Genomic DNA, 230,686 nt, shown 5'->3' on the forward strand with positions numbered 1-230,686 from the left:
TTAATATTTTTTTTACAGGGCTGCGTAGATTTTTGTCGATTCGCGTAGATGCCCTTTTACAATAAAGAAAACGTTTACTATCTTTAAAGGAGGCATAGGATCATGAAGAAAATAGGGTTGGCAGCACAAATTTTTATAGGTCTGGCCTTAGGGATCATTGTAGGTGCTTTGTTTTACGGGAATCCTACTATAGCAACCTATTTTCAGCCGGTAGGCGACATTTTCATCCGTTTGATCAAAATGATCGTCGTACCGATTATCATATCTACTTTGATCGTCGGCGTAGCCGGTGTCGGGGATATGAAGAAGCTGGGTAAAATTGGCGGCAAATCGATTCTTTATTTTGAGATTGTAACTACCATCGCTATTGTGGTCGGTTTGCTTGCAGCAAATATATTCAAGCCGGGCGCCGGGGTGGACATGACCCATCTGGCCAAATCGGATATTCACAAATATGTAGAAACCACCGATAAAGTAGGGCATAATTTCATTGATACTATCGTTAATATTGTTCCTACCAACATTATTCAATCACTTGCTGCTGGGGACATGCTGGCTATTATCTTCTTCTCGGTAATGTTCGGATTAGGAATTGCGGCTATCGGCGAGAAGGGGAAGCCCGTCATTCATTTCTTCGAAGGCGTCGCAGACGCTATGTTCTGGGTAACCAACAAAATTATGAATTTTGCACCGTTCGGCGTCTTTGCCTTAATCGGAGTAACCGTTTCCAAATTCGGGGTTGCATCTCTTATTCCGCTCGGTAAGCTGGTATTGTCCGTCTACGGGGCTATGTTCTTCTTTATCTTTGTCGTATTCGGCATTATTGCCAAGCTGTGCGGCACCAGCATCTTCACGATGATTCGTATTCTAAAAAGCGAACTGCTTCTGGCTTATTCTACCGCCAGCTCGGAGAGCGTTCTTCCTAAAATTATGGAGAAAATGGAGAAGTTCGGCTGTCCAAAGGCGATTACATCGTTCGTTATTCCGACTGGATATTCGTTCAATCTTGACGGTTCCACGTTGTATCAGGCTCTTGCTGCGATATTCATAGCGCAAATGTATGGCATCGATATGCCGATCAGCACGCAGATTACTTTGCTGTTAGTGCTTATGATTTCCTCTAAAGGGATTGCGGGTGTACCTGGTGTCAGCTTCGTTGTCCTGCTTGCGACTCTGGGATCTGTCAATATTCCTATTGAGGGACTTGCGTTCATCGCGGGGATTGACCGGATTCTTGATATGGCACGCACCGTCGTGAACGTACTGGGGAATTCCTTGGCAGCGGTGGTTATGTCCAAATGGGAAGGACAGTATGACTCGGACAAAGGCAAGCAGTATGTAACCTCGATCCGTCAGGAGCAGGTTCAACAAGAAGTGGCTTAACAGACTTCTGGTAGCAAACCTTGGAGTTACATCTCGAGTTCCATCATCAATGCACTCTTGAATTCAATCGTGGAGAAGCCGGCCGGCGTCACCGATGAATGCCAGGAGTGCATTTTTTATTGGACACATACATACCTGTCTTCGAAAATCGCGCCGCGTATCTCATGCCTCCTTTCCATAAACGCTTGATGGGCCGCACCAATACCTGTTACGTTGGTTAGGGGAGATGTTACGGGAATCCCGATATGGCATGATAAAAGTACAACAACTGGGCTCCCGCCCATGCCTTTCTTCTTAGGCTTTCATACAGTATACAGACAAAAAATGAAGGGAAGAAAAGCATGGATATTCCTATAACGGGCTTTGTCGTTCATTCGAATGATGAGGGAAATGAGCATTCACATAAATTATTTATCACCTCGTGGGATAATCGTCCAGTACATGTGCATCCATTTTCTGGTGTCACCTCGTTTGACGTAGGCCATAACCATCATTATGCGGGGATGACGGAAGCCGCCCCAAGCGGTGTCCCGCATGTCCACAATTATTACGCGGAAACCTCCTTTGATGCGGGTCACACTCACATTATCAGGGGAACAACCGGACCTGCCATACCTATACCTGGCGGCGGCGGGCATTATCATGAATTCAGAGGCTATACGACCGTTAGCGGAAGCACGCCGCATTCTCATAGGTATAGCGGCAACACGGGAAGAGAGGTATGACCTCCTTGCAGGAGCCTTAGATAGCCCCCCACATTTGTGGGGATATTTTTGTTTCACTGGAACAAATAGAAATAGCTTGAAAAAATAGAACACATATCTTACACTATATATGAATAAGTGATCATATAAACAAATACGGATGTGAACAGCATGAATCCAAAACAGTTTGACGTCATTGTTATTGGGGCAGGACAAGCCGGATTGGCCATGGGTTACTACTTGTCCCAAAAGCGGTTATCTTACTTACTGATTGATTCCAAGGATAGAATCGGTGAAGTATGGAGATCGCGGTATGATTCTCTTGTCTTATTTACCCCAAGGTCCCATAGCTCCTTGCCCGGTTATCGGATGGAAGGGGATCCCGATGGATTTCCAACAAAGGATGAGGTCGCGGATTATTTGGAGCGTTATGCCCATAAATTTTCAATACCCCTTCAATTACAGACAAAGGTAACTCATTTGAGAAAAAAGGGAGATGCTTTCGAATTAATCACCACGAAGGGTGCTTATCTTGCTAACAAGGTTATTATAGCGACGGGGCCGTTTCAAAAACCGTTTCTTCCTGAAGGAGCAGAGAATATAAGCAGCAGCGTGGTGCAATTACACTCTTCGGAATACAGAAATCAGAATCAACTGAAAGAAGGGGCTGTCCTTATTGTTGGAGGCGGAAATTCGGGAGCGCAGATAGCCTATGAGTGCAGTCTTTCCAGGGAGGTTACGCTATCGGTCTCGAAACCATTGAAGTTTTTGCCTGTTCGTCTATGGAATAAAAGCATATTTTGGTGGTTCGATAAGCTTGGGTTAAGCAAGGCCACAACGGATTCACTCTTGGGAAGAATACTTAGACAAAATGAACCGGTGATTGGGAAGGAATTAAGATCCCGAATCGCTGTCGGTAAAGTAACCTTGAAGCCTCGGGCAGCTTCCTTTTCTCAGGATGAAGTTTTGTTCGAAGATGACTCGAAATTATCAGTGAATAATATTATATGGGCCACCGGCTTCAGGCCTGATTATAGCTGGATAGAGATTCGGGGGGTTGTAAGCACTGGCGGATTCCCTGTACATAAACGCGGGGTAAGCGAGGTTCCCGGTTTATTTTTTCTCGGGTTACCGTGGCAGTACCGAAGAGGATCGGCTCTGATTGGAGGCGTAGCCCAGGATGCACAATATGTATCCGAGCAGTTGTGAAAAGAGGCAAGGGACCGCGTTAGCCGGCAATGGACATAAATCGGGTTTCCCAACACATAAAGGAGATTCCTCTCATATATTTGGAAGTAGGGTCTATATAACCGAATAGGGATGTCTATAAAGACGGGGAAAATCGGTTCATTGAGGAGGAAACTAACGTGCCGTTTATACTTCGCTACAGTGACAATGATACTGGAGCGATTACATTCACTGGGAATACGCTCGGGCTCAGCCGCTCCAATGAAACCGGCGTGCCGGGTACACGGGATTTTATCGGGGCATTTGTTGCCATCGATACATCCATGCAATTCGGAAGTTATCCTCCGGGAACGACTTCGGATTTCAATCTTAACAGCGCCAGCGCTATATTGGAGCTTCCCGCCGGCAGCAGGGTCAAATATGCGGAGCTGGTATGGGCAGGAACCTATGCGGTTACCGGCGGGACTAATAATTATTTTGCATTCATAGATAAGGACGTTTCCTTAACGACTCCACAAGGCAGAACATTCAGCATCTCTCCCGACCCGGTCACCGCTCAGACCTCGCATCGCAATGCGACGGATAATTATTTCAGATCGGCGAATGTCACAGCTATCATTCAGGCAGGAGGGGCCGGAGTCTATACAGTCAGTGGTGTTGTTGGAAATATTGATCTCGGCAATAGTACGGCAAATAACTGCGGATGGACACTATGTGTCGTTTACGAGAACCCGGGCCTTCCTTTTCGCAACCTCAGTCTGAATGTAGGGATTGTCGAGATCGCCGCGGGCATTCCCGAATTGACTACGACCCTTACAGGGTTCGCAACACCTACGTCAGGAGCCATATCCGGAAGAATGGCGCTATGTGCCCAAGATGGCGATGCCAACAAGACAGGGGATCAGGTTTTATTCGGACCGACGGAGGCTGCGCTAACTGTGCTGGAAGGGCCAAATAATTTTCCCAACAATTTCTTTGCTTCACAGATCAATGACGACAGCGGTAACCTGGATACGACAGGTACCTTCGGCGATCGAAACCAGATCAACGGGCAGCCGGGAACGCAAATTGTGGGGGGCAGACAGTCTTGGGATATCACCAATGTAGATATTTCCGCAACGTTGACCAACAATCAGACTTCAGCCGTATTTCAGTTAAGGACAGGAGGAGACGGATACAGCGTCATAGCGGTAGGAATCTATATTGATATCAATTCGCCAAGGATTACGGTGGAAAAAAGTGTAGACGCGGCAAGCGCCAGTCTGGGGGAAATCCTGACATATAAGGTTGTTGTTGAAAATTCCGGCACCGTACCGGCAGATACCACTTTGATGTTTGACAGCCTTCCTAACGATACGGAATTCGTTCCCGGAAGTGTGACTATTAATTCGACCCCCATTACGGACGCAGACCCAAGGGGCGGAATCCCGCTTGGCTCAGTCCCTCCCGGTGCGGCTGTTGTAGTGACCTACCAGGTTAGGGTCGTATCACTGCCGCCGGAAGGGGATATCGTGAATGAAGCACTGGTGATTTTCGAATATCAGAGTGTCACCGGCGGGCCGATACTTACAGGAGATATCACTTCGAATGAAGTGGTAACGCCTGTTCTGACACCAGATATTGCTTTGCAGAAAAGCGTCACGCCGACGGAAGCTCTCCCTGGGGAGACGGTTGAATACCGGCTCGAGGTTGTTAATACCGGGGAAGTGGAGTTGACCAATATTCGTCTAACAGATACCATGCTGGGACTTGACCAGATTATTCCTAGCCTGCCGATTGATACGAGTATTATTATTACGCAATCCTTCACCATACCGCCAGGTACGCCAGCAGGCTCGGTACTGCTCAATACTTCTACGGCACAAGCGGATCAGGCCGGCCCGGTCAGTGATGAGGCTGTCGTGAATGTACTTCCGGAACCTCCAGTTCCAGTACCGGCGTTCACTTTACAAAAAAGCGTTACACCAACAGAAGCTAGGCCGGGGCAAACCGTCGAGTACCGTATTGAGGTTACGAATACCGGAGAAGTGGATCTGACAAATATTCGAATTACGGATGCTATGCTTAATTTGAATGAAGTCCTTGCCAGTCTGCCTGTAGGGTCCAGTACGGTCATTACCCGAAGATTTACCATCCCTGAAGGAACTCCGGGCGGCACAATCATTACGAATGTTTCTACAGCCCAAACGGATCAAACGGGGCCAGTTACCGATGATGCTCGAGTTACTGTACTTCCCGAGCCGCCGCGCCCCAATCATCAGCTTGAAATTGTCAAAACGGCAGATAGATCCATCGTCATGGGGGGGCAAACGATTGATTACCGGATTACGGTAACCAATACCGGCGATTCCGTTCTTACATCGGTTCGAGTCATTGATGATCGGTTAGGGATCCATCGCATGATTGGCACATTGCTTCCCAATCAATCTGTAACTGTGAGAGCCAAGTTCGCCGTTCCGGCTGATACAGAGGTGGGAACCGTCATAACGAATACCGCTATAGCCGTCTCTGCGGAAACCGACCCGGTAAGCGATATGGCTTCTGTTAAAGTCATCGGCCAACCGCCTCTGAGTGTGACCAAATCCGTATTACCTATCGAAAGTCATCCGGGAAGCAGACTGACATTCTCCTTTGTCGTAACTAATAGAACCGGGACACTCACGGTTGCTAACTTGGGCCCCACTGTATTGAACCATGTAACTTTATTCGATAACCTGCCTAACGGCACCCAATTTACGGGTGGCAGCGTGATAATTAATAATAATCCCATTACCGGCGCTCATCCGGAGGAAGGAATTCACTTGGGGTCCTTGGCTCCCGGAGAATCGGTAAGGATTACCTTTCAAGCCCTGCAAGTGCTTGTTCCAAGCAATGAGTCTGTGGAGAATCAAGCGCATGTAACGTTTGAGCGGGAAGACACCGGGGAAACGGAACGGGTGGATTCCAATATTGTAATTTATACGGTAACTGAGGAAGAGGAATAAATAGGCATTCCGTCATGTTCAGTGACGGTAAGAGCAACAGGCTGCCGCATAAACGACAGCTTTGCCGCTATAAAATAACCAAACAAACCCCTCTCGGCGTCCGCTTTTAGCTGCGTGTCCGTCGAAAGGGGCTTTTATTTGCCTTACAACCTTTTATTGTTTATTCCTCACTCTCCGGGTGGAGCACAACATTCAAAATCGTGGTGTCCAACTTCCGAATGGCCGGTCTCCTTAACTCTGGAACGTATCCTTCTAGGCTAAACCTTGCCAAATACACACCCGGATTCAGTCCGATGACGGCATATTGTCCAAGCCTGTTCGTTATGACATTGCGGACCAGCACCTCCTGAAGATTAAATATTTGTACCAGCACTGAAGCAAGAGGCCGGAATGACGGATCGGTCACCATTCCCCGAAGATTTCCGGGCTCAGGGTCAAAGGAAAGCGGGGTTACCGGCACCGCCCTTCCGGCACTGACTTGAACCAGAGCTGCGTCTGAACCAAAGCCCGGAGCGGAAGCGGCAATGGTATAAACTCCCGTGCTCAAGCCGCTTATACGATAACTTCCGAAGGCGTTGGTGGCGACTTGTGTCACGGGTACTTTATTCTCGGTCAAAATCTGGACGATAGCGCCGGTAATAATTCCTCCCGTTGATGCATTGAGTACTTGCCCGATGACATCCCCTGGATGGGGAGCTAAGTCGAAATGAACAGGCAGGGCAGGGGCACCCGAAGCGAAAATCAGTGTCTCCTGTAATTGGACGTCCGGTTTGTAGGCGACGACAACTAAATCCCCGCCGGGAACGCCGCTTGCGACAGCAGACCCTGTCGTTCCTGTTTGCACTGTATCTACTACCGTTGAGTTCTCATCGGATATGACAATGACTACACCAGCAGCAGGCTTATCTGTAGATGATTCACTAACTGTTCCGACGATGGTTGCAGCAACTGGCTGCAAGTTGAAATCAATAGTTGTATTTTGATTCGATACCACATCGAACGAGGTTATCTGAGAGGTGAAACCATCTTTGGATACGGTAATCGTGTAGTTGCCGGGCACCAGATTCCCATTGGAATAAGTGCCTGAAGGTGTAGTCGATACCGTTTGAAGCACCGGGCCGAACGTATTGCTTAATCGGATGTCTACAGCTGCTCCTTCAACAGGAGTGCCATTGGATGAGTTCGAAACGATACCGCTGACAGAGCCGGGAAGCGGGTTCAAGGCGAAGCTGATTACCGATTGCTGGCCGGACGCAACATCCACACCTCCGAATTGGCTTGAGAATCCATCGGCGTTGGCTATTGCCGTATAGCTGCCAGGTGTCAAATTATTGACCTGGTATTGCCCCGTATTGGATACGGGTACGGAGGCAATGATGGTATCGGCTGAATCTTTGACGACGACAACTGCCCCGGGGATCGCGAACATACTGGCCATGCTAATGACAAACCCGCCGATACTTCCCGGCGAGGGAGGGAGAGAATAATCTGCCGTAGTCGATTGCCCTTCGTCCAAATGAATTCCGCTGGTTACTGTTCCACTATCTGGTGCTGTTACGGTAACGGTATGCTGTCCGGAAGGCACGTTATCCAAATGATAACTGCCATTGTTATCGGAGACGGTCTGACTGACAATATCGCCTGCACTGTCTCTCACGGTGACAGCAGCCCCCTCCACAGGTTCATTGGAAGCTTCATTAATGATAGTACCCGTCACGCTTGCCGGCGTTGAAGTCAGTTGGATGATCACGTTTGTCGTTATACCGTTAACCGCATTGACTGTTACAGTATTATTGGCGAAGCCAGGGGATCCGGCTTGAATGCTGTAAGAGCCTGCTTGCAGATTAGACAAGACGAATGTTCCATCCGGATTAGCAAAGATGGTATCCAGCAGCAGCCCATTGGCATCGTATAGACGAATAAGCGTCTCAGTCCCTGTCACAGGCAATCCGGTTAGCCCTTGGACAGCTCCTTGTATCGTGCCGGGCAGCGGCGAAAGAGAAATGCTTGCATTTGCTGACGAGTTGCTGATGATGACTACACCAACAAAATCGGATGCGTACTGATCGGCCGTTACGAGAACGGTATAGGGTCCTGGAGCAAGATCGGGAATCACGAAGTTTCCGAATTGGCCTGTAGTAACCGATTTTACAATCACCCCTTGTTGATCCAAGGCTCTTATCGCTGCGGTAGCCCCGGGAATTGGAGTTCCCGACACCGAGTCTGTTACTTGACCACTGACAGAACCGGAATCCGGAGTCAGTATAAAATTCAACCCGGTTATCGTTTGACCTGGAGCGAACGTGGTGGTATCGATTGCCTGGCTGTAATCGGGAGCTTTTACTTGAACGGTATGAGTGCCTGGAGGAATGCTGTCAGCCATATAGGCTCCATTCGCGTCAGCCAGGCCCGTCGCGAGGATCGTATCGTTCTGATCCATAACAGTGACCACAGCTTTACTCAACGGATTTCCGGATGGATCCGTTATGATTCCGGTAAGTGTTGCCGGATCAGGGAGCATGGGAATCAAAATATCCGTGTTTTCGTTCGAGCTGACATGTGCCCCCGTCCGGCTGGCAGCATAATCGGCTGCGGCAGCTACGGCTGTGTACAATCCGGGGGCAAGCGAATCGAACAGAAACCGTCCGTTCTGATCCGTTATTCTTGTAGCGATGAATACGTTGTTGGTGTCGTACAGCTGCACCGATGCTCCTGACAATCCAGGCTGAAGTGTACCGCTGATCGATCCGGGATTGGGAGCCAGGCTGAGAAATGCGGAAGCCGTCTGATTCGAAAAAACGATGGCCCCGATGGTATTGGTCTGATAATCAGTGTTCGTTGCAATGACCGTATAGTTACCTGGCGCTAAGCCGTCGACATTATAATTGCCTGTATGGTCTGTAAATGCAGTTGCTGTAACAAGCGCATCGGAATCGGCAACCTTCACTGTTGCGCCGCCAATAGCGGCTCCTGTATCACTATCTGTGATTTGGCCTTGGATACCGCCCGGATCCGGAAGCAGTTCAAGATTCAGTGTCGCTATTTGGTTAGGACCGATAACAACAGTGGCGCTGTCTGATTGGTAATTTAAGGCACTGGCAATCGCTCTGTATGTCCCCGGAGCCAGGCTGGATATCAAATAATTGCCTGATGGATCGGTAAACGCAGTAGCAATGACAGCGCCATTGGAATTCATAATTCGAATCTCAATCGTGGCGGAAGGGATGGGAATACCTGTGGTTTCATCAAAGACGGTTCCTTGAATCGTTGATGGTTCGGGTGAAAGGCTGAAGTTTAGTGTCTGCGTCGAACCTGGAGTAACAATAATTCCTTGAACGCTTAGCTGAAAGCCGTCAGCAGCCGCCGTAACGAAATAATCGTCAGGGGTAAGATCAAGTACCGTATATTGACCGTTAATATCCGAAATCGATTTGGCTACGTTCGGTCCGGCAGCCGTATCGATGCGGACTGTAAGTACCGTACCGGCTAGCGGATTTCCGCTTGCATCCGTGACAGTGCCTATAATGGTACTAGGATTCGGGTCCAACTGAAAATTAACCGTAGTCGTCTGAAAGGGTTCGATCAACGCACCCAGCACGCTGCGCTGATAATTAGGTGCTTCCGCACGGACCGTATAGTTTCCGGGGGCTAGGTTACTTACTGCGTAATTTCCGTTATTATCCGCGTTGACAGTGGCGATAATAAGCTGATTCATGAGTATTCTAACGACTGAACTCGGGATAGGGGAACCGGAAGAATCCGTTACATCTCCGCTTAGCTGGCCGGCTAACGTTTGCAGGCTTGCGTTCAATATGGCGGTTTGATCTGAGGTGATAATCGTTCCTAGCGTGCTGCTCGCATAGCCGTTATGGGCGAAGGTCACCGTATAGCTCCCGGGGGCAATACCAGGAATTGAGTACGAGCCATCGCTATTAGCCGTTACTGCTGCCACCGTGATTCCTCCGCTGTTCACGAGCCTAATTTCGGTACCGGACAGCGCCTGTGAGGTTCCGGCATCCGTAATCACACCGGATAGCGAACCGGGATTAGGAGCCAAGTCCACGTTGATCGTGATACTTCCTCCGGCACCAACGGTAAACCCGATAAGCTGTGCAGCAAAACCGGGATCACTAACACGCAATCTATAGGTTCCCGGAGTTAAAGAACCGATAGAATATGTTCCTGCAAGGCCCGAATTAGTGAAAGCAATGACCTGGCCCTTATCGTTTACGACTTCGACCAATGCACCGGCAATCGGGATGCCGTTTCCCGTTACAGTTCCGGCTACGGTTGCCGGATTCGCTTTTAAAGCAAAATTCTGATTCGACGTTTGATTTGGGGATAAAACAACGCCTGCGGTTTGGGCTTGATATCGATCAGCGCCGGCAATGATGGTGTAAGTTGCCGGAATCAGCTGAGTGAAAGCATATAAACCGTTCGCATCACTTGATTGGGTTGCCAATACAGCTCCGAAGGGGGACTTAAGGAGGATCATTGCTCCAGGAATAGGAACACCGCCTGTATCCGATATCTTTCCTTGGACAGCTGCAGGGAGCGGAGGCAGCAGCAAATTCAAAGTAGTTACCGAATTGGAATTAACCGTGGTCTGAACCGTCACGATGGTATAGTTAGGCAGAGTTGCGGTTAAGGTATAGCCTCCCGGAGCAATACCGGTAAATCCATAGGCTCCTCCCGAGTCGCTGGACGATTGCGCAATCGTTTGATTCGTATTGTTGCGAAGCTGAATGACAGCACCAGGCAGAGGAAGTCCTGTCGAGTTATCCAGAACGATCCCTGCTATTCCGCCCGTATTCTGTACCGATATCGTAATCGAGGACGAAGCTGCGGGAATCGTTCCTCCGGTTTGGGAATCCAAGCCTGTGCTTCTCGCCGTGTTGAGAGTACGAGTACCGGTTCCAGGGGATTGAAACTGCCCGTTGATGGTGAAGCTAAGGGTTTGCCTGCCCCCTGCAGGGATATTCCCGACATTCCAGCTCAATATTTTGTTCAAGGCATCAAAGTTTGTGAAGCCTTGCGTTACGGTCTGAGTTAGTGATGACAATACATCAAGTGTAATCGAGTCGTTAACGATAACACTATTAGCTGCGCTTTTACCGGTATTGGTGACCTGGATAGTTCCTGTCCACGACGATACTTGACCTGCCAGTACGCTGGAGGGCCCTGATACCAATTGTTTATTGACACTAAGCATGGCTCTCATATCACCTTGCTTTGTTGTGGTTGGATCAGTAAAGGCGCTGGCGAAGCTGAACCCTTGGGCAAGCAAAGTATCCTTGTTAAAATTGTTATTATTGGCTGAAGAGAAAAACATCATTCGGATGACGGATGATTCATTAATAGCGAGGAATCGGAATAATACCGAGGCTGCTATTCCAAAATCAAGAAAATAGTCCGTATCTCCTCCAAAATTGGAGCCGTCATTTGTCGCACGAGCTCTCACAATATCATAATTGACAATGGGTTGAGCATAATTGGGAGTGCCTTTCCCATCGGTGCCTTCGGCAGGGTCATTCCAGGTATTGACTTGCTGGGTCGTGTTTTGAATGAGCTCCAGCTGACTTTTTAGCCCGTTAACGGCTAACACCCATTGGTAAGTCCCGGCTATTCCATTAGTGTTAAAAAGAATGCCCCAGGCGAAATTATCGAAAGCATTTTTAGACCTGGGATCACCGTTAAGACGAAGCCTAAAGAACACACTGGTCCCGTCATACGCGAAATATGCCGCAGGGTACTGCGCGCTTCCCACAATGTCCGTACTGGACGGGTTCACGTCCCCAGCTGGATCGGTTAATGGTGCGCCTCCGATCAAGATAGGGGTAAACTGGCTGTCGATTGGAAATAACAATGAGCTGATCCTCCTTTTTTCATATCTTATATCCCGCAATCGATATAGGGTATGCAATGAGGACTAACATCGCGTAGACAGGTATACCATGTCCATTATAAAAGCACCACGCGGTTAGCGGAGAGCTAATAGGAGCAGATTACGGGAAAGACTTGCCTTCCAGATTAATTGGAGTTATTATAGATCTATATTGTCTTTAATGGAGGTACTTATGAAATTTTCCCAGGCGACCGATTATGCTCTTCACGCGATGCTCTTTCTGGTGACAGAGGATCCGGAGAAGCCAGTTGGCGTCCAAATGCTGGCTCAAAAGCTGGGTGTTTCACAGACGTATCTGTCCAAAATGATGACGAAGCTTGTCAAAGCCGGCTTGATTCAGTCCGTTTCCGGAGCTAGCGGCGGATATCGTCTAAGACGCAAGAAGGAAGAGATCTCCTTCCTTGATATTATCCATGCGATTGAGGGGACGGCTTCCCTGTTCGAATGCGGCTTAAATCACGGAAGTGAATGTCTGATTCAGCAGGTGGTATTAGATGCCGAACGCCAGATGGAGCAGTATCTGGAGAGCAAAAAAATAGTGGATGTGGCCAGGTTATTCAAGACGGAGTAAATCCGTCGATTTTTTAATCGATATTATAGATATAATTAGTCTATTATATCTCTAATATAATTAAGGATATCAGAAGGGAGAAGTTGTATGATTCACGATTGCGTTATTATTGGCGGTGGCCCGGCGGGAATGAGTGCTGCCTTAGTGCTCGGGAGAGCAAGAAAGCATGTGGTAGTTATTGACGAAGAACGTCCGCGGAATAGGGTTACACACGAGTCCCACGGATTTCTTACGAGAGATTCGATAAAGCCAAGCGAGTTTAGACGGGTTGCCAGGGAACAGATCGCCCGTTATCCGTCCGTTACCTTTACCAATGAAACAGCCGTAACCGTCTCTGGTTCCGATGGCTGCTTTGAAATAACGACGAACCAGGGGCAGACCTACCAAAGCAAAAAGCTGCTCTTTGCAGTAGGAATGAAGGATCTTCCGCTAAGTATTACCGGGTTGACGGAGGTGTACGGCAAAAGCGCTTTTATCTGCCCTTATTGCGACGGCTGGGAATTAAGGGACCAGAAGCTTGTCCTGATTGTCAAAGGCGGGGAAGCATTACATTTGGCTAAAGTCATCTCCGGCTGGACAAGTGACTTTACCATTTGCACGAATGGACCGGATGAACTTACGGATTTGCAGCGTGAGGAGCTGATGAAGCATCAGGTTCCCGTATTTGATTCGCCGATCCAATCGATTGAGTCTGTTGAAGGTATGGTGCAGCAAATTGTTTTGGAGGACGGTACCCGACTGCAATGCTCCGGCATCTTTTTTAAACCGAAGCTGGCTCCAGGGTCAGATCTGCCCCAAGCTTTGGGGTGCAAGATGACGGAATCCGGAGCGGTCATAGCCGATTCATTTGGCAGAACGAACATCCCAGGCGTCTTTAGCGCAGGTGATGCAGCCTCGCAGTTACATCAATTAATTCTTGCCGCTTCAATGGGTTCGTTGGCCGCTGTGGGCATAAATCAAGAATTGAACGAGGAGGCTTGGAACAGAGTCTTATAACCTTTCCTGCGTGTAACAATGCTTACTCCAAGGTTTGGCGGATCCCACGGGACAGCAGCAATGCTGTCCTTTTTTTATTGACTTAAAACGATAGCTTTGGATGAAATGTAAAAACAATTTGACATTTTATTGAGATTGCTATATGATTTCAAATGTAAAAAGTTTTTTACATTATAGGATTAGGTGGTCATATTGAAAAATAACATTAGGGATATTAGAAAAAAAATGAAGATATCCCAAGAAGATCTTGCAAACAAGTGCGGCGTTACAAGGCAAACGATCAATGCTATTGAAAATGACAAATATGACCCCACGTTATCATTGGCGTTCAAATTATCGATTCATCTAGAAACTACAGTTGATCAGTTATTTATTTTTGAGGAGGACTCTGAATGAAATTGCGAAAAGCGGATGAAATGGAACAATATCAAAATGATAAATCGGCCAAAAATGCTTATCTATTTTTTACTGCAGCTTTGTTAATCTGGTCGCTAATCGATTTTTTTTCAAACGGAAAAACGGGCTGGGAGTTTACCATTTTGCTGATAGGGAATGCAATATTCCTTTGGACAAGAGTTTTCTACAAGAGAAAAATGCAATGATGTAATACAGAGTGTGTACAACAGCTATATGAATAACGGGTAAGAAACTATGTCCGTAGGCTGGAATGTTTGACTCTATTACCTTTAAAAAAGGATCAACCAGAAAGATCTGGTTGATCCAATTCTATGACGATGAGCTTTCATTCCTCTCTTGAAGCAGCTGCTTCAGCTGATTGGCATAATAAATAAGCTCCTTCTCAGAGGCAAGATCACGAAGGAGTGCATGCACGAGAAATCTTCGGGGCTGAGCTTGCGCCGACTCCTCCTGCAGCATCACGGCTGCTTCAAGCAGCTCCTTTTTTCTTATATTAGGAATGGATATGTCGGGAATAATAGATAACATAGTTTCAAACAGTGCAGACCTTTGCATCTCGAGGGTTTCCTGATTCGTTCTAAAATCGACATGAGTATAATCATCCATCATTTCATCCGTAAGTAAAGGGTACGGCGAACGATTTTCAAAGCCGTCTACGATATCATCCATCCGGCTGGCAATAAAAAGGGCCAGCTCTTTCTGATTCACCGGCTTATACCCAAATAGCAAATGAAAGGTATATTCCCTGATCATCCCGTTAAAGACGGCCGTGATGTCCCATTTCCAACGAAGCATGGTCGAGCCGTAATACCGCAATAAGATATCTTCGTAGTAACGAAACATATTAATGCGGATCTGATTAATGACGGCCCCCAGCTTGTCGTTGTTTACCGGAGGGAACTCATTGTGATCTCTGGAAATATAATAACCGTGCTCTAAGAAAAATTCGAACTGAAAAGCAATTTCTTCAATAAACAGTTCCCTTTTGGATAGGCCGCTTTGCCTTAGTTTCTCCACGGCATGTATCATATCTTGCTGGCGCTTCTCAAGTATACTGATATACAATTCTTCCTTGGAGGCAAACACCTTATATAAAGAGCCTTTGGCTATGCTGCAATCGTCGGCAATATCTTGTATGGACGTTGCCTGATATCCTTTTTCGGCGAACAGCCGAATGGCCGACTGCAAGATTTTTCCCTTAAGCATACTCATTCTAGTACCTCCTCGTTCAACAAGCTACCCTTAAGATTGTACAATCGAAACGGGGATATGACCAACTATTTCTATGATTGCCCCGAAAAAAGAAGCTAAACCCATCCATTAATGATTGTGATCTGACTGTCTTGGCTTTCTAAGAAACAGACATAACACCAGTCCAATAAAAGCGATCCATGCAGCCAGGAAAAATGTATCCCCGTAAGAGGCTAAGCCTGCTTCCAGCGAGCTTGCTCCATCCGAATGGACAGCTTCGTTAGCGCTTAAGCGATAGGCTAGGTATCCGGTTAATCCCGCAATGGCGAAGGAGCAGACAACCTGCTGCGCAGCGCTGGTGAGCGGGGTAACTCTGCTGACAAGCTCCCGAGGCGTGGCATTGAGGACATGAGTATTTAAAGACATCATAGATAAACCCATCCCGGAGCCTAGTAAAAATAAGGTAATCATCACGGTAGCTATAGTCGTATGGATCGTAATGAAGGCCATTGTAAACAAAGCAACAGTGATCAAGGTCATGCCGGCAAGAAGGGGAGGACGGGCGCCTGCTTTGTCAAAGATTTTCCCCGCGATGGGCATGAAGATCATAGATCCAACAGCTTGCGGGAGTAAAATAAGCCCGGTCTCCAGCGGCGAGTAGCCTTTCAACTGCTGAAGCAGCAGCGGAAACAGGAGGACCGTCCCGAATAATGCGGTTTGCATTATCCAAGAAATGATAATGCCGCGAGTGAAATCCGAAGACTTGAACACACGCAGCTCCAGTAAAGGCTGTTTCTGCCGCAAGCACGAGATCACGAATAGTACCAAGGCTGTTCCGCCGACAATTAGACCTGTTAATGTCCTTGCGGATGTCCAGTCGGCACCGCCCTCACTTACACCGAAGGTAATCATGGCGAACGCAAGAGGACCAAGGAACATCCCAATAATATCGAGGGATGGAGCCTGCTTGCTCTCAAATGAAGGAAGCCATTTGCGCCCGATCATAATTCCTGCCACGCCGACAGGCAAGTTGATGAGAAAGATCCACTGCCAGCTTACGTATTCAACCAGCAATCCGGACAAAACCGGTCCTAGAGCCGGAGCAAGCAGCATCGGAATTCCGAACATGCCTATGACAGAGCCGCGTTTGTCAGGTGGCGCAAGCCGATAAACCATAGCCATGCCGATAGGCGAAACCATGCCGCCTCCGAGTCCCTGGAGCACACGGAAAAAAATGAGCTGCTCTGTCGATTGAGCCAAAGCGCAAAGCATGGAACCGATCGTAAATAATCCGATGGAGATAAGGAACACTCGCTTGGCCTGAAATTTATCCGTCAGCCAGCCGGCAAGCGGGATAACCGCTGACAATGCCAGTGTATACGCGGTAACTGCCCATTGGATGGTTTGGAGCGAGCTATCGAAATAAGTGACTAGAGTAGGGATAGCTACATTTACCGCAGTGCTATCGAGAATAACCATGAAAGTACCAATGACAACGGCTAGAAGCGGGGCAAGCAGCTGTTTCACTGAGAACTCCCTATCGGATCCCGTTGTATTCATTACAGAAGGGCTGGACATAAAAAATACCTCTTTCTCTATCATTTTGACTTTTATGACCATATGGTTTTTAATAAAACCAAATAGTCATGAAATTCATATTAACGATAGGAGAGGGATTGTGTCAAACCTTTTTTTCAAAGCAGCTCATTTTAGGAAACCCGTTAGGTATAGAGAATAGCATGCTTTTTCGTATGGAAAGGGTGCACCTTGGCATAATAAAACAACGAGTAAAGCAGCCGTTTGACCTTCCCCTAAGGGGAAGCTTTATAATGAAAGTGACTTAAACGAGCAAGGAAAGGCAGGCGACCACTTATGCATTATTTATTTCATCGCAGAGTGTTAGGAATGATAACCGTACTATCCCTTCTCATAGCACTAATCGTAAGCGGGTTTTGCCCTAATGAAATTCCCATACATTTTATGGGACAGGGAGCAGACCAACTGATTAATAAATGGCTCGGACTATTTCTATTTCCGGTCATGATGGCTATTCTTCTTTTGCTGCAGCGTTCTTATGCTTCATCCGCTAGATTCATTTATTTTTTTGCGGCTCTCCACATTGTTCTGCTATACAATGCCATAACCTATTAGGAGGAAAAGAACATGAATATTAAAGAAGTCTCCGAAAAGTCCGGTTTGACGAAGAAGGCAATCCGATTTTATGAACAAGCCGGCATCATCGAGGTCAGTAAAGATCCAAACAACCAGTATCGGGTATATAATGAGAATCAAATTGAAACGCTGAAGCTCGTGGCTTTATTAAGAAGCTTGGATTTTACAATCGAACAAATTAAGCGTATCGTTCGACAGGAGGAAGAGCTGGGACAAGAGCTCTTGAAGCAAGAGAGCGAGATGGAGCGCCATGCTACAGATCTGAAGCTTAAGCAGCAGACGATCCGGGCATTGAGGGAAGAACTGGCCAAAGGAACGCCCGTATCTATATTAGCGGAGCAATTTAGTCAACCGGATGATATGATGGTCACTTTGAGCAGAAAGATTAGAACGGCATTCCCGGGAATATTCGGACAATTTGTTGAAGTATCGTTGTATCCTTTTTTAGACGATATTCTTATAGATACGACGGAATCAAAGAACCGGGTTCAGCAGTTAGTGGACCTATTGGATGACATCCCACCCGTCCCCGAGGACCATTATCTATGTCAATGGATCGCTTCCGACGATCAGATTAGTATAGGGAAGTTCAAGGAAAGCAATGCAAGCCTATACACAGGCATATTACGGAACGATCCTGCAGTACTAGCCGGTGTGAAGGCGAATATTATGGGACAAATCGAAAAAATTCGTCAGGATCCCAGCTTCAGAAAGCAGATTTCCGAATTGATGAGTAAGTCTAAAGACTTGCCCAATCTTACGCTTGGTTCTCCGTTCAGTGATATGCTGGAAACCTTAAGTCCCCGTTATGCGGCCGTAGCGAAGGCTTTGAGAGCAATCGACGAAGAAGTCAGCCATGAGCTGGGCTTCGACTATAAGCAATATTTGCAAAGTCTGATGGAAGAGTAGAACAATTGAAGCCGTAAGGAAAGTCCTCGTATATCAAGTGACCGTATAGTTTTTTACTAAACGTATAATTCATGTTATGATGTACTACAGGATATCTTGGCGGTGTTCCTTATGCCGCTATATTTGTGAGAGCGAGGTATTGCATTGAAATGAAATTTGAGACCTTTCCTGTATTGGAAACGGAACGTTTTCTATTACGTCAAATGACGCTGGAGGATAGTCCGGCGGTATTCGAGATTTTTTCCGACCCTGATGTGACTAAAGATATGGGAGAAGCTCCTTTTGAACATGTTGCACAGGCGGAAGATGTAATTCGGTTTATGAACTCATTATATGAACAGAACCAGGCTATCCGTTGGGGGATTATTAAGAAAGAGGATAGTACTCTGGTAGGAACATGCGGATATAACGGCTGGGAAACGAACCGGGGTTCGCGGGGAGAAATCGCTTATGATTTAGCCAAAAAGCATTGGCGGCAAGGGTATATGTCGGAAATTTTGAAAAAGGTCATAACCTACGGCTTCGAAACCATGGGATTGAACCGTATAGAAGCTTTTACTTATTTAGATGCCGCACCGTCTATTCGCCTATTACAAAAAATGGGATTTCAAGAAGAAGGTATACTGCGAGGCTATGCTTACTCCCAAGGGAAGTATCTTGACAATCGATGCTTTTCGCTTTTGAAACAGGAGTGGGAAGAATATATGAAATAAATGGGATGTAATAACTTCCTTAAGAAAAACATTGTCCATCAAAAAGAGAAGAACAGCGGTTCCAGACATGGAGGAACGCCGCTGTTCTTTTTCTGTTAACTCTCCCAAGTATATCCCTTTCCCACTGGAAAACGGCCTACCTACGTAAACAGTTAATAGATATTTAATAAATGGTTCACGGGCGGTTTATTTTTAGCGTGTACTATGGGTATTGCAAGTCGATAACCTACAATCCATAGGAGGCTGGAGTATGAAAAAGAAATGGGTAGTGTTTGGGAGTGCAGTCGGCATTAGCAGCGTCGTCATGATAACGACAGGGTTTTCCGCTATGGCAAGCACCTCCGGGTATGACGCTTACAAATCGGCATTTAAGAACACGAAGGCGATTCAAAATGTGAGCATTCAGGCGCAATCGGTATTGCAGGATAATGGTAATACGCTGACTAGCACGAACGGAACGTTTAAGGTTAGCTCGCAAAATCAACATGCAAGCGGATCGGTAACGGTGAAAGCAGGCAATGGCGCGGAGCAGTCGATTCTTTTTTACAAACAAGCGGAAGGTATCGTTGTAAAATCGAGCGCAAGCGATGTGTATTATGTGAAGCAGGAGGGCAAGGAGAAGCGGGATTGGGCCCAAAAGCATGAAAGCGAAGGTATGTCCCAGCAGGTTGAAACGGTGATTGATGCCCTGGTAGGTAACTTAAAGGATTACGTGACGGTGAATGATAAAGCGGACGGCTCCAAAGAGGTTGCAATAGAGCTCAACAACTCACAGATTCCCGCAGTAGTCAATGCTATTGCGCCGATTGCCATCAAGCATGCAACAAGCGAACATAAACAGAACAAAACGGATAGCGAGTCCTCAACCAAGCCGATTCCGTTTGACGGGCATAGCTTGAACGCGAATGTTCCACAGCTGACGCAGGATATCAAGATTGACAAAGTGGCGGTTAAAGCAGACATTAACACCAACAATTATATTGAGCATCAACAAGCGGATGTAACGGTTTCCGGTAAGGATGCGGAAGGAACGGCACATGTGCTTACACTTCATCTGAACGCGGATCTGTCCGGTTATAACCAAACAACGCCGGATACAGTCGATTTGACCGGGAAACAAGTCCAAACGATGAAACAAGATTTTCGTCAGAACAAAGAACATAAATAAATAATTGTGCGCTGCAGCGGATAAGGGGAAGTAGGCTGCTCCTCCGCTGCAGCACTTATCGACAGGAAGGAGGGGACAGGATGAATGGGATCGTATCTGTTCACAGCTTAACCAAATCATATGGCAAACAAAGAGGGATTTCGGATATCGAGCTCGAGCTGTATCCTGGTGATATTTATGGCCTTCTGGGGCCGAACGGGGCAGGGAAAACCACCCTTTTGAAGCTGATTACAGGCTTAGTTCGACCTGATCAGGGGTCTGTCCGCTTGTTCGGTCACGATATTTCCGATCAATTTGAACAAGCGATGAGCAAGGTAGGCTGCATGATCGAATCCGCCGATTTTCACGATTTCTTGACGGCAGACCAATATTTGCGGATAGTTGCCCGATTTTATCCGGACCTTAAGGAGAATCGTATAGGAGAAGTGCTCGAAACCGTAGGACTCCAGCATGCCCGCTCGCAAAAGATCAAGCAGTTCTCTACCGGCATGAAGCAGAAATTAGCCTTGGCGGCGGCGATAATGGCAGGCCCTGAGCTTGTGATCCTCGATGAACCTACGAACGGATTGGATATTGAGGGAACGGTCATGTTCCGTCAGCTGGTGATGCAATGCTCGGCTGAGCTCGGGACCACGTTTCTCATTTCGAGTCACATGATTCATGAACTGGAGCAGCTGTGCAATCGGGTCGGAATTTTATTCGGCGGCAAGCTGAGGACGGAAGGCAGCGTGTCAGAATTACTAGAGCATAATCAATCCTTGGAGCAGTTTTATATTCAGCAGCTGGCGGGAATGAAGGAGGCAATAAGGAATGCATAGCTTGAAAACGGGCCTGGTTAATGAGCTTTATATGCTGCTGTACCGCAAAAAAACGATCGTGATGCTTATAGTTTCCGCCATCCTTCCGGTAGGGCTTGCCTTATCTCTGCACAAGCTGCAGCCGTTAATGGGTCTCGTCGCAGTCAGTCGAACTTTTCCTATCGATATGCTGGGATTTTATACAGCTCTCTGGATACCACTCTTTATATTTCTGATGGCCGCGGATCTATTCCCTAATGAGGTATCCTCAAGAACCTTAAAGCTGTCGCTGCTTCGGCCGATTACGCGGTTTCGGGTATTTGCTTCCAAAACTCTGGCAGTTCTGATCGCGAATGCGGCTATTTTACTGCTGCTGGGACTTGTGACCGTACTATGCAGTTTATTTCTTGGATCGTCCGGCACTTTCCATGGCTCTGAGGTCATAAAGGCCTATAGTGCGGCCTGGCTCTCTATGGCAGCTTTATCCGCGTTGTTCATCTTCCTAGCGCAATGGTTCAACAGTGCTAGCGGCTCTTTTGCATTTTCGATCGTTGTGTATGTAGTAGCCAAAGCGGCGCCGTTTTTCTCCAGCAAGGTAGCGTCCTTTTCCCCGATTTCGTATACGGATTGGCATTTGATGTGGCTGAATAGTTCGGTCATGCCATCCAAGCTTTTCACGGCTGCGATATTTTTGATTTCGAGCTGCATCTTGTTTTTATCTTTAGGATACTTTATTTTTAATCGTAAAGAAGCTTGACCGTTGGAGAGGATGACTAGTGTCCATACGTTTTAAATTATTGCTGTCTTATGCGGCAATGCTGATCATTCCGCTGATTCTCATCCTTATGACCACACTTTTGCTTGTCATTGTATACCGGGGCGATCTACAAAATCTTCATGATGTGTATGGGTCCGAGTCGATTCCTTTCACCGGTCACCAGACGGAGCGATTGATGAAGGAGCTGCGAAGGAATACCGAGAGCAATCCGGTCGTTTTCAAAGATAGGAGTTATTTGAATGAAATGGCACAGGAGCTTGCCGCGAACGGTTCCGGTTTGGCGGTGAGGAAGGATGAGCAGTTGACTTATGTATCCGAGGAGTTTGAACATTCCGAGCTGTTGAATCAGCTGCCGTCCTTTGAAAGAGCTGGCCACAGGGAAATAGTGCCGACCAAGCGGGTAGGCAATGAATTGTATTCGATTGTACAAATGGATTTTTGGTATGCCGATTCGCATCCGGGAACGGTTTTCATCCTGAGCAAGGTAAGTCCTTTCGTTAATTTTGCACGCAAATTTTTTCCTACACTGTTCGTTTCCATGCTCGTTATATTAGTCGTTACGAATGTTTCGTTGACCTATTTCGTTTCCAAGAGCATTATTGTCCCGCTCCGGCAGCTGGAAAGAGCGGCTAAGCGAATTAAGGAAGGAGATCTGGACTTTCAGGTGCGGCTGAACGGGCGTGATGAGATAGCACAATTGGGGCTCGCATTCGAAGAAATGCGGCATCAGCTTCAGCAGTCCATTCAAACCCAGCTGCAATATGAAGAGAACCGGAAGGAACTGATCTCGAACATTTCTCATGATTTGAAAACACCATTAACGGCCATTCAAGGCTACGTCGCCGGAATTCAGGACGGGGTAGCGGATACGCCGGACAAGATGAATAAATATATTCAGACCATATCCTCCAAAGCAGGGGAAATGGGGCGTCTGATCGATGAGCTATTCCTGTATTCCAAGCTGGATTTGAAACGGCTTCCGTTTCAATTTGAATCCGTTCGTGCAGCGGCTTTTTTGCAGGATTGGGCGGAGGAGCTGCAGTTTGAGCTGGATAAAAAAGGAATACTATTCGAGACAGATCTTCAAGTATCGCCAATAACACAGGCTTCCATTGATCGGGATAAGCTCAAACGAGTGATCTCGAATATAATGGATAACTGTGTGAAATATATGGATAAACCGGAAAAAAGGATTGGATTGCGGGCTTACGAAGCAAATGCCTCCATTGTTATTGAAATATCGGATAATGGAGCGGGCGTAGCTCCGGAAGCTTTGCCACATATTTTCGACAGGTTCTATCGGGCGGAACAGTCGAGGAATCAGCTTACCGGGGGAAGCGGATTGGGGCTTGCCATAGCCAAACAAATCATAGACGGACATGGCGGACATATAGAAGCTCAAAGCGTGCTGGGGCAAGGGACTCGGATCACGATGACCCTGCCCGCCAAGATCAAATAAAGATGGTGCTGAGATGAAACGTATCTTGATTATTGAAGACGAACAGTCGATAGCGGAGCTGGAGAGAGATTATTTGGAAATTAACGGCTTTAGAGCCGATATTGCCATGGATGGGGAAGAGGGCTTGAGGCTCGGGCTGCATGGAGATTATGATTTGATCATTCTTGATCTTATGCTGCCCAAAGTGAACGGCTTTGACCTATGCAAGCAGATTCGGGCGAAGCGCGACCTGCCGATGCTGATGGTCACGGCCAAGACGGACGATGTGGACATGATCCGGGGGCTGGGGCTCGGTGCGGATGATTATATTACGAAACCGTTCAAACCGCTCGAGCTGGTCGCAAGAGTCAAAGCTCATCTTGCCCGGTATGAGCGTCTTATCGGCAGTAAGAAATCTACAGACCTCATCGTGATCCGCGGATTGGAGATCGATAATGAAGCGCGCCGGGTATTTCTGAATGAACAGGAAATCTCGCTGACGAATAAAGAATTTGACCTGCTTTATTTTCTTGCCAAGCATCCGAACCGGGTTTTCAGCAAGGACCATCTGTTCGAAAGGATCTGGGGTGTAGATTCCCTCGGAGATACTCAGACGGTGACCGTCCATATCCGCAAGCTGCGGGAGAAGATAGAAATGGACACCAATAACCCTCAATACATTGAAACGGTATGGGGAGCGGGATACCGGTTTCGGGTTTGACATTCGAAGAGCTTGGGAGTACCATACCTTTAAACGAAGTTATCCTATTATCTGATGATGCATAAACAGGCAAGAGGTGAGGACATGGTCAAAAAAAGACAACCTGCTGCGGCTAAGCCGGAAGCAAGCGATAAACCGGCAACATTGAAGGATTTGCTGAATCCGGAGATAGTGAATAAACTGAAGTCGCAGGCTGACGATATGAGAGCCAAAGAAGCTGAACAGCGGGAGAAAAGCCGCAAAGAGGCGGAGGAATCGCGTAAAGCGGAGCAGAAGCGGCTTGAGAGCGACTTTGGTTACCTGCTGGAGAATAGCGGAATGGATTGGCGCAAATATAAATCCTAACCTGTATTCGTTAATAGTTTGACGGATAACCTAAGATTAGGTACAATGGGATGCTGAAGAAGGGCGTAGGCCAACGCTCTTCTTTTTTTTGTGTTTGGAAAGGAGAAGGGGTTATATGCAGCATGAATCTACATACAAGGGGAAAATCATTCAGTTTTTTTCGATTCTGGGTCCGATTCTGATGACGCAAATCAGCCTGAATCTGATGACTTTATTCGATACGATGATGTCAGGCAGAGCAGGCACTCATGATCTTGCAGGCGTGGCTATAGGAGCAAGCCTGTGGATGCCCGTATCCGTGGGCTTGAACGGCATTCTGCTTGCGGTGTCACCCATGGTCGCCCAGCTATATGGCAAGGGGGAGCTGCGGCAAATCTCGAAGACCGTAACCCAAGCGCTATACTTATCGCTGTTGTTGGCTGTAGTGATTGTCATTGCGGGCGGATTTGTTCTGAATCCGATCTTGACCGGCATGAATTTGGAGCCGGCCGTTCATCACATTGCCAAGCACTATTTGATAGGGCTGTCGATCGGGATTATTCCGTTATTCCTTTCGAGCGTGCTCCGATACTTTTTTGATGCGCATGGCTTAACGAGAATTTCGATGTCCATCATGCTGATCGCTGTGCCGGTGAATGTGCTTATCAATTACTTGCTGATCTTCGGAAACTGGGGCTTTCCCAAGCTGGGAGGAATCGGGGCGGGTTATGCGACAGCCATTACATATTGGCTCATTTTCTTCATCAGCATCTGGATGACGTTCAAAGTAGAGGCGATGAGAAGGTACCGGTTATTTGCAGAATGGTTCGCACCCTCCTGGAAAGCATGGAAGGAGCAGCTCAAGATCGGCGTTCCGATGGGGCTTTCCGTATTTTTTGAAGCGAGCATCTTTTCCGTCGTTACGCTGCTGATGGGCATGATGTTTAATACAGTTACCATCGCAGCTCACCAGGCTGCTATTAGCTTTACGACCCTCTTGTTCATGATTCCGTTAAGCATCTCCATGTCTTTGACGATTATTATTGCTTATGAGGTGGGGAGCGGAAGATACAAGGATGCAAAGCAGTACAGCCGTTTCGGGGTGCTGATGGCTATCGGCATTTTGGCGGTCAGCTCCATCTTTTTGTACGTGTTCCGCGAACAAATCGCATACTTTTATACCGATAATCCGGAGGTAGTGCAGCTGACCAAGCAGTTCCTTCTTTTCGCTATCGTCTACCAGCTGTCCGATGCGGCTCAAGCTTCGCTGCAGGGGGTGCTCCGCGGCTATAAGGATGTAACCTTCCCCTTTATTATCGCATTGGTTGCGTATTGGGTCATTGGTATGCCGACCGGCTATGTACTGGCTGCATACACGGATTGGGGACCGTATGGCTTTTGGCTGGGGATTACCATAGGACTTACCTTCGCCGCGTCGGGCTTTTATCTGCGCCTGCTTCGGGTTCAGAGAAAGTATGGCGGGCGTGCAGCGGGGAAATAGACTTTCGGAGAATCAGAAGAGTCGGCAAGTCTAGTATAAAAGACTTAAATAGAAAATATTGGTTACAAATACATCCTCTGCTGATATAATAATAGGAAATCTATCCTATTAGAGGAGTGTGTGAATTGAAAAATAGATTAAAAGTCCTGGCATTTGGCGCCATTCTGCTCATTTCGTCACAAAGCGCGGTTTATGCCCAGCAATCACAACAGATCGATGTTGGCTTTAATCAAATCACCGTCAAGGTCAACGGGGAAACCGTGAACAGCAATAATATTCTTTATCAGGGGACTACATATATTCCTATTCGAGATGTAGCTGCTATGCTGGGCATTGCCGCAAACTATTATGATAAAACGAAAACAGCCTATATTGGACAAATAGGTGCAGGCGAATTTTCTCCCGGGAATTCAGATACAGCTTCATGGGATGTCGTGAAGCCCGCGACTCCAAGCCATGATCCGATCATGCCCAAGAAAAATGATAAGATAGCGGTAGATTTAAATACCGTTAAGGTAAAGGTTCATGGCAAAGAAATTGCACAAAACAACATTTTATATAATGGTACTACCTATGTTGCTATGAGAGCTGTGGCTGAGTCACTCGATATGCCGGTGGCATTCGATGAAGTAACTTCAACTGCATACATAGGGCAAAGAAAGGAAGGGGACTCCTCAGAGCTTCCTGCAGAAACTAATGTTACCGAGCCGGAGCCTCCTGCAGAAACTAATGCTCCTGAACCCCAGCCTGTCGACACTGCAACGGGAAGCGGACTTTATGCAGTTCCAGCAGAAGGTGATATGGCGGGCTGGGAAATTTTAAAAGGACATGAGTATGAAGATATAGCCAGAATTTATTTTAAAAACAATAGTAGAGGTACTATCATTTCTATCCAGGTTCAGATTGAAGATGCACGAGATTTTGATCCTGATCAAATCATCCAGTGGACCGACTCTAACGGAAAGAAATTGCAGGGAAAGCTTTCGAATGTACATAAACTATTTGCTGAATTCAATAACTCTCTTACATCGGACTATTTTGAAAAAACCTTCGGTGATGTTTACATTAGCTGGATGGAGGTCAGAGGAGTCCCTGCGGATATGCTGGTTGAGAAATACTTGAAAGAAAGCGGTAAAATTGAGAAGCCAAAGAGCAATATCACGTTGACGCCGGATTTGAAAGTACAGACTAAATAGCCTGCCGCGGTGGATGAAATCAAATAACTCATTAAGCGAGACTACGCTGGCTTCGGTATATTACCGTCGTCAGCGTAACTTTTTTTATATGGAATCAACCTTCATTCCTATTTGTAATATGTAGTGATATCAAAGGGAATCAGAAGGTTACTCAAATTTCCGATACGAGGGGGATGGGGATGAGCAGCGATCTTCACAACGGAAAGAGATGCCCTTTATGCGGCGGTGTGAATGAATGCAGCGTCGGCAGCGGCGAATGCTGGTGCTTTCATACCAAGGTTCCTCAAGCCTTGCGGGACCAAATCCCGGCAGCGTTGAGGGGCCAAGCGTGCATTTGCCGCAAATGCGTGGAGGCGTACCCAATAAATAAAACCACCTAATTATAGGCGGTTTTGAAGGTTATCAGTTGCCGTCGATACTGGCTCTACAGGTTTCAGGCGTAGTCCTCTCCGATTCCTCGATAAGCTGGTTGTAGGCTTCAAGCTCTTCCGGGGTATTCAACACATCGGTTGCATCAGAGATGGCCCGCACTTGTTTTCTTGCTTGCTCTTTATCCAACGAAAGAGTCCTCCTTGTTATTGCTCAAAATTGGATGCCGGATTACCGAACGCATCCATCTTCTCATCTCCAATGATGTCGACGTAGGGCTTCACGCCTTCCGGAACTGATCCCGTGTCGGTGGCTTCGATTTCTTTTTCAATCAGGTCGTCTTGTCGATTGTTGTCCATAGCTTCCTCCGTTTTCATTATTGCTCCTGCTTTCTTAGAATCTGCATCGGTGCTCTTGATTATTCCGGGGCATCGAGCGATAGGCTCTGAGGGATGAGTTCAGCTAGGAGGACAAAGGACGCGGCAATCTTTATTAGGGTATTGCTTTTATTTATATAGTTGCTATATAATTCGTTTAAGGAAGTTCGTATCGACCCAATTTGTAATACAAAGCCTCTTTTGCCTGAACCGTGTTGATTAATAAAGCACCATAAGACATATGAGGAATGGAAAAAATAGAATATTGGTCGATCTTCGGGGTAGGGTGAAATTCCCAACCGGCGGTGAAAGGCAAGATTATTGCCTGCAGCCCGCGACTCGTTAATCTGCTTAAATTGGCAATTAACGACTGATTTGGTGAAATTCCAAAGCCGACGGTACAGTCCGGATGGGAGAAGGTCAGAACAAGCGTGTATTTCTGGTACGTTTATTTTCGTATGAAAATTTTTCCAGATCCATGCCTGTTTAAGTACGCCCCGTTGTCACATTGCTGATAACGGGGCTGTCTTTCTTTCGAAGCTTCCTTTTATAATAACAGGAGGTTATGGGGATGGAACACACATTGACAGCATCACCGGAAAGTCCGGAACGATCTAAGCCTGGCAGCCGGAGCGGGGTATGGCTCGTAGCGCTAGGAGCCGCTTTATGGGGAGTAGACCCCTTGTTCCGAATATTGCTTCTGAAATTTTTCACATCATCGCAAATCGTATTAATGGAGCATCTCATCCTGCTTTTATATTCCGTACCGGTGTTATGGATATATCGAAGCAAAATCCATGGCTTGACACTCAAGCACATTGTCGCGCTTATATTTATCTCTTGGGGCGGTTCCGCCATTGCAACGATCATGTTTACCTCCGCTTTTGCTCATGGCAACCTGAACGGTGTCCTGCTGCTGCAGAAGCTTCAGCCGTTATTCGCAATTCTGATGGCTAGATGGATCTTGAAGGAGAAATTGCCCGCGAAGTTCTCCATCTTTATTGTGATGGCTCTTGTGGGAACCTATCTGCTAACCTTCGGTGTATCGTTTCCGTTCAATGGACTGTCGGAATTCGGGGTCGTAGGAGGCCTGCTATCTATAGGAGCGGCTGCATTATGGGGCGGTTCGACCGTCATGGGACGGCTTCTGCTGGATAAGCTGCCATTCGAATCAGTAACTGCACTTCGGTTCATTCTTGCGCTGCCGCTGCTGTTCTTCACCACCTGGTTAGGCGGAGAAGCATGGCACTTCCCGACTCAGGCCGGCGATTGGGCGGGCGTATCGATTAACCTGGTGCTGCAAGCCTTCTTGCCCGGTTTGTTCAGCTTACTGCTGTATTATCGGGGGTTATCCAATACGAAGGCATCTTTTGCGACATTGGCAGAGCTGTTTTTCCCGGCTATCGGCGTTTTTGTCAACTGGCTCGTCTTTCATCAAGCCATTACAATGGCACAAATCGCAGGCTTCGTGCTCATCTGGTTCATGCTGTTTCAGCTGTCCCGACAGCAGGATGGACTGGAATCCAACGTGCCGGTGCAGCCGAAGCTGGCGAGAGAACGATCTTAACAGGAATACTTCAACCGTATCTTACAAGGTACGGTTTTTTATTTTTTACGCAAGTCTAATGCTCACCTTTTTTTTATGAAAATGGATCTGGAATCCTTCTGGAAATCTCTTCATGAAATATTCATAGTGTCTTCATCAGATCTTCATGAAACTTACTCAGCAGAGTGTTAAGATACATTTACCAAATCAATTTTAGACATAGTTTAAATATAAACAAAGAACAGCTTAAGGAGGCGCTCTTTATGTACAAAACAGTGATAATTGGAACAGGCCCAGGGGGATTAACTTCTGCAATCTATTTGGCAAGAGCCAATCTGAACCCGTTGGTGATCGAAGGACCGGAGCCAGGCGGTCAATTAACGACGACGACAGAGGTCGAGAACTTCCCGGGATTTCCTGAAGGAATCATGGGACCGGAATTGATGGCGAATATGCGTAAGCAGGCGGAACGATTTGGCGCTCAATTCAAAACCGGCTGGGTAAACAAAGTCGATTTCTCCAAACGTCCGTTCACCCTTTGGGTGGAAGGCATGGGGGAAATTCAAGCCGAGTCGGTTATCGTATCAACCGGGGCTTCCGCCAAATATTTGGGCATTCCGGGCGAGAGAGATAATGTCGGCCGCGGTGTCAGCACCTGCGCAACCTGTGACGGCTTTTTCTTCCGCAATAAAAAAATCATCGTGGTCGGCGGCGGAGATTCCGCGATGGAAGAGGCGAACTTCCTGACCCGATTCGCATCGGAAGTGATCGTGGTTAATCGCCGAAACGAGCTGCGCGCATCGAAAATTATGCAGGACCGCGCCAAACAAAACCCTAAAATCAGCTGGAGCCTAAACCGGACCCCATTGGAAGTCGTTAGTGGAGAGCAAGGGGTAACGGGTCTGAAGGTCAGAAATAACGAGACAGGCTTAGAGGAAATTATCGAGACGAACGGGATCTTCATTGCCATCGGCCACACACCGAATACCAAGTTCCTCGATGGTCAGCTGACTACGGATGATCACGGTTATTTGCTGGTGAAGCCAGGCACAACCGAGACGAACATTCCAGGCGTATTTGCCTGCGGAGACGTACAAGACAGCCGCTACCGCCAAGCTATAAGCGCAGCAGGGACAGGATGTATGGCAGCCCTGGATTGCGAACGTTTTTTGGAGAACGCAGAGTCCGGACTTCAAGCCGTACAACATTAATCATTTAGGAGGGATATCATCATGAGTACGAACCTGAACGAGATCTTAAACCGTCAAATTGCTAACTGGACTGTGCTGCATATCAAGCTGCATAACTTTCATTGGTATGTAAAAGGCCATCAATTCTTTACGCTCCATACCAAGTTTGAGGAGCTGTATACGGAAGCTGCTCTGCATATCGATGTATTGGCTGAACGGCTGCTGTCACTCGGAGGCAGCCCGGTGGCGACGCTCCAAGGCGCATTGAAATTAGCCTCTGTCCAGGATGCCGAAGGGGGAGAGGATGCGGAACAAATGGTAGAGAAGCTTGTTCAGGACTTCCGTGTCCTGATTGAGGAACTGAAGGCCGGTATGAAGGCCGCGTCAGAGCAGCAGGATGAAACAACAGGAGATCTGCTGTTGGGCATTCATGCCGGACTGGAAAAGCACGTATGGATGCTGAACTCCTTCCTTGGCAAGTAACTCAGCCGAAGCTTGCTTTCCAAGCAGTCAAAAGCTGCCCCGATGATAGTTATTATCGGGCAGCTTTTTTATTTTCACTAGACTTGGCAGCGTACCGAGATCATCGGATGTGAAACGGCCGCTCGGATCGCTTGAAAAATACATAGAAGATCGTTATTTTCATAGGCAAGATGTCGAATCATGGTGTAAAATAAATATATAGCGCCTTTGGCGAAAGTCAGTATCTATGCTCCTGAGGCATTAGTCCAAGAGCTGCGCTGGTCGTAATGTTTTCAATGGGAAGCGCATCCGGGTTTTCAATCTCTGTACGCGTGACAGGGGCGTGCTTGATTTCTTCAGCCTCGCCTTCCGTCAGCTTTCGGTCGAATTCATGCTCGAGCTTCTGAAGCTGCTCATTATCCACTTGTCATCCTCCTTCCTGTACCTAGAGTAGGCAAATCAGCAGCTTTTATACTTGGAGATAAGCCTTGCTGGCGAAATACAAGTGATGACCAAAATGAGATAGAATGCATAATAAGGAGTAGAGTCATGATGTTTGCCATCGTCTTATTTGTTCTTGCCGGGTTGGCCGAAATCGGAGGGGGTTACCTGGTATGGCTCTGGCTTCGCGAATCCAGGCCGCTTAGTTACGGAATCGCCGGAAGCCTGATTCTGGTTGTGTACGGAATCCTGCCGACCCTTCAAAGCTTTCCCAGCTTTGGACGTGTATATGCCGCTTACGGTGGCGTCTTTGTCGTTATGGCGGTGTTATGGGGATGGATGGTCGATAAAAAAATCCCCGATCTATACGACTGGATCGGCGCAGCCGTCTGCATCGTCGGGGTATCTATTATGCTGTGGGCTCCAAGGGGTTAATCCTCCTGCGGCTGATTGTCCGAGAAAATGTCGATGAAACGCTGGGCGGTTTTAGACAAATAGCGGTCCTTCAGCCATAATAAGCCGACATCCGATTGAAACGCCGCATCCCGGATGGTCAGAACCTTGACATTGGGAAGCGGGAAGGACGCCATGACCGATTTCGGGAATACCGTAGCTCCGATGCCTGCTTCGACAAGCGCCATAATGATGGCTACGCTGGAGCATTCGCATATGACGGTGGGCTCGAAGCCGTGACGGCGGCACTCATTCATTACTTTCTCGTGCAAGCCGGTCGTTTTATCCGTTTTGAGCGTCAGGAAGGGATAATTGGCCAGCTCAAGCATGTCCATCGAATCTTTGCCGGGGTCCGTACACCAGCTGCTTGGCAGAACCGTTACGAACGGGTCTGAAGGAAGCGGCAGGACGGAATAAGGCTGAGATTCGGAAGCGGATTCGAACGGCAAGCGGGCCACAACCAGCTCGATCTGTCTTTTTTCCAGATGGTAGCCCAGCAAATAATGATCCCCCTCCAGTATTTTGAAAGTGACCCGGGGATTTAACTGGCGAAACCTCTCGATTCGAGGGGGAATAAGCGAGATGCAGGACACGACGGAGCCTATAGCCAGCATGCCGCTCATGCCTTCTTCGAGCTCTTTGACCTCTTGAATGGTTTCGTTGAATTGCTGCAGCAGGCTTTCGGCTTTGCGCTGAAGCAGCTCACCGGCATGCGTCAGACTCAGCTTATTGCCATTTCGGTCGAACAAGGTGACATTGAGCTCCTGCTCCATAAGCTTTAACTGCCGGCTTAAAGGCGGCTGCTCCATGTTCAGAGCCTTGGCGGCGCGGGTAATTTGGCCTTCGCGGGCGATAGCGAGAAAATAGCGTAATTGTCGGATATCCAATGAGCTCTTCCTTTCTTTCTCAATACCTAATAGGTATGGGAACCCCATAAAACAGATATTTTTAATATACCTAATCAAGTGATACGATTCAACTAATAAGTAAGATAATTATGGTAAGGGGATGTTATCTATGTCGAATGTTTCTATCAGAATCGAACGTACAACAACACCAAAGCAAAAGCCGGATGAGGCGAAGCTTCCTTTCGGTAAATATTTTACGGACCATATGTTCATTATGGATTATGAAGAAGGCCGCGGCTGGTACGACCCTCGCATCATTCCATATCAGCCTATTATGATGGACCCTGCTGCAAAAGTGTTTCATTACGGCCAGACCGTATTTGAAGGGCTTAAGGCATATAAAGGCTCCGACGGTAAAATTCTTTTGTTCCGTCCGGATCAAAACTTCAAAAGACTGAACCGTTCCAACGAACGCATGAGCATCCCGGCCATCGACGGCGAGGTTTGCCTCGAAGCGCTGAAGCAGCTTATCCAGGTGGACCAAGACTGGATTCCTTCTCTGGAAGGCAATTCGTTATATATTCGTCCGTTCATCATTGCCGACCAAGCTACCTTGGGGGTATCCCCGTCGTTGAACTATAAATTTATGATCATCATGTCTCCGGTTGGCGCTTACTATGCGGAAGGCATCCATCCGGTAAAAATCTATGTCGAATCCGACTATGTTCGTGCCGTAAAAGGCGGTACAGGTAATGCGAAGACTGCAGGTAACTATGCAAGCGGCTTGAGAGCGCAGGAAGAAGCTACAGCCAAAGGGTACTCCCAAGTACTATGGCTTGACGGCGTTCACAAGAAGTATATCGAAGAAGTGGGCAGTATGAACGTGTTCTTCAAAATTAACGGCACGGTCGTTACTCCGGAGCTTAGCGGCAGTATTTTGGACGGGATTACCCGGAATTCGATGATCCAGCTGCTTAAGCATTGGAATGTTCCTATCGAAGAGCGTCAAATCAGCATCGATGAAATCGTCGAAGCTCATAAGAACGGAACCTTGGAGGAAGCGTTCGGTACAGGAACGGCTGCGGTAATCTCGCCTGTCGGCGACCTGTATTACAACGGACACCAAATGATCATTAATAACGGTCAAACGGGAGAGCTGTCCCAGAAGCTGTATGATACATTGACTTCCATTCAACAAGGGAAAGTACAAGATCCGTTCGGCTGGATGCTTGAAGTGAAGCAGCAAGCACTTCAATCCTAAAGCGGAGGATCATTCCATGATTCGCGTTCTGTTCGTATGTTTAGGAAATATATGCCGTTCACCGATGGCGGAGGCTGTTTTTCGCGCTAAAGTCAAATCGGCCGGTTTGGGCCATAAGATCGAGGTGGACTCGGCCGGAACGGGAGACTGGCATGTCGGTCATCCGCCGCATCAAGGCACCCGCGGGATACTGGACCGGCATCGCATCGACTATAGCGGAATTCAGGCACGGCAAACAGGACCGGCCGATTTCGGCCGATTCGATTACATCATTGCCATGGATTCCAGCAATATGAGCAACCTCAAGGCGATGATGCCGTCCGGCTCCAAGACGGTACTTAAGAAGCTGCTGGAGTTTGTCCCCGACGGTTCAGTCGAAGATGTACCCGATCCTTACTATACGGGGAACTTTGATGAAGTATATGATATGGTTAGCGAGGGTTGCGACCGTTTGCTAAGCTATATCCAAGAGCACGAGGCGCTATAAGATGTGCCGATAGTCCATAATAAAAAAGCTTACATCACATCCATGGGGATGAGGTGTAAGCTTTTTTCAATCTTTGGGACCGCGTCGGCTACTCCCGGATTTCGTACAAGCCCGACTTGGATTTGAACCACAGGAACAGGTGGGAAACAAACACCTTCAGTACGGCATAGCCGGGAACTGCTAGGATGATGCCTATGATGCCGAACAGATTGCCGGCGGTCAAGATAACGAAAATGATCGTTACCGGGTGAATGTGCAAAGTTTTGCCCATAATTTGCGGGGAAATGAATTTTCCTTCAATTAGCTGTACGATCGTCCATATGACAATCATTTTTAAAAGCATCACCGGCGAGGTTACACTGGCAACGACCAGAGCAGGCGTGATGGCGATTGCGGGGCCCAAATAAGGGACAATGCTGGTGCAGGCAGCTATAGCGGCCAGAACCAGTGAAAAATCAAGGCCAATCACCTGGTACCCGATGAAAAGCAAAAATCCGATGCAAAAGCTGACGATGATTTGTCCCCGGATATAGGAGCTGATCTGGTGACTCATTTCTCCCATAACTTTATAAGCAGAGTCACGTATGGCAACAGGAGCGAAAGATAGAATGTAAGACGGGAGGCGTTTTCCGTCGAGTAGCAGGTAGAACAGAATAAAGGGTACGGTAACGATAGCAAGCACCGTTTCTGTCACTGCACCGAGGAAGCCGCTTAAACTCGACAAGGTATGATTGAGCACGTCCGTTGCTTTCTGAGAGATGGTAGTCATCAGCTTCTCGGAGTTAAAGTCAATGGTACTGGCGAGCTGGTTCATTAACTGGCTGCCCATGAGATGCTCGAACTGCTGATTGATGATTCTGGAATAGGCAGGGATGTTCTGAATGAGACCCAGGATTTGCTCCCGTATCAATGGGATCACGATAGTGAGCAGCAGTGCTATGATCCCGATAATGATCAGATACAGAAGAAGAATGGTGTAGACCCTTTTGATTTTTTTAGTTTCCAAATAATGTACGATAGGATTCAGCAAATAGTAAAATACGCCGCTCAGCACTATGGGCAGCAGGACGGTTTTAAGCAGCACAATAAAGGGCTTGAAAATAAAATTAATCTTGGTAAGAACCAAAATGTTCAATCCTATAAGCAGCAGAAACAATAAGAAAAAGGTAAATTTATTATGGAGCACGAGCAGCCTGAAGCGCTCGGACCAGGTTCCTGTTGATCGCATAGGGGTTCCTTTCCGTTACATCGTATATCTTTAAAGTATTGACAATATTTGAGATATATAACGGTTGGGAAGTTAAAAAAAGACGAACATGTATCCGAATCTCGGAACGCGTTCGTCTCTAGGGTACACCCATTTGAATGTTAGTTTCACTTATGGTAGAATATCAGATACAAATAAATAAGATTTATATTATAACACATTTTAATTGAAATGTCAATGGCCTTACGCTTCATAAATGACCCATTGACATGCCACTTTAAGGAGGTAATCGATGAAGAGTCTTCCATGTCAAGGCTGCAGAGGACTTTGCTGCGGTCCGGTTCCGGTTACTGGGCGTGAGCTGCGGCAAATAAGAAAAAAGCTTCAATCCATGCCAGCTAAAAAACGGGAGGAGCTGGAGCAACAGCAGCGTTTTTTCGGGACTTGTATATTTTATGATCTGGACCATGACCGCTGCGGCATTCATTCCGTCAGGCCGGCAGTATGTGCTGCCTTCGGCCATTATGATAATTTGATTTGCTTTCGTGAGCCTGATGCGGCTGCTTCGACGAATTGGCAGGCAAAAGAAGAGGCGGTAGGCGTCCTGTCGATTGATTTTACATGGAAAGACTTTTAGATTCCTGTTATCTTCCATGAATGTTAAATCATGATTGACTTCTAATGATGAATTGGCTATAGTAAACATATTCCCTTCAAAGGAGAGATTTTGATGTCGGTGAGCGTTCTTAACTAATCAATTCCATATGGAGGTTCTTGAAGAAGAGACCTATTATCTTTTGAAAATGCGATTTAACGCATTTCTATTTGTTATGGGATTTTTCAAGCCTCGGAATTAGTTAAGAACAACGGATATCATACAATGCCTAAGGGTAACTCTAAACTGCGTATCCTTATCCGTGCTGTTTTTTCGGCGCGGATTTTTTTGTTTATACAAGGATGCCGGTTTAGAGCTGCGATTTGAGAGCGGAGAATGACGAAGTTCATTCTGCGCTCTTTTTGCATTTCATTGACAATAAAGGAGAGAAAGATCATGCAAGAACAAGCTTTGCAACGTCTGGAATTTCATCGCATTAAAGAAATACTTCTTCAATACGCGGTTTCCTATAGAGGGAAACAGCATGTTGAGCAATTGCTGCCGATGACGGGGATCAAAGTGATTCGGCAAAAGCTGGACGAAACGGCGGAAGCCAAAGCTATGCTTCGATTCGGCGCAAGCGTGCCGATCCCTTCCTTGGAGGGGATTGAACCCGTTATGCAACTGCTAGGCACCGGCTATGTGTTAAATGAGAAAGACTTTATGCATATGCATCAATTCCTAACAAGCTGCGCTCAGCTCGCCAAATACATGGCGTCCAAGCAGGATGCCGCACCCAAAGTTAGCTCTTATGCAGCTTCGCTTCACGAGCTGAACTCGTTGAAGGGGGCTATCGACAGAAGCATCCGCGGAGGAAGAGTGGTTGATTCCGCGAGCAAGGAGCTATTGAAGGTCCGCAAAAGATTGGCTGTGTATGAAGATCGGCTGAAAGGAAAGCTGGATTCCCTGATGAGCAAGCATAGGAGCATTTTGCAGGAGCAGCTTCTTAGTACGCGAAACGGACGGTATGTGCTGCCTATCAAGAAGGAGCATCGGAAGCTTGTCAAGGGCAGTGTCCTAGATGAGTCGGCCAGCGGCCAGACCGTCTACATTGAGCCGGCGGAAATTATGAGCCTGCAGGTTGAGCTTTCGGCTTTGAGGGCGGAGGAGGCGCGTGAAGAGCTGAAGGTGCTTAGTGATTTAACCGCGGAAGCCGAGGGGTACGCACATGAATTGGAAATCAATGTAGAAACCGTAGGAACCTACGATTTTATCTTTGCCAAAGCGAAGTACGCCTTAGCGGTAGGGGGCGCTAATGTGGAGCTTAACGATCAGGGCATCATGGATTTTAGTGAGGCGCGTCATCCGCTGATGGGGGAACGAATGGTTCCGCTGGATTTTGTTATCGGACGCTCGTTCCAGTCCCTCATTATTACAGGCCCGAATACCGGAGGCAAGACATTGGCTTTAAAAACCGTCGGTTTATTAACAGCAATGGTACAATCGGGACTCCTGATTCCTGTGAAGGAAGGAAGCATGATGTCGATATTCTCGAATATCGCCGTGGATATCGGTGACGGCCAAAGCATCGAGCACGCGCTAAGCACGTTCTCGGCTCATATCCGTAACATCATCGATATTCTGCGGATTGCCAACCGGTCGACCTTGGTGCTCATTGACGAGATGGCTTCCGGTACTGATCCGGGAGAGGGAGTCGGTCTATCTGTAGCCATCCTGGAGGAGCTGCATAGAAGAGGAACCACGGTGGTGGCTACAACTCATTTTAGTGAAATCAAAAATTTCGCGGAAGCAGCACCAGGCTTCGAAAATGCCCGTATGGAATTCGATGCCGAAACGCTTCAGCCTTTGTACCGTTTGAGAATAGGTGAAGCCGGACAAAGCTATGCGTTCTTGATTGCTCTGAAGCTTGGCATACCCGAACAGATCGTTCATCGTTCCAGAGCTATTGCCGATAGCGGCTTCACATTCGACCATTTGAAGCCAGAGGAGCAAGAAGCAGAGCGGCCTCTTGTTCCTGCTGTCTCGGTAGAAATGGAACAGCCTCCCACATCTACTAGCAAAGCTTCCCATTCCAGATCATTTCAAATAGGCGACAGCGTGTATATCCCTTACATGGGCCGAACCGGTATTGTGTGTGAACTGGAGGATGCCAAAGGAATAGTGGGCGTATTGATTCAGAAGCAGCGTTTTAAGATTAATAAAAAGCGTCTTTCTCTTCATATCGAAGGCAAGGATTTGTACCCGGAGAATTACGATCTGGATATCGTTTTCGAGAGCAAGGAGGACCGGAAAAAGCGCAAGCTTATGAATCGAAAATATGTAAAGGGTCTGACCATAGAAAAGAAAGCCGAGGACTGAGCACTCAAGTCCCCTCATTTGGAACCGAACGGGGAATAGGGTACAATAAGGGCAGTCAAGACAGACCGTACATTACAGCATGTTAGGAGAGAGGCAGCTATGAACGCTCTGGAAACCATTATTACGATTGTGGTTATGAACGTTGTCTATGTATCCCTGTTTACGATTCGAATCATTCTCGTTATGAAGGCCAGAAGGCTGCTTGCTTCTTTCATCAGTATGTTCGAGGTGTTTGTCTATTTAATGGCATTAAATATTGTGCTGCAAAATATTAATCAGCCTCTGAATCTGGCCGCTTATTGTATCGGATGGGGGGCCGGCGTGTGGCTGGGCATTAAGATAGAAGAATGGATTGCCTTAGGCTATTCTACGCTGCAAATCGTCGTGAATTACGAATCCACTCAATTGCCAATTACGCTTAGGGAAAAGGGCTACGGCGTCACCAGCTGGATGGCAGAAGGAAGAGACGGCCCGCGGCTTGTCATGCAGGTGCTGACGAAACGCAATCAAGAGAAGCGTCTCATGCAGCTCATTCAGGACTTGGCGCCCAAAGCCTTTGTGATTTCCTACGAGCCCCGTACCTTCCGCGGCGGCTTTTGGACCAAACGATTGAAAGACCTCAGAGAATGAGGTCTTTTTTTTTGCAACGGCCATTCCTCTCTTTCATGTTTCAATTAAGGCTGATTAGGGTAAACCTATACAGTATGAAGGAGTGATGGCAGCGGATGATTCGTTTTGAACATGTAATGAAACGATATGAAGACGGATATGTCGCCCTCAAAGACATCAATCTCGAATTTAAAGAGGGAGAATTGACAGTTCTGATCGGCCCAAGCGGCTGCGGGAAAACCACACTGATGAAGCTGATTAATCGTCTGAACAATCCTAGTAAGGGGAAAGTTCTTATACGGGGTAAGGATATCTCGACCATCGATCCTGTGGAGCTGCGGCGCAGTATCGGGTATGTCATTCAAAATATCGGTCTATTTCCTCACATGACCATAGCGGCTAATGTTGCTGTAGTCCCTAAGCTGCTGCATTGGGATAAGGCTCGTATCGACAGCAGGGTCGACGAACTGCTGCAGCTGGTGAATCTGGAACCGGAGACTTACCGTAACCGCTATCCCGCGGAGCTCAGCGGAGGACAGCAGCAGCGTATCGGCATTATTCGCGCTCTTGCGGCCAATCCGGATATTATCTTGCTGGATGAACCGTTCAGCGCATTGGATCCAATCAGCCGGGAGCAGCTGCAGGAGGATCTGGTACGCCTTCAGCAAGAGCTGAAGCAGACCATTGTGTTCGTTACCCACGATATGGATGAGGCTTTGAAGATTGCGGATACGATTGTCCTTATGAAGGACGGGGAAGTCGTTCAGAAGGGACGCCCGGAGCATATTTTACGTCACCCGGCTAATGAGTTCGTCAAAAGCTTTATTGGAGAAAAGAGGCTTCAGACCGAAGCACCGGGCGAATCCATTTCCGTTGACGAAGTATTGACGGAAAATGCGGTCATAGCCTATCCGACCCGAGGGATGGCGGAAGCTATCAAATTGATGGAGAAGCGCCGAGTGGATTCCCTGATTATTGTGGATCGGAATCGCGTTTTACTCGGGTATGCAACGATATTCCAGGTACTGGACCGGTATCGGGAGGAAAATGCTACCTTGGCGGATGTGATGAAGCCTTTCGAGCACGTAGTCGAGTCCGGTACGCCTCTAATGACGGCGATCACGATCATGAATGAGCGGGGCTTGCCCTACATACCCGTTGTTCGGGAAGGCAAATTTGCGGGATTGATGACCAAAGGCAGTATCGTGCGGCATCTTGCCGAAGTCTACACGCCGGCGGAGGAAGTTAATGAGCAGGTGCAAGATGAAAATCCTTCTGCGGATATGGGAACTACGGATGTGAGGGAGGAGGAAAAGGGATGATGAGCTCCTACTTCGATTTTTTGGCCAGCCGGCAGGCGGATATTTTTCAAGCGCTCAAGGAGCATCTGATGATTTCCTTCGTTTCTGTGCTGCTCGGTGCGATTATTGCGATTCCTATCGGTATTTTATTGGCGGGGAACCGGATAGGCTGGTTGAACCAACTCGTCTTTGTGATTGCTAACATTTTGCAGACGATACCGAGCCTAGCGCTTCTTGCGATTTTAATTCCGCTGTTAGGGGTAGGCAGAACTCCTGCTATCTTTGCATTATTTCTGTATTCCTTGATGCCGATATTACGCAATACCTTCGCCGGCTTTCAGTCGGTCGACCCGAATCTGCTGGAGGCGGCTAGAGGAATGGGGTATAACAAAACCCAGTCCCTGCTTCGTATTCAGCTTCCTTTGGCCTTTCCTTACATCATGTCGGGGATCCGGGTGACGACGGTGTATATCATAAGCTGGGCAACCTTGGCGACATTAATTGGTGCAGGAGGGCTTGGGCAATTGATCTTTTCAGGGATGGGCACCAATAAAAAGGAACTCATTGTTACCGGAGCCATCCTGGCCGTGATACTGGCTTTAGTAACAGATTTTATTCTCAGTCTGGCGGAAAAGTGGGTCACCTCCAGCGCCAACCCGGCAGCCCGCCGCACCAAAGCCTCCCGGGGGGGAAGCCGATGAACAGATTCAGGCATATTCTCGTTCTGCTCATGCTGGGAGCGGCTTTCGCGGCATTACTGTCCGGCTGCGGAAAGAAAGATACGATTATTATCGGTACCCAGACCTTTTCGGAGCCCAAAATTCTCGCTCAGATGCATAAGCTTCTTATTGAGAGCCGTACGGATCTTAAGGTCGACGTCCTGCCGGATTTGGCTTCCAGTACTGTAGTATTTCAAGCTATGAAGAACAAGGATATTCAAATGGCGGTCCTGTATACCGGCATGATCTTCGATAACTATTTTCCGGTGCAGCCGACCAAGGACCGGGCAAGTGTGCTTCGGCAGGCAAGGGAAGGCTTTGACAAATATTTTGGCATCCATTGGTTCGACCCGTATGGGTTTGAGAATACGTATGCCTTTACGGTCAGGGATGAGCTTGCCAGGCAGAATCATTTTGAGAAAATATCCGATGTCGGTCCCAAGGCTGCCGATATGACATTAGGAGTTGATACGACGTGGCTTGAGAGGCAGAGTGACGGCTACCCGGCCTTCCGCAAACATTACGGGATAACCTTCGGAAAGACACTGCCGATGGAAGTGGCTCTAGTGTACAAAGCAGTTGCCAGCAACAACGTCGATATCGTACTGGCTTACTCTACCGACTCACGAATCAAGGAGTATAACCTGAAGTCGCTTCAGGACGATAAGCAGTTTTTTCCGCCTTATGATGCCGCGCCGGTTGTCCGGAATGATATATTGTCCAAGCATCCCGAGTTGAATGAGATCATCAATATGCTCGCGGGCAAAATCGATGTGAAAACCATGATCGAGCTCAATTATGAGGTCGATGTGAATAAGCGTAATGAAAGAAAAGTAGCTGAAGAATATTTGCGGAAGGTCGGATTGCTTCAATAAAAGAAGGAGAGGTGCGTATGGATTTGTTTTTCCGGTATGTGGGGGAGAATGGCTCCTATTTGTTAGAGCTTGCATACCAGCATATCTTAATGGTGCTGTTCGGCTTGCTGCTGGCTCTCGCGGTCGGTGTCCCTCTTGGGATCGTGGCCGCGCGTGTTCCGAGGCTGGCTAACCCGATCCTGGTTCTGGCTAATGTGATTCAAGTATTCCCAAGCATGGCTCTGCTTGTTTTATTGATGATCGTATTCGGGCTTGGCTTCACCTCTGTTGTGATAGGGCTGTTCCTGTATTCCTTGCTGCCTGTTATTCGCAATACTTACGTAGGCTTGACGCAAGTCAATCCGGCGTTATTAGAAGCGGGACGGGGGGTTGGAATGAGCGGAATGCAGCTGCTGTTTCGGGTCCAGCTCCCGCTCGCACTGCCCTTTATATTTACAGGGATCCAGATTGCTGCCGTAATCGCCATTGGGGTTGCTACGATAGCTCCTTTAATCGGGGGTGAAGGGTTAGGCAGGGAGATTTATGCGGGGATCAATATGGACAATCCTGCAAGATTATATGCGGGTGCCATTCCGGCCGCTCTGCTGGCTTTGCTGGCCGACTTTCTTCTTGGACGGTTGCAGCGTCGTGTGAAATGGGGAGGAGCTTCGTAGTTTGCGGCTCACACAGGCCAACAATCAAGTCACTTCACCGCCTGGGTTAAGGCAGGAGGAAGTGACTTGTTTCTTTTAGATCGCTTCACGGGCGTAGAGAGGGAGCAGCGGCTGATGCGGCTGTCCAGACTTCGGTACAGGCTGGCAAATTCCGGCCGGGTACAGCGTATTGTTCCAATACCGGAAGCCGCTTGTAAACAAGACCTCCTCTTTAGACAGAGCGGGAGGGTGAAGTTTATTACAACATAGGCAATAATACATATTCCTTCTCCTTTCGACATCTGTTACTAATTATAGACAATTTTTAACCTATTCATGTGATTCTAATCACTTTTTTATAATTCCATTTTCATCTGAATCGTCACTATTGTCTCACTGCACCAAGAGCCCATGACTGCATACAATGTGAGGAAAACACTCCATAGGCCGCGATGGAATCAGAACGGGGGTGGCCTAAAAGATGGGGGAGGAACAAGATGCTGTACCCTCTGATAGATAGTATGCTTCTGTATGCGAGGCTGGCCTGGGACCAGCCGGATTACGAATCCCAGCAGGCCCTGGAACGTGCGGCACTGGATGCTTATATTTACGGATTTCCGTTGGTACTGATGGATGTTACGAAAAGAACCGGAGCGGCGGGTCTGACCCAGAAAAACCGCTTTTACCACCAAAAGGTTCTCTCAACTCCCAAATTTACGCAAGTGATCAGACCGAATGTCGATACGCTTTATTCATCCGCTTGGCTTGATCTGTCAGCAGGCCCGCTGCTTCTGCATGTCCCCGATACGAACGGCCGTTATTATTTGCTGCCGATGCTGGATGCATGGTCGAACGTATTCGCTTCGATAGGTGCACGAACGACAGGAACCAAGGAACAAATATTTGTGCTTGCCGGGCCGGGGTGGCAAGGGAATCTGCCGCCTAACCTTCCTGTCATCCACACTCCCACCAATAAGGTTTGGATAACCGGCCGGATTCAAACGAACGGCCCTCAAGACTACCCGGCTGTTCATGCTATTCAACGGGAGCTTCATCTGTCCCGGCTCAATCCGCAGGCTCCCGAATTGTTGCAAGATCACCTCATTATAAGCCAGCATTCACCGAAGGACCTGGTGGCTTCTATGGATGCGGCGCAATTCTTCAACCTTATGATGTCGTTGATGTACCGGAATCCGCCTTATCCGGCTATACAGAGTCCGGAAATGTCGATGAAGCTTCAAGCTCTGGGTTTAATCCCGAGCCCGAGCTTTCAATTCAGCAGCTTGAATTCCCGCGCTCAAGAGGCTTTAACTAAAGCGGTAGCAGAGGGGCCTAAAGCAATAGAAGCTGCTGAGCAAAAAATATTCACTGAGAACGAAACGAACGGATGGAGCATGCTGCTGCGTGATATCGGTCATTATGGAACGAACTATATCCAGCGTGCTGTAGTGGCCAAATCGCTGTTTGGAGCCAACATTCCCGAGGATGCTGTATACGCCTATAATTTTAAGGATAATCAGGGGAATCCTCTGGATGGGAACAACCAATATACGATTCGGTTTCCTCCCGGCCAGACACCTCCGGCACAAGCCTTCTGGTCCATAACGCTGTATAATACTGAAGGCTTTCTAGTGAAAAATTCCCTTAACCGATATGCTGTCAGCCCGCATCTTGGAAATCTTCAATATAACCGGGACGGCTCCCTTGATATTTATGTTCAGCACGCCAGTCCGGGGACAGAAATTGAATCGAATTGCCTCCCCGCTCCGGAAGGTCCGTTCAATCTGATGCTGCGAATCTATTGGCCTCAATCTAACGTACTGCATGACCAATGGCATCCGCCTGCGGTCGCAAGAAGCTTTTGATCGTAATCAGCTCTTCATTATCCCGGCTATGAATCTATAGTCCGGGATTTCACTGTATACGGTCATATCTGGCTTTTCCTTGCATACTAATAGGCATGAAATTGTTGTTGAATCTTGCAGGGGGAGGCTTAAGATGAACGATGAGGTGAATTGGGAAACGCATGTGAAGGCTTTTTTGCCGCCCGGAGCCGAGCTGGTTGTCATTCCTGCTGCGAACCAAACCGCCGCTATTGCCGCCGCCGATCTGGACGGAGATCAGGTACAAGAAATCGCTGCGGTATATCGGATGGAGCAGGAGCAGCATCTGATGATTTTGAAATATTGGGATCAAGATTGGATTGTCGCCGATGTCAGGGCGGTTCCGGCTCTGCCGGTTGGTATTATGCTGGCCGTGCCTGTCATTGACAACAGCAGGAGCAGTCTGATTATCGGCTGGCAGGAGGAAAAGGCTTATCGGCTGTCTGTATATGATTGGACTCCTGCCGGTCTAAGAGATGTCGTGCCGGGGACGGTATCATTTTCTTTCATGGAAGCAGCGGATATTCCCGGACGTTCAGGCTGGGATGGCATTACAGAGCTTGTTTTATGGACTCATGATGAGGCGGATGCGTATCGCGTATCGGTGCTGAGATGGGACGATGGAGAGTTCATTGATGTTACCGATGAGCATCCGCTGTATTACCACAAGGTCGTCCGATATTACGAGGGCTTAACGCGGCAGCGTCCTGATGTGCCGCTGTACTGGTACTATTTGGCCGATGCACAGCTGAAGGCTGATATGCCGGATTGGGCGCATACCACCATGCAGCATTTGTACCGGTCGGGATTATCGCTTCCGCTGGAGCAGCGGCTTCTAGCCTTACAGCAGGAAATCACGGACAAACGCCAGCCGGACCCCCGATTCCTATGGCGGATCAAGCTATTCCCCGCGTCGGTCAAAACAACGAGCGGGACCAAGTGGGGATATATCGACAGTAAAGGGAATATGAAGCTGCAGCCTCAATATGATTATGCCTATGATTTTGAAAGCAATGGGCTGGCAAGGGTCCATACGCATGGCCGCACCGGGGTCATCAATGCCTCGGGTAATTATGTTGTAAGGCCGATATACGATTCGATCGAGGAATTTAAAGAGGGAAGAGCGGTTGTTATTGACAAACAAGGCTTCAAGCTGATGGATGAGTCGGGACGCATCGTGACCAAAAGAGGATACTCCTACATGGCTTCATTAAGCAACGGCCGAGCTATGTTTGCTATCACGGAGTCATCAGGTTCGAATAAGTATGGGTATCTGGATGCGAACGGTAATGAAATCATTCCTGCCCAATACGAATCTGCCGGCATGTTCAGTCATTCCAAAGCAGTTGTGAAGATAAAGAAGAATGAGTTTGCGTTGATCGGGCTAAACGGCGAGATCCTTGCCAGATATCCTTATGCCTTTGTCGGGGAACTGGGAGACGGTCTGCTTCCTTTCCAGCAGGAAGAGAACGGTAAATTCGGCTATATAGATGAGAATGGGAAGGTCGTGTTAGAGCCGGCCTATACCGGGGCGCAGTCTTTTTCCGAAGGCCGAGCCGTCGTGAACACGGGTGAAAATTTTACGGCGCAATATGGGCTTATTGACCGCAGCGGCCATACTATCGTTCAACCGGAATATAATGATATTCAGCAGCTCGGTGAACAGAGGGTGGCGCTTGGCAAAGCCATTGATCCTAATCAGCCGTTCATCGGTTCGATCTATGCTATTGCCGATCATAACGGGAAAATACGGACGGAATTCAAGTATTATGAAGTCAATCCGTACCATAAAGGACTGGCATCCGTCTATGACGCGGACCAAACCTATTTCATTGACCGCAGCGGAAATGCCGCTTCCGGTTATCCCAAGGTAAACGGCAGCGGAACCGTAAAGCTGGAGGACTCCCTGATCCAAGCGAACGTAGACCGCCGATTATCTTATTTGGACCGCTCCGGGAGAGTCGTATGGCATCAGAATACGGTCATACCGCTGCGCTTAACGTATAAAGTGAAGGAAGAGAAATATAAGCCCAACCGAAATTATCTGGTCTATTATCCGCAGCTTGAAGGAATGAGGGAACGAGCAGCCCAGCAGCGCGTCAATGACAGGCTGAAGAGCTTGTCCCAAGTCAAGCCGGTGCCCGCCGGGGAACAATTGAGCTACAGCTATGACGGGGACTTCGAGATAACCTTTTTCAAGAAAAATCTGCTTGTTGTGGAATTGGACGGCTACAATTATCCTTTCGGGGCTGCTCACGGCATGCCTACCAGAGTTTATGCGCATGTGAATGTAGAGGACGGTCAATTCTACGAGCTAAAAGACTTGTTCAAGCCCGGAAGTCCTTACGTTAAGGTGCTTAGTGATATCATCGCCCGGCAGATCCGGGAGGATCCCCAATATTCCTATGTGTTTCCTAATACTTATCAGGGCATTAAGCCGGATCAGCCGTTCTATGTTACGGAGCATGCGCTGCATATTTATTTTCAGCCTTATGAAATTGCTCCGTACGCGGCCGGCTTTCCGACGTTCACCATTCCGTTTGTGCAGATCATGAGCTTGATTGATGTCAACGGCAGCTTCTGGAACTCATTTCATCCCTGATGCGAAGGGGAGACAAAAACAGCGCAGATAGAGCGGGATCTGCGTTGTTTTGCGTTCTATTCTTCGAGTCCGGTAAAAAAGGAGGAGTTGTTATGCTGTACGATTGTGCCATCATCGGCGGAGGACCGGCAGGCTTGAACGCGGCCCTGGTATTGGGGAGAGCAAGAAGACAGGTTATCGTCTACGACAGCAATCAGCCGCGCAATGCCGTGACCCGCGAATCGCACGGTTTTTTAACAAGAGACGGGATCGAACCGGCGGAGTTCCGCCGTCTTGCTCATGCGGATATCGCCAAGTACCCTACGGTTCGCATACAGCATGCCGAGGTGACGATGGTCAATAGAAGCTATGCGGGGTTCGAAGTGATTACCTCATATGGAGAGCGGATAGAAGCCCGGAAGCTGATCCTGGCTACGGGTATAAAGGAGATATTTCCGGACATTGCCGGACTTAGCCGATTCTATGGTCAAAGCTTGTTTAATTGCCCGTATTGCGACGGCTGGGAGCTAAGGGACAAAAGGCTGGTCGTTGTGGCGGAAGGGCCGCACTTGTTTCACGGCAGTAAAATCATCAGCAATTGGAGCCGTGATTTGCTAATCTGCACGAACGGGCATCGCAGCCTGACACCCGAACAAATAAGGCTTCTTGAGTATAAAGGCATGCGAGTGATGCAGCAGCCGATAGCGGCCTTTGAAGGCACCGGGGGACAGCTGGAGCAGGTTGTGTTTGCCGATGGAACGCGGGTCCCGAGAGACGGCGGCTTTGTAACGCCGAAATGGGTCCACGCCGCGCCGTTCGGCGAGTGGCTTGGCTGCTATAAGAATGAGCTGGGCGCTATTGTGACGGATGGCTTCGGCCGCACGAATGTCAAAGGGGTCTACGCGGCAGGCGACGCCTCTGTCATCGCACCGTCGCAGCTTATTATTGCCGCAGCGGAAGGAAGCCGGGCGGCCATCGGATTGAATGGGGATTTGACAGAAGAGCTGTTTATGCAGTGGTAGCCAACTGCCGCCGCGGATAATGACGAAGGCCATACCGCATATAGAGGAATGGCCTTTTGTGGGCATAGTCTAGAACCGTCCCGATTTAAAAATCGAGAAAAGAAGAAAGACGAACATGAGCGTGGCTACGCAAAAGCCGATCTCTATAACCGGAAAGTCCCAGAGCAGGGTGGATTGGCGGCCCAGGGACGAGCCGATAATGAGTCCGACCATAATAATGCTGAACGAGAGCAGGACGATGCTGAACGACAGGCGGTTGCTGATCCGGTCCATCTTTTTCATCAACGTATCGAGCTCCGAAATGGAGATATCCAGATGCAGCTTGCCCTTCTTCATCATGCCGAACAGCTCGCGAAGCTTGGACGGCATCTCCAGCAGCAACTCGGTATATTCGCTGAACTGGCTCCAGGCATTCCCGGCGAGATTGCGCGGACTGAAGCGTTCAGCGAACAGCTTGCGTCCGAACGGTTCAGCAACGCTGACTATGCTGAATGACGGATCCAGAGAGGTTACAACCCCTTCCAGCGTAAGCAGGGTTTTACCCAGCAAGGTCAGATCGGCAGGGATTCGGATGCGGTGCTCGTATGCAACGCCCAGCAAATCGGTAACCGTTTCTCCCAGCTTAAGCTGGCTGAGAGGAACATCGTAATATTTTTCGCGAAGCTCGTTGATATCGTTTCGCAGGGTATCCATATCCACTTCATCCGGTATGGCTCCGATTCCTTGAATCGCCTTGATTACGCCCTCCGTGCTGTTGCGCCGCAAGGCGATGACGAGGGAGCCGAAATGATATTTCATCATAGGCGTCAAACGGCCTACCATGCCAAAGTCGATAAGGCCGATCACCTGATCCGGCAATACCATGATATTGCCCGGATGCGGATCCGCATGAAAGAAGCCCTCACCGAAGATTTGCTGGAACACCAGCCGGGTGATTCGCTCGGCGATGACTTTCCTATCGTAGCCCAATTCGTCCAGCGCTTTATCATCGGTTATTTTGACCCCTGCCAGATAGTCCATCGTTAGTACGTTGGTGCTCGTATAATTCCAATAGATGGACGGCAGCCTGATCTGTGGATTACGGTGAACAGGCTTCGCCATCCGTTCGGCGTTTCTTCCCTCATTCATATAATCAAGCTCGGCACGCAGAGATTGAGACAATTCAAAGACCATGTCGCTTACTTGGTATTTCTTGGCCCAAGAGATGCGATGCTCCGCGAGTCTTGACAAGTTTTCCAAAATCTCCAGATCGGTCTCTACGACCGTCCTGATATTAGGCCGTTGTACTTTAACGGCGACCTGTTCTCCTGAATGGAGCCGGGCAAGATGAACCTGACCTATAGATGCGGCGGCCATTGGGGTCTCATGAAATTCGGCAAAGAGAGAATCAAAGGGCTCGCCCAGCTCGTTCTCTAGCACTTGCAGCACCTGTTCCATAGGGATGGGAGGGACTTGATCCTGCAGCTTGACCAGTTCCTCTATGATATCCGCCGGCAGCAAGTCCGGGCGAGTGCTTGCGATTTGGCCTATTTTGACAAAGGTAGGACCCAGCTCCTCGAGGAAAAGCCGGATCCGTTCTCCGATAGATCGGGAGCGTGCATCCTGCCGCTCCTTCAAGCTGATGCGCGAGCCGGTGAGAAGCTCCGGCAGACCGAGCTCTTTGATAAGGAAGCCGAAGCCGTTGCGGGTGAACGCCTTGGCAATATCCCGGTACCGCTGCAAGTGCCGCAGCTTTCGGCCGAAGCTCATGGATGGGATGGCGGAGGGAGCTCAGCAGTTCCGCCGGTTTGCCCCTCAAGCTCCGTGACTCGGCGCTCAAGCTCCCCGATCCGTTGGGTGAGCCGCACATAGTCATCCTTGGTTGTTAAGTTCGCTTCATGAAGCACTTGGCGTACAGTGCTGCGAATTTTTTCCTCCAGAGAGCTTTGTGCTTCCTTCCCTTTACGAATCAGATCATCCACATACTTTTGAGATTCCGCTTTATTGACTTCACCTTTTTTGACCATTTCCTCTACGAATTTCTCTGCCTGTTCCTTACTGGCAACGGCCAGGCCCAAGCCCAGCGCTACGGCCTTCTCGAATAGTTCTCTCATTTCGATTTCCCTCCATACGAATAATGAAGCGGTAAGATGCGCCATTTCATATAGTATACTTAAGTGAGAGAGGAATTATGTAGGAGCTTGAGCAAGTAGGGTTATTGGGCAGGGAGGGAAATGGATGCTTCTCTCCAGATGGTTGGAGGCGGAATGGCGACGATCGAGGCTTTCCCGCATCAGGAATCTGATTCCCTGGTAAAGCTGGAAGCTTGCTATGTTTAATCTTTTTTCGGCTTCCGAAAATATAGCACTAACAGCGTCAAAATTATCAACAGACTAATGGCAGGAGGGAGGAAGGCCTTGTATAAACGGAAGTATCGAATAATGAGATACCATTTCGCTCCCAGCCCGTTACCGGTCATAATGAATACGGTAGTCCAGATAAGGGCTCCTGTATAGGAAAAAAATGCGAACTTCTTATAGTTCATATGAGACAAGCCTGCGGTGATTGCAATAAAATGACGCACTCCGGGAATAAAGTAACCGATGATAAGTAAAATGCTGCCGTACTTCACGAACATGCTCCGCGATTTCTCAATATGCTCTAGATTGACGTGGAGCTTCGCGGCAAAGCGTTGAATGACGGGGTAGCCCAATTTGGCTCCGATCAAATAGCTTATTGATATTCCGGCGATGGAGCCCGACAATGCGCTGATCATTGCCAATGACAGCTTCATAGTTCCCTGTGCTACGTTATAGCCTACGTAGGTTAATAATAATTCATCCGGTATCGGTAATCCGATCACGCCGAACGCTAATGCGAGAAAAATGCCGACGTAGCCGAAGCGCGAAAGAAACCAAGTCAAATGTCCGTGCATCATATCCTCCTTCAGCTATGCAGCTTAGCTAATAATTCCCAATATAGCTATGCACTCTAACGATAAGGATTATGTATTAACCAATGGATAATAAAAAGAAAACCTCTATCAAAGACTTTTAAAGATGAGCGACCTTAAACATACCACGTTAGCAAAACTCGCTTCTTTAAAAATATGGATGATTTCGCAAAACAAAAAAAAGGCGGCCTCACGCCGCCTCCTTCTTATAAGAGCAAGTATAAAAGAATAATGATTGCCAAAGCGAGTGTAGATAGCAGGGATAGCCATAGAATAAAAAGTCTGAAATACCGGTCGGAATCCTGTTCTCTATCACGGTTATGCGGGTCAGAAACCATTTGAACTAATCTCCTGAGCTGTTTGTTCTGTAAACAACGAGGATGGTGCTTCTTTGAACTGCGCTTTTGTCCGGTTTGCTCTTGATCATCGTTCCATAGCTTATGCTAATGAACTGTTCTTCTTTAAGCGTTGCCAAAAATTCGTTTGCTTTTCTCTCGGCGTAGCTGCTGTCGGAATCAATAAATTCTTTTACTTGAATCATCGCTTTTCACCCTTTATCATCTAATAATGAAGCAGAGGTCATTTATACATTTAATGTAAAATTCCTCTGGAAGTAGCAAAGCATTCCGCTCTCTTTCTAAGAGGGAATGCCTTATTAGTCGAAGATACCATACTTGGAATCTTGAGTCAAACATGAAAAAAGTACCAGATAATAGAAAAAGCGAATCCATGTATCCGCATGACTGCTGTTATAAAGGCAGATTAAAGCTTTGGAGCTTGCATTGCTTATTAACCCCCGCTTGTTTACAATAGAGAAAAAAATAGAGTCTTACAATGAATGAGGTGGGTGCAATGCGGTCGGAAGACCAGATCAAACGTATGGTAATTCAATTGGAACAGATGCTTCAAAGGCTGGATACGGATAAGAATCGGGATGAAATCAAAGAGGTTCATGCCCAGCTGCAAATGCTGCAATGGGTTCTTGACGCTCCTGCCGGCAAATATCATGCTTGATTGTCATAGATAGAAGAGGAAGTTAGAATTAGTAGTCAGCATAACGAAGAAAAGGTGGACTGCAGCAATGACTCCATGCCCTAACTGCAAAAGAAATACGGAGCTTCAAAAGCAAAAATGTCCTCACTGCGGCAAGACCTTTCAGTATACCGTCGCCCAGAAATTTGACCTCATGGCTGAATCTGTGGAGGCTGCCCTTCGATTAGAACTGGAAAGAAGGAAAAAAGCGCAGAATCATAACCCGGTTATGTAGCCTGAAGGGCCCTTGAAGGTCCTTTTGCGAGGAGGGAAATAGATGAGAGTGAATCGGCTGGATCATCTGGTAGTCACGGTTCGCGATATCGAAACGGCATGCGAGTTCTATTCTCGGGTTATGGGAATGGAGATAGTCACCTTTGGTAATGGCAGGAAGGCGCTTCAGTTCGGCCGTCAAAAAATAAATCTGCATCAGTATGGACAGGAATTCGAGCCTAAGGCTGCTTCACCGCTGCCTGGGTCCGCAGATCTATGCTTTATAGCCGATACGCCGTTGGATGAGGTGATTCGGCATTTGGAGCAATGCGATGTGAAGCTGGAAGAAGGACCTGTTCAGCGGACAGGCGCTCTCGGAGCCATAATGTCGGTCTATTTTCGCGATCCCGACGGCAATTTGATAGAAGTGTCCAATGAGATGGAGTAATTCTCTTCTCTCACCAAGTTGGACAAGATGAAATCAGGTTAAACAATAAACCCCCCTTCCAACGGAAGGGGGTTCTAATGCTATCTTATTTCCAGTTAGATCCAAGCGCGGCTAACAATAACCAAAAGGATGAACAATACCAAGATAACAGCTGTGCTTGTAAATAGTCCGCCGCCGATGCCGCCTCCGTATCCAAGTCCGCCAACTAATCCACCCATTGTTGGATTCTCCTCTCACTAACATAGTTTAGGGGGTATTGCGTAATCCCAAATCTAAGATATGTAAATCCAGCAGGTGATGCTTGGACATATGTCATCGAAGTACAAATGGGGCTGCAGTATAGAAATCATCCAACCGGCTTTGGAAGCGGGACCTTTTTTTCGGTAACCGTAACCGTGTAGGTATGTCGGATCGTATTGTTTGCTTTCCACATCTCATACCGAATCGTCGGGATACCTAGTTGAAGAATAATACGATCGCAATCCAAGGGTTGCTTCATCTTCTGTACCTCCTGTCCTTGGTTTATAGTTGTCTAAAAAAAGAAATGCCACCTTTCCGCAGAAAGGTGGCCGGGTTGCACTACTCGCTCCATCGAATCTAAGTGCCCATATACAGATTCGATCTCATTGCTTGCCTGAAACCATAATACCAAAAAATCGGAACACATTCTGTTTGAAAATACACAGAAACTAACATTTACGAAGTAAAAATAGGGAATCAGGCAAGAGATACAATATTGCGGAATTAAATGTTATATGGTAATATTTATGTTATTATTTCCATTCGAATCGGTGAAGGAGGTGTCAATATGTTGCAAGTTACTGAGCGTAGCAAATGGTCCCTATTCTGGGTGCATCTGACTACGATCGTATTCCGTTCTGCTGTAAACGGGAGAGGTCTGTCTTCTTACGGTAACTGCAACATTTTGACCCATCCAATCTAATCGGCCGCCGGCTCCATGCCGGTATGATTAGTATGATCAGGCGCGTGAAGCCATGGGTAAAAGGTTGCCTTTTGCCTGTGGCTTTTTTGTGCTGTCCAACACTAAATCGAATGTGAGCGTGAGGAATATGTTACTATGTGCAATGGATAAATTGAGTAAATCCTGGGGCGGTACGCCTGTGATTCAACAGCTGTCATTGGAAATCCAGGAGGGTGACCGGATTGGAATGGTTGGCCCTAACGGATGCGGTAAAACCACACTGATGAAGCTTATGGCAGGGATAGAGACTCCTGATGGCGGGATAATTCATTATAAAAAGGGGAGCCGTACGGCTCTTCTTGAACAAATACCGGATTACGACCCGAGGACTACGGTGAAGGGCGTTCTTCAGGAAGCGTTCGCCAATCTGTATAAGATGCAGGAGCGAATGTCGGAATTGGAGGTAAGGATGGCGAACCCTCTCGAAGCAGATAAAGCCTTGATTGAATATGGGAAGCTGCAGGAGGCCTTCGCCTCCGCCGGCGGATATGAGATTGAAGCGAATCTTTCCAGGGTAGCTAACGGACTAGGGATTTCGCATCTCCTGCACCATGCATTCGGACATTTGAGCGGGGGAGAGCGAACCAAGGTCTGTCTGGCTCACATCCTGCTGCTCAATCCGGATTTGCTTCTTCTGGATGAGCCTACGAATCATTTGGATTTGAATGCTGTGGAATGGCTGGAGGGTTACTTGCAGCAATACACCGGGAGTGTCGTGGTTGTGTCCCATGACCGATATTTTCTGGATCGGGTTGTGAATAAGATCTTTGATATAGAGGGCGGAGCCATTGATGTGTATCATGGCAACTATTCTTATTTTGTGGAGGAAAAGGAGCGCCGATTGCTGCTCGAATTTGCATCCTATCAGGAACAGCAGAAGAAGATCAAGAAGATGGAGGAGGCGATCAAGCGAATGCGGATTTGGGCTGCGCAAGCGGATAATCCTAACATGTTCAAGCGTGCTGCAGCCATGCAAAAAGCACTAGACCGCATGGAGAAGCTGACCAAGCCGGTTCTTGAACGCAAGAAGATCGGATTGATGCTCGAATCGGGGGACCGAAGCGGCAATGACGTGCTGAAGCTGGAGCAGGTAGGTAAAGTCATTGACAGAAACGGCAAGAAGCAGCTTCTGTTCGATCAGCTTGATATGCTGATCCGGCATCAGGATTATGCAGCCATTGTCGGTGAAAACGGAAGCGGCAAGTCCACCATCCTGAAAATGATTGCGTCCGAACTTCAGCCGGATCACGGGAAGGTCACCTTAGGCAGCGGAGTCAGAATAGGCTACCTGGCTCAGCAGGATGCGTTCGGAGATGAAGACATGACGATGCTCGATGCGTATCGGCAGGTGGTTATGGTAGATGAAGGAGAGGCGCGTCAGCGGCTTGCCGGGTTTTTATTCTATGGCGCCGCCGTGTTCCGCAAGCTGAAAAGCTTGAGCGGCGGTGAACGCATGCGGCTCCGATTAGCGCAGCTCATGGCACAAGACGTGAATGTACTGCTGCTCGACGAGCCTACGAACCATTTGGACATTGATTCCCGCGAGGCGCTCGAAGACACCTTACAGAGATTTACAGGCACCGTCCTTTGCGTTTCGCATGACAGGTACTTTTTGAATAAACTGTTCGATGTTACTTATTGGCTTGAGCATGGGAGACTGACGAAATTTGTCGGCCGATATGATGATGCAAGGGCAAAACGCGAGGAGTTGAGCCAGTCTCTGAGGCCTTCCCATAGCGAACCGATGGTAAAAGAGAATGATTCAAAGAAGGCTCGGGAATCCAAAGAGCGGACACATAGTTCCAGGGAGCTGCAGGAAAGGGATAAAAAGCATGCTAAGCTGGAAACCGACATTGAATCGCTGGAGCGAAAGATTACGTTGTTGGATGAGGCGATGCTGCTTGAAACGGATTCCGGCAAGCTATTCGCTATGCATAGCGAGAAAATGATCCTGGAAGCAGAGAGGGAGCTTCTGTACCAGCAGTGGGAGCTCCTCTCCGGGGAATAAAAGGATATTCTGTTCTTAATCCCAGATTATGAAACATAATCTGGGAAAGTACGTAATGAACTGTACGACATACTCACCACTGGAGGTTGATGGTATGAATGCAGAAGTGACCAAAATTCCCAAGAGGCCTAACGTTGGCTTCGTCGTGACGTCCGTTTTTATAGCGCTGCTGATCGTCATCATCGGATTGAACAGCTTTGCATCCGTACAATACGGGCATGTGGGACTGTACAAAACGTTCGGCAAGTTAAATGACGAGATACTTGGCCCTGGAATACACTTGAAGCTTCCTTTCGTTCAAAGCGTTATTCAGGTCAACACCCAGGTTACCAAAGCAGAGACGGATACGTCCGCTTCGTCCAAGGACCTTCAGCCGGTTTCTACGCATGTTGCCGTTAACTACTCTGTCAACAAAGAGGCTGCCTTTAATTTGATGAAGAATATTGGAGGCAATTTTGACTCGGTTATTATCTCGCCGGCAATCCAAGAGATCGTCAAGGAGGTAACGGCCAAATATCCTGCGGAGGATTTGATTGCCAAGCGGGATGTCGTTGCGGGAGAAATCAGCGATCATTTGACGAAACGTCTGGCCAAATACGATCTGATCGTGAACGATATTAACATCGTGAACTTTAAATTCTCAGATGCCTTCAACCAGTCGATCGAAGCCAAGCAGGTGGCGCAGCAGCAAGCATTGAAAGCGGAGAACGATTTGAAGCGTATTGAGATTGAAGCCAAGCAGAAAATTACGCAGGCCCAAGCCGAGGCGGAATCGTTGAAGCTGAAGAAGCAGGAGATCACGCCGGATTTGGTTCAGCTTAAGCAGATTGAAGTGCAGGAGAAAGCACTGGAGAAATGGGATGGCCGTCTTCCGAGTGTGACCGGAGGCGCAACACCGTTTATCGACCTGAACTCGTTAGGCAGCAAATAAAACCGCGAGCACGCGCTCTCGACACACATGGACAAAAATGGTAAATTGGAGGAGGGGTTATCAGCCTTTCCTCCCTAAACAGTTGAGGCATTAATGGTAATTACTGGATTGCCATATTCCATGAATGCAATATGCTTCCTCTATGATTTGGTTCTAAACCGCATATAAGGGACTGATGACCCTATAAGGCGGTTTTTTTATTACTGCCTAAGGAGACGAACGAAGAATATGCGACCGGACTTTTCATTAGAGATGACCATCGAGCAATTCGAACATCATTATTGGTATAAAAAGGAGCTGGAGGAGCTATGCCGCAATCACGGGATATCCTCTGCCGGAACCAAGGCGGAGCTGGAGCAGCGAATCAAGAATGTCTTGAGCGGAAAAACTCCGGTTGACAGCAGGAAAATGAATTCAGCGATCCGAAAGAGGCGTCAGGCAGAACAGCCGTTATCGCTTCATACCAAGCTCATTCCCGAAGGATTTAAGTTCAATGCGAAGGCCAGAGAATTTTTCGCTCATTACTACAAGGTACCCAAGTTTTCCTTTACCAAGGAGATGGCAGCAGCTCTGAGGGAAGCCGAACGACAGGGCGATATGGATATGACGGTGTCGGATCTGATTGCTATTTATGAGGGCCCTAAGCTGATCCAAGGACCAGAGGAGCGGACCTATCAGTGGAATTATTTCGTTAAGGAGTTCAATAAAGACCCGCTGGCACAAGGCCTGAAACAGGATCGGATGAAAATCGCCGCCGAATTATGGAAGCTCGTAAGGGATAATCCGGATGATAAGCAATACTCCACAACCCTATTGGCGAATTACCTCAAGAAACAGGAAGGATGAGGAAGATATGGAATCGGTTCTAACAAATTCGAATTCCTAAAATACATATTGCAATCGATTTCATAACCCGATATACTCAACTCATCAACCAGAAAACAAGAGAGATGCAATGGTTTAGCAAAAAAAACAAAGGTTTTTCATGACGATAAAGGAGGGGGAAGACATTTCAAGTTAGGGATTTTTTAAGAGAAAATATGAAATCGATTACATTTCGTTTTGTGTTAAGGCTTTTGGAAGTTAGGGCATGGTGTCACTAAAAAGCTGAGAAGGTACATGAATTGTAAGCATGTGGGGAAAAGAATTGCTTTATCGCAATATTATGAAATCGATTACATAAATAAGTAAAAGAGCGAGGAAGGTAGCATATGTTTAAAGCAAAAGCATGGGTAACGACATATGATTTATCCAGAAAATTGGAGTTAGACCGCGTGTATTCCATACCAAGTTCTGACGCACCCGCAGGCGCTGCTTACCGCATTCATGTGAATGCGGGCAGGACCTATCAAGAGATGGACGGTTTTGGCGCTTCATCTACAGATGCTTCGGCGTACCTCCTTCATGCCAGATTGGATGCGTCTTCGCGGGAGCAGGTGATGAAGAAGCTGTTCGATCGTACCGAAGGTATTGGAATGACTTTCATCCGTCAGCCTATGGGTGCCTGTGATTTTAATCATGAAATCTACAGCTATAATGACTTGCAGCCGAATGAGACCGATTTTGCATTGGAAAAGTTTTCGATTGACCATGACCGAAGGCATATCCTTCCGCTGCTGCAAGAGGCTTTGCGGATTTCGAGCCATCTTAAAATCATGGCATCGCCATGGAGTCCGCCAGGCTGGATGAAATCCTCCGGCGAGATGATAGGAGGAAGATTGAAGCCGGAATGCTATGATGTTTATGCCGATTACTTTGTCCGCTTTATTCAAGCGTATGAACGGGAAGGGATAACGATCTATGCGGTTACTGTGCAGAACGAGCCCGGTTACGAGCCGTCGCAATATCCCGGGATGCTCATGTCGCCGGAGGAGCAGATAGCATTCATTAAGCGGTTAGGGCCGGCTTTTCGTCAAAATCATATTTTCGCGCTGATTCTTTGCTATGACCATAACTGGGATATCCTGGATTATGCCGAGAAGGTACTCGGAGATCCAGAAGTTAGCAAATATGTAGCTGGCTCCGCGTGGCATTGTTATGGAGGCAGGCATGAGGCGATGTCGGTGATTCAACAGCAATTTCCGGATAAGGGGATTTGGTTTACCGAAGCTTCAGGAGGAGAGTGGATTCCTCCCATGAAGGCGGCATTTCAGGACCAGATGAAACACGTGATCCGGTGCTGCAGGAACGGCTCCAAGTCGATCGTATGGTGGAATATCGCGTTGGATGAGAACAATGGACCGACCGTATTGAAGAGAAGTACATGCAGAGGTTTATTGAGAATTACTCAAGATACAGGTGAGATTGATTACAACCTGGATTATTATACTTTGGGACATATCAGCAAGTTTGTTGTGCCAGGCGCAGTGCGCATCGAATCGAATACATACGAGGATGAACTGGAGACGGTATCCTTCAGCAATCCGGACGGGTCAATCGTCGTTATTGTCTCCAATCGGACGCCGTTGACACAATCAACAGAGATTCAAATCAGTTCTGAACGGTTTACATATGTAATTCCCGGGGATAGCGCGGCAACGCTTCAATTCATACTACATGAAGAGTAAAGCCTAAGGGGCATGCTCCCATTAGAGATCGGTGAGAACCGGGGAATTCACGTCTTTGAGAGGCTAATCACATACCCGCGGCTCGTATGAAGGTGGATTTTTATTTTTCTACTAGGAGGAAAAAGCATGTTTAGAAAATGGACTTTGGCAGCGTTTTCTTTACTATGGTTCATCCTGAGCGGATGCGGCGGCGGAGCTCCCATGGAAGAAGAAGCAGCGAGCGGCAGCAAGCCTCATGAGCCGATTACCTTGCAAGCCTATGCCTATGCCGGAGCTTTAAATCAGGATGATTTCGAAAAGTACGTGGCTGCCCCGCTGAAAGCGAAGTTCCCTTACATCACCCTGGAATATGTCCCGAACGGCAAAGGCACAAGCCCGAAGGAGCTGGTGACCGCAGGCGCCATGCCGGATATCGTCATGACAGGCCTGCGACAGCTTATAACCTTTCAGGAGCTGGATGTGCCCGTGGATTTAAGGAAGCTGGCCAAGAAGCATCAACTGGACCTGTCCCGATACCGGCAGGATGCTATAGAAGCGATAACGAGCTATGGAACCAAGGGAGAGCTGTATGCCGTTCCGTTCTATGTTAACTTTTATGCAATGCTGTACAATAAAGACTTATTCGACCGGTTTTCGGTACCATATCCGACGGACCAGATGACGTGGGATGAGGTCAAGGTGCTTGCTGCGAAGCTGAGCAGAGTACAGGACGGCGTTACCTACAATGGGATGCAGCCTGCGGATACGATTGATACGTTCGGGCTAGGATTATCGGTTCCTTTTATAGATGAGCAGACAGGCAGAGCCAAGGTAGCGACTGACGAATGGAGGAAAGTGTTTGAAATCGCCAAAGAGTTCAATACGATTCCCGGCAACGAACCGAAGGATCCCAAAAATATGTACAAAGCGGTCGATCAATTTTTTAAGGATAAGAACATCGCCATGATGCCGTATTTTGGCACGAGGCTTCAGGTGGCTGCGAAATCGGACGCGGAGCTAGGCTTCCAATGGGATGTGGTTGCGTTCCCAAGCTTCAAGGAAACTCCCGGCAAGACAGCCGAGGTGGATGCTCAGGTGTTCGCCTTGTCCAAGACGAGCCAATATCCGGATGAGGCATTCAAGGTCATTCAATATTTAACGGCTTCCGAGGAAATTCAGGCGAGCTTCGTGAAGCTCGGAAGAGCGCTTCCTTCCTTAAAGGATGATAAATTGCTTGCACACTTTGGAGAAGAGTATCCGGTACTGAAAAGCAAAAATGTACAGAGTATTTTCAAAAGCACCACCAAGACTCCGCACAAAACACATAAGTACGATGATCTTGTCCGCGGGAAAATAAAAAATGCCTTTGTGGAGCATTTAAACGGCCTGGACATAAACTCGGCGCTGAGAAAGACTGAGGAGGAGGCTAATAAGGAAATCGAAGCATTGGAGAAAAAATTATCATCAAAGCTTTCTTTATGCTGAATTAGGCAGGTTTGCGATGACATGTGATGGTATGTAGATATAGGACTTTCATAAACAGACATAACGATAGTCAACAGGTTACAATCCGTCCCTTTTTGGTAAAAATGAGGATATGAGGTGATTCCTGTTGCAGGTTTTTACACCGTTTCAGCCAATGAACGTCAGTATTCAACATGAGCCGTTTGACGATCCTCAATACTTATTTGAGCCCAAATGGGACGGCTGGCGTATTGTGATCCATAAGCAAGGAAGCCGGATTGAGGCTTACACACGTCATGGGAATAAGGTGACGAAGAAGTTTCCCGAGCTCAAACAGGCTGTATCGGCTATTCAGGCTCATACTGCGATTTTGGATTGTGAAGGGATCGTTATGCGAGACGGGAGACCCGTGTTTGACGATTTCAGCTACCGTGGACGACTCAGCAGCTCCATGAGGATAGCGCAAGCGGTTGCGACACATCCGGTAACTTTTGTAGCTTTTGACTTGCTGTTCACGGAGCGCGAGCATAGCAATGAGCCGCTAATGGAACGAAAGGCACGACTGCATGAGCTCCTCGTTCCTAACTCCGTCATTATGCCGACCCTGTATGTAATGGAGAGAGGGAAGGCTTTGTTCGAGCTGACTCGGGAACGGGACATGGAAGGCATCGTGGCCAAACGAACGGATTCTATCTATAAGCCGGGCACGTTGAGCCGGGATTGGGTTAAAATCAAGCATTTTAAAACCATTGACGCTGTTATCCTTGGTTTCCGGACGAAGCCCTTCGCGCTGGTGATCGGGCTGCAGTTCCGTACCGTCAAGAACAAGCCTGTCGGAGTGGTGGAATTCGGACTTACTTATGAAGATAAAGAGCGTTTTATGGAGCTGTCCAAGGACCTTTATCTCGAGCATGACAAGCAAACCCAATGGATTCAGCCCAAGCTGTGCTGCCGCATCCAATATTTGGAGCGATCGGACACTCATCAGCTTAGGACAACGATATTTAAGCAATTTTTGCCGGATAAAAAACCGGAGGACTGCATTTGGCATTCCTGAACGTCTCGAAGAATTGAGAACCTTATCCAGTCTATGATACTATGAATAAGAAAACGAATAAGAATTTCACTAGGGGTGCTGATGCAGCTGAGAAAGGCGGGAGCCTTAACCCTTATACCTGATCTAGGTAATGCTAGCGAAGGGAAGTGGACGCCACGGTAGTGCTGTGCTGCGCGCGTAAACCACTTTGTCCTGCGAAGTGGTTTTTTTGCTGCCATCGTATTCTGCTGAACAATGGAATAGTGAGGGTATCCGTATGAACAGGAGGAGAAGGATTGAGTCAGGTATTGGAAGCTTTAATCAGGCAGGTCGAGGAGAGGCAGAAAGAGCTGGTGCAGCTAGCCTCACAGCTGATACGATATAAGACCCCGGCGCCTCCGGCCAGAAATACAGAGGAGGCCCAGCAGTTTATCGCACAATTCCTGGAGCTTCACGGGTTTACGGTTGATCAATGGGAAGTGTATCCGGGAGACCCGAACGTCGTCGGTATCAAACAAGGACAAGCCTCCGATCAATTCAAGAGCTTGATCCTTAACGGCCACGTGGATGTGGCAGAAGTAAGTGCGGACGAGTCATGGGAAACCTCTCCGTTCGAGCCGATTGTCAAAGACGGCGTCCTCATTGGCCGTGGGGCCTCGGACATGAAAGGCGGGCTGGCGGGGGCGCTCTTTGCCATCCAGCTGCTGGACGAAACGGGCATTAAACTGCCCGGAGACTTGATGTTCCAATCGGTAATAGGTGAAGAAGTCGGAGAAGCAGGTACCCTCCAATGCTGCAAGCGCGGATATCAAGCCGATTTTGCAGTTGTTGTCGATACGAGCGATCTTCATATTCAAGGGCAAGGCGGAGTTATTACCGGTTGGATCACCGTGAAAAGCAAGAAGACGTTTCATGATGCGACCCGGAAAAATATGATTCATGCCGGAGGCGGAATCCTAGGGGCCAGCGCGATCGAGAAGATGATGAAGCTCTTGCAAGGGCTTCAGGAGCTTGAGAGACATTGGGCGGTTATGAAGAGCTATCCGGGGTTTGCGCCAGGGACTAATACGATCAATCCGGCCGTTATCGAAGGAGGCAGGCATGCGGCGTTTATTGCCGACGAATGCAGACTGTGGATCACCGTTCATTTTTATCCGAATGAAACCTATGAGAGTGTATGCCGGGACATTGAAGAGCATCTGAACCGGGTAGCGCAAGCGGATCCGTGGCTTAGGGAGAATCCGCCGCAATACGAATGGGGAGGCTCTTCCATGATAGAGGATCGGGGAGAAATCTTCCCTTCTTTGGAAGTGGATCCGAATCATCCTGCAGTCCAGCTGCTTGGTTCAGCCCATGAAACCATATTAGGCCAGTCGGCTGTGGTGGATGTCTCTCCTTCGGTAACGGATGGGGGATGGTTTGGGGATGCAGGGATTCCGGCCGCAATTTATGGCCCGGGAGATTTAAAAAACGCTCATGCGGTCAATGAACAAGTATCTATAGAGCAGCTGGTTCAATTTACGAAGGTTATGCTGAAGTTCATATACGAATGGGGACACACGGCGAAATAAAGTGACGCTGGAACCCGTTGGAGGAGGAATAGAGATGAAGTTTTCCGAGTATTTGTTAGAAAAACTGCAGCCGGTCTGGCGCAGCAATCATGACCACCCGTTTGTTCAAAAGATGGGCAAGGGAACGCTGGAGCTGGAAAAATTCCGGTTTTATATGATTCAGGATTACATTTATTTGATCGATTATGCGAAGCTGTTTGCGCTAGGTGCTGTAAAAGCGACGGATTTGACGACGATGGGCACGTTCGCCGCACTATTGCATTCTACCATGAATGAGGAGATGGCGCTGCACCGGGCTTATGCCGCCAAATTCGGAATTTCCGAGGAGGAACTGGAGCAAGCGCAGCCGTCACCTATCACACTGGCTTATACTCACTATATGCTGCATGCCGCTCAGAACGGATCCTTGGCAGAGCTGGTCTCCGCTCTCCTGCCTTGTATGTGGAGCTACTGGGAGATCGGCAAGGAGCTTGCCCGAATCCCAGGTTCCACCGAACACGAATGGTATGGAGAATGGATTCGAATGTACAGCTCGGAGGAATTCGGCACTCTGGCTATGTGGTGTATCGACCTGCTCGACCAGCTGGCTGAAGGCAAGCCTCAGAGAGAGCTGAATCGGCTGGAGGAGATCTTTGCGACGACTACACGATTTGAATATTTATTCTGGGATATGGCTTACCGTAAGGAAATGTGGCCGTCCTGAGTTGAGCCGGGCAGAATGACCCGGCTTTCTTTATATTCGCTTTTATCTTCTGCCGGCTCCATTACGGTAGGCTCTGGGAGAGATTCCCGTATGCTTCTTGAAGGATTTGGAGAAGTGGTACACATCACTGAAGCCGGTTACAGCAGCAATATTCGCCAGTGAATCGTCGGTGTTGATCAATAAATCCTTGGCCTTATCGAGTCTTCGTTTGTAAATATACTGCATGGGGGTAATGCCCAAATGCGTCTTCATAAATTGGTACAAATAATTCGTATTAAAATGCATTATGTCCGCCAGCTGCTCAATCTTAATGTCCTTATCCATATGCTGGTCGATATACTCTGTTACTTTTTGCAGCTTCAGAACGGAAGCGGGAGCTACGGACTTGATACCGGTACTGACGCAATGATCGATAAAGCAGCTAATGATATCGTAAATAGCGGATTTGACTCGCAGCGACATAGAGGAAGCCTGCCAGGACAGCGTCTGCTCCATTCTATGAAAAGCCTGTACAATACCTGTACATTCCTCTGTATTCATAACGTAAGGAAGCCCATAATATTGAAACAGCGGGGAGAACATAACATTGGATGTAAAATGACACCAGTACTTGGTATAGGTGTTGGAGCTGACGGTTGAGAAGGAATGCAGTGTTCCGGCCGGTATGAATACGAATTGACCCGGCGCAGGATAAACATCCTGATCGTGAATGCGGATCCAGCCTTCTCCGTCGCATATGAAGTACATTTTATTGTACTCGGGCTTTAGATTCTGATAGCCCCAATCAGGCCGGCAGCGGGTAAACCCTCCGTTTAATAAATGGATTTGCAAGTCAGCTACATAGTTGTAGATCAGGTCTTTTCTGTTCTCCATCCAGGCATTCACCCTCTCTTGTCAAAAGCAGGAACCGATTCTATTTTAATATAAAACCGGCGGGAATTGAATGCTACCGAAATGAGAAATGACACCCATTGATGGAGACATGGCCAAAGTGATGCTGGAGCATCCGGCCTAATAGTAAAGCGATTTAAAGATGTACCCATGTCAAAAGGGTTACTTGGCCATAAAGTGAAACAGGAGGCTTGGGCAGCCTCCTGCTTACTTACGCATATGCTTTTTCCATGTACTCCAGCTTTAAAGCCGTTAAATGGGTAAGCTCCGGTGTGGAGAAAAACTCTGCCAGTCTGCGCAGCCTCATATAAATCGTGCGGAGCACGACGGAATCCATATCCGTAATCATGCTTTGGTTAGCGATATAATCCTGAAGGCTGACTTTGATAAGAAAGTCGCTTTCCCGCAAATTAACAGATAATTGCTTACTCGGGTTATAACCGTTATAAAGGATATATTTGGTCTGCTGCAGCGCATTTTGATACAGCTCAACACATCTTTTGGTAACAGGGACTTGTCTCTTCAATCCATATGAATCCTTAACGACCAGAAGTCGGTTAGCCGCATCCAAAGAATCCTTTTTTAAGTACACGATCTCGTGGGTGCCTATCCCTTCCATAAGCAAACGAATGATAATCGCATCTTGCGGATTGATGCATTGAGACTCAATAAAATTAATTTTTTCAAAAATAATAATAGCAAATCATCCCTTCAGTTTGTGTTAATGGGGTTTACTTGGAATATTTTACAATAACCGTTCCATTATTCATACGATGTAAAACAGGAAGTTTTGTCGTATGTTGACTTTCTTCTAAAATACTTTATGACAAGAGTTTTGGTAATATTACTGAAATTTTGGGTTTTTACAATAAGTGCTTAACGATGGTTGCCCGAAATGAGGGAACTAGCCTTCCAAAAGGCGGGATATTGAGGTGGAATGTAGAAAAATTTTAAGGGACGAGACTCGTTATTTTGACAATTAGCATGCTGGTGATGAGCCGGCGAAGGAAGGGGGGGAGCTCAGATCGTTCTTACCATATGTGGATAAGACATCGGGCTATAGGAGAGCAAAGTAACTCTTAAATAACCTGTGGTTAAATAAAGTGACGTTTCGACTGATTTTTAGTACAGCTAATAGACAATTTACGGTCACACAAATATTTAAACAATGATTTCGACAACCAGGGCACTGTATTTCATCATTTGTCGATTTGGATTTAACAAGAATGCTGCATTGTCGTTGACCATACAGTGATCCTTAACTCATAGTCAGTTTAGGTGTGAAATTAGGGAAGGTTTATAGTAAAATAATGGTATATGCTAGTCAAAGCAATCATAGGCTTCAAACGGTGCCTGAAGGCAAGATATTACCCAACCAAGTGATAAGAAAGAAGGGACATGGATGAAATTTCAAGATTACCTGTATGAGCGTCCGAATATGGAGCAGTTTGCCCGTGATTTTGCCGTATTACTAGAGAAGTTCTCAGCTGCCGGGACTTTTGAAGAGCAAGACGCGGCTATGAGCGCCATCAATGCTGCGAGAAGAGATGTTTCATCCATGCTTACGATCGCCCGCATCCGGCATTCGATCAATACGACAGATCCGTTCTATAAAGGGGAGCAGGATTACATAGACGAACAGTCCCCTGTATATCAAGGCTTAATTACAGATTATTACAAAGCGTTGGCTGAATCCAAATTCCGTCCGCAGCTCGAAGCCAAGTGGGGGCGGCAGCTGTTCGCGACAGCCGAGCTGTCACAGAAGACATTCCATCCGACCATCGTAGAGGATTTGAAGGAAGAAAATAAAAAATCAAGCGAATACGTGAAGCTGGTGGCATCTGCCAAGATTGAATTTGACGGACAGGAGCGGACGCTTTCCCAGCTGTCGCCTTTCATGCAATCGACCGATAGGGATATTCGCAAAAGAGCGACCGATGCAAGGTACTCTTTCTTTGAAGCCAATGAAGCAGCAGTGGACGAAATCTATGATCATCTGGTGCGTCTCCGTACGCAAATTGCACGAAAACTCGGCTACCGCAATTTTATCGAGCTTGGCTATGCCCGCATGAATCGGACCGATTATGGACCGGAGCAGGTCACCAAGTTCCGCGAGCAGGTGCTGGAGCATATCGTGCCTGCGGCATCGGAGTTGAGCGAACGTAAACGTATCCGGCTCGGTCTGGATAAGCTGCGTTATTACGACGGTTTGTCGTTCCTGACCGGAAATCCTAAGCCTAAGGGAGATCCGAATTGGATCGTGGAGCAGGCTAGGGTGATGTACTCCGAGATGTCCCCGGAGACGGATGAATTTTTCCGTTTCATGCTGGACAACGGTCTCATGGATTTGGAGAGCAAGCCGGGCAAGCGGGTAGGCGGTTATTGCACATATATCGGATCGCATAAAGCTCCGTTTATTTTTTCCAACTTTAACGGGACCTCGCACGATGTCGACGTGCTGACGCATGAAGCGGGGCATGCATTCCAATCGTATATGAGCCGCGATCTGGCTGTGCCGGAATATCTGCACCCGACACTGGATGCATGTGAGATCCATTCGATGAGCATGGAATTCCTTGCGTGGCCCTGGATGGAATCTTTCTTTAAGGAAGATACCGATAAATACAAGTTCTCCCACCTGGGAAGTGCGATAACGTTCATTCCTTACGGAGTTGCTGTCGATGAATTCCAGCACATCATATATGAAAATCCGGATATGACACCGGCGGAGCGGAAAAAAGCTTGGAGGGACGTAGAGCGTAAATATGTGCCAAGCCGCGTGTACGATGATATGCCGTTTTTGGAGCGTGGAGGCTTCTGGCACCAGCAGCAGCATATTTTCAAAAGTCCGTTCTACTATATTGATTATACGCTGGCACAGATTTGCTCCTTGCAATATTGGAAGCTTGCCAACGATGACCGTGAAGCGGCCTGGGCTAGTTACTTGAAGCTATGCCGTGCCGGCGGCAGCGGATCGTTCACCGAATTAGTGAAGCTTGCCGGACTTCGTTCCCCGTTCGAAGAGAGCTGCATTGCTCCTATTATTGGCGATATTCGGGCATGGCTTAATGCCGTCGATGATACGAAGCTTTGATATGGTTAGGTAGTATGGCTTTGATGTATTTAGGAAAAGCAGCACAAGCTGCTTTTTCTTATGTACATAGATAATCAACAAGAAGCAGAGGAGAACGGGTGCGTGGGAATTACGGTGAGAGAAGCAATGCAATGGGGAGGTCTGGCCCGGTGCAAAGTTGTTGCAGGGGAAGCCGGCCTGGACCGGATTATTGATTCGGTTACCATTATGGAGGTGCCCGACGTCATTCGCTGGCTGAACGGGAATGTGCTGCTGCTGACCAGCTTATATCCAATTAAGGAAGATGAAAAAGCCATACGCAGTTTAGTTCCGCAGCTGGTAGAAGCGGGAAATTCGGCGTTGGCTGTAAAAACTCAAGCATATGTGGACCAGATTCCCGAATGGATTATTCAGTCCGGGAATCGCTGGAGCTTTCCCATCATCGAGATTCCGAATGATATTGCTTATTTGGATATTATGACCCCATTGATGCCGCACCTTTTACACAAACCAGACCTTGCACAATCAAGAATGGAAGATTTTTTTCAATGGCTGAAGGAGCTTGCACTGGGTGGTAAGGGGATCTCGGATTTGACGAATGCGATGGAACAAATGACAGGAAATCCGGTAACGGTAGGTTCAGAGCTAGATTCCATAGTATGTAACAAGGGGATGGATATCGCCTCGCTTACACGCCGCGAACGCCATGAATTAATGGCTGCCAAGCGTCCTATCCGCATGCAGCGGCTATTGAACAATAAGCCTACCCCCTGCATCGTCGCTCCATTGCTATGGAATGAGGAAGTATGGGGGGATATTACGTGCTGGCAGACGACAAGAGAGTTTATAGAGCAGGATTATCAAATACTGGATCGGGCAATGACGCTAATAGCCTTGGAATTTCATAAGCTAATAACGAAGAGTGACCTGGAACAATCGTTAAAAAACCATTTTCTAACCGATTTATTGTTAAGCAGGCGGCTGGATAAGGCAGAAGCGTTGGATAAAGGGAGCAGATTCGGCTGGGATTTGTCACGAAGTTTTCAAGTCGTCTGTATTCGCACAGAATCATCTCAGCACACACCGAATAAGTATGCGCTGGAGCGCTCCGAGAGCCGGAGAAGGCTCATGTACAAGCTGAATTCCTTTTTCCGGCTGACCGGGCCAACCGTTATTGTGACTGAAGTGAAGGAGTTCATCGTGATCCTGCTTCCCAGGGAGATGGAGGAGGATGGGCTTACGCTTCCTTATCCGAAGGACCCTTTAAAGGATAGCTTGATTCGTCAAATGGAAGCTATAAGAGAACAACTGGCTCCCGTAGTGGAGGAAACGGACAGGATTCATGCAGGCATCGGCCGCTTTTATGGCGGGCTAGACGGAATCCATAAGGGATATGAGGAGGCAGTGAAAGCAATAAGTCTCGGAACAACCCTTTCCAATAGAAAGGCAGTCCATTTTGAAGATCTGGGGATCTATCGTTTGCTGCATTCCGTGAGCAATCAAGAAGAGCTGAAGAGCCTTCATTCGGAAACGGTCGGGAGGCTCGATGCCTATGATTCGGTTCATGAATCGGAGCTGACGGCAACCTTGAAGCAATATTTTGAATGCAACGGCTCCATATCGGTGACAGCTAAAAAGCTGTATGTTCATGTAAACACGATAAAATACCGTCTCCAAAAAATTGAACAACTCACTGGATGCAGCGTACATGACTCCGGTCAGCAATTGCTTCTTCATATGGGGTTGAAAATGGATGACATTCTAAAGCGCGAATCGAACGATTAGCCAAACCGACGAAAGTCGGTTTTTTATTTTGTCCATTCCGACATAGGCTTTCTCCTCACGGATGGGTATGATACGAGAGGGTTACTACTAAACGTGATTATTGGAGGTTCTATGAACAAACAGAAACTGGAGAAAGCTATCTATGCTGCAGCTCATCTAACAGGCAGCTTCAAGCTTCGGTCAGGACAAGTGTCGAATCAATATTTTGATAAGTTTCAATTTGAATCGAATCCCAAGTTATTGTCTGCCATCGCCAAGGAGCTCACGGCATTACTGCCGCAGGACACCGAAATCATTGCCGGCATTGAGCTGGGGGGAATCCCTATTGCAACGGCTTTGTCGCTGGCAACAGGCCTGCCTGTGGTGTTCGTCCGGAAAGAAGCTAAAACCTATGGGACTTGCAAGCTGGCGGAAGGAGTAGACATCAGGGGGAAACGAGTATGCATCATTGAGGATGTTGTGACGACAGGCGGACAAATTCGGCTTAGTGCCAAAGCGCTTGCAGGGTATGGGGCAAAATTAGATGCAGTTCTCTGCGTTATCGAACGAGGGCAGAGCGGCAGAACGAATCTGGAACAAGACGGGTTGACATTAGTATCGTTGTTTCAAATGGGCCAAGCTGAGGTTAGGACTCTACAATAAAAGTCATATAGTGACAACGGGATTCGAGCGTATTTTTACTAGATTGCTGATACGATGGGAGAAATAGATTCATAGGAGGGCTAATAGATGCAGGAGATCTATGGAGTATATGCCGTGGCCGCAGTTCTAATCGGCATTATGCTGATGCTATGTTTCGATGTCGTGATCAAAAATAGGGAGATTCTTAATACGTTCAAGAGCCATGAAACGAAGGTTGTACCCGATACCAAGCATCAAGCCAGTATGCCGGTTTATCCGCTCTATATCGATTGTTCCTCCGACCTCATCCATAATCGGGAAGGGTACGAAACCGCTGATCACCCTATAGAGATTAAACAAGGTGCATAAGGAAGCGCAATAATGGTACTTATAAACAAAAGCCCGCGGCTTATGGCCCCGGGCTTTGTCTTCATGCTGCTCGTTAATTTTGCTTCACAACGGTTACGTCTGCATAGGCGCGCTTATCGTTAAACAGAACGGATACCAGAGTAAACCTGGTTACGTTGCCTGTAATTTGTACATTACCGGCTTTGTCGAAAGTGACGGTACCGACAGGTCCGTTCTGCGGATCCCCAGTAATATCTTCAGCTGTGAAATAGGTGTTCAAAGCGAAGTTGTAGTAGGCAATTTCGTCTTGTTCATATTCGGTGCCGAAATTATCGGTCACTTTCAAATCCATCTTCTCATATCCGTTGAATTGGCTGGAATAAACTCCGTTAGTCACTGTGGCATAAGCCGTAATCGAAGTGGTTCTAGCTTCCACGGTTTGAGCAGAGATTGCGGTATTGGTTACAGTAACCGGAATAGAGACTTGGTTCCTCTCTCCGCTGATAGTTGCATAAGTAACATGTATGGTTGCTGTACCTGCTTTGTCTCCAAGAATGTAGCCTTTATGATCGGCAGATACTGCTGCCTTCACTACACTCGGATTCGAAGAGGTAATAGTTTGAACAAGTCCAGGGGTCGTTACTTCTTCTCCTGACTCGTTCGTAACGGTTATTTCAACTTCTTTGGCCAATTTGCTGAGAGTCGGATCTTCCGCTTCTGCTTTGGGTACAGAGCCGTTGCTGCCTGTAGCGGCGGAGGTTAAGTTGGAATCGATGACGCTGCTCAGTTCATAGGAAGATGCCGTTGAATATTTGTACTTTCCTGTAGACGTAATAGTCCCTACCGTAAAGGAACCCGTAGCCGTCTTAATGGAAGCTGTGTCGAGACCCCCAAGAGTGACCGAGTAGCTGCCATTGCTCAGCTTCGTATCGCCAGTTAATGTTAGTGTGGCCGAATCATTGCTGAATGCCCAAGCAGTACTAGTTGCCACAACGGATCCGTCCTTGCTGAGTGTCAAAGTAGCCTTTGTCGCGTCCACGGCTTTGTCCAGCTTGACCTGGACCGCTTGATCGCCGGATGCCTGGACGGAAGTCACAGACACTTGTTTATTTTCTGCTGAAGGGGAAGAAGGGAGGGAACCATACGCTCCTACCACCAGGTCTTCCCGGGTGGCAACAGCATCCCCGGCTTTATCACCAGGGTGGATATTGGCTTCCTTGGCTTGCTTAACCGCGTCAGCATACCATGGCGTACCCGTGGTATTCACCGTTTTGCCCAGTCCCTTGAGGAATACAGTATCGAGCTGCCCAACCGTTACATTTTCTCCTGGAGCAAAGGTAGTGTCGGTCATTCCGTCAATAAGTCCCGCTTTTTTGGCCGCTTCGATATAAGGAATGGCCCACCCGTTGGCGGTGTCATCCGAACGGACATCCGTGAAGCTGGAGGCTTGAACGGCAGCATCAACTTTTAAACCGAACACTAAAGCTGCGACCTTAGCGAATTGGGCTCTGGTCATATTCTGGGAGATGCCGAAGCTATCCTCCGATACGCCTTCAAAGATTCCCTGCGCGAGCAAGGTATCCAGCTTGGTTTTCAGGGCGGTATCTACATTAACAAGATCTTTATAATCAGCGGTAGTTTTCGTTGTATTCGCCAATGCCGTCGAGGAGAGCATAGAAAGGGCAACAGCGGCGGTGGTTAGCAGGGTTAAGCCTTTTTTCATATAAGGTTGTTCCTCCATTAAAAATAGTTCTATTAATATATAATCATACTATTTTGTCAGATCAAATGCCAACTCTTTTAGTGTATGGTAATATGTAGCAATGATGTAAGTAAGTTGATGAAGGGAGCGAAGAGAATTTGAATATTGGTCATATCGATAAGGACTTTGAGTTTGTATCCTATATGAGGAAGCTAGGGAGTCATAACTTACAAGAAGGCAGTAATGGTTAGAATGGAGGGGATGTTAAGTGGCTGGAGTTAGAGTATTCGTGCTGGATGAAGAGGATCGTCTATTATTAGTTCAAAGCGATTATAAGAAACAGGGGCCTGAGCATATGATTTGGGTGATACCAGGCGGGGGCATTGAGCCGGGGGAATATAGCAGAGATGCAGCGATTCGTGAAGTCAAGGAAGAAACAGGACTTGACATAAGGGTGGAACGACTTCTTTGGGTTGTTGAAGAGAAAGAACCGGACGGTGAGGTCGACTATTGCCATTATTTTTTGGCGGAAGTGACTGGAGGGCAGCTGAGCAAGGGATACGATCCTGAATGGGATATGGAGAACCAGGTTATTATGGATGTTCAGTTTTTCAGCAGGGAGGACATGTCCAAGTTGTCTAACGTGTACCCCGAGGCAGCTTTGGATGAGTTCTGGGACTTGGCAGGTTCGGCTCCAACCCACGATCCATGGAGAAGCAGACCGTCGAGAGGATTTGGTTGTAGAAAGTAATAACAATGATTAGGATGCAAGGGCTGACCGCTGTCGTTCGGTCTTTTTTTATTCTCTCATTTCAAAAACAGGAAATAAAGCTGCCATGACATTCTCTTTATCTTGTAACACTTTCCATTTAATGTTATATCGTAAAGGAGAGTGAACGATGAACCGTCACGAATCAACCTATCATTTTAAAAATACCGGTGCAGGCACTGAAGCCGAATTGGCCAGGCTGCACTCCCAAGTTCATATGAGCTGGGAGAAGGAATTCCGATTGCTGCGCTGGTTTGGATTAAAGGACGGAATGCATATTCTCGAAGCGGGCTGCGGACCCGGATTCTACACGGAGCAGTTGCTCGATCATTGGCCCGGGAGTAAGGTGACAGCTCTGGATGTTGACGGTTTTTTGCTGGATCAGGCCAGAAACCGGACGAAGGATATCCCTGCTCATCAGCTGCAATTTGTACAAGCCTCTATTATGGAAACGGGTGTGAAGGATCAGACATTTGATTTTATTATTGTCAGGCTGTTGTTTCTCCATTTGTATGAACCGCTGAAAGCTGCTGTGGAACTTTACAGGGTTCTGAAGCCCGGCGGGAAGCTGGTCATTATCGATATTGACGATGGAGTATTTGGTACGCTATCTCCCGAGATGGAGAGTCTGCCCGTCATTATGAGTAAATTGGCTGCATCGCAAAAAAAGAACGGCGGGAATCGGCATATGGGGAGGGCACTGCCGCGACTTTTAAAGGAAGCGGGATTTATCCATGTAGATCTGGAGGCGGTTGTACAGCATACCGAGATTGCCGGAAAAGACGGGTTCAGCCGGCAGCTAGACCCCAAACGGTTTGAATGCTTTCTTCAACGTGGCGTCATCACCCAAGAGGAATTTAAGCAAATGAAGAGCTGGTATAAAGCGTTTCAAGAGCGTTCCGACGCATCTGCAATGATGATTTTTCTGATGGCTTGCGGGACAAAGCCGTGCAGTAAGGAATGATTTTGTACGAAGGAGTGAGGAGGTGTTTAAGCCGATGTTGGGAAATAAGCGTATCCCTTCGCCCACTATGAAAATGGTAAGCTTGGGCTTATTGTACATAGCGTTGTTTGCGGCAAGCGGCTGTGCCGGATTAGGAGATTACGATATTTCATTACCTGGCGGTTATTCGGTTGTCAGGACATCCGCCCATGAAGTAGCGATACGTAAACAGGAAGGTGAAGGAGCCTGGGGAGGGGAGATCGTTCCCGCTAAGGTTGTCCAGGTCGGTTGGGATGACCGGTATATTTTGGCAAAGCAAGTAGGACTAAGGAATGACCCCAAGAGAACCGACGGCTCTTATCAAATACCGGATGAGACCATCGTGGCTTTTTGGATCGTTGATCCGCAGACGAAAGAGGTTTACGGTCCAATGACAGAGGAAAACTTTGCGGCGAGAAAAAAGGCTTTGGGGATTGAGGAGAGTGTCACTTTAAAAGCAGTAGACTCATTGAATTAATCGGCAAGGAAAGTGAGCATAAAAAGAACAGCCAAGGCTGTTGAGTCTGTCGAGAAAACTAGTTTTGCGAGAACTTTGCTAAATATGGAGGTGGGGTATTCCTCGGAAGAGTTTACGTCCGCCTTTGAAACCCGTGAAAATACCACTAAATCTGATCCCTTTCACGGGTTTCAACAGCGGCTGGAGGGGCATACCCCACCGTAGTATATTAGCAATAGTTCAAGCCTTATAGGTTTCTCGACAATCTGAACAGCCAAGGCTGTTCTTTTATGTATGCTGCAGGCCGCTTAGGTGCCGGTAAGCTTCAAACCGATCACACCGACAATGACCAAGCCGATAAAAAAGAGGCGCTTCGGAGATTTGGATTCCTTATACAGCCAAATACCGACGATCGCCGCTCCGGCTGCCCCTATCCCTGTCCAGATGCTGTACGCGGTACCGATAGGAATATGCACCAGTGCCTTCGATAAGAAGTAAAAGCTCAACCCCATCGAAGGGATACAAGCCAAAGTCCAATATAATCTTCGAAAGCCCTCGGATTTTTTTATTAGAATCACACCAATAATTTCCATGAAGCCGGCTAGAAGCAAGAAAACCCACGACACGCCCATCAGCTCCTTTCTTTTTCTTTCTGAGGCTGTTCTGTCTCCGATACGCTCAGCTTGAGACCCAGGAGACCTGCCAGGAGCACAACGATAAAAAAGATCCTCAGCCCGTCCCGCGGCTCACCTAAAAATAACATCCCCACAATAACCGTCCCAGCGGCTCCGATTCCGGTAAACACCGCATAGGCGGTACCGATAGGAAGCTGAGTCATAGATTTGGTGAACAAGTAGAAGCTGATTACGATACAGAGGATGGTTAACACAGATGGCACCAGCACGGTAAAGCTATGTGTATATTTAAGCCCCGTAGCCCAACCTACGTCCATAAGTCCCCCTAATACTACGTAAAGCCACGCCATTCTTATGAACTCCTTTCTTTACCCATTGCATGCAAAAAGCACCTTCTGGAACATTTTATATCATTATTACAATACTGTCTGGAAGCAGCTTTTTCAAATTTATTTCCGCTCGGGTTCGACAAAATGAGAAAATGTACTCTATGATTGGGCAAAACTTCCTGTTATATTAGTACATAAAGCGACAAAGCCATTATATGAATGAGGTATTCTAATGAAGCTACAGCCATTGAAGAAAGCCATCGTTACTATTCTTGCATTTGGACTCCTTGCTTCCCCTGCGATAAATGTGGAAGCTGCAGCGAATTCCAATGCGATTGTGACGGCAACTTCACTCTATGTCCGCAGCAAACCGGATATCCAATCTTCCATCGTGGGGTCCTTAAAGCAAAATACGGTCGTCGTCACATCCCAGGAATCGTACGGATGGATCAAGATCAAAGCAGGGAGCCTGAACGGTTGGGTAGCAGGACAATATTTAAAAATGCAAAATGGTATACCGTCGGACAAGCTTACGAGCACCAGTACAAAAAGCTCGGACACGGCTAAGAAAGGAACGGTTACCGTTCTTGCTGATTCGCTGCATATGCGCAAAGGGCCCGGAACTCAACATGCTGTCGTAAGCGTTCTATCCTCGGGTCATTCCTTGTCCGTGCTTGACTCATCACAAGACTGGGTCCAGGTCCGAACGGCCGAAGGAGCTACCGGTTGGGTGATGGGGAAGTACGTAGGCAAAGCATCGGCCAACAACGTATCGGTATCCTCGAACAGTCCGGGCCTGAAGGGGAAGAGGATTGTAGTGGACCCTGGGCATGGCGGCGGCGATACAGGGACTCAGGGGAAGAAATACGGAACGAATGAAAAATCATTGAATTTGTCTACGGCCCGTTATTTGGCAGATCAATTGCGAAAAGCCGGCGCCCAGGTGACCATGACCCGCACACGTGATGAGGAGAATCCGAATTTATCCGCGAGAGTCTCCGTCAGCGAGAAGAACCGCGCGGACGCTTTTGTCAGCATCCATTACAACTCCTCGCCGAAAGCGAATTCCGGCACATTAACCTTTTTCTACTCAAGCTCCAAGGATATGCCTTTAGCCAGAAAAATAGAAGCTCGGCTGGATCGTGCGCTGGATTTGAAAAGCAACGGGATATCCTATGGCAATTACCATGTGCTTCGGGAAAATGCTCAGCCGTCCGTTCTCGTGGAGCTTGGATTTTTGTCCAATGCCAAGGATGAGCAGCTTGTCCGTACCGCTGCCTATCAAAAGAAAGCGGCCGATGCGATTGTTAACGGCTTGCAGGATTACTTCAACGGATAAATGAAAGGTTGCTGCTTATGCAGCAGCTTTTTTCGTTTCATCCATCTGACATATACTCCTTCCAAACTGTCTTCTTTATCAGTATCCATGAAATTTCGACTCCTTGATCTCCATGGACTACCGACGCCACTTGAAGATCCCTACCTCCCATGACACCGTTGCTCCAGGCAAGAAAGGTCAGCATGAATCTATTTCTACTAGATTAATTAATGAGTCTAGCAATTTCACCCAATCTTTGAAACTATCACTTGCATACAATGTGCTATCACTATCAAGGAGGTTATGTAATGAAAAAACAAGTGAAATCAAAAGTAAGCAGAAAAGCGGTTGGGAGAAAAATAGTCCTTCGTCCAAGCAACGCCCGTGCTACTCAAAACCTTGGAAATGGCTTCCGGCGTACCGTGTTCAGCTCACGACGGATCCCTGCCCACAGCTTCCTTTCGATTACTTTCACTGCAGGTACCGGCAGGGTAGTCATTAATGCAGGTTGGACGATTACCGGTTTCGCATCCGCCTGGCCGACAGATAGCTTCCCGGCCACAGATACTGTCTGGATCTTGATTATCGAAAATCCTACAGACAACGATCGATTTGTGACTCCGTACCTGATTACCAAAACACGTTAATGGAATCTGCCTGAAAGTAAACAACCCGGCACCTGAAGAGTGCCGGGTTCTATTCTATTTTTTAGCAGCAGCTGTTCTGCTTCTAGCCGAGATGATTCGTATGGAAGCCAGCTCTCTAGCCGTTAAACGGCGGGCAAAGGCCGGATTACCGTTGGTTTTCACGTTTTTGACGATTCCGGCACCATTGGGACGGGCAACCCGCAAACGAAATCGTCTCATGAACCAGTCTACCGGAAAGGCGATAGAGGTTAGGCCGTCCTCGGTACCTGCGAAATTGACCGCAGCTGCGAAATTGTCAGCTCTCCTGAGCCATACGGAACCCGAATCACCGGGAAGAGAGACGGGGCTGGCACCTACAATGACCGATTGATTCCGAAAGGTGATTACGCCCAGATTCCCCCCATAATCGACTAGAACATCCGTATTAACGGAATCAACCCTTCCGAATCGCAGTCCTGTTGTACGGCCAACCTTTTTGAAGCGATCCCCGACTCTATACGAGGTTACATAGCCTGGGACAACGCCGACTGTAGCATAGCGGGGAGTGACTATAGCGTTGCGGACCGGCAGGGAGATAGCCGCATCTATAAAGTTAGTGGCGTTCCTTCTCAGCAGTGCGTATCGGGAGAGAAATCCGACTCTATCTATCACCGGTCTTCCATTATCCGCCCCTCCGGGCTGCAATGTTTCGGCACGTACATTGGAATTTAAGGGGTTAGTAAGTACGTGAGTGTTACTGAAAATGTAACGCTGGTTCGCTCCGGGGAAATTGGTGACAATCAGTCCTGCGGTTCCGGACCCGGCTGCCGTCCCAATACTGTACCCTGCCTGGACAGGGCGTATACGACCCTGGAAATTGGCATGGGAGCGTATTTTTCCTGTTCGGACAACCCGGATCGGAACCTGTACGTTTTTACCCTTTACACTTATGGTAACGGTTGAAGCGATTCCTAAAGCAACTGCAGACAAAGCGTCGGCATAAATAATGACCGCCGCGCCTTTTTTCGGCCGTTCGGGATCATGGTAGCCTACGCCGACCCCCTGTACTTTGGAATGTTTTAGCAAGGTTGGCGCCATTCGCTCCTTCATGGCATAAGCTGCAGCAAAAGTGGCCAAGCTCATCACCTAACTCTCTCTTAGAATACGATAGTGTATTAAACATGAAGAGAAAGTGATTGGGTTGTTGAACCGAGGAACATGTTTATCCTAACGCAGGCATTGGCAAATCGCCGAAAAGGGCGCATTTTCGACAAAGTTATACAATTTTCTTCGTTTCTTGCTATAATAGGCATGGAGCGGGGTGGGTACAGATAGATGAATTTTACTAGAACGATTCCTCTGAAAACATCTCTTGTTTTTATCATCATGATTATTGCGTTAAACACATCGTATTATTTGCACTATAAGACGCTGCTTGAAGATAATCAGAAAGAGAAGATGGCAATCCTGTATAGCAGCATCAAAACGAACATGGAACAGACAGCGGCAGGAGAGAAATTCGTAGAAGACTTGATAGGCGAGAACCTCCGGACGGCGGCCATTGCCGCCAAAATAGCTTTGGACCCGGATATACATAATATAGAGAATCAGGATTTGGTCGAACTAAAGAAGCTGATCGGGGTAGACGAAATCACTCTTTTTGCTAGAGCAGGGGATGACATCGTAGGTCAAAAATCTTCCGATCCCAAGGATCTTAATGTAAGCTCCAAGGGTTGGGACCATTATTTTTCCGCATTTCAGCAATTATTCGCTCGTGAACCTGTGAATGTCGGCATTGGTCAAGCTCTTGACAACTATTGGAGTGGTCCGAGGGACACAGCAACGACCAGTCAGTCCGAGATTAATAAATGGGGCTATTATTACGACGGAACGACCAATTATATTATCAATCCCTTTGTTCATGATACGAATTTCCGGAAGTATCAGCAGATAACCGGTGTGGAGGATACGATTCAGCGAGTGATGAACGACAATCCGCATATCGCGCTTGAAGTGGCTATTTTGAATGCAGACAAATTCATGGATCATACTCTTCCTGAGAGTATTCCGACGCCGAGCAATTGGTTCTCTGCAAGAGAAGTATACTTTGGTTCTTATGATTATAGGGACCCGGAAGAAAAGCAATATGCCCAATTGGCATTGACCAAGGATACGACGGTGTTCTATGTGACGGAATCCAAAGGGAAGTCCGTGATGAAAAGCTTTACCCCGATCCATAATTCCTATTTGAAATACAACGCGATGAGCTCTCCGCCCCTGATTGCGATCACATCGGACTACTCGGAAGTTAACAACATTCTTCATAAGCATTTAATCCAGATTATATGGTTTATGAGCGTCTGTACCTTGCTGGCTGTTGTTATCGTGTTCGCTATCTTTTGGATTTTTAAAAGAACAAAAGACCGAGATCTTCAAGACGTACAAGAAGCCTATGTTGGGAATATTGAGACCTTGTTTCAATCCGTCAGGGAGCAGCGGCATGATTTTATCAATCATATTCAAACGATCCATGGGTTCCTGGCCCTTCAAAATTACGATGAGCTCAGGAAGTATACGAATACGCTGGTTGGAGAAATTAGAGTCGTGAATGAGCTGGTCAATTTGAAGGATCCGGCTCTCATTGCTTTGATTCAGGCTAAGTATGCCCAAGCCGAATCTTTGAACATCCATTTCGAGTACGATTTTCAGCATATGGAATTGTTAAAGAAAAGTCCGATCAAGGCGACGGATGTCGTCAAAATGTTGAGCAATCTGATCGATAATGCGTTTGATGCGACTTCCGCTTTGGAACCGTGCGAGCGTAATGTCACCGTTAAAGGGTCGATAGTCAACAACCGGCTGGAGTTCATAGTCCGCAATACAGGCCCTATGATTCCGCTTGAAGCCCGGGGACAGCTATTCGAATCGGGCTATTCATCGAAGCCATCCGGCAAAAATTCCGGCTTGGGCCTGCATATCGTCAAGCAGCTTGTGAGCAGGTATAAGGGCTCGGTACGGTATCATAGCGATTCTAGCGGAACTGAATTCGTCATCGCCATCCCCATCACGCCATCACTATAATTTTAAGGAGGAACTATATGTTACCCATCAAATGGGGTGTACTAGGTTACGCCCGTATTGCTAAAAATTCCGTCATCCCTGCCATTCTTAAATCGGAGAACAGCGCACTTCAAGCTGTAGCTACACGCAGTGAGGAGAAGCAGAACGAATGCCGTGAATTATTCCAATGTTCCCGTTTTTACAACGACTATGACGCTCTTCTAGATGATCCGGAGATCGACGCGGTCTATATTCCTCTGCCGAATTCCATGCATAAGGAATGGGCGATAAAAGCGATGCAAAAAGGCAAGCATGTTCTCTGTGAGAAGCCTATGGCCTTGAATGCGGCTGAATGTGCGGAAATGATCCGTACTGCGGAACAAAATCAAGTTCTTCTAATGGAAGCCTTCATGTATCGTTACACGGATCGAACGAAGAAGGTCCAAGAGATAGTGGAGAGCGGAGAAATAGGTGAGGTTCGGTATATCCAATCTACTTTCCGTTTCTTGCTGGACCGTCCGAATACGATCAAGGTTCAGCCGGAGCTGGGAGGCGGATCGTTGTATGATGTCGGCTCCTATCCTGTGAATTTCGTTGGAATGATCATGAACCAGCTGCCGGAGTCCTGTGTGACGGAATGTGTCAAGGAGAATGGGGTCGATGTCCTGTTCTCGGCACTTTTAAAATACCCTAATGGCGTGATCGCCAGCATTAGCAGCGGTTTTAATGCCTTCAATCAAATGAATTCCGAAATTATCGGTACGAAGGGCAGAATAGAAGTCCCTGATACCTTTCAGGGAAGCGATGGCACGATTCGTGTTGTCACTACGGAGGGAGTTCGCCAGGTACCGGTCGAGGAATCGGATCGTTACACCTTGCAGGTAACGGATTTTGCAGACGCTATTGCAAATCATCGCAAGCCGCTGGTGTCTCTGGAGGAATCCTACCGCAACATGCAGGTCATTGATTTATTATTGAACCAAATGAGGGGCTAAATCCCCAAAGACCCATTATAAAGTAAACAGCGCCGCTTAGGGCTCATCGTTGCAGATGGCTCCTGACGGCGCTTTTTTATCGTCTATTTGTAGCCTGTGCTAAAGAACAGAGCCTGCCTTTGGAGCTCTGCTAACCTTAAAGGCGGCAGCTACGAACAGTTGATTGATGGCAGCATGGATGACGGCATTTTTTTGTCCCTGATAGACAAGCTGGAAAAAAGAAGCATAAATCAGAGCGTTATGACTAAAAATAATAGGGTAATAAGAGACAGGAAGAAATTGCCGATTGTACAAGCCAGGAGGTTGGTATTGATGCCGCAACAGAACGAGCGGGCAACATCCCGAAAAATAACGGCCAATATTTTTAAAGGATCGGTCGGAAATTTAATTGAATGGTATGACTGGTATGTCTATGCAGCTTTTGCCGTCTATTTTTCCTCCGAGTTTTTCCCCAAGGGAGATGCGACAAGCCAGCTGTTGAATACAGCCGCCATATTTGCGGTAGGCTTCCTGATGAGGCCGATTGGCAGCCTGCTGCTGGGACAGTACGCCGACCGATTTGGACGCCGGGCTGCGTTGACGCTCTCTATCACCATCATGGCAGGAGGCTCCCTAATTATTGCTTTTACTCCGAGCTACAGCACTATTGGAATCTTTGCACCGATCATCCTTGTCATCGCACGGCTGCTTCAAGGTCTCTCTTTGGGAGGAGAATACGGCACTTCAGCCACCTATTTATCGGAAATGGCAAGCAGCGGCAGACGCGGTTTCTATTCCAGCTTTCAATATGTCACGTTAATTGCGGGACAATTGATAGCGCTTGGCGTTCAAATCATTCTTCAGCAGGTATTAAACGAGTCGGAGATGAAAGCGTGGGGCTGGCGTATCCCCTTCGTCATTGGGGCGTTCGGGGCATTAGCGGTTCTGTGGCTCCGCCGGACCATGGACGAATCGGACCAGTTCAAGAAGATGGACGCCAAGAGCCGGCAGAAGGCCGGAACCATCCGCGCCTTAATGAAGCATCCTAAAGCGGTGATGACGGTAGTCGGCCTCACACTGGGCGGAACCGTCGCCTTCTATACCTACACGACCTATTTGCAAAAATTTATGGTCAACACGGTTGGGTTGAATAAAGAAGTGGTCAGCTGGATCAACTTCATTGCTCTGCTGGTGTTTGTCGTACTCCAGCCGCTTGCCGGCGCGCTATCCGATCGGATCGGACGCCGCCCGCTGCTGCTTGGGTTCGGACTTTTTGGCACGCTTCTGACGGTGCCGTTGTTTCTGTTGATGGAGAGGGTGACCCAGCCTGTCGGCGCTTTTATCCTGATGCTTATCGGTCTCATTATCGTGACAGGCTATACGTCCATTAATGCCATTGTGAAGGCTGAATTGTTTCCAACCGAAATTCGAGCGCTTGGCGTAGGATTCCCTTATGGGCTTACCGTTGCGATTTTTGGCGGAACCGCGGAATTCATTGCTTTGTGGTTCAAATCGATAGGAAGCGAATCGCTCTATTATTATTATGTTGCTTTGTGCATATTTCTCAGCTTCATCGTGTATTGGAGGATGGGCGAATCCTCCAGGAAGTCTTACATAGAGAGCGAAAAATGAGTTCGACAGAAAAAGGTCCCGCGGGAAGCAGGGCCTTTTTTCTTTGTGTGTGGGCTTTTGAAATTCATGAACATCTGATAATTTGCTTCGGTACCTTGCTTACCGGATTCCACATTATTCCATAAGTTAGGTTACTCAAAAAGCCTGGTCCGCTATGTGGAGTTATATTTCGTTTTGAACAATGAGGCTTATTTCGGCTCCGCCCACGTTCGGCCTCCGTCTTGGGTAATGATCGTTTGGCCCTTCCGCAGCATCCAACCGTACCCGTCCGATCGTAAGAAAAATTGCTCTGTTCCTTCCAGATTTGTGTCCGTTTCGATCGGCTTCCAATCTTCCTTATTATAAACATCCATCGTATAGATCGTTTTCCCGTCAGTGGAGATCGCCCGGCCGTTAATCAGCAAATCAAAATGAAGCACCGGCGGAGCCTGCACATCCTTCAGACGGTAAGGGAGAGGCTGCCAGCTGTCTCCGCTGTCACGGCTTTCGTAAAGCACGTAGGCCCGATTCTCTCCTTTGACGAATTCCGCGATAAAGAGACCGTGATTATTGTTCTCTATATCAAAGACGGGTGGAAGCGTATTGGCGTAACCGTCTTTGAATTCATCAGGGATCTCAACATGCTGTAGACTCCAGGTTTTTCCTCCGTCTTTGGTGCGGAATAACGGAAAGGTATCCGGACCGTGATAGGTTGCAGTGATCCAGCCCTCCTGCGGAACGCGATAGGATAGGCCTGTCGGATACCCGTTGATTTTGTCCGTAATATCTCCGACCTGACTCCACGATTTGCCTCTGTCTGAGGTTTTGTACAGCATTTTGTACATCTGGCCCAAAGCAGGGGAGGAGGTTACGAGGACGTAGCTGGCATCAAAATAATTTGCATTGCTCTGAACAGTTACATCCGGAGATCCCTCCCAAGCCTCGGTGATAGGCAGGGGTGTCGTTTCCCAACCCGTACGTGTACCGGAGCCATCCTCGGTAGGATGAGTAACGAGAATTTGTCCTGAAGCCGTTCTGTAGAAGGCGAACCCCGTCATAGGATTTTGAAATTCAGCCTTAAGAAGCTGATCTTCTTCACTTACACCATCAGGTTCCTCCAACTCCCACGATTTCCCGGAGTCCCATGTATGCATGAGTTTCCCTTCCGAAACCCCGTAGCCTTCATTACCGCCCATGCCTGTTATATAGGCAATAGGTCCAGTCTGGGATTGCTGCGGCGGCATAGAAAGGATTTGCTCCACCGGGGATGAAGCTGGTGCTGGCGTTACTGCCGTACCGGGCGTTGAGGAGGGGACGACCGTAATTAACGGCAACGCTTCCGTAGTGATCGACTTCGGGATAGCAGGTTCGGGGGTCGCCGCAGCAGAAGGTTGAGGTGTTTGCGCCGGTACCGGTGTAATTGTACTTGTATTCGTGGATTGCTGCGCTGTCTCCGGAGACTTAGGCAGAGCGGTTGGCTGTACCGCAAAATCTTCCGGGTTAGCTTGACAGCCGCCTAGTAGTAAGCTTCCGGCAATGGTGAAGGTGAAAATAGATCGTTTGGGGGTCATAGCTTCCGTCACTCCTTTTTTCATACCAATTAGACGCAGCCTCCGCAGAAATGGTTTCAGTTCTAGCGGATCGTATGACAAATAAAAAGAACAAGAAAATGTTCTATTGAAATTCTTGATTTTGTTACTATACGCTTGGCGATTTCCTTGATAAAGTATAATTCAGCCCGGTCGTTTCACCCACAATGACAATGAGGAGCATCTCCTATGCGTTTCCCTACTACACGCTTTCTCCCATCAACAATTAAAAATAAGCTGTTTTTGGCATTTATTTTGCTGATTCTGCTGCCGTTTTCCATTCTCAACGTGTATAACTTCAAGAAGATGGAGGGGGTTCTCCGTCTCAAGGTAAGTGAGCAGAGCCAGGAGGAGCTGGAGAGGATGAAGCGATCGTTCGAAGAAATGATGAAGACGACCTTCCGTACCTTCACTCTGCTTGAACAGGATCCGAACATTTCCTCCATGCTGATCGATCCGCAAAAATACGATGCCTACGATACACAGGCAAATTTGGAAAATAAATTTAAAGCGATTACAAGCAGTATTTTCCTGGGAAGTCCTTCGGTCTATTACACGGTCCTGGATGCGAAGGGACATTACTATACATCATATAAGCCTCTTGAAATGCTGGACTATAAGCACTTTACCGGTCAGAGCTGGTATCGCGGGCTGATGGAAAATCCGCAAAAATTTCAATGGTCCCTGGAGAAAAATTATGTTCATAAGGATGAATCCACCAGCCCGCAGTTTCTTAGTGTCTCTACGACATTCAAACGAAGCGACGGGAGCGTATTCGCCTATGTCAAGGTAAGCATCGATTATTTGGACTGGTTCCGCTCGGTCACCGCGACAACCACCTCCTCTCAGGAGTATTTGCTGCTTGATGAGAAGCGGCAGGTTGTCGCCCAGAACGCTTCTACTCCTTTTGATGCAGGTGAATGGAGCGCACTGGCTCGTCATTCCTTCGAGAGCGGCTACGATATGAATGAGAATTATATATTGAATTATTGTTATATCCCCATGCTGGATTGGTATTTGATCAAGCAAGTTCCGAAGGATATTGTCTATGCGGAAATCGATAAGCTGAAGCGCTCTTTCTTTATTTCGTTCTTTGCATTTACGATGGCATTTATCGCGATAACGTTCTTGATAGCGGCCAAGATTACCCAACCGCTGAAGCAAATTCAGCAGAAAATGCAGGAAATGGTCCGCAAAAATTTGAAGGTCCGTCTGCCGGAGGATCGCTATCGCGGGGAATTCAAGCAATTGACTCAAACCTTCAACCAGATGGTAGGTGATATGAATGATTTGATAGCCCGGCTGAAGTCGGAGGAGCGGCAGAAGGAAGCGGTGCATTTTCAAATGCTGCTGTCGCAGACGAACCCGCATTTCTTGCTGAACACTTTAAACACAATCAAATGGATTGCACTCGGCAAACAGGATGAAGAGATTGCGGAAATCTGTATTAGCCTCGGCAAGCTGCTTGAAGCAAGTCTTAACTCGGAGGTCGATCTGATTCATTTGAAGGAGGAGCGGGAGCTGGTCGAATCGTACATTTATATCCAAAGCTACAGGTATAAGCAAAGCTATACGGTACATTTTGAGATCGAAGATTCGCTGCAGTTTGCTCTTGTACCTAAGCTGAGCCTTCAGCCCCTGGTCGAGAACAGCATCCAGCACGGTTTTGCAGGCATGAGAGAGCATGGGGAAATATGGATCAGGGCGTATGAGGACGGCGGCAGCCTTGTAGTACAGGTGGAGGATAATGGGGTTGGAAGGAGACGGGCGGAACAGGATAAGAAGCCGTCCCAGCGGCGCGGCGGCATCGGGCTCAGCAACCTGAAGCAAAGATTGTATTTGCTCTTCAAGGATAAGGCTGGTCTTCAGGTGGATGACTTGTCTTCAGGCACTCGGGTTCAATTTTCCCTGCCGATGCTGCTGTCTATGCCCTATCGGAAGGAGTGACGGTTCCTATGAGGACTGTGTTGTTAGTGGAGGATGAGGTGTTCGTGCGCGAATCCGTTCGTCGTATTATCGACTGGGAGAAGCTGGGATTTACCGTCATAGGCGAAGCAGGCGACGGTGAAGAAGCGTTGAGCCTGATTCGGGAGCATAAGCCGGACGTTGTCATCTCCGATATTATAATGCCCCGGTTGAATGGGGTCGAGCTGCTCAAGCAGGTGCGGGAGGAAGGGAACGATGCCCGCTTCATCATGCTCTCGTGTATGAGTGACTTCGATTATGTCAGGCAGGCCATGGAGTACGGCGCTTCGAATTATATTTTAAAGCTGTCCATGAAGGTTCAATCGTTGTATGAAGCTTTGGAGAAGGTAGAGCATGAGTTGAATATAAGAAGCCGGCGGGAAGCCTCCCGGACTTCCAATGCGTCTGAGAAGACATGCGTTCTAACCGATCACCCGGAGATGAACAAAATATTGACGTATCTTCACGAACGTTACCATGAGGACGTTTCGTTAGGGACATTGGCACAATATGTTGCTATGGACTTGAAGTATGTAAGCCAGCTGTTCAAAAAGAAAACCGGCGATACCTTCGTCCATTACTTGCACCGGCTGCGGATCGAGCAGGCCCAAAAGCTGCTTGAGACGACCCGGATGCCGATAAGTGAAGTAGGGGAGAAGGTAGGATTTCTGAACGATAATTATTTTATCAAAATTTTTCGCAGGTTTTGTCATATGACCCCTCAAAATTACCGGAAGCTGAAGCAGCAGAGCGCGGGAGTAGAATAGAACAAGATTTTGTTCTGAATCTGTTGAGAAACCTATAGAGCATGTACTTTGCCAATATACTCCGGTGGGGTATCCCTCTCCGGCCGCTGTTGAAACCCGTGAAAGGTGATTCTATTTAGCGGTATTTTCACGGGTTTCAAAGGCGGACGTAAACTCCTCCGAGGCAAACCCCACCTCCCTATGTAGCATAGTTCATGCAAAAAGGGTTTCTCAACAACCTGAGAACAAGATTTTGTTCTATTTTTTTTGAAATAAATGCAAGAAATCGGTCTATAAAGCAATGGATTTTGTTCATTATCGCAGCTTTCCGGCTTTGCTATAGTTAGCTATGTAATCGAGAACGACTTGAATTTCCAGGGAGGTCACGCAAAATGAACAAAAGAAACCTATCGCTTTCCATGCTTTCGTTGACTCTAGCGGCCGGTATGCTTGCAGGATGCAGCACTGGGGTGAAGACAGAGCCGCCCAAAGAGACGGCACAGGGGGGTTCAGCAACGGCACCGCCTGACAAGCCGATCACTCTTAGCTTCTGGGGCGGCGTACCGGCGGAGAATGGCCCGCAGGCCGTCATTGACGCATGGAACAAAGAAAATCCAAACATTCAAGTGAAGTATGAGCGCTATGTCAATGATGATGCGGGCAACCTGAAGCTGGATACCGCCTTGATTGCGGAGCAGGGAGTGGATATCTTCGTCAATTACACGACACCCGCTTTGAAAAAAAGAATCGATAACGGCGTTGCGCTTGATCTATCGTCGTTTACCGACTACAGCATTGATCAGAAAATGGGCCCACAGGCAGCTGAATGGAAAATTAATGGAAAATACTACGGGGTTCCTACCAAACGGAATATCTTTTTTATGTGGCTCAACAAGGACGCGCTGGACAAAGCGGGATTAAAAGTACCGACGGATTGGACATGGCAGGATCTTCAGGATTATGCAGCCAAGCTGAAAACGGATAAACGCTATGGATTGGTCCAAAGTACCGAGGTTTACCCGGATGCAATGGATGGGTCGCTCGCAGCCTCCAAATATGTCAAAGCAGATGGTACCTCCGATTTCAATAACCCGATTGTCGGTACATGGCTGGAAACGCTGAACCAAATGATGAAGGATGGCAAATCAACGCCGCCTCTCGGAGAGCAGCTGACGACCAAGATGCCGGTAGAAACTGTCTTCCTCAAAGGGGATGCAGCGATGCTCAATGCAGGAGAGTGGATATTCCGCAGCTCTAACGATAGGAAAGCGAATCCTCGAGAGTTTAAAATTGCCTTCGCACCGGTGCCTAAAGTGTCCAAGGATCAAACGAATTTCAAAATCCGCGGAGGCCTAGGAGATGTCATCTCTATCGCGGCCAAAAGTAAAAATAAGGAAGCGGCCTGGAAATTCCTTAAATGGTATGCGGACGGCGGGATGCTGCCGATGGCATCCGGAGGACGGCTCCCCGCATCCAAAGACGCCAACGTAGCCGAAGCGACGAAGCTTCTGCTTGGAAATGCTGCGGACACCTACGATCAGGAATCGCTCAATAAAGTCGTGTTCGGACAATTCGATACGTATAACCGTGATTTGCCGCAGCAGGTTCTTGATCTGCGCAGAGAAGAGTATGAAAAGTTCTTCCTGGGCAAGCAGGACATTAAGGGGACCCTGGATACGATGGCCAAACGTCATAATGATTTTTTGAATCAAAATAAAAAGTAGAAAGCCGCAAAAGGAGGCTCAATGCAGGAGCTTCCTTTTGTACTAAATGAAGGATAGATTCAGAAATGCCGGGAGGTCATCACATGAACAACAGCTGGATGAAACGTCAGAGAAATATCGGGATGCTGTTTATTGCGCCGAACATGCTGGGCGTTCTCGCCTTTTATATACTGCCTGCTCTATTCTCGCTAGGGCTTGTGTTTACGGATTGGAAATTCGGGAACCCCGTCTTTCATTTCATTGGTCTGGACAATGTCAAACGGCTGCTTCATGACGAGTTGTTTTATATAGCATTGAAGAATACGGCGATCTTTTTGCTCTCCGTACCGGTGTCCATGATGCTTGGCTTTATCGTCGCCATTATTTTGAACAACATGGTGTACATGAAAGGACTGCTGCGGGCCATGTACTTCATGCCGTATATTACAAGCGGTGTGGCCATAGGGTTCGTCTGGATGCTTCTGTTTCATCCGACGCAGGGGCCGATCAACCAGTTTTTGACGAAAATCGGAATACAGCATCCGCCGCAATGGTTCGGGTCAATGGAAACGTCCATGTACGCGATGGATGTGATCTGGATCTGGTTTCTGCTCGGATATAACATGATTATTTATTTGGCGGCTCTGCAGGAGATATCGGGTGACTTATTGGAGGCGGCCAGGATAGACGGGGCGCATAGCTGGACGATCATCAGAAGGATTGTGTTCCCGCTTGTAAGTCCTACTACCTTCCTGCTGCTGATTACGGGCTTGATTATGACGATCAAAACCTTCGGCATTATTGAAGCGACAACGCAAGGAGGGCCTGGGAACAGCACGACGATTTTATCATTGTTCGTTTACAAAACCGCCTTTTCATACTACGAAATGGGATATGCCTCGGCGATCTCCTGGGCATTGTTTCTTATTATTCTCTTTATCACGCTGATCCAGTGGTATGGACAGAAAAAATGGGTTCATTATTAACGGAAAGAGGGTAAGCAATAAAATGACGGGCGGACAACAAAGGCTGCAATTGAAATCCATTCCTATAGGGAAGCTGCTCTTAACTCTAATCATGCTGGTTCTGGCGGTGTCAACCGTACTGCCTTTTTTGTGGATGATCAGCACTTCCTTCAAAACGCCGGCAGAAGTCTTTGATTACCCGATATCTTGGATTCCGAAGCATTGGGTAATGGAGCATCATGAAAAAATATGGCTCGGGGAAAACAGCTTCATCAGGTACTATTTGAATTCGCTCAAGATAGCGATTGTATCTACGGCGGGAGCAACCTTCCTATCGGCGTTCGCCGCCTACGGGTTCTCCCGGGTGGAATTCAAGGGCAGGGATGCATTGTTTGTACTTTATTTATCCATGATGATGGTGCCTCCCCAGGTGCTTTTTGTACCCAAATTTATCATGTTTAACTGGTTCGGCATTTATAATACGCATTGGGCATTGATATTGCCCGGTATGTTCACGATTCTCGGTGTGTTTCTGATGCGGCAATTTATGATCTCGATTCCGAAGGAAATATCGGAGTCGGCCTTTATCGACGGGGCAGGGCATTTTCGAATCTTTTGGCAGCTGATGCTACCATTGGCGAAGCCGGCTCTTGCTACTCTGGCCATTATTGATTTCTCATGGCATTGGAACGATTATGAGAACGCGATCGTCTTTTTGATCGACCGGAAGCTGTTTACCGTACCGTTAGGACTGCAAAATTTCATTCTGGAGTTCAATATTGACTATAATGGCATGATGGCTGCAACTTCGGCAGGAATCATCCCGATTCTGATTGTCTTCCTGCTGGGGCAAAAGTATATTATTCAAGGCGTATCCAATACGGCGGTAAAAGGATAAAGCGTAAAGATCCACTCCGGTGCAATAGCAGAAGGAGTGGATTTTTTGCGTTATGCGCGGAATGCATACAGTAACATGAGGGGCAACATAAAAGGAAGCGCCCTTTATGGTTTTTCATAAGGGCGCCTAATCTATTAACTGATTAGTTTACTCGTAGCAGCGAACCTCGACGATTTCCGCCCGATCGCTGCCGTTTGTTGAACTTATCACGATCCGAAGCTTGCCGGTGGTTACGGCGGCAGGGAGTCTATGGATTTTTTTGCGGATATGGTTGCTCTGCTCTTCCACTAGCGTAATCCATTCCTCCTGAACCCATGCTTGTATTTTATAATCTTTGACAAGCTCTGGAATGACTTCGAACGGGGTACGGTGATGGTGAAGATTGATTAAGTCCTCATTCACGTCGTCATTGAAGGTGATGTGTATGCAGCTGATCCTGGCGGGCTCCTTCCAATGCAGCTCCAGCCATTCCGGCTTGCCTTGCGTCATAGGCTGTGACGACCACATATGCGGCCCCCCGTAAGGACGGAGATAGCCGTCTGTCGCTTTGGATGCGGCAAGTGCATCGGAAGGGGAACGAAGCTTGAAGCAAAACGGACTTCTAACGAAGGATTTGCCGCTCCACTCGATAACAGGTTGATGCTGGTGCATCTCCCCGAAATCATGAGAGCTTTGTGCATCCATCGCATGTTGGAAGGAAAGTACGCCGCTTAGCGGGCGATCCGACAAATGCAGCGATAGATCCGGATTATGCTTAATGATGATAAAAGCATTCTGTGCTTGCTCCGGATGCCAGCATAGATCCGCCGCAATCCACTGCTTAGCACCTGCAGTAACGCTAACCTTGACGGAGGTTACGTGCGTATGGGGGACATAGTTTTGAGGCATCCCTGTGCTCCACAGCTCAAGCTGAAGCTCAGTCTCACATGCAGCGTCGACAAGCAGCTCGATACCTTCCATGCAGGGATCGACAGGTACGATCAAGCCGTAGTCCTTAGCCATTGCAACTGCTCCTTTGGATTGTACCAACTCAAGCTGCGTAAGCGAGCTAGAAGCATTCACCTCTGCGCGAAGCGCCAAATCTGACGCATCGGTGTTGTTCAGGCCGAGAACGGATGCATCCTGGCGCAGCAGCGTCTGCTGAAGCTCGTGCAAGTGCTCGGCGTGTAGAAGACGGGGAGTAATATTTTTCATAGAGCACAACGCGGCCCCGGTTCCCGCTGCTTCTCCCATGACCGCACAGGTTGCCATAACCCGGGTCGTGCCGAATGCCACATGGGAAGCACTGATATTGCGGCCTGCCATCAGCATATTGCTTACGTTGGCAGAGTAGAGGGACCGGAAAGGAATATGGTAGCTTCCATCCATATGCATATGCTTGGACCCCTTGGAGGTCGAGTACATTCCTTGCGGAGGATGAAGGTCGATGGACCATCCGCCGAAGGCTACGCGGTCCTCAAACTCTGCCTGAGCAATCACATCATTTTGATTCAGCACGTAATCGCCGATAAAGCGTCTATATTCTCTTTTGCCTGGTAAGGAGCCAATCCATTCCAATGTCAGGTTGTCGGCATTGAAACGGCCTGAATTTTTGATGTAATCCCAAATGCCATAAATAACCGAAGACAGCTCGTCACGAATTCGCTCATTATCATGAACGGTGTCCAATTCTCCGCCCCATTCGATCCACCAGTAGGCGCAGCCATTATCGCCGCTTCGAATGACACGGTTTAAGGGAATCGGAGTTCGGGTAATATCCTTGGCAAAGCTCGGCGCTATATATTTCACCGGATGCCCGGCATCCTTCGTATAGAACAAGAGGGTGCTGCCCAGCGTAACCTCGTCACTTACTAACGGTGCCCATTCTTCCTCGTACTCTTCCTGAGCCTCCCTGCCGATGCGGTACTTGGCCCCCGCAAGAAAACCGACGAGCCCATCTCCGGTGCAATCGAGGTACATTTTGCTTTCAAAGCGAATGTTCCGTTCTGAGCCCATCATCCAGCCGGTAACCGATGTGATCGTGCGATTGTGTTCATCACCGGCCGCTTCCACTTCATGTACATCCGTATTAAGGAAGAGGGTTATATTGCTTTCCGCCTTCACCTTCTCCAAAATGACCAAATCCCATAGATACGGGTTTCCATCGATATTGCGGTACTGATTTTCCACAAACAGCTCCCCCATAATACCGGTTTCACGAGCATACCGATGAACGCCATGGGAGGTTGCGCCGCAAACCCAGACCCGCACCTCGCTGCTGGAATTCCCGCCCAGGACGGGACGGTTTTGCACGAGAGAGACGGTTTGACCTAGTCGCGCCGCAGCGATAGCGGCACAAACACCGGCCAACCCTCCGCCGATCACTGTAATATCCGAGACAATGGTTTCATATCGCATAGTTCCGAGAACACCTCACTGTTGAATTATTATATATCCTTGATTTCATTGTAAGATACATCATTTTCTTTTTACATACATGGAGTTACAATAGACATATACTTTATTTCACAATTAAGCAGGTGGTTTTTTGTCATTCCGCGATATGGAGTTAAAGCTGATTTCGCATGTGTATTGGTACCAAAAGCCCGAATTCATGCTCCCATCCGATACTTATCCTTGCTGGACTTTGTTTGCGGTAGAGGACGGCCGATTTCATTACTCTATAGGGGAGGAGAGTGGAGAGGCCGGGTTTGGCGATATGGTTCTTTGCCCGCCTAACATGCCTTTTATCAGAAGAACGCTGGAGCCTTTAACCTTTCATTTTCTTCAATTTGTATGGCTGATGGAGCCTTCTTATTTGGAAGAAGGACGATGGAATGGCAAGCTTACCGTAAGAGATACGGAGCGTTTGAGTTCTAACTACAAATATTTGAGGACAATAACCGGGTGGGATGAAGTGAGTATGCTGCATAAGCAGCACATGCTGAGCGATATGCTGAGACTGGTTATCCTGGAGCAAGGTGCCCGGGATGTTGGGAGTACTCAACGCGACACACTTATGGATGAGGCTAGAAAAAGGTTGACCGAAAGAGCCTACAACAACTTCTCCATGAAGGAATTGTCGGATCAGCTTAAGCTTACACCGGTACAATTCACTCGCAGATTCCGCAAAGCCTTTGGTGAAACTCCATCAGAGCTGCTGAACGAAATCAGGCTTACCCGAGCCAGGCATTTGCTGGAAGGGACGACGCTGAAGCTAGACGAAATCGCCGAGCAGTGCGGATATGAGAACGGATTTTATTTGAGCCGGGTTTTCTCGAAGAAAACCGGAATGCCTCCATCTGTATATCGGAGCTTGTACAGGGTGTAGGGAAGAATGGCGGCGACAATATTGGAAAGATAATCCCCTTTGGTATATACTGGGATTTACGAGCTTGAGAATAGGTTCTCGCATTAGGAATCTTACCAAAAGGACTGAGCGATATGAGGCTTCCATACAAAATAGGGTATATCGGCTGTCTTGTATGGCTGTTATGTTTATTTTGCGCCTTCGTCATCTGTGATGACTATGACGATTTGATGATGACCTGGATTGTTGTTGCGACGGCCGTAGGCCTGATCCTATTTCCTGCCTATTTCATTGCCGTTCTTGTCTTTTATAGCTTGAGCTGTTTCGTTGTAAGAATCCGACGGGGGGATTAAGGGGGAAGGCGCCACTCGAACTTGGAGGAAAATGGAGAGTTACATAAAAATAACGATTTTTGGAACGAAATAGCCGATTCATAGTCTGCCAAAACAAAAAGGACCGCACATAGCGGTTTTTTACTTTTATAAAGTGATTATCCGGAATCCAATAACGAACGGTTTGCCAAAAACAAGCAATGATAAGGTGTCGTGTTTTTACAATACAGGTTTTCTCGATTTTGATAGGATAATACAGATCAAGACTTATTTCGCAAGGTGGGGTAGTGCACACTTGAAGTGGATTAAATTGATGAGGTTTGTGTCCGCTTGAATGATTAGGAGGCGATCCATGTGGTAAAAAAATCAAGTGACTTGCCGGTCATTTCCTTCGCCGATCCGCTGTCTTTTGAGAGCTGGCTCGAAGTGAATTGCGAAATCTCACCCGGCATCCGATTACAGATTGCGAAAAAGAACTCCGGCGTCGTTACCATTTCCTATAACGAAGCGCTCGAAGTTGCCTTATGTTATGGATGGATAGACAGTCAGAAAGAAGCTTTCGATGAGAAAACATGGCTGCAGCGGTTCACTCCGCGCGGGGCCAAAAGCATCTGGTCGAAAGTCAATAAAGACAAGGCGGAACTGCTGATCCTAAACGGGAGAATGAAGACTCCAGGATATAAGGCAATTGAAGAAGCCAAAAAGAACGGGAACTGGGATAAGGCCTACGAATCACAAAGCATCGCCTCACTGCCTGAGGACTTCGCAATCGAGTTGGAGCGCAGCGCCAAGGCTAAGGCGTTCTACGATACGCTTGACAGACAAAATAAATACGCGATCTTGTTTCGAATTCACAATGCCAAAAAGAAAGAAACTCGAGAAAAGCGGATCCGGCAGTTCATTCAAATGTTGGAGGAAGGCAAAAAAATCTATCCTTCATCCTCTTAAGACAGATGAACAAGAATCAGAAATCGTTCCAAACTTTACACAAATTATGACAAAGAGATTACAATGAAGACGGACTAAAAACCGGATGCCGCACTTATTATGCAGTACCCGGATGTCATGAAGGGGCCCGAGATAGATGGTCAAGAGACTTAGGCGAATCAGAGAGCCCCGTATACAGTAAGTTGAATAAAAAGGGAGACGGCCCATGTTCCAGTTACTAAGAGCATGGGCTAAAAAATTAGATAAAACAGCCACAAAGGACAATGACTAACAGAATATAAAGAACCAAAATAGTTCCAGTGCTTGTAAAGATTCCACCTACACCACCCATTTTGAATCCTCCTTCCAATTTGTCTTGAGGTTGTTACCCCAAAATCAGGTTATGCGGGATACATATCTAATGTTTGGACGTTTGTCATGGGGTCACATTTATCATTGAGAAAATGCTCGAAACAATACCAAGCGATGTCTTTCATCCTGGCACCTATCCCAACAAGATGAAATTTAGACAGTAAGTACGAACAAAAACCATTGACAAATGCATTGAAATGGGATAAATTGTATTTTAATCAATATCTAATTAGATGAATATTTAAATTAAAAGGTGTGATACTAGGATGCAGTTAGATAAGCTCGTCACTTACCACAAGGCACTTGCAGATCCTACGCGTATCAAGATGCTGCTCCTGCTTGCGGATGGGGAGTTGAACGGCCAAGTACTGGCCGAGAAATGCTTCTTATCGGCGGCTACGATTACTCATCATGCAGCCAAGCTGAGAGAAGCGGGATTGATCAATGAGCGAAGAGATAAGAATACGATTTACTTCTCCCTCAATCATTACTTTATCAAAAGCAATGCAATGGCAACGGTCGACTTCATTTATAAGAAACAGACGGGAACAGGAGGGACGGAACCTATGGATGAGAAAAACAAGCGTTTGGCGGCTTCGGTGATCAAAAATTTTATGACCTCCGATGGAAGATTGAAGCATATCCCGGCACAGCTAAAGAAAAAGCTGATCGTACTTGAGCATTTGGTGCTTCAGTTAGAGCAGGGGCGCCGGTATTCGGAGAAAGAAGTGAATGAATTTATTAAAACGTATCACGATGATTTTGCTACGATCCGCAGAGAGTTTATTATGCATCAATTTTTATATAGAGAAAATGAGGTCTACGAAGTGAATCCGCGTGAGCTGTGGGCTCGGTGGGAGACGCTCGCATAAGGACAGAGGAGCTGTAAAGAAACCGGATGCCCTGCAAAGTGCACCCGGTTCTATTCTGTCAGGCCATGGTTTCCAGCATTGGCAGCGTAACTTGATATTGAAGCGCTTCCTGATGCAAGTAACGTCGAAACTCTTCTACAATATATTGCGCCATGCGTGTGACTTCAGACGGGTTGCTGCCCGCGATATGAGGGGTTAATATCACATTATCCAGCTGCAACAGTTCACTGTCCGGCCGAACAGGCTCGGGATAAGTGACATCCAGCACCGCGGTTCTGGTCGGCACATCCCGTAGGGCCCGGGCTAAATCTTCCTCAACGACCTGCAGGCCCCGTGCAGTGTTGATGAAGGTTGCGTTGGGGAGCATGAGGTCAAAATGCTCTTTATTTAGCATACCGACCGTTGCCGGGAGGTTAGCCAAGTGATTCGAGATGGTGTGGCATTCAGAGAATATTGCAGTGAGCTCTTTCTTTTGAACCCCTAGCTTATGTGCCGCAGCTTCGGGCAAAAAAGGATCAAACACATCGATGTTCACCTGATAGGGCTTTAACAGCTCAATGACCTTCTTGCCGATCATGCCGGCACCAAGAATTCCGACGCGGGCATTCCAATTCCCGGGGAACGTCTTGGCATACATCGAGGCTTCGCGTCTATTCGATTTGCACATCCGGGCGCTTTGATAAAAGCCCTTATTGGCCAGCACAATCTGTGCCGCCGTATATTCGGCAACCGGAACGGCGTTAGCGGCCCATGCACTCACTACAGTAACATTTTGATGGAGAAAAGGTCTTGCAAAAAACTGTACACTGCCCGCTGCATAAAATAGCGCTTTCAAATTAGGCAGGTAATGCTGAATTTCTTCGCGGGTCAGCAAGGACATCCCCCAAGTAGAAAAAGCGACTTCGATCGTTCTCAAAGCCGCAGCATGCTCCTCCAAATTGTCCTTGTGAATGATGGCCGGATAGAAATCCGCCAATGTGCGAAGTTCCTCCTGAATGTGACTGTTATATACCCCGTGGATTCTTGCTTCGTTTCCTATAAATATAGCTCGCTTCTTCACTTCATCCCACCGCCCTAGAAATACGTATGGTCACAAGAGGCTGGTCGTAGCTGCTATCTAACCCTGATTATACATCAGAATGTTGGAATAGTATCGGTCATGTGAGCTATTTATTTTGGAAAATAGGTACGTATCGCAAACTTCCCCCAATACATCGTTCTCTTTTGTTATAATGGAAGAAACTAGAGCAGAATGTAATTTTGACTTACAGGTAAGGATGTGTAGCGATGATGAAGATTTATACCGTGGAGGAAAGGGATTCGCTTCTGACCAGACTGAATGACCGGCAAAGGCGGTATTTGCATGAGGATATGCTGAGAGGACGGCGAACGGTTTTTGCGAACGTAATGTCCCGTCAAAAAGGATATTTTATTCCTGAAGGCGCTTCGTTCGAGGATATTGAACAGTTATTAACTTCATGGGTCTATGTGAATTATATCGATGCGGGTCATGTAACTTCCGAGTTGAAATGTGAATGCGGAAGAGCCTTGAGGTACCAGCATATTGTGCAAAATAAAGAAGATGGAACCATCAAGAAGTTCGGTATCGATCATTTGCAGCTGCACACCGGAATTGACGCCAAAATTGTGGCAGAAATCTTAAAAGGCTTTGACGCGATAGACTTCGAGCTGGACGAGCTTCTAGCCAAAGTGGAGAACGGGTGGACCATTGAACAGGAACGCCTTCCCGACTTGCAGGAGCTTGAGCTTCCGAAGGATATACAAACACATCTGGAGCTTGAGCTGCCCTTGCTGGCACGCCAAGTAGCCCGCCTTCGCAGGCTGGCTAATGAGCAAATCGTGTCCAGAAGCATGCAAACAGCAAAGAAAGACATTTCCCACGTGCCGCCTCAGGCAGAGGATGACATTATTCAACTTGATCTATTTGCCATGGAGGAGGCATCACCTGAAGCAGCTGTCAAGAGCAGTGCGGTTGGCTCGGGTTCCATAGACCAGCTGACAGACAAGCAGAAGCTGGCGATATTGAAGATGCTGCAGGAAGGGGTATCCAGCGCACGTACCTTATGCGAGCTGCTGATCAAGCAGCATGGCGCCTCGGGACAACGATTCGAGTATTCAATGACCCAAAAGCCGCAAATCTACCCGATTGTCTGCATGTTCGTAGATTCTTGCAGCAATGCGGTACTGGTCCGCGGCAATCAGGAAGACCGGTTTTATGAATGGGTTTGACCGGTTGCCCTTACGTAATTTATTGTTAGGCTTGAACCAGCAGCTGTTCGTCCTTGCATGAACCTCCCGGAGCTTTGAACCCTAGCGTACAAACAGTTCTCATCGTTGTACATGATTCCAGTCATGTACATTTTTTGTTTAGAACGGATACTAAGTCCGTTCTCAGAGTTCCAATCGGGCTACCACTGATTTCCGTCGACGGCAACCACCCATGTCAATGGGATATAGGTCACGTCTTGGAGCTTTCCTGGAAAATAGTTAACAAATGTTGGATAACTCGTTATACTTAGAAAGGTCAGTTCGTTACGAAACTTCCTGATAATGGACAATTCATGTACATAACGGACAATAGGTGGGAGGCGGCCAGATCAGCGTTCTGAGGCTTCAATCAACATAGGCGTGATGAATGACCTAAACAATCGTGACTCTGGTCCCTGTGGTTATGGAGCTGACATCGTTATAATGACAACGAACTTGTAAAAAAAGGAGGATAATGGATTTGAAAGGAAGGCGCAAGAGGCTTGTATCCTTTACTTTTGGCAGGTGAAACGATGGTGCCTTAGTGGAATCCCGGCGAATGCTTGAGTTCTACGCCTTCCTTCGGGGGCATAACATGATAGTCGGGGCCGAACATTCTTATAGGGGACAAGGAAAGCCGAATGGCACTGAACGATAGATCGGCAACCGGAATCTTACATGCCTGAGATTTGCTAGGGGATAACCACCCCTGACTAATGATATTATGAAAAGGGAGGAGACTGCAGGGATGTGGACTCGCAAACAACTGAAAGACAGAGCAAAGAACGTACTTAGAACTTCGTATTGGAAGGCGTTTCTAGCCAGCCTCCTGCTGGGCGTTGTAACCGGCGGACTTCCAAGCTGTTCATTCAATGGCGGAGGAAGCGGGAAAAATCAGGACTTTCCTTTCTTTTCCGGAAATCTTGGCGATGAATTTGACGGCTTCATGTATGCTATTCTGGTTGGCATTATTGTGGTTGCTATTATCGTAGTTCTTATTTCGATAGCTCTTCGAATTTTCGTTTGTAATCCTTTAGAGGTGGGCATACGGAAATATTTCACGCAGTCGGCCCGAGAGGATGTCAACATGAACTACATGGGCTACGGCTTTTCGAAAGGGAACTACGTTGTCATCATGAAAGCGATGCTTTGGCGCATGTTCCTTAACTTCCTCTGGTACCTGCTGCTCATTATTCCGGGTATCGTGAAATACTACGCTTATAGTATGACACCGTACCTGTTGGCAGATCAGCCTCATCTCGGAACCAAGCGTGCTGTAGAGCTGAGCAACAGGATGACGAGAGGCCACAAATGGAGAATGTTCGTATTGGACCTTTCCTTCCTCGGCTGGTACCTCTTGGGGACGATCGCCTTGTTCATCGGGGTATTATTCGTTCTGCCTTATGTGAATGCCACGCAGGCGGAACTGTATTTGGAGCTTCGCCAGCGGGCCATGGATGATGGAATCATCGATAGATCGGAACTGGAGTAAGGAAAGAAGCTGTCGAGCGATCGGCAGCTTTTTTTGCACTCTAAAATATCTAAATTTTTGGGGTCTGATGGACCAGCCCTGATCGTCAATTAAGAAACTTGGATGACTCAATGAATTGAACAAATTTTAGCAGCGCGCTGGTGTATACCGATTCCCGCTTATACACAAACCAAACCTGCAATTCCCGATACCCTTCGGGAAGGCGGTGGGAAGCGATCAAGCCTGCCTCTTCCGCTTTGGAAATCGATGATTTTGGCAACAAAGACACACCGAGGCCAGAAGATACCCCGTTTAGAATGACCTCCAGCGTTCCAAACTCCATAATGTTTATGGAGGTCAATCCGCTTTCCCTTAGAAAATGCTCAGCCTTTGCTCGATGAGAGCAGCCGACGTCAAAGAACAGCATTGGTTTGGTAAGCAAAACATGGACGTCATGGTTCCCCGGTTCCGAAATAAGCACCAATTCATCTGTATAAACGGCAACATGCTCTATTTCTGCCAAGTCGACGGGTCCGTACACAAACGCACCATCAAGATCAAATTTAAGCACTTTCTGCAGAAGGCTGTGAGTTTCCCCTGTAATAAGCGAAAGATGAACATCGGGGAAATAGGAGTGATACTCGGTCAATAATGGGGCCAGGTGAGAGGCCGCTGCCGTTTCAATGGAACCTAACCGCAAGGGGCCGGTGGGATGCTCCGAGTATTGTGTTGATTTTATTGCTTCGTCCATTAAAGACAAAATTTGATCTGCATATTTCAATAAATTTTCGCCGGCAGGTGTCAGCGTCATTCCCCGATTGGACCGGTGAAAAAGGGGGACTTTCAACTGATTCTCAAGATCCTGTATCCGGGTGGTTACATTTGATTGAACGTAGTTCAAGATTTTAGCGGCCTTTGTAATACTGCCTTCACGAGCGACAGTTTGAAATATTTTCAAATCACTGATTTCCATTTCCATATCACCTGCTTGGTATGACCATTTTTGATAGTCACATTCGCTTTTGATCATTTTACAGGATTTTATCCTCCCATTACAATTTTTTTGTGGGTCTTCAGAATAAGATTCAGATGTGAGGGAGGAATAGAGATGAAAGCAATCGTACATTCCGGCCAAAGAGGCTTGAACGGATTAGCTTATAAAGACGTTATTGAAAGACAGCCTGGATATGGGGAAGTAAAAGTAATGCTGAAATCAGCCGGCTTGAACCATCGGGATTTGTTCGTTATGGAAGGCCGAGGAGAGCAGGATGCTCCCCTGATTATCGGTTCGGATGGAGCCGGCAGGATTGTAGAGATAGGCGAAGGTGTAACTGGTCTTACAGTGGGTTCTGAAGTGATTATAAATCCGTGTATCGGGTGGGAATCCCCAAATGAAGTTCCTTCGGTTCCATCTATTGTTGGTGGCCCGTCGGATGGCACGTTCACAGAGTACATCATCCTTCCTTCCCGCAATGTGTTCATTAAGCCGGCGTACTTGTCATGGGAAGAAGCGGGCGCCCTGCCTTTGTCGGCCTTGACAGCCTATAGGGCATTATTTACGAAAGGACAGCTGCGGCAGGAAGAGCATGTTCTTATTCCCGGCATTGGAGGCGGGGTAGCAACCTTTGCGATGCTCATGGCATTAGCGGCAGGGGCAAGAGTCAGTGTCACATCACGACATGAAGAGAAAAGACAAGCCGCCCTCGCACAAGGGGCTCATTTTGCGTTCGATACCCATTGCAACTGGAAGGAAAGGATGAACGGACGCACCGTGGATCTCATTCTTGATAGCATCGGACCTGCAACGTTTCCCAAATACTTTGATGTCATAAAACCAAACGGCCGGATCGTGACATTTGGAGCAAGCTCGGGGGATCGGATAGAACTTCCAATCCGTGACATTTTCTTCCCCCAAATCAGTATCATCGGCACCTCCATGGGAAGCAGGGAAGAGTTTGCGGATATGCTGAAATTCATGGAACAGCATTCGCTTCACCCGATTATTGATCGAGTCTATCCTTTACAAGACACGCTTCAGGCCTTCCACCGAATGCAGCAAGGGGAACAGCTGGGCAATATTTCGATAAAAATAGAGTAAGTAGTTTTGAAAAACACGAGTCTGTCAGTGCATGCCAAAAATGGCTTTCGTGCATCGATATTCCAGGCATTACGGAGTGACTGATCACTCAACAAGAAAATTTGATTATAATCAATTTATCGACTTGGTTCTCATTGACAGGAATTAGCGAGGCATGCTAACGTTCTTGGTGTGCCCTGAAAATTCCAATTGAAGAAAGGAGAGGCTTCCATGTTCCCAAATGCATATCGGATCAAAAGGTATCACGGAACGATTGCATATGACAGATATGGCCTCCCCAGCGACTGAGCGACAACGAAGAGCGAGCGGATTCATGGTATGCTCTATTCATAGCTCGCGCCGGCCATTCTACCTTCTAGCGTAGTGTGCGCTTGGCGTCGAAACGATAAGCACATTGCCCGCGGGTAGTGTGCTTATTTATTTGGTTGCGGGCATACAATTGGGATGTTGCGGGGTAGGGAGAGGAGAGAAAAGGACCATGTTTTCAATCATGACCAAACTGGGCTGGTTTTTCCGGCAGGAGTGGAAACGGTATTCCATAGCCATCGTTTTGCTTGTAATTGCAGGAATTCTGGAAATCATTCCGCCGATGCTGGTTGGACGTTCGATTGATGCGATTGGCCTCGGACATATGACCTGGGGTTATATTGTGAATACGTTATTTTGGCTGGTTGTCATCACGATAGCGGCTTATATCATTTCTTATATATGGGGATATAAGCTGTTCGGAGGAGCGTTTGTCGTAGAGAAAATCATGAGAGGACGCTTGATGCGTCATTTTCTGAAAATGACACCGACCTTCTACGAAAACAATCGTACGGGAGACTTGATGGCCCGAGCAACGAACGATCTCCAGGCATTAGCACAAACAGCGGGGTTCGGAATTTTGACCTTGCTGGATTCTACGCTTTGGATGGGGACGCTGCTTGTTACGATGACGTTCTTCGTCTCCTGGAAGCTGACACTGGCTGCAGTGATTCCGCTGCCCATCATGGCTGTGCTGGTCAGTTACTATGGCGGCTGGATACATAAAAGGTATATGGCTGCCCAGGATGCTTTCGGAGATATGAACGAAGGAGTGCTTGAGACCATTTCGGGAATTCGGGTCATCAGGGCTTATACGCAGGAGCGAGCGGCCGAGCAGCGATTTGCTGCCGTCACGCAGGACGTTCTGGATAAAAACCTGGCCGTCGTTCGTATAGATTCCCTGTTCGACCCAACGATCAAGATTCTTGTCGGCATCAGCTATATGACGGGGTTAGGTTATGGCGCCTACCTTGTGTTCCACAATGAGCTGACTATCGGCTCTCTTGTAGCCTTCAACGTGTACCTGGGAATGATGATTTGGCCGATGTTCGCGATCGGTGAATTAATCAATATTATGCAGCGGGGAAATGCCTCGTTAGATCGGGTTAATGAAACCCTGAGTTATGAACAGGACGTTAAGGAACCCGCTGACCCTGCGTGGCCGGAACATCCGGGAAGCATTGAGTTTCATCATGTGACCTTCCGGTATCCGTCGTCTTCCTTCAATAATCTGGAGGATGTCTCGTTCAGCCTGCCTTCCGGCCAAACGTTAGGAATCGTGGGACGTACCGGCAGCGGCAAATCAACATTGATCAAACAGCTGCTTCGAGAATATCCGACGGGAGAAGGGGACCTATTGGTCGCCGGAGTACCTATAGAACGAATTGGCATGGATCGGTTAAAGTCATGGATTGGATATGTTCCTCAGGAATCGTTCCTGTTCTCCCAGACCATTAGAGCCAATATGTATTTTGGCAACGAGCATGCTTCCGAGGAGGAACTGCAGGCTGCAATGACCGTCTCGGCATTCAGCAAGGATTTGAAGTTTCTTCCGGACGGCATGGACACTTTGGTAGGAGAGAAAGGGGTAGCGCTATCCGGCGGGCAAAAACAGCGTGTTTCGATGGCCCGCGCCTTGATTGCGAAGCCGCAAATTTTAATCCTCGATGATGCGATGTCAGCCGTAGACGCCCGTACTGAGGCGGAGATCATTGCCAATATTCATAAGGAGAGATCCGGTAAAACAACGATCATTGCCACTCATCGTTTGTCGGCCATACAGCACGCTAACCTTATTCTTGTGATGGATAACGGGCGAATTGTCGAACGTGGGACTCATGAGGAGCTGCTTAACAAAGACGGCTGGTACAAGGAACAATACGACCGCCAGCAGATAGAAGCGATTACGGAAGGAGAGGAGACAACCCAATGAGCGACGGAAGCGAAACCATAGATTATGATATTGACACCGAGGCCGGCTCTGTATCCAAGACCAACATCGTCAGAAGATTGGTAGCCTATGCGGTTCAATTCAAATTGCAGCTGATTCTCGCGCTGCTGATGCTGACGGTTGCCGTCGTGACCGATTTGGCCGGACCGCTTATCGCTAAGAGAATCATCGACCTGCATATTTCCGGTATCGAAAAGCCGTGGTATGAAACGGCAGATAGCGGAGAATACGCGGTATTATATGACGGGAAGCGGTATAAGCGATCCGACCATTTTGTAGAAGGGGAGCAGCGGGGCAACGAAGCGAGAGTGCTTCAAATTGACCGCGAGTATTACTTCATAGGCGGTCCTATAGCCTTTGACGGCGAACGGCAAGCCGTTAACGGGACGGTTCTTATTTTGAAAGGGACTGAGAGCAGCAGTTACTCGGGAAAGCAGTTGAACCGGCAGGAGCTGTATAGCTTCTTTCGTCCAGAGATGGCGGGAATGCTGAAGCTGTGCTGGCTGTATATGGGCTTAACGGTTATTTCAGCGATTTTTACGTATGGTCAGCGTTATTTTCTTCAAAGCTCAGCCAATCGTATCATTCGCCGCATGAGGACCGACGTATTCGCCCAGCTTAACCGGCTGCCTATTCGTTATTTCGATAACTTGCCGGCGGGGAAAGTCGTTTCACGAGTGACGAACGATACGGAATCGATTCGGGATTTATATGTGAACGTTCTTGCCAACTTTACGACCGGCTTTATTCATATGCTTGGCATTTATGTGGCCTTATTTATACTGGACGTCCGTTTGGCTGCGATTTGCCTGTTTGTTATCCCGGCACTGATTATCTGGATTATCGTGTATGGCAAAATGGCGAAAACCTTCAACCGCATCATTCGTTCGACGGTGAGCGAAATTAATGGAATTATCAATGAATCCATACAAGGCATGACTATTATCAAGGCTTTTCGCAAGGAAAAGCGGGTGGAAGACCAATTTGAGCAGTACAATAACAAGCTGTTCCACGTTCAAAATAAGCTGCTGAGCTTAAACTCATGGACCGGATATAATTTGGTTGCCGTCATCCGGAACATAGCTTTAGTTGCCCTGATTTGGTATTTTGGCGGGGCTTCCCTGAATGGAGCGGCGGGAGCCGTATCCTTGGGAGTGCTTTATGCCTTCGTCGATTATCTAAACCGGTTGTTTCAACCCATGGTCAACATCGTAAACCAATTGCCGAACCTCGAGCGTGCACTTGTGTCAGCGGAGCGGGTATTCAAGCTGGTAGATGAGGAGGGGGAAGACGTCTCGGATCAGCAGGTGCTGCGTTATCAGGGGCATGTCCGATTCGACCAGGTATGGTTCTCCTACAAGAGCGGCGAGCCCGTGCTGAAAGGGATTACCTTTGAAGCCAAGCCGGGTCAGACTGTCGCGCTCGTCGGACACACAGGCTCGGGAAAAAGCTCGATTTTAAACCTCCTGTTCCGCTTTTATGACCCGGATAAGGGGAAGATCACGATTGACGGACAAGACACGAGGCAAATGCCGCGTCAAACGATGCGCAAGCATATGGGCATTGTCCTTCAGGATCCTTTTCTATTCTCGGGTACGATTGCTACGAACGTATCGCTTCATGACCCTGGCATTACCCGGGAAAGAATTCGTAAAGTGTTACTGGATGTCGGTGCCGAATCACTGTTGGAGCAATTGCCGCAAGGAATAGATGAACCGGTCATTGAAAAAGGCAGCACCTTGTCTGCCGGTCAGAGACAGCTGATCTCCTTTGCCCGGGCGCTGGCCTTTGACCCGGCCATCCTGATTCTGGATGAGGCAACCTCCAACATCGATACAGAGACAGAGACGGTCATCCAACAGGCGCTTGACGTAGTGAAGCAAGGGAGGACGACCTTCGTCATTGCCCACCGGCTATCCACGGTGAAGAATGCCGATCTGATCCTGGTACTGGATCGGGGCGAAATCGTAGAACGGGGAGACCATAATGAGCTGATGTCTCTTGGCGGCAGATATCGTCAAATGTATGAAATTCAGCAAGGCAAGCTTGTCGGAAGCAAAGCATAGCTTGTTTTGAGCTGAAAAACCTGTTTTGTGAGAACTATGCCACATATGGAGTTATTGGCAGTTGTTCAAGCTCTATTGGTTTTTCAATAGTCTCAGGATACGGGATTATTCCTGTATCCTTTTTTCTTTTTTGAAACGGTGAATTCATGAGGAAAAACGAGAAAATGGGAACATATGTTTTCAGAAAACACCGGTGGCCAGCTTAGCAAAGCGAACATATTTCTATACAGCTTCTTGAAAATCGGCTAATTTGGAGTTTGATTGGCGGCGGGATTATCCATATCATGGGAATTGCCTGTTTGGATTGCTGATTGATCCAACTTGAGTTAATCAAGGAAAGTGGGGGTTCCATGACTGTCCTAACTGGAAAGCAAGCAACGGTTCCTATCGATTCTACTACACTCCAGAGCGTGTTAAACAAGAAGTTTCCTATGGATTCCAACCATATTATATCCTGGAACATCCGACCGATTGGCAAGGTAAAGCCGGAGAGTGAAGTGCATCGTATTCATTGCTCCTTTATGTCTGGCAGCGCCAGCTCACGGTGTACGGTAATTTTAAAAATTCTGAGACCAGATTCCAACAGGGCAGTTGAAGAGCATTATTATTATTGGAAGCGTGAAGCACTAGTGTACCAATCCGGCATCTTGGGGCATTTGCCTCTTTCAGTTCGTGCACCTTTGTGTTACCTGATTGAAGAACGTCACGACGGCAGTATATGGATTTGGCTGGAGGATATGGATGAGAAGCGATTGGATCAAGAATGGGCGGAGGAAGACCAGCTGCGCATAGCCTATGAGATTGGAAAATTCAACGGGGCATATGTAACATGCAATTCCCTCCCGACTGGTTCTTTTCTGTGTCGGAGCTGGATGGACTCTTGGGTACAAACCATTGAGGACTATTCGTTGGGCAGAGGAGAACAGGAAGCCATTTGGTATAAGCATCGATTGGAAGAAGTCAACCCTCATGTGAGTTGGGAACGGTTCGTAACCGCCAGTTCAAGAATAAGGCCATTACTGGAGTCACTGAGCGGTCTTCCTAGGGTATTTGCTCATCAGGATATCCATAGCGGTAACGTCTACATCGAGCATTCCAACGGGCAGAACAGGATAGTTATGATTGATTGGCAATTCGCGAGCCTATCGGGTGTCGGAGAAGAGCTGGGACGCATGTTTGGCCTTATGTTAAGGAAGCCTGCAGACCCGGCCAGGTATGATATTAAAAATATGAAAAATGCTTTAGTAGAGCATTACATGGCTGGCTTAAAAGAAGCCGGCTGGGACGGAGATGCTGCCTGTATTAAATACGGTTTTGCCGTATCCGCATCATTACGATTCGTCATGCTGATGGATAAGCTGCTCCGAGCCGTTGAAAAGCCGGATTACAGCGTAACCAAACGCGATCATCTGCTGACGGTGCTCCAGCTTATGCTAGACATGGCAGAAGAGGCATGGGCCCTCAGGAGAAGCTTGATTCAAATTATCTAGCCTTTAAGCGATATGCCTGTGATGCTGGAAGAGGATTCAAAGGATAGACGTTAGGAGAGCATTCCTATATTTGGTATAATGGTTGGTACCGATAGAGAATGCAAAAGTAGGTGACAGAGATGCGTGAACTGGAAGCGGCAGGCTTTCATCCGTTAATCACTCAATGGTTCAAGACGCAATATGGCCGTCCGACGGATGTTCAAATCCGTTCATGGAAGGCGATCCAATCGGGGATCAATACTTTGATAGCAGCACCGACAGGCTCCGGCAAAACTTTGGCCGCGCTGCTTCCGTGTCTAAGCCGTATTCTTCAAGACAAGGAGGAGGAACCGGCCGCCTCTGAGTCCCGCTATGTGAAGCTGCTCTATATTACGCCGCTCAAGGCACTGAATAACGATATTCATCATCATGTAATCGGATATATCGCACAGCTTAAAAGTCTGGCGGAAGAACTGGGTGAGAGTTGGAAAGGGTTGTCCGTGGCAGTGCGTACAGGAGATACGACACAGAGCTCACGGGCAGCGATGCTCCGCAACCCGCCGGATGTACTGGTAACGACTCCGGAATCGCTCTACCTGCTGCTAACTTCTTCCAAGGCAAGGAACATGCTGAAGCATGTCCGATGGTGCATTGTCGATGAGATTCATGATTTGGCCGGCGACAGGAGAGGACTGCATCTATCGGTTACGCTGGAAAGATTGACCGAGTGGGTAGGCTCGTCCCCCCAGAGGATCGGCGTTTCGGCAACACAGAAGCCGATTGAGCTTGTGGCCAGATTTCTAGGAGGCTGGGAAGCGGAACAGACTGGGGCCAAGCAGCGTGAAGGAACAAGGAATACACGAACGATAGAAGCTGGAAGTTCTGGTGAAAAGGATGAAGTGTCCTTTAGTCCCCGGCCGGTGGAGATCATCGAAAGCCGGATGGACAAAGTGTTTCAGCTGAGAGTTACGCTTCCTCATAGGGCAACTATTATACATGATAAGCAGGAAACAATCTGGAAGCCATTGATTGAACACATCGTCAAGCTTATCGAAGGCAGCCGATCCACTCTAATCTTTGTTAATAATCGAAGATTGTGTGAACGGCTTACCTTGCGATTAAACGATCATATGGGCTATGAAATGGCCCGTTCCCATCACGGCAGTATCTCGAGAGAGCAAAGGCTTGAAGTCGAGAGGGCGCTTAAGGAGGGGGAGCTCCAATGCCTGGTGGCTACCTCTTCCTTGGAATTGGGAATCGACGTAGGGCATATTGATCTGGTGCTGCAGATCGATTCTCCCAAAAGCGCCGCAGCAGGAATTCAACGCGTTGGCCGCGCGGGACATTCCGTCGGCGACCGAAGCTGCGGAATTATTATAGCGAGGAGCAGAGGGCAGCTGCCCGAGTGCGCCGTCCTTGCCCAAAACATTGTAAATCGGAACATAGAAAATATTCAGATTCCCCGTTACTCTCTTGACGTCTTATGCCAGCAAATGGCGGCCATGGTTGCGGCGGATGACTGGAATGTTGGCAGACTACATTTGCTTTTTAATCGCAGCTATGGCTATCACGGGTTCCCGATGAAACGCCTGAGGGAGATTCTCGAGGTCTTATCCGGGTACTATCCGTTTGTCCGAGCACTAATTGACTGGGACCGGTCAACGGATCTATTGACAAGACGCAGCTCTACCGCTGTGTCTGCAATTATGGGCGCGGGGACGATTCCCCAAGGAAGCGATTATCCTGTCTATCACGCCCAAAGTCATATTCATCTGGGAGAGTTGGATGAACAATATATTTTTGAAAGCCGCGTCGGTGACGTATTTCAATTAGGAACAGACTCCTGGAGAATCCAGTCTATTCGGAACGATAGGGTGTATGTTGTGGAAGAGTCAGGCAATAAGCATAGCGAAATTCCGTTTTGGCGCGGCGAAGGGAAAGGAAGATCGGCTTCATTTTCAGCGGAAATCGGGCAATTCCTTGAGCAGCTTGACAAGCGATTGGATGAACACAACAAGCATGTAACCTTGGAATGGCTAATGAAGGATTACTATTTGGACGATACGGCTGCGGACGAGCTGCTGCAGCTGCTTCATTCCCAGAATGCCGTCTCGGCGCTTCCCACACATCGCCGCATCGTTATCGAGCAGTTCCAGGATGAATACAAGCAGCATCGGCTTATTATCCACAGCTGGTTTGGCAGGAAATTTAACCGGACCTGGCAATTGGCTATCCAGGCTCATGCGGAACAGCATATTCCATATCGCATTTATGCGAATGCCAAGGATAACGTGATTGAATTTGTCATATCGGATGGAGGAAGCGGAGAGGCGCTTCGATTGCTGCCATTGCTTCGCGAAGTCACTTCAGATCGGCTCGAAGCTCTGCTGCAGCAGGCTATTCCGTCGTCGCCGCAGTTCGGAATCGCCTTCCGCAGATTAGCCGAGACCTCCTTGCTCTTATCCCGCAGCTTTAACCGGATGCCGTCATGGCAGAAGAGATTGCGGAGCGAAGAGCTTCTTAGGGAATCGCTGCCCTACGCGGAGACATTTCCATTTATCGTGAAGCACTGCGGATCTGCTTGCATGAAGATCTGGATGTTAACCATGTTCGTGAAGTGTTGGAGCAGATGGAATCCGGTCAAATGGAAGTGATCGAGAGGCAAGCGGCATTTCCGTCCCCGTTTGCCGCATTGTTCCTGGCAGACGTCATCCAAACTCAGATGTATGAATCCGATACGCTAAGCAGGGATATCCAATCCAGATTGATCGGCTTGGATCGTTCGCTTGCAGGGCAGTGGTTTCCCAATGCATCCAATTCTAATGAAGGATTCGGGATAGAGCCGGTGGCCGAGAGTGTTCAGGAGGAGCAAGATCCTGTTGATGCAACGAGGCTCCTCGAACCGGACGAGCTGCTAAGGGATTTTAAACGCACCGGAGATATGTCGGCAGAAGAGCTCAGCAACCGGTTAGGTCCTCCATGGGAGGAACTGGTTAAGCAGCTGGAGTTGAGTAACAAAATAGTGCCGGTACGGCTGGGCCAACCTTCCGTAACCCGTTGGATTTGTACCGATGAGGCAGATACCTACTCCAAGCTGGGGATAGATCCGCTTGCCGACCGATTTGTTGTCGCTCGCTACATTAATCGGCGCCAAACTATCACTGAGCAGGAAATACGGCAGCGATACGATCTGGATGACAAACGGCTGGAAGAAATCATTCGAGCCTTGGTAGATGAGAAGCGCGTTGAGCCTCTGTACGAATCCTATGAAGCTACAGGGAAGGTCTGGTTGAACCTTCAGGCAGATGCGCGCCATCATCGGAATCAGGCATTGGCTTTGCAAAAGAGAGCCGGCTCCATAGATCCGATAAGCTATTGTTTGAAGATGATGTCCTTCCAGCATCTTTTGCCGCATACCCGCTTGCAGGGCGAGAACGGCCTTCTCCAAGTGATTGGGAAGCTTCAGGGCTTTTATTTTCCCTTATCGCAGTGGGAAGCCTCGATTTTTCCTTTGCGGATACACGATTATAAGAAAGACATGCTGGACCGATTGTGTGCGGCAGGAGAAGTTGTGTGGCTGGCCCGAAAGCAGGAAGGGGACAAGGAGGGCCGAGTAGCCTTCTTCCTGGCCGAGTCCAAGGAGCTTTACTGCTCACTAATCGCGCATAATGAGCAGCAGTTAGGCAAACAGAATGAATTGGGAGCAGCTTCTCAAGCCTCTGAGGAATCTCGCAATAGTGACGAGCTGCTTCAGCTTCTTGAACGTAAGGGGGCCAGCTTCTTAAGCGCTTTAAGCCGTGAAACCGGCCGTATCCCTTCGGAGCTGACCGCTGATCTGTTAGCTTTATCCTGGAGAGGTTTGCTCTCTAATGATCAGTTTGCTCCATTGAGATTGAATGGCGGAACTTCCAGCAAGGCAGTGAGGGGGAAGGGTTTCCAATCAGGGCTCGGACGCTGGTACCCTGTTAGCTCTTTAAAGGACGATAGCGGCTGCGACAAGCAGAAGGGGCTTCTGGCATGGATTCAGCATCTGCTGCAAAGCTACGGGCTGCTTACCAAGCCTATTGCGGATTTGCATCTGCCTTGGGAATGGGGAGAGATTTACTCTGCCTTGAAGCAGCTCGAAACCTGGGGGATGCTGACACGGGGATTGTGGGTGAAAGAGATCCCGACATTACAATTTGCCTCCAAGGACCAGGTGGAGAATCTGCAAAGAAAAGAATGGAGCGGGGATTCAAGCCCCATCGTGCTTCCATCTATCGACCCTGCCAACCCCTTCGGAATCATCGTTGATTGGCCTGATAAGGAAGGCATAAGCTTCTCACGCAAAAAAGGGAACGACCTCGTCATCCATCAAGGTCGCTGGCTGCTCTGGTCAGAGAATCATGGAAAGCGAATATGTGCTATGGAAGATATTCCGGACAACGAACTTCCAGGTATAATCCGTTCCACTCTCGAAGGTTATTTGAAATCCTCGGAAGTACGCAAGCTTTCCATAGAAAAGTGGAACGGGCACCCCGTGCTTCAAACGGAACTGGCCGATGTGCTGTACAAGCTTGGCGCGGAAAGGGACCGGGAGTCTCTTGTCATTTGGCCCAGCTCATTAAGGTAACTCCAAGAGCATCTGCTCCGTGCAGGTGCTCCAATTCTAAGACAAACAGAGAAGTTAACGAATTTTGTTGACAAAATACTCAACATGGGTAATACTGGTAATAAAAAAGGGGTCAGGACATCATGAGCGAATTTGGCGAACGTTTGAGGCAACTGAGAAAGCAAAACAGAATAACGCAGAGAGAGCTGGCCGAGCGGGTCGGGATCGATTTTACTTACATAAGCAAGATTGAGAGCGGCACGATGGACCCTCCGGCTGAAGACAAGATTATTAAGATGGCGCATATTCTCCATGTTGAGGCGGACGAGCTTATTTTAGCCGCCAACAAGGTACCCAGCAGCTTTCAGAAGGTAATAACGCAAAATAAGGATGTTCCCGTATTTTTAAGAAAAGCATCTGAGCTTTCGCCCGCACAATGGAAGCAAATTAAAGATATCATCGGCGAAAACGAAAGGGGGTAGGAGCGTTGCAGGCAGCCCGATATATTTCTCTAGAGCAGATGGAAGAATTAACGGAGCGGATCTTAATGGATTATGGATTTGATCCTTATGATAAAATGATTCGGCCTGTACCGATTGAGGAAATTATCGAGTTTCATTTTGATTTAAACATCGGCTGGGAGCCGATTGATCACCTTGATCAGCAGGGAATGGTCATGGCGGCGATATTTCCAACAGAAAAGCAGATTGTGCTAAATGAGACGCATCGCGATTTATTCGAGGAGAAAATAGGAACCTATCATTTTACACTTGCTCATGAACTAGGCCATTGGGTGCTTCATGCTCAGGGAACTCCTTATTGGACGCGTTTGTCCAAGGCTAGGGTGGAGTTGTCCGTTGCCCATACCGCAGCCCCATTTTATTGCCGTAGTTTTGCCCAGAAGCCCATGGTGGAAGTGCAAGCCGATTTGTTTGCAGGATGTTTACTGATGCCTCGGCCTATTTTGGAGCGCGCGATTACGCAATTAAGAAGGATTGGACTCATTCAGTTGTCGCATCTGTATCGTTTGGCAGAAGGGCTCCGCGTATCCATATCCGCTCTGACGGTTCGTTTAACGCAAGTACAACTATTGAACATTGATTCCAATGGACGCATATACTTCTGGGGTGCGCAAGACAGAACGGAGCATGTACAGCTTTCGATGGAGTTCTAATTTCGTTACGTCTAAATATTGAGTTGAATATCAACTCAAATTATATATTTTGCATAAAGGACGATCAAACGGAGGGAATAGCTGTGAACAATTCCACAAATCAGGGAAACAATAAAGCCATGGCGGCTTCGAGGTATGGACAAGCCAATCGAGTCGAATTCCGTTTATATGGTGCGGATCATTGTGAAGAGCGCGGGATGCATTTCGATAGCTGCATTAAGCAAGCTACTGATCAGGGAACAAAGCGTATAGGCATTGTCGGTCGAGGTGAGGTACACTCCTTCATTGCAGCGGAGAAAATAGCCCGGCAAGAACAGCTTCATCTATTGTATGGGCTTGAATTGACGATAGGGAATGAGGCCCAAGAAACATCCTGCATCTTCTATATGTCAAATAAGACGGGGAAAAGGCATTTGTTTGAGCTTATATCGTCTCTTGACGGTCAACTCTCTTCACCAATTAGTAAAGATTGTTTAACCAGGAGTCGTGAAGGACTGCTTATCGCCAATACAGGGCTGGATAATGAACTTATGAAGGCGGCTTTGACCAAAGCGAAGGAGGAAGTCGAGGATGTTGCCAGATTTTACGACATTATCCAGCTTCACCCCATAGCTGATGATAACCATTTCATAATTGACGGTGCTACTTATTCGTTGGATCAGATTAAACAGGCACAAAGGAGTTTACTTGAAGCCGGGGAGCGGCTTAACAAGTGGGTCATTGCAGTAGGAAACGGAGAGCAATACGACTCTACTGAAGACATGTTGGACAAGTTTCAGCATCTTGGTCCAGAGAAAGCATTTGAGCTTGTCGTCACCAACACCTGCCAATTGGCTGCTCAATTCGAAGCGGTTGAGATAATCCCCAGACACCGGCTTTATCCAACATTGGAGGGAGAAGAAGCCCAGCTTCGTTCCTTATGTTATTCCTCTGCTGCAAGGATGTACGGGAGCAGCTTGCCGGAACCGGTCTTAAGCCGCTTAGAGCTTGAATTGGGCGGGATTATCGACAATGGTTATGCATCCGCTTATTTGATTACCGGCGACATAGCAAGGCATGCGAAGTCATGGGGTGACACCGTCACAGCGCGGGGCTCCGCGGGATCCTCCCTAGTTGCCTATTGTCTCGGATTAACGGAAATAAATCCCTTATTGCCGCATTATCGTTGCAATGCATGCAGGCATAATGAGTGGGTACACGATGCTTCGGGCAATGGCGCGGATTTGCCGGATAAGGTTTGCCCCCGTTGCGGGGAAACTGTGGTTGGGGACGGCCATGCTATCCCTTGTGAGATGTTTATGGGATTGTCTTATGATCGTCCTCCCAATATGGATTTGTACATCCCTCGAACTAGTCAGGCCCGAATTCTTCGGTTATTGGAAGAACAGTTTGGGAACGAACGAATTCTTTATGCAGGTACTCTTAACTATCAAGGCATCTTTATTCTCCCTGCCAATAGGAAAGCTGAGGATTTAACTCCTGTTATTATAGATAAGTGTCAGGGTCAGATGAGGAAGACGAGTTATTTTGATTACAGGGAGTTGGAACCGGTGCTGTTTAAGCTGGATCTTCTGGAGCATCGTGATGCAGGATTCTTCACATTAATGAGCAAGCTAACCGGCGTAGATCCGGCGATGATTCCAATGAATGATGAGAACGTCCTCAGTTTATTTCGTTCTTCCGAGGCCTTGGGCATCTGTTCACAGCAAAGACAAGCTGGAGCCGCAGTTTATGGCATCCCGGAGATGCAAGTGGATTTTGTTAGGGACATGCTGGGGGAGCTTCAGCCGACTACCTACAATGACCTATTACAAATTTGCGGCCTTTCGCATGGAAATGGGGTTTGGGAGGGGAATGCTCAAGAATTGCTAAGATCAAGCGACCTGAAGCTTCAGTCGGTCCTTGCGTTCAGAGAAGACGTTATGTCCAAGCTGATCGAATGGGGGATTACCAAAGATCTGGCATATCGAATTACTGAGCATGTTCGCAGAGGGCAAGGAATTCCGGAGGATAAGCTTGAAGGATTAGCACAATATCCTATTCCCGTATGGTTCTTTGATGCATGCAAGAAAATCAAGTATTTGTTCCCAAAGGCTCAAGCTGCTATTTATGTGAGGGCTGCTATACGCTATGCCTATTACAAACTGAATCATCCTTTGGAATTTTATGCTGTTTATTTTACTATGAATGAACATTACTTCGATTTCGAGCTCTGTATGGGAGGATTGGAAGCAATAGAGATGAAGCTTCAGCAGTTGGAAAAGCAGCGTTTGTCTGATCCGGAGGCTATTAAAGATTCTATATTGCTGGTTGCAGCAGAAATGCATGCCAGAGGAATGTGGTTTGGGAAAGACCCTGATACAGGCGATTACACAGTCGAGAACAATCAACACCGGATTTCTATTCCAGTATCAGACCAGCTGAATATGTTTTGACCGTGTAGGAGAGGTTAATCTCGCTTTGCGAATAAGCTGCTTTTTCCAGTAAATTTCCTTCTAAATGAACTTGTGCAGTATGTTAGGACATGAACAGCCTTTTTTACAGTATGAGGAATATTGTGTTATGCTTTAATGAAACCAATGAACCTCTCGCTAGAAAGGAGCTGTATGGGAATGTCCACTTCCACGTATCGCCATATCATCATTTTACTGCTTTGTATGACAGCCGGGATTGTTGATGTCGTGGGTTATTTGGGCTTAGGCCATGTTTTTACAGCCAATATGACGGGCAATATAGTTTTGATGGGGTTATCCATTGGCCGTGTGGAAGGTCTTGCCGTTCTTCGGTCCGTTATTGCATTAGTAGGCTTTATTGCAGGCACGGCTTTAGCCGCACTTATTGTAAACAAAGATAAGACCCCCTCGCTGTGGCCAAGGGCTGTCACAACCGCACTTAGCATCGAATGGATGATCCTTGTGACATTTGCCATAACTTCCGGTTGGATTAGAGAAACGGATTCTGGCGTTTATTTCCTGATCATTCTTCTAAGTGTGGCTATGGGAATGCAAACCACAGCTGCAAGACGACTAGGGATTGCCGGGATATCGACAACGGTACTTACAAATAATTTGGCGAATGTAATCGAAGACGGGATTCAACAGCTGCGCTTATTGTTCGGCAGGGACACGAAGATGACGTTCAGTCAGGAATCCTTGCTGCGGCTGCTAGCTATTGTAATTTATTGTCTTGGCGCTATTATCGGGACTATTGCCGAAACTTCACATCCTCTTGCTATCATATGGGTACCCGTAGCCGTTCTTGCCGCTATTATTGTAACGGTAAGAATTCAGTTTCGGAATGAACCCGTAGTCTACAAGTAGCAGTGCATCGGGGAACGTACATACTGGGTGAAAAATACCAAAAACCGTCGGTGGAACTACGGCTCTTCCGTATGTTTATCAAGCAAATGTCGAAAAAAAGGACGATATCACTCGGGTAACCGAACGATGCCGTCCTTTCCTGTCTTATACAGCTTTATACCGGTGCTCTACTTTCATGACCTTCCATACGGTTACGGATATCAGCCATGCCAGTATGAATAAACCTACCAGCAGATAACCCAGATCTCCAAAATCCAACTCACCAATCCATGCAAAAAACGGGCCTTGCAGGTTGAATTTATCGGTTAATACTTGTATTAATTCGACCATTCCAATAATTAGCGCGGCAATGACAGAGACGGTCGTTACCGTTACGTTGTAATACAGCTTTCGAACAGGTGTTGTAAAAGCCCAGCGATAGGCCTTGGTCATGAACATTCCATCGGCCGTATCCATTAAGCTCATGCCGGCTGCAAATAACAGGGGAAGAGCAATGATCCCGAATACGGGTACTGATGTTTTGGCCGCACCGGCCGAGATAGCCAATAAACCGATTTCTGTTGCAGTGTCAAAGCCAAGACCAAACAGAAAGCCTAAAGGATACACATGCCAGCTCCGGCTAATGAACCGGAACATCGGTTTTAATAATCGGGAGAAAAAGCCTCTGGAGTCAAGAAGAGCCTCGAGCTGTTCTTCCAAAAATCGTCCTTGCCTTAGGGTTCGGAACACTCGAAGCAAATTCAACAAGATCATGAGATTGATCAATCCGATGATAACAAGAAACGCTCCCGATACGGTAGTTCCTATAAGCCCGCCGATCTCCTGCATTTGAGGCATCGCGTCCTGAGCCCACTTCATGGATAAAGCAATGATTAACACCATGAGAAATACAACAGAGGAGTGACCCAATGAAAAGTAAAAGCCGACCCCAAGAGGATTACGCTTTTGCTGAATCAGCTTACGAACTGTATTATCGATAGCCGCAATATGGTCTACATCAAACGCGTGCCTCAACCCAAAAGCATAAGCCAATAGCCCAAGACTCCAAAACGCAGCATCGCTGCGGGCGGCTGTCATAAGACCTGCAATACCTATAACATGCAGCGCCAAAATGACAAGATAATACCCTCCCCATGAGGCCTTGCTCTCCCAAATCTTCCGTAACATCCACGTTTCTCCTCCTGCACATACCTTGTTTACCTCTTATTCAACCAACCCGTGCTACTCAATGTACAAATAGTAACACAAAATACGTTGATGTGAAGAGTTTTTATTCTAAAATATTTAATAGGAAGCCTTTGCATCCTGGGCTTGGGCCGTGTAAGATAAGATGGATAACATGATAAGGAAGGAGAGGCTATGTGGTTTTCGGAGCACGCGTGTGGAAGACAGGAATTGCAGTGACCTTGGCATTATATCTTAGTGCTTTGTTAAACTTTACTCCTCCCGTTATTGCGGCAGTCGCAGCTATTTTTGCAATGCAGCCTTCGATCTACCGATCGTGGCGATATTTTTTGGAGCAGCTTCAAACCAATGTGCTTGGAGCCGCACTGGCGTTGCTTGCAGGAACGTTTTTTTCCAATAATGTGATCTCGATCGGGATTGTCTGTATTCTTGTCATCGTGATCTGTTTGAGGATGGGGTTGGAAGAAACAATCGGTCTTACATTAGTAACGGTAGTGGCCGTGATGGAAGCTTCAGGGGAATGGGAATTTGCCGTGAACCGCTTCTTATTAAGCCTCATCGGCATAGGGAGCGCCTTCTTGATCAATGTATTATTCTTCCCGCCCAAGCCGAAGGACCAGTTCGAAGCGCAAATTCATACTGTATTTAGCAAAATGTCACTTCTTCTTCGTACGGTCATTTCTGACGAAATCAAAGAAACGGTGTTCCGGGAAGAGAAGGGGGAGCTGTCTAACTCCCTGCAGCTTTTGGCCGGCAAATATAAGCTTATGGAAGAGGAAGTCAAGAAGCTTAAGCGCGGCAAATTCAGCATGATTCGCCATCTGGTCATCTACAAGCAAATGCTTCGAACATTGTCCAAGGGTCTTGAGGTACTGGACACGGTAGACGAACATTTTTTTCAGGCGAATCGGGGCCCGCAGACCGATGCCTTCTTCGACGGACACTTGGAGAAATTGATCAAGTACCACGAGCATGTGCTGCTCAAGTTTGATAACAAGCTTAAAGCGGACAGCTCGGAAGGTCTGGATATCGAGGCGGATAACGAACAGTTTATGTCTACGCTTATTGAACGTTATCAAGACCAGCCTTCGGGAATACTGCGGCTTTCGGTCGTGGCTGCAGCCATGTACGATTATGGTCATCAAGTCGCTCGTCTGGATAAGCTGCTGGAGCATTACCATCGCGGTGATTCCGATATGAAAGAGCCGATGGACCTTTTGCTAAAAAGCTTCAAAAGAAAATGAACCTAATGACAGAAGCTAACAGTGGAAGCTGTTGGCTTTTTTTACCATGTGGGGCGTTTACCCAAGATAGAGTGAGCAGGCCGCAAGTGGCGCGAACGCTCGCTTTGTTAATCGACTATCGAATGTAGTAAACTATTGAGAATATGCATGTGATGACTTAGATAACTTGAATCAACGAAAGGGGACTATATGCAGTGCATACGAAAGCCAGTTTAATGTACGATCTTGAAAAGATGGGCATTGATCCTAAAGGAACAACCCTGATGCATTCATCGATGAAAAGTATTGGAGCAGTTGAACAGGGGGCCGATACGGTACTCGATGCTTTGTCGGAATACATGAAGGATGGCCTGCTTGTGCTGCCGACGCATACATGGTCGTATATCAATGCAAGCAATCCGAAGTTTTACCTGGAATCATCACCGTCTTGCGTCGGGATCCTGCCTGAGTTGTTCCGCAAGCGCCCGGTTGTGCTCCGTTCTTACCATCCTACCCATTCCGTAGCCGCACTCGGCAGGGATGCAGAGGAATTTGTGAAGGGTGATGAGCGCTTTGATACTCCGTGTCATCGGGAATCGGCATGGGGAAAGCTGCTCGATCGTGAAGCAACCATTATCCTTGTAGGGGTAGATTTACGCAGAAATACATTCATTCATGGGATTGAGGAATGGATGGACATTCCTGGACGCTTAACCGACGGGCATGAAGAGCTATTTACTGTGCTGGGTGACGGCACTGAAATCCGCGTACCATCCAGAAGGCACTGCGGCTTATCCTGGTCGATGCATTTCTGGAAAGTAGAAGACGTGCTGCTGGAGCATGGTGCTGTAAGAATGGGCAAGCTTGGTGATGCGGATGTTCGTATCTGTGACACGGTCAAACTGAATGAGATCCTGTCTCATATGCTGAGGATTAACCAGGAGTTGTTCTCGGATAACGAACCGCTGAGTGGAACTTATTTCTAAATCTAATTGACTATCTGTAGGCATGAATGCTTTCGTCGAACAGGATGAGATCGTTGTATTTCCTCTATTAAAATAGTAGGTGTTGTTGAAAAGGAGCCGAAAGATTCGCGCTCCTTTTTTTCTCATCCAACAGATTGACAGAAGCAGCGTTCAGCCTTACAATGTATAAATATTCATATAAACGTATTAAAATACATAAATACGTGAATACGAGGTGAAGCTGTTGAAGCATTTGCTGACATTAAAAGAGCTAAGCAAGGATGAACTTATACATCTGATTCGGCAAGGAATCGAAATCAAACAGAACCCTGGCCATTTCTACGAGTCTTGTTTTAGAAAAGGTCTGCTTATGCTTTTTCAAAAATCCTCCACCAGGACAAACTTGTCCTTTCAATCAGGCATTAGCCAAATGGGTGGTTATGCTGTCGTGATGGATTGGGAAACGAGTAATTTTCGATTATCACCGATTCAATATGAAGCCCGATATGCATCAAGCAATTGCGATCTAATCATGGCGCGGCTGAAAAAGCATGAAGATATTGTACAATTATCGCATTATTCAAAGGTATCTGTAATTAATGGCTGCTGCAATAAGTATCATCCATGCCAGGCACTGGCGGATCTAATGACAATCTATGAGATTTCAGGGACATTCTCTGGGATAACCGTTACTTATGTTGGGATTCATAATAATGTTGCCAACTCCCTGATCATCGGCTGTATGACGTTGGGGGTCAAGCTTCGGCTTGTTATACCAATGATCAATGAAGCATCCTGGGACAAGGAGCTAATGGAGGAGGCACTATCAAACGGGTATGTCGAAAAAGTGGAAAGTCTTTCTGAAGCCATCGTTGGAACAGACTATTTATACACGGATACGTGAATTGATATGGAATTTTTCCAAGATCCCGAATATGCAGATGAGAAGAAAAATAGAATAGATCGGATGCTTCCTTATCAGATAAACAAAATCAATTTAAATGGAAATTCACCATACCTCATGCACGATATGCCCATTCATCCAGGATATGAAATTGAGGAAGATCTAATCGAATCGGATCATTCGGTTATTTATCAGCAAGCAGAGAACAGGATGCATATTCAAAAAGCGCTGATGCTGTTTCTGCTCCAGGATTGAATGAAACAAGCGATACCGTTCCCAAATCCATACCGAGTAATCATTCAAGATAGATCAGTCTAGTTAGACTGCACATCTATCTTTTTTATTTGCATAAAAATTATATTTACATAGCGAACGTATGTGCTGTATAATAGGGAAAATGTGGATATATATGGAATAATGTTTAAATATTAGAGATTGCAGGAGGCAATTATGGAGCGGACCAGGCAAGGGGAATCCATGACGGCAATATTTCGGGATGCGCTGCAAACCTTCGTGGATAAAATCAAGCAGGATGACCAAGTCATAGCCGCAATATTGATGGGAAGCTTATCTTACGACCAGGTATGGGAGAAGTCTGACATCGACTTGAAGCTTATCGTTCACGAGCAAAAGCTGAGTAAAAGCTATATGTGCTTTGTTGAGAACGATGTTCAGATCAATACAAGTATTCAGACACGGAACGATTTCAAGCGTTGGATAGAACGTTCCTTGCAAAGCTCGATTAGCCATTCGATGCTGGTTCGAAGTACCCTTTTATTTACCAAGGACAGCTCCATTACACCGTATTTCGAACAAATCCGCGTCGTCGGCGAACGTGACCGCCAAATGCAGCTGATGCGAGTAGGATGTCATACGCTTGGGATGCTGGCGAAGGCCGAGAAATGGCTTTATGTCAAGAAGGATTCGGCCTACAGCGCTCTCTGGATTATGAAGCTGGTGGATATGCTTGCCCAAATCGAAGTCATTCTGAACGGTGAAGTGCCCATGAGAGAAGCAGTTCAGCAGGCGTTGGCTTATAACCCCGAATTTTTCCATATTGTTTACATCCAGCTGGTGACCCGTGAAGTAACGGAGCAGGAGGTCCACGATGCCCTTCAGGCTATTCATCATTATTTGGAAGAACGTGCCGAAAAGCTATTCCAGCCTATCTTAGCCTACTTAAAAGAAGAAGGTGACGTTCGTACATCGACTGATATTGTAGAGAAGCTGGGTGTTATTGTTCAAATGGATAACGGTTCTATCACTACCGCATGCGACTGGCTGGCGGAGCTTGGACTTCTTGCGAAAATGGAAGGCGAGGCAAAAGCAACACCCAAGAGCCGCGTTGAGCTGTATGAACCTGCTTATTGCTATGAAAATCTAGATGATTTGGGATGGGAGATGTAGGTGCCATTGAGACAGTACATTGAAGTTCGCGGTGCAAGACAGAACAATTTGAAAAATATCGACGTGAACATTCCCCGCGATAAGATGACGGTTATTACTGGGGTCAGCGGGTCTGGCAAGTCCTCCCTTGCCTTCGAGGTCATCTATGGGGAAGGGCAGCGGCGGTTTCTGGAATCGCTATCTACCTTTGCCAAGAGCAGGATGAATCAGCTGAAAAAGCCGGATGTGGACTTTGTCTTCGGCCTGTCTCCCGTCATTGCGATTGAGCAGAAGAAGGGGATTGTGAATCCGCGATCGACCGTAGGGACCATGACGGATATTTATGATTTTCTCAGATTGCTGTTTGCTTCCGTCGGCGAAGCGAACTGTCCTTTCTGCGACCACCCCGTGCCCATTCGTACGGTGAATCAAATGATAGAGCATATTCAGTCTCTGCCTGAGGGGACTGAGGTTGAAGTTCTTGCACCCATCTATAAAATTTTTGGCGAAGACTACGAAACCTTGTTCGACGAGATACGGACGAAGGGCTTTCGTTCGGTGAAAATAGACGGTGCTCTATGCAGTCTGGGGGATCCCCTTGAGCTTGACGATGAGCTGGATTATCAGATGGAGGTTGTAATTGACAAATTTATTGTTGCCAAGGATATGTTCAAGGTTTTGAACAAGACCATTGAAAATAGCTTGAAGCTCGTAGGTGAGGGCTTTATTCGATTTGATATCCTTCGGCTACCGGAGGGAACCCAATTTGAACGGGATGCTTTTTATCGCGGGTTTGCCTGCCCGGTGCACCATCTTACGTTAGGTGAGCTGCATCCATCGTATTTTTCCTTTAATGATCCGGAAAGCGCTTGCCGGACATGCGGCGGCATCGGTACCTTCATGCGAACGGAGGCTCGATTCCTGATTAAAAACGAGGATAAGAGCATTGCCAAGGGGGCTCTGGATACGAAGCTGCTAGGCACGACCGCCAATAGCTGGCGCTGGTCCATATTGCACAGCATGGCTAAGCACTTTGGGTTCAGCTTGGAAACTCCGCTGAAAGAATTACCAGAGTCTGTCATGAATCTATTATTTTACGGAACCAAAGGACAGAAATTTCCTTTCGTCGCACCTCCTGATGCGCCTAAGACCCAATCTCGTCATGATGGGAAAATGATGGGCTACGGCGGCTTCGTCAATATGGTCAATCGCTGGTATAAGCTGTATTTGAAGCGCAAAGCCTCCACCACATCAGAGGATGAATTTTACAAAAGGGTTATGGTGGAGCATACCTGTCCGGATTGCGACGGGAGGAAGCTCAAGCCGCAGCGCTTCTGCATTAAGATTGGCAATCAAGATATACACGAGCTATGCAGCCTTTCTATGAGAGAGCTTCATCAATTCCTATCCGGTATCTCGTTTTCTGTCGAGAAGCAGCATGTCGGCCAACAAATTACTGCAGAAATTCAATCAAGACTTGTATTGCTTCTTGACATTGGTCTGGATTATTTAAGCCTGGGGCGGCGCTCCGACACCATATCCGGGGGCGAAGCCCAGAGAATCCGGCTTTCTACCCAAATCAGCTCCGGCCTTATGGGCATGTTGTATGTTCTGGATGAACCGAGCATCGGACTGCATGCCTGGGATAGTATTCGGATTGTAGATACGTTAAGAAAGCTTAGAGACACAGGAAATACCATAATTGTGGTTGAGCACGATATCGATACGATTTGCAGCGCAGATCATATTATTGAAGTCGGACCGGGTCCGGGAACCCATGGCGGTCAAATCATTGCCCAAGGTACGGCCGAGCAGCTTCGGGCAAATGGCGACTCGATCACGGGATCGTTCCTGTCCGGGGCGAGAAAGATCGAAGTGCCGTCCAAACGCCGTCAGGCATCAGGTCTCCATTTGTCTCTTAAGGGCGCAAGAGCCAATAACTTGCGAAATGTCCATGTGGATATCCCGTTAGGACTTCTGGTATGCATCACTGGGGTCTCCGGTTCAGGGAAGAGCACGCTGGTGAATGAGATCATCTATAAACAGCTTTATTCCGTGTTTCACGACGCACGCATTGTACCCGGTGAACATGATTCGCTTGAAGGCCATCAGCACTTAACGGGAATCATAAATATCGATCAATCTCCCATTGGCCGAAGCTCACGTTCCAATGCAGCGACCTATGTAGGTTTCTTTGACCGTATCCGTGAGTTATATGCGGAGGCAGCCTCCATAGCCGGTAAGGAGCTTGGTAAGAACGATTTCAGCTTTAACCAAAAAAATGGCGGCCGATGCGAGCACTGCCAAGGGGAAGGAATTGTAACGACTCCGCTGCAATTTATGCCGGATGTCGAATCGGTCTGCCCTGTATGCAAAGGCGCCCGCTTTAATGATGAAGTGCTGGATGTTCGAATCAAGAACAAAAACATTGCTGATGTGCTGGAAATGAGTATTGAAGAAGCGGTAGACTTTTTCTCCGACCAGCCTTATATCCTGCATAAGCTAAATGTGCTGAATCAGCTTGGGCTCGGTTATTTAAGAGTGGGGCAATCCGCCACGACTTTGTCCGGCGGGGAGGCGCAAAGAATCAAGCTTGCTACCGAGCTAAGTAAGCTGAAGCGGGGAGCTCATAATTTATATATTCTGGATGAGCCCACCACGGGCTTGCATCTTCAGGATATTCAAAAGCTGATTGATTGCGTTCAACAGCTGGTCGATGCGGGACATAGCGTTATCGTCATCGAGCATCATCTTGATATGATCAAGGTGGCCGATCACATTATCGATATGGGACCCGAAGGCGGGAAGAACGGTGGAACCGTGGTTGCGAGCGGCACTCCTGAGGAAGTGGCAAAAGTTAAAGCTTCTTTAACCGGGCAGTTTCTGAACGAAGTGCTGGTTGCGGAGAATTGCTATTGGTAAACCAATTGGAATATGGAGGGGGATGGCCAATGAGCACGGTTAATCCACTGCTCCTCGATATCCCCGAAAGCCTGGAAACAGAGCGCCTTATGATTCGCGCTCCCCAGGCGGGGGATGGATCGATGGTGTATGAAGCTATTCATGAAAGTATTGAACAGCTCCGTCCTTGGCTGCCCTGGGCCCAGGAAGCTCCATCGCTGGAGCAATCCGAGACCGGTGTACGCCAGGCAAGGCTTCGTTATTTGGAGCGGTCCGATCTCAGGCTGTACCTGTTGCATAAGAATACGGGAAAGCTGGTCGGATGCAGTGGTCTTCATAGGGTGGATTGGGAAACAAGAAAATTTGAAATCGGTTATTGGATAAGAACATCCTGCCTCGGACAAGGCTATATTACGGAAGCCGTAAACGGGATTACAGAATTTGCTATAGCCCAGCTGCAAGCGAATCGTATAGAGATCCGATGCGATTCAATTAATGCACGAAGCATTCAAGTTGCGGTCAGGACAGGCTTCACGCTGGAAGGCACGCTTCGTTGCGATGACAGAAGAACAGATGGTTCATTGATGAATACGATGGTTTTTGCAAAGGTTCGCGGATTTGAATTTGGGAGTTCATAATGATCACAATGGAATCAATTCAGATTACATAAAATAATTTATGGGTAATAGGATAAAGATGCGGATTGTAATCTAGAGAAGGGGGGCTCTTTTTAACCAATAGTCAAATTAGGCTTTACATTATTCATCAATAAAAGGTATAATATATGGTATAATTTCTATATTTAAATCGCTGAGTTTTCTTTTTAGAAAAACGGGGGAACCAAGTAATTTGGGGTGAATCGATATGCAGCGGCAAGCTGCCTATTGTAGGGCGTATTCTCACCGCCCGAATCCGACAGCTAACCTCGTAAGCGACTGTGGGAAGGATAGATTTGCTTATTGAAGCACAAGGTCTAGCCTTGTGCTTTTCGTGCTCCCAAAAGCAAAAAAGTCTTTCCGTCTCAGCAGTGTACAATTGAGAGGAGGATTATTATGGACAGCAAAGAAAAACTGTTTCACTTGTTAGATGGGTTGAACGAACGAGATCAGAGGGCCGCCATCGAATACATCCAATACCTTGCTCATCGCAGTGGGAAGAAAATAAATAATGAAGAGGTTATTAATATATACGGAAAACATTATTATGTAGTGCCGGATTGATGGTAACGAATGAATGTGAGTTTATTAATTAAAACCCGATAGCGATCGTATTTACGGATCATCCGAATACGGTCGTTTTTTTGTCAAAGCTGAGTTGACGCAAGGCTGAAAAAAAAGTATAGTATGAATATACCCATACCGGGTATTTGCAATACAATGTGGTTGAGAATGACCGCATCTTTTTTTGATTTATCACATACCCTATGGGGTATTGTTTTCATCCTAATGCAGAGTACAACCTTTTATAGAGAAGTCTATACATTATAGTGATTTGACGGGGGAGGATGCCAATGATTTTTATGCTTGCTCTTTTTGTATTCTTTATCTTGATGTATCAACGCATTAAACCAGTGAGGGGATTACAATATTTGGATGCTAGAGACTTAGGCAATTTTACGAAAAGCTCCGATAAGCCGGTCATTCTACTCGATGTACGGGACTCGGTAGATTATTATGAAGGACATTTGGATGGAGCCGTTCATATTTCATTAGGCCGATTGCCCTTTGTTAAGAAGAAGGAGTTACGTAAAGAGGCTAGTATCATCGTCATCTCCGATTCCAAATACCACAGCAAGAAAGCAGCAAGAATTTTGAAAAAATCGGGGTATTCCCATTTGGCTGCGTTACATGTAGGCAATCCCTGCGTCTGCACATAACGAATTCAATCCTATGCTTAAAAAAAGGGATTCAATTGGGAAGCAAAAGAGAAAACAACGATTGTTTGTTCATCTAAACACGGAGTGTGTGGGGAAGAGCAAGGAAATGAAAAGAACAATCAAAAAAAACATTAGCCCCATCAGCTAATGTTTTTTTGACATATAAGGAAATATATTGGAGGCTCCACGCAAAGTTATGCATCCGTTTCGAAGTCACTTCTCACTTTTTGAGTCACCCAGTGCAGGTAATTCATGCTTAATTAACGTAATATGCGCCTTTTGGAAGAGCTGTTCCTTTGTCTACGACGACCAAGCCTACTCCGCCAGGAATAAAAGCAACGAGAGAATCTTTATTGGTGACATAAATGCCGGGTACATAAGTACCATTGACCTTCGTTTGCACGGTTTGTGAGATAACGATGGTTCCTGGATCGGTCGTGGAGGGCTTCTGTGTATCTGTTGGAGCTGCAGCGCCAACGGCGGCGGGAAGCATAAGCGATGCACCAATGGTAATGATGGATAATTTCGTTTTGAGCTTTTTCATCCTAATCACTCCTTATACTGGTTCTAAGTACTGTAAGAGTAGAGCAAGTGTTCCATCTGGGATTTATTACCCTTTTTACCGAATTTGAAGCATTCACAAAACATTCAAAGATCATACTTCTAAGAAAAAGTATGAGTATGGATGAGAATTATACCTTTGCGAAATGCAAATATTTTTGACCCCCGCATGGGAGTGATGGTTTCGCAAACCGCAGGGGTGTGTTAGACTTCAGTTGGACAAGGCTTACTAAGAGAAGCCATAAAAGACACGAATATGGGGAGGAACAAGGTATGAGCAAGCATCATCCAAATATTTTAGTATATCATCATGAGGCTGATACCTACGCCAATTACCTGCGTGAGCATGGGTATACATCGATACAGACTGCTTCCTCCATAGAAGAGGCTTTAAGCCATTTACAGGGTACGGAGGTCATATTAGGCTGGAAATTTCCAACCGCTTTATTAACTAGGCCCAAGGCTTCCAGCGTCCGGTGGATTCAGTCCACAGGTGCAGGAATTAATGACTTGGTGTCAGACCCGGGCGTACCGGAATCGATAACGATTACCCGAATTACAGATCAATTCGGCGGATTGATCTCTGAATACGTATTTGCCTTTTTGCTGTACATCACCAAAGGTCTTCCGAATATGCTTGAGGCTCAGAAGCGCTCGCATTGGAATCCCTTCGAAGTGGATACATTAAACAATAAAATCATCGGCGTAGCAGGGTTGGGCTCGATCGGTTCAGAAGTGGTGAGAAAAGCTCGGGCGTTTGATATGAAAGTACATGGTTTGAGCTTCAGCGGAGCGAATGCGGAGCTCGTGGACGAACATTATACGGCAGAGGAATGGCCGTTGTTTGTCAAAGATCTGGATTATTTGGTGCTCACCTTACCATTAACTCCTGCAACGCAATATGCGGTTAACAAAGATATCCTGTCTTTGATGAAGCCTGAAGCAGCGCTGGTGAATGTTGGCCGCGGACAGCTGATAGCAGAAGCCGATTTGGCAGAAGTGATGAGGGAAGGAAGGCTTCAAGCGGCTATTCTGGATGTGTTTGAACAAGAACCGCTTGATCCAGAGCATCCATTCTGGTCGCTGCCTAACGTATATGTCACTCCTCATTTGTCGGGACAAAGTCATGCGGCCGATGTAGGGAGATTTTTCTTGAACAACCTCAGGTTGTATGAACAAGGCGAGTGGCTGCAAGGCATCGTTAATCGGGAAAGAGGCTACTAAATAAACAAAAAGATAATATCCCCGTGCTCACTTGAACAGTGGACAGGGGGATTTTTCGTATGCTGCAGAGTGCGAATGAACTGTACACCTGTTGAATACATATAGATCATATAAGTAGACAACTCTCACGAGAACATCCTGAGCGATCGCTTTAATGGGTACTACTTCAAAACTATTAATGAGGTGATATAAGGATGAGCCAGGGCAAGAACAAGCTTACAACGAGCTGGGGAGCTCCGGTAGGCGACAACCAGAATTCAATTACGGCCGGATCGCGGGGACCAACCCTTATACAGGACGTTCATCTCCTGGAAAAGCTGGCGCATTTTAACCGTGAGCGGGTTCCGGAGAGGGTCGTTCATGCCAAAGGAGCTGGGGCGCACGGCTATTTTGAAGTTACGAACGATTTGACGAGATATACGAAAGCGGATTTTTTATCGGAAGTAGGGAAGAAAACACCGCTATTCGTACGTTTCTCGACCGTTGCAGGGGAGAGCGGCTCGGCAGATACGGTACGGGACCCAAGGGGATTTGCCGTCAAGTTTTATACGGATGAAGGCAATTATGACCTGGTAGGCAATAATACCCCTGTCTTTTTTATCCGCGATGCCATCAAATTTCCGGATTTCATCCATACGCAAAAGCGTCACCCGCAAACTCATCTGAAGAATCCGAATGCGATATGGGATTTCTGGTCGTTATCTCCGGAGTCACTGCACCAGGTGACCATTCTGATGTCGGACCGCGGAATCCCGGCTACCTACAGGCATATGCATGGGTTCGGCAGCCATACGTTCAAATGGGTCAATTCTCAGGGTGAGGGAGTATGGGTAAAATATCATTTTAAAACAGAACAAGGCATACAGAACTTATCGGCGGAGCTTGCGGCTCAGCTTGCAGCTGAAAACCCGGACTACCATACGGAGGATCTGTTCAATGCGATTGAAAAGGGAGATTTTCCTTCCTGGAAGCTCTGTGTTCAGATCATGCCGCTTGAGGATGCAAAGACGTACCGGTTCGATCCGTTTGATGTCACCAAAGTATGGTCGCAGAAGGATTATCCATTAATCGAGGTTGGGCGGATGGTTCTGAACCGGAACCCGGAAAATTACTTCGCAGAGGTCGAGCAGGCTACGTTTTCTCCAGGAACATTGGTGCCCGGGATCGAGGTATCGCCGGATAAAATGCTGCAAGGGCGCTTATTCGCCTACCATGACGCTCACAGATACCGCGTAGGGGCCAATCACCAGTCCTTGCCGATCAATCGTCCGCGTAACGAAGTGAATAATTATCAGCGCGACGGTCAAATGCGGTTTGATGGCAACGGCGGCGGCTCCGTCTATTATGAGCCGAACAGCTTCGGAGGACCCTCGGAGTCCAAGTCGGATAAACCGGCCGCTTTTGAGATTCATGGTGAAGCGGATAGCGTGCCTTATGATCACGATGACCACTATACCCAGGCTGGAGACTTGTATCGGCTGCTGAACGGAGAGGAGCGTTCACGGCTTGTGCAAACCATTGTCGCGGCTATGAAGCCGGTGGAAAGCGACGAGATTAAGCTAAGACAAATCGGACATTTCTTCAAAGCGGATCCGGAGTACGGACAACGTATAGCGGAAGGACTCGGCTTAAGAGTACCGGAAGCCAATTAATGAAGGCGGCAGCAGCCCTTTCCCTTGTGGAGGAACGCTGCCTTTCTTTTTATCAATGGATAGCTTACATCGCAAGTTAGTGTAAGCGTTATTACAAAGGCGGAGAATCATAATCAAAGAGGTGATATGATGAGAGCTCGCATCCTATCGGAGCAAATGATAAAAATGCGGTTTCCGCATCTTCGATATGTCCGCATTCACTCGGAGGGGAGGCATAAAGTGACGGTTTATGCGTGGAATGAAGATCTGCAGCTCCCGGATCACGATATACGTAACCTGAAGCAATACGCCTCCGAATATTTGAATCCTTACGTCTGCTTCAAGATTAAACCGTACCATTTGGTGCAGGATGACGAGGTGCCGCAGCTTCCGGAGCTGCCGGATGAGCTGCAGAAGAAGGTGCTCAGCCGGGGACTGGATCAAGCCGAAATCATGGACACAATGAACGAAATGATCCCTTTTGGACAATTGGATTACGTCGATTATGACGCAGAAACTGGAACGCTGCATTTTGAATTTCACACGGAACGACCTATCGATTCCCGGGAACAGGAGCTTGTCGGAAGCTACTTAAGCGAAATGATTCCAATCGGTACCTTGTGCGCAATCGAATATCAAATTCGTGGAGACGAGAGTAAGCCGGGTGATTGAATCCGTATGTTCGGTTATGCTTCATTCCCAAGTGCAGTTTTAAGGTTTGAAAAGAGCGGGGGAGTCATGTAAACTAATCTTGAAACTGCATGAAGGGATCTGGATGAATGAAGATGATCGTGTTCTTTGCGCTGCTCTTATTGTACCCGTTATTTCTGCATTGGGTTAAAATTAGTGACTACAGGGTCGTTCCGCTAGTCGTTCCTTATGCGCTTGGAGCATTGTCCATCACGATTATGCTGACCGGTATTGCCGATTTCATCGTCAAGAAGCTGAAGCAATAGTCTATTCCAGCTTCGTTTATATGACTTGCAACGTCCCAATATGGTTCCAATTAACTAAGACAATAGGGGTGCTTCTGCGACTTTAGCGGAAGCACTTTTTTGATATTTCTGGATTCATACATTTCGTGTCTTCCTACGAAATACCTGAATCTGCTTTGAAGCCATAGCCCCAGTTGTGTGGCTTAATTAATTTTTATAGGAAAAAATGCTCATTCCGGGAAGGGAAGAGGAAAAATTTGTCGAAAAGAAAAGAGGCATGTCGGCGCAATGTGCCGTAAAGAGTCATTTACCAAAGGGGCTAGATAAAATGAGGGGTTCGAATTGGCTTCAAAATCGCCTGGCATTGAGGATTGCCGCCGTAGTTATGGCCGCGATGATCCTGTTATCCGCCGGGTATGTTTATTTGCAGATCAGCAACGTTAAGACAGCAGCGCAAGGGGTTATTACAAGCTACGGAATCCGAATGGCGGACAGCTACGCCAAGAAGCTGGATGTCTCCCGGATTGAACCGTTCTTGAAAAATCCGCAGGAAAACGACAGCTATTGGTCTATTCGACTGGAGCTAAATGAATTTCGGGAACAAATTGGCGCATTGTACGTATACATTGTTAGGGTTGACGAAAGCCAGAGACCGCTTATCATGATTGACGGTCAACCTAGAGGCTCGGAATCGGCATCCCCTATCAATGAGGTGACGGATATTCCGGAAGAGGCGGTAAAAGCACTATTAGCAGGGGAAACAGCCAGCTCGTCTATTATAGACAACCCGCAATATGGAAAGTATATCTCTTCCTATGCTCCTATTAAAAGAGCGGACGGCACGATGATCGGGGTCCTTGGCATTGATACGGAAGCTTCGGTTACGGATTCTATAAGCCGCGATTTGATTCGTCAAAGTATTCCCTTCTACAGCCTGATGGCGGGGATACTGATCCTGATTCTTTTATTGATTACATGGGTGCTTGTGCGTTCATTAAGGCCGCTTCAGTGGATTGTAGCGGCGTCCAGGCATATCGCATCCGGAGAGCTAGCCGATGCCAACCGCTTGTTAACGGATCATCCGGTCAGGTCTTCGGATGAGGTTGGTGCGGTCTATCAAGCCATGGTTCAAATGTCCGTCAGCTTGAACACAATCATTGGCCGGATGGTATCCCGCGTTGTCCAGACATCCGAACAGCTGGTATTATCCTCTGACCGATTCACTTCCGACGCGAAGCAGGTTCTCGAGATCCATACGAGGGCTAACCGTGCGGTCAGCCAAGTAGCGGAAGGGGCACAAGCCCAGAGTTTGAGTACGGATGAAAGCAGCCGCTCTATGGAAGAAATAACGACGGCGATTCAGCGAATCTCCGAGGCGTCACTAACCGCAGCAGACGCTTCCCACAAGGTGCTCAACCATGCAGAATCCGGCAAAAAGGCGATACATCAAATGAATCTTCAAATTTATACGATTTCCGCCGCCGCAGGAGAAGCCGCACAAAGAGTGGAGGCGCTTCAAGGCTATTCCCAAGAGATTGAGAGCGCGCTAAGCGGGATTGCCGACATTGCGAATCAGACGAAACTTCTGGCACTTAACGCATCCATCGAGGCTGCAAGGGCCGGTGAGCATGGTGCCGGATTCGCCGTAGTTGCGGGTGAGATCAGGAAGCTTGCGGAGCATGCGGCAGGCTCTGCATTGAACATCGGCGTCCTGCTCCATAATGTGCAGAATGAGTCAGAGCGCATCCATGAAGCGATGAGCACAGGGGCGCAGGAAGTGCAAACGGGAACCGTTCTTTCGGAGCATGCCGAAGAGTATCTGACCGCGATCGTGGACCAATTCCGCTTTGTAGCGGATCAGATTCAGGATATCTCCGCCGCTGCGGAACAAATATCCGCGGGGTCTGAGGAAGTAGCCGCCTCGGTAATGGGCATAGCGGATATTGCCAAGGTATCGTCCGACCAGACGCGTCATATTCGCGAGCTGACGGACAGTCAGCTGAATGTGGTCCGGCAAATGGCGGATTCCGCCGTTGCTTTGAATGAAATGACCCAGGATATGAGAGAAGCTATAAAACAAATCAAAGTGTAGAAACCCATCATCAAGGCTCCATAAGACGACAACGTAATCGGCCGACAAAATGTCAATTTTCTTCTAACACGAGACTATTTTGTAGATTTATAGTAAAATAATAGTAATTTTCTTTTTTTGAAAGTGAAAAAATCGTTACAATGGTTACGAAAAAGGTGTTCGACGGTATCGTCAGACGTCAAAATGAGGTGAATTGCATTGTTACAAAAACAACAAACCAACGACAACAAAGCGAAGGGTGCACCACTTACCAAGTCCGCATTGGTAGTATCTTTATTTATGGCGACAGCTCTGGCCGGCTGCGGTCAAGAGCCTCCACAGGCACCGGTGGCATCGAACGGGCAGGTAGCCGCTACCCAGTCTCCGGCCCCGAGCCAGCAAACGGCAGATCCTGACGCTCCTCCTTACGGCGGAACGGCCCAGGACTATTGTCAGGATGATAATAACGACAATAAATGTGATGATTCAGGCGATACGTATAACAAGGATTACGCGTACACTCATGACGGAAGAACATATTATGGGCGGGAGTCCTCGATTTCTTCCGGACTACTTGCAGGCGCGATAGCGGGAGCAGTCATCGGTGCGGCTGCGGGCAGCTTGAGCAAATCGGGACAACAGCCTGTCACGAATACCCGGCCGAATACCGCAACGGATGTCAGAAACGTCCCGCCTGCCGTTACCAGCACTCCAACGGCTACTCCGGCACCGACACCTTCGACTTCCAATCGTACGGGTTCATTTACTACGTCAGGGTCGTCTGCCGCAACGAATAACACAAATAAAAGCTCTACAGCCGCTCCAAAGAGTACCGGAAGTACGTCAAGCTCAGGATCTACAAGCTCCTCGGGATCGTCAAGCTCAACGACATCCAAAAGCTCCTCCGTTTCTTCGGGCAGTACAGGAACTTCGAGCAGCAAGTCATCGAGCAGCGGCATATCGAGCGGATCATCGGCTTCCAAAGGCGGTATTGGCAGCAGCTCCAGCAGCTCTAGCAGTTAATTCAATAGCGGAATCTATAGCGTCAGCGTACTCACGATCCTATTCAGCATTCTATGCTGGTGATAGGATCGTTTTTCTTATGCGGAAGGTTAAGTCATTGCTGCTAGAATCTACTATTTTTTTCTTGCACTCTGGCAATAGAGTAGGTAAGATTTAGGGGATATGCAAACTGTTGATAGGAGAAACAGCATGAAGAAATTGAAAACATTGAGCAAGGGAGTTATGAAAGGCTCCATGGCTGTCATGGTTGCAGCTGCCGTTATGACAACACCGGTATACGCGGATTCACTGCCTAACGGGACCTCTATCCCCACCCTGGTAGAGAAAACCACATCCTCCGTTGTGGCTATCATCGGCAGACCGAGCGATGACAAAAAAATATCCCAATCGGATAGATACCAGCTTGCTCATGGGACAGGTGTCATCGTTCGAAACGACGGGTATATCTTAACCAATGCTCACGTCGTAAAGAACATGCGCAACCTGACCATTGTGACCTCAGACGGCAAATCCTACTCTGGAAAAACGACTCACTACGATGAAGAAAGTGATCTGGCGCTTGTAAAAATTGAAGCAACGGGACTTACCCCGGCTACATTTGCTTCTGCCTCGGATATCCATGTCGGCGAGTCGGTTATGGCGATCGGTACCCCGTTATCCTTTGCATTAAGGAATTCAGTCACATCAGGCATCATAAGCGGAATGGAACGTTCGGTACAATCCAAGTACCGATTGATTCAAACGGATGCGGCCATTAACCCGGGGAATAGCGGCGGCGCTCTCGTCAATATGAAGGGCGAGGTTATCGGGATCAATACCATGAAATATGTCGAGTATGGAGTGGATAGTCTTGGCTTTGCGATCCCGGTTGACACCGTGCAATATGTTTTGGATCAATTTTTTAAGTATGGCCAAGTGAAGCGTCCAACGTTACATTTGGAGCTGGCAGAAAGCTGGGAAGCGGTAGTGGGGCTCCCAACCAGCAGCGGGCTCGAGGTAACCTACGTGGAACCGGATTCGACAGCGGCGAAGGCAGGGATCAAGCAAGGGGACACACTGCTCGCCATCAATTCCGTTCAAATACATAATATGGTTGAGTATAACGAAGCACTGAAGAAATATTTGCCGGAGGATAAAGTACAGCTGAAGCTGAAATCGGGCTCCGACACGAAGACAATTGATTTTGTTCTTGGAGAAGACAAGTCCGGGAGCTCCAATTCTGTGCTTGATTCGGACGGCTCCTATATTGATGCGGATCAAGGCAAGACGATGATAGGGGACAGCCATTTCGGCTGGTCGATGAAATACCCGTCAGGTCTGGTTCAGACGAGCCAGTCGTCCACAGGGGACAAGGTGATGTTCGCGGATGCAAAAGGGCAGTATGCTGTGATGATTCGTGTTCAGGAGAAACAAAGCAAAGACCTGTCTCCTCTGGCATTACTTAAAAAGCTGGACGGACAGGCCGAAATCGATACCATATTGGAGAAACGATATGTGAATGACGGCTCCGGTACCCAGCCCTATGCTAAACTGGTCGGTGAAAATGCCAATGTCATGTATTACCAGTCGCGCGCGTTTTTAAAGGACGATAAAATTTATATGGTGACGTTAATAGTAAATACGAGTGATAACAAAAGCAGCGCGGCGCAGCGTAACAGTATTATCGATGTGCTCGATTCCTTCTCGCTCGATTACGATGCGAAGAACGGATCGTTAAAGGATATTTCGGTATATCAAGACAAACATACCGTGACGACTGAATACGGGCTGAGCTTTGATTTGCCGCAGGAATGGAATAAATCCGACTATGGCTCAGAAATGGACTACAGCAGCAAGGACGGAGAGCAGAGGATCTATGTGCGAATCAGCTCTGCTGCCTCAGGGGATACGCTGGCGGACTGGGCGGCACGGCAGGAAAAGGAGTTCAAGAACATCTACGTCGAGGAATACCGGGAGACGCAGGGGCCGAAAGAGACGACTGTTGGCGGCGTTCCTGCCTTTCAGAATACATACAGCTGGACCATGGGCGATAAATGGAAGCAAACTTACGTATATTATATTATCAAGGACAAGTATAAATACGAGCTCACCATGTCTTACCCGAAGGCATCCAACAATGAGACGCTGGAGAAGCAGATCTCCGATTGGACCGGCTCGATTCAATTCTCCAAAGAAGGCTTAAACCGGTCGTTAGGAATCATTCAGGATGAGGACGACTTGATCGATCCGGACAGGACGGTTACCTACACGAACAATAAGTATGGCTACTCCTTACAGCTGCCTGAGCTCTGGTTTGAAGGCGAGCTGGACGGAAGCTCCGATAATCCGAGCAAGTTCTTCCCGTTCACGGGCGGCAGCATGACCCTATCCGCCGACGATCGTTCGGGTCTGGATGAAGTGTTGAACCGGGTTGAGCAGGAGTATAAGAAAAATTCGGAAAATGACGCGAATTATAAATATACGGAAACCGATGAATCCTTGTTCGGCACGGATGTAAAGAAGTTTGCCGTTCAATATAAAAGCAAAAACATCCCGTATACGCTGAACGAGTACGTCTTTGAGAAAAACGGTATCGTTTACACCATTCGCCTGAGAATTAATGATGCGGTGAAGACGGACAAGCAATGGCAGCGGTTAAATGAAGTCTTGAATTCCATCCAATTTTCAGTGAAATAACGGCATTTTCATGCCGAATTTCAAGCGATTCATTGACAAATACCTCATAAAAGTACTACATTAGGTACAATTCAATCTACTATCCCGGTCATACAATATACATTTGAGGTGGTTCGTCTTGAGTTATTCATTTGATCAATTTATTAACCGTCGCAACACCCGTTCCTATAAATGGGATCAAAGCGAGAAGCTGTTCGGGGAACCCGATGTGCTTCCGTTATGGGTAGCCGACATGGATTTTCCAAGCCCTCCTGCCGTTAAGGAAGCTCTGAAGAAGCGGGCGGAGCTGGGCTTGTACGGCTATGCTGTTCGCACGGACAGCTATTTTGACAGTATTGTTCAGTGGTTTCGTGAACGTCACCAATGGGAGATTCAACCAGGCTGGATCACCGATTCGCCTAGTATCGTAACCTCTTTGAGCTTGGCCGTAGAGCTGTTCAGTGAGCCCGGGGCCCCTGTTGTTATTCAAACGCCGGTCTATTATCCATTCTACGATGTTATTGAAAGTAACGGGCGCAAAGTAGCCAAAAATCCGCTTCTTCTGCGGAATGGACATTTCGAAATGGATTACGACCATCTGGAGTCGTTGTTCAAAGACGGTGCCAAGCTGCTGCTGTTCTGTAGTCCTCACAACCCAGGCGGGCGCGTATGGGATCGGGAAGAGCTGCTTAAGCTGGGTGAGCTGTGCTTACGATACGGAGTTACCGTCATCTCGGATGAGATCCATTGCGACTTGACCTTTCCCGGCTATACGTATATTCCATTCGCTTCCTTATCGCCGGAGCTGGCCAATATTACCGTGAGCTGCCTCGCGGCAACCAAAACATTCAACCTGCCGGGTCTGCATACTTCCTACATCGTTGCTTCGAATGCGAATCTGCGCCGGAAAATCGAGCATAGACTTAAAACGCTCAGCCTGCATATGGCTCAGCATTTTGCCCAGGATGCGGTTGAAGCTGCATATCGGGAGGGAGCCGAATGGCTTGAAGAAATGATGGCGTACGTCAAAGGGAATCTCGATTATGCGATAGCTTATTTGGCCGAGCATCTTCCTCAAGTGAAGCCGCTGCGTCCGGAAGGCACTTATTTGCTATGGATGGATTGCAGGGAGCTGGGATTGGATATTAAAGGATTAAAGGACCTCATGTATCATAAGGCGAAGGTCGCATTCAACGAAGGCTCGGTATTCGGTACCGAGGGTGAAGGCTGGCTTAGAATGAATCTGGCATGCCCTAGGTCCATTCTGGAGAAAGCGCTGAAACAATTTTGTGATGCGGCTAACGCCAATTAGTGCCGGTATCGACTTCTTAGAATGAGACAAGCAGGGCTTCGTTTCATAGGGTTGCTTGAGACGGTTCATATTGAACCGTCTTTTCAACGTGCGGATCGGGCTGATCAGGGCTTAGGGGGGATTCAGGAAGCATAACCTGCGCATAATAAGGAAAACCTTACAAGCATTCTTAGACCATCATACATGAAAGACAAGAACAGGAGATTACATCATGAGCGATCATTCATCACAGAAATCTCAAATGAAAGGAACCAAAGATCGGTTTAGCACTTCAGGTTTTATTGTTGCAGCTATAGGAAGCTCTGTCGGACTTGGTAATATGTGGAAGTTTCCGTACATTACCGGTAAGCACGGCGGTGCGGCATTTTTTCTCCTGTTTATTATTTGCTTGCTGATTGTCGGTCTTCCGATTCTGCTTGCAGAAATGACCATTGGACGCGGCGGAAGAAGCAATGCATCGAGCTCTCTTTTCAATTTGAGCGGTAAAAAATATTGGGGTGCGCTTGGCTTGCTCCCTATAGTGTGCGCCTTCCTGACGATGTCGTACTATGCCGTAGTCGCAGGCTGGACCATTCATTATGCCGTTGAATCCTTTACCGGGATGCTGTATATGCCCGGAATCGATTATAAGGATAAATTTGTCAGCTTTGCAGGCGGCTCCATGCCGATTGTATGGCAGGGAATTGTTATGCTGCTGACAGGCTGGATTGTGGCCCGAGGCATTTCCGGCGGAATCGAAAAGTTCAATAAAGTTTTGATTCCCGGCTTTTTAATCATCTTGATCGTCCTGATGTTCCGTTCGGTAACGCTTCCCGGTGCCGATGCAGGGCTGAGCTTCTTCCTGAAGCCGGATTTCTCCAAGCTGGACTCGGAAGCTGCGCTGGTTGCGCTCGGACATGCTTTCTTTTCTTTGTCCATTGGTTTTGGCTGCATGCTGACTTATGGGTCTTACGTAGATAAGAAGCAATCCTTGGGTGCAGCTACACTGGCTATCGGACTCGGAGATTTGATTTATGCCTTTATCGGCGGACTGATCATCTTTCCTACGGTATTCTCCTATGGCCTTCAGCCGGGAGAAGGGGTAGGGCTGGCATTCATGGCACTGCCGGTTGCATTTTCCCAGATGCCGTTCGGCCTATTCTTCGGAGGATTATTCTTTTTACTGCTGGCTATAGCCGCGTTAACCTCGGCCGTATCGATTTTGGAAGTTCCCGTTGCTTATGTTATGCATAAATGGAAGCTTGACCGAAAGAAAGCTACCTTGTATACGTCGATTCTTTGCTTTTTGGTGGGGGTTCCTTGTGCGCTGTCGGTATCAGGCGTGTTGAACCCGTTTAAGTTCGGAGAGAAGACGATATTTGACATGGTCGACTTCACGACATCCTATATCTTGATGCCGCTTGGAGGCCTTATCATTACACTGTTTACCGGCTACGCCTGGAAACGGGCAGGGGAGGAAGCAGGGCTGACAGGGTTCTGGTACAAAGTGTGGATGTTCCTTATGCGCATTGTGAATCCGATCCTGATCCTGCTGATTTTCTTGTATTCCATCGGTATCATTTCCTTTTAATTCATGCAGTGAAACACCAAATGGTGGGCATACTTTTTACTGAATGGAAACCAATGGAGGTATAGGATGAGAATTCATCTGACTAGCGTATTTGTTGACGATCAGGAAAAGGCTCTGCAGTTTTACACCGACAAGCTTGGCTTTGTTAAGAAAGTGGATGTCCCTGCCGGGGAGTTCCGCTGGCTTACCGTGGTTTCTCCCGAAGCGCCAGATGGGGTGCAGCTGTTATTGGAGCCGAACAATAATCCGGCGGCTGAGACCTACCAGAAGGCTATATTCGCACAGGGAATTCCGGCAACATCCTTTGCCGTCGAGGATATCCACAAAGAATATGACCGGTTGAAGGGACTCGGAGTCGAATTCACGATGGAGCCGACTGCCATGGGGCCTGTCACTATCGCCTTATTAAAGGATACCTGCGGCAATCTTATTCAATTGGGACAGTTTTAAGGCAATAAAGAGTCAATTATTCTTCGCGAAATGGAAGGAGCTTGCATGCAGGCTCCTTTTTCCTATGCTTTTTTTAGATTTGTGAAATAAAATTTCAAAAAAAGGTTTACATTATGACATAAAATTTAATATAATTTTGTTAAGATTTTGTAAATATAACTAAGGGAGCATGATACAATGAAAAGAAAACCACTGGTCTTTAGTTCCATGTTGATTCTTTTAAGCACTATATTAAGTGCATGCGGCGGTGGAAGCGCTACCAAGACGACGGATACCAACCCTGCCGCGAATGGGGAAGTAACGAAGCCAAAGGGAGATCCGGTAAAGCTCGTCATGTACAGCTGGAGACCGGAGGATAAGGATGGCTACGCCAAATTTATCGCGGAGTTCGAGAAGGATAATCCGGATATCAAGGTGGAGTTCAAGCCATTCAAAGCGACGGAGTACAATACGATCCTTGCCAACTCGCTGCAGTCCGGTACAGGAGTCGATATTTTGCAGCTTCGTCCGTATGACGGTGCCAAAGCTCTAGCGGATGCCAATTATTTATCCCCGCTCGATAAGGTGAAGGGGATTGAAAATTTTGCTGACAGCTATCTGGATGCAGCCAGAGGCTCGGATAAGAAGGTCTACGGCATTCCATTAATGCTGAACAATGCAGTTATTTTTTATAACAAGAAGCTATTTGATGATAACGGCCTCCAGCCTCCGGAAACATGGGATGAATTCGTGAAAACCTGTGAAGCACTGAAAGCGAAAAATATTATCCCTATTGCCCAGGCAGGCAAAGCGGCTTATCTCTTGTCCACCACCCATACGGTAATTGGTCCAAGCGCCTATGGAGGAACCGAATTTATGCAAGCGCTTTTAAAAGGAACGACCAACTTCAAAGATCCTAAATTCCTGGATTCTATCAAGAGAATGAAGCAGCTGGAAGCTTATTTCCCCAAAGATTTTGTTGCCATAGAAGATAAGGATGCGCAAGGCTTGTTCTACACCGGCAAGGCGGCCATGTACATTAACGGCAGCCAAAGGCTGGAAACATTTGAGGCGAATAAGCTGTCGTTCCCTGTGGAATTCATACCGGGACTTGCCGCTAAAAAAGGAGAGCAGGCGCAAATCGCCACCTGGGTTGACGGCTCCTACGGGATTGCCAAGAGCTCGAAATACCAGGAGCAGGCTACCCGATTCATTGAATTTTTGGCCTCCAAGAAATTCGGCCAAATGTTCAGCGATGAGCTTACCCGCGTAAGCCCTGTGAAGGGAGTGGAGCCTAAGCATCCGCAGCTCAAAAAAATGGCCGCCTTCAGCGAGAAGAACAGCACGCCGTACCTGCTGTTGACCAGCTTCAGCCAAGGCACACCTACAACCAAGACTACATTTGAGGACTCACTGCAGGGCATGTACATCGGCAAGCTGACGCCGGAGAAGGTAGCAGAGGATACACAGGCATCCGCCGACAAATGGTTTAAGCCGCAAAAATAACGACATGCCGATGCTCAACCTGTCCCTCTGAGGGATTAACGCTGCATCGATTGCGCGTCATTTGACAAAGGAGCTAACTATGACAGGTACAAGTGTTCAACACGAGGAAAGGACCGTTCTGCAGTCGCAAGCCAAGAAGAGGAGGAGCTTCAAGAAGCATTTGGTTCATCTGTTCTTGCTACCGGCGTTGATCTTTTACGTTGGCTTTATGATCTATCCCATATTTCAAGCGCTACTGAACAGCTTTTTCTCATGGAAAGGGCTAGTGCGGGGGGAATTTATCGGTCTGGAAAATTTTGTCCGTCTGTTTACCGAATCTCCTTTCAAGGAGACCTTTATCCGCGCGCTTGGGCATAATGTGGTGTTTTTTATCGGGACGATGCTCTCTAAGCTTGTCGTTGCCTTCCTATTAGCTCTGCTAATTAACAGCAAAATACGGGGAAAAGAGTTATTCAAGACGCTGTTCTTCGTACCTAAGCTGCTCTCCGTTATTGTGGTCGGCTTTTTGTTCAGCCTGATATTGAATCCGACCTATGGGGCTCTTAATACGTTTTTGAACGCTATTGGGCTGGGGGAGCTGGCCAAACCGTGGCTTGGAGATCCCAATACAGCGCTCTATACGATTATATTAGTGAACAGCTGGTACGGATTCGGCTTTGCGATTCTCATTTTTCTTGTCGGACTTCAAGCGATCTCTCCGGAAATCTATGAGGCGGCGAGAATCGACGGAGCTTCGGGCCTTGAAATGATCTGGAAAATTACGATTCCACTCGCTATGCCCTCCATCATGATCATGACGATCCTGACCTTTATCGGTGCTTTTGAAACCTTTGAGCTGATCTTCGCTATGCAGGGATCTTCCGGGGGACCTTATTTTTCAACGGATGTGCTGGGTCTGTACTTTTATCGTTTAGCATTCGGCTCTGTGAGCGGAGGGGAATCGATAGGCTTAGGCTCCGCGCTGGCTGTGATCTTACTGCTCCTGATCTCAGGGGCAACCGCCGTCTCGATGTTCTTCTTCAAGCGCAAGGAAGTCGAGCATTAGTTCTGGTGTCGACTGTTACTCACTAACATATGCTCTCTTAAGAACGTGGTAAAACTACATCGGAGGTAACTCATGGCACTTCGACTGCAGCAAAGCGTAAAATATGGGATATTGATCTTATTCTCGTTCATTGCCATCTATCCCGTTTTTCTTATGATGACTTCGTCTTTTAAAACGAAGCAGGAAATAACAACCCATCCTTTGGGGCTGCCGACCAGCTTTTCATTCGAAAACTATGTGACGGTATGGGAAAAGGTGCATTTTTCCGAGTATTTCCTGAACAGCTTGTATATAACTGCCTTGTCGGTTGTGTTAGTGCTGCTCGTTTCCTCCATGGCGGCATTCTACATGGCCAGATACCAATTCCGGTGGAACGGATTCGTGCTGTTCTTCTTTATGCTAGGGCTTATGCTGCCCATGAAGCTGGCGATCTCTCCGTTATACATGATGATGCTGAAGCTGAAGCTGCTGGATACGCATACCTCGCTGATCATTGTTTATGTAGCGGGACATATTTCCTTTGCCGTGTTCGTCTTCTATGGTTTTTTCCGGACACTGCCCAAAGATTTGGATCAAAGCGCTCGGATCGACGGTTGCAACGATTTTCAGGTTTATTATAAGATTGTACTGCCGCTGATGAGACCGGCGCTGGCTACCGTCAGTATTGTGGACTCAATCGGCATATGGAACGACTTTTTCTACCCTCTGATCTTTATTAAAAGCACGGAGCTTGGGACGATCCCGCTCGGAATGCTTACCTTGTTCGGTGAATACGATACGGATTGGAACTTGCTGTTCTGCGGCTTGACTCTGTCCTCACTGCCGTTAATCGTGGCATTCTTGTTTGCTTCCAGACAATTCATTGAGGGAATGACGCAAGGAGCGGTGAAATAATGAAAAAATGGATTACATTCGACCTGGACGGGACGCTGATGCAGAATCCGTTCGGCAAATGGGTTTTCCCTGTGATCGAAGAGCTGATCTCCAATGCCTTAGACAAACCTTTCAAGTCAACGGAAGCGCTAGTACGCGAGCATGAGCTGCGCATGCAGCAGAACCGCACGGTGGAAGCCTATGATTGGGACGATATGGTAAGGCAGCTGCTGAATGGGCTGGGGCTCAACCTGGAGATTAACGTAGAGCAGCTGGTTCATGAGCATTCGGTAGAGCCCAAAATCTATTTGCTCGAGCAAGATTCCATCGCAGTATTAAGGCAGCTGAAAGAGAAGGGATATTCGCTGGCAACGGTCACGAACGGCTTCTACAAATATCAATATCCGGTCATGCGGCAGCTAGGACTAAGCGATTGGTTCGATGCGATAATTACGCCGGAGAAAGCCGGATGCGGTAAACTGGATGTGAATATCATGCGCGAGCTTCAGCAAGACGGACAGATTGCGGCCCATGTCGGCGACCGGTTGGATCACGATGTTTATTTATCTAATAAGTCCGGGATTCCATCCGTGCTGATCTACCATAAGCTGCCGGATGAGCTGAAGGCATACCGTCCCGGCGAAAGGGCAGGCCAGGCGGCTTTTCTGGAAATCTGTAAGAAGAAGCTGAACGCGGAGCATCCGGAAGCGGTTACGAACCCGTATCCGGCCGAATATATTCCTTCCTATGTTCTGTACCGGCTGGAAGAACTATTGGAATGTGTTGGATAGCATCAAGGAAAGACTCCTAATAAGATGTAGAGCAAGGCTGCCATCGGTGATGGCGGTCTTTTTCTGCATCCGAAACTTTCGGCGTATAGATAGCGTCTAAAATGAGGTAAGGAGAGGGAAAACCTACGTTTTTTTACAAGAAAGGATGAATGACACCATGTGGAGGAAGCTCTTATTATCAGCGGCTGTCAGTGTGCCTGTAGCATGGGCTGGAGCAAGTTTAGCCGCCGCGGCGCCAACTATTCTTACAGAGAAGCCGGAGACTCATCATGTACCAGCGACTCTGACCTTGCTCGAACAGACGCCCTTTTATACGGAACCGGATACGATTGTCCATCCACCTGATGGTGTGCTTACCCCTCAGACAGTGGAGGTCATTGAAGGAGAGCCTGGCTGGGTTACGAATGCCAATTGGTTCAAAATCAACACCTGGCTGGGCGAACGATGGATTTATACATATCCGGGCCTCATTGACGTCAAGCCTCCGGAAACCGTAACGCTGCTGCAGGATACACCTATATACGCCGAGCCCGATGAAAGCGGCCCCCCAACTGCCGTTCTGTCTCCACAGGAAGTCAAAGTCACGGGTGCAGAAAAGCAATGGTTTCTGAGGAAGTCGTACCCGGAGCCATCCAAGCAATGGTTAAAAATCCAAACGAGCTGGGCCGGCGAGCAATGGATTCATTTGCCGCTCGAACAAGTCGGTTCGATTCAGACGATAGACCGGTATACGTATCATATGGCTTCTCCTTTATACAGTTCCCCCATCATCAATCCGGCCGTCTATCCCGATATGGCAGGGAACGGCATCGTCCATGAAACCGGAGAGTTCGTTACACCTGCGGGCACTTCATACCGCATAGAAACAGAATCGGGCCCAAAATGGACATTAAACAAGGGAAGAACGGTCCTTACAAAGACGGAGCCCGTGCAGCTTAAGGTACCGACACCGTTGTTCGACATCCCTTGGCCCTATCAGGAGAAAGAGCCTAAGCTGCTGCAGCCGCAAACCATAACCTCTCTTGGCAAAATTGAACCCGAAGCGGGATTCGGCAATCCGCGGGAAGGTACATGGTATCATGTCCGCATTGGGAACGAGGAAGGATGGATCAACAAAACCTATGCCGACCCCGAGGATGCCAAGGCAACGGAGGATTCTGTAAAGCTCGGTTCGGACATGACGCGGCTGTACCGTTATCCGGGGAGCTACGTTTCCTTGAATTCAACCGTCATTGCTCCGCAGGTCGTTCCGGCGCTAGCCTATTGGGATGATCCGGAGTCCCATCAGAGGTGGTATCAGATCGATTCCTTTATGGGAAAAGGATGGTTCCCGATAGATCCCCGCATGGATCGAATTCTTGTGAAAGGACATGAGCATGACTTGCAGGTTGCCAGACAGCAGGGCTACTATGCCCAGGTCGGTATCAAGGACCAGCAGCTCTATGAAGGGGATCAGAAGGTCGGGTATGCGGAGAATAATCAATACTACTTCAGCTTGAAATACTTGGCATCTAGGCTTAGCTATCGGATCGAGGGACCGACTCAAGACGGGACTGTGACTATGAGAGATTGGCATGGCTATTCCTTCGAGGTCCGTTCCGGAGAAATGACTGCGGTAACGTCTTGGAATGACGGAAGCCGGAGAACCATAAATTTACTGTCTCCCGTACAAAAGATGAATGGAGAACTGTATCTAAGCGAGCGGGACATGAGTATGATGCTGGGGGCTACTGCTGTTCATGAGCAGCAAGGACGTTATATCCAGCTAAGCAAAATGGATTATGATGTGATAGAGCCGGTGCTTCCAGAAACCATCGATGGGGATATGCTCCAAATGTCTGCATACCTGTACGATACCAACCTGTCCGGCCCTAACGTAACGGTGCCTTACAGCGGATACTACATCTATGATACGGGTCAGGAAGAAAATTTTGATGGGGCTGGTGCTTCATCGAATGGAAAGGACCCGGTTCCAATATCATATGATTCCGCCGTGTTTGAATATGGAAATGCAAGAAAGGTTAAGCCTGGGCCTAATCGGCTAACTGCAGTTTTCAAAATAGGTCAACGGATTGTTTGGCAGCGTGAATGGGAGCCTGCGGCGAATTATGAAAAAGCAAAGCTTAACGTATCGCATCCCCCTAATGACCCCATGTTTCAATACAGCGATATTGAATTGGAGCAGCCCCAGCAAGGATTCATAGAAACCGGGAATAAGGCGATCCACACGCAAGGGATAGTGAAACGGGCATTAGGAGACGGATTGACGATCAAGGCGGAATATTGGGACGGAAAGGCTTTCGTGAGCGATGGGGAAACGGAAGCGCCTTTTGAACAAGGACGGTTCAGTCAGGACCTGACCTTGCAGCATGGCGAGGGATTGTATCGCATCTCCCTGTTATCTGCATTTCATGTTGTGCATAGTAGCACGAAGGGCCCGATTGCCAGTTGGTATGTCCGATATAAGCCGTAACCGAACCGAATGAATAACTTGAAAAAACGAAAAGCTTCGAAAGGGCTTTTCGTTTTTTTAACATAATAGAAGTTTCAGATTCCCGTCATGTGAGTGAATCATCTTCAAAGCCAAGGCTCGTATTTTTGCCCGTTATTGGGACCTCCTGGTTAATGGAAGAGGCTGCTCCAAGGCGTAGATTTCATCTTCCATGGCGGTCATTTGCTGTAAAACGACCTTACGCGCATCAGACAGAGCCTGATTGTAAATATAAGGAGTAAGCTCCTTCATGATAAATTCGAGGAAGCCTTCGCCCGCCAATTGTCCCATTTCTATAGAAAATTCCTGATCGACATAGTCCTGCAGACTAGCTATAATCTGTTGCTTGTGTTCTTTAGGCAGCTTGATAGGGTGCATAATGGAATCCTCCAATAAGGTTGTTGTTCAAGAATAAGTTCATTCTTCCACTATAACGTAAAACATTACATAATGAAAAATAAATCAATCCCTAGAAGGAAAATCGAATATTGGGTAGGGTGATCATGAAAGGAAAAAAAATAATAACGATTCTCGCACTGGGCTTGGGAGTTGTCGCATGTTATCATAGTATGGATGCATTAATCCTCATAGACGATACAGAGAATTCTTATGGAATCTATGATTTTTTTAAACTAAGTACGGATGCAGAGCTGAAGGTCCAAGGAACGGGCAGGCAATTTGTGGATGGAGAATTGGTGTCTACAAAAGTCAAGGTGTTAGAAATCATGAACAAAGAAGAGGATCTGAATATTAGCGTTGGAGACGAAATGGTTGTCCATGAATATTTTAAAATTATTAAGAACTCAGAGATTTACGGCATCCCGCTGCCGGGCCGAAGGGTGACCAATATGGGAACCGGCTATAGAAGATTGCAGCAGGATGAGGAGGGAATAATTAGACTTCATTATGACCGGAAACAGCAGCGATTATGGGTTATTAACTCGAGAAGCTACTGGATAAATCAATAAGTGCGTACATACTTTTCTCAGACTGAATATGAGGAGCAGCCTAATGAAACAGGAGCGCAGCAGCAATAGGGACACTGTATTTACGATAGATTGTAAAGATATCCTTTTACGGGAATACCAGCTGGATGACCTGGAGCCGCTTCACGAGCTGACGCATCAGCCGGAGATCGTTCAATATTTGCCAGGATGGAACGTAACGAAAGAACAGCGGCTGCATTGGATGGCGAGCTATGAACTGAAGGAGAATCGACGGTTCCTGCAAGCTGTTGCGGAAGACGGGATTATAGGCGACCTGCGGCTGAGGTTGGGAGTGATCCTTAAGGGAACAGGAGAGTTCATTGGATGGTGCTGTACAGGAACGAAAGAAGAACTTCCTTCCCCCAATCGCGAGATTGTGTATGCCCTGTCCGGAGCGCACCGCAATAAAGGCTATGCGACCCAAGCGGTACAGGGGCTGATTCGTTATTTGTTTGAGAATACGGATGTTGAGCTGCTTAACGCGATCGCCTTACTTGACAATCTTCCTTCCCAAGCTGTCATCCAAAAGTGCGGATTCGATTTGATAAATCAGGTGGAGATTCAAAAGGAACGGTATAACCATTACATTCTCAGGAAGCAGAGCTGCATACCGTCGTCATCGTGAACAAATGGATATTTCTTCCCAGTATAAAAAACATTGGAAGTGAAGCCTTTGAACATTATTCTCGCCGTGTTGCTGTTCTTCATGACCGGATGGGGCATTATGCCAAAAAGCAGCCCGGTGCAGAAGCAAGAATTGCAGCTGGACGGACACACCGCTTACGATCGAAAGCAGTTCCCGGCTTACCCCAAGCAGCCCCCTTATAATAGGCAGGACCTAATTAGGAAGCTGTCCAAGCTGGATGAGGTGTACGACCGATTAGCTTTGGAACCGCTGACTGTCTACTCCAAAGATGACGGAGTGTTTATGAGAGTTAGAAAGCTGTACCAGCCTCGCGAGGAACTGAATCTGGAAGATGAAGAGCAGCTTCGGCAGTCCGTCTACGAAGCTTTGGGACAATCCTTCCCGCTGTATCTGGAAACCTTCGTGTTGCCGGAGCAACCGAATATCGCAGGAGTCATTGCAAAGATAGATCAGCAAACGAAGCGGATCTTGGTAGTAGAATACCTTCCTTTTGACGTGCTAGACCCTATGATGCAGGAAGCGAACTGGCTATCCTTTTCCAAGGATGCGATTGTAAAGTTCGAGAATGAAGAAAGGGCCGTTTCATTTGACGACTTCAGGGAAGGTCAGCGGGTAGAAGTATGGGCCTCAGCGTCTAAAGCGATAAGCTATCCGGCTCTAACAAGAGCCTATGAACTCAATATATTGGACGGTTAGCTAACCGATTGTAAATGCAATGAAAAAAAGGGCCGCAGTTCATCCTTTGGGATGGCCGCGGCTCTATGCTTTGGTTACTTTCTATAAAAACGTGTACTTAGACAGAGGGAGTGTAAGACTCGCTTAGTCTTGTTTTTCTGTCAGCCTGACTGCTGATGATAGCCCCAAGCAGCGCCAGTGCGGCTAGAAGAGCCGCCAGCCATGGCACGTAAGGCAAACCCGCAAGGGTAATGGTAAGTCCCCCCAAATAAGCTCCACCTGCATTCCCCAGATTAAGAGCCGAGTGGCTGGAAGTAGCTGCAAGCAAAGGCGCTTCGCGAGTCAGATTCATAATACGGATTTGAATACCGGGCATGATACCGAAGGCTGCCACACCCCAACAGAATACCGTGATAACCGCTGTATAAGGATTATGCAAGGTAACGGTTAGAAGTGCCAGGATAACGACCAGTATGGCAAAGTTCGTCATAAGTGATGGCATAAGCTTCCAATCAGCCAGCTTGCCTCCAACTATATTTCCGATCGTCACCCCGAATCCGAATAATACCAGGATCCAGGTTACGCTGTGCTCCGCAAACCCCGTTATGGATTCCAGCATCGGTGTAATGTAAGTGAATACTGCAAAGAGACTTGCACAGCCCAGAGCTCCGGTCAGAAGAACTAGAAGCACCTGCGGATTGACCAAGCTGCGAAATTGCTGTTTCAGGTCGGACACTTGCTCCTGCTGGAGCGCTGGAATGAAGCGAATGATGCCGGCTAATGAAATAATGCCTAACAGCGTGATGGCCCCGAAGGATGCACGCCAACCTAACTGCTGACCGATGAATGTCCCGAAGGGAACCCCGATAATATTGGCTATCGTAAGCCCTGCCAGCACGAGGGATACGGCACCTGCGCGTCTGTCGGGAGACACCAGTCGGGTGGCGATAAGCGAGCCCACACCCAGGAAAGTCCCATGCGCGAACGCGGTTAAGACCCGAGCACCTATCAGCAAGGAATAGACGGGCGCAATCATGGAAAGCGCGTTCCCTATAATGAAGATGCACATCAACAGTGTGAGCAGCTTCTTCTGCGGAATGCGATGAGTAAACACGGTTAATACAGGAGCACCGACGGCGACGCCAAGCGCGTAGCTGGTAATGAGCTGTCCCGCCTGAGGGATCGTGACATGAAGGTCCTCCGCCACATTGGGCAGCAGCCCCATGATAATAAATTCAGTCATCCCGATAGCAAAGGCTCCCAAAGTAAGACAGAGAAGCGAGAGCGGGAACCGTCCCTTTTTACGAGAGGTTCGTTCTGGGTTGTTGGATGGGTTCATAGCAATGATGTTTCTCCTTATCCGTTAATCTTGACCTTCCGTGACGGTTTTCTTATCTATTTTTTGTCTTTCGAAAGGACAGCAGGCTTCCGTGTAAGTATATCAGGTTTGTCGCAAAGTAGGGGATGATTTTCATAAAAAAATGATTTCGTTCGCTATAGCACACAGTCATATTAGGGGACGGACGGCCGTATTCTGGAAAGAAGGCACATCAACAGGAGCTCAAACCGGTTTCCTATGGAGTTTGGGTGAGAAAGGAGGGAAGGCTCCCGCAACATCTGCATGGTTAAGGTGTAGGAGGTGCTGCCCCATTCGTCTGAATAAGCTGCGGAACGCCGCAGTGGTATTGCTTTGCGTCAGTGGAGTCGCATATATGCTGTATCCGTTAATGAACCGCTATGTACAGGATAGACAGAAAGTATCCATGCTGGAGCAATGGAGCTCGGTTCGCGATCAAACCTTGGTGCCTTTAGCTGCTGCGGTGCCGCTTCAGCCGACCCTCATGTTCAATCAAGGAGCGTCGGAAGAAGCGGGGGAAGAAATACCGGAGCAGGCGGATGAAACCGTCAATATCGACGGATATGCCGTTAGAGGGATCATGATGATCGACAAGCTGGAGCTTAAGGAGCCGATAGTTGAAGGGGCCGATCCGGAAGCTTTGAAAACAGGTATCGGGATTGTTGAACCGGATCGATATCCGGGAGGGACAGGTAATTTTGTGGTTGCAGGGCATCGCAGCTGGACCTACGGCAAACAGTTCAGCAGGCTGAATGAGCTGGAGTCCGGAGACCGTATTGTGGTCGAAACGACTAAGCATGTCTATTCGTATACCGTTACCTCCAAATTCCTTGTTCAACCGGATGACCTGTCGGTATTGGAGCAAAAAAAGGACAAGGCCGAGATGACTCTAATCACGTGTGAGCCCAAATACAACCCGACGCACCGGCTTATTGTCAAGGCGGTATTAGAAGGGGATCCACGGAGTATTGAGTGAGGAGAAATGTAGTAATGAAAAGATTTATAAGAGGGCAAGCCTTGGTATGGGCACTTCTTATGATAGTCAACCTCATTCTGGTGCCTATGACGGCAATGGCTGCCGACGATGATCCCGGGAACGGCATACAAATCGCAATGAGAAGCACGGAGTCGGAAGCTCCTTCAGGAAAAAAATTCACCTTGGAACTGGACTACAGCTTATCCAGCACCACAGAGCAGTATACGAATGCTCAGATCGCCGTTCCTCTTCCAAAGGCGCTTACCTTTGACTCTGCAGTCAATGCTGCGGATACGACCTACTCTTATGATGCAGCGAGCCACACAGTGACCTTTAAATTTAACAGCGCCGTGAAAGCAGGTACGACGGGTACGCTGCAAATGAACGTGTATTTTCCAAATTATGTGACCCCCAACGGAACTATCGCCAATGTGCAAGCGCAGTTCGACAGCAATCTAGGCAGCAAGAAATCCAACATCGTTCAAGTCACAGCCAAAGCGTCCGCTGATTGGGAATTCAAGAAAGAACGAACAAGACCGATCCCCAGTTTAAGCCCTAAAGCCGGAAGCGAAGTGGAGTACAAAATAACGTTCTACGATAAGAATCCCTCTACGTATGGCAGACTCGAGCTCCGCAATGTTGTGATTCAAGACACGCTGCCTGCAGGGGCACAATATGTATCATCCCAGCCTGCTGCCGTCGTTGCCGGAAATACCGTAACCTGGAACCAGGGAACCTTCGGAGAAGGCATTACTTACAAGGAATATATAGTAAAAGTGAAATATCCAGATACGATAAGCGGAGACATCACGAATATAGCGGAGGTATCGTTTAACCCGTTAAATCAGGATAAGGTGACTTTGAAGGCGGAGCGAAAAGACACTTTTACGAACGAATCGGGCTACGGGAGCTCCGGCTTTTTCAAAATGATTAACGACCGTCAAAAGGAAGCATCTCCCGGACAAAGCGTCAGCTTTAACATTGTGAATATGTACAATACGGCTAATGTGAGCTTGAAAGATTATGTGTTCACCGACATGACGCCGGAAGGATTAATCTTGCAGCAAATCACGACCCCAAGGTTCAATGGAATTTCTACGTATTCAGTGGAGTATACGCTTGCCGATAATGCCAATGGTCCCTGGAGCACGTGGGGAACCGTTCGCGCAGACCAGAGCGTCACATTGACCACTAGCGATCCGCCTATTGCCGGTGCGGTTGTGAAGGGCGTGCGGTTTAATTTCGGGGAAGTCCCGGTGGATTTTTACCAGACTGGCAGCTTTGAAATTCGCTATCAGGTTAACCCTGGCTATCTGGCTCCAACGGAACCAAGCGATAGCAAGAGGATAACCAACATCGCCAGCTTGAAATACAGCTTTGAAGGGAGCTTGAAGGAAGAGCAGCGCAGCGCTTTTCTCTATGTCGTACAGGGCCGTCCGCTCATAGAAGTGACGAAGAAGGTCATGAACGGTGCAAGCTTCTCGCCCGGCGATACGGTAAAATACCGGGTTTCCGTTAGAAATACCGAATTCAGCAGCAGCGATCTCAATCATCCGATCATTGAGGATTTGCTTCCCTCTCAGTTGGAATATGTGCCAGGCAGTACCGTACTGATAAATGACAGCGGGCTGGGGATTGCTTCACCGCAATTGGAACAATCCGTCGATTCTGCTACCGGACGAACGCTGCTTAAATGGTCTTGGAAAGAAGACACACCGGCCGTTCTGGGGTATGACAAGAAGATTGAGCTTGAATTTGATGTCAGGATCAAAGCAGGAACAAATGCCGGCTATATTGACAATGAGGTGGATGTCAGCTCCGATCATCATGCCTACTTGAACCATATCGACTTTGCCAAAAAGAAAAAAGTGAATGGCAAATGGTATGTTTACAATAACGGAGCCTTTTATGTCAATTCTGTTGTGAAGCTTGAATCGATTAAATGGGTTCAGGGTGATCTGGATGGTAATAACTGGACCAAATATCCGGACAAAGGACTCACGACGCCGGGCGGCAAAGTCGAGTATAAGCTCCAGATAACCAATGTAGGCAATATCCCCGTACGAAGCTTGCTCATCATCGACTCCTTACCGAGGGTTGGGGACACGGGCGTTGTAGACACCTCGCCTCGAGACAGCAAATGGAGCCCTGTACTGACGAGCGAAGTGAGCGGTAACAGCTATACTAAAGTTTCTTATACGACGGATACGTCTATCTCGATGGCCGGCGGACACTGGTCAACGGAGCCTCCTGCTGATTTGACGAAGGTGACGGGGATCAAGTTCGAACTCTCGGACGATCATGTCATTACCCCCGGGGCGCAAGAGGAACTGAAATGGACCATGCGCGCGCCAGTCCATGCGCCGACGAACGATCAGGCTGCCTGGAGCTCCTTCGGATTCACGGCCAAACGCGGCGATAACGGGAAGACGCTTCTGGCCTCCGAGCCTCTCAAGGTGGGTGTGGTCGTCAAGGAGGATGCCAAGGGAGAAATCGGGGATTATGTATGGCTCGATTCGAACGAAGACGGCATTCAGAATGAGCCCAAGGAGCAGGGTGTTAACGGGGTACAAGTCGAGCTGTATGATGCATTCGGAAAGCTGGTTCAGCAGACGATTACGAGCAATGACCATAACGGAAGCCCCGGATATTACCTGTTTACCAATCTGGATTCTGGTAATTATACCGTCAAATTCAACCTTCCGAATGGGTATAGCGGATGGGTTAAACCGAATGCCGGAAATAACGAAGCGACGGATTCCGATCCCAACAGTGACGGATGGACGCGCGTGATTCGGCTAGCCGCTGGGGAGAAGAACCACTCGATCGATGCCGGGCTGCTGCCGCCCAAAGGCAGGATAGGTGACAAGGTTTGGATTGACGCTAACGGCGACGGCCTGCAGGATAACGGTGAAGCCGGAATCGATGGGGTACCCGTCCATTTGTATGACAAAAATGGGTATCTTCTTGATACCACCGTAACTGCCAGAAATGGACTGTACGAGTTTAACCATCTGACCTCCGGGGACTACAGGGTTGAATTTGTCCTGCCAAAGGGCCTTGCGTTTACAAAGAAAGGGGACGGTACGAAAAGGGATATCGATTCAGATGCGGATGCATCTGGAAGATCGGATCTTATTTCGTTAGGGCCGGATGAAGTTAATCTTACCGTGGATGCCGGTCTGCTTGAACCTAATTCCAGCATAGGCAACAGGGTCTGGCTGGATGTTAACAAGAATGGGCTGCAGGATGCCGGCGAGCCGGGGATCAATGGAGCGGCCGTTCAGCTTCTGAACGAGAGCGGTCAGCTGCTCGCTAAGGCAACAACAGTTAAGGATGCCGTGTATGGAGATGGCTACTACCAGTTTGAACAGCTATGGGCAGGCAATTACATCGTCCAGTTTGCTCTTCCGGATAGCTCATACGAGTTTACGGTACAAGGCACTGACCCGAAATCCGATACGGATTCCAATGCGAATCCGGGCAACGACGGTAAAACCTCTTTGATTCCTTTAGGCTACGGTGAATCGAATCCTACGATTGATGCCGGACTCGTCAAAGTGGCTCAACCGCCAGCCAGAGGTAGTATTGGGGATACGGTTTGGTTAGATGCCAACGGTGACGGTATTCAGAATGACGGGAATACGGGAGTCAACGGCGTCGTCGTCAAGCTGTTCGACAATACGGGGATCCTTCAGGCCTCTACAGTGACTGCATCCGTATATGATTCCGTCTATCGTTCCGTTTATGCCGCTTCCGGCTATTATCGCTTCGATAATCTGCTTTCCGGTACCTATGCGGTCAAGTTCGAGCTTCCGGAAGGATATGCGTTCACGACTAAAGGAGCCGGGAACGATAAGGCTGTCGATTCGGATGCAAGTCCAGATGGAATGACAGATTGGATTGCGTTAGCGCCGGGACAGATCAATTTGACGGTGGATGCCGGATTAAGGAGAGATACGAATCCTCCGGCTGCAGGCTCTATCGGCGATTATGTATGGATCGACGAAAATGAGGATGGCATCCAGAACGACAAAGAGGTTGGGCTTAGCGGAGTTACGGTGAAGCTCTATAACAACAGGGATGAGCTGCTGGGAACCACAGTGACAGGCGCCGTGTACGGAAAAACAGGGTATTATCTCTTTGATGATCTGCCATCGGGAAGCTATAAGGTCAAATTTGATCCTCCTGCCGGCTACGATTTTACCCATAAAGGAGCAGGAGACAACCAGGCTGCCGATTCCGATGCCGGACCAGATGGTTACACCGACTTGTTCCATTTGGCGCAGGGCGAGCACATTAGAACGATTGACGCTGGATTGAAGAAGCAAGCCGTCACTCCTCCTCAGTCAGGTAAAATAGGCGATTGGGTATGGATCGATACGAATGGTAACGGAATTCAGGATGAAGGAGAAGCAGGTATTAACGGTCTATTTGTGCACCTGTACGATGAATCTGGGCGTCTTCAATCTACCACCGTTACCGGATCCGTATATGGCCACAACGGGACTTATCTCTTCGACCATCTCCAGGCAGGAAGATATTACGTGAAGTTTGATCTACCATCGGGCTACGAGTTTGCGCCAAAAGCCAAAGGGTCCGATAAAGCTCACGATTCCGATGCGAAGGAAGACGGAACGACGGATGTATTTGCTCTGGCAGATGCCGAAACCAATCTGACGATCGATGCGGGCTTGATTCCAGTCGATGATGGGGGAGGACCGGGTCCAGGTACAGGGGATCCAGTTTCAGCTATCGGCGACTATGTCTGGATCGATGCGAATGGGGATGGAATTCAGAACAATGAAGAGCCGGGAATGAATGGCGTTATCGTAAGGCTCTTCTCGGAAAGCGGAGTCCAGCTTACTTCTACTGTGACAGGAAATGTCTACGACAAACCAGGGCAGTATGTCTTCGAGCATCTCCAGCCGGGAAGGTATTACGTGAAGTTCGATCAGCCCGCAGGCTTTGAATTCACGCTGAAAGGGAAAGGGACGGACAGCGCGAAAGACTCCGACGCTAAGACGGATGGTTCAACGGAGATCATCGTTCTGGCAGCAGGGGAAAGAAATCTGACGATCGATGCAGGATTGCGTCCGAGGTCAAGCGGTCCGGGACCATCCGGTCCGGGGGATTCTGATGGAGGTTCAGACGGAGGTTCAGATGGTGGCTCACCCGGCGGACCTCAACCAGGCGGCGGAGGCAGCCAGCCAGGCGGCAGTGGAGGTACTGGCGGTCAGCCAAACGGCGGTCAACCGAACACGAATCCTTCCGGAGGGACTACTCCCGGTAATCAACCTGGCAGCACACCGGGAGGCAGTCAGCCGGGGAATCCGAAGCCGGAAGGAAACGAGCCGGGGAACAATGGACCTGGCACACCATCACCGGGCGGGCAGCCTTCGGAGGCCGATCATCAGCCGGGGGATCAAGAACCGGGCGTTACTCCATCCGGTAAGCCGAATCCCGATAAGTCAGGCGGCCGTACCCTTCCGTTGACCGGAGAGTCGCTTCCTTGGACTCCGTTCATTGGCCTCATCTTATGTATTGCAGCCGCTATACTTTACTTCAGAGGGAAAAGAGCAAGCCGATAAGAGAAACATCAGAAAGCCGCGCTCAGCGCGGCTTTTTCAATTCCATCAAAAAAAGCCTGCCTACCCTCAAAAGGATAGACAGGCCATAGGGATGACTAGAATACTTTCGTCGTCCAGGACTCGCAATTCCAAATATCCGTTACGACATCGCGGTAAAATTCAGGCTCGTGGGAGATGAGCAGGATGCTTCCCTTATAAGCTTTCAACGCGCGCTTCAGCTCGTCCTTCGCATCGACATCCAGATGGTTGGTCGGCTCGTCGAGCACGAGCAGGTTGGTCTCGCGGTTAATAAGCTTGCAAAGACGGACCTTGGCTTTCTCTCCGCCGCTCAGTACTGTAATTTTACTTTCAATATGCTTGGTAGTTAAGCCGCACTTAGCCAACGCGGCACGTACTTCGAATTGAGTGAAGGAAGGGAATTCATTCCATATTTCTTCAATACAAGTATTGTAGTTCGCTTCCTTGGATTCCTGCTCGAAATAACCGATGTGCAGGAGATCGCCCAGATTGACGGAACCGGATACGGGCTTGATCTCGCCAAGAATACTCCGCATCAGAGTCGTCTTACCGATCCCGTTAGCGCCTACGAGAGCGATCTTCTGGCCGCGTTCCATGCGAAGCGTAAGCGGCCGGGATAGTGGAGAGTCATAACCGATGACCAGATCCTCGGTCTCGAAGATCACCTTGCCGGACGTTCTCGATTCCTTGAAGTTGAACTGCGGCTTCGGCTTTTCTTTGGCCAGCTCGATAACCTCCATCTTATCCAGCTTCTTTTGTCTGGACATGGCCATGTTTCTCGTTGCAACGCTTGCTTTGTTACGCGCAACAAAGTCCTTCAAATCGGCAATTTCCTGCTGCTGACGCTTATAGGCGGACTCCAGCTGCTGCTTTTTCATTTCATGCACTTGTAAGAAATGATCGTAATCGCCGACATAGCGGTTGAGCTCCTGATTCTCCATATGATAGATCAGGTTAATAACGCTGTTCAGGAACGGAATGTCATGGGAGATAAGAATGAAGGCATTCTCGTACTCCTGGAGATAACGCTTCAACCAATCGATATGCTGCTCATCGAGATAGTTGGTAGGCTCGTCCAGCAGGAGAATGTCCGGCTTCTCCAGCAGCAGCTTGGCAAGCAGTACTTTGGTGCGCTGTCCGCCGCTGAGATCATTGACATCCTTATCGAGACCGATATCGGTAAGTCCGAGTCCTCTGGCCGTTTCCTCCACCTTGGCATCGATCATGTAAAAATCCTGATTCGTCAGCATATCTTGAATCGTTCCTACATCCTCAAGAAGGCGCTCCAGCTCTTCCGGAGAGACCTCGCCCATTTTGGCGTACATATCGTTCATTTCCTGTTCCATATCGAACAAGTATTGGAAGGCACCCTTGAGGACATCGCGAATCGTCATCCCTTTATTCAGAACGGCATGCTGATCGAGATACCCGACACGCATCCGTTTGGACCATTCGATTTTGCCGTCGTCCGGTTGGAGCTTTCCGGTAATAATGTTCATGAAAGTAGATTTACCTTCGCCGTTGGCACCGATCAGTCCGATGTGCTCCCCCTTGAGCAGACGGAAGGAAACGTCGTTGAAAATAGCGCGATCCCCGAAGCCATGACTTAATCTTTCAACATTTAATATACTCATGTATGACACCTTTTCTATATAAACTTGATTTCTCGTCTATTATATACGGTATGCAGCTTAGAACTCAATGCGGAAGCATAAAAACATGCCTAACAATCAAATCCAATCGTTTGAAATAGCGGCTTCCTGTATGGTTCAACTTAACCTGCGGCTGTGATTTTCATCACTTACTTTCCTGTAATTCCTCCTTATAATCATAACTGTCGAAACAATATACAGAGTGGGGGATGGACGTATGGAAACGGCTAAAACGAGCTCGCAGAAACAATTTGACGGACTAGGATTTGTCATTGTGATCTTTAGTCTAGTCATTCTTTGCCCGCTGGCGTACTTTATCATCAATTATTTGATGGGGAATGAGCATCCTTTTTACGGATAAATCAAGAGCTGAATAGAGAAGACATAGGACTGCTGATCCCCGCCGGGTGCGGTCCTTTTGTTTTGTGAGTCCGGTCGTTAGTTTTTGTCGAATAAGCTTCACATCCATAACCTGCCGGGTTTGTCTGCACCTGCCGTCTTTATGTTATACTTTGATCAACCAAATATTTAAAGTTGTTTAGTGAGGGGTAATGACTTTGAAAACAGCCATGGTTATAGGTGGAGGGATTACCGGTTTATCCGCCGCGTACTATTTGAACAAAAAAGTGAAGGCCAACAACCTCGATTTGCGAATCGTTGTGCTGGAAGCGAATGAGAAATTAGGCGGTAAAATTAATACTCATTATGAAAGTGAGTTTATTATGGAAACCGGCGCGGATTCCATTGTGACACGAAAGGACAACGTTGCTCCTTTTATAGAAGAGCTGAATTTGCAGGAGGAAGTCGTATATAACGCTACGGGCATTTCGTTCTTATATATTGACGGAGAATTGAAACGAATTCCGGAGGATACCGTATTCGGCATTCCATTGAGTATAGAGTCTTTGGCCAAAAGCAATTTAATATCGGCAGAAGGCAAAGTTGAAGCGTTAAAGGATTTTTATACGAAGAACGAGACGTTTACCAAGAATGACTCAGTCGGTCTGTTCCTTGAGAGCTTTTTGGGTAAAGAGATTGTTGAGCGGCAAATTTCTCCCGTCCTGTCCGGCGTTTATTCCGGAAGGCTGCAGGATTTGACGATTGCTTCCACACTTCCGTATTTGCTGGATTATAAGAATGAATACGGGAGCATTATCCGAGGGCTTTCGGAGAACAAGCAGAAATTCAAGGGAACGGGTAACAGAAAGTTTTTATCGTTTAAAAATGGAGTTTCCACGCTGGTAGACGCTTTGGAGAACCGGCTCTCCGATGTAGAAGTGCTGAAGGGCACCAAAGCGCAAAAAATTGAAAAGAATCAGGGAAGGTACCGGATTCTTTGCGAGCAGCATGAGGCTATCGAGGCTGATTTTGTTGTTTTGAGCACTCTTCACACCGCATCACAGAAGCTGCTGAACTCCGAGGAGCTCGATCAGGATTTCAATCAATTGAAGAACAACTCCTTGATCAGCGTATACCTAGGCTTCGACATTCCCGATGAGCAGCTTCCGCAGGACGGGACCGGCTTCATTGTAGCGGAGGAAAGCAAGCTTGTCTGTGATGCATGCACTTGGACCAGCAGGAAATGGGAGCACACCTCCAAAAACCGGCATTTGCTAGTAAGACTGTTCTACAAGAGCTTGAAGCCTGTATACTCCAAGCTTCAGCAGCTATCGGAGGAAGAGCTCCTGGAAGTCGCCTTGAAGGACATCAAGAACAGCCTTGGTATTACATCCAAGCCGGTCACGCATGAAGTAACCAAATGGCATGAAACGATGCCGAATTACCATATCAAGCATAACGAGATCGTCAAGTCGCTGGAGAAGCGGATGGAGGCCCATTATCCGAATGTTATTCTGGCAGGCTGCTCGTATTACGGCGTAGGAATTCCCGACTGCATTGCAAACGGGCAAGCTGCGGCGGAGCGGATAGCGGCACAATTATCTTAATGATGGGCGATAGGGCTGGCAGATAGCGAATGGAAGCCAGGCAAAGAGGAGAGGACACCATGCTGGAGTCCTCTTTTTTGTTTTGAAATGATAGAACGAATAATGTGTCGGCTTCCCGCAAGAAACTTAAATATTATAGTGTTTGGCCGCTATCGACGGTAATGAGCTGTCCTGTCATGGCCTCTTGCTCCAGAGTGGAGCAAATGAGCTGGGCAATGTCCTCGGGAACGGCAATTCGCTGCAAAAGGAGGCTCGGTGCCAATCGCTTCATTTGTTCTTCTCTTCCGGACCACCATCTCGTAGTCACCGCGCCCGGAATAATACAATTTACTCTGATGTAAGGCGATAATGCGCGGGCCAGTGATTTCGTAAGGCCATGTACAGCTGCTTTGGACACAGCATAAGGAAGCGAGGAGCCCAATCCGGTGTGCCCCGCGATACTACCCAGGTTGACGATGGCTCCTTGTTTTTTACTTTTCATAAAGGGAGCGGCCGCGCGCGCACAGTAGAACATTCCTTTTACATTCACGGCAAACAGCTCGTCCCACACTTCCTCCGAAGCCGATTCCAGGTCATCCATGGGAATGTGTCTCGTTATGCTGGCATTGTTCACCAGCAGATCTATCTCTCCTAATTGCTGCACTGCTGTGTTTATCATCTCTTTGACTTCAGATTCGCGGGACACATCCGTACAGATAGCGATTGCGTTCCCGCCTTGACTGCGGATTTGCCGAACCGTTTCCTCTGCCTCCGCTTGGGACCGAGAATAGTTCACTACAACGGAGGCTCCTCTCTCTGCGAGGGCTATACTCACTGCCTTGCCAATGCCGGTGCCCCCGCCGGTCACTATTGCCACCTTATGCTTCAGATCCATTCTCCAAAACTCCTTTCCTGTATATTCATTATTGTATAGCTCACTAATATATTTGTATAATTGAATGAATTGAATAGTAAATTCAAAAATATTGAATCGATAGCCGGGAGCAATACGATTATGGATATGAAAGCATTGAAGACGTTTCAAATGATTGTGAAGCTTGGCAGCTTTAACCGTGCGGCGGAGGAATTGAATTATGTTCAGTCTACGGTCACGATGCAAATACAGAAGCTGGAATCTGACCTGGGTGTTCAGCTTATGGAGCGCGGCAAAAAAATCCGCTTGACAGAGGCAGGCAGGCTGCTTTACGAGCAGAGCTTGTCCATCGTTCAGCAGGTTGACAGCTTACAAACGAATATTTCGGATTTGCAGCGGGGGGAAGCGGGTCATGTCCGGTTGGGAGTCACGGAGCCGACAGGGAGCCGCCGGCTGCCGGAGCTGCTCGGGAAGTTCCTGACGCAATACCCCCAGGTTCGCTTATCTGTGGATTTCGCAAATACCCCGGTACTGAGCGATCGACTCCAGCAGGGAGAGCTCGACATCGCGCTGTGCTCCTCCCCGGATATCGGGTCAGGGCTGTATTTTGAACCCTTGTTTAAAGAAGGATTTGTGATGCTGCTGCCTGAGAAGCATCCGCTTGCTTCAAAACAGGTTATCGAACCGGGAGATATCCAAGGTCATCGACTGCTTATTACTTCGGCCACTTGTCCCTATCGCAAAAAACTGCAGATGGTGCTCCAGGAATCGGCGAGTGTTCCGATCGATACGATGGAGATAGGCAGCATGACCGCCTTACCGCATTATGTTAAAAGCGGCGTGGGCATTGCCTTGGTGCCCGGCATTGCTTTGGACCCACTTCCCGCGGGAACTATTGCTAAAGAGGTTGGAGGCAGCCTCATCGACATGACCTTCGGGATCATGACCCGTTCGCCGTATGAAGTCATGACGTCAGCCGGCTTCAGGCTGTACCGATTTTTGAAAGAAGAGCTGAGTGTATAGTCAAGTATTTCCATTCTGCATGAAATATGGTATGATTTACAGGAACAATTGTTCTCTTGTGTAAGAATGGAGGGTTAAAGCAGTGAGTACGGAGCGTTATTCGGAAATCGACGGGGTAGTTTCATATATTCATCAACATTTATATGATCCTCTCCCTTTAAACCATTTAGCGTCATATGCCGGATACAGTCCTTATCATTTCACGCGCATTTTCAAGGAACGGATAGGGCTCTCGCCTTTATATTACGTATCTTCTTTGAGGCTGCAAAAGGCTAAGGACTTGCTGCTGCTTACCAATATGTGCATACGAGATATCGGGTTGGAGATCGGTCAACAAAGTCTAGGGACATTTACTACACGATTTACCGAGAGAGTAGGGGTGTCTCCCTCCGAATTCCGTAATTCCGCTTTGCAAGCCGATGATCATTTAGGCACGTTACATAGGCTTGAGCATTGGACCAGGCAGAGTCAGGCATTGAGTGCTATTTCTACAATAACAGGATCATTTGAAGCGGAGGTTCCCTTTGACGGGGTTGTATTGGTAGGCTTGTTCGCCAAGCCGATTCCCGAAGGAATGCCATTGTACGGTACGTTAGTTAAATTTATGGATTCGTTCTGCTTTCGTAATGTGAAGCCGGGCGTTTATTACCTGATGGCCACTTCGGTGTCTTGGGGGACTCGTGCCATCGATTTTCTGCTTCCGCATTCCACCTTGCGTACCCGGTCGAAGAAGCCCATCATCGTCAGACCTCATACGGTTATCCCGCATCAGCATGTATCGCTTCATCCTGCGCGGCAGGATGATCCTCCGATCTTGATTTCACTGCCGCTGTTAATGAGTAATTTTCTTAGCAAAATTCAACCCCAATAAGGAAGCATATAGATTCATCGCTCAGATTCGATATTGTTGGAATGAATGGCTTGGTGGATCTTGAGGAAAAGGAAGGATTCGGATGAGCAGTCAAATAAAGATTCAAGTCTTATCAACCGTTGAGGGACATGTGGATGAACTATCTAAGCTGCTGGTGGATGTCGTGGATGGGGGCGCATCGATTGGTTTTTTGCCTCCGATGGCATATGAGGAAGCTCAGAAGTATTGGCGGAATGTCACGGAGCCTAACGTGATCTTATTTGTTGCACTATGGGACCGACAGCTTGCCGGAACGGTGCAGCTGCAGCTGTGCCCCAAGCAGAACGGCCTTCATCGAGCCGAAATGGCCAAATTAATGACACATCCCGACTACCGGAACAAGGGGATTGGGAGATTATTAATGCAAACGGCTGAACGCCGTGCTCTCGAGGAGGGAAGAACCTTATTGGTTCTGGATACGAGAGAAGGGGATCCTTCCAATCATCTTTATGCTTCTTTAGGCTATATACAAGCGGGGAGAATTCCGGATTACGCCAAATCGGCCGACGGGAAGCTGGATGCCACCGTGATCTATTATAAGCAGATATCTTGATTTATTTGCAAGCAGCTAGCTTCGCCTAGCCAGTCATAGAGGGCGGTCATGCTGTATGCGCTGTCGAATTGATCAGGGCGCAGCTTCGCAGTACATAATGAGGGCAGCTGTCAGCTGTCAGCAGGTAGCTATGGTCTGCTTTATTGGGGCCCCGCCAACATTCACAAAAAGCAGGCCAAAACTGGATCTAATCTAGACATGGCCTGCTTATTTCTATTATTCATCTATCATACCCGACAAACGCCAAAGAAAAAGAAGGTATTAGCTCATCTAATCTCTCTTGTATTCTTTGCTGATCAACGTCCCCAAGTTCAGTTAATAATTGATTCTCCTCTATAGATCCATCCCCCGTCAATAACATGCTCAGCATACGTGGATTGATGATTTCACGTGGTGAAAGGACTAAAGTGTTCATCATAAAATACTGTAAGAACAGAGAAGGATTATTCTCCTCGTTCGCCAGTTTCACAGCCCGTTTGACGTACAAATCGAAATATTTCTGCGCAAATGACACACCTTTTAATGGCTCAGCCCCGACATGCGTGACACCTTTCCAACGTAAATCCGAAACCGAACTCAGCCACCATGCCGGTTCAATCGCTTCTTGCATGCGCTGCAGAACCTTGCGTTCAAAGTTTGGTTGAGGGCTATGACGCTGTTCACTCAAGCAAATGTCTAACATTTCAGCTTCTATCGCAGCTACGGTCATCCCCTGTCCATGGATCGGGTCAAAGTTACAAAACGCATCACCTGCAACTAGTAATCCAGATGGCCAATCTTCCATTTGTTCAAAGTGTTGACGAACCGATTCGGGTGTACGATAGCCTCGCGGAACGCCGATCGGCTCCAGCTCTTTGACCACTTCCGCTAGCATAGGGCTAGCTAATGCAAGCATATCTTGGTCATACTCTTCCGGGTCTGTTGAAGGATAGTGTGCGCCACCCGCACTAAACAGTAACGTTTGGGCCATGTTATCTTCAATATACCCCAGCATACCCGTACCAATACTTTTAACAGGCTGCGCTTCCGAAATCACACTTCCCCATTTCTCTTTAATGTGCTGAGGTACTCGGTAATAGCGCGTACTATAGCCAAGATGCACTATTAAACGTTCTGGCTCGGGTACAACAAGACCCATGGCTTCAAGCCACTTAATGAGTTTGGAGGAACGTCCGCTTGTATCGACTACCAGATCAGCCGCCACGGTTCGTTCTTGTTTCTGCTCACTTCGTTCTTTGATATGAACACCAGTTACTTGCTTGTGATCGGCTGATGTTTGCAGACTTGTCACTTCTTGTCCAGAAAGAAAATGGATATTCGAAATCTTTTGTACCCGTTGGCGGAATGTCCACTCTAATAATGCTCGACTACTTGATGCATTTTTTTCAGGGGTAGAAGTCTTCACTAACCCATGCAAAGTGAATAAACTCATTTTCTCATTTTGTGTGGGATGAGCCCCTTGAGCTAACAGATCATCGACATAGCCAGGGAAGAAATACTCCATAATCATGCTCCCGCGTGTTAATACACGATGAGGGTGAAAGGCTTGAGGCGTACCTGAACGAGCAGACGGCCCTTGAGGTAATTCATCCCTCTCTACAATCATTACTTCCTGATAATAGTCAGAAAGAACACGGGCTGTCAGTAAGCCAGCGATGCCTCCACCGATAATGATGGCTTTGCCTTCTTTTGTTTGATGAGATTGTAGCTGTTTGTCCATCCTTATGCTCTCCTTTTTCTGAAAATCTATAAATATTTTTTAGACGGCTGTATATTTTATTTACTGTTGATGCCTATATATTAATGTGTATAATTAAGTTTATCAATGAACAATATAGCGGAACTGTCGATTAACAATACAGAGACGAGGTAATGTATATGGAACAAGAAAAAAAAGAAGACTTACGAGTAAAAAGAACTCGTACGCTTCTTTCTCAAGCTTTACTTTCTTTAATGAATCGCCATTCGTTCAATTCCATTTCTGTGAAAGAAATTTGTGAAGAAGCGATGGTACATCGTGCTACATTTTATACCCATTTTAATGACAAATATGATTTAATGGCTTATTCATTAAAACGAATTGCTGAGGAGTTTCATTTTTTGGAGGGTGACATTGAAGAGTTTCATTCAAAATTATATGCTGTCGCTTTTAAATATAACCGATTATTCTCTCAGCTATTGGTAGAAGAAAGGGACTCATTAAGGTATGTCATAAGAAAAGAAATGACTACGGGAATGAAACAACATATTCTCATTGAACCTCAAAAAAATTCTACCTCTTCTGAAATTGTTCTTGAAGCTTTTGCCGGAGCAACTCTAGGAGTATTAAATTGGTGGATCGAGAATGGTATGACCCATAATGCTGAGGAGGTTTTTAACGAAATAAAGCAGCTATTCAATTGGGAGCATATCGAAAAGCTCCTTGATGTGTTGGGTAAGGAATAACAAAGGGAACCCAAACAGAGGGTGCCTTTAGCTATGTAGAACCGGCAGTATGGGTTCGTCATTTGGATTCGTACGCAAAACCTTCCCCTCCCAATAAATGGTTTCAGCTAGCGTAGTATTGCAATATTTTGGAGCAAGAAGATAATTGCTGGACTTGTGCTAATGCCAGCAACAAGTAGTGCTCATTGAAACTATGAGTGCTTTTTTTGCCCAATACCGCAATCCATAAGAAACCTCGATCGCACTTTAATGGTAAAGTAATATCTATCAGGAACATGGTTCCTAAGTTTCTTTCAAGTTTACCTATAGTAAAAATTTTAATAAGGTGGGATTAAGATGGCTTTAACATCTGATAATCTGTTTGTCAACTTACCGGTGAAGGATTTGAATCGGGCGATCGATTTTTTCTCGGCAATCGGGTTTGAATTTAACTCTCAATTTACGGATCATAATGCGGCTTGCATGGTGATCAACGACCGCACCTTCGTGATGCTTCTGGTAGAAGAATTTTTCCAGACGTTCATGAGTAAGGAAATTGCAAATACGGCGAAGAGCAGTGAAGTGATCATGGCTCTATCTGCCAGCAGCAGGGAAAATGTCGATAGCATTGTGGACAAAGCGCTGGCGTTGGGGGGAAGCGTATCCCAGGAGCCTGTCGATCATGGCTTTATGTATACCCGTAGCTTTCAGGATCCGGATGGTCACCTGTGGGAAGTTATTTATATGGATGCAAAAGCGATTCAATAATAGTACAATGGCATCATAAGCAAGATAAAAGGAGAGCCTTATGTGCCGAAATATCAAAACGTTATTTAATTTTGACCCGCCTGCCACCGAGAATGAGATTGAAGCGGCCTCGCTTCAGTTCGTCAGAAAGCTATCCGGATTTACAGCGCCGTCCAAAGCCAACGAGGAAGCCTTCCAGCTTGCCGTGGAGGAAGTGGCTGCTGCAGCCAAAAAGCTGCTGGATTCGCTGGTAACTAATGCTGATCCGCGGAACCGCGAAGTGGAAATCGAACGCGCTCGTGAACGGAATGCCAAACGATTTGGCCCCAAATGATAACTGAATTGTATCAGAGCAGAGATAGATCTATTGTGTCTATCTCTATTTTTACATATTTAGAATGTATACATAGGGGAGACTGAAATCATTGAAGAGGGGAGCTTGTTCATGATGGACCTTATCTGGTTCGCCTTAATAATTGTATTGATCCTTGCTGTTGGAGTAAGGTTCTGTTTACTGCGAAGCTCTTCGGCTAACTCGGTCAGAATGAAGTGGATGGGGTTAAGTCTCATCTCGATGGCACTTCTTCTTATGGCAATTGCAATTATGCAGTATTTAAGTGAAGACGCTCATAGCTATGGACATTAAAACATCATACATATCGAACGAAAGAGGTTTAATCATTGCAGCTGCTGCTAAAGGAAACAAGTGATTATAGTGAAGTCAGTGTTTACGAAACTACTCAATTGTACGGTGAGAAAGGAAAATTCCGCTGCCGCCAGTTCTCCGATCATGCCGTACAGGGAGCAATGGATTTGAAGGATCCGAAGCGCATCGTACTGGAATATCCAAGAGCGATCATCCATTTGATGGAGGCTAATAATTCGGAGTTTCACCGGGTATTTGTGATTGGTCACGGAATCGGTACCATTGCAGGGCATTATCCCGATAAGAGCTTTACCGTTGCGGAGGTCGATCGTCTTGTCGTGGAGCTGAGCAGACAATATTTCAGGTACTCTTACGATAATGTTCTTATTGGAGACGGAAGACAGCTGCTCAGCACTCAAGAATCCCATGCATGGGATTACGTGATTCTTGATGCGTTTAATCCAAAGGGAACCCCCGTCCACCTGTTGAGCTTGGAATTTTTCTCTATGGTTATGGAGAAGCTGACGAGCCGGGGTCTGTTTATTCTGAATCTGATGGGGAAAGCCAGTCAAGATAAACTGATCAACGCAGTGCATACGACCCTTCAAGAAACGGCTACTTATGTGAAAGCATTTGTGCTTCCCGGCAACAAGAAGACGGATCTCCACAACATCCTGCTTGTTGGCGGCAATAGGGCTATCGACTACAAGCTGAGTGGGATGGCAGGCTTCAAGGAACTGGATGTAGGACAAGGTCACACGATTAGGAATTAAACGGGCAAGTCCATCTAAATAAAACGGCGGTGTTTGAGACATGTTAATAAAATAGCTGGCCAGGAGGAAGGAGGGGCTAAGGATGAAGTATTGCAAGTTCTGGCTGCCATTGATGATGATCCTCATGGTCATCCCGCTGCATACGGTGCAAGCAAGCGAAGAGCCGCAAGCTTCCGCTGTGAGTAAACGCATCGCTATTGTCATTGATGACCTGGGCAACGGGATGCAGGGGACCGAAGAGATGATGACCATGCCGTTTCCTTTGACGGTCGCCGTCATGCCGTTTCTTCCCACGACCCGACAGGATGCGGAACGGGCTCATCAGGCTGGTCATGACATACTGATTCATCTGCCCATGGAGCCGCTTAAAGCAAATCATGACGCTCTAGGGCCAGGCGTTATTACTACCAAGCAATCCGAGGATGAAATCCGCCAAAGAGTGCTTGAAGCCATAACCGATGTACCCTATGCAGTAGGGATTAACAATCATATGGGCTCTAAGGCTACCGCGGATAAACGGGTAATGAAGGTTGTACTGCAAATTTGTAAGGAGAAGGGACTGTTTTTCCTCGACAGCAAGACGAATTACTGGAGTGTTGCAGCTGAAGTAGGGAAGCAGGTTGGCGTCCCGGTACTGGAGAATCAGCTTTTCCTGGACGATCGAACGAGTAAGTCCAGCATCAAGAAACAGATGAGAGGAATACTCGATTTATTGAAGCATCAGGATCAGTGCATTGCCATAGGCCATGTAGGCCGTCCAGGCAAGAACACGTCCTCCGTTCTGAAGGAATCTTACCCGGACATGACGAAGGAAGCGGAATTTGTGACCGTATCGAAGCTGCTTAAGCCGGATGCTCCTTTACCGATAGGCCCATGATGGAGCTAGAACAGATTCCAAAAAATAGACCACCAGCTGAATGAATCAGTTGATGGTCTATTTTTTGACTGTTCCCGTTGACTGCAAGGAGGAGGTCCTCGCTATATTCTATGCACCAATAAATTCCATCATGACACTTTGATCGATTCTCTTGGGCAATATGCAGCAGACAGAGGATCGAGACTGCATCATTGGAATACATATCCCGGCCCTTTGTTGAAAATGATAAACATATCAATGTTAGGCTTACCAAATGGGGGTAATGGTTCCATGCTGTATAAACGTTTGATCCTGGCACTTCTTCCTTTAATGTTGATTTCCTTGCTATGTGGGCATCCCTCCATGGCTTTTTTCAAAGAAAAACAAGCCGATCCCGTTATCAGCCTTATCGTGCGAACGGCACCAGACGCTGAAATAGAGAGCAGACTTGATATCCGCAATGAAGGGATAGCCCAAGCGTTTAAAAAGGGGCGCTATGAAGAAGGTCCCTCACCTGCGGGACTCACGGATATGTATGTGGTAGTCCGTACCCAGCCAGAACGCCATTTCCGGTTGGAAGCTTCCGGAGCCCTCTGGGACGAGGAGCGTTCGAAACACCTGGTCCTCCCGAATAAAGCGTCAGAGACCTTGAAGCAATATGCGATGCAGCTTAGAGGACAGCACTATGGCAAGCTTGTTTCCTGGAAGGATGCCCAGCGGATATTTCCCAGAAAGAGCATATTTTCCATTACGGACGTGGAAACCGGGTTGACATTTCGAGTACAACGCAGGGCCGGGAGCGCTCACGCGGATGTTCAGCCGATAAGCAAGAAGGATACCAGCATAATGAAACAAATATATCATTCCGGCTGGAGCTGGAAGCGCAAAGCGATATGGGTCCATTCCGGCAAGGAATGGATTGCCGCTTCCATGAATGGAATGCCTCACGGCGGGGATGGGATTCCCGATAATGATTTCTCAGGACATTTCTGCGTTCACTTTCTGGACAGTACAACCCATAAATCGCACCACCCGGATCTGGCTCATCAATTGATGGTCTATAAGTCTGCAGGCGAGCTGAATACCTTTTTGGCTGCCGCTTCTCCCCGAATCCTTGCAGAAAGCTTTATCGAAGGGTTAGATCATCAGGATACGGGAATTATCCAAAGGGTCTCGGAAGGAGTACCGAAAGAGAGCATGGATAAAGTTCTTCCTGAATTGCAAGATTTGTTGTCCATTCAAGTCCATAAAGAACAGACAAAGAAAAAAAGAAATACGGCAAAGCCGGAAATCGAACCTGATCCTTCCGCCCTGAAAGCGGATCTTCAATTATCGGTCACTATGGAAAGGAAAGGACTACAGAAGCAAGGAAGAACATTCAGCTTTTCTTTCAGCCGGGATATAGCGCAGTCTCCATGGCGTATGACCAGTATCAGCCTCGTTGACAAGAAGAAGCCTGAAATTCAAAAGAAAGATAATACGAAACTCAAAAAACGTTCCCGCCGTTAAACTACGGTATACGCTCGAGGAACCCCTTCAGCTTACAACTCATACCCTCTTGACTCTGAAAAAGTTGGTTAAGAGCCAAGGACCTTCCGGAAAGCCTAAGGTGAGCTGCCATGCACCCACCCCTTGAAGCGTATACTCACGGATTAACAGCATTTTCATGCTGACGCTTCTCGCGTCTTCAAACCATACGACATGCTGCTGACCGTTCTCGTCGACATATTCGAAATAAGGGGCCTGGTATGTAGTAGAATATTGTATGGGAACTTGGAAGCGCATGGCCAATTCGACTGCTGACTGGTTAGATAGTGCCTGGGCTATAGAGCCGGGCTGATAGGGGACTTCCCAGTTGTATCCATAGAAGGGGATGCCGATTAGCAGCTTATCTCTTCTTACATATTGCAGCGAATACTTTATAGTTCTTCGTATCTCATCGATTGGGGCTACAGGCCCGGGTTCGCTGGCTGCATGATGCCAGTCATACGTCATAATAAACATTAAATCGACTACCGAACCGATGGCACCATAATCGTAGCCCAGCAGCCAAGGGATATCGTCGCTTGTTTTGGCAGGAACCGCTATTGTCATCCAATACCCTTCTGGTTGCAGCCGCTCCTTAAGAAGCCGAAGAAATCCGGAGAACAAATCTCTATCCTCCGCGGCAACTCTTTCAAAATCAATATTGACCCCTGCGTAGCCTCTCGTTGTTACAATCGAATAAATATTGTTAATCAGATTGCTTCTGGCTGTCGGATTATTTAATACCTGATGTGTGAGTTCGGTACTGAACCCCGTTTCGGTCAAATTCGTGATGGTAGCCAGCGGGTTAACCCTTCGGCTCCAAGCTGTTTGAATAGCCGTTGAATCATCTAAAAAGTTTAAAGAGCCATCCGATGAAAAGTGATATTCAAATAGGGAGATGAACGTAGCATACGGAGCAAAATCGTTGATTAATGCCTGGTCCAAGGCTGGGGAACGAAGGGCATAATAACCTAATGCAGTAATATAGTAATTGGATATGTCGGGAATGGTTATTTTCATACCTGGCATCAATTCGTTGGGATTGACAGAAGGGTTAGCATTGATCAAGGATTGGAAAGGGACGTAAGCCATTCTGGCGATAGAATACATGCTATCTCCCGGCTGCACCGTATATACGTTGAGAGGGATCAGGAGTGCCTGGCCCGGAACGATATTGGTTTGGGAGAGTCCGTTCGCCAGTCGAATCCGATCCAAGTCAATTTCGTACTTTATGCTGATCCTATACAATGAATCACCCGGCTGTACGGTATAGATGAACAAGGCTGGTGCCTCCTTCGCTTAGTGAAGTAATGCTTTAGTCTATTCCCGTGCTGTATTAATTATTTATACCAAGCTTCCAAAAAAAGTGAATACTTGGCATACTCCATTCGTATCATTTGCCATGGCTTGACCGTTTCCAGATAGTCGTAAACGCGGATGCAGCAAAATCAGCCCAATGCTCTAAACAGAGACACTGGGCTGATGCTGAAGGATTTAATATTTGGCATACTGCATGATTCGCCGGTACATCGTTTTATCCTTCAAGGCTCGGAATATCTTTGTATCCGGTCTTGTATTCACCTCGAGAATCCAGGGTTTCATGTCACTGTCAATGGCTATATCGACTCCGAACGCTTTATTGCTGCGGTAGCTATGTCCAAGCACAATGCTTGCTTCCTTGCCGATTTGCTCCATGCTTTGAATAAAGGAGGCTTGCTCGTCTCCCGTTAGGTGGGAGGAGAGCAGGGTCTCGACAGGCAGGGGTGTCCCGCCGCTATGAAAGTTAGTAACAATTTTCCCTTGTTTGGCCAAGCGGCCAATAATCCCGGTCACCTCGAATTGCTTATCCTTGTTCTTTTGTACCATAATTCTAAGATCGAAGGCCCTCTTGTTATGTTGTAGGAGCCGGATTCCTTGCTGTGCGACATATCTGTAACGGGTGAACCATTGGTGATGGGGACGGTATGCCGCATCGAGAGAATGGTAATACCTTGTCGTTGTACCGCTCCGCAAAATGTATTGATCTCCTTTTTTGGTCAGCTTATAGATTCCATAGCCGGAGGCGCCTTCATCGGGCTTTAAATAAACCGTACCGTATTTTTCCAGCATAGAGCCGATATTCGCTTTCGTTGCAAGCCTTGTATCAGGCAAGTAGGGACGGATAGAGCTGTATTTTTTCATAAAACGATATTTTCCCAGCTTCCCCCATTTGAATTTTACTTTATTCCTGTATCCCATTCTGAGGCCTCCTACATCATCGCTGATGTACTATATGCTTTCGGGTGAATACAGGGAAGAGGCCGACGATTTTTCCGCAAATGCCCGGGAAAACGGTTCCAAACTGGATGAATAATAGAATAAACTTCAACATGGCAGGAAATTCCACAGCTAGGGGAGAAGTAAGTATTCAATCCGGAACGAAAAATGACAAAAAAAGACCAAATTATCAGATTAACCTGGTCTTTCCCAAATACCGGTTTCGAAATTGCATGCGTACTTCCAGAACGCCATTCTTGTAGGTCGCTTTGACATCATCGGAAGAAACCGGAGCCGGCAAGCCCGATCGAGCGATGAAAACGGCCGACATAACGCTCCTGTCTATGCATATTTTGCTCTTTCGATTCGGATACCCTGTTTGCAGGAGGTAACATGAGAACGAATTTGTATATGGTAAGGCATGCGGAATCCCCATTTGAATTCGGTAAAGAAAAGAGTCGCGGCCTTTCGGAGGAAGGCATGACAGCGGCTCGACGAGTTGCAAGTATTTTCTCAACTATTGAGGTCCATTATATTGCGTCCAGCTCGTATACCAGGGCTATACAAACCGTTCAGCCGTTGGCAGAGCAAGCAAACATCCCGGTCATCGAATATGACGGGCTGATCGAGCGGCCCATCAAAGGGTTGGATACAAAGGCGCCATGGGACGTATTGCTGGAGGCTATCCGCCGATCCTTCGAAGACAAGGATTACGCACTCGAAGGCGGGGAGTCAACCCGTCAGGCACAGGAAAGAGCGATTCCGGTCATTGAGAAGCTGCTGGAGGAGCAGAAGGGGAACAACATAGTCCTGGGGACCCACGGAAACATCATGACGATCATAATGAATTACTATAACGAAGCCTACGGGTTCGAATTTTGGGAACAGATGTCGATGCCGGATATTTATAAGTTAACCTTTGATGGAAATAAATTGGAGAACGTAGAAAGGCTTTGGGCATGAGACCACCACATAGAGAAAGGGGGAATTGGTGGTGCAAAAGCATAACAGTCGAACCGCTGCTCACAAAGCAAGGAAAATAAAGTATAGGCTGCTTCTGCTGAGCTTGTTTGCCGTATCGGCGGCCGGTGCAGCGGTGTATTCCTTATGGGACGGGGAGCGTTGGGTACTCCCGCTTCGTCCGCAAGAGCAGACGGCTCCACAGCCTCCGAAGGTGAAGCTGCCGATTGAATTTGCCATGACGGATCTGTTTCACGGGTGGATAAGGTATGAAGATCACGTAATGGAAACGACCAATGGCGGCGAATCCTGGACCTTGTCAGAGATGACGGCTGTACCGGCCTCCGTTTCGCCCGAAGGTTCGGAGAATGGGGAGTTCCGCTTTCTGAAGGAGCCTAAGGTTTTGTCATCTATTGTGGTTCAGACAAAAGAATATCCTGTAAAGCAGCTCCAGTTCATGACGGATCGGGTAGGATGGGCGCTTGTCAATGATACCGGGGAGGCGGGGAGCAAGCTGCTGCTCACAACGGATGGCGGTGCCAGCTGGCATTCGGAAGTTACGGGAGCTGTTAAGGAAGCTCTGACCCAAGAAAAGCTTCTGCTTGAGCAGCGTAACAAGGAATCCCGGCTGTATGCCTCCCTGGATCAAGCCAAGCTCGCTTTTCAGTCGGAATGGCTGCTGCTGCCTGAAACCGTCAATCAGGGAGACGCTGTGCTTGTTCGCCACAATAAACCGGATAAGCTGGAATGGCAGGGCAAGAGTTATTCATTGGAGCCATTTGGCGCAGGTTATTTCACCTATTTACCGATTCCAGCCAATATGAAGCCTGGAGATTATCCTGTTGGAGATCAAATCTTGAAGGTCACTAGCCAAAATTTCCCTAAGCAGTATCTTCAGGTCTCAGAACAGCTGGAAAGCATGAGGCAGGATACCAAACGAATCGAAGCAGACCAAGTCAAAATTGATGCGGCAAGAAGCCGTTCGCAGCCTGAATTTTTATTCGATTCCGCTTTCCTGAAACCGGTCGAGGGGGTGCTTACGACACCTTACGGCCACACCCGCTATGTAAACGGGAAGCTCAGCGGCTCGCATTTGGCGCTCGATCTGGCCGCCAAGCAGGGGACTCCCATTAAAGCGACCAATGATGGCGTTGTGGCTTTGGCGGACAATCTCTATTTGACGGGGAACTCTATCTATATTGACCATGGAATGGGCTTGTTTTCCCAATATGCTCATATGTCGGAATTGCGGGTCAAGACGGGAGACAAGGTGAAGAAGGGCGATATTATAGGGCTTGTCGGATCGACAGGCTTCTCTACGGGACCGCATCTGCATTTCACATTCTGGGCACATAATGTTCCGGTCAACCCGAATTTGTTCTTTGATACAATGCCATTTCAATGGACAGCCAAAAACAAAAAATAATTAATTACATTAATAATCGTGGCGAAGGCGGGCTGCTGGAAGGCAGCCTGTTTTTCGTTTGAGGACCCCCTCAGCAGCTCGTAGATTCATAGATTATTCTTTCACATCAGCGATATATAGTTAATGATATTAACAATTAATGATATAAATAAAAAATGAAAGCGCTATACTTCCCTTCTTTTCTCCATATGAAGATGGGGTTTCTCCATAGTGGCGTTTTTTCATGCTGTGTAGAATAAGTACTAAGAAGTTCCTATTTATTTATCAATACAGGGAGGTCTAAACCGATGAGAGGATATGGATGGAAACGATCTGGTATGATGTTGGCTGCCGCTGCGCTTATTGCATCCGGATGTACTGGCGGAGGAACCAAAGTGACTGAGGACAGCACCGCACCGCCGAAAATTAGTTCAGATCCTGTTACCGTTAAGCTGGCGGGAAGCAGGGGATTGTTCACGGATGAGGAGTTAAAGCTTTATATTATGGATCCTTTAGCCAAGAAGTACCCAAACATTACGGTTCAGTATATCAACACATCGGAAAAAGGCTTCGGGTTGAACGAACTGATTACAGCGGGTGATATCCCCGATATTGTGATGGGTTATGGAAGCACACTCCCTCAGCTTAAAGATCTGAACCTCCTGTACAATATGGACCCTCTCATCAAGAAGTACAACCTCGACTTGAACCGGATTATCCCTGAATTTCTGGATTATATCAAAGTGAATGGAAGGAGCGATTTTCTAGGCGGACTGCCTGCTTACAATAATGCGTTCGCGTTGTTTTATAATAAAACGCTGTTTGACAAATTCGGCGTACCTTACCCCAAAGACGGAATGACCTGGGAAGAGGTCGGCGATTTGGGCAAAAAAATAACCAGGAATTTTGACGGCATCCAATACCGCGGCTTCTTCCCCGATGGAGTGGCTCGTATGGCCGCTCAAATCAATCTGTATCAAATGGACAAGGATAATAAATCGATCATGGCGACGGAGCCTTGGAAGAAGGCCTTCGAGCTGTGGAATTATATTTACAATTATCCGGGTAACTCGGACGAACCGTTCAATACGATCAATTTCGGAAATAACCAGGCTGCCTTTCTTAAGGGTGAGCTTGCTATGATTGCAGGCTACAGCAGTACGTTAAATGCGCTTCGCAAAGCGCCTGATGTGAACTGGGATGTGGTAACGTATCCGCAGCATAAAGACAAGATGGGTTACAGTACCGGGGTGGATACGCCGAATTTCTCTATCACGTCAAGCAGTAAAAACAAGGATGCCGCCTTCCTTGTCATAGAAACCATCTTATCGGACGAAGTGCAGCTCAATATGGCCCGGAACGGGAAGATGTCCGTGCTGGCCAATGAGCAGGTCAAACAGGAGTTCGGCAAAGGCATTCCGGAATTTGCGGGCAAAACCTACAACCTCAGCAGTATCCCTAGATTGAAGCCGTCCGTTAATAAACCACCGGTGTATACCGGCAGTGATACGAATAAAATCGTTATTGACGCTTATGAAAGCGTTTTAAAGAAAGAGGCGGATATCAACACGGCTCTGCGAGTAGCGGATGAACAGATGAACAATCTGGTTCAATCGAAGATAAAGATGGAAAAATGATTGGAAAATTCGGTAGTTAGATAGGATTCGGAGCTCCGTAAATCGGGGCTCTTTTTCATCCAGAGAGAATAAAAAAGGTGCTGTCAACCTACACAATTAATGGTATTCTATACAAGCTCCCTGACTTACATTTTCTAGTTGGTAAAATATCACACGAGATAGATAACATAATAAATATTATGTAAACAATTATTTTACCAAATAAAACCGTTCCTCAGTGTTAGTCATAAGTTTTTTTTAAAAGGAGAGTGTGTGATGGCCGAAGAATTGAAAAAGACCTTTAACGAGGTAGCGGAGCTTTATGATCGTGCACGAAATGATTATCCGGAAGAGCTGTTTGAAGAGCTGTTTCGGCTATCCGGATGCCACTCCGGGTCTGATGTGCTCGAAATCGCCGCCGGTACGGGCAAGGCTACCCTTCATTTGGCTCAACGGGGCTGCAGGGTGACTGCAGTCGAGCTGGGAGAAGAGCTGGCGTTGGTAGCGCGGCATAAGCTGGCCAAGTTCAGAAATGTGGATATCCAGGTTGGAGCTTTTGAAGAATGGGAAGCACCTTCTAAAGCTACTTATGATCTTGTAGTCGTAGCGACAGCCTTTCACTGGTTAGATCCGGAGGTTCGGTTTAAAAAGATTGCCTCTCTGCTGCGCCCGGGCGGTCATCTGGCCATTATTCGGTATCATCATGTGGCGGGAGGGGATCAGGCTTTTTTTGAACAAGTACAGCTGTGTTATGAGCAGTTCAAGACAAACAAGGCAAACAAGGCAAACAAGGCAAACAAGGCAAACAAGTTCACCCTTCCCCGGATCGAAGAACTCCAGCCTGAAACCTACGGGGCAGAATCGAACGAATGGTTCGATCCACCTGTCAGGCGAACTTATGTCAGGGAGGAAGTATATAACCGGCAGCAGTACCTAGATCTGCTATCCACTTATTCGGATCATCGAATGATGGGGGAGAAAGAGCGGCAAGGATTATTCCATTGTATCGGTCGGCTCATGGATGAAGGATTTGACGGTCAAATCCGGAAATGCTACCTGCATGAGCTGTTATTAATGCACAGGAGATAATCCTAGGATGGGGTTAACCACTTAGGCCAGGATCATAGAAAAACCGATGACTTGCAGGAGCCTTGCAGCGGCTTCCTTATGGCAAGTTCATCGGTTTTAATTTTAACCGGGGTATACTAAGAAATAAAATTTCGGTCAGTAGAGAGAACCTGAGCTTATTGTCCTATCATACCGCCGTCAACTGTGTACAGTGAACCGGTCACGAAGGAAGCTTCCTCCGACAACAGGAAGTTCATGACAGCAGCTACCTCTTGTGGTTCACCGTATCGTCCCAATGGAGTGGCTGCCTCATTCGCCGCTTTATACTCTTCCGCATGACCGGAGTTTGCTTCGATCTGACGCATCATCCGCGTATTAATCGTTCCTGGAAGAACGGCGTTGACGCGGATACCGAATGAGGCGAGCTCGTTCGCTGCAACACGGGTGAGTCCGATAACCGCGTGCTTGGACATGATATAGGGGGACATTCCGGGTGCCCCCATGAGACCGGCAAGCGAAGAGGTGTTGAGGATAGCGCCGGACTGCTGTTTTTTCATAACCGGAATAACATAGTGCAGGCCCAAGAATACGCCTCTCACATTGACATTATATACAAGATCGAGCGCTTTGACGCTTTGGTCCTCAATCAGTCCTGCTGGCCCCTCAATACCGGCATTATTGGCAAAATAATCGATGGCACCGAATTTCTCAACCGCTTGGTTCACGTAGTTTTGCACGTCTTCTTCTTTAGATACGTCAGCCGCTACGGCAAGCGAATTGGATTCATTCAAGCCCAGCTCCTGAATCACGTCACGCAGGGCCTCTTCTTTTAAGTCGACGAGAACTAGGTTCAGCTTGCGCTCTGCTAACCGGCGGGCAAGCTCTTTTCCGATACCGCCGGCGGCACCGGTGATGACAGCCGTTTTCACTTGTGTTGTGCTCATATATGATCGCTCCCTGTATATAGAATGAATAGAATTTTGTTAACTGACTACCTCTTAAGCTTACCTCTCATCCGGCCAAGCCTACAATAATCAATCCCCGGCGGTGTGTCATGTAATGAACATATGGAGTAGACGTTGTTCAAAAACTCATAGATTTTCTACAGAGTCTTATCCCGGTGTTGAATGCCCGGCAGCCATTACATTCGAATTTCATGAGCATCGCAAAATGGTTATAATAAGAGCATTACATTCATGGGGTGAGTGCTTGATGACAGAGGTTCAGATCGACCGAAGGGCGAAGAGAACTCGCCAAGCTATCAAATCTGCATTTGTGAAGCTGATATTAGACAAAGGCTATGAATCCGTTACGATTCTCGATATTGCCAACCAGGCGGACTATAACCGCGGCACCTTTTATAACCATTTTATTGGGAAGGAAGAGCTGCTCCAGGCTATTCATGATGAATTTCTGCAAGGCATGTCGGAAGCGCTGCTGGAGCCTTATAAGGGGCTCAAACGTGTGGATGCGACACAAATTATGCCTTCCGCTTTGCAGCTGTTCGAGCATATTGAACAACACAAGGATGAGTTTAAGGCGCTATTAACTGTAAACAGGGCGATGGTCCTGGAGCTCTATGATTTATTGCGTGAGTCGATGCGAAAAGACATGCATATCGAAATGGAGGAAAGCGATACTCCTATCGATTATGAAATCATGCTCAGCTACCGTATGGCGGCTACGATAGGCGTTATTATGTATTGGGCCGAAACCAATTTCAAATATTCTGCGGAATATATGGCCGAACAGCTGCTCTTGCAGGTGAATATGAGAATGGATTATATTGAATTCAAGCTCTAGCAATACATAGGAAACCAGGGAACAGCAGCCGTCTATGTCAGTTTATATAACAAATTCCGCTTCAATTTTTTGAATAATCATCAAACAAGTCCAAATCTATAACAAAATCGGTTATAATGTTATTGAATAAATTAAGAAAGTGGGAACAGTATGGGCCGCAAGTGGAATAATATTAAAGAGAAAAAAGCATCGAAGGACGGCAACACGAGTCGGATTTATGCGAAGTTCGGTATCGAAATTTATGTAGCCGCGAGAAAAGGCGAGCCGGATCCGGAATCTAATAGAGCGTTGAAAGTCGTTCTTGAACGGGCTAAGACGTACAATGTACCCAAATCCATCATTGACCGCGCGATAGATAAGGCTAAAGGAAGCTCTGAAGAAACCTACGAGGAGCTTCGTTATGAAGGCTTCGGACCGAACGGCTCGATGGTCATCGTCGACGCATTGACCAATAACGTTAACCGTACCGCCTCCAGCGTGCGCGCCGCTTTCAGCAAGAACGGCGGCAACATGGGCGTAAGCGGATCTGTTGCGTATATGTTCGACTCTACGGCTATTATTGGCGTTGCAGAGAAAACCGTAGATGAAGTCATCGAAATTATGCTTGAAGCCGATGTCGATGTTCGTGATGTGATCGAGGAAGATGAGAACGTGATCGTCTACGCTGAGCCGGATCAATTCCATGCCGTACAGGAAGCCTTCAAAAATGCCGGCATCCAGGAATTTACCGTTGCTGAAGTCACTATGCTTGCACAAAATTTCGTCACCCTGCCGGAAGAGGGACAAGCTCAATTTGAAAAAATGATCGATGCCCTGGAAGATTTGGATGATGTTCAGCAAGTGTACCATAACGTGGAACTGGCAGACTAACTTGTAATATAGACTTAACCCGCTTATTAGCGGGTTTTTGTTATTTTTGGCAATACATAGAAACCAACAGCCTTTACCCCGCGTCTATACCTATGGAAACGGCATGCTTCAGAACGCATGAAAGGAGCGGTTTCAATGGGAAGACTTTCTTTTTTCACCGGATTATGTGCAGGCATAGGATTGTCGTTATGTACGGCGGCAGCTGCTTCGGATACGATTCAGGCCATGCTTTTCCCCAGCAAAGTACACATTCTCCTGAACGGCTCCGTCAAGGAAATCAACGAGAACGAGGACCCCGTAATCAACTACAATAACAAAGCTTACATCCCTTTAAGGGCCTTTGCGGAAGCTATGGGAGCAGCGGTTCAATATCGCCCAACGGCCGATGGGACGAAGAATATCATTGATATTTACGCCGGGATGTCGGAGTCCGATTTCACCTCGCAGGATCCGGAGGGCTACGTAAGCCTGGCTCAGCCGAGCATCCAATATGCAGGCAAGAATAATCAAACGGGATTTACAGATCTCATAATGAGTGGATTTTTAAGGGTTAACCAAGACTTGTTCAATAAAAAAATACAGCTGGATATACTGGACCAGCAAGACCAAATTATCGGCTCAACGGATATGGACTTTTTTAATGATTTGCAGGAGGGGGATATCGTACCGCTGAATCAAACGATTCATGTTCGTGGCGACATGCATTCCTACCGGATACGGGTAAACGATTCATGGTCCATGACGACAACAACGGGCTACCATGATGGGATGCTGTTAATGGATGAAGGGCTGGTGTTCGGGATGGGGAGGCTGGATCCGGCACGCAAAGGGCTGGTGCATAGCCTGCAGTTTAAAAACCAAGGAACACAGCCGATCCGCATAGAGCCGCTCCATATCGAATATCAAATCGTCAAGGTGGAACCGGCAGGGGATCGGCCTTTGTTTCAACATAAGCTGGCTCCGTTGGAGGGAACGGTACCGGTCTATGCGTGGTATGATGCCAAGCTTCCCGTCTGGGATTTGAAGGATCTGGATGGCCGATTCGTAGCTCCCGGGAAATATGCTGCGCAAATCATTCTTCCTGACTCCTTAACCTATTGGACGGAGGGAATAAGCGAGCCCCAATATCTTAACAAGCCGTCGCGGTTTGTAAGATGGGAGTACGATATCACACAATCCGATTTGGACGCTATGAAATAGAGCTATTTTAACTCAGCTGGTAAAGGGGCTGACGGGGGAATGGGACGATCCAGTAAGCTGCAGAGGGTGGTGCAACTTTTAAGCGGCCATGTTCTGGAGAATATCACGATGCTTAAGATGCTGGAAGCTTACAGAGATTCCATAGAATGCAGGCTGTTGGAGCGGGGAGAGGAGTGGGCGCTCACCCTATGCTTGCCAGTATGCTGCTCATCCTATGATCGCAGAAGCTATCCGGAGGCGGAATCCATTAATATGATCGCCGGATCGGAGCAAGGACTAATGGATGAGCTGTTGGGCGGGCTGCCTCTTGGGAAGCCTTTGATATTTAAATGCCAGAAGAAGGAGTACCGCGAGTGTATCGAGGCGAGATTTAAGGTAACATTCATGCGGTCTTTTTATACCTATTCCCGGTTGGTTCCGGTTCCCAACATGGAGATATCCGGGGACATTGAAGAAAGCGGCTATAATGAAAGCCTGGTTTCGCTATGGATGAATAACGGATATGACCGGCAGGAATTACTGGCCATGTTTCAGCGTGGAGCCAGATCTTACACCCTCTATACAGCGGGAGAACCGGTAAGTACGTGCTTGACCTATTACAACTATGACAATGTATGGGAGATCGGAGCTGTCTTTACCCGTGTTGACCAACGTGGAAAGGGTTATGCAAGAAGGGTGGCTGCCGCAGCTGTCAATCGTCTGTTGGAGAGGAAGCTTGTCCCAAGATATCAGGTTCTCGATAGCAACAGGGCATCCATCAAGGTGGCGGAAGCCTTAGGTCTCTCGCGGGTCGTTACCTTAGAGCATCTCTATTACGACGGGAACACATAACTGCAGAATGAAGTTCCGAGGTGCAACAAAGCTAACGATTCGGCGTCTAATGCTTAAGTGTTGAACATCGAGAGGAGATGGGTTACAAGCGATGAAGAAAAAATATCTATGGGTCGGTCTTTTGGCCTTATGCATAAGTACGGGAGCTGCTCCCTGGAACAGCTTCGCGGCGGATACCGGTGTTCGGGTATCTTTGCCCGACTTCAACGTTCAATTAAACGGTAATCAAGTTGATAATCCCTACCGCCAATATCCGCTATTGGTTTATAAGGACATCACCTATGTTCCAATGACCTGGTATGACTCCCGGCTTCTAGGTTTAAAAACCGACTGGTCAACGAAGGAAGGACTAGGCATCGCCAAAGACAAGGTAGCTTCCTCTTACGAGGCCTATCAGACGAACCGTAAAAACCCTACGAGCATGAAGGCAACCATACCTGATTTCGATATAACTATTAATAATAAAATAATAAACAATGGAACGGAGCCCTATCCATTATTAAGCTATAACGATATCATTTATTTCCCGTTGACCTGGAAATTCGCTCATGACGAGTTCGGATGGCAATATGATTGGAATCCATCCAACGGGCTCTCGATCCGATCCGATAATACGCAGGTAGCTGCTGTACCGCTGCCGGATTATGCCGGGGATAATGATGTTGCTTTGTATAAAGGGTATTATTATTTCGTAAAAACTACGGGAACTACGAACGAGATATACAGAGCTCCAGTACAAGATACCTTAAAGACCCAATTGGTGTATTCGTACGAAGTAAGTACCTCGAAAGGCTTCAATAAGCAGTTGGATTTTTTTATAAAGGACGACGGTCTATGGTTTTCCTATCATAACGGCGGGGCGATAATGGGATCGGATGTCTACTGCAAAGTGAAGGAGGACGGAACGGCCGAACAGGTACATCGGGGATATTTCGATATCAAAAGCACCTCATACGGCAATCTGATCGTCAATCTATCCGTTCCACCAAGTGGCAATAATCTCATCCTGGTGCCAGATGGAGAAGACGCGGCCAACGGCAAAAGCATTGGCAATCCGAATTTCATTTATGGATGGCATATTGCGGATGGTTATGCGGGCAACCGCTCGACGACTGTGATCGGGGATAACGCGTATATTATGGCGTCCTCTTATCCGGTTGACTTGAATAAGGGGCAGCTTAATCAGATCTACCGTTTGAACTTGAAAACGAATGAAATCGATACGATCGTTAATGCAGCGGTGAGTCATTTTAAAATAATCCATAATAAGCTGTATTATGTGAAGGATGAGGATCATTTCTTGTATTCCTCCAATCTGGACGGAACCGGGGAGCAGAAAGTATCTCATAACCCGGCAGGGAATTGGTATGATGAAATTGACGGCAATTTGTTTTATATAAGTCAAGATGCCAATGGATCAACTCGTCTGTATAAAGCTGAACCGTCGCAAACGGATACGCTGTTGGTAGAGGAATCGCTGGAAGGCGTCGAACGTATGAACGATCAAGTGATCTGTAAAATTTCCGCAGGCGGAGATTACGGGCTTAAGGTTCTTGATAAAACCGGAAAGCTGCAGTTGTCCGTCACCGATCCGGTATCTCGGCTGTTTGCCTATGACAACCATATTGTATTCGTATCAGCGAAAGATCAATCGGTGAAACAAATTTACTAACACAAAATAACGAACATCTTGAGAGGCTGCCGGCATCCCAGTACGGCGGCTTTTGTTGTTTTAAACCTGTGCAGGAGGGGATAGGGATGAACATGGATGAACGGCTGCTTCAGTATTATTTGAATCTGAGAAGTCCGGAAGCCGGGGAATGGAACAGCTCTCCCGCTTGTCTCTATACGGAACTGGCGACCCGGGACTACGTTAGAACAGCATTTGAGGTTAAGGATGGTCTCCAGGTATGTAATGTAGGAATCGGCACCGGAGATTGGGATGATTATCTAGGCTACTGGTTGAATGGAAAAGGCTGCTTGACGAGTATCGACATTGACCGGGACTTGTGTGATTTATTTGCTTACCGCCAAAAGAGAGAAGGTCACCCGAATCCTTCTAGAGTCGTCTGCGAGAGTATTTTTGAGACCAGCATGTCTGATGGACAGTTTGATCTTGTAACGTTAATCGGCTCTACAGCCAGGGATTCCGGTGATGTTCATAAGTGCCTGGATTCCTGCATAAACCTGTTGAAGCAGGATGGAGCATTGATGTTTATGTCCAGGCTAAAGAATAATGCTCAAGGATTACTGGAGCAGTACATAGACCATTCCGGTCATAAGCTTGAACGCATGCAACGGTACGAAGTCTACCCCGAGTATCCATTTTTTATTTGCACTATTAGAAAATAATGTTTTGGAGAAGCAACTAACTAATCGGGGAGAGTTGGACAGCTGAAGGCTTGATTCCACAAGGGATCTACGTTGGCGATGTGAATTAACCAGTGGAACATTTGAAACTCTAGTAAACGGCTTTTATAATGGATACAAGGTTAGTATAAATTACCAGGAGGTTCCTTATGTCCGAACTTAAACTAGTTGTCGATTATGATCAGTACGAGAATGGTGTCAATATGGTAGAGCTGATTGAAGAGCTTGCCAATAAAGAAGAGGCCTCGCAGCTGGAAAGCCTCATCATTGGAGATTGGGGCGGAGCCTACGAGAATGATTCCAGCGAGGTTGTGGAGGCCCTCGTCCGTTTGAAGGACCGCTTTCCGCGCCTCACCAAGCTGTTTATTGGTGACATGAGCTATGAAGAATGCGAGGTTTCCTGGATCAACCAGTCCAACCTTGCGCCTCTATTAACAGCTTATCCGGAGCTCAAATCTCTCACTATTAAAGGAAGCACCGGACTCGAGCTGAATCCGGCTCGTCATGAGAAGCTGGAGGAGCTTACTATCATTTGCGGCGGGCTCGGGAAGGATGTTATTGCCAGCATCAGCGAAGGAAGCTTGAAAAAGCTGAAAAAACTGGAGCTTTATCTCGGGGTGGATAATTACGGTTTTGACGGCAGTCTGGAGGATGTTCTCCCTCTCATCGAACCGGGTAAATTCCCTGAGCTTACTTATCTCGGGCTTAAAGACAGTGAAATCCAGGATGAAATTGCCATTGCGTTGGCCGATGCCCCTATTCTGGATCAATTACATACGCTTGACCTTTCGATGGGGACTTTGACAGATAAGGGAGCTGAGGCTCTAATTAACAGCGAAAGGGTTAAGAAGCTGAAGCTGCTTGACCTTAACTATCACTACATGTCCGATGAGATGATGAAGCGCTGGAATCAGAGCGGACTTAATGTAGATACAAGCGACCAGCAGGCTGCCGATGATGAAGATGATTATCGCTATCCGGCTTTGACGGAGTAGCAATGGGCCGGAAGATGATTCTGATTGGCAACCCCGGTAATCGAAGAACAACCGGGCTTCAGGCAGCAAGAGCCAAGCTGGGGTTGCCTCCAGCCATTCTGTTGAGCTACCAAGATCTGCTTCAGGGAAGAGCCTCCTTGACCTCGACGGTTTTAATGCACGGGATGTCAGCAGAGGAGCCCCCTCTGCTGAGACTTGACGCACCGGGGGAGCATTTCGGGGTGGAACGTGATCTGATTGCGCTTGGCGCCCCGGATGCGGAAGCGGATCCTGCGGATGACCGCTGGATAAGGTTTGGAGATCGGCCCTTTCAGCCTATGTCCGTCAGAATAGCCCTCAACCTGAAGGAAAACAAGGGGAAGCTCTATCACCCATCGCAATGGTTTCGCGGCTATTGCCGGCTGTTATCTCGACTGGACAGGGAAGCAAAGCAGCTAGGATTGGAGTCCGAATGGATGAATGCCCCTCAGGACATTGCGGCCATGTTCGATAAGCGATATACCTATCAGGTGCTATCGGAGGCAGGCTTGCCGGTTCCACGAAGATTGGCATCGCCGGAAATGATTCCAGACTATGAGTCGTTAAGAGAGCTCATGACCAAGGAACGAATCTATCGAATCTTCATCAAGCTCGCTGCCGGTTCCGGAGCATGCGGAGTTATTGCTTATCAGGTGAATCCGGTTACGGGTGCGGAGTCCGCGGTGACGACGTTGAGGGTGGAGAATTATCAATCGAGACCTCCTGTGTTCTATAATGTAAAAAAGCTGGCGAATAATAGAGACGGTTCCTCTATCCGCCAAATGGTTAATTGGTTATTGGGGCACGGCGCCCATATCGAGCAGTGGATTCCCAAAGCGTCCTATCGCGACTGCACCTTCGATATCAGGCAGCTGGTCGTTAAGGGTGAAGCGTGTCACGGCATTGCCAGGGTCAGCAGGACCCCTATAACGAATCTTCATCTGGACAGCGAGCGTAAGAGCTTTACGGAGATAGAATTGTCCCGCGACGTCCAATCTACCGTTCGTCATTGCGCGGAACGGACATTGGCGGCCTTTTCTCATTCCAGCGTTGCAGGCATCGACGTATTATTAAGCAGCGGAGCCTTCCGGCCATACATTCTGGATGTCAATCCGTTCGGAGATTTGCTATACCATAGCCGCTACGAAGGGCATGACCCCTACGAGTGGGAAATGATAAAAACGTCTCTGCGAAGCCCGATGGGATAGGATTGTCTAGCGGACAACACGAACTCGCAGCTTCGAGACTAACACAATGAAAGAGGATCACCAAGATGGTTAACATGAATGAGATTGTCGGGAGTCATGATATTGTCATGATTACTCTGGATACGCTGCGTTACGATGCGGCTGTATTAGAGGAGGAACATTGTCCTAACTTGTGCGGCGGCGGACATTGGGAAAAGCGCCATACGCCGGGCAGCTTCACTTATGCGGCCCATCACGCTTTTTTTGGAGGGTTTTTGCCTACGCCGGCAAACACGAACAAATCCGAGCATGTACGGCTGTTTCATTCCAAAAATACCGGCCTCAAGACCCATCCGTACACCTGGCAATTTGATTCCACGGATATCGTATCAGGGTTACAGGCTGAGGGATATCGCACCATCTGCATCGGCGGGGTCATTTTCTTTACGAAAAAGGTTCCGCTCGCGAAAGTGCTTCCCGGATATTTTCAAGAAAGCTACTGGCGGATGACCTTCGGCGTCACGAATCCTCGTTCCACAGAGCATCAGGTGAATCACGCCATCAAGCTGCTGCAAAAATCGCCAACAACAGAACGGCTGTTTCTGTTTATGAATATATCCGCCATCCACGGACCGAACCATTATTACGTTCCCGGGGCGAAGAAGGATTCCGTAGAAACGCAGCGCGCCGCGCTTCGGTATGTCGACGGGGAGCTTGGCCGGCTGTTTCAGGCTCTGCGTGAACGGGAGCGGCCTGTTTTTTGCATGGCCTTCTCGGATCATGGCACCGCCTACGGCGAGGACGGTTATGTCGGTCATCGGCTTGCGCATGAAGTCGTCTGGAATGTGCCGTACCGTGAATTCATTTTATAACAGCGAAAGGAGCCGATCTTAATGCCCCATCCGGTTTATCCCGAATACTCGGATCTCCTTCAGAATCCCGAGGCTCTTCGCAGCTGGAAGGAGAGCCTTACATCAGAGCCATATCGGTCTTATCTGTACTCTTATCCTCATAAGACTTCTTATCGTGAGTTTAAGACGAAGCTGCCCTTATCCGAGCTGTGGAGCCAGGAACCGGCAGACACGTTTTTTTTATATATGCATATTCCGTTCTGCGGAGCCCGCTGCGGATTTTGCAATTTGTTTACGCTGCCCGACAAGAGGGCTGATGTACATGCCGAGTATGTCGATGCACTGGAGAGACAAGCCTATCAATGGTCTTCCTTCATCCGGCATAAGCCCATTGCCCGATTTGCGATCGGCGGAGGTACTCCGACGCTGCTGGAGCCGTATCAGCTTGATCGGTTGTTTCGCATCGCTGAAGATGCGGCAGGGATGGATTCATCCAAAACATCGATCTCCGTAGAAACGTCCCCTGAGACGGTCACAACGGAACGTCTGTCCATACTGAAAACCCGTCAGGTCGATCGTGTCAGCATGGGGATTCAAAGCTTCATCGAGGCGGAAGCGGAAGCGATCTACCGTCCGCAAAAGCCCCAGGAGGTTGCAAGGGCACTGGATCTGCTGAAACAGTACGCCTTCCCTATCCTAAATCTGGATCTGATTTATGGGCTTCCCGGTCAAACCATCGACTCTTGGTTGTACTCGCTGGATCAGGCACTGTCTTATGAGCCGGAAGAAATCTTCTTATATCCTTTATACACGCGCGAGCATACGATTGTGAAGCCTGAACAAATCAGGCAGAGCGGAGAGGACCGAAGGCTGCTTTTCTATACCGCTGCACGCGACCGACTGATGGAACGAGGATACACCCAGTATTCCATGCGCAGATTTGCGAAAGCGGAGGCGGGCTCGGCTAAACCGCTGCTTCCTTACGGCTGTCAAGAGGAAGGGATGATAGGGCTCGGCTGCGGGGCCCGCTCTTATACCCGATCCGTACACTATTCTTCCAGATACAGTGTCGGCCGTTCCGCAACCGCTAGTATCATTGCCGACTATGTGGCGGCCCAGGATTACACAACAGCGGATTATGGAATCCTATTGAGCGAGGACGAGCAGAAGCGCCGGTTTATTCTCAAGGCTTTGCTGCACACGGAGGGGCTTACCTTGGACAGTTACACCTCCCGCTTTGGCACCAAGCCGTTGGATGATTATCCGGAATTGCAGCTGTTGGAGCGCACAGGCCTTGCAGAGCTAAGCCCCGTATTGCTGCGGTTAACGAGCGAAGGAATCATGTATTCCGATGCTATAGGGGATTGGTTCATTTCTTCGAACATACGCGCGCTCATGGAAAGCTGTGTTGTCTCATGAGGGCAACCATTTATTTCCGGGGAAGCCTAAGTTCATGCAATTACGATTGCCCCTATTGTCCCTTCAGCAAAAATATCGATGATGCCGAGACTTTAGCCAAAGACCGGCGGCAAGTCCAGACCTTTGTCGACTGGGTAAAAGATCAGGAAGGCAGAGGGCACCGGCTTTCCCTATTTTTTAACCCATACGGAGAAGGACTTACTCACCGATGGTACCGCGAGGCTATGGTAGCTCTGTCTCATATGAACCATGTCGATAAAGTAGCTATCCAAACCAATCTATCTGCCAAGCTGGATTGGACGGAAGAGCTGAACCCCGTTACGGCGGCATTCTGGGCGACCTACCACCCCGGACAAACGGAGGAAAGCCGGTTTCTTTCGCAGTGCGAGAAACTGTATTCCCGGGGAATCTCCTTCAGCGTAGGCTCGGTTGGAGTTAGGAGCGCCTTCCCATCCATTGTTTCCCTAAGACAATCCCTGCCAGATGATGTGTATCTGTGGGTCAATGCGTTCAAAGATAAACCGGATTACTACTCGCAGGAAGATCTCGAGCTCCTAAGCGGGATAGATCCTCATTTTACAGTGAATGCAATGGATTATGACAGCATTGGCAAGCCTTGCAGGGCAGGGGAGGACGTATTTTATGCCCAGGGGGACGGCCGGGTCAAGCGATGCTATAAGGACAGGCAAGTGATAGGGAATTTATATAAAGATGGTATCGAAGGCCTTGCCCAAGCACGTACGTGCCGCATGAAGCAGTGCGATTGTTATATCGGTTACATCCATATGCCGGAGCTTCAGCTACAACAAATTTACGGGAATCGGCTATTGGAAAGAATTCCTGTAGTAAAGGAGGGCAGATGACAAGTTATGCCAACTCAAGGTACGACCATTTGGCTTACGGGACTGCCATCCTCAGGAAAGACTACGACGGCAGCGGCGCTGGCGTCAGCCTTAAAGGAAGCCGGTGTCATGGTTGAATGCCTGGACGGCGATGAGTTGCGTCGTGCGGTTGGATGTGAGCTTGGCTTCAGTAAAGAGGACAGGATGGAAAATATACGGCGTGCGGTATACATTAGCAAGCTGCTGAACCGCAATGGAATCACCACGATTATCTCCATGATCGCTCCTTATCGAGAGATGAGGGATTATGCGCGGGGCACGCTGGAATCATACATTGAGGTCTATGTGGATTGTCCGTTGGATGAATGTATACGCCGCGACGTCAAGGGTCTTTATGCCAAAGCGATGCAAGGCGAGATTCCGATGTTTACCGGTATATCTGACGTCTATGAGCCTCCTCAGCATCCTGAAGTTACTATTCATACCGATACGGGCATCATCGATGCCAATGTGAAGAAAATCATGGATTATATTGCAGTACTGGCTAAAAAAGAAACCATGATTTCCAAAAGGGATATCCGTTGAACCGGCAGTTATGAAAAGCGGAAGATATTATCATTCGTAAGGACAGGCAAGCGATATTGGTTCACATCCGTTTACCATTCGGTTATAAGGAAATGGATGACTGATGTACAAGCTGCGTAGTGGGAGGAAAGCTGTTTGCAGAAGCAAGCGGCTTTTTTCTTTTGGAATGGTACACCCACGGAGGGACCGAAGCAAATTTTTTAAGCTTCTAAACAAATGGGGTTATTTAATGGAATGTATTGACATCCTGATGACAGCAAGGATATAATAACAAATAGATATTAACAAAATGATAATAACAATTTGATGATATTAGGTGAGAGCTATGAACGAGCCAATCCGTCGCGACCGCAATGGGATAACGGAACAGGAATTTTTACAGCAATATGATGCGAGTCAATATGAACGGCCTTCGGTTACTGTCGACATGCTTATTTTTACCGTTATGGACAAAGATCAGATCAACTATAGAAAGCTTCCGGAAAAATCGCTGCAGCTTCTATTGATAAAGAGAGGGGAGCATCCCTATATCGGTCAGTGGGCACTGCCGGGCGGTTTCGTATCGGTGCATGAAAGTATAGAAGAAGCAGCCCAGAGGGAATTAAGAAGCGAGACCAATATCGACAATATCTATATGGAGCAATTATTTACATGGGGAGATACGGATCGTGATCCTCGTACGCGGGTCATCAGCTGTTCCTACATGGCGCTTGTCGATCGCTCTGCATTGGTGGTAAAGGCCGGGGACGATGCAGATGATGCCGGGTGGTTCGAAGTGACTTATCAAATGTTCCAGGAAAAGAGGACTCTTTGGGAAGACGGCTATGAGCATGAGAGGCTGATGAAAATTACACTAAGCCATGAAGACGATTTATTATCGGCTACTGTGAAAATTACTGAAATAACGAGAGGACGTACGAGAAAGATCGTGCGTGAGATCGTAGATACGGAAGGAATCGCCTTCGACCATGCCAAGATCATTGAGTATGCGATAGAGCGCCTGCGGAACAAGATCGAATACACGGATATCGCGTTTAATCTGATGCCGCCTCGTTTTACATTATCCGAGCTTCAGCAAGTATACGAAGTCGTGCTTGGAAAAGAGCTGTTGGCAGCGGCATTCCGCAGAAAGATAGCCCCTATGGTTGTCGAAACTAACGAATCCACAAAGGATGCAGGGCACCGTCCTTCGAAGCTGTATCGCTATAACCCGTTTTGGAACCAAACGATGTAAATCGGAAGGAGTTATCAAAACATTTAAAAGGAGTTTTCATAATGCCAGTTACTACAGTAGATGGGAATTTGTTGGAGGCTGTGGAGCCTATTATAGGGCATCAGGTCAATTGCCAATCCGTTATGGGGTCCGGTGTTGCTAAACAGATCAAACAACAATTTTCTGATGTATACAAAGCCTATCTCCAATATTGCTCGCAGCATAAGCAGCATTTATTGGGCAGATGCCAAATCGTCGAAAGAAACGAGGGCAGCGGTACCTTCGTAGCGAATTTGTTCGGGCAGGAATACTACGGACGGGATAAGCGAAAATATACCGATTATGATGCCATAAGGAGCGCCTTCGTGCAGCTGCATGATTTTGCAAGAGAGCATCACTACGCTATTGCGCTTCCATATAAAATAGGCTGCGATCGTGGCGGCGGAGATTGGGAAATCGTGTACGGGATGATCCATGAAATTTTCACGGATGTACAAGTTACGCTTTATCGATTAGCAGAATAGTTGAGATCTACAGATTTTTTACAGCAAGGGGGATTCATCTATGGACAGATCCATAAATAATCGGGAAATAAGATCAAAGATGGCTAAGGAGACTCTTGAGATACTGGAGCAAGGGTATTATCACACGGAGGGTAGCCAAATCGTCATTGAAAATGAGATCAAGGAGGCGATTCGAGCCTCCCTTCTTTATTCGCCAGACATGCTTGAAGGACTGAACAGTGAAATTGTTACCAAAATAGATCGCAATGCTTGTACCGGAGGACCTATCATAGAAGTAACGGATGAATCGACTTTGGAAGCGTCGGCTAGGCTTGTTCTGGAGGAAAAGCGTAATAAGAGCGCCTGTCTGAACTTTGCTTCAGCCAAAAATCCGGGTGGAGGCTTCCTAGGCGGAAGTCAGGCACAGGAAGAAAGTTTGGCGCGTTCGTCAGCGCTTTATCCATGCATAGCCCAAATGAACGAAATGTATTCCTACAACCGGAGCCTCAAGACCTGCCTCTATTCGGACTATATGATTTATTCCCCCGATGTCGTCGTTTTCAGGGAGGATAGAGGGACACTTTTACGGCAGCCTTACTGCATCTCGATGATTACGGCACCTGCGGTGAATGCCGGGGTCGTAAGAGAAAGGGAACCGCAGAATGCGGATCAAATTATACCTATCATGACAAACAGAATCCGATCCATCTTGTCCGTTGCGGCTTTGCAGGGGAACAGCGCCATTGTGCTTGGGGCCTACGGATGCGGCGTATTCAGGAACGACCCGCGTGAGGTTGCTCGTATGTTCAAGCAGGTTATCCTAGATGAGGGTTATGGCTCCTTATTTGACAAAATCGTATTTGCGATACTGGATAAAACGGCGGACAAGAAGATTTTCAATATGTTTAATCAGCAATTATCTTGAAATGCCTGAGAAATGGTAGATCTTTACACCCATCCGCTGAGCCTTTAAAATATAGGTACACTAACGAAGGGTAGGCAGCGTTTTGAAAAAGCACAGGCAAAAGTTTTTGTACACCATTGCATTAGGTATCTCTGTTTTTATCGGTTCCTTTTTTTATGAAAAACATATGGAGGTGGAGGAAACAAACAGCACTGCCAATGTGCAGCTGATGTTTCCATCCGACCGTTTTCCTGAAACGGCACAGCATATCAAGGACGCTATAGCCTCCGGGGAATCCGCCGTATGCACGATCGATCGAAAAGGGGCGGAGGAGAACCGCAAGAAATCGCTTCATGATGTCCCGACCAAAAAAGGCTATGACCGCGACGAGTGGCCCATGGCTATGTGCAAGGAAGGCGGGGAAGGCGCCGATATCCGTTATATATCCCCGTCGGATAATCGCGGGGCCGGCAGCTGGGTCAGCAATCAAGTCGAGAAGTACCCGGATGGGACGAAGGTGTTGTTCATTATTCAATAACGATGGATTCATTTTATAGTAGAGAAAAAGAGGATGTTCTATGTACAAAGCGGTTCTGTTTGATCTGGATAACACTTTATTAAATTATTCACTTAGCGAATACGACTGTATGAGAAGGACCTGTCGTGATCATCAATTATTTGCGAACGACGAGGAGCAATGGAGCCGCTTCTGGGAAGTCTATTTAAAGCATAATGAAAAGTATTGGATGGACTTTGTGAGCGGGGGTTCCGTTACATCGATTCATGATGTCATTCGATATTCTTTCCGAGATACTCTGAATAGGGATGTCCGGCTGCATAACGAGCTTGCAAGCACGTATTGGAATTATTTTTGTCATACCTGTCATTTTGAGGATGGGGCGGAGGATGTCCTTCGTTCATTACAAAGCGACTACAAGTTGGGGATTATTTCCAATGGCATAGGGGAAGCTCAACACAAAAGGCTGACGGCAGGGAATATTCGCGGTACCTTTCAATCGATTGTTGTATCCGATGAGGTGGGGATACGTAAGCCGCATAAGGAAATTTTTGAGATGGCATTAAATGAACTAAAGCTTGATAAGGATGAGGTTTTGTTTGTAGGAGACTCCCTGCAGGATGATTACCATGGTTCCGTGAACGCAGGAATCGATTTTTGCTATTACAATAGAAATAAGCAGAATCTTCGAGAGGACATACAGCCTAAATACATGATTCATCGCTTGGAGGAGCTTGTCGATTGTATGTGAAGCCTATGGAAAGAGGCTGTGGAGACATGTGCGGAATGACGGCGGTATGTATCTGAGAAAATGGAGTGTAAATCCGCGTTCTGGAGGGATGTTATGAAAGCCTCACTATGGATGGAAGTGATGAAACTGCTTTTTGGTGAATTGCTGCATCAGTTCGACGAAGGAGAAGAATATGCCCTTTACTCCTACGGTCCGGATTTGATTCACCGTATTGGCTATGCGACGAATATGACCCCCGATATCATCCGTCAGGCTGTCGATCGCAAAGTGGATCTCATTCTGACGCACCATGATGCGTGGGATTTCATGTATGGAATGAAAGAGGAGTGCCACCAGTTGCTTAGACACTACGGCATCCATCATTTCTTTGTTCATCTTCCTCTGGATTACGCCGATTTCGGGACCTGTCCGTCCTTGATGAGAGCCATCCACATCGATACGCTGCTTCAGCCTTCCCTGCACCACAAGAATAGAAGTACTACGGGTATAGGAGAATTCCATGTCCCGATAACCTTGGATGAATTGCAAGAAAGAATGAATAGAGTGCTTCATGAAAAGGTTAGAGTATGGAACCATTCGGATAAAGCTGTTCAACGTGTAGGAGTCGTGACAGGAGCAGGCAATTCCACCTTATCGATCCGTGATGCCCATGAATCGGGCTGTGACGTATATATTACGGGTGAAAAAACCTTATATACAATTCAGTACGCACAGTATATAGGCATGAATTTGATTGTCGGCAGCCATACCTTTACGGAGATTTTTGGAGTCAGATCGTTGGCTGCCCAAATAAGCGAGCAGTTCCCAGATATCGAAATGGTTGAGTTGAAGGAAGCTCATTTTGAATGAGCTCTTTTAGACGCTATTTAACTGTAGGAGATGAAAGGGGCAGCCCCTCCGGCTGCCCCTTCCATACGTTTATGATCCCGTTGAACGGTAATGCCTTACCCCAATGTGCCAAACTAACAGGCAAGGAATGAGAAACAGAAAGCCGGCTAACGGCAGGAACGCATATAGCGGATTATCCATCCCGTCGCGCCCCAGGATGTAGTTTAGAGGCAAATAGTTGACGCAGCCAAAGGGGATGAGGAACGTAAACAATTTGCGAACCCAGGTATGATATATATTGAGAGGGTATTGGTTCATTTCACGCCCGCCATCGGTAAAGATGTTGGCAATTTCCAGGCCTTGTACGGTCCAGAAGCTGATAGAAGCGGCCAGAATGAAGATTCCCGTAAAAATGACGCTTCCGCTTATCATCATTAGCACCAACGTCATGATTTTGAGAAAGGACCAATCCGTGTCTATATGTAGGCAAGACCAGATAAGAACTAACGCACAGAGGAACAGACGGCCTATCCGCGCGAATTCGAATTTGGAGCCGAACACCTGGACTACCGTGCTCCGAGGGCGGACAAGCAATCTGTCGAAGTCTCCGCTAACGACTAGGCTGGAGAAGGTGTCAAAACCGCGCGCAAAGCATTCTGTGACAGAGAAGGCTATATTCGTAACAGCGAAGCAGAGGGCTACCTCGTAGAGGCTCCACCCCTTGACCATCCCAAATCGATCAAACATAAAGTACAGGCCGGCAAAGGTGGTAAAGGGAGTCAGACATTGTCCTACCATTAAAAGCAGGAACGAGGTCCGGTACTGCATCTGCCCTTTGAAAAAAAGGAGCATATATTTGAAATAAAGGTTCATTGTACGGTTTACCCTCCTTGAACGACGACACGACGCAATGCCTTATCCATAGCTAACTTGCCTATACCTACAAGCACAGCCAACCAGATCAGCTGAAAACATAATCCTTGTACAGCCTCCACCTTCGATAGATTCCCCGTAAATACCCGAAACGGAAAATCAGCGGTCCAATGAAACGGAAGCGCATAGACGATCTTCTGCATCCACCCCGGCATTAAGGGTACTGGAATAATGAGACCGGCAAAAAACTCTCCGAACACGCTAAATAGTAACAAAGAGCCTACGGGCGACATCGTGACAAACACCGAGATGTAAATAAGCATGGAGATAGCGACGATCATTAACAGACCCGCCAGCAATACAGCGAGAAAAAGCAGAAATGTGGCAAAATCCGGAGGAAGCTGCAGTCCGTAAGGCTCCGGCAGGAACCATACGATAATCAAGATGGGCAGGCAGCGAAGCATAGCGCTCGATAGCCGTTGAGCAAGCAGCTTGGCATACCAGAGCCCATATAGGCCGCTTGGCCTGCACAACTCATAGGCAATGTTGCCGCTAGTAATTAGCTGAAACAGCTCACTATCCCTGAGCCAGAGCACAACAAGGGAAAGAAATCCCTGTTTAAGCCAGGTATACGTTACTACTTGGGATAAGGTCATCGGCGGCTCTTGTGTTGCATGACTATAAAACGCCTGAAAAATCATAATGAACATAAAGCCGAAAAAGAATTGGGTTCCGATGCCGGCCAAGGCTGCCGCACGGTATTGGAGTCCAGTGTGTATCCGCAGCTTGAAAACAGCCAGGTATCCTTTCATCATAGCTGGTACTCCTTATACATTTGAACAATGATGTCTTCTATGGGCTGGGTATCGATCGTGACGTCCAGAAGCTCTACCTGGGAGGACAATCGCGTCAACGCATCCGATATAATAATTTGCTCCGTATCTACACTGAGAACGGCCCGGTCCGGTGTCCAGGACAATACCGTCGCACCGGGTATTTGAAAGGGGGTGCTGCTTTCCCGGTATTCGGCGGTAATGGTTCGTTTGGTTCCGAACCGGCCTCTCAATCCCTGGACGCTGCCGTCATACAGCAAAGTTCCTTTGCCGATGAGTAGAATCCGGTCTGCCAGCGCTTCGATATCATTCATATCATGAGTGGTTAGAATGACGGTGACTCCTTTTTCTTTATTGATCGTTTTGATAAAGTGCCGCACTGCGATTTTGGATACAGCATCGAGGCCAATGGTCGGTTCATCCAGAAAGAGGATGCTCGGATTGTGAAGCAGGGAAGCTGCAATTTCGCAGCGCATCCGTTGTCCCAGGCTGAGCTGTCGAACGGGAGTGTAGATAATATCCCCAAGGTCCAGCGAATCGATGAGCAGGGAAAGAGTGCGTTTGTACTCCGGCAGCGGGACCTTGTAAATGTCTCGCAGCAGTTCAAACGAATCCATGACAGGGACGTCCCACCAGAGCTGAGACCGCTGTCCGAATACGACTCCGATATGCTTGACGTAGGGTACCCGTTCCAGCCATGGCGTATAGCCCTTAATGGTGCAGGTTCCCCGGTCGGGTACCAGGATGCCGCTCATAACCTTGATCGTGGTCGATTTGCCGGCACCATTGGGACCAATGTAGCCGACGATTTCTCCCGGTTCGATGGAAAATGAGATGTCCTGAAGCGCTTCCACCACAGTGAATTCTCGATGAAACAATGATTTGATGGCATGACGCAGACCTGATGTGCGTTTGGCCACCAGGAACGACTTGCTAATTCCGTTTACGGTTATCAAGCTTGATACCTCCATTCTTTTTTAGAGAGACGGAAGAAAATAATACCACTATTAGGCAATAAGTGTCAACGAAATTGTTTTGGGTTAATATAGAAATTTATAGGTAGAGGTGGGAACAATGCTATTAATAATATTAATAATTAATATTATTAATAAAATGACTTGCTCATTAAAAAAGTCCTTTAGTAAAGTTTTGATTTCATCGAGGTGCAGCCATATAATTTTGCATTCACAAGGCGTGCTTAGTTAGCAAAATGCGGCAAAAGAGAAGCACACTGCGAACATGCAGTGTGCCTCTTTCAGCTGTCTTAAAGCTTCCATTTCCGCATCAGCGGAACGCCGATCCGGTTCAATAATCGTTCCAGCACCATCCAGCTAATTCTGCGCGGCCAAGGTAAATGGGCATCGAGGACAGCGCTGAATTCAATGTCTCCGACCGCTCCGCGATTGCGCTTGAATTCCGCTGCGCCGGAGCTTTCATGCAGCTTCCAGCCGTTTTGCTCGGAGATACCGATCAGGACAGCGGATAGCATGCGGTAAAGTCCCAGCTCCTGCGGCAGGGAGGTGTCATAGCCGAAGACGGGAGTTGTCATGACACCATCTTTGACGTAATAGCCAAGCACAGCATCCAAGCTGTGGCTAGATGCATTTCGCAGAGCATACAGCTTCAGGGTTCCAAGCTCAAGGGCTTGCAAGAAAAAATCCTCGGTAAACCACGGATTGCATCGGGAATGCTTGTCCAAGTAGAGCATATCATAGAGCGACTTTAATCTCGGGATGTCCGAGGGAGTCAACTGATCCGGACGCACGACTTCATAGCCGTGCTTGTCGATCAGCTGCCGGTCGCGTTTGATCAGCCATCGTGCTTTTGCATTGGGGGGTTCAAAAAGATACACTTGCCGGCTGGGTACCAAACGGAACTTTTCACGGCGAAGCGCTTCGATCCAAGGTTCATTCAGACTGGGAACGAGAGAACGAAATATGATCGTATGTCCGGGGAATTGGGCGCGCAGAAGCCGTAACCCTTCAGGCAAAAGGCTCGAGGCTTGAGCCGGGTAAAGATTCGTAGAGAGCAGGCTGTTGTTCACATGAACCACCTGGTTCATTCGGCTTGCCTTTAAAAGCACGCCAATTCCGTCCAGCAGCCGGCTTAAGAAGGATTCCAGCCAAGGCAGCTTTAGCTTGTACAGCTCTTGCTTGGCATAAGTAACATAGTGTGTATAGGGCGAGCACACGTAACTGTTCTCGTATTCTTGGCTATTAACAGTGACAGGAAGCAAGTCATCCCCGAGTCGAAGCACATACAGGCTTGTCTTGACATTGGCAATGTAACGGGTAGGGGAGTGCTCCATCCACGGGACCAGCCAATGGGCAGCCTGCCGGCCTGCCTCCGTGTCCGGAAAACGGATATGATGACAGCTGCTGCTGTCGTAGAGCTCGACTAGTGTAGTTGCTTCATTATGAGAACTCAAGCACAATTCATCTCCTTTGTATTTGATTATACAAAAAACTATGAAATGTGTATCCCTACCATGGATCTATGTGCTACAATAAGTACGCCAAATACATATTTTGCGCACTTTTCTTTATAACGGTTTTTATTTATTACAGATGAACAAGATTACGGTAAAATTTCAGTTTATATTTTCCATAGATGATCTAGAGATGGGAGTAAGTGCAGATCCCCGCTTGCCCCACATCATGTGCAGTTGACATAAAGGAAGAAGGGTTTGGGAATGGCTAGAAATTATGACCTGGAAGACTTTTACGCCGAGCCGATTCAAGCATTTGTCATATGGATGAAGCAGGCAGGGTATACGGAAGCTACGAGGAAAGAATATTTGCGGGAAGTACTTTCGTTCCTGGAGTCTTTGAATGAGCTTCCGGTTCAGAAGGTTGGCAAAATGCAAATAGTCGGCTTTCTCGTATCCAAGCAAAATACGGCAGGGGACAAGACTCGTAACCGAACGCTGTCCGCCATAAGGGCATTCTATACCGCATTGATCGATCTGGAGCTGGCAACGCGAAATCCGGCCATGGAGATCAAAAAGTCCAAAACCGAAAAGAACAGGAAGCCAGTCTACCTGGAGGAGAACGACCTGAAACAAACGATGCAATATATTGACGGTCGTTATAAGAATCGGAATATGGCTGTTTTCCTGCTGATGTCTTACTGCGGCCTGCGCGTAGGGGAAATTCACAGAATGAACGTAAGTGACTTTAATCCATCCAAAGGGACCCTGGAAGTATTCGGCAAAGGGCGAAAATGGAACGAAATCCCGCTTCCGCCGATGCTTATTCAGTATCTTGCACAGGTGGTGCAGGAGCGAATCATCCCGCACAGCTCCAAGGAGGATGCTTTTTTTATCTCCCAAAAGGGAAGAAGGCTATCCATAAGACAAATTCAAAAGATAGCGTCACAGACCTTTGCGTTGTTAAAAGAAGAGCATCCTCATCTGAGTGACCTGGAGCTGTCCTGCCACAAGCTGCGGCATTCCTTTGCCACGATGCTGCTCAGGCATAACGTAGATATTCGGGTTGTGAAAGAGCTGATGGGGCACGCATCTATCGAGACGACCATGATTTACACTCATGTAAACAATGAACAGAAAAAAACGGCCATGTCATCGCTGGAGCTTCCCGAGCTCGTCTTGGCTTAGAATGGAATAGCGAGGTAAGTGAAATTGGAGAGAGCTGTCCACAGAGCTGCAGTTATCCTAGGTTGAACCATCAGCCTAGGATATTTTTTTGTCATGCGCATCGTTCGTTTATTGATTTCTCACTTTTTTGCGGTAGTCCCTTGGCGTCATTCCTTCCATCATCTTGAAGGTCTGTCCAAAATGAGCCAGAGTATTGAAGCCGACCCGGCTCGCGATCTCGGCAATGGAGTATTCGGTAAGGGCGAGCTCCCGCTTGGATTGGCGTATTCGCGTATAAATCAAATAATCGGATATGGTAATGCCGGTTGTTTCCTTAAACAGATGGCATAAATAGTAAGGGCTTACATAAATCATATCCGCCAGCTGCTTCAGCTTGATAGGCTCATGATACCGTTCGGACAAGTAGCGTATGACCTGCTCCACCCTCGGATTAACCGAGCTTCGGGAGATAGGGGAGGCACCTTGGGACGTTTGATTATGGATCAAGCGGTAAATTTCCAGCAGCAGCTCGTTCAGGCAAATGGAGCAGCTGATTTCGAACATGTCCAGGCGCTGGCGCACTTCTTCTTCCATTCGTGTCAGCAGTGCGTTCAGTTTTGCCTGCGTTTCTCCGGACACTCGCAGATGCCTGTGAGTCAAGTCCGAGCCGGGGCGAAACAATCGCAAAAACTGGGTCGCCGCCTGAGGTAGAAGCATTTCCGGTAAAAAGTTAACGACGCTGCGCGAGCAGTCTACTCCCATGCTGGGGGCGCTTTTATGGGATTCATATTCGGATATAAGCAGGATATCGCCTCCGACCAGAGGGAAAATTCGATCCTCAATAAGAAAGTTGCCGGAGCCCTGCTGGAAAAAATAAATTTCATAACCCGGATGCGAATGGAAGTCCATATAAAAGTGCTTGTCGGTAGCACGATGCTTTATAAAAAAAGGGCGCACACGCAGCCGTTCTTCTACCTCATAGATCCGAAGCTTATCGTCCTGATGATTGGGCATCCCACTTAAAGCCTCCTCTGCAAATTCTCTATCTTATTAACTTACTCCTAGATCGGCATTAGCGCAATAGATTCATATCGAAAATGGGGGATTGTATCGATACAGTTGTCGCAGTTATGTATAATGAAGGGAGATCAGCAGAAGGGAGCGGAGGCCGCATGAAAAAGTATTTGTCGATATTATCCGATATCGAGCAGAAAATAATGGAAGGACAGTACCGCTCGGGGCAAAAGCTGCCTTCCGTTCGCATCGCCGCCAAGCAGTACGGATGCAGTATCAGTACGATCCTGCATGCCTATACGGAGCTGGAAAAACGGCACGCCATTTACTCCGTTTCTCAAAGCGGTTATTACGTCGTAGATAAATCGGGGGATGCAGCCAAGGATAAGAAAGACCGTAAAATCATCGATTTCGCTTCGGTGCTCCCGGATATCAATGTGTTTCCTTACGTGGACTTCCAGCATTGCTTGAACAAAGCGATTGACCAATACAAGCAACATTTGTTCACCTATGGCGATCCGAAGGGTCTGGAGTCACTGCGATACACGCTGGCCTCACATCTTGCAGGCGATCAAGTCATTGCGGATCCCAGGAGAATTATAGTGACTTCGGGGGCGCAGCAGGCGCTGGAAATTTTGGCGAGAATGCCGTTTCCGAACGGAAACTCAGAGATCCTGGTCGAGCAGCCGGGCTACGATATTTATCTGCGTTATCTCGAATACGAAGGTATTCCAGTCAGCGGCATTAGGCGCACGGCGACAGGCATCGATTTGGGGGAGCTGGAGGAAAGGTTTAAAACCGGTAAAATTAAATTTTTTTACACGATGTCCAGATTTCATAATCCGCTGGGAACCTCCTACACCGTAACGGAGAGAAAAGCGATAGCCGATTTGGCGAGCAAATACGACGTGTACATCGTAGAAGATGATTACATGGCCGACTTGGGCATAGAACAGGGCTTCGACCCCATTTATGCGTACAACCGGACGTCGCATGTCGTATATGTGAAAAGCTTTTCGAAGATTATTTTCCCGGGGCTAAGATTAGGCGCAGCAGTGCTGCCGGAGAAGCTGCTTGAGACGTATCTTGCTAACAAGAGGTATGCCGATTCCTCGCTCTTATCTCAAGCAGCACTCGAGGTATACATGAAAAACGGCATGTATGAGCGGCATAAACGCAAAATATGCAGTCAATATTCGGCAAGGATCAGTGCTTTGAATGCAGCCGTAGAGCGGTACAATCAAGCGGGCCTCATAGAAACCTCGCACGTCAGCTCAGGCATTTATGTTCAATTTAAGCTGCCGCAAACGGTTAACCTGGAGCGGTTGATTGCTCGGTTAGATGCAAGACATGTTCATGTCATACCCGGGAAAAAATTTTATTTGACCTCTTACCTGGATCGGGAAAAGTTTCTTCGGATCAGTATCTCGCAGGCTCATCCCGAGCAAATTGATGAGGGAGTAAGGGCGATCATAGAGGAAGCGGGGAGGCCGGTTCATTAAAATAGCAAAGGAAAAGAAATGATAGGGTATGCTGCATGGTAAGCTTAAAAAGGCTGGATGTTAACTTTGAAAGGGGATTCCTTTAGTGAGTAATCAGACATGGATTGAAATTTATAAGGCTGGTTTGCAGAGGTATACCATGGAGCAGCTAAGGCAGATCCCCGCGCCGGGGGTCTGGTCCCTCGGTCAGCTGTATAACCATGTGATTCTCACCGCCCTCGATTATCTTGACAAAGTAGAAATGTGTGCTGCTGCAAGGGAAGAGCAATCACTCGGGAAAACGGAGGGTGGCGAGCATTTGTTCCGGCTTGTCGGATTCCCGCCGGTTAAAATAAAGCTTCCGGACGGGCCGGAGAACTCCCCGAGCAATTCCGACAGCAAAGAAGACCTGATGCAGGGTCTGGGTCAAGTGATGAAAAGAATGAAGGAGTGGGAAGGGAAAATAAACCATCTGAACCCGAACTGCAAAATAAAGCATGATGGTTTCGGCTGGCTGAACGCACGGGAATGGTTTGCGCTTGTCGACATGCATTTCCGCCATCACCTTCGGCAGAAGAAGGAATTGGAACGAGAACTGGGGATAAGGGAATAAAAGTGTACCGGCACAGTTGTGTTGCTTACGTATTGCCGAATCCTCTCTGCATCTCTACAATGAGACTACATGGCCGCCAGAACTCTGGTGGCAATTAGTAAAATCCGAGGTGATCCCCTGATGTATCGCATGACAAGAGAGGAAATAAAAGCATATTTGAACAGGATAGGAATTAAGGAGGTGCAGCCGCCTACTAAGGAATATTTGTTTGCGCTGCATCAAGCTCATGTGAACGCTCTTTCATGGCAGACCGTTGATATATTTGCAGGCAAACCGGCAGCGATAGGGTTCGAACAATCCGTCCGGCTTGTACTGAATGACAAGAGCGGATACTGCTTTCATCTGAACGGCGCATTCAGTTCGCTGCTTCATTCTTTAGGCTATAAGGTCCATTTGCACCGCGCCGGCGTGCAGCCGCTAGGGGAACAGCCGAGAGTGAATTCATTTCACTTGAGTCTGAGTGTTGACCTTGTGAATGAAGCGGAAGCAGAGGAGCAATGGATTGTTGACGTGGGGCTGGGTGATATGCCGTATGAGCCTATTCCGCTTCGTTACGGCATGTATGAGCAGGGGCCTTTGAGCTATAAGGTCGTTCAATCCGGCGTAGTGCCCCAGGGTTGGCGTCTCGTGCATGATCCGTTGGCTAATTTTGCCGGGGTAGACATTGATGCTGCCGTCCTGGAAAGCTTGGAGGAGTTTATGCCGAAGCATGAATTCTACAGCCGCTCTCCGGAATCACCGTGGGCACGTATCTTTCTGGTTAGGCAGAGAAATGCAAGTCAGAGTAACGAGCTGCGGGGCTGCATCTGGAGCAAGAGAGACAAGAACGGTTTGGCTAAAGTCGAGGTGGCTAGCAAATCGGAGTGGCTGGAACTTTTGAACGATGTCTTCGGGGAGCGTCTTGCCGGTTACAGCGCCTTGGAGAAGGATGACTTATGGAAAAGGGTGGAAGCCGCCCACGTCGAGTGGAAAGCTACTAGAGCTCTAAGTTAGACCTTTATGGGTCTGGATAAGCCTGCAACAGTTATGCTCAAGCATGTATAAAGGAAAAGGCCTGATCGCTACTAAACAGTCAGGCCTTTTTTGCCGTTTTCCTTCACAAGGGCAGACTTGCTAGACAATTAGCCGGCCCTCATAAACCTATATATATTCTGCCAAGAGCATCAATGCCAAGCCTTGACCGTACAGCGTGTCTTTGAATGGAATCCGATTATAATCCTCAACGCTATCCTTCACTGGGGTTCCACCCGATACCCCGGCGACTCTGCCTTCTTCATCAATCTTGTCAACGATTGCCGAGGCCGTGCGGTCGGCGGCTTCAAGAAACTTCTTGTCCAGAAGGCCGCACTCGATAGCTCGAATAATTCCTGCCGCTATGCCGGCACTCCCCGATGTCTCTTCATAGAAATCAGGCCGATCCAGGACGGTGTGCCATAATCCGCCCTCGTTCTGGTAACCGATCAATCCGTTCATCAGGCGAACATACCGGTCATGCAGCCCGGGAGGAATGTCCACGAGATGGATGATGCTTTGCAGAATACAAGGCAAGCCAAGAGCCACCCAGGCATTCGCCCGTGTCCAACGGGCCGCAGACATGTGGCTGCGCTCCCCGCAGTTCCAGCCGTGAAAGAGCACGCCGGTCGTATCGTCCTGAAGCAATCGAAGGTGCAATTCCAACTGGAGCAACGCTTCCAGTGCAATTTCCTTCGAATTCAGCAATTTCGCTGCCTCAGCCATGAAGAATACGGCCATATAGACCGTGTCCGCCCACACTTGCTCCGGAAACAACGCATTCTCAGTGACGGTATGCTCCAGCGCTCCTTCGCGGGTTCGAGGCGCTTCATGAAGAAGCCAGCAGGTGACCGCTTGAACGTCCTCCTTGTAGCTTTCCTTTGGATTCAAATTATACAAGGCTGGTAAAATGGTATAGGGGGCAGTGGAATTCACGGTTCGGTGAAGCCGTGATTTATCGCCATTACGGATTGCCCAGTCCGTCAAATAGCGGAGCAGTTCGTTGTGCCCGGTTTTCTCATAATATCGCAGAATCGATATGACCCCGACTCCGGGAATCCAATCCCACAGATCCATCTTCATGCGAGTATCCGCTGATTTACCGGAAATCATAAACGCATAGACGGAAGCGGCTTTAGTTTGGGCCAAATCAGATGAAATAGCATAATTTCGCAAATACAGTCCCTCCAAATGATAAAGGATTCATTTCTCCTTCATTATATAAAAAAGACTGCCTGCATACTTTCGCTATGTTGTTTGAATTTATAGGAATATTGCGCTGGTGCGATCCGCATTTCATAGAATTAGTATAGGGGTTAAAGCCAATAACGGATATAACAGCTTGCTAGTTGCTGATGAAGATAGCAATATTCCTATAATTCATCGCAAGATGAATGAAGATTCCCCGGCTTGCCTTTGATATAATAAAGCCATAGAAATTAAAGCGCTTACAGAGAGTCTGTCGCAAATTAAGGGGGAACCATTTGTATGAAAAAGAAATTATTGGTTATTGCCGCTTCGTTAGCCGCACTATGCGCACTATCCGCTTGCTCAGGAGGGAAGGGCGCACAGGAGAATGCCGGTACGGGTTCGCCGCAGGCAGAGTCCAAACCGGTTACCATCAAAATATACCAGTGGGTCGCCGTATCGGATGAACAATGGCAGCAGCTTTTCGTAGAACCTGTGAAAAAGAAATATCCTCACATCACCTTAGAGCAAGTAGTGAGAGGCAAGGGAACCAACCCGGATGAATTGGTTGCTTCAGGTGAATTTCCGGACATTTTCACCATCACGAACGATATTCGAACCTATGCGAACCTTGGTCTAACCCAGGACATGGGCCCATTAATGAAAAAGGAAAATATGGATATAAGCAAATTTGATCCGGCCTTTACTGAGAGAAGCAAGGTGGATGGCCAGCTTGTTGCATTTCCTTTTTACAGCAGTCCTACCGCTTTATATTATAATAAAGATATCTTTGATAAGTTTGCCGTTCCTTATCCGAAGGACGGGATGTACTGGGAGGATATCATCAATCTTGCCAAGCAGGTCTCGAAGACGGATGCCGGCTTTCAATATAAAGGGATGCATCCGCAAAGCATATTTGCTATGAAGGGCGGGCTGCCGATTGATCTGCTGGATGCCAAGACCGACGCACCGACCATCAACAATGATCAATGGAAGCAGCTGTTGACCCTATATTCGAATCTGGTGATGATTCCGGGCAACGAGCCTAAGGGCGGAGCTTTTGCAGATGTAGTGAACGCCTTTGTCAAGGATAAAAACACGGCAATGGTCATTTCCAATATGATGCCGTCCCTTCAGGAGGCTTCCAAGAACGGGTTGAACTGGGACATGGTGCAGCTTCCAAGCTACAAAGGCTACGACGGCCTTAAGGGTTTGGGAGATACGATGTATGTAGGGATTAACAAGGTCAGCAAAAATCAGGACGATGCCATGAAGGTCCTTTCTGTCCTCACATCAGAGGAAGTACAGTCGACGATGGCCAAGAAATACGGATATTATCCGGTGTTATCGAGTAAAGCAGTTAAAGATTCATTCGGTACCGAAATGGAATTCCTGAAAGGGAAAAATGTCCAGGCTATCTACAAAGGACAGATCGCTCCGTATATGCCGAGCTCAACGTATTCCAGCCATGTGGATGTTCGTAAAATATTTAACGCGAAAGTAGCGGACGTTGTGGCAGGCAAAAAAGATGTGAACACCGCGCTGCGTGAAGCAGACGAGGAGATTACCAAGATCATGCCGCAAATCAAACAAAAATAGGGATTACAAAGACAAGGATTCAGCCTTAGAGGCTGGGTCTTTTTTTCTATGCGCTTCTCAAATAAGGATGATATTTTATCCCTATACTGATTTTTTCCATAAACATCCTGGCAAGAGTTATGTTATATTTTGGATAAACGAAAGCAGGTAGAGTTCCTATAACCGCAGTTGAGGAAAGGATGACAGGTTCATGTCCATTGTGATTACCGGAGCGAATGGCCAATTGGGAAGTCTGGTTATCCAAGAGCTGTTACAAAGAATCGATGCAAAACAAATCATTGCTTGTATAAGGGACGCCGAGCGTGGAAAGTCACTGGAGGAGCTCGGTATAGAGTTACGATACTGCGACTACGACCGCCCGGAATCGCTGCCGGCTGCCTTGAGAGGAGCGAAGCAGCTGTTATTCATTTCCAGCTCACACCAGGACGATGCCGTACGGTTGCTCCAGCATGAGCGGGTAATTGAAGCTGCTAAGCAAGCGCAGGTTCAGCATATCGCTTATACCAGCTTTGCCTATGCGGAACAAGGCTCGATTTCGCTGACACAACTGCATGTGAACACGGAGCGGGCTATTGCTGCATCAGGCATCCCTTATACGATTTTTCGCAATGCGCTGTATACAGATATTGTCAAAGTCTTCGGCCTAGATGCGGCCATTGCTTCAGGAGAGCTGGTTGTGCCTCCCGGCGAGTGGACATTCAATACAGTAACCAGAGAGGATCTTGCTGCCGCCATAGCAGCGGTTCTTTGCGAACCTCTAAATCAAGGGAGAAGCTATGAGCTTACGGCTTCACAATCGTGGACCATGGAGGATCTGTCGTCAGCAATATCCGAGCTTGCAGGGAAAACCATATCGGTTCGCAGGGACGCGCAGATGAAGCACTGGGTCTTCGGATTTCTAAGCCAAATCAATACAGTCTCCACTTCAAACGATTTGCAAACCGTTCTGGGAAGACCTGCTATATCACTAAAGGAGACCCTGCGCCAATTCGTGGAGGATACCAAAGGGATCTAGCATTACTTCAGCAAATGTCAGAAAGAAGTCATCCCTGCCAGCACATCCTGCCCAGCAGTTCTGATACAATAAGAATCAAAATGCGGCATCAGCGACATTGGAGCGTTGTGGTAGAAGAGGGGAATTTAGGTATGTTCAGCGGCAGGCGTTGGTATGGACTCGTAGTACTCATCATGGTCATCGATCTCATTTATGTGATGTATATGAATTATATCCATGATCCGTTTGCAGCTGAATTTCTGAAGCATAAGATTGGTCTGAAAAAAGAGGTTCAGCTTCCGCTATGGCTTCATGTGTTGTATGTCCATATAGGCTTTGCTTGTCTGGCAATGATAACGGGCGCCCTTAACTTCTCGCAAAGATTGTTGAGCCGGCATCGCCGATTCCATCGCATCAATGGATACGTGTACCTGGTTTCCATTTTACTCGTCGACCTGACCTCAGGGTATATGGCACCTTATGCAACAGGCGGCAGGATGAATAGCATAGCATTCAACCTGTTGAATCTGCTGTGGCCGATTTTTACTGTCGGGGCCATAGTGCACATCAAAAAGAAACGGCTTATCAAGCATCGGGAATGGATGATGAGGAGCTATGCGCTTTGCTTCACCAATTTTCTGACTCACCTTATTACGGCTGTAATATCACGTGGATTCGGATGGACTTATCCAGCCAGTTATTCGATAGGGGTATACGGAGCTGTCATTTTGCTGCTATTAGCCCCGGAGCTCCTTATTCGACGACAGCGAAAACATCGTGAACCATAAGACACTGCCGCCTTTAGGGTTAGTACACGAAGGGACGGAGGGATCGGGCCTATGCAACAATCGAACAATATTCTAGGCAAAGTGACCTGCTTTATAACAAGGGAGCGGAATGGCGAAGCCGAGCTGCTCCTTTTCCGGCATCCGAATGCTGGCATTCAATTGCCTGCGGGAACTGTTGAATTCGATGAAGAGTTTAAGGATGCGGCTCTGCGCGAAGCCTTAGAAGAGACCGGGTTAGAGGAGTTCGGTTCATGTGAATACATCGGAGAACAGAAGCTTCGGCTTCCAGGTGACAAATATGCAACCTTTCATAACGCCAAGGTTTACTCAAGACCGGACTTTATGAGCTCCCATTGGGCCGAGATAAGAAGGGGCATTCAGGTGGATTACGTTCGCGAACAGGGGGAATTCGTCCAGATATCTTACATAGAAGAGGACCAGTATCCGGATCCGAACTATATCTCCTATCAAATTACGGGTTGGGTGGACCGTAAGGATCTGGCAAGTGAGGTATTGCGGAGGTTTTATCATTTGCGCAGCAATTGCAACAGGGATGAATGGGAGATGGAAGCAGATCATCATGTATTCCGTTTGTTCTGGGCTCCGATGAGCAGATTGCCCGACATTGTAGCGCCGCAGCAGCGGTGGGTTCATTATGTAACCGAGGAGCTGCGCTATTCATTCTAGAGGATAAGAAGCCCCCCACAAAATACCTGAATCCGCCTCGGAGCTATGGCTTTGTTTTGTAGGGGGGGGGGTATGAATCAGGAAATTTTCACCGAAATTTAAATCCGAGTAAAACAATCCGAAAAAAAGGATAGCTTTTTCACAATACCTATGTTATTGTAGTTTTGTAATTCCTATTACAACTTTACAGGAGCTGTACATGCCAAAGAAAAAAAATAGCGTTGTGCTTTCCATCCGCTTAGATGAGCAGGCTATCCAGGCTGTCGATCTACTCGTTGAATCCGGACTGGAAACCAATCGTTCAAGAGCGGTCTCGCATCTTGTATCCAAGGGCATTCAAGCCTCGGAAGAGCTGCTCAAGAAGGCTCAGGTTCTTGCGGATCATGTACATCAGCTTAGAAACGAGATGCTCGAGGCTGTCACGCATAATAATCTCAAGAAGGTGACAGAGCTTATCGGGAAAGATTCCTCCCTAGTCAATGCAAGCAACAGCAAGGGAGAGACAGCCGTGCTTATCGCAACCTACATGCGTGCTAACGACATTAAGGAGCTGCTGATCAATCACGGTGCCGAGCTGAATATTTTTGAGGCGGCGGCAGTCGGGAACACGACACGAGTGAAGAAGCTGCTGCAGCAAGCTCCGGAGTTGATTTCGGCCTACGGGCCGGACGGGTTTCAGCCGCTTTCGATGGCGGCGCATTTCGGCAATACCGAGACAGTGAAGCTGCTGCTTGATCTCGGGGCGGATGTAAACGCAAGAAGCAAGGACGGCAGCCTGAACAATATGGCGATCCATGCAGCTATCATGGGGAATTATGAGCATATTATCCAAATGCTGATCCAGTATGGCGCTGATGTTCATGCCAAATGTGAAGGCAGCTTACGTTCAGGTTACACGGTGCTGCATGTTGCTGCTTATTTCGGACGTGATTCTCTTGTTAAGCTGTTTTTGGAGTATGGGGTTGACCCGACAATGAAGAATGCGGATGGCGAGACAGCACATCAAATCGCAGTACATAAAGGGCATCTGCTCACCGCAGCGCTCTTGGGGCCTTAAGGGTCAAAGCAAGTAAGCCGGAGGACTTTTTTGCCATTAATCCCACTTATATGATGGGAATAATATAGATTTTATCTACCGGACAGCCGGAGAGACACTTGTTGGTTCAGTGTGTCTTTCTGGCTGTTTTTTATTTTGGGAATGGGGGAGTTTTCGATGCAGTACAGGAAATTAGGGAGAACCGGGTTGAAGGTTTCCGAGATCAGTCTCGGAACCATGGCCTTCGGCAGGTGGATCGATGAGAGGTCCTCGGCTGCCGTGCTGGATCAGGCGCTGGATGCAGGAATCAATGTCATTGACACAGCAGATGTTTATGGAAGAGGAATGGACCTGGGAGACCCGAGCTTGTCGGGAGAATCGGAGGCGATTCTTGGCAATCTTTTGAAAGGACGGCGTCACGATACGATCTTGGCGACCAAGGTAAAGGCACCCGTAGGGAAGGGAATCAATGATTCCGGGCTTAGCCGGTACCATATTTATAGAGCGTTGGAGAACAGCTTGCGCAGGCTCCAAACCGATTATATCGATCTATATCAGGTGCATGGATTCGATCCGGAAACCCCATTGGAAGAAACACTTGGAGCGCTGGATGATCTGGTTAAGGAGGGGAAGATACGGTACATCGGCTGCTCCAACTTTGCAGCTTGGCAGTTGGCCAAGGCTCATGGCATCAGCGCGCTCCATAAGTGGAACCGCTTCGAGAGCATTCAGCCCGAATACAGCTTGATCACGAGGGACATTGAGCAGGAGCTCGTACCGTATGTCCAGTCGGACAACGTCGGAGTTATCGTGTACAGTCCGCTTGGTCGCGGGATCTTGACCGGCAAATACCGCAAGGGCGAAGAGCCTGCGGCCGGAAGCCGATTGGCGGCGGGAGAGAAGAGATTAGAGCTTCTGCTTAGCCACAATCCCGCATATGAGCTGGTAGAAGAGATTCGGCCATTGGCGGAAGCCAGAGGATGGACCTTGGCGCAATTTGCCCTATCCTGGGTACTCAGCCATTCCTATATCACCTCCGCTATTCTGGGCGCCTCCAAACCGGAGCATATTACGGACGCGATCAAATATGCCGACCAGAGACTAACTCAGGAAGAATTGAATCATATTGACGAGATTTCTCGCAAATTAAAACACATTCGATAAAAAGGGGATGTCATCCATGACACAGCAAACGAATCGCAAGCTTCATTTGGGCTTATTTCTTTTTTCTACAGGCTATCATCCGGCCGGTTGGCGGCTGCCTGAGGCGGTTGCGGATGGTGCCTTCGATCCTAAGTTTTTGCAATATGTCGCCAAGCGGTTGGAGGAAGCGAAGTTCGACTTTTTCTTCCTGGGAGATGCTCTTGCCACTAGCGCCGATATGCAGTATCAATTCCCGTCCCAGATGGTTCGGATGGAGCCCTTCACGATGATCGCCCATTTGACTGCAGTGACGGAAAAGATCGGTTTGATCGTAACGGCGAACACGACCTATGCGGAGCCTTACCACATTGCCCGTCAAACCGCTTCACTAGATCATCTGAGCGGAGGCCGTGTCGCCTGGAATGTTGTGACGGGCGCTGATGTCAGAGCAGCGTTGAACTTCAGCAGAGACAAGCACTGGGATAATGCCAAACGGTATGACTACGCGGACGAATTCGTTCAGCTTGTCAAGGATTTATGGGATACCTGGGAAGATGATGCGTTCGTAAGAAACAAGGAAACCGGCGTCTATGTCGATGAGAGCAAGGTCCATGCGCTTCATCATAAAGGCGAACATTTCTCTGTGGCGGGTCCTCTGAATGTTGCACGGCCTCCGCAAGGGCAAATTCCACTGCTGTCTGCAGGAACCTCGGAGAGAAGCCAGGAGCTGGGAGCACGCTTCTCCAACGTTATCTTTACAGGGCAAATCTTGATCGAGGAAGCGCGTAAATTTTATGCAAGCGTCAAAAGCAAGCTAGCCAAGTACGGTCGTTCGAAGGATGAGCTGTTCATCATGCCTGGACTCGTTCCGTTGGTAGGGCGCACCAAGGAAGAGGCGCATGCCAAATATCGCGAGCTCAGCTCCTTGATTGTCACTGACTTTAATCTATCTGCATTGTCTGCCCGAATCGGAATTGATTTAACAGGCTACCCGTTAGATGGACCGCTGCCCGATCTGTCGCTTTCCACTTTAAACGACAACAGTGCCGAGTTGCTCGTCCGACTAGCGCAAAATGCAGCCGGCCACGACGATATCACGTTGAGAGAGCTGTTCTACTACTTTGCTGCCGTAGTCAGAGGGCATCTGCTTGTCGTCGGAAGTCCAGAGGAAATTGCGGATGAGATTGAACGCTGGTTCGTTAACGAAGCTGCGGACGGCTTCAACTTATGCTCTCCTTACATGCCTGGGGGATTGGATTTGTTCATCGACCTCGTCGTTCCGGAGCTTCAAAAACGCGGTTTATTCCGTACGGAATACGAAGGAAGCACGTTCCGGGAGCATTTCGGCCTTCCGCGTCCCGAGAACCGGCTGGCGAAGAAAGATGCCGTCCTGAAAAAGTAATTTGCACACAACAGAGCAGCTGAGGAAGCGAGGGAAACGTATGGGCGGCAGCAAATCCTTATTGGCTAACTGGCGGATTATCATCGCTCAGATCCTATTTTTACTGCTGGGGCTTGGTCTTATCGAGTATATCGTACGGGCGGAAATCGTCGGACCTCTGTATTTATCCAAGCCTACACAGGTAATCGACGAAATCATTGGCTTGTTTACGAACGGCATTATTTTTCATCACCTATTCGTAACGCTCGGGGAGTTTGCGGCAGGCTATGTGCTCTCCGCTGCGGCGGGGATAGGAACGGGCTTGTTCCTGGTGCTGGTCCCAAGGGCGGAATCGTTCTTTCGCCCGTTCCTGTCCGCACTGCTGGCGGTCCCGAAGGTGACCGTCATTCCGCTCTTGATGCTGTGGCTTGGCATCGGGTTGTCACATAAGGTTGCCATTGTGTTCCTGTTCTGCTTCTTTACCATCGCCTTTAATACGATTACAGGAATCAAGCAGACGGCGGACAATCATTTGAAGGTGGCAAGGGTCTTTGAGGCTACCAAATTCCAGACGATTACGAAGGTGATACTGCCCTCTGCAGCATCAACGATATTCGTCTCGTTACGAGTATCGGCTGCTACCGGTCTGGTAGGGGCATTATTCGGCGAAATGATCGCATCCAAGGATGGCCTTGGCAACCTGCTGGTCCAAGCGACGTCCACATACGATACGGCCAAAGCTTTCGCGATCATTACTGTCGTCACGATCGTATCGGTCCTTATTATTGCAATTATTGATCTGCTGGAAAAAAGAGTCGTTCTGAAATGGAAATCTTACTAAAATGCTTGGCATTCACATAGAGGGAGAGAGAAGAATGAAAAAAACATCATGGCGGGGAGTAGGAATTCTGACAATAGCAATGGTGATGGTGCTTACCGCCTGCTCCACTGGCGCCAAAGGCGGACAGGAATCCAAGAGCTCTGCAACATCGTCTTCCGAAGGAGCGCAGCAGCTTCAAAAAGTTCGCTACGCGGCGTTCAATGGCGTTAGCGGCCTGGCCGTCAATTTCGGCGCCGAGAAAGGATTTTTCAAGGAAGAAGGGCTGGATGTCGAGTTCGTAACGACACAAAATCCGATTGAAAGCTTGACCAGCAAAGATGTGGATATTGCAGACGTTGCAACCACAACGGCGATCATTGCTGCGGGAAAAGGAGCCCCGATCAAAATCGTGTCCTCCATGTTCCGTACGAAAGGGCCGTTTTATCTGGTAGCTGCGCCCGGTATCAATAGTGTAGAAGAATTGAAGGGGAAAAAGGTCGGAGCAGCCGCCTTTGGCAGTGGATTGGACGTCTATACTCAAGTCATTCTTAAAAAGCATGGCTTAAGCAAAACGGATGTAACCTACTTGGCTAATGGTGCGAACGAAGCGGCTTATGCCAGTCTTACTTCAGGGCAAGTCGATGCAACCATTATTCATGAGCCATTTGCTTCCCTTGTCGAAGTAAACGGAAAAGGAAAGATATTAGCGAAGGGGTGGGATTATCTGCCTACCTTCCACACCGGGGTTCTGGCTTCGAGCAACGAGGTGATAGCCAAGAAGCCTGAGCTGATCGAGAAGCTGCTTCGAGCCTATTTCAAATCGCAGGAATATGCGAAGAGTCATCCGGATGAGTACAAGACTTATTTCTTATCCAAGATCAAGATAGATCCGGCAGCAGTAGACAAAGCCTTCGAGCGGGAAAAAGTTCTGTGGGAAAATACCCCTGACGTAGATAAAAAGGCGCTGCAGGATACGCAGCAGGTTCAACTGGAGCTCGGGCTGCAGGACAAAATTTATGATGTAGACAAAATCATTGATTTGCGGTTCATCCCCAAGAAGTAACTAGAAAGACGAGGTGTAAGTATGGCCGGGTTTACGCTTCAAGCGGTTTCTAGAAGATATGGTGGCTCGAGTCCCACCCTGACCCTATCGGACATTAATCTTACCATTAAGGATGGAGAATTTATCAGCATTCTCGGCCCGAGCGGCTGCGGCAAGAGCACTCTGCTTGAGATATTAGCCGGTCTTCAGCTTCCCACATCAGGGGAAGTGCTGCTGGATGGCAAGAAGCTGCGCGGACCCGGGATCGAGCGAGGTGTTGTATTCCAGGACCCGTCCCTATATCCTTGGAGAACGATCTCCCAGAATGTCGGAATCGGGCTGGAGCTTCGCAAAATACCCAAATCGGAAAGAAAGGACATCGTCCAATACTATTTGAACATGGTCGGTCTGCAGGGCTTTGAGCATAAATATCCCCATCAATTGTCCGGGGGGATGAAGCAGAGAGCGGGTATAGCCCGTGCTCTGGCGAACAGCCCGGAAGTACTGCTGATGGATGAGCCGTTCGGCGCCGTTGACCATTTGACCCGGCTGCAGCTGCAGGACGATCTGTTGAATATTTGGGAAAAAGAGAAAAAAACGGTGTGCTTTGTTACGCACGATGTATCCGAGGCAGTATTTTTGGGGGATCGGGTTGTTCTCTTATCTCCAAGACCTGGCAAAATACAGAAAATATTTGACATCCCTTATCCGAGACCCCGAAAACGGGACGACGTGCAGCTGCTGAAGGTCCAAAATGATATTTATGCGGCAATCCATCAAGTAAAAACGCAGGAAGATCTCGAATTTGTAATATAAACCAAATTGTGGAAGGGAGTACTGATCCCATGTCTAACTCAGTAATAGTTGGAATTGAATGGCTGCAGACTCGTCTCAAAGAAGGAAATGTAGTCATTGCGGATGTACGCTTTAACCCCAAAGAAGCGCAGTATGGCAAACAAGCTTATGAGGCCGGACATCTGCCGGGGGCTGTGTTCGTCGACTTTAAAGCGGATCTGACGGATCCTGCAGGCGAGCATGGGGGGCGGAGCCCGCTTCCGTCACCTGAACGGCTTGCCAAGCACTTTGGCTCTCTAGGGATCGATACCTCCACTACGGTAGTCGTTTACGAGGATGTGAACGGGCCGGCGGCTTCACGCTTGTGGTGGGTACTCCAATATATTGGAGTCGAGGATGTGCGTATATTAGACGGGGGCTTCCAAGCATGGGCGGAGGCAGGACTACCCGTCAGTACAGAGAAACCGCTGTCTGAGGCACGCGTGTTGATCCCGGCCGTTAAGGAAGATTGGATCGTAGATGTCCATACTGTGAAGGCGGTTGTCCAAGGGGAAAAGAACGCCAGGCTGATCGACTCCCGGGACCGGAACCAGTACCTGGGTATAGAATCGCCGTTCGACCCGGTAGCGGGTCATATTCCAGGAGCGTTGAATTACTTTTGGAAGGATGGGCTTGAAGCAAGGGGGACCTGGAAATCGTCTGAAGAACTGGGTCAGCGCTTCAGCGAATTATCCAAGGAGGAGGAGCTTATCGTTTATTGCGGCTCCGGTATATCGGCAACGCCGAATGTGTTGGCATTGAAGGAGGCCGGGTTCAGGAACGTCCGGCTGTATCCGGGCAGCTGGTCGGATTGGATCAGTTATAAAGACAATCCGATTGCGACAGGAGACGAATAACATTACTTTATAAGAGAGAAGCTGCGGTTAACTGCTGCGAGGCAGTGGCTGCGGCTTTTTTTACATTGACGGGTTGAGTTCGTTCGATTAGGGACTCCCCGCAAAGTATCTGACCAGCTTTGAAGCCAGTGTCCCACTTTATGAATTTATTTTGCCTATCAGCGGTAAGGCTATCCTGGTTCCAACCTTACCGGTATTATAGTATGATAGAAAGCAAAGTTTACTTTCATAAAGATAGGGGAAACGTAAATGAATAAATTCCATACCTTTGAGGATGCGGAGAGTTTGGCTGGCAAAGGCATTAGTGCCATTATGGACGGCTCCCTGGTATCCGATGAAGCCAAGCTGTTCATGAGCCCGGAGGATACGATAACGAACCAGGCCCGTATTCGGATTTATACAGAGGATGGGCGCGGCCATTCCGACCACTATGTTCTGGAGTGCAGGTCCCATACAGGAACTACTGGAACTTATCTTTTATGCATTTTGATAGGAAACGGTACTAGCTTCATGAACTATTCTGCAGATGACATGCTTTCCTTCCGTGACGAGTGTGACGCGAACGATATTGCATTTCAACGGGACCAGCCGGTGCTTTGTTATTCTTACCGGGGAATCGCAGTTGTCGGCCAAGAGACTGTGGCTGCAGCCTTTTGAATAAACTACAATCCTCCATAACATTATGGGGGATATTTTTATTCCCGGCTATTCGATCTAGGTTGGTGAAAGCTATGTTTTTCATATTTTTCATATGGGCGATTCCATGATAGAATACTTCTTGCTGACTATGGGACGGGGAGAGGGGCTTCCTGGTCGGTCAGCCGTTCAGCTGTACTAGAAAAAGGAGAATACATCATGCTTGCCAAATCTTCGTTTCCTTTGCTTCTGTTAAATATGTTTCTTGCCATGCTTAGTACGGGAATCGTGATCCCGATCCTTCCCGAGCTGCTCAATGAATTCGGGGCAGGGGGACAAGCGGCAGGATATCTGGTTTCGTGCTTCGGATTGACCCAGTTTATTTTCTCGCCGATTGCAGGCAACCTGTCAGATAAATACGGGCGCAAGCCTATGATCCTTGCCGGGCTGTTCTTATTCGCATTATCGAACCTGATTGCGGCTGTTGCCGGGGATTTATCGCTGCTTTTCCTCTCCCGTTTAATCGGAGGAATTGGCTCTGCGGCGTTGGTGCCTTCCATAATGGCGTATGTAGCGGATATTACGACGAATGATCAGCGGGGCAAAGCGATGTCGTTGCTAGGAACGGCCATGACCTCAGGCTTCATTATCGGGCCGGGAGCCGGTGGCTTGCTTGCGGAGCTTGGTATCCGGTTCCCATTCTATGCATCTGTAGGGATAGGCCTTCTTGCGATGCTGTGCAGCCTGAAGCTGCTCCCGGAATCCACTACCGCAGATCAGAGACTCATGCAGAGGGAGTCCAAAAACAAGAAGGAGAACATCCTCCGCCAGATCATCCTGTCGGTAAGATCCAAGTACTTTATTCTGCTGCTCATGGTATTCGCGCTGACCTTCGGACTCATGCATTTCGAAGCGATTTTTCCGCTGTTTGTCGTACAAAGCTATGGATTTGACACGCGCGATATAGCTGTCCTACTCACGGTATGCTCCCTGATTGCTACAGTCAATCAGCTTGTATTGACAGGGAAGCTTACTCGATGGATGGGGGAGAAGAAAGTGATCAGCTCCATGCTCGTCTTATGCGCCGTATCGCTTGTGTGCCTGCTGCTGTCGGGGAACTTTATTTATGTGATGTTCATGACGATGCTGTTCTTTACCTTCAATAATATTTTACGTCCTACTCTCAATACCTTGTTGTCCAAGGAGGCGGGGGATGAGCAAGGGTTCGTGGCCGGCCTAAACAATGCTTATATGAGTCTCGGCAACATATTCGGTCCGGGTCTTGCGGGAATTTTATTCGATATCCACATAAACCTCCCGTATTTGTTCGGTGCTTGCGTGCTGGTGGTCAGCAGTGTTATAGCGGCGACGCAAATTGGGAAGAAGAGAGCGGCTGTAAGAAACCAATCTATTGTTTAACTAGGATTCGAAGTTTATCAAAGGAAGGAGCTTGCCTTTTGGCGAGCTCTTTAATGTTTCAACACGCATGGGTCGGTGAGACATGAGGCGGTAGTCAGTTATGGTCTACTATTTTATTTCAGGTTCACAAAATTCAAAATATGTTTACATAATATATTCTATGTTATCTTATTAATAAAAGTATACATAATAAATGATATGTAAACAATTTATTTACCGGTTTACAATGATCATGCTCATGGCATAACTACGATTGGAAATCGTATAATGTAGTCTATCAATCGCTAGTAGATGACCAACCACTTGTCGAAGCATTTTTTCAAAAGGAACGGATGCCGGATCCAAGTGAATCTCTCATTTGACTCGGGAGCCATATATAATGTCAAGGGGATTCCGATTAGGGCTCCCTTTTTTTGTACCAAATATGGAATGCAATCTTTATCTCCGATTATTTATCCAAAAATTGGGGGCCATTTTCGCTGATTTTTGCCTTGTTCCTCCCGTTGGTCCTGCTGTTTGTATCTTTAGCCAGAAAAGGCTCGAATGAGAGTCGGCCTTAAACGAAGCTTTACAAGGGGCCTTGGCCGCTTCTACAATTGAAGTAGGATGATCCTGCGAGGGCATCTTAATGGCCGAACTTTCGTTCTTAAGGAGAGAAGAGCTCATGTTTGTTGTGACAAACCAGGAAATGCGTACAATAGATGCCTATGCTATTGAAACTATCGGGATACCGTCGATGGTTTTAATGGAAAATGCAGGGAGGGCTGTCGCCGATGAAGTGACCGCTTATTCCGGCGGAAAGCTTCGCAGATGGGCAATACTTGTTGGAAAAGGCAACAATGGCGGTGACGGTGTCGTAGCTGCAAGGCATTTGATCGAAGCGGGTATGGACCCGACCGTCATTTACATAGAAGATCCTGCGGGCTGGAAGGGGGAGAGTGCCGCTCAAAGCGCCATAGCCGCCCGATTTGGAGTACCGTCGCAAATTTATCAAAGCGGAAGTATCGATTGGCGTGATTATGACGGAATCGTGGATGCTCTCCTCGGAACCGGAAGCCGCGGAAAGCCAAGGGAATCCTATGCTCAATTGATATTGGAGGCAAATGCCTCCGGTCTGCCTATCATCGCCGTCGATATTCCAAGCGGATTGGATGCCGATACGGGTGAGGTACACGATCCTTGCATTGAAGCGGAAAGAACGGTTGCTCTGGCGTTCACCAAGAGAGGCTTGGAGCAATACCCTGGCGCCGGGCAAGCCGGGGAAGTTGTTGTTCGCCCTATTGGAATAGTAAGCGAATGGGCGGCTCTGCATGGTGTCCGGACTTACCTGACGAATGAGGCCATGTTCAAGAACCGTTTCGGCTTCCGGGCTGGCAATGTAACTCGTCCGCAGGATTCCAATAAAGGGACCTATGGCCATGTACTGGTTGCGGCCGGAAGCCGGCAGATGAGCGGTGCCGGTCATCTATGCTCAAGAGCAGCGTTGCGCGGCGGCTGCGGATTGGTGACATGGGCGCTTCCGGAATCGCTGCAGCCGGCCATGATGGGAACCATACCGGAAATCATGCTTATGGGATTGAAGGATTCGGGCCTGGGCGATTGGTCTTCTATTCCCGCTTCGTCGGTCATCGAATTAGCCGACAAGAAGCGTTCGATAGTAATCGGACCGGGGATGGGGCGATGGGAGGGGGACAGCCAATGGCTACGTGAAATCTGGGGAACGTCAGACTGCCCGCTTGTATTGGATGCCGATGCGCTGAATATGCTTGCGGATGCGGATTTGGACCAATGGCCGAGCCGCAGATCGCCGGTCATCCTTACCCCACACCCTGGGGAGATGGCCCGATTGACCGGGCTCAGCATCCGGGACGTGCAGCGTGACCGGATCGAACTGGCTAGAAGCTATGCCAGACGGCATGGGGTTATTCTGGTATTGAAAGGCGCGCGGACCGTCATAGCGGAGCCGGACGGTGCCGTTACGATCAATACGACAGGCAATCCCAAAATGGCGGTCGGCGGAGCCGGAGACGTCCTTGCGGGTCTCATCGCCAGCCTGATTGCTCAAGGCTTTTCTGCCAAGCTGGCGGCTGTTTATGGCGTATATCTGCATGGGGAAGCCGGCGATCGTGCAGCAGCAGCAAGGGCTTTCTCCCGATCGATTACGGCAGGGGATATCATCGATGAGCTGTAAAGTGCATTCGATGGACGTGAAGTCTCACTTCTTGGTGCGATACTGCGATGGACTCATTCCTTCCAGCTTTTTGAATATTCGGGTAAAATAACCCGAATCCTCGTAGCCGACATAACCGGCAATCCATCCCACAGAAACGTGCTCCGATTTAAGCAATAGCTTGGCCTCCTCCATTCGCCGCTTTTGCTGAAAGTCCGTTAGGGTTAGCCCGGTTTCCTTCTTGAATTGTCTGGAGAGATGAGCAGGGTGGACCTCGCATAATGCCGCCAGCTCCTGCATGTTTAAGGGCCGATTAAACCGGGTCGCGATATGCTCCGCCGCTTTTTGCACGGCGGGAGAATACCCTGCGATGGAACGCCGCCCCACCAGCTCGCAGTACTCCTCCGCCATGGTGCTCCATAACGCACTGAGCGAATCGATCGTATCCAATCGTTCGATTTGCTTGGAGAATTTCTCCGAAATCCGATGCAGAAATATAGGCTGCACACGACCGCGTTCCGCGGCAATCCGCAGCAGCGTGTTCAGTACGACCATGGCGTTTTTCAATGCCCGAACCGGCTGGTTCGGAAATCTCTCGGAAAAATCGAACAGATTGTTAACCTGCTTCGTGATTCGCTTGAGCTCCGATTGGTCTCCTTTCTCTACCGCCCTCATCATCTCTTTCTCTATCTGATACCTCAGCTCTATGAGTTCGACAAAGGATTCATCAGACTGGCGCTTCAACAGCTCTGCCTGGGACAGTCTCGGTGATCCATTCTCTATATTCGTCGCATTCACAATCCGCAGCGGAGTTTGCCGGATGGAGCCAACTTGATCCAGTACATTCGCAATACTTTGAACCCGTGAGCTGCTGATCAGCTTCAAGCTGCGGTAATAAGCTTCCAGCTCTATCTGCTGTTGCGCGCCAAGCTTGAATCCATGGTCATGCCGGTTGGTACCGGGCACTTGCTCCAGGAAGGGGCCAATGACGATCGTCTTTGGGTCCTGCTCAGGAAGCTGTATATGCTTTGCCAAATAGGACAGGCTCATTTCATCGGTAAATAAACAGCATTCTCCATAAGATCGGCTTGCTTCAGCGATTAAGTACGGATACAAGCTCTGCTGCATGCCGCGCATAAAGTCCGGCATCGGATCCCGCTCGTGAGCCAAATAGAGGGAGCCATTGCTGTTCAGTACGCTCGTATTGATGTCTGTGGAATGAAATAAGGTCAGAGTGGCAACCGTCAAATTCAGCTGGAGGCTCATTTGGAATCATCCTTTTTGATATGTTATTGGAATCCTATATATGCAATTATAGTCCTAACAAGCGGCGTTAGAAAGCAGTATAATAACCCATACAGAATGACATCCATGATAAAAAGGAGCTAAAACTATGTTATATCCGATCATAACGGAATCGCGGGCTATCTTAGACTTGAATGGGATTTGGGGCTTTAAGCTGGATTCTGGTAAGGGCTTTCAAGAGAAATGGTATGAACAACCTCTCACGAATACGATCAGCATGTCGGTTCCGTCATCGTATAATGATTTGGGTGTTACCGCGGACATCCGCAATCATGTTGGCTGGGTATGGTATGAGAGAACGTTTACCGTTCCTAGGCAGCTCTTAACCGAAAGGATTGTGCTCCGATTCGGCTCGGCGACCCACACGGCCAAAGTTTATGTGAATGGCGTGCTGGTAACGGAGCATCAGGGAGGCTTCATGCCTTTTGAAACCGTTATCAATATGCATCTGCAGGGAGGACCTAACCGTTTGACGGTCGCGGTGAACAATATAGTGGATGAAACCACACTGCCCGTCGGAATTTATAGTGATCAGGAAGTTCCCGAAGTAGGCAGAGTGGTACGCAACCAGCCGAATTTCGATTTCTTCAATTATGCCGGCCTTCATCGCCCGGTCAAAATCTATACGACACCTCATTCGTATGTCAAGGATGTAACGATTGTTACGGAGACGGAGGGGACCGATGGGATCGTTCATTATAAAGTGGATACCTCGGCTAAAGGGCAGGTGAAGGTGAGCGTTCTTGACGAGCAGGGCCGTCTGGTGGCAGAAGGGAATTCCGGGCAAGGCGTTCTTCGCCTTAGTAATGTGAAGCTGTGGGAGCCCTTGGCTCCGTACCTGTACCAAATGAAGATCGAGCTGATCGAAAATGGGCAAACGATAGATGTGTACGAACAGCCTTTCGGCGTACGAACCGTGGAAGTCAAGGACGGGAGGTTTCTTATCAACCAAAAACCGTTTTACTTCAAGGGCTTCGGGAAGCATGAGGACACGGCGATTCATGGAAGAGGCATCAACGAAGCGGCGAATGTTATGGATTTCCGCTTGATGAAGTGGATCGGCGCCAATTCGTTCCGGACGGCTCATTACCCGTACTCGGAGGAAATGATGCGGCTCGCGGATAAGGAAGGGATCGTCGTGATCGATGAAACTCCCGCTGTCGGATTACATTTGAATTTCATGGCGATTTTTGGAAGCGGCGCAAAACGAAAAACATGGGAGGAGCTGAAGACAGCGGAACATCATCAGCAGGTGATCCGCGAGCTGATTGCCCGAGATAAAAACCATCCCTGCGTCGTCATGTGGTCTATTGCCAATGAGCCTGCTTCCGAGGAAGAAGGAGCTTATGAATATTTTAAGCCCCTGGTTGAGCTGGCCAAGCAATTGGACCCTCAGCATAGACCGGTTACCATCGTGACCCATCTGATGTCTACGCCGGAAACCTGCAAGGTAGCCGAGCTCGTCGACGTATTGGCTTTGAACCGATACTATGGCTGGTATGTTCAGGGCGGAGATTGGGAGATGGCGAAGCACAAGCTCCGTGAGGAATTCCATGGCTGGGGCCGCCGCTGTCCAGGGAAACCGATCATCATGACGGAATACGGTGCGGATACCATTGCCGGGCTGCACGATGTGGACCCCGTCATGTTTACCGAAGAATTCCAGGTGGAATATTTGAAGGCTAACCACGAGGTTTTCGATGAATTCGGCACCTTCGTAGGCGAGCAGGTGTGGAACTTTGCTGATTTTCAAACGAGCCAAGGCATCATTCGTGTACAGGGAAATAAAAAAGGCATCTTTACGAGGGACCGCAAGCCGAAATACGCGGCTCATGAGCTGCGCAAGCGCTGGCACTCGATACCTCACTTCGGATACAAGAACGAATAGGAAAAAAGAGAAAAGAGGTTAGAGGGCGGGGCATTTCCTACGGTTCGCGCCCGCTAACCTGACTCTCCCCAGAACCATGCCAGATGGAGGCTGTGAGTATGAATAGAGTGATAGAAACCGTAAATCGTTCTGATCTTATGCCTACTAATCAGATGCGAAAATTTGGTATAAGAGATAAGATCGGGTATATGTTCGGCGATATCGGCAATGATTTGTTTTTTGGCTTGATCAGCGGGTACCTTATGCTGTTCTATACCGACGTGTACGGCCTCTCGGCAGGGGCCGCAGGAATGATCCTGTTGGTGGCCCGGGTACTCGATGCGCTTTTTGACGTTGCTTGGGGTACGTATGTCGATTCCAAGCCGGCAGGAAAGAGGGGAAAATTCCGTCCCTATTTGTTATATTGCGCACTACCGGTAACCTTGCTCGGCGTATTGACCTTTACCCATATCCCGGTATCATCGGATTCGTTGTTGAAGGTATTGGTAGCCGCTGCACCTTACATTTTGTGGGGGCTGGCTTATTCGACCATCAACATTCCCTATGGTTCATTGGCATCCGTCATGACATCGGATCCGATTGAGAGAACAGGGCTGTCCACCTTCCGCACCCTTGGAGCTTTGTTAGCCAATGTATTCATCATGGCGGCGGCACCATCGATCGTATTTGGAGCAGGCAAGACGCCAACGGCTTCCGGCTTCTTCCTTGTAGCTGTCATTTGCGCTGTTCTCGCCATCGGATTTTATTTGGGAGCATACCATTTCACGACGGAGCGAATTAAAGCAGCACAGCCTGTTCAGGAAAAGGTCCAGCTCATTCGAACAATCAAGGGCTTGCTTCACAACCGCCCCTTGTTAGGGTTAATGCTGGCTTCCTTCGGAATGCTAGCTTCCATGCTTGTGAGTCAAGCGATAACGCCGTATTTGTTTAAGGATTATTTCCATAGCCCGGGCTTAATCTCCGCTTCAGGTCTAATTGGATTCGGAGCCAGCTTCGTCGCCATGCCGGTCATATCTCCCTTGGTGAAAAGGCTTGGGAAGAAGGAAACCGCGTCGGTCGGGCTGGCGATTACATTCATTGTAAGCGCTCTAATGTACGTGATGCCTATTACTAATGCTTATATGTATATGGCTTTAAACTGCATTTCCAACTTCGGCCTGGCCTTTATGAATATATTAATATGGGCGATGGTAGCCGATTGCATCGACTATCAGGAGAAGCTTACCGGCAAAAGGGAAGAAGGTACGGTTTATTCCATCTATTCTCTGGTACGCAAGATCGGGCAGGCCGTCGCGGGGGGAATCGGGGGCTTGGCGCTCGTGCTCGTAGGCTATAATTCGGGAGTGCAGACACAAACCGCAGAGGTCGCTATGGGAATCAAGAATATGATCACCCTCATCCCCGCAGCTGGCGCTTTGATCGCTTTCATTGCCATGTTATGGGTATACAATTTAACGAAGCAAAAGCTCGTCCTATTGAATGATGAGTTGACACAAGTACGCATGAAGTAAAGGATTTCATTGATGAGAAGTCATTGCTGAGAAGCCGGGCGGCGGCATGCAATAAGGGAGGATCAAGTCTATGTCTTCACGGGAGGCTAAGACCTGATCCTTTTGATTTACAAGGTGCCTTTTTATCGTTCCGTTATAAAACGAAGCTGGCGGATTAAGGAGCTGAGCTCCGGATTATTCTCGAGATACGATGCATAGACGCGAAGCAGGGTAGCGTTCGGCTTTTCCAGCTCCAGCTGCTCCTTCAGCAGCTTCAGAACCTCCATCCATTCTTCTCTCATCGAAGCAGTGACTTGCAGCGACTGGAGCTTGTTCTCGATCGAGATCAGCAATTCGCCGGCCATTTGCCTTTGGTTAACTTCGTCCATCGGATGAAGCTGATTAAAGGCAAAGGTGCTTTCTCTGATCACCGGAGCCGGCTGCTGCCTTATCATGTCTTTGATAACGGAATCCATCCGCTCTACCAGGAACAGCGCCAGCTCAGACATGGGTAAAGCAATAGCCTTCTGAATGGCGAACGATAAATATTCCCTCAATAACCCCCGGTATATGATGACAATGTCCCAGATATAAGCTTGAACCGAATCGCCGTAAGCCTCATAAAAGCAGTCCCGCAGCATCTTGAGCAGGGTCAGCTTTTTCTTTCTCCAAGCAATCTTAAAATGCTCGTTATCCTTTACCGGAAGCTCTTTGAACTCACTGGTAAAGTAATAGTTCTCCATCATGAATTGAAGCTGGAATTCGATCTTCCGCCGCAAGATCTCCTTAGAGGAAGCCACACCGCATTGCTGATCCAGTCTCCTGGCCTGATCGAACATTGTTTGATGGCAGGCTTCAAATACGGCGGTGAATAAATCCTCTTTGGATGGGAATATTTTATAAATGCTTCCTTTGGCCATGCCGCACGCTTCTGCAATATCCTTCATGGACGCGGCAAAATACCCTTTTTCTTTAAAAACACCCATGGCCGTATGGATGATTTGTTGTCTTTTCAATTCTTCCAATCCGTCCACCCCCTCCGTATTTTGACATGATACCGCTTAAGGGTCAATAATGGAATTGACATCCGAAACTTACGGGTCATATAATGAACTCAATGGTTTTCGTAAAACAAGAGGAGGTGAACCAAAGCGAATTGCTTTGGAAACTATGAAAATTGCTGAAGGTCTCGAAATGCTGGAGCTGGCTGTACCCGGTACTCCGATGGTCATTCATCCCACCGTATTTTACGATTCAAATACTTATGTGTTAGTGGATACGGGGATGCCTGGCTGCCGCAATCTTATCCTCGATCTGATTCATAAAGCAGGGATTCAGCAAGCGGAGCCCCGCACCATTATATTAACCCATCAGGATATCGATCATGTGGGTGGTCTTCCTCAATTCCTTCATGACAGTCAAGGGCGCATCGAGGTGCTTGCTCATCCGGATGACAAGCCCTATATCGATGGAGAGCTTCCGTTCATCAAGATGACTCCGGAAAGAAAGCAAACTTTGCTTCAGTCACTGCCGGATAACCTGCGGAAGCAGTTTGAGGATGCATTCTCCAAGTCGACAGAGGGGAATGTAACACAAACCGTTAAGGACGGGGAAAGGCTGCCCATAGCCGGCGGTGTGGTCGTTATTCATACGCCGGGGCACACTCCGGGCCATATAAGCTTGTATCATGAGCCCAGCAAAACCTTGATTGCTGGAGACGCCATGGTCGTAAGCGAAGGAGAACTGCAGGGGCCGAATCCTAGGGTAACGCCGAATATGGAGCAGGCGCTCCAATCGCTTCATAAGTTTAAAGCCTACGATATTCAAGCCGTGATCTGCTACCACGGAGGCTTGTACCAGGGGAATATCCGTCAGCGGCTTGAAGAATTGACATAATCTGCTGTCTAAAGCCAAATTAGGAAAGTACGGCTGGCACGTCAGAAATTGGGGGAATTCCTCTATACTTCGCTCGTAGGGGTTCTCGAAAAAGGTTGAACAGACCGGCTGTTTAATCGAATTCATCCGGATTATAAAAAGCTCTGTCTCCTGATAACAGGAAGCAGAGCTTTTCGTTATGCGGGGGAAAAGGGCAGCGTGAACCGGTTATCCGGACTTGCCTGCATGGAGGACCTTGCTGTTCAGTATGTCCATCGCATGATCCATCTCCTTAAGGTCACTATCGGATGCTTCACGGATCCGCTGAAGGAAGCGCGCTTCGATGAGCTTGAAGGCTTCATTCATCATACGTTCACCACCGGAGGTAAGACGGTACAATTGCTTGCGCCGGTCATCGGGAGCGTCGAATTTCTCACAGAGCTGCTTCTCGCACAGCTTCTTAAGCTCCCGGCTTGTATTCGGCATGGACATATGCTGACAATCGCTAACCTGGCTAGGGGTAACGGGCTGGCTGAACGCCATACTGGATTTATATAAGGAGGGCTTTGATCCGGTCCTTGTGTTCCATGAGAACAAACGCAGAAGAGATATGCATGCCGATCCTGAGCTGAAGACTTATCGGGAACAAATCCTGTGGGCGGATAAAATAGTATTGGTGTATCCGATCTGGTGG

204 protein-coding genes, 4 pseudogenes and 4 riboswitches (1 of these 212 only partly in view) are annotated in these 230,686 nt (G+C 47.9%); of the genes and pseudogenes, 162 read left to right on the forward strand and 46 right to left on the reverse strand.

The annotated features are described in order from the left end of the window. Positions 1–102: 102 nt before the first annotated feature. From B1728_RS06595 to B1728_RS06610, 4 genes are all read left to right on the forward strand, one after another. Positions 103–1,383, forward strand: coding sequence for a cation:dicarboxylate symporter family transporter (locus B1728_RS06595; protein ID WP_079909382.1), 1,281 nt, complete (start codon positions 103–105; stop codon positions 1,381–1,383). 341 nt (positions 1,384–1,724) lie between these two features. Beyond that, positions 1,725–2,108: a YmaF family protein gene (locus tag B1728_RS06600; protein ID WP_079909383.1), complete on the forward strand. Its 384-nt coding sequence runs from the start codon at positions 1,725–1,727 to the stop codon at positions 2,106–2,108. Positions 2,109–2,258: 150 nt separating this feature from the next. Beyond that, the gene (locus B1728_RS06605) at positions 2,259–3,296 is read left to right on the forward strand and encodes a flavin-containing monooxygenase (RefSeq protein ID WP_079909384.1); all 1,038 of its coding nucleotides are present in this window, start codon (positions 2,259–2,261) and stop codon (positions 3,294–3,296) included. Between the two features lie 158 nt (positions 3,297–3,454). Further along, entirely contained in the window at positions 3,455–6,259 is a 2,805-nt protein-coding gene (locus B1728_RS06610) for a DUF11 domain-containing protein (protein WP_079909385.1), read from the forward strand. Positions 6,260–6,419: 160 nt separating this feature from the next. Here B1728_RS06610 and B1728_RS06615 read toward each other — a convergent pair whose 3' ends face one another. Further along, positions 6,420–12,125 carry a carboxypeptidase regulatory-like domain-containing protein gene (locus B1728_RS06615; protein WP_079909386.1) on the reverse strand — a complete coding sequence of 1,902 codons (5,706 nt, stop codon included), beginning with the start codon at positions 12,123–12,125 and terminating at the stop codon, positions 6,420–6,422. A gap of 211 nt (positions 12,126–12,336) precedes the next feature. Here B1728_RS06615 and B1728_RS06620 point away from each other — a divergent pair, with 211 nt between their 5' ends. From B1728_RS06620 to B1728_RS06635, 4 genes are all read left to right on the forward strand, one after another. After that, positions 12,337–12,735, forward strand: coding sequence for an RrF2 family transcriptional regulator (locus B1728_RS06620; protein ID WP_079909387.1), 399 nt, complete (start codon positions 12,337–12,339; stop codon positions 12,733–12,735). 87 nt (positions 12,736–12,822) lie between these two features. After that, positions 12,823–13,731: an NAD(P)/FAD-dependent oxidoreductase gene (locus B1728_RS06625; protein WP_079909388.1), complete on the forward strand. Its 909-nt coding sequence runs from the start codon at positions 12,823–12,825 to the stop codon at positions 13,729–13,731. Between the two features lie 192 nt (positions 13,732–13,923). Beyond that, positions 13,924–14,127: a helix-turn-helix transcriptional regulator gene (locus B1728_RS06630; RefSeq protein ID WP_079909389.1), complete on the forward strand. Its 204-nt coding sequence runs from the start codon at positions 13,924–13,926 to the stop codon at positions 14,125–14,127. Positions 14,128–14,129: 2 nt separating this feature from the next. Further along, positions 14,130–14,333: a hypothetical protein gene (locus B1728_RS06635; protein ID WP_079909620.1), complete on the forward strand. Its 204-nt coding sequence runs from the start codon at positions 14,130–14,132 to the stop codon at positions 14,331–14,333. 124 nt (positions 14,334–14,457) lie between these two features. On the opposite strand, the gene B1728_RS06640 is transcribed toward B1728_RS06635, so the two are convergent. Both B1728_RS06640 and B1728_RS06645 read right to left on the reverse strand, forming a co-directional pair. After that, positions 14,458–15,360, reverse strand: a complete 903-nt coding sequence (locus B1728_RS06640) for a TetR/AcrR family transcriptional regulator (protein ID WP_079909390.1) — start codon at positions 15,358–15,360, stop codon at positions 14,458–14,460. A gap of 108 nt (positions 15,361–15,468) precedes the next feature. Then, positions 15,469–16,917, reverse strand: coding sequence for an MDR family MFS transporter (locus tag B1728_RS06645; RefSeq protein ID WP_079909391.1), 1,449 nt, complete (start codon positions 16,915–16,917; stop codon positions 15,469–15,471). A gap of 327 nt (positions 16,918–17,244) precedes the next feature. Here B1728_RS06645 and B1728_RS37325 point away from each other — a divergent pair, with 327 nt between their 5' ends. From B1728_RS37325 to B1728_RS06705, 12 genes are all read left to right on the forward strand, one after another. Continuing rightward, positions 17,245–17,490, forward strand: coding sequence for a DUF1648 domain-containing protein (locus B1728_RS37325; RefSeq protein ID WP_225948045.1), 246 nt, complete (start codon positions 17,245–17,247; stop codon positions 17,488–17,490). A gap of 12 nt (positions 17,491–17,502) precedes the next feature. Further along, a complete protein-coding gene (locus B1728_RS06655; RefSeq protein ID WP_079909393.1) occupies positions 17,503–18,420 on the forward strand; it encodes a MerR family transcriptional regulator in 918 nt (305 codons plus the stop codon). A gap of 173 nt (positions 18,421–18,593) precedes the next feature. Beyond that, positions 18,594–19,133, forward strand: a complete 540-nt coding sequence (locus tag B1728_RS06660) for a GNAT family N-acetyltransferase (protein ID WP_256865261.1) — start codon at positions 18,594–18,596, stop codon at positions 19,131–19,133. A gap of 250 nt (positions 19,134–19,383) precedes the next feature. Next, positions 19,384–20,301 (forward strand): hypothetical protein, encoded by a 918-nt coding sequence (locus tag B1728_RS06665; protein ID WP_079909395.1) that lies wholly within the window; start codon positions 19,384–19,386, stop codon positions 20,299–20,301. Between the two features lie 80 nt (positions 20,302–20,381). After that, positions 20,382–21,119, forward strand: coding sequence for an ABC transporter ATP-binding protein (locus tag B1728_RS06670; RefSeq protein ID WP_079909396.1), 738 nt, complete (start codon positions 20,382–20,384; stop codon positions 21,117–21,119). Further along, positions 21,112–21,855, forward strand: coding sequence for an ABC transporter permease (locus B1728_RS06675; RefSeq protein ID WP_079909397.1), 744 nt, complete (start codon positions 21,112–21,114; stop codon positions 21,853–21,855). The genes B1728_RS06670 and B1728_RS06675 overlap by 8 nt, the downstream gene beginning before the upstream one ends. Positions 21,856–21,874: 19 nt before the next feature. Beyond that, complete coding sequence (locus tag B1728_RS06680; RefSeq protein ID WP_079909398.1) at positions 21,875–23,335, forward strand: sensor histidine kinase; 1,461 nt, start codon at positions 21,875–21,877, stop codon at positions 23,333–23,335. A 13-nt stretch (positions 23,336–23,348) separates the two neighbouring features. Continuing rightward, the gene (locus B1728_RS06685) at positions 23,349–24,035 is read left to right on the forward strand and encodes a response regulator transcription factor (RefSeq protein ID WP_079909399.1); all 687 of its coding nucleotides are present in this window, start codon (positions 23,349–23,351) and stop codon (positions 24,033–24,035) included. 84 nt (positions 24,036–24,119) lie between these two features. Further along, positions 24,120–24,380: a YqkE family protein gene (locus tag B1728_RS06690; protein ID WP_079909400.1), complete on the forward strand. Its 261-nt coding sequence runs from the start codon at positions 24,120–24,122 to the stop codon at positions 24,378–24,380. Between the two features lie 115 nt (positions 24,381–24,495). Further along, positions 24,496–25,860 (forward strand): MATE family efflux transporter, encoded by a 1,365-nt coding sequence (locus tag B1728_RS06695; RefSeq protein WP_079909401.1) that lies wholly within the window; start codon positions 24,496–24,498, stop codon positions 25,858–25,860. Between the two features lie 125 nt (positions 25,861–25,985). Continuing rightward, the gene (locus B1728_RS06700) at positions 25,986–27,056 is read left to right on the forward strand and encodes a stalk domain-containing protein (protein WP_179135914.1); all 1,071 of its coding nucleotides are present in this window, start codon (positions 25,986–25,988) and stop codon (positions 27,054–27,056) included. Between the two features lie 179 nt (positions 27,057–27,235). Continuing rightward, positions 27,236–27,436, forward strand: coding sequence for a cysteine-rich CWC family protein (locus tag B1728_RS06705; RefSeq protein WP_079909403.1), 201 nt, complete (start codon positions 27,236–27,238; stop codon positions 27,434–27,436). 22 nt (positions 27,437–27,458) lie between these two features. On the opposite strand, the gene B1728_RS36180 is transcribed toward B1728_RS06705, so the two are convergent. Continuing rightward, positions 27,459–27,614 carry a hypothetical protein gene (locus tag B1728_RS36180; RefSeq protein WP_179135915.1) on the reverse strand — a complete coding sequence of 52 codons (156 nt, stop codon included), beginning with the start codon at positions 27,612–27,614 and terminating at the stop codon, positions 27,459–27,461. Between the two features lie 17 nt (positions 27,615–27,631). Then, positions 27,632–27,802, reverse strand: coding sequence for a hypothetical protein (locus B1728_RS36185; RefSeq protein ID WP_179135916.1), 171 nt, complete (start codon positions 27,800–27,802; stop codon positions 27,632–27,634). A 268-nt stretch (positions 27,803–28,070) separates the two neighbouring features. Further along, positions 28,071–28,227: riboswitch (FMN riboswitch) on the forward strand. A 146-nt stretch (positions 28,228–28,373) separates the two neighbouring features. On the opposite strand from B1728_RS36185, the gene B1728_RS06710 reads away from it, so the two are divergent. The 3 genes from B1728_RS06710 (at position 28,374) to B1728_RS06720 (ending at position 31,021) form a co-directional block, all read left to right on the forward strand. Beyond that, positions 28,374–29,369 (forward strand): DMT family transporter, encoded by a 996-nt coding sequence (locus tag B1728_RS06710; RefSeq protein ID WP_079909404.1) that lies wholly within the window; start codon positions 28,374–28,376, stop codon positions 29,367–29,369. A 242-nt stretch (positions 29,370–29,611) separates the two neighbouring features. Beyond that, a complete protein-coding gene (gene trxB, locus B1728_RS06715) occupies positions 29,612–30,559 on the forward strand; it encodes a thioredoxin-disulfide reductase (protein ID WP_079909405.1) in 948 nt (315 codons plus the stop codon). Between the two features lie 21 nt (positions 30,560–30,580). Further along, positions 30,581–31,021, forward strand: coding sequence for a Dps family protein (locus B1728_RS06720; RefSeq protein ID WP_079909406.1), 441 nt, complete (start codon positions 30,581–30,583; stop codon positions 31,019–31,021). Positions 31,022–31,238: 217 nt separating this feature from the next. On the opposite strand, the gene B1728_RS06725 is transcribed toward B1728_RS06720, so the two are convergent. Next, positions 31,239–31,424, reverse strand: coding sequence for a hypothetical protein (locus B1728_RS06725; protein ID WP_079909407.1), 186 nt, complete (start codon positions 31,422–31,424; stop codon positions 31,239–31,241). A 125-nt stretch (positions 31,425–31,549) separates the two neighbouring features. Between B1728_RS06725 and B1728_RS06730 the strand changes: the two genes are divergently transcribed. After that, positions 31,550–31,876, forward strand: coding sequence for a YnfA family protein (locus B1728_RS06730; RefSeq protein WP_079909408.1), 327 nt, complete (start codon positions 31,550–31,552; stop codon positions 31,874–31,876). Here the strand turns inward: B1728_RS06730 and B1728_RS06735 are convergent. Continuing rightward, complete coding sequence (locus B1728_RS06735; protein WP_079909409.1) at positions 31,873–32,781, reverse strand: LysR family transcriptional regulator; 909 nt, start codon at positions 32,779–32,781, stop codon at positions 31,873–31,875. The genes B1728_RS06730 and B1728_RS06735 overlap by 4 nt on opposite strands. Positions 32,782–32,911: 130 nt before the next feature. Between B1728_RS06735 and B1728_RS06740 the strand changes: the two genes are divergently transcribed. Together B1728_RS06740 and B1728_RS06745 are read left to right on the forward strand one after the other, a co-directional pair. Next, positions 32,912–34,003 carry a branched-chain amino acid aminotransferase gene (locus B1728_RS06740; RefSeq protein ID WP_079909410.1) on the forward strand — a complete coding sequence of 364 codons (1,092 nt, stop codon included), beginning with the start codon at positions 32,912–32,914 and terminating at the stop codon, positions 34,001–34,003. A 16-nt stretch (positions 34,004–34,019) separates the two neighbouring features. Continuing rightward, entirely contained in the window at positions 34,020–34,490 is a 471-nt protein-coding gene (locus B1728_RS06745; RefSeq protein WP_079909411.1) for a low molecular weight protein-tyrosine-phosphatase, read from the forward strand. Between the two features lie 88 nt (positions 34,491–34,578). Here B1728_RS06745 and B1728_RS06750 read toward each other — a convergent pair whose 3' ends face one another. Further along, positions 34,579–35,718: an AI-2E family transporter gene (locus tag B1728_RS06750; protein WP_079909412.1), complete on the reverse strand. Its 1,140-nt coding sequence runs from the start codon at positions 35,716–35,718 to the stop codon at positions 34,579–34,581. Between the two features lie 271 nt (positions 35,719–35,989). Here B1728_RS06750 and B1728_RS06755 point away from each other — a divergent pair, with 271 nt between their 5' ends. The 7 genes from B1728_RS06755 to B1728_RS06785 all read left to right on the forward strand — a co-directional run bounded on the left by B1728_RS06755 (position 35,990) and on the right by B1728_RS06785 (position 42,828). Continuing rightward, positions 35,990–36,334, forward strand: coding sequence for a YkgJ family cysteine cluster protein (locus B1728_RS06755; protein WP_079909413.1), 345 nt, complete (start codon positions 35,990–35,992; stop codon positions 36,332–36,334). Between the two features lie 414 nt (positions 36,335–36,748). Continuing rightward, positions 36,749–38,671, forward strand: a complete 1,923-nt coding sequence (locus B1728_RS06760; protein ID WP_079909414.1) for an endonuclease MutS2 — start codon at positions 36,749–36,751, stop codon at positions 38,669–38,671. Between the two features lie 99 nt (positions 38,672–38,770). Further along, entirely contained in the window at positions 38,771–39,301 is a 531-nt protein-coding gene (locus B1728_RS06765; RefSeq protein ID WP_079909415.1) for a DUF2179 domain-containing protein, read from the forward strand. Between the two features lie 95 nt (positions 39,302–39,396). Next, entirely contained in the window at positions 39,397–40,602 is a 1,206-nt protein-coding gene (locus B1728_RS06770; protein WP_079909416.1) for an ABC transporter ATP-binding protein, read from the forward strand. After that, positions 40,602–41,282, forward strand: a complete 681-nt coding sequence (locus B1728_RS06775) for an ABC transporter permease (RefSeq protein WP_079909621.1) — start codon at positions 40,602–40,604, stop codon at positions 41,280–41,282. Before B1728_RS06770 ends, B1728_RS06775 begins: the two co-directional genes overlap by 1 nt. Continuing rightward, positions 41,279–42,175, forward strand: a complete 897-nt coding sequence (locus B1728_RS06780) for a glycine betaine ABC transporter substrate-binding protein (RefSeq protein WP_079909417.1) — start codon at positions 41,279–41,281, stop codon at positions 42,173–42,175. Before B1728_RS06775 ends, B1728_RS06780 begins: the two co-directional genes overlap by 4 nt. 17 nt (positions 42,176–42,192) lie before the next feature. Then, on the forward strand, positions 42,193–42,828 hold the full coding sequence (locus tag B1728_RS06785) for an ABC transporter permease (protein ID WP_079909418.1): 636 nt from the start codon (positions 42,193–42,195) through the stop codon (positions 42,826–42,828). A gap of 75 nt (positions 42,829–42,903) precedes the next feature. On the opposite strand, the gene B1728_RS36190 is transcribed toward B1728_RS06785, so the two are convergent. Further along, positions 42,904–43,029, reverse strand: coding sequence for a hypothetical protein (locus tag B1728_RS36190; protein WP_465263657.1), 126 nt, complete (start codon positions 43,027–43,029; stop codon positions 42,904–42,906). A 275-nt stretch (positions 43,030–43,304) separates the two neighbouring features. Between B1728_RS36190 and B1728_RS06795 the strand changes: the two genes are divergently transcribed. From B1728_RS06795 to B1728_RS06805, 3 genes are all read left to right on the forward strand, one after another. Next, entirely contained in the window at positions 43,305–44,672 is a 1,368-nt protein-coding gene (locus B1728_RS06795) for a DUF1254 domain-containing protein (RefSeq protein WP_179135918.1), read from the forward strand. A 133-nt stretch (positions 44,673–44,805) separates the two neighbouring features. Beyond that, positions 44,806–47,292, forward strand: a complete 2,487-nt coding sequence (locus B1728_RS06800; protein ID WP_079909421.1) for a WG repeat-containing protein — start codon at positions 44,806–44,808, stop codon at positions 47,290–47,292. A gap of 92 nt (positions 47,293–47,384) precedes the next feature. Further along, complete coding sequence (locus tag B1728_RS06805) at positions 47,385–48,293, forward strand: NAD(P)/FAD-dependent oxidoreductase (protein ID WP_079909422.1); 909 nt, start codon at positions 47,385–47,387, stop codon at positions 48,291–48,293. A 69-nt stretch (positions 48,294–48,362) separates the two neighbouring features. On the opposite strand, the gene B1728_RS06810 is transcribed toward B1728_RS06805, so the two are convergent. The 4 genes from B1728_RS06810 to B1728_RS06825 form a co-directional block, all read right to left on the reverse strand. Further along, on the reverse strand, positions 48,363–50,042 hold the full coding sequence (locus B1728_RS06810; protein ID WP_079909423.1) for an ABC1 kinase family protein: 1,680 nt from the start codon (positions 50,040–50,042) through the stop codon (positions 48,363–48,365). Beyond that, positions 50,039–50,386: a phasin family protein gene (locus B1728_RS06815; RefSeq protein WP_079909424.1), complete on the reverse strand. Its 348-nt coding sequence runs from the start codon at positions 50,384–50,386 to the stop codon at positions 50,039–50,041. Before B1728_RS06815 ends, B1728_RS06810 begins: the two co-directional genes overlap by 4 nt. 221 nt (positions 50,387–50,607) lie before the next feature. After that, on the reverse strand, positions 50,608–51,210 hold the full coding sequence (locus B1728_RS06820) for a DedA family protein (RefSeq protein ID WP_079909425.1): 603 nt from the start codon (positions 51,208–51,210) through the stop codon (positions 50,608–50,610). A 358-nt stretch (positions 51,211–51,568) separates the two neighbouring features. Next, positions 51,569–51,766: a sporulation protein Cse60 gene (locus tag B1728_RS06825; protein WP_079909426.1), complete on the reverse strand. Its 198-nt coding sequence runs from the start codon at positions 51,764–51,766 to the stop codon at positions 51,569–51,571. A 311-nt stretch (positions 51,767–52,077) separates the two neighbouring features. On the opposite strand from B1728_RS06825, the gene B1728_RS36195 reads away from it, so the two are divergent. Continuing rightward, positions 52,078–52,239: a hypothetical protein gene (locus tag B1728_RS36195; RefSeq protein WP_179135919.1), complete on the forward strand. Its 162-nt coding sequence runs from the start codon at positions 52,078–52,080 to the stop codon at positions 52,237–52,239. A gap of 295 nt (positions 52,240–52,534) precedes the next feature. After that, the gene (locus B1728_RS06835) at positions 52,535–52,918 is read left to right on the forward strand and encodes a VOC family protein (RefSeq protein ID WP_079909428.1); all 384 of its coding nucleotides are present in this window, start codon (positions 52,535–52,537) and stop codon (positions 52,916–52,918) included. 95 nt (positions 52,919–53,013) lie between these two features. Here the strand turns inward: B1728_RS06835 and B1728_RS35700 are convergent, their stop codons facing one another. After that, positions 53,014–53,136: a YjcZ family sporulation protein gene (locus tag B1728_RS35700; protein ID WP_144027779.1), complete on the reverse strand. Its 123-nt coding sequence runs from the start codon at positions 53,134–53,136 to the stop codon at positions 53,014–53,016. A gap of 128 nt (positions 53,137–53,264) precedes the next feature. Next, positions 53,265–53,417, reverse strand: a complete 153-nt coding sequence (locus tag B1728_RS36200) for a hypothetical protein (protein ID WP_179135920.1) — start codon at positions 53,415–53,417, stop codon at positions 53,265–53,267. Between the two features lie 60 nt (positions 53,418–53,477). Further along, positions 53,478–53,561, reverse strand: a riboswitch (cyclic di-GMP riboswitch). Positions 53,562–53,726: 165 nt separating this feature from the next. Between B1728_RS36200 and B1728_RS36710 the strand changes: the two genes are divergently transcribed. The 9 genes from B1728_RS36710 (at position 53,727) to tenA (ending at position 64,159) form a co-directional block, all read left to right on the forward strand. Further along, the gene (locus tag B1728_RS36710) at positions 53,727–53,861 is read left to right on the forward strand and encodes a hypothetical protein (protein WP_256865262.1); all 135 of its coding nucleotides are present in this window, start codon (positions 53,727–53,729) and stop codon (positions 53,859–53,861) included. A 142-nt stretch (positions 53,862–54,003) separates the two neighbouring features. Next, on the forward strand, positions 54,004–55,908 hold the full coding sequence (abc-f, locus tag B1728_RS06840) for a ribosomal protection-like ABC-F family protein (protein ID WP_425571480.1): 1,905 nt from the start codon (positions 54,004–54,006) through the stop codon (positions 55,906–55,908). 94 nt (positions 55,909–56,002) lie between these two features. After that, positions 56,003–56,839, forward strand: a complete 837-nt coding sequence (locus tag B1728_RS06845) for a prohibitin family protein (protein WP_079909429.1) — start codon at positions 56,003–56,005, stop codon at positions 56,837–56,839. A 228-nt stretch (positions 56,840–57,067) separates the two neighbouring features. Beyond that, positions 57,068–57,685, forward strand: a complete 618-nt coding sequence (locus B1728_RS06850; RefSeq protein ID WP_079909430.1) for an SAP domain-containing protein — start codon at positions 57,068–57,070, stop codon at positions 57,683–57,685. 365 nt (positions 57,686–58,050) lie between these two features. Further along, entirely contained in the window at positions 58,051–59,406 is a 1,356-nt protein-coding gene (locus B1728_RS06855; protein ID WP_079909431.1) for a glycoside hydrolase family 30 protein, read from the forward strand. A 126-nt stretch (positions 59,407–59,532) separates the two neighbouring features. Continuing rightward, positions 59,533–60,870 carry an ABC transporter substrate-binding protein gene (locus B1728_RS06860; RefSeq protein WP_079909432.1) on the forward strand — a complete coding sequence of 446 codons (1,338 nt, stop codon included), beginning with the start codon at positions 59,533–59,535 and terminating at the stop codon, positions 60,868–60,870. 127 nt (positions 60,871–60,997) lie between these two features. Further along, complete coding sequence (locus B1728_RS06865) at positions 60,998–61,906, forward strand: ATP-dependent DNA ligase (RefSeq protein WP_256865264.1); 909 nt, start codon at positions 60,998–61,000, stop codon at positions 61,904–61,906. Positions 61,907–61,967: 61 nt separating this feature from the next. Beyond that, positions 61,968–62,068, forward strand: a riboswitch (TPP riboswitch). Positions 62,069–62,181: 113 nt separating this feature from the next. Next, entirely contained in the window at positions 62,182–63,456 is a 1,275-nt protein-coding gene (locus B1728_RS06870) for an acetylornithine deacetylase (RefSeq protein WP_079909433.1), read from the forward strand. A gap of 34 nt (positions 63,457–63,490) precedes the next feature. Beyond that, positions 63,491–64,159: a thiaminase II gene (tenA, locus tag B1728_RS06875; RefSeq protein WP_079909434.1), complete on the forward strand. Its 669-nt coding sequence runs from the start codon at positions 63,491–63,493 to the stop codon at positions 64,157–64,159. Between the two features lie 42 nt (positions 64,160–64,201). On the opposite strand, the gene B1728_RS06880 is transcribed toward tenA, so the two are convergent. Beyond that, entirely contained in the window at positions 64,202–65,032 is an 831-nt protein-coding gene (locus B1728_RS06880) for an AraC family transcriptional regulator (protein WP_079909435.1), read from the reverse strand. Between the two features lie 229 nt (positions 65,033–65,261). After that, the gene (locus B1728_RS37470) at positions 65,262–65,747 is read right to left on the reverse strand and encodes a phage lytic cycle repressor MrpR family protein (protein ID WP_377768452.1); all 486 of its coding nucleotides are present in this window, start codon (positions 65,745–65,747) and stop codon (positions 65,262–65,264) included. 705 nt (positions 65,748–66,452) lie between these two features. On the opposite strand from B1728_RS37470, the gene B1728_RS06890 reads away from it, so the two are divergent. The 4 genes from B1728_RS06890 (at position 66,453) to B1728_RS06905 (ending at position 70,898) form a co-directional block, all read left to right on the forward strand. Continuing rightward, the gene (locus tag B1728_RS06890; protein ID WP_079909437.1) at positions 66,453–68,144 is read left to right on the forward strand and encodes a M3 family oligoendopeptidase; all 1,692 of its coding nucleotides are present in this window, start codon (positions 66,453–66,455) and stop codon (positions 68,142–68,144) included. Positions 68,145–68,246: 102 nt separating this feature from the next. After that, the gene (locus B1728_RS06895; RefSeq protein ID WP_079909438.1) at positions 68,247–69,908 is read left to right on the forward strand and encodes a PucR family transcriptional regulator; all 1,662 of its coding nucleotides are present in this window, start codon (positions 68,247–68,249) and stop codon (positions 69,906–69,908) included. A gap of 111 nt (positions 69,909–70,019) precedes the next feature. After that, positions 70,020–70,550, forward strand: a complete 531-nt coding sequence (pyrE, locus tag B1728_RS06900) for an orotate phosphoribosyltransferase (RefSeq protein WP_079909439.1) — start codon at positions 70,020–70,022, stop codon at positions 70,548–70,550. 87 nt (positions 70,551–70,637) lie between these two features. Beyond that, positions 70,638–70,898 (forward strand): hypothetical protein, encoded by a 261-nt coding sequence (locus B1728_RS06905; RefSeq protein WP_079909440.1) that lies wholly within the window; start codon positions 70,638–70,640, stop codon positions 70,896–70,898. A gap of 73 nt (positions 70,899–70,971) precedes the next feature. Here B1728_RS06905 and B1728_RS06910 read toward each other — a convergent pair whose 3' ends face one another. Then, on the reverse strand, positions 70,972–72,600 hold the full coding sequence (locus tag B1728_RS06910; RefSeq protein WP_179135921.1) for an S-layer homology domain-containing protein: 1,629 nt from the start codon (positions 72,598–72,600) through the stop codon (positions 70,972–70,974). A gap of 247 nt (positions 72,601–72,847) precedes the next feature. Between B1728_RS06910 and B1728_RS06915 the strand changes: the two genes are divergently transcribed. The 3 genes from B1728_RS06915 to B1728_RS06925 all read left to right on the forward strand — a co-directional run bounded on the left by B1728_RS06915 (position 72,848) and on the right by B1728_RS06925 (position 74,808). Further along, positions 72,848–73,330, forward strand: a complete 483-nt coding sequence (locus B1728_RS06915) for an NUDIX domain-containing protein (protein ID WP_079909442.1) — start codon at positions 72,848–72,850, stop codon at positions 73,328–73,330. A gap of 148 nt (positions 73,331–73,478) precedes the next feature. Then, positions 73,479–74,312, forward strand: a complete 834-nt coding sequence (locus B1728_RS06920) for a class I SAM-dependent methyltransferase (RefSeq protein ID WP_079909443.1) — start codon at positions 73,479–73,481, stop codon at positions 74,310–74,312. A gap of 34 nt (positions 74,313–74,346) precedes the next feature. After that, a complete protein-coding gene (locus B1728_RS06925) occupies positions 74,347–74,808 on the forward strand; it encodes a DUF3997 domain-containing protein (protein WP_079909444.1) in 462 nt (153 codons plus the stop codon). Positions 74,809–75,095: 287 nt separating this feature from the next. On the opposite strand, the gene B1728_RS06930 is transcribed toward B1728_RS06925, so the two are convergent. Further along, complete coding sequence (locus B1728_RS06930) at positions 75,096–75,413, reverse strand: DMT family transporter (RefSeq protein WP_079909624.1); 318 nt, start codon at positions 75,411–75,413, stop codon at positions 75,096–75,098. Positions 75,414–75,418: 5 nt separating this feature from the next. Beyond that, the gene (locus B1728_RS06935) at positions 75,419–75,772 is read right to left on the reverse strand and encodes a DMT family transporter (RefSeq protein ID WP_079909445.1); all 354 of its coding nucleotides are present in this window, start codon (positions 75,770–75,772) and stop codon (positions 75,419–75,421) included. A gap of 211 nt (positions 75,773–75,983) precedes the next feature. On the opposite strand from B1728_RS06935, the gene B1728_RS06940 reads away from it, so the two are divergent. Continuing rightward, positions 75,984–77,090, forward strand: coding sequence for an N-acetylmuramoyl-L-alanine amidase family protein (locus B1728_RS06940; RefSeq protein WP_079909446.1), 1,107 nt, complete (start codon positions 75,984–75,986; stop codon positions 77,088–77,090). 287 nt (positions 77,091–77,377) lie between these two features. Then, the gene (locus tag B1728_RS06945) at positions 77,378–77,716 is read left to right on the forward strand and encodes a hypothetical protein (RefSeq protein ID WP_079909447.1); all 339 of its coding nucleotides are present in this window, start codon (positions 77,378–77,380) and stop codon (positions 77,714–77,716) included. A 54-nt stretch (positions 77,717–77,770) separates the two neighbouring features. Here B1728_RS06945 and B1728_RS06950 read toward each other — a convergent pair whose 3' ends face one another. Continuing rightward, complete coding sequence (locus tag B1728_RS06950) at positions 77,771–78,838, reverse strand: S1 family peptidase (protein ID WP_256865265.1); 1,068 nt, start codon at positions 78,836–78,838, stop codon at positions 77,771–77,773. A 192-nt stretch (positions 78,839–79,030) separates the two neighbouring features. On the opposite strand from B1728_RS06950, the gene B1728_RS06955 reads away from it, so the two are divergent. From B1728_RS06955 to B1728_RS06970, 3 genes are all read left to right on the forward strand, one after another. Beyond that, positions 79,031–80,776 carry a sensor histidine kinase gene (locus B1728_RS06955; protein ID WP_079909448.1) on the forward strand — a complete coding sequence of 582 codons (1,746 nt, stop codon included), beginning with the start codon at positions 79,031–79,033 and terminating at the stop codon, positions 80,774–80,776. A 17-nt stretch (positions 80,777–80,793) separates the two neighbouring features. Then, entirely contained in the window at positions 80,794–81,750 is a 957-nt protein-coding gene (locus B1728_RS06960) for a Gfo/Idh/MocA family protein (RefSeq protein ID WP_079909449.1), read from the forward strand. Positions 81,751–82,062: 312 nt separating this feature from the next. Then, entirely contained in the window at positions 82,063–83,361 is a 1,299-nt protein-coding gene (locus tag B1728_RS06970) for an MFS transporter (RefSeq protein WP_079909451.1), read from the forward strand. Between the two features lie 188 nt (positions 83,362–83,549). On the opposite strand, the gene B1728_RS06975 is transcribed toward B1728_RS06970, so the two are convergent. Next, entirely contained in the window at positions 83,550–84,911 is a 1,362-nt protein-coding gene (locus tag B1728_RS06975; RefSeq protein WP_144027782.1) for a WD40/YVTN/BNR-like repeat-containing protein, read from the reverse strand. 207 nt (positions 84,912–85,118) lie between these two features. Here B1728_RS06975 and B1728_RS06980 point away from each other — a divergent pair, with 207 nt between their 5' ends. The 5 genes from B1728_RS06980 to B1728_RS07000 all read left to right on the forward strand — a co-directional run bounded on the left by B1728_RS06980 (position 85,119) and on the right by B1728_RS07000 (position 91,206). After that, positions 85,119–86,876 (forward strand): sensor histidine kinase, encoded by a 1,758-nt coding sequence (locus tag B1728_RS06980; protein ID WP_079909453.1) that lies wholly within the window; start codon positions 85,119–85,121, stop codon positions 86,874–86,876. 8 nt (positions 86,877–86,884) lie between these two features. After that, complete coding sequence (locus tag B1728_RS06985; RefSeq protein ID WP_079909454.1) at positions 86,885–87,661, forward strand: response regulator; 777 nt, start codon at positions 86,885–86,887, stop codon at positions 87,659–87,661. Between the two features lie 371 nt (positions 87,662–88,032). Next, entirely contained in the window at positions 88,033–89,364 is a 1,332-nt protein-coding gene (locus tag B1728_RS06990) for an ABC transporter substrate-binding protein (protein WP_079909455.1), read from the forward strand. 83 nt (positions 89,365–89,447) lie between these two features. Further along, positions 89,448–90,329 (forward strand): carbohydrate ABC transporter permease, encoded by an 882-nt coding sequence (locus B1728_RS06995; RefSeq protein ID WP_079909456.1) that lies wholly within the window; start codon positions 89,448–89,450, stop codon positions 90,327–90,329. 22 nt (positions 90,330–90,351) lie between these two features. Continuing rightward, positions 90,352–91,206 carry a carbohydrate ABC transporter permease gene (locus tag B1728_RS07000; RefSeq protein WP_079909457.1) on the forward strand — a complete coding sequence of 285 codons (855 nt, stop codon included), beginning with the start codon at positions 90,352–90,354 and terminating at the stop codon, positions 91,204–91,206. 147 nt (positions 91,207–91,353) lie between these two features. On the opposite strand, the gene B1728_RS07005 is transcribed toward B1728_RS07000, so the two are convergent. After that, positions 91,354–93,603 carry an FAD-dependent oxidoreductase gene (locus B1728_RS07005; protein WP_079909458.1) on the reverse strand — a complete coding sequence of 750 codons (2,250 nt, stop codon included), beginning with the start codon at positions 93,601–93,603 and terminating at the stop codon, positions 91,354–91,356. Positions 93,604–93,733: 130 nt separating this feature from the next. Between B1728_RS07005 and B1728_RS07010 the strand changes: the two genes are divergently transcribed. Together B1728_RS07010 and B1728_RS07020 are read left to right on the forward strand one after the other, a co-directional pair. Then, positions 93,734–94,516, forward strand: a complete 783-nt coding sequence (locus B1728_RS07010; protein ID WP_079909459.1) for a helix-turn-helix domain-containing protein — start codon at positions 93,734–93,736, stop codon at positions 94,514–94,516. A gap of 665 nt (positions 94,517–95,181) precedes the next feature. Beyond that, positions 95,182–95,775, forward strand: coding sequence for a YdeI/OmpD-associated family protein (locus B1728_RS07020; RefSeq protein ID WP_079909461.1), 594 nt, complete (start codon positions 95,182–95,184; stop codon positions 95,773–95,775). A 238-nt stretch (positions 95,776–96,013) separates the two neighbouring features. Here the strand turns inward: B1728_RS07020 and B1728_RS36715 are convergent, their stop codons facing one another. Beyond that, positions 96,014–96,106 (reverse strand): YjcZ family sporulation protein, encoded by a 93-nt coding sequence (locus tag B1728_RS36715; protein WP_225948416.1) that lies wholly within the window; start codon positions 96,104–96,106, stop codon positions 96,014–96,016. 286 nt (positions 96,107–96,392) lie between these two features. Here B1728_RS36715 and B1728_RS07025 point away from each other — a divergent pair, with 286 nt between their 5' ends. Next, complete coding sequence (locus B1728_RS07025; protein WP_079909462.1) at positions 96,393–96,998, forward strand: DUF2087 domain-containing protein; 606 nt, start codon at positions 96,393–96,395, stop codon at positions 96,996–96,998. Between the two features lie 58 nt (positions 96,999–97,056). On the opposite strand, the gene B1728_RS07030 is transcribed toward B1728_RS07025, so the two are convergent. After that, positions 97,057–98,058 (reverse strand): hydroxyacid dehydrogenase, encoded by a 1,002-nt coding sequence (locus B1728_RS07030; RefSeq protein WP_144027783.1) that lies wholly within the window; start codon positions 98,056–98,058, stop codon positions 97,057–97,059. Between the two features lie 227 nt (positions 98,059–98,285). On the opposite strand from B1728_RS07030, the gene B1728_RS07035 reads away from it, so the two are divergent. Continuing rightward, complete coding sequence (locus tag B1728_RS07035; protein ID WP_079909464.1) at positions 98,286–99,248, forward strand: DUF3895 domain-containing protein; 963 nt, start codon at positions 98,286–98,288, stop codon at positions 99,246–99,248. 766 nt (positions 99,249–100,014) lie between these two features. Beyond that, on the forward strand, positions 100,015–100,758 hold the full coding sequence (locus B1728_RS07040; protein ID WP_079909465.1) for a DUF975 family protein: 744 nt from the start codon (positions 100,015–100,017) through the stop codon (positions 100,756–100,758). Positions 100,759–100,843: 85 nt separating this feature from the next. On the opposite strand, the gene B1728_RS07045 is transcribed toward B1728_RS07040, so the two are convergent. Next, positions 100,844–101,710, reverse strand: a complete 867-nt coding sequence (locus tag B1728_RS07045) for a LysR family transcriptional regulator (protein ID WP_079909626.1) — start codon at positions 101,708–101,710, stop codon at positions 100,844–100,846. Between the two features lie 135 nt (positions 101,711–101,845). Between B1728_RS07045 and B1728_RS07050 the strand changes: the two genes are divergently transcribed. The 10 genes and pseudogenes from B1728_RS07050 to B1728_RS07090 all read left to right on the forward strand — a co-directional run bounded on the left by B1728_RS07050 (position 101,846) and on the right by B1728_RS07090 (position 117,712). After that, on the forward strand, positions 101,846–102,835 hold the full coding sequence (locus B1728_RS07050; RefSeq protein ID WP_079909466.1) for a zinc-binding dehydrogenase: 990 nt from the start codon (positions 101,846–101,848) through the stop codon (positions 102,833–102,835). Between the two features lie 478 nt (positions 102,836–103,313). Further along, positions 103,314–105,074, forward strand: coding sequence for an ABC transporter ATP-binding protein (locus tag B1728_RS07055; protein WP_079909467.1), 1,761 nt, complete (start codon positions 103,314–103,316; stop codon positions 105,072–105,074). A 128-nt stretch (positions 105,075–105,202) separates the two neighbouring features. After that, positions 105,203–107,158, forward strand: a complete 1,956-nt coding sequence (locus B1728_RS07060; protein ID WP_256865277.1) for an ABC transporter ATP-binding protein — start codon at positions 105,203–105,205, stop codon at positions 107,156–107,158. Positions 107,159–107,508: 350 nt separating this feature from the next. Beyond that, positions 107,509–108,648, forward strand: coding sequence for a phosphotransferase (locus B1728_RS07065; RefSeq protein WP_079909469.1), 1,140 nt, complete (start codon positions 107,509–107,511; stop codon positions 108,646–108,648). Positions 108,649–108,767: 119 nt separating this feature from the next. Next, positions 108,768–111,256, forward strand: a pseudogene (locus tag B1728_RS36720) (DEAD/DEAH box helicase); the annotation flags it as partial. Continuing rightward, positions 111,257–113,239: an Lhr family ATP-dependent helicase gene (locus tag B1728_RS36725; RefSeq protein ID WP_256865267.1), complete on the forward strand. Its 1,983-nt coding sequence runs from the start codon at positions 111,257–111,259 to the stop codon at positions 113,237–113,239. It begins immediately after the preceding pseudogene. A gap of 122 nt (positions 113,240–113,361) precedes the next feature. Continuing rightward, positions 113,362–113,700: a helix-turn-helix domain-containing protein gene (locus B1728_RS07075; protein ID WP_079909470.1), complete on the forward strand. Its 339-nt coding sequence runs from the start codon at positions 113,362–113,364 to the stop codon at positions 113,698–113,700. A gap of 5 nt (positions 113,701–113,705) precedes the next feature. Then, a complete protein-coding gene (locus B1728_RS07080; RefSeq protein ID WP_079909471.1) occupies positions 113,706–114,392 on the forward strand; it encodes an ImmA/IrrE family metallo-endopeptidase in 687 nt (228 codons plus the stop codon). A gap of 83 nt (positions 114,393–114,475) precedes the next feature. Next, entirely contained in the window at positions 114,476–116,827 is a 2,352-nt protein-coding gene (locus tag B1728_RS07085) for a PHP domain-containing protein (RefSeq protein WP_079909472.1), read from the forward strand. 177 nt (positions 116,828–117,004) lie between these two features. Then, complete coding sequence (locus B1728_RS07090) at positions 117,005–117,712, forward strand: YoaK family protein (RefSeq protein WP_144027784.1); 708 nt, start codon at positions 117,005–117,007, stop codon at positions 117,710–117,712. 144 nt (positions 117,713–117,856) lie between these two features. Here the strand turns inward: B1728_RS07090 and B1728_RS07095 are convergent, their stop codons facing one another. Then, complete coding sequence (locus tag B1728_RS07095; protein ID WP_079909474.1) at positions 117,857–118,879, reverse strand: HoxN/HupN/NixA family nickel/cobalt transporter; 1,023 nt, start codon at positions 118,877–118,879, stop codon at positions 117,857–117,859. A 194-nt stretch (positions 118,880–119,073) separates the two neighbouring features. Here B1728_RS07095 and B1728_RS07100 point away from each other — a divergent pair, with 194 nt between their 5' ends. From B1728_RS07100 to B1728_RS07135, 8 genes and pseudogenes are all read left to right on the forward strand, one after another. Next, the gene (locus B1728_RS07100; protein WP_079909475.1) at positions 119,074–120,141 is read left to right on the forward strand and encodes an FUSC family protein; all 1,068 of its coding nucleotides are present in this window, start codon (positions 119,074–119,076) and stop codon (positions 120,139–120,141) included. 194 nt (positions 120,142–120,335) lie between these two features. Then, complete coding sequence (locus B1728_RS07105; RefSeq protein ID WP_079909476.1) at positions 120,336–121,106, forward strand: AAC(3) family N-acetyltransferase; 771 nt, start codon at positions 120,336–120,338, stop codon at positions 121,104–121,106. Between the two features lie 232 nt (positions 121,107–121,338). After that, positions 121,339–122,244 (forward strand): annotated as a pseudogene (locus B1728_RS07110) (Rossmann-fold NAD(P)-binding domain-containing protein). 195 nt (positions 122,245–122,439) lie between these two features. Then, positions 122,440–123,396: a hypothetical protein gene (locus B1728_RS07120; protein ID WP_079909479.1), complete on the forward strand. Its 957-nt coding sequence runs from the start codon at positions 122,440–122,442 to the stop codon at positions 123,394–123,396. Then, positions 123,397–126,297, forward strand: a complete 2,901-nt coding sequence (uvrA, locus tag B1728_RS07125) for an excinuclease ABC subunit UvrA (protein ID WP_179135923.1) — start codon at positions 123,397–123,399, stop codon at positions 126,295–126,297. It abuts the gene before it with no gap. 29 nt (positions 126,298–126,326) lie between these two features. Further along, positions 126,327–126,914 carry a GNAT family N-acetyltransferase gene (locus tag B1728_RS07130; RefSeq protein WP_079909480.1) on the forward strand — a complete coding sequence of 196 codons (588 nt, stop codon included), beginning with the start codon at positions 126,327–126,329 and terminating at the stop codon, positions 126,912–126,914. Positions 126,915–127,074: 160 nt separating this feature from the next. After that, positions 127,075–127,225, forward strand: a riboswitch (cyclic di-AMP (ydaO/yuaA leader). A 103-nt stretch (positions 127,226–127,328) separates the two neighbouring features. Then, positions 127,329–127,496: a hypothetical protein gene (locus B1728_RS36205; protein ID WP_179135924.1), complete on the forward strand. Its 168-nt coding sequence runs from the start codon at positions 127,329–127,331 to the stop codon at positions 127,494–127,496. Between the two features lie 290 nt (positions 127,497–127,786). After that, entirely contained in the window at positions 127,787–128,152 is a 366-nt protein-coding gene (locus B1728_RS07135; RefSeq protein ID WP_179135925.1) for a rhodanese-like domain-containing protein, read from the forward strand. A gap of 256 nt (positions 128,153–128,408) precedes the next feature. On the opposite strand, the gene B1728_RS07140 is transcribed toward B1728_RS07135, so the two are convergent. Beyond that, complete coding sequence (locus B1728_RS07140) at positions 128,409–128,696, reverse strand: hypothetical protein (RefSeq protein ID WP_079909482.1); 288 nt, start codon at positions 128,694–128,696, stop codon at positions 128,409–128,411. A 290-nt stretch (positions 128,697–128,986) separates the two neighbouring features. Here B1728_RS07140 and B1728_RS07145 point away from each other — a divergent pair, with 290 nt between their 5' ends. The 15 genes from B1728_RS07145 (at position 128,987) to B1728_RS07210 (ending at position 148,251) form a co-directional block, all read left to right on the forward strand. After that, the gene (locus B1728_RS07145; RefSeq protein ID WP_079909483.1) at positions 128,987–129,937 is read left to right on the forward strand and encodes a D-2-hydroxyacid dehydrogenase; all 951 of its coding nucleotides are present in this window, start codon (positions 128,987–128,989) and stop codon (positions 129,935–129,937) included. Positions 129,938–130,131: 194 nt separating this feature from the next. Further along, positions 130,132–131,589 carry a catalase KatA gene (gene katA / locus B1728_RS07150; RefSeq protein WP_079909484.1) on the forward strand — a complete coding sequence of 486 codons (1,458 nt, stop codon included), beginning with the start codon at positions 130,132–130,134 and terminating at the stop codon, positions 131,587–131,589. A gap of 129 nt (positions 131,590–131,718) precedes the next feature. Beyond that, a complete protein-coding gene (locus tag B1728_RS07155; RefSeq protein ID WP_079909485.1) occupies positions 131,719–132,240 on the forward strand; it encodes a hypothetical protein in 522 nt (173 codons plus the stop codon). Positions 132,241–132,347: 107 nt separating this feature from the next. Next, positions 132,348–132,524 carry a hypothetical protein gene (locus B1728_RS36210; protein WP_179135926.1) on the forward strand — a complete coding sequence of 59 codons (177 nt, stop codon included), beginning with the start codon at positions 132,348–132,350 and terminating at the stop codon, positions 132,522–132,524. 307 nt (positions 132,525–132,831) lie between these two features. Next, positions 132,832–134,595: a methyl-accepting chemotaxis protein gene (locus B1728_RS07160; RefSeq protein ID WP_179135927.1), complete on the forward strand. Its 1,764-nt coding sequence runs from the start codon at positions 132,832–132,834 to the stop codon at positions 134,593–134,595. A 198-nt stretch (positions 134,596–134,793) separates the two neighbouring features. After that, positions 134,794–135,597, forward strand: coding sequence for a hypothetical protein (locus tag B1728_RS35705; RefSeq protein ID WP_144027786.1), 804 nt, complete (start codon positions 134,794–134,796; stop codon positions 135,595–135,597). A 189-nt stretch (positions 135,598–135,786) separates the two neighbouring features. Then, positions 135,787–138,273: a trypsin-like peptidase domain-containing protein gene (locus tag B1728_RS07170; RefSeq protein ID WP_079909488.1), complete on the forward strand. Its 2,487-nt coding sequence runs from the start codon at positions 135,787–135,789 to the stop codon at positions 138,271–138,273. A 118-nt stretch (positions 138,274–138,391) separates the two neighbouring features. Continuing rightward, complete coding sequence (locus tag B1728_RS07175; protein ID WP_079909489.1) at positions 138,392–139,564, forward strand: MalY/PatB family protein; 1,173 nt, start codon at positions 138,392–138,394, stop codon at positions 139,562–139,564. Positions 139,565–139,775: 211 nt separating this feature from the next. Continuing rightward, positions 139,776–141,134 carry a sodium-dependent transporter gene (locus B1728_RS07180; RefSeq protein WP_079909490.1) on the forward strand — a complete coding sequence of 453 codons (1,359 nt, stop codon included), beginning with the start codon at positions 139,776–139,778 and terminating at the stop codon, positions 141,132–141,134. Between the two features lie 66 nt (positions 141,135–141,200). Continuing rightward, entirely contained in the window at positions 141,201–141,584 is a 384-nt protein-coding gene (locus tag B1728_RS07185; RefSeq protein ID WP_079909491.1) for a VOC family protein, read from the forward strand. Positions 141,585–141,761: 177 nt separating this feature from the next. Further along, positions 141,762–143,069: an ABC transporter substrate-binding protein gene (locus B1728_RS07190; RefSeq protein WP_079909492.1), complete on the forward strand. Its 1,308-nt coding sequence runs from the start codon at positions 141,762–141,764 to the stop codon at positions 143,067–143,069. A gap of 79 nt (positions 143,070–143,148) precedes the next feature. After that, the gene (locus tag B1728_RS07195; protein WP_079909493.1) at positions 143,149–144,114 is read left to right on the forward strand and encodes a carbohydrate ABC transporter permease; all 966 of its coding nucleotides are present in this window, start codon (positions 143,149–143,151) and stop codon (positions 144,112–144,114) included. A gap of 72 nt (positions 144,115–144,186) precedes the next feature. Next, positions 144,187–145,008, forward strand: coding sequence for a carbohydrate ABC transporter permease (locus tag B1728_RS07200; RefSeq protein WP_079909494.1), 822 nt, complete (start codon positions 144,187–144,189; stop codon positions 145,006–145,008). Then, positions 145,008–145,778: an HAD family hydrolase gene (locus B1728_RS07205; protein ID WP_079909495.1), complete on the forward strand. Its 771-nt coding sequence runs from the start codon at positions 145,008–145,010 to the stop codon at positions 145,776–145,778. Before B1728_RS07200 ends, B1728_RS07205 begins: the two co-directional genes overlap by 1 nt. A 157-nt stretch (positions 145,779–145,935) precedes the next feature. After that, a complete protein-coding gene (locus tag B1728_RS07210) occupies positions 145,936–148,251 on the forward strand; it encodes a hypothetical protein (protein ID WP_079909496.1) in 2,316 nt (771 codons plus the stop codon). A gap of 132 nt (positions 148,252–148,383) precedes the next feature. On the opposite strand, the gene B1728_RS07215 is transcribed toward B1728_RS07210, so the two are convergent. Then, positions 148,384–148,647 (reverse strand): DUF2164 domain-containing protein, encoded by a 264-nt coding sequence (locus B1728_RS07215; RefSeq protein WP_079909497.1) that lies wholly within the window; start codon positions 148,645–148,647, stop codon positions 148,384–148,386. Positions 148,648–148,772: 125 nt separating this feature from the next. Here B1728_RS07215 and B1728_RS07220 point away from each other — a divergent pair, with 125 nt between their 5' ends. The 3 genes from B1728_RS07220 to B1728_RS07230 are packed head-to-tail and all read left to right on the forward strand — an operon-like array spanning position 148,773 to position 150,597. Next, on the forward strand, positions 148,773–149,237 hold the full coding sequence (locus B1728_RS07220) for a hypothetical protein (RefSeq protein WP_144027787.1): 465 nt from the start codon (positions 148,773–148,775) through the stop codon (positions 149,235–149,237). A gap of 43 nt (positions 149,238–149,280) precedes the next feature. Beyond that, the gene (locus tag B1728_RS07225) at positions 149,281–149,880 is read left to right on the forward strand and encodes a GNAT family N-acetyltransferase (protein WP_079909499.1); all 600 of its coding nucleotides are present in this window, start codon (positions 149,281–149,283) and stop codon (positions 149,878–149,880) included. A gap of 48 nt (positions 149,881–149,928) precedes the next feature. Beyond that, the gene (locus tag B1728_RS07230; RefSeq protein ID WP_079909500.1) at positions 149,929–150,597 is read left to right on the forward strand and encodes a DUF3221 domain-containing protein; all 669 of its coding nucleotides are present in this window, start codon (positions 149,929–149,931) and stop codon (positions 150,595–150,597) included. A gap of 97 nt (positions 150,598–150,694) precedes the next feature. Here B1728_RS07230 and B1728_RS07235 read toward each other — a convergent pair whose 3' ends face one another. Continuing rightward, on the reverse strand, positions 150,695–151,915 hold the full coding sequence (locus B1728_RS07235) for an MFS transporter (protein WP_079909501.1): 1,221 nt from the start codon (positions 151,913–151,915) through the stop codon (positions 150,695–150,697). Between the two features lie 373 nt (positions 151,916–152,288). On the opposite strand from B1728_RS07235, the gene B1728_RS07240 reads away from it, so the two are divergent. Together B1728_RS07240 and B1728_RS07245 are read left to right on the forward strand one after the other, a co-directional pair. Further along, a complete protein-coding gene (locus B1728_RS07240; protein ID WP_179135928.1) occupies positions 152,289–152,909 on the forward strand; it encodes a class D sortase in 621 nt (206 codons plus the stop codon). 14 nt (positions 152,910–152,923) lie between these two features. After that, positions 152,924–158,500 (forward strand): SdrD B-like domain-containing protein, encoded by a 5,577-nt coding sequence (locus B1728_RS07245; RefSeq protein ID WP_079909503.1) that lies wholly within the window; start codon positions 152,924–152,926, stop codon positions 158,498–158,500. A 95-nt stretch (positions 158,501–158,595) separates the two neighbouring features. Here the strand turns inward: B1728_RS07245 and B1728_RS07250 are convergent, their stop codons facing one another. Next, a complete protein-coding gene (locus B1728_RS07250) occupies positions 158,596–160,152 on the reverse strand; it encodes an ABC-F family ATP-binding cassette domain-containing protein (RefSeq protein ID WP_079909504.1) in 1,557 nt (518 codons plus the stop codon). A 235-nt stretch (positions 160,153–160,387) separates the two neighbouring features. On the opposite strand from B1728_RS07250, the gene B1728_RS36215 reads away from it, so the two are divergent. Both B1728_RS36215 and B1728_RS07255 read left to right on the forward strand, forming a co-directional pair. After that, entirely contained in the window at positions 160,388–160,531 is a 144-nt protein-coding gene (locus B1728_RS36215; protein WP_179135929.1) for a hypothetical protein, read from the forward strand. Between the two features lie 196 nt (positions 160,532–160,727). Next, a complete protein-coding gene (locus tag B1728_RS07255; RefSeq protein ID WP_079909505.1) occupies positions 160,728–162,116 on the forward strand; it encodes a protoporphyrinogen oxidase in 1,389 nt (462 codons plus the stop codon). 133 nt (positions 162,117–162,249) lie between these two features. On the opposite strand, the gene B1728_RS07260 is transcribed toward B1728_RS07255, so the two are convergent. Further along, positions 162,250–162,990 carry an SDR family NAD(P)-dependent oxidoreductase gene (locus B1728_RS07260; RefSeq protein WP_079909506.1) on the reverse strand — a complete coding sequence of 247 codons (741 nt, stop codon included), beginning with the start codon at positions 162,988–162,990 and terminating at the stop codon, positions 162,250–162,252. Between the two features lie 120 nt (positions 162,991–163,110). Here B1728_RS07260 and B1728_RS07265 point away from each other — a divergent pair, with 120 nt between their 5' ends. From B1728_RS07265 to B1728_RS07275, 3 genes are all read left to right on the forward strand, one after another. After that, the gene (locus B1728_RS07265) at positions 163,111–163,992 is read left to right on the forward strand and encodes a LysR family transcriptional regulator (RefSeq protein WP_079909507.1); all 882 of its coding nucleotides are present in this window, start codon (positions 163,111–163,113) and stop codon (positions 163,990–163,992) included. Positions 163,993–164,074: 82 nt separating this feature from the next. Beyond that, on the forward strand, positions 164,075–164,863 hold the full coding sequence (locus B1728_RS07270; RefSeq protein ID WP_079909508.1) for a helix-turn-helix transcriptional regulator: 789 nt from the start codon (positions 164,075–164,077) through the stop codon (positions 164,861–164,863). An 82-nt stretch (positions 164,864–164,945) separates the two neighbouring features. Continuing rightward, on the forward strand, positions 164,946–165,455 hold the full coding sequence (locus tag B1728_RS07275; RefSeq protein ID WP_079909509.1) for a GNAT family N-acetyltransferase: 510 nt from the start codon (positions 164,946–164,948) through the stop codon (positions 165,453–165,455). Positions 165,456–165,675: 220 nt separating this feature from the next. Here B1728_RS07275 and B1728_RS07280 read toward each other — a convergent pair whose 3' ends face one another. Continuing rightward, positions 165,676–167,175 (reverse strand): NAD(P)/FAD-dependent oxidoreductase, encoded by a 1,500-nt coding sequence (locus tag B1728_RS07280; protein ID WP_079909510.1) that lies wholly within the window; start codon positions 167,173–167,175, stop codon positions 165,676–165,678. A gap of 158 nt (positions 167,176–167,333) precedes the next feature. Here B1728_RS07280 and B1728_RS07285 point away from each other — a divergent pair, with 158 nt between their 5' ends. The 6 genes from B1728_RS07285 to B1728_RS07315 all read left to right on the forward strand — a co-directional run bounded on the left by B1728_RS07285 (position 167,334) and on the right by B1728_RS07315 (position 172,410). Continuing rightward, on the forward strand, positions 167,334–167,900 hold the full coding sequence (locus tag B1728_RS07285; protein WP_079909511.1) for a TetR/AcrR family transcriptional regulator: 567 nt from the start codon (positions 167,334–167,336) through the stop codon (positions 167,898–167,900). A 336-nt stretch (positions 167,901–168,236) separates the two neighbouring features. Continuing rightward, complete coding sequence (locus tag B1728_RS07290; protein WP_079909512.1) at positions 168,237–168,647, forward strand: VOC family protein; 411 nt, start codon at positions 168,237–168,239, stop codon at positions 168,645–168,647. A 40-nt stretch (positions 168,648–168,687) separates the two neighbouring features. Beyond that, entirely contained in the window at positions 168,688–168,960 is a 273-nt protein-coding gene (locus B1728_RS07295) for a DUF2277 domain-containing protein (RefSeq protein ID WP_079909513.1), read from the forward strand. A gap of 347 nt (positions 168,961–169,307) precedes the next feature. Next, a complete protein-coding gene (locus B1728_RS07305; protein ID WP_179135930.1) occupies positions 169,308–170,045 on the forward strand; it encodes a spermidine synthase in 738 nt (245 codons plus the stop codon). An 82-nt stretch (positions 170,046–170,127) separates the two neighbouring features. Beyond that, complete coding sequence (locus B1728_RS07310) at positions 170,128–170,922, forward strand: divergent polysaccharide deacetylase family protein (protein ID WP_079909515.1); 795 nt, start codon at positions 170,128–170,130, stop codon at positions 170,920–170,922. A 270-nt stretch (positions 170,923–171,192) separates the two neighbouring features. Beyond that, positions 171,193–172,410, forward strand: coding sequence for a hypothetical protein (locus tag B1728_RS07315; protein WP_079909516.1), 1,218 nt, complete (start codon positions 171,193–171,195; stop codon positions 172,408–172,410). 39 nt (positions 172,411–172,449) lie between these two features. Here the strand turns inward: B1728_RS07315 and B1728_RS07320 are convergent, their stop codons facing one another. The 3 genes and pseudogenes from B1728_RS07320 to B1728_RS36730 all read right to left on the reverse strand — a co-directional run. Then, positions 172,450–173,709, reverse strand: a complete 1,260-nt coding sequence (locus tag B1728_RS07320; protein WP_079909517.1) for a glycoside hydrolase family 18 protein — start codon at positions 173,707–173,709, stop codon at positions 172,450–172,452. Between the two features lie 213 nt (positions 173,710–173,922). Beyond that, positions 173,923–174,666, reverse strand: a complete 744-nt coding sequence (locus B1728_RS07325; RefSeq protein ID WP_079909518.1) for a YheC/YheD family protein — start codon at positions 174,664–174,666, stop codon at positions 173,923–173,925. 208 nt (positions 174,667–174,874) lie between these two features. Further along, positions 174,875–175,064 (reverse strand): annotated as a pseudogene (locus B1728_RS36730) (Hsp20/alpha crystallin family protein); the annotation flags it as partial. A 13-nt stretch (positions 175,065–175,077) separates the two neighbouring features. Between B1728_RS36730 and B1728_RS07330 the strand changes: the two are divergent. From B1728_RS07330 to B1728_RS07345, 4 genes are all read left to right on the forward strand, one after another. Continuing rightward, entirely contained in the window at positions 175,078–175,647 is a 570-nt protein-coding gene (locus B1728_RS07330) for a histidine phosphatase family protein (protein ID WP_079909519.1), read from the forward strand. A gap of 31 nt (positions 175,648–175,678) precedes the next feature. After that, positions 175,679–177,070, forward strand: coding sequence for a peptidoglycan DD-metalloendopeptidase family protein (locus tag B1728_RS07335; RefSeq protein ID WP_256865268.1), 1,392 nt, complete (start codon positions 175,679–175,681; stop codon positions 177,068–177,070). 287 nt (positions 177,071–177,357) lie between these two features. Next, positions 177,358–178,686, forward strand: coding sequence for an ABC transporter substrate-binding protein (locus B1728_RS07340; RefSeq protein WP_079909521.1), 1,329 nt, complete (start codon positions 177,358–177,360; stop codon positions 178,684–178,686). A gap of 255 nt (positions 178,687–178,941) precedes the next feature. Then, positions 178,942–179,754: a class I SAM-dependent methyltransferase gene (locus B1728_RS07345; RefSeq protein WP_079909522.1), complete on the forward strand. Its 813-nt coding sequence runs from the start codon at positions 178,942–178,944 to the stop codon at positions 179,752–179,754. A gap of 155 nt (positions 179,755–179,909) precedes the next feature. On the opposite strand, the gene B1728_RS07350 is transcribed toward B1728_RS07345, so the two are convergent. Beyond that, positions 179,910–180,677, reverse strand: coding sequence for an SDR family NAD(P)-dependent oxidoreductase (locus B1728_RS07350; RefSeq protein ID WP_079909523.1), 768 nt, complete (start codon positions 180,675–180,677; stop codon positions 179,910–179,912). 268 nt (positions 180,678–180,945) lie between these two features. Here B1728_RS07350 and B1728_RS07355 point away from each other — a divergent pair, with 268 nt between their 5' ends. From B1728_RS07355 to B1728_RS07435, 18 genes are all read left to right on the forward strand, one after another. Next, entirely contained in the window at positions 180,946–181,536 is a 591-nt protein-coding gene (locus B1728_RS07355; RefSeq protein ID WP_179135931.1) for a TetR/AcrR family transcriptional regulator, read from the forward strand. A 150-nt stretch (positions 181,537–181,686) separates the two neighbouring features. Next, positions 181,687–182,406, forward strand: coding sequence for a YebC/PmpR family DNA-binding transcriptional regulator (locus tag B1728_RS07360; RefSeq protein ID WP_079909525.1), 720 nt, complete (start codon positions 181,687–181,689; stop codon positions 182,404–182,406). Between the two features lie 135 nt (positions 182,407–182,541). After that, on the forward strand, positions 182,542–183,606 hold the full coding sequence (locus B1728_RS07365; RefSeq protein WP_079909526.1) for a stalk domain-containing protein: 1,065 nt from the start codon (positions 182,542–182,544) through the stop codon (positions 183,604–183,606). A 39-nt stretch (positions 183,607–183,645) separates the two neighbouring features. Then, positions 183,646–184,437, forward strand: a complete 792-nt coding sequence (locus tag B1728_RS07370) for a GNAT family N-acetyltransferase (RefSeq protein WP_079909527.1) — start codon at positions 183,646–183,648, stop codon at positions 184,435–184,437. Positions 184,438–184,528: 91 nt separating this feature from the next. Beyond that, positions 184,529–186,109, forward strand: coding sequence for a DUF5050 domain-containing protein (locus B1728_RS07375; RefSeq protein ID WP_079909528.1), 1,581 nt, complete (start codon positions 184,529–184,531; stop codon positions 186,107–186,109). 86 nt (positions 186,110–186,195) lie between these two features. After that, complete coding sequence (locus B1728_RS07380) at positions 186,196–186,789, forward strand: methyltransferase domain-containing protein (protein WP_079909529.1); 594 nt, start codon at positions 186,196–186,198, stop codon at positions 186,787–186,789. Between the two features lie 167 nt (positions 186,790–186,956). Then, on the forward strand, positions 186,957–187,802 hold the full coding sequence (locus B1728_RS07385; RefSeq protein ID WP_079909530.1) for an STM4015 family protein: 846 nt from the start codon (positions 186,957–186,959) through the stop codon (positions 187,800–187,802). Positions 187,803–187,804: 2 nt separating this feature from the next. After that, entirely contained in the window at positions 187,805–189,028 is a 1,224-nt protein-coding gene (locus B1728_RS07390; RefSeq protein ID WP_179135932.1) for an STM4014 family protein, read from the forward strand. A gap of 65 nt (positions 189,029–189,093) precedes the next feature. Next, a complete protein-coding gene (locus tag B1728_RS07395; protein ID WP_079909531.1) occupies positions 189,094–189,879 on the forward strand; it encodes an STM4013/SEN3800 family hydrolase in 786 nt (261 codons plus the stop codon). A gap of 21 nt (positions 189,880–189,900) precedes the next feature. After that, positions 189,901–191,277 (forward strand): STM4012 family radical SAM protein, encoded by a 1,377-nt coding sequence (locus B1728_RS07400; RefSeq protein ID WP_079909532.1) that lies wholly within the window; start codon positions 189,901–189,903, stop codon positions 191,275–191,277. Then, positions 191,274–192,140 carry an STM4011 family radical SAM protein gene (locus B1728_RS35715; RefSeq protein ID WP_144027790.1) on the forward strand — a complete coding sequence of 289 codons (867 nt, stop codon included), beginning with the start codon at positions 191,274–191,276 and terminating at the stop codon, positions 192,138–192,140. Before B1728_RS07400 ends, B1728_RS35715 begins: the two co-directional genes overlap by 4 nt. 6 nt (positions 192,141–192,146) lie before the next feature. Next, on the forward strand, positions 192,147–192,704 hold the full coding sequence (gene cysC, locus B1728_RS35720; RefSeq protein ID WP_144027791.1) for an adenylyl-sulfate kinase: 558 nt from the start codon (positions 192,147–192,149) through the stop codon (positions 192,702–192,704). A 325-nt stretch (positions 192,705–193,029) separates the two neighbouring features. Next, the gene (locus B1728_RS07410) at positions 193,030–193,938 is read left to right on the forward strand and encodes an NUDIX hydrolase (RefSeq protein ID WP_079909533.1); all 909 of its coding nucleotides are present in this window, start codon (positions 193,030–193,032) and stop codon (positions 193,936–193,938) included. A 41-nt stretch (positions 193,939–193,979) separates the two neighbouring features. Beyond that, positions 193,980–194,441, forward strand: coding sequence for a macro domain-containing protein (locus B1728_RS07415; protein WP_079909534.1), 462 nt, complete (start codon positions 193,980–193,982; stop codon positions 194,439–194,441). Between the two features lie 40 nt (positions 194,442–194,481). Beyond that, on the forward strand, positions 194,482–195,345 hold the full coding sequence (locus tag B1728_RS07420; protein ID WP_079909535.1) for a TIGR02452 family protein: 864 nt from the start codon (positions 194,482–194,484) through the stop codon (positions 195,343–195,345). Between the two features lie 82 nt (positions 195,346–195,427). Continuing rightward, on the forward strand, positions 195,428–195,862 hold the full coding sequence (locus tag B1728_RS07425; protein ID WP_483310967.1) for a NucA/NucB deoxyribonuclease domain-containing protein: 435 nt from the start codon (positions 195,428–195,430) through the stop codon (positions 195,860–195,862). Positions 195,863–195,902: 40 nt separating this feature from the next. Then, on the forward strand, positions 195,903–196,592 hold the full coding sequence (locus B1728_RS07430; RefSeq protein WP_079909536.1) for a YjjG family noncanonical pyrimidine nucleotidase: 690 nt from the start codon (positions 195,903–195,905) through the stop codon (positions 196,590–196,592). Between the two features lie 93 nt (positions 196,593–196,685). Beyond that, positions 196,686–197,441 carry a Nif3-like dinuclear metal center hexameric protein gene (locus tag B1728_RS07435; protein ID WP_079909537.1) on the forward strand — a complete coding sequence of 252 codons (756 nt, stop codon included), beginning with the start codon at positions 196,686–196,688 and terminating at the stop codon, positions 197,439–197,441. 69 nt (positions 197,442–197,510) lie between these two features. Here the strand turns inward: B1728_RS07435 and B1728_RS07440 are convergent, their stop codons facing one another. The 4 genes from B1728_RS07440 to B1728_RS07455 all read right to left on the reverse strand — a co-directional run bounded on the left by B1728_RS07440 (position 197,511) and on the right by B1728_RS07455 (position 201,554). Further along, positions 197,511–198,293, reverse strand: a complete 783-nt coding sequence (locus B1728_RS07440; protein ID WP_079909538.1) for an ABC transporter permease — start codon at positions 198,291–198,293, stop codon at positions 197,511–197,513. An 8-nt stretch (positions 198,294–198,301) separates the two neighbouring features. Next, entirely contained in the window at positions 198,302–199,108 is an 807-nt protein-coding gene (locus B1728_RS07445) for an ABC transporter permease (RefSeq protein ID WP_306293513.1), read from the reverse strand. Beyond that, on the reverse strand, positions 199,105–200,082 hold the full coding sequence (locus tag B1728_RS07450) for an ABC transporter ATP-binding protein (protein WP_306293514.1): 978 nt from the start codon (positions 200,080–200,082) through the stop codon (positions 199,105–199,107). Before B1728_RS07450 ends, B1728_RS07445 begins: the two co-directional genes overlap by 4 nt. Positions 200,083–200,390: 308 nt before the next feature. Then, complete coding sequence (locus tag B1728_RS07455) at positions 200,391–201,554, reverse strand: GNAT family N-acetyltransferase (RefSeq protein WP_079909540.1); 1,164 nt, start codon at positions 201,552–201,554, stop codon at positions 200,391–200,393. A 264-nt stretch (positions 201,555–201,818) separates the two neighbouring features. On the opposite strand from B1728_RS07455, the gene B1728_RS07460 reads away from it, so the two are divergent. After that, complete coding sequence (locus tag B1728_RS07460; RefSeq protein WP_079909541.1) at positions 201,819–202,742, forward strand: tyrosine-type recombinase/integrase; 924 nt, start codon at positions 201,819–201,821, stop codon at positions 202,740–202,742. Between the two features lie 108 nt (positions 202,743–202,850). Here the strand turns inward: B1728_RS07460 and B1728_RS07465 are convergent, their stop codons facing one another. After that, complete coding sequence (locus tag B1728_RS07465; RefSeq protein ID WP_079909542.1) at positions 202,851–203,735, reverse strand: AraC family transcriptional regulator; 885 nt, start codon at positions 203,733–203,735, stop codon at positions 202,851–202,853. A 158-nt stretch (positions 203,736–203,893) separates the two neighbouring features. Here B1728_RS07465 and B1728_RS07470 point away from each other — a divergent pair, with 158 nt between their 5' ends. From B1728_RS07470 to B1728_RS07480, 3 genes are all read left to right on the forward strand, one after another. Further along, positions 203,894–205,237 (forward strand): aminotransferase-like domain-containing protein, encoded by a 1,344-nt coding sequence (locus B1728_RS07470; protein ID WP_079909632.1) that lies wholly within the window; start codon positions 203,894–203,896, stop codon positions 205,235–205,237. A gap of 85 nt (positions 205,238–205,322) precedes the next feature. Further along, positions 205,323–205,829: a DinB family protein gene (locus tag B1728_RS07475; RefSeq protein WP_079909543.1), complete on the forward strand. Its 507-nt coding sequence runs from the start codon at positions 205,323–205,325 to the stop codon at positions 205,827–205,829. A gap of 120 nt (positions 205,830–205,949) precedes the next feature. Continuing rightward, positions 205,950–206,822 (forward strand): arylamine N-acetyltransferase family protein, encoded by an 873-nt coding sequence (locus B1728_RS07480; RefSeq protein ID WP_079909544.1) that lies wholly within the window; start codon positions 205,950–205,952, stop codon positions 206,820–206,822. Positions 206,823–206,969: 147 nt separating this feature from the next. On the opposite strand, the gene B1728_RS07485 is transcribed toward B1728_RS07480, so the two are convergent. Then, positions 206,970–208,016, reverse strand: coding sequence for a glycoside hydrolase family 88/105 protein (locus tag B1728_RS07485; RefSeq protein ID WP_256865269.1), 1,047 nt, complete (start codon positions 208,014–208,016; stop codon positions 206,970–206,972). A 312-nt stretch (positions 208,017–208,328) separates the two neighbouring features. Between B1728_RS07485 and B1728_RS07490 the strand changes: the two genes are divergently transcribed. The 14 genes from B1728_RS07490 (at position 208,329) to B1728_RS07555 (ending at position 223,455) form a co-directional block, all read left to right on the forward strand. Further along, positions 208,329–209,627, forward strand: coding sequence for an ABC transporter substrate-binding protein (locus B1728_RS07490; protein ID WP_079909545.1), 1,299 nt, complete (start codon positions 208,329–208,331; stop codon positions 209,625–209,627). Positions 209,628–209,817: 190 nt separating this feature from the next. Further along, a complete protein-coding gene (locus B1728_RS07495; protein ID WP_079909546.1) occupies positions 209,818–210,642 on the forward strand; it encodes an NmrA family NAD(P)-binding protein in 825 nt (274 codons plus the stop codon). Positions 210,643–210,773: 131 nt separating this feature from the next. Further along, positions 210,774–211,409 (forward strand): DUF2306 domain-containing protein, encoded by a 636-nt coding sequence (locus tag B1728_RS07500; protein ID WP_079909547.1) that lies wholly within the window; start codon positions 210,774–210,776, stop codon positions 211,407–211,409. Between the two features lie 51 nt (positions 211,410–211,460). Continuing rightward, positions 211,461–212,096, forward strand: coding sequence for an NUDIX domain-containing protein (locus B1728_RS07505; protein ID WP_079909548.1), 636 nt, complete (start codon positions 211,461–211,463; stop codon positions 212,094–212,096). A gap of 199 nt (positions 212,097–212,295) precedes the next feature. Next, positions 212,296–213,153: an ankyrin repeat domain-containing protein gene (locus tag B1728_RS07510; RefSeq protein WP_079909549.1), complete on the forward strand. Its 858-nt coding sequence runs from the start codon at positions 212,296–212,298 to the stop codon at positions 213,151–213,153. A gap of 156 nt (positions 213,154–213,309) precedes the next feature. Continuing rightward, positions 213,310–214,296 (forward strand): aldo/keto reductase, encoded by a 987-nt coding sequence (locus tag B1728_RS07515; RefSeq protein ID WP_079909550.1) that lies wholly within the window; start codon positions 213,310–213,312, stop codon positions 214,294–214,296. 16 nt (positions 214,297–214,312) lie between these two features. Further along, complete coding sequence (locus B1728_RS07520; RefSeq protein ID WP_256865270.1) at positions 214,313–215,677, forward strand: LLM class flavin-dependent oxidoreductase; 1,365 nt, start codon at positions 214,313–214,315, stop codon at positions 215,675–215,677. A 40-nt stretch (positions 215,678–215,717) separates the two neighbouring features. After that, positions 215,718–216,497: an ABC transporter permease gene (locus B1728_RS07525; protein ID WP_079909552.1), complete on the forward strand. Its 780-nt coding sequence runs from the start codon at positions 215,718–215,720 to the stop codon at positions 216,495–216,497. Between the two features lie 34 nt (positions 216,498–216,531). Next, positions 216,532–217,539 carry an ABC transporter substrate-binding protein gene (locus B1728_RS07530; RefSeq protein ID WP_079909553.1) on the forward strand — a complete coding sequence of 336 codons (1,008 nt, stop codon included), beginning with the start codon at positions 216,532–216,534 and terminating at the stop codon, positions 217,537–217,539. Positions 217,540–217,560: 21 nt separating this feature from the next. After that, a complete protein-coding gene (locus B1728_RS07535; protein WP_079909554.1) occupies positions 217,561–218,334 on the forward strand; it encodes an ABC transporter ATP-binding protein in 774 nt (257 codons plus the stop codon). Between the two features lie 29 nt (positions 218,335–218,363). Next, a complete protein-coding gene (locus B1728_RS07540) occupies positions 218,364–219,209 on the forward strand; it encodes a sulfurtransferase (protein ID WP_079909555.1) in 846 nt (281 codons plus the stop codon). Between the two features lie 249 nt (positions 219,210–219,458). Beyond that, positions 219,459–219,866, forward strand: a complete 408-nt coding sequence (locus B1728_RS07545) for a hypothetical protein (protein ID WP_079909556.1) — start codon at positions 219,459–219,461, stop codon at positions 219,864–219,866. Between the two features lie 198 nt (positions 219,867–220,064). Further along, complete coding sequence (locus tag B1728_RS07550; protein WP_079909557.1) at positions 220,065–221,264, forward strand: MFS transporter; 1,200 nt, start codon at positions 220,065–220,067, stop codon at positions 221,262–221,264. A 664-nt stretch (positions 221,265–221,928) separates the two neighbouring features. Next, the gene (locus tag B1728_RS07555; protein WP_079909558.1) at positions 221,929–223,455 is read left to right on the forward strand and encodes an NAD(P)H-hydrate dehydratase; all 1,527 of its coding nucleotides are present in this window, start codon (positions 221,929–221,931) and stop codon (positions 223,453–223,455) included. Between the two features lie 24 nt (positions 223,456–223,479). On the opposite strand, the gene B1728_RS07560 is transcribed toward B1728_RS07555, so the two are convergent. Further along, the gene (locus tag B1728_RS07560) at positions 223,480–224,700 is read right to left on the reverse strand and encodes an AraC family transcriptional regulator (protein ID WP_079909559.1); all 1,221 of its coding nucleotides are present in this window, start codon (positions 224,698–224,700) and stop codon (positions 223,480–223,482) included. Positions 224,701–224,827: 127 nt separating this feature from the next. On the opposite strand from B1728_RS07560, the gene uidA reads away from it, so the two are divergent. Next, positions 224,828–226,627: a beta-glucuronidase gene (uidA, locus tag B1728_RS07565; protein WP_079909560.1), complete on the forward strand. Its 1,800-nt coding sequence runs from the start codon at positions 224,828–224,830 to the stop codon at positions 226,625–226,627. Between the two features lie 98 nt (positions 226,628–226,725). Beyond that, positions 226,726–228,138 carry an MFS transporter gene (locus B1728_RS07570; RefSeq protein ID WP_179135933.1) on the forward strand — a complete coding sequence of 471 codons (1,413 nt, stop codon included), beginning with the start codon at positions 226,726–226,728 and terminating at the stop codon, positions 228,136–228,138. Positions 228,139–228,260: 122 nt separating this feature from the next. Here the strand turns inward: B1728_RS07570 and B1728_RS07575 are convergent, their stop codons facing one another. After that, complete coding sequence (locus B1728_RS07575) at positions 228,261–229,142, reverse strand: TetR/AcrR family transcriptional regulator (RefSeq protein WP_079909562.1); 882 nt, start codon at positions 229,140–229,142, stop codon at positions 228,261–228,263. Between the two features lie 145 nt (positions 229,143–229,287). Here B1728_RS07575 and B1728_RS07580 point away from each other — a divergent pair, with 145 nt between their 5' ends. Further along, positions 229,288–230,013 carry an MBL fold metallo-hydrolase gene (locus tag B1728_RS07580; RefSeq protein WP_079909563.1) on the forward strand — a complete coding sequence of 242 codons (726 nt, stop codon included), beginning with the start codon at positions 229,288–229,290 and terminating at the stop codon, positions 230,011–230,013. Positions 230,014–230,220: 207 nt separating this feature from the next. Here B1728_RS07580 and B1728_RS35725 read toward each other — a convergent pair whose 3' ends face one another. Next, a complete protein-coding gene (locus B1728_RS35725) occupies positions 230,221–230,484 on the reverse strand; it encodes a MarR family winged helix-turn-helix transcriptional regulator (RefSeq protein ID WP_144027792.1) in 264 nt (87 codons plus the stop codon). Positions 230,485–230,533: 49 nt separating this feature from the next. On the opposite strand from B1728_RS35725, the pseudogene B1728_RS07590 reads away from it, so the two are divergent. Beyond that, positions 230,534–230,686, forward strand: a pseudogene (locus tag B1728_RS07590) (NAD(P)H-dependent oxidoreductase) (its annotated part continues 324 nt past the right edge of the window); the annotation flags it as partial.

The sequence above is a fragment of the Paenibacillus sp. 32352 genome, from assembly GCF_002042965.1.
GTDB lineage: Bacteria > Bacillota > Bacilli > Paenibacillales > NBRC-103111 > Paenibacillus_S > Paenibacillus_S vulneris.

Coding starts and splice junctions, on each gene's coding strand:
- B1728_RS06905 (WP_079909440.1), top strand. CDS start 70,638: ATGCAGGAGATCTATGGAGTATATGCCGTGGCCGCAGTTCTAATCGGC.
- B1728_RS36205 (WP_179135924.1), top strand. CDS start 127,329: ATGGACAGCAAAGAAAAACTGTTTCACTTGTTAGATGGGTTGAACGAA.
- B1728_RS06730 (WP_079909408.1), top strand. CDS start 31,550: ATGATGTTTGCCATCGTCTTATTTGTTCTTGCCGGGTTGGCCGAAATC.
- B1728_RS36710 (WP_256865262.1), top strand. CDS start 53,727: ATGTTGCAAGTTACTGAGCGTAGCAAATGGTCCCTATTCTGGGTGCAT.
- B1728_RS06815 (WP_079909424.1), bottom strand. CDS start 50,386: ATGAGAGAACTATTCGAGAAGGCCGTAGCGCTGGGCTTGGGCCTGGCC.
- B1728_RS06950 (WP_256865265.1), bottom strand. CDS start 78,838: ATGAGCTTGGCCACTTTTGCTGCAGCTTATGCCATGAAGGAGCGAATG.
- B1728_RS07295 (WP_079909513.1), top strand. CDS start 168,688: ATGTGCCGAAATATCAAAACGTTATTTAATTTTGACCCGCCTGCCACC.
- B1728_RS06945 (WP_079909447.1), top strand. CDS start 77,378: ATGAAAAAACAAGTGAAATCAAAAGTAAGCAGAAAAGCGGTTGGGAGA.
- B1728_RS07025 (WP_079909462.1), top strand. CDS start 96,393: ATGCAGTTAGATAAGCTCGTCACTTACCACAAGGCACTTGCAGATCCT.
- B1728_RS07055 (WP_079909467.1), top strand. CDS start 103,314: ATGTTTTCAATCATGACCAAACTGGGCTGGTTTTTCCGGCAGGAGTGG.
- B1728_RS06970 (WP_079909451.1), top strand. CDS start 82,063: ATGCCGCAACAGAACGAGCGGGCAACATCCCGAAAAATAACGGCCAAT.
- B1728_RS06595 (WP_079909382.1), top strand. CDS start 103: ATGAAGAAAATAGGGTTGGCAGCACAAATTTTTATAGGTCTGGCCTTA.
- B1728_RS07375 (WP_079909528.1), top strand. CDS start 184,529: ATGAAGAAAAAATATCTATGGGTCGGTCTTTTGGCCTTATGCATAAGT.
- B1728_RS06750 (WP_079909412.1), bottom strand. CDS start 35,718: ATGCGATCAACAGGAACCTGGTCCGAGCGCTTCAGGCTGCTCGTGCTC.
- B1728_RS07050 (WP_079909466.1), top strand. CDS start 101,846: ATGAAAGCAATCGTACATTCCGGCCAAAGAGGCTTGAACGGATTAGCT.
- cysC (WP_144027791.1), top strand. CDS start 192,147: ATGCCAACTCAAGGTACGACCATTTGGCTTACGGGACTGCCATCCTCA.
- B1728_RS07445 (WP_306293513.1), bottom strand. CDS start 199,108: ATGATGAAAGGATACCTGGCTGTTTTCAAGCTGCGGATACACACTGGA.
- B1728_RS07090 (WP_144027784.1), top strand. CDS start 117,005: ATGTCCACTTCCACGTATCGCCATATCATCATTTTACTGCTTTGTATG.
- B1728_RS07290 (WP_079909512.1), top strand. CDS start 168,237: ATGGCTTTAACATCTGATAATCTGTTTGTCAACTTACCGGTGAAGGAT.
- B1728_RS36195 (WP_179135919.1), top strand. CDS start 52,078: ATGCGGTCGGAAGACCAGATCAAACGTATGGTAATTCAATTGGAACAG.
- B1728_RS06985 (WP_079909454.1), top strand. CDS start 86,885: ATGAGGACTGTGTTGTTAGTGGAGGATGAGGTGTTCGTGCGCGAATCC.
- B1728_RS06690 (WP_079909400.1), top strand. CDS start 24,120: ATGGTCAAAAAAAGACAACCTGCTGCGGCTAAGCCGGAAGCAAGCGAT.
- B1728_RS07235 (WP_079909501.1), bottom strand. CDS start 151,915: ATGAACCCATCCAACAACCCAGAACGAACCTCTCGTAAAAAGGGACGG.
- B1728_RS06695 (WP_079909401.1), top strand. CDS start 24,496: ATGCAGCATGAATCTACATACAAGGGGAAAATCATTCAGTTTTTTTCG.
- B1728_RS07190 (WP_079909492.1), top strand. CDS start 141,762: ATGAAAAGAAAACCACTGGTCTTTAGTTCCATGTTGATTCTTTTAAGC.
- B1728_RS06835 (WP_079909428.1), top strand. CDS start 52,535: ATGAGAGTGAATCGGCTGGATCATCTGGTAGTCACGGTTCGCGATATC.
- B1728_RS07435 (WP_079909537.1), top strand. CDS start 196,686: ATGAAAGCCTCACTATGGATGGAAGTGATGAAACTGCTTTTTGGTGAA.
- B1728_RS06600 (WP_079909383.1), top strand. CDS start 1,725: ATGGATATTCCTATAACGGGCTTTGTCGTTCATTCGAATGATGAGGGA.
- B1728_RS06845 (WP_079909429.1), top strand. CDS start 56,003: ATGAATGCAGAAGTGACCAAAATTCCCAAGAGGCCTAACGTTGGCTTC.
- B1728_RS06755 (WP_079909413.1), top strand. CDS start 35,990: ATGAAGAGTCTTCCATGTCAAGGCTGCAGAGGACTTTGCTGCGGTCCG.
- B1728_RS35700 (WP_144027779.1), bottom strand. CDS start 53,136: ATGGGTGGATTAGTTGGCGGACTTGGATACGGAGGCGGCATCGGCGGC.
- B1728_RS07550 (WP_079909557.1), top strand. CDS start 220,065: ATGCTTGCCAAATCTTCGTTTCCTTTGCTTCTGTTAAATATGTTTCTT.
- B1728_RS06760 (WP_079909414.1), top strand. CDS start 36,749: ATGCAAGAACAAGCTTTGCAACGTCTGGAATTTCATCGCATTAAAGAA.
- B1728_RS06980 (WP_079909453.1), top strand. CDS start 85,119: ATGCGTTTCCCTACTACACGCTTTCTCCCATCAACAATTAAAAATAAG.
- B1728_RS06665 (WP_079909395.1), top strand. CDS start 19,384: ATGAAAAAGAAATGGGTAGTGTTTGGGAGTGCAGTCGGCATTAGCAGC.
- B1728_RS06960 (WP_079909449.1), top strand. CDS start 80,794: ATGTTACCCATCAAATGGGGTGTACTAGGTTACGCCCGTATTGCTAAA.
- B1728_RS07035 (WP_079909464.1), top strand. CDS start 98,286: ATGATGAAGATTTATACCGTGGAGGAAAGGGATTCGCTTCTGACCAGA.
- B1728_RS07330 (WP_079909519.1), top strand. CDS start 175,078: ATGAGAACGAATTTGTATATGGTAAGGCATGCGGAATCCCCATTTGAA.
- B1728_RS07240 (WP_179135928.1), top strand. CDS start 152,289: ATGCTGTATCCGTTAATGAACCGCTATGTACAGGATAGACAGAAAGTA.
- B1728_RS07505 (WP_079909548.1), top strand. CDS start 211,461: ATGCAACAATCGAACAATATTCTAGGCAAAGTGACCTGCTTTATAACA.
- B1728_RS07560 (WP_079909559.1), bottom strand. CDS start 224,700: ATGAGCCTCCAGCTGAATTTGACGGTTGCCACTCTGACCTTATTTCAT.
- B1728_RS06675 (WP_079909397.1), top strand. CDS start 21,112: ATGCATAGCTTGAAAACGGGCCTGGTTAATGAGCTTTATATGCTGCTG.
- B1728_RS07225 (WP_079909499.1), top strand. CDS start 149,281: ATGAAACAGGAGCGCAGCAGCAATAGGGACACTGTATTTACGATAGAT.
- B1728_RS07285 (WP_079909511.1), top strand. CDS start 167,334: ATGGAACAAGAAAAAAAAGAAGACTTACGAGTAAAAAGAACTCGTACG.
- B1728_RS07540 (WP_079909555.1), top strand. CDS start 218,364: ATGTCTAACTCAGTAATAGTTGGAATTGAATGGCTGCAGACTCGTCTC.
- B1728_RS36215 (WP_179135929.1), top strand. CDS start 160,388: ATGGAAACGGCTAAAACGAGCTCGCAGAAACAATTTGACGGACTAGGA.
- B1728_RS06890 (WP_079909437.1), top strand. CDS start 66,453: ATGAAATTTCAAGATTACCTGTATGAGCGTCCGAATATGGAGCAGTTT.
- B1728_RS36200 (WP_179135920.1), bottom strand. CDS start 53,417: ATGAAGCAACCCTTGGATTGCGATCGTATTATTCTTCAACTAGGTATC.
- B1728_RS07155 (WP_079909485.1), top strand. CDS start 131,719: ATGAGAGCTCGCATCCTATCGGAGCAAATGATAAAAATGCGGTTTCCG.
- B1728_RS07215 (WP_079909497.1), bottom strand. CDS start 148,647: ATGCACCCTATCAAGCTGCCTAAAGAACACAAGCAACAGATTATAGCT.
- B1728_RS37325 (WP_225948045.1), top strand. CDS start 17,245: ATGATAACCGTACTATCCCTTCTCATAGCACTAATCGTAAGCGGGTTT.
- B1728_RS06705 (WP_079909403.1), top strand. CDS start 27,236: ATGAGCAGCGATCTTCACAACGGAAAGAGATGCCCTTTATGCGGCGGT.
- B1728_RS07360 (WP_079909525.1), top strand. CDS start 181,687: ATGGGCCGCAAGTGGAATAATATTAAAGAGAAAAAAGCATCGAAGGAC.
- B1728_RS06935 (WP_079909445.1), bottom strand. CDS start 75,772: ATGGCGTGGCTTTACGTAGTATTAGGGGGACTTATGGACGTAGGTTGG.
- B1728_RS07075 (WP_079909470.1), top strand. CDS start 113,362: ATGAGCGAATTTGGCGAACGTTTGAGGCAACTGAGAAAGCAAAACAGA.
- B1728_RS06745 (WP_079909411.1), top strand. CDS start 34,020: ATGATTCGCGTTCTGTTCGTATGTTTAGGAAATATATGCCGTTCACCG.
- B1728_RS07345 (WP_079909522.1), top strand. CDS start 178,942: ATGGCCGAAGAATTGAAAAAGACCTTTAACGAGGTAGCGGAGCTTTAT.
- B1728_RS06645 (WP_079909391.1), bottom strand. CDS start 16,917: ATGTCCAGCCCTTCTGTAATGAATACAACGGGATCCGATAGGGAGTTC.
- B1728_RS07310 (WP_079909515.1), top strand. CDS start 170,128: ATGAAGTATTGCAAGTTCTGGCTGCCATTGATGATGATCCTCATGGTC.
- B1728_RS07045 (WP_079909626.1), bottom strand. CDS start 101,710: ATGGAAATCAGTGATTTGAAAATATTTCAAACTGTCGCTCGTGAAGGC.
- B1728_RS07120 (WP_079909479.1), top strand. CDS start 122,440: ATGGAGCGGACCAGGCAAGGGGAATCCATGACGGCAATATTTCGGGAT.
- B1728_RS06780 (WP_079909417.1), top strand. CDS start 41,279: ATGAACAGATTCAGGCATATTCTCGTTCTGCTCATGCTGGGAGCGGCT.
- B1728_RS06810 (WP_079909423.1), bottom strand. CDS start 50,042: ATGAGCTTCGGCCGAAAGCTGCGGCACTTGCAGCGGTACCGGGATATT.
- B1728_RS07490 (WP_079909545.1), top strand. CDS start 208,329: ATGAAAAAGAAATTATTGGTTATTGCCGCTTCGTTAGCCGCACTATGC.
- B1728_RS07400 (WP_079909532.1), top strand. CDS start 189,901: ATGCCCCATCCGGTTTATCCCGAATACTCGGATCTCCTTCAGAATCCC.
- B1728_RS06655 (WP_079909393.1), top strand. CDS start 17,503: ATGAATATTAAAGAAGTCTCCGAAAAGTCCGGTTTGACGAAGAAGGCA.
- B1728_RS07365 (WP_079909526.1), top strand. CDS start 182,542: ATGGGAAGACTTTCTTTTTTCACCGGATTATGTGCAGGCATAGGATTG.
- B1728_RS07440 (WP_079909538.1), bottom strand. CDS start 198,293: ATGAACCTTTATTTCAAATATATGCTCCTTTTTTTCAAAGGGCAGATG.
- B1728_RS07250 (WP_079909504.1), bottom strand. CDS start 160,152: ATGAGTATATTAAATGTTGAAAGATTAAGTCATGGCTTCGGGGATCGC.
- B1728_RS07545 (WP_079909556.1), top strand. CDS start 219,459: ATGAATAAATTCCATACCTTTGAGGATGCGGAGAGTTTGGCTGGCAAA.
- B1728_RS07185 (WP_079909491.1), top strand. CDS start 141,201: ATGAGAATTCATCTGACTAGCGTATTTGTTGACGATCAGGAAAAGGCT.
- B1728_RS07005 (WP_079909458.1), bottom strand. CDS start 93,603: ATGCGATATGAAACCATTGTCTCGGATATTACAGTGATCGGCGGAGGG.
- B1728_RS07520 (WP_256865270.1), top strand. CDS start 214,313: ATGACACAGCAAACGAATCGCAAGCTTCATTTGGGCTTATTTCTTTTT.
- B1728_RS06770 (WP_079909416.1), top strand. CDS start 39,397: ATGATTCGTTTTGAACATGTAATGAAACGATATGAAGACGGATATGTC.
- B1728_RS07205 (WP_079909495.1), top strand. CDS start 145,008: ATGAAAAAATGGATTACATTCGACCTGGACGGGACGCTGATGCAGAAT.
- B1728_RS36715 (WP_225948416.1), bottom strand. CDS start 96,106: ATGGGTGGTGTAGGTGGAATCTTTACAAGCACTGGAACTATTTTGGTT.
- B1728_RS07260 (WP_079909506.1), bottom strand. CDS start 162,990: ATGGATCTGAAGCATAAGGTGGCAATAGTGACCGGCGGGGGCACCGGC.
- B1728_RS06685 (WP_079909399.1), top strand. CDS start 23,349: ATGAAACGTATCTTGATTATTGAAGACGAACAGTCGATAGCGGAGCTG.
- B1728_RS07500 (WP_079909547.1), top strand. CDS start 210,774: ATGTTCAGCGGCAGGCGTTGGTATGGACTCGTAGTACTCATCATGGTC.
- B1728_RS07555 (WP_079909558.1), top strand. CDS start 221,929: ATGTTTGTTGTGACAAACCAGGAAATGCGTACAATAGATGCCTATGCT.
- B1728_RS07210 (WP_079909496.1), top strand. CDS start 145,936: ATGTGGAGGAAGCTCTTATTATCAGCGGCTGTCAGTGTGCCTGTAGCA.
- B1728_RS07480 (WP_079909544.1), top strand. CDS start 205,950: ATGTATCGCATGACAAGAGAGGAAATAAAAGCATATTTGAACAGGATA.
- B1728_RS06990 (WP_079909455.1), top strand. CDS start 88,033: ATGAACAAAAGAAACCTATCGCTTTCCATGCTTTCGTTGACTCTAGCG.
- B1728_RS07430 (WP_079909536.1), top strand. CDS start 195,903: ATGTACAAAGCGGTTCTGTTTGATCTGGATAACACTTTATTAAATTAT.
- uidA (WP_079909560.1), top strand. CDS start 224,828: ATGTTATATCCGATCATAACGGAATCGCGGGCTATCTTAGACTTGAAT.
- B1728_RS06605 (WP_079909384.1), top strand. CDS start 2,259: ATGAATCCAAAACAGTTTGACGTCATTGTTATTGGGGCAGGACAAGCC.
- B1728_RS06955 (WP_079909448.1), top strand. CDS start 79,031: ATGAATTTTACTAGAACGATTCCTCTGAAAACATCTCTTGTTTTTATC.
- B1728_RS07380 (WP_079909529.1), top strand. CDS start 186,196: ATGAACATGGATGAACGGCTGCTTCAGTATTATTTGAATCTGAGAAGT.
- B1728_RS07000 (WP_079909457.1), top strand. CDS start 90,352: ATGACGGGCGGACAACAAAGGCTGCAATTGAAATCCATTCCTATAGGG.
- B1728_RS07515 (WP_079909550.1), top strand. CDS start 213,310: ATGCAGTACAGGAAATTAGGGAGAACCGGGTTGAAGGTTTCCGAGATC.
- B1728_RS06620 (WP_079909387.1), top strand. CDS start 12,337: ATGAAATTTTCCCAGGCGACCGATTATGCTCTTCACGCGATGCTCTTT.
- B1728_RS07275 (WP_079909509.1), top strand. CDS start 164,946: ATGAGCAGTCAAATAAAGATTCAAGTCTTATCAACCGTTGAGGGACAT.
- B1728_RS07535 (WP_079909554.1), top strand. CDS start 217,561: ATGGCCGGGTTTACGCTTCAAGCGGTTTCTAGAAGATATGGTGGCTCG.
- trxB (WP_079909405.1), top strand. CDS start 29,612: ATGTACAAAACAGTGATAATTGGAACAGGCCCAGGGGGATTAACTTCT.
- B1728_RS07570 (WP_179135933.1), top strand. CDS start 226,726: ATGAATAGAGTGATAGAAACCGTAAATCGTTCTGATCTTATGCCTACT.
- B1728_RS06640 (WP_079909390.1), bottom strand. CDS start 15,360: ATGAGTATGCTTAAGGGAAAAATCTTGCAGTCGGCCATTCGGCTGTTC.
- B1728_RS07580 (WP_079909563.1), top strand. CDS start 229,288: ATGAAAATTGCTGAAGGTCTCGAAATGCTGGAGCTGGCTGTACCCGGT.
- B1728_RS07465 (WP_079909542.1), bottom strand. CDS start 203,735: ATGCCCAATCATCAGGACGATAAGCTTCGGATCTATGAGGTAGAAGAA.
- B1728_RS06925 (WP_079909444.1), top strand. CDS start 74,347: ATGTTGGGAAATAAGCGTATCCCTTCGCCCACTATGAAAATGGTAAGC.
- B1728_RS06825 (WP_079909426.1), bottom strand. CDS start 51,766: ATGATTCAAGTAAAAGAATTTATTGATTCCGACAGCAGCTACGCCGAG.
- tenA (WP_079909434.1), top strand. CDS start 63,491: ATGAAGTTTTCCGAGTATTTGTTAGAAAAACTGCAGCCGGTCTGGCGC.
- B1728_RS07340 (WP_079909521.1), top strand. CDS start 177,358: ATGAGAGGATATGGATGGAAACGATCTGGTATGATGTTGGCTGCCGCT.
- B1728_RS07470 (WP_079909632.1), top strand. CDS start 203,894: ATGAAAAAGTATTTGTCGATATTATCCGATATCGAGCAGAAAATAATG.
- B1728_RS07525 (WP_079909552.1), top strand. CDS start 215,718: ATGGGCGGCAGCAAATCCTTATTGGCTAACTGGCGGATTATCATCGCT.
- B1728_RS07385 (WP_079909530.1), top strand. CDS start 186,957: ATGTCCGAACTTAAACTAGTTGTCGATTATGATCAGTACGAGAATGGT.
- B1728_RS07195 (WP_079909493.1), top strand. CDS start 143,149: ATGACAGGTACAAGTGTTCAACACGAGGAAAGGACCGTTCTGCAGTCG.
- B1728_RS07135 (WP_179135925.1), top strand. CDS start 127,787: ATGATTTTTATGCTTGCTCTTTTTGTATTCTTTATCTTGATGTATCAA.
- B1728_RS06850 (WP_079909430.1), top strand. CDS start 57,068: ATGCGACCGGACTTTTCATTAGAGATGACCATCGAGCAATTCGAACAT.
- B1728_RS06855 (WP_079909431.1), top strand. CDS start 58,051: ATGTTTAAAGCAAAAGCATGGGTAACGACATATGATTTATCCAGAAAA.
- B1728_RS35715 (WP_144027790.1), top strand. CDS start 191,274: ATGAGGGCAACCATTTATTTCCGGGGAAGCCTAAGTTCATGCAATTAC.
- B1728_RS06765 (WP_079909415.1), top strand. CDS start 38,771: ATGAACGCTCTGGAAACCATTATTACGATTGTGGTTATGAACGTTGTC.
- B1728_RS06860 (WP_079909432.1), top strand. CDS start 59,533: ATGTTTAGAAAATGGACTTTGGCAGCGTTTTCTTTACTATGGTTCATC.
- B1728_RS06775 (WP_079909621.1), top strand. CDS start 40,602: ATGAGCTCCTACTTCGATTTTTTGGCCAGCCGGCAGGCGGATATTTTT.
- B1728_RS07140 (WP_079909482.1), bottom strand. CDS start 128,696: ATGAAAAAGCTCAAAACGAAATTATCCATCATTACCATTGGTGCATCG.
- B1728_RS06625 (WP_079909388.1), top strand. CDS start 12,823: ATGATTCACGATTGCGTTATTATTGGCGGTGGCCCGGCGGGAATGAGT.
- B1728_RS06670 (WP_079909396.1), top strand. CDS start 20,382: ATGAATGGGATCGTATCTGTTCACAGCTTAACCAAATCATATGGCAAA.
- B1728_RS07265 (WP_079909507.1), top strand. CDS start 163,111: ATGGATATGAAAGCATTGAAGACGTTTCAAATGATTGTGAAGCTTGGC.
- B1728_RS06910 (WP_179135921.1), bottom strand. CDS start 72,600: ATGAAAAAAGGCTTAACCCTGCTAACCACCGCCGCTGTTGCCCTTTCT.
- B1728_RS06880 (WP_079909435.1), bottom strand. CDS start 65,032: ATGGAGAACAGAAAAGACCTGATCTACAACTATGTAGCTGACTTGCAA.
- B1728_RS07200 (WP_079909494.1), top strand. CDS start 144,187: ATGGCACTTCGACTGCAGCAAAGCGTAAAATATGGGATATTGATCTTA.
- B1728_RS06975 (WP_144027782.1), bottom strand. CDS start 84,911: ATGACCCCCAAACGATCTATTTTCACCTTCACCATTGCCGGAAGCTTA.
- B1728_RS06995 (WP_079909456.1), top strand. CDS start 89,448: ATGAACAACAGCTGGATGAAACGTCAGAGAAATATCGGGATGCTGTTT.
- B1728_RS07170 (WP_079909488.1), top strand. CDS start 135,787: ATGAAGAAATTGAAAACATTGAGCAAGGGAGTTATGAAAGGCTCCATG.
- B1728_RS07280 (WP_079909510.1), bottom strand. CDS start 167,175: ATGGACAAACAGCTACAATCTCATCAAACAAAAGAAGGCAAAGCCATC.
- B1728_RS06805 (WP_079909422.1), top strand. CDS start 47,385: ATGCTGTACGATTGTGCCATCATCGGCGGAGGACCGGCAGGCTTGAAC.
- B1728_RS07410 (WP_079909533.1), top strand. CDS start 193,030: ATGAACGAGCCAATCCGTCGCGACCGCAATGGGATAACGGAACAGGAA.
- B1728_RS06920 (WP_079909443.1), top strand. CDS start 73,479: ATGAACCGTCACGAATCAACCTATCATTTTAAAAATACCGGTGCAGGC.
- B1728_RS06940 (WP_079909446.1), top strand. CDS start 75,984: ATGAAGCTACAGCCATTGAAGAAAGCCATCGTTACTATTCTTGCATTT.
- B1728_RS06740 (WP_079909410.1), top strand. CDS start 32,912: ATGTCGAATGTTTCTATCAGAATCGAACGTACAACAACACCAAAGCAA.
- B1728_RS07420 (WP_079909535.1), top strand. CDS start 194,482: ATGGACAGATCCATAAATAATCGGGAAATAAGATCAAAGATGGCTAAG.
- B1728_RS07350 (WP_079909523.1), bottom strand. CDS start 180,677: ATGAGCACAACACAAGTGAAAACGGCTGTCATCACCGGTGCCGCCGGC.
- B1728_RS07130 (WP_079909480.1), top strand. CDS start 126,327: ATGAGCACGGTTAATCCACTGCTCCTCGATATCCCCGAAAGCCTGGAA.
- B1728_RS35725 (WP_144027792.1), bottom strand. CDS start 230,484: ATGTCCATGCCGAATACAAGCCGGGAGCTTAAGAAGCTGTGCGAGAAG.
- B1728_RS07395 (WP_079909531.1), top strand. CDS start 189,094: ATGGTTAACATGAATGAGATTGTCGGGAGTCATGATATTGTCATGATT.
- B1728_RS07180 (WP_079909490.1), top strand. CDS start 139,776: ATGAGCGATCATTCATCACAGAAATCTCAAATGAAAGGAACCAAAGAT.
- B1728_RS07095 (WP_079909474.1), bottom strand. CDS start 118,879: ATGTTACGGAAGATTTGGGAGAGCAAGGCCTCATGGGGAGGGTATTAT.
- B1728_RS36725 (WP_256865267.1), top strand. CDS start 111,257: ATGGAATCCGGTCAAATGGAAGTGATCGAGAGGCAAGCGGCATTTCCG.
- B1728_RS07145 (WP_079909483.1), top strand. CDS start 128,987: ATGAGCAAGCATCATCCAAATATTTTAGTATATCATCATGAGGCTGAT.
- B1728_RS07245 (WP_079909503.1), top strand. CDS start 152,924: ATGAAAAGATTTATAAGAGGGCAAGCCTTGGTATGGGCACTTCTTATG.
- B1728_RS07370 (WP_079909527.1), top strand. CDS start 183,646: ATGGGACGATCCAGTAAGCTGCAGAGGGTGGTGCAACTTTTAAGCGGC.
- B1728_RS06820 (WP_079909425.1), bottom strand. CDS start 51,210: ATGATGCACGGACATTTGACTTGGTTTCTTTCGCGCTTCGGCTACGTC.
- B1728_RS07495 (WP_079909546.1), top strand. CDS start 209,818: ATGTCCATTGTGATTACCGGAGCGAATGGCCAATTGGGAAGTCTGGTT.
- B1728_RS07315 (WP_079909516.1), top strand. CDS start 171,193: ATGCTGTATAAACGTTTGATCCTGGCACTTCTTCCTTTAATGTTGATT.
- B1728_RS36210 (WP_179135926.1), top strand. CDS start 132,348: ATGAAGATGATCGTGTTCTTTGCGCTGCTCTTATTGTACCCGTTATTT.
- B1728_RS07510 (WP_079909549.1), top strand. CDS start 212,296: ATGCCAAAGAAAAAAAATAGCGTTGTGCTTTCCATCCGCTTAGATGAG.
- katA (WP_079909484.1), top strand. CDS start 130,132: ATGAGCCAGGGCAAGAACAAGCTTACAACGAGCTGGGGAGCTCCGGTA.
- pyrE (WP_079909439.1), top strand. CDS start 70,020: ATGAACAAACAGAAACTGGAGAAAGCTATCTATGCTGCAGCTCATCTA.
- B1728_RS06710 (WP_079909404.1), top strand. CDS start 28,374: ATGGAACACACATTGACAGCATCACCGGAAAGTCCGGAACGATCTAAG.
- B1728_RS06785 (WP_079909418.1), top strand. CDS start 42,193: ATGGATTTGTTTTTCCGGTATGTGGGGGAGAATGGCTCCTATTTGTTA.
- abc-f (WP_425571480.1), top strand. CDS start 54,004: ATGGATAAATTGAGTAAATCCTGGGGCGGTACGCCTGTGATTCAACAG.
- B1728_RS07160 (WP_179135927.1), top strand. CDS start 132,832: ATGAGGGGTTCGAATTGGCTTCAAAATCGCCTGGCATTGAGGATTGCC.
- B1728_RS07060 (WP_256865277.1), top strand. CDS start 105,203: ATGCTGACGGTTGCCGTCGTGACCGATTTGGCCGGACCGCTTATCGCT.
- B1728_RS07325 (WP_079909518.1), bottom strand. CDS start 174,666: ATGGGATACAGGAATAAAGTAAAATTCAAATGGGGGAAGCTGGGAAAA.
- B1728_RS07355 (WP_179135931.1), top strand. CDS start 180,946: ATGACAGAGGTTCAGATCGACCGAAGGGCGAAGAGAACTCGCCAAGCT.
- B1728_RS06720 (WP_079909406.1), top strand. CDS start 30,581: ATGAGTACGAACCTGAACGAGATCTTAAACCGTCAAATTGCTAACTGG.
- B1728_RS06795 (WP_179135918.1), top strand. CDS start 43,305: ATGCTGTACCCTCTGATAGATAGTATGCTTCTGTATGCGAGGCTGGCC.
- B1728_RS36185 (WP_179135916.1), bottom strand. CDS start 27,802: ATGAAAACGGAGGAAGCTATGGACAACAATCGACAAGACGACCTGATT.
- B1728_RS06800 (WP_079909421.1), top strand. CDS start 44,806: ATGAACGATGAGGTGAATTGGGAAACGCATGTGAAGGCTTTTTTGCCG.
- B1728_RS07530 (WP_079909553.1), top strand. CDS start 216,532: ATGAAAAAAACATCATGGCGGGGAGTAGGAATTCTGACAATAGCAATG.
- B1728_RS07415 (WP_079909534.1), top strand. CDS start 193,980: ATGCCAGTTACTACAGTAGATGGGAATTTGTTGGAGGCTGTGGAGCCT.
- B1728_RS07220 (WP_144027787.1), top strand. CDS start 148,773: ATGAAAGGAAAAAAAATAATAACGATTCTCGCACTGGGCTTGGGAGTT.
- B1728_RS07460 (WP_079909541.1), top strand. CDS start 201,819: ATGGCTAGAAATTATGACCTGGAAGACTTTTACGCCGAGCCGATTCAA.
- B1728_RS07390 (WP_179135932.1), top strand. CDS start 187,805: ATGGGCCGGAAGATGATTCTGATTGGCAACCCCGGTAATCGAAGAACA.
- B1728_RS07065 (WP_079909469.1), top strand. CDS start 107,509: ATGACTGTCCTAACTGGAAAGCAAGCAACGGTTCCTATCGATTCTACT.
- B1728_RS07040 (WP_079909465.1), top strand. CDS start 100,015: ATGTGGACTCGCAAACAACTGAAAGACAGAGCAAAGAACGTACTTAGA.